The following is a 230,686-nucleotide window of genomic DNA, read 5'->3' on the forward strand; positions in this document are numbered from 1 at the left end:
GTTCTAGCTCTAAACCAATCAAAAGAAAGAAGATAGTCATCAGTCCGTCATTGATCCAGTGGGTGATCGAATGGTTGCCGACATTGGTTTCCCAAAAGGCAATATAGTCAGTTTGAAAAGGGGAATTAGCAAATAGAAGAGAGAGTATCGTAACTAGGAGTAATAAAAGACCTCCCGCTTTTTCGTTTTCAAAAAAGGCTTTGAATGTTTTTGTTAATCTCATTTGTTGTTTTTCTTTTTCTATAATTAATAGTATAAATGATGAATAGGAATTCTGCAAATTTAAGCTTTTGAAAGCTAATTTCCGTTCTTAAAAGTATAAACCGTAATTTTTTTGTTTCTTTGATGTAGCAAAAACAAAGCAATTATGACCATCAAAATACTTCATATCGACAGCAATCATTCCTTACTGTGGAATGAATTGCAAAAATCCGGATTTATCAATCACAGTGATTTTACTTCTTCAAAAGAAGAAATCGAAGCTAAAATTCAGGATTATCAAGGAGTTGTGATTCGAAGCCGTTTCAAGATTGACAAAACATTCTTGGACAAAGCTACTAATTTGCAATTCATCGCTCGCGTTGGAGCCGGACTGGAAAGCATTGATTGCGAGCATGCAGAATCTAAAAACATTACACTTATTGCCGCTCCAGAAGGAAATAGAAACGCTGTTGCTGAACACACCTTGGGTATGATCTTATCCATTTTTAATAAATTGAATCAAGCTGACAGCGAGATACGAGCAGGCCATTGGAACCGGGAAAGCAATCGCGGTCAGGAACTTGACGGTAAAACCGTTGGAATTATCGGGTACGGAAACATGGGAAAATCATTTGCCAAAAAACTCCGTGGTTTTGATGTCGAAGTCTTGTGTTATGACATTCAGGAAAATGTGGGTGATGCTAATGCGAAGCAGGTTTCCTTAGCAGAATTTCAGCAAAAAGTAGATGTAGTGAGTTTGCATATTCCATGGACTTCCGAAACAAATAAAATGGTGAATGCTGATTTTATCAATGGATTTCTTAAGCCTTTTTGGATTATAAATACCTCTCGAGGCAAGAATATTGTCACTGCTGATTTGGTTACTGCCATGCAATCCGGGAAAATTCTCGGAGCAGGTTTAGATGTTCTGGAATATGAGAAGTTGTCTTTTGAAACCCTTTTTAACGATAAAAACACACCAGAGGCTTTTCAGTATTTGTTGAAAGCCAAAAACGCAATTCTGACGCCACATATTGCCGGTTGGACTTTCGAAAGCCATGAACGATTGGCACAAGTGATCGTTGATAAAATAAAAGCAAAGTATCTTAGTTAGGTAAAATTTGTCGTGCCGTAGCAGCGCAATACGGGAATTGGAGTTTCTTCTTTAAAGTAAAAATCCCTAAAACTCGTCGCTTGTTGCGAATATAACATATTGGTTTAAAAACCAATTCGGATCGTTTTACTTTTTGGTGGAAAGACAAAATAGGGAAGGACTGTTCTATCCAATGGCAGCCGTTTATGGATGGTACCAATCATTTTAAGCCAAGCGAAAACGGTTCGTGCAAAATTTTACAGTTGATGATTTAGAACGTTTATTGCAAAATTATCAGATGAAGGTGTAATAATTGTGGGTGTTATGGAGGTTTGTAACCCTAGAAAATTCGGATGGGTTTTGAATAGTGGAGGAAATAAAACCGAATTTTTGAACCAATTGGTAGAGTGTTTCAATAATTTTTATATTTTTAACCATTGAAAAACAATCTAATACAAATTATTTATGCAAAATTCGAAGATTGAAAATTGGAATAATCCGCTGCCAGTTCGTCAAAACAATAAAAAGCTGCCTGCCGGAATTTTAGCGATACTTTTAGGTCCTCTTGCGATTCATAAATTCCTATTGGGGTATACTACTGAAGGGATAATATGGTTGGTAATTAGTCTTTTTACCTGCGGAACGGTGACATACATTTTAGGTATTATCGAAGGAATAATTTATTTGACAAAATCTGACGAGGAGTTTTACCAAATGTATCAAGTAGGTAAAAAGGCTTGGTTTTAAAACATAAAAAAATCCCGGTTTTAGACTGTCCCCAAAAAGTCAGACACTATTTGGGGGTATTTTTCTACCACAAATTTCACTAATTGCCACGAATTAATTTTGTGCTGATTTGTAAAATTTCTAGCAACTAAGTAATAACCATAGTATAATGTCGTATTTTAAAATCAGGATAAAATTATGTAACAATCTGATTTAAAGTTGTTTTACTTAAAGTTAATTCTTTTGACTTTACGACTTTTAAACTTTCGACTTACTTATTTAATGTAATTCTGAAATTAATCTTCTTTCTCGCTCAGTTTCCGCTCCAATTCTTTCTGGAATTCTTCCATTACGGGCTTCATGGTACTTTCCGGAATGTCTGCAATCCTGATGTACATCAATCCGTCTACGGCATTATTAAACAACGGATCCACATTAAATGCGACCACTTTTGCATTTTGTTTGATGTATTTTTTGATTAAAACCGGCAAACGCAAACTTCCCGGTTCCAGCTCGTCGATAATTTTATCAAACTTATTCAAATCCGATTCGGTTTCGTTAAAAATAAAATCCTTATCGGCATCTTTTAATTTTACTTTATACGCTTTTTTGGGATGAATGTATTGCGCAATGTACGGATCATAATAATTGGATTTCATAAATTCAATCATTAAGGATTTAGAAAAATCTGAAAATTGATTACTGATACTCACGCCTCCCAATAAAAATTTATGTTCGGGATAGCGTAAGGTGGTATGCATAATTCCTTTCCAAAGCAGGAAAAGCGGCATTGGTTTTTGTTGGTACTCTTTGATGATAAAAGCGCGTCCCATTTCGATAGATTTGTGCATCATATCATGTAATTCGGGCTCAAACCTAAACAGATCGTTGAGGTAGAATCCATTGATTCCATACTTCGGATAAATTTCTGAACCCAATCCCATTCGGTACGCACCGGCAATCTTATGGGCTTCATTATCCCATAAAAACAAGTGATGATAATATTTATCGTGCTTGTCTAAATCAATAGACTCATTGGTTCCTTCGCCTACTTCTCTGAAAGTGATTTCTCTAAGACGTCCTATTTCATGCAGGATATTTGGAATTTTAGTGGCTTCAGAAAAGAAAACCTCATAATTTTTACTTTGTAAAAGTCGGCAATCGCTATTTCTGGCGGCATCAACTTCGGCAATCATCTTTTCGCTGTTGGCAGCAGTGACAATTGTCTTTGGGCTTTTAGGAATTTTTAAAGTAGGCGTTGGCAAAAAAGGAATTTCTTTCTCAAAAGGATTGGCCAACATGTACGTTTTTTTTCTTAAAAACTCAGAGTATTCCTCTAAAGTCTTGTGCTCATTTTGTTCGCTTACGGAAATTGGTTTACCAATACGCACTTTGATCACACGGCGTTTCTGGCTAAAGACTTCCGAAGGCAGTTTTGCCGTTCTAAAAGTCCCGCTTATTTTAGAAAGCAAATAAAATAATCGACTGTTTTTAGCATGAAAATAAATAGGAACCACAGGCACCTGCGCTTTTCTAATTACTTTGATAGCTCCTTCTTCCCAAGGCTTATCTACCATTAACTTACCATCTTTATAGGTAGAGACTTCGCCTGCGGGAAACATGCCTAAGGGTTTTCCATCGCTTAAATGACGCAGTGTTTCCTTGATTCCCACCACGCTTGATTTAGCATCCTTATGATTTTCAAAAGGATTCACAGGCATGATGTATTTTTTGAGCGGCTTAATTCGGTGTAAAAGAAAATTAGCAATAATCTTGAAATTGGGTTCTCTCTCCAGCATTAATTTCAATAATAAAACCCCGTCAATTCCTCCCAGTGGATGGTTTGAAATCGTGATGTAAGCTCCTTCTTTTGGCAGGCGCTTTAAATCCTCTTCCGGAATTTCAAATTTTATTTGTAAATCATCTAATATTCCATTCAGGAAATTAACATCTTTCAAATGCTTATTTCTGTCGTACATTTTGTTTAAGGTAGAAATCTTTAGCACCTTCATAAGCATCCATCCTGAGAAGGTACCTAGAACTCCATACTTATCAGCATTTATTGCTTTTGCAACTTCTTTGGCGGTTACTAAACCCATGAATTTTTTTCTTTTAAAGCAAGAAACAAAGATAGCAAAAAACTCCATTTTCTCTATTTTTCTGAGTCAAACTTGTACTTTTTTATTACATTTGAAATCGTTATATACACACCATGATTTTTTCTGACAGATTCTAAAAATGCATTTCTAATACCATTTGGGAATTATTTATTTCTACAGAAATTCAAATACACACTTTATGAGAATTATTTCATACAACGTCAACGGAATTAGAGCCGCAATTTCAAAAGGATTTATCGATTGGCTGCAACAGGCAAATCCCGACATTATTTGCCTACAGGAAATCAAAGCCACTGAGGATCAAATTCCTGTGGAGGCTATTGCAAAGGCAGGGTATCCGTATCAATATTATTATTCAGCCACTAAAAAAGGGTACAGCGGCGTAGCGATTCTTTCAAAGATCAAACCTAATAATGTGGTCCACGGAACCGGAATTCACCACATGGATTTTGAAGGAAGAAATCTTCGGGCTGATTTTGATGATTTTTCCGTGATGAGTTTGTACCTGCCATCTGGGACAAATATGGAGCGACTCGACCATAAATTCATGTTTATGGATGATTTTAAGAATTATATTGATGAACTCAAAAAAGAAACGCCAAACTTGATTATCTGTGGCGATTACAACATTTGCCATGAGGCAATTGACATTCATGACCCAATTAGAAACAAGACCGTTTCCGGATTTTTACCCCATGAAAGAACCTGGCTTGACGGATTTATAAAGTCCGGATTTGTCGATAGTTTTCGCCATTTCAACAGTGAACCGCACCAGTATTCCTGGTGGAGTTACCGCGCTGGAGCCAGAGGGAATAACAAAGGGTGGCGCATCGATTATAATTTAGTTGCCAATTCTTTGAAACATAAACTCAAAAGAGCCGTTATTTTATCAGATGCCGTACATTCAGATCATTGCCCGGTCTTGGTAGAATTAGAGTAATCATCTTTAGCGCAGCCAAAGGAGGAGCTATTTCCCGCTATCCGTTACAATCTTTTCTCTCGTTAAAAAACGAGAGAAAAGGATTTTCACTTCTATCGGGGCTAGGGTATCCGAATGCAATTCAAATTTTTGATTTCAAAACAACAATAAAAACGATATAAACACCATTAAAATGATTAAAAATTTTTCCTTAGGATTACTCGTATTGGCACTTTCAACATCCTGCGTGTCAAAAAAAATATACAATGACTTAGAAAGCAAGTATGCGGATTCCAAAAAGGAAAACCGAAGCCTAACGGACGAAAATGAAGATTTGCTGAAAACTAAAAACCAATTGGATTTAGATAGAACTGCTTTAACTTCTGACTTGAGTGCTTCTAAAGCAGCACTTGATAAATTGAAAGCAGATTATGCTGCTGCTCAAAACAAACTCGAAGTCCTGCAGGATTCCTATGCCGCTTTAGAGAAAAACAGCGGAGAGGCTTTACAAAGTAACATGAATAAAAATCGTGATTTACTAGGCCAATTGGATGAGAAAGCAAAAGCGTTGGCAGTAGAACAAGAGCGTTTGAGCAAAAGTGCCCAGCGTTTGCAAGAATTAGAAGACTTGATCGCCGCCAAAGAAGCCAACATGAAAAAACTAAAAGAAACACTCTCTAATGCTTTGAATAGTTTTGAAGGAAAAGGATTGACTGTCGAACAAAAAAATGGAAAAGTATACGTATCCATGGAGAACAAACTGCTCTTCAATTCCGGAAGTTGGTCAGTAGGTTCCGAAGGGAAAAAGGCAGTAGTAGAATTAGGTAAAGTTTTAGGAGACAATCCTGAAATCTCCGTTCTTATTGAAGGACATACGGATGATGATGCTTTTTCAGCTTCTGGACCAATTGCGGATAACTGGGATTTATCAACCAAAAGAGCCACCGCAATCGTAGCTATTTTGAGCGAAAACTCAAAAATCAACAAACAAAGTCTTACCGCCGCAGGACGAGGAGAGTTCTCTCCGCTAGCCAGCAATGCAACTGCTGACGGAAAAGCGAAGAACCGCAGAATCGAAATCATTCTTACCCCAAGATTAGATGAAATTGCCGAAATGCTGAATGAAATAAATTAAGGTTTAAAGGTTAAAGTATAGAAAGGTTCAGAGTGTATGCTTTGAACCTTTTTTTGTTCTCTACGGGATATTTTATAAAATAATCTCCAGTTTTATAAGTTTAACCATTAAGGAATTAAGAAAATTATGCGTGAATTCTTAATGAAACTTAATCTCTTAATGATTTAAAAAAGGAACCTTTTCTTAACCGCTAATTCGCTAATTTTATCTTTCGTTTCAAGGGCTTTTAATTTGCGAATTCGCGGTTATTTTTTTAACATCCTGTAAACTTTTGTCAATTTTCTGTTAACACTAAATCGTAACCGCAAACTAATTTTATCTTTGTTTTCGAAAATAAAATACAATTTCCTTAAATATGAAATATACAACATTACCAAATACTGATATAAAAGTCAGCAAAATTTGCCTTGGAACCATGACTTTTGGGCAACAAAACACAGAAGCTGATGGTCACGCACAAATGGATTATGCTTTTGAAAATGGAGTCAATTTCTTTGATACTGCCGAAATGTATTCTATTCCGGGGCGTCAGGAAACCTATGGAAGTACAGAGAAAATCCTTGGAACCTGGTTCAAGAAAACAGGGAAAAGAGAAGAAATTGTTTTGGCCTCCAAAATTGCCGGACCCAATCCTAATTTTGGCTACATGAGAGAAAAATTAGATTTTTCGCCCGCCAGTATCAAGTTTGCATTGGACAGTAGTTTGCAACGCCTGCAAACTGATTATCTGGATGTGTACCAATTGCATTGGCCGGAACGTAAAACCAATTATTTTGGACAACGCGGTTTCAAAGTGCAAGACGATGCTTGGGAAGATAATATTCATAATGTGCTGGAAGCATTAGACGGTTTTGTCAAGGAAGGAAAAATAAATCACATAGGTCTTTCAAATGAAAATCCTTGGGGAATTATGCGTTTTCTGGAGGAAAGCAAATACAATAATCTGCCAAGAATAAAGACGATTCAAAATCCGTATTCGTTATTGAACCGACTTTTTGAAAACGGGTCCGCTGAAATTTGCCTGAGAGAAAATGTTGGTTTATTGGCTTATTCTCCAATGGCTTTTGGCGTTTTGTCCGGTAAATTCCTTACTGGCGAAGCGCATCCAAATGCCAGAATCAAATTGTTTCCGCAGTATTCCAGATATAGCAGTCCACAATCCACTGAAGCCACGCGGCTATATCAGGAAATCGCTAAGAAAAACGGATTGACCTTGACGGAATTGTCGTTGGCATTTATAGCCCAACAGCTGTTTGTAACCAGCACGATTATTGGCGCAACCACATTGGAACAATTAAAAGAAAATATTGATACCATTCAAGTGTCACTTTCGGATGAAATCTTAAAAGCGATTGATGAAGTGCAAGCCGTGATTCCGGATCCGGCACCTTAAATGAAACAACCCTGTCTGATTTTTGAAATTGGACAGGGTTGTTTTCAATATTACAGATCAAATTCATCGTCAACCGATAAAGAATCCACTTTTATTTGTGTTGAATCTTGTATTTTGAATTTGATAAAAGATTTTGCAGGTCCTGAAATCAATATTGGTAAGGACTTGTAAATCGTGTCTTCAGGAGTCAAAAGCCCTCTTCGAAACATAATATTGGTTAAGAACAACTCTTGTTTTACAGCAAAATCTTTCAACATCCCTTGATCGTTAAACTGATACATGAATTTCTTAGGACTTGGAATGATTCTGGCAAGATACAAGCATTCGTTCAGCGATAATTCCAAAGGCGTTTTTTGAAAGTAAAACTGACTTGCTTCGCCAATTCCATATACATTTGGACCCCATTCGATAATATTTAAATACACTTCGAGCATGCGTTCCTTGCTTACAATCCGGTTGTTTTCCAGAATATAAACCAATAAAATTTCTTCCAGTTTACGGGAAACAGTTTTTTCCCGACTCAGAAAAACATTTTTCACTAATTGCATGCTGATGGTACTGGCGCCGCGGGAAAACTTTTTAGTTTTTATGTTTTTGATGATGGATTGTTTGAAAGCTTCGCTGATAAAACCACGATGCGAAAAGAAAGAAGGATCTTCCGTTGTCAAAACCGACTTTCGTAAATAGGGTGAAATTTGGTCCAGTGGCGTGAAATTTGGATTAGCAGAGCCCACTAAAACCGGACGTTGCAACACGTTCTTTATAAGTGCGCGATACACAAATTCGCCATTGAGTTTGTTCAGGTTGGCTTCACCGTATTTTGTAATTTTTAGATTTTCTTTTTTTAGTTTGCTGTCAAAAACCAGTTGATTGGGTTTGTTTTGGTTGAATGCAAAGTCCAATTTGTAATCAAAAGTACCACTGGCTTTCATGCCTTGAAAATTGGCAAATAAACCGTCTGGAAGCGAAGTGATAAAATCCTGCGCGTTCATTTTTGGAATATTCACTTTGAGTTTATAAATCGTGTCTTTTTCAGTTTCATAAGCCACATAAGGATGAAATTTTATCTTGTTTAACTGAACTGTTGAGGTGCTGTCAATCGAAATAAAATCAGAACCCAAAAGAAAACGGTAGTCAAATTTGGCGTTTTTTAGCAATACATCTTTGCTGGCGATTTTAGGATGGTTGAGTTTTAAATTAGCAATAGCCATAAACCCATCGATATGCAATTCATCACCGTCTTTATCTATGTTTTGAATATTCAAACGAATGGAGTCAAAGCTTGATTTTAGGTTGAACCGCTCGTCTAAATACGGCATTTTGATGGCACCGGTGTCGATATTAACGAATCTAATATCGGCTTTTTTATTTCTGGGATCGGCAAATCCTTTAATTTTCCAGTGCTGAGTAAAGGTGTTGGTTTGCACTTGAATAGCAGTTTCAAGTTGCTTGTTGACCAATCGCAATTTTTGGAAATTGATGTTTGTTTTTTTTTCGTTATCGTTAATTCGGATCGAAAGATTGTTCAGAATCATATCAGTTGGAACTAAATTTAGTACTTTTGAGATGATTCTGTAGGCAAATTGAGCGTAATCTCTTTTCTCATTTTGTACTGGTGTTTGATTGTCACTCTTTAAAAAAGCATCGTAATTTCCCTTTTTCCCTTTTTTCACTAATTGAATAAAACCATTCTGAACCTCTAAAGTACCAAGTTGTAGGTCGCCGGTTATCAAATGCCACAAATTAACGCTGGTTTTTAATTTTTTAATTTTAAAAAGCGTATCGGCATTTTTTGGAACCAAAATGATTTCAGTAAGATTTAGACCGGACAATCCTTCAAAAGAAGCTTTTTTTATCGTAAAAGTACTGTTGTAATCCATTTTCATTTCATGGGAAACTTTTGCAATGGTTTGCTGTAAAACGGCATCACGAAAGAGGTAAAAAGCAATAATTATAGTGGTAAACAATACAAAAAGTATTTTTGTTGCTAGAATTATGTTTTGTTTTTTGGTTTTCATAAACAGTTTTAAAAATAAAAGAATCTAAAATACAAGGCGTTTATAATATTATTCATAAAGAAAAGGAAAATAATACTAAAGCTGAGTTTTTTATAATTTTCTTTATAGTTTTGATTGGATAAAATTAATACTATTCCATTTTAGGACATAAAAAAACTACAACATTTCTGCGTTGTAGTTTTTGATATTAGCGGCAGCAGTGCCATTAGTAATTGGATTTCGGTTTTTTATATCCCGATAACGGATTTGCAATCCGTGCCCTTAGAGTATTTGAAAACAAATCAAGACTACAACTTCTGCGTCGTAAACCAAACAATCACAATTAGTTGCAACACTAAATGTATAAGAGAAACGTTATTTTAGATTTGTCAACAAATATCATCCAAACAACTCACTCGCCACATCTTCAATTTTGGCTACTAATCGAATGTTAATTCCGGTATTTTTCAATGCAATTTTATTGTATTTAGAAACAAAAATGGTCGAAAAACCTAATTTTTCCGCTTCCTGAATGCGTTGGTCTACACGGTTTACCGGACGTATTTCACCGGAAAGTCCCACTTCGCCGGCAAAGCAAAAATCTTTATTGACTGCTATATCTTCATTCGAGGACAAAATGGCGGCAACTACAGCCAAATCTATCGCCGGATCATCTACTGAAATTCCTCCGGTTATGTTCAGGAAAACGTCTTTGGCGCCAAGCCTAAAACCGGCTCTTTTCTCTAAAACGGCTAGAATCATATTAAGTCTTTTGGCGTTATACCCCGTCGTGCTGCGTTGTGGCGTTCCATAAACGGCGGTGCTTACCAAGGCTTGAATTTCAATCATCAACGGGCGCATGCCTTCTAAAGTTGAAGCAATTGCTGTTCCCGATAATTCCTCGTCTTTATGCGAAATCAGTATTTCGGATGGATTCGAAACTTCGCGTAAACCATTGCCCAGCATTTCATAAATACCAATTTCAGCAGTGGATCCGAAACGGTTTTTTAACGAACGTAAAATGCGATATACGTGATTTCGGTCACCTTCAAACTGCAAAACTGTGTCCACCATGTGTTCTAGGATTTTTGGTCCGGCAATGTTACCGTCTTTGGTGATATGACCAATCAGAATCACTGGAATATTAGTTTCTTTGGCAAATTTGATTAGTTCGGCAGTGGTTTCCCGTATTTGAGAAATACTGCCGGGAGTGGATTCGATATAATCCGTATGCAAGGTTTGAATGGAATCGATAATCACGATTTCCGGTTGTATGGCTTCAATTTGCTTGAAGATGTTTTGGGTTTTGGTTTCGGTAAGAATATAGCAATTGTCACCGCTGGGCGTGATTCTTTCGGCACGCATTTTTATTTGTTTCTGACTTTCCTCGCCTGAAACATATAAAGTTTTATACGGTAATTTTAAAGAGATTTGGAGCAACAGTGTGCTTTTTCCTATGCCGGGTTCACCACCTAAAAGGATCAAGGAGCCGGGAACGATTCCGCCACCCAGAACGCGATTTAGTTCGCCATCTGTCGTGTCCATTCGGATTTCCTGAGCAGAATCAATTTCGTTTATTCGTAACGGTTTTGGTGCTTTACTGCTAGAAGTAGTTTCGCTTTTCCAAGCTGTTTTTTCTTGTTTCTGTATAATTTCTTCTGCTATTGTATTCCATTCTTTACAGGAATTGCATTGTCCTTGCCATTTGGCATATTGTGCGCTACAGTTTTGGCAAAAAAAAGTTGTTTTTACTTTTGACATTATTTTTTTGGTATTTGGCTTTTCATAGCATCCTGTTTTTCTAGTAGCAACCGTTTGGTTAAAGTACGGGTATTTCACGCTCACTAGGAGAAGCAATATACTACATTATAAAAAATTAGCCACTGTTGCTTTTATTTTTCTTATTTAAAAAATAGAGCATCAGTGGCTGGAAGTGACAAGGGCCTTTTGCGTATCATAAACGATACCATAAAGAGCCGTTTTAGAATGGAATGTTTTAGGTCAAAGAATTGTCTTTTTCATTGGGAAAAACAACCCAAGGCTTGAAGGTTTTGGCTTCTTCAAATTCCATTGTTGCGTATGAGATGATGATGATGATGTCGTCTTTTTGCACTTTTCTGGCCGCAGGTCCGTTGAGGGTTATGGTTCCTGAATTTCTTTCGCCTTTGATGGCGTAGGTTTCAAAACGTTCACCATTATTGATGTTTACAATAGACACTTTCTCCCCCTCAATGATGTTAGAAGCATCCAGTAACGTTTCGTCAATGGTAATACTTCCGATATAATTCAGATCGGCTCCCGTTACTTTAACGCGGTGAATTTTTGATTTTAAAACTTGAATTTGCATGCTACAAAAGTAAATTAATTTAATGAAATGGTGTCAATCAAACGAATATTGTTGACTATTACAACAATAAAGGCACGGTATTTTTTATTTTTATATTTTCGGGTACACGGAAGCAGGGTTGCTTCATCAGCAATAACGAAATATTCCAGTACAAAAGTAGGATTGTTCCGGAATGATTTTTGAACCCATTCTGAAATTTCTGCGGTACTTTTTGTAAAAAATTGGGCTTTTACAGAAGTTAATATTTTGTAGATGATAGCTGCTTCGGCTCTTTCCAGAGCTGATAAACGCTCATTTCTGGAACTCATGGCCAGATTGTTAGGCTCTCTAAAAATGGGGCAGCCAATTATGGTTATGTTTAAATGGTTTTTAGCTACCATTTTTTTTACGATTTGCAATTGCTGAAAATCTTTTTCCCCAAAATAGGCTTTTGTAGGTTGAACAATCTCAAAAAGACGTTTTACAATTGTACCGACACCATTAAAATGCCCGGGTCTGAACTTGCCTTCCATTTGATTTTCAAGTCCATCAAAATCAAAATGTTCAGCAAGGGGTGTTCCATCATAAATATCGACCACCTCAGGGGCGTATAAAATGATATTTGGATTCAAAGCCGTAAGTTTTTTTACGTCTTCATCAAATGTTCTTGGGTATTTTGCCAGATCTTCGGAATTGTTGAATTGAGTAGGATTGACAAAAATACTCACTACCGTATTCTCATTTTCCAACAATGATTTTTGCATTAATGCCAGATGACCTTGGTGTAAAGCACCCATAGTTGGAACAAATCCAATGGTGGAGTGAAGTGCTTTTATAGGTTTCAAATAGTTCATTAAAGATGCTTTTCCGTAGAAAATAGGCATGACTGTATTATTAAAATTAAATGCAAACTTACTATTTTAGTTAATAACTGCATAAATTATTGTAATTTTGCACTGTTTTTATTGCCAATAAATTAAGTAAATTATAATATGAAAGATAAGAGGATATTATACGTATCATCTGAAGTGGTGCCTTATCTCGCTGAAAACGAGGTTTCTTTAATGTCTTATGACGTTCCAAAAATGATTAATGATCAAGGCGGACAGATAAGAATTTTTATGCCAAGGTATGGAAATATTAACGAGAGAAGACATCAGTTGCACGAAGTTATCAGACTTTCGGGCATGAATTTGGTAGTGAATGACTTGGATATGCCTTTGATTATTAAAGTGGCATCTATACCAAAGGAACGAATACAAGTGTATTTTATTGATAATGATGAATATTTCAAGCGCAAAGCGACTTTTGCAGATGAAGAAGGCGTGATGTATCCGGATAACGATGAGCGTGCTATTTTCTTTGCAAAAGGAGTGGTAGAAACCGTGAAAAAACTCAATTGGGTGCCAGATATTATTCATGTTCATGGCTGGATGGCGGCAATGTTGCCCATTTACATGAAACATTATTATAAAAATGAAGCATTGTTTTCAGAGACAAAAATCGTTACATCGGTTTACAGTCAGTCTTTTGAAGGAACTTTAGATGCTGGAATGATTAATAAAGTAAAATTTGATGGTATACCTAAAGAAGATATTGCTGATCTTGAAATCCCGGATTATGAAAATATTATTAAGGCCACGATAAAACATTCTGACGCTGTGATTATTGCCTCGGAAAACCTGTCTTCAAGTTTAACAAAATTTATAGAATCTTCAGGAAAACCTTTTTTATCTTTCGTCCCGAAAGATGCATTCGCGGAAGCTTATACTAATTTCTACAGAAACGAGGTTCTTTAAATTAAACTTTTTTATTAAATATGTACAATAATTCTTTCTTTAAGAAAATTCTGGTAGTGGCAAGTATTGCTTTTTTATATTCTTGTGATAAAGATTATAATGAAATTGGAGCGGGTTTAATAGGTGAAAATAATTTTAACCTGGAAAAAGAAACGTATGATGTAATAGCCTACAATCAAAAAACGGGGCCAATACAATCTAATAATCTTGCGGTAAGTCCTTTAGGGATTTTTAATAATCCTAATTTTGGCGAAGTAACAGCAAATTATGGTACACAATTGACATTGGTCACTCCTATAACTACTATAGGTGCAAACCCTTATATAGAAAGTGTAATCTTGACAATTCCATATTTTAGCACATTGACCTCCTCGTCTACCACAACGGGAAATGTGTATCGCTTAGATTCAATTTATGGTGCCGAAAAAGCTAAAATGAAAATTAGCATCTATGAGTCGGGTTACTACATGAGAGATGCGGATCCGGTAGGTGGTTTTCAACAGGCTCAAAATTATTTTACAAACCAAAATACAGAATTTGATAATGTTAAAGTATCCAGTCGTTTAAATGACGCTGTGGATACAGCACAAAACGATGCTTTTTTCTTTAATCCTGCAGAGCATGTAGTTGCGGTTACGGATTCCTTAACTAATGCTGTTACCACAACAAGAACGGCTCCAGGAATGCAAATCAGTCTAAATAGAGGCTATTTTAAGACAAGAATAATAGATGCTGTTGCTTCGGGGAAATTAACAACAAATGATGTTTTTAAAGACTATTTTAGAGGCCTGTACTTTAAAATGGAGAAAGTGGCAGGAAGTGCTGGTAATTTAGCAATGTTGGACTTTAAAGCAGGAAAAATTACGATAAAATATAATGAAGATTTGGCCTCAACTACTGGAGGGAGCCCAACACGAGTTAAAAAAACCATAGTGATGAACCTGACAGGAAACTGTGTTAGTTTGTTAGAAAACAATTTTGGAAGTAGCGGACTTGCCTATAATGCTTTGCCTAATACGGGAAATACTTCGGAAGGAGACGAGAAATTATACCTTAAAGGGGGTCAAGGATCAGTTGCAGTATTGAGTCTTTTTAACACTCCGGGTCAGTTAGAAGCCATTAGGAACAGTGGCTGGTTGATCAATGAAGCAAGTCTTGTTTTTCATATTGATGCGGAGGCTATGTCAGGTAGTTATGAACCAAAAAGGATCTATCTATATGATTTTAATAATAATCGGCCTATTGTGGATTATTATATGGACTTAACGTCTAATACTGCCAATCTCAAAAAAGCAAAAACAGTTTTTGATGGGAATATTAACGTAAATGCTACTTCCAAAAAAGGGTTGACATACAAGATTAGAATAACCAATCAAATACGAAATCTTATCAATGTTAAGGATTCAACTAATGTCAAATTAGGTGTTGTTGTTACCGAAGACATCAGTGTATTTCCTTCCCATAAATTGAGAACTCCTAATTCTTTTATCACCGGAGCGCCAAAAGCTTCTGTTATGAGTCCTTTGGGAACTATTTTATATGGCTCAAAATCTACCGTCCCAGTTGATAAACGATTGAAACTTGAAATTTTTTATACAAAACCAAATTAAGTCAAATTTATGTGTGGAATCGTTGGATATATCGGTTATAGAGAAGCTTATCCTATTGTAATAAAGGGATTAAAAAGGCTTGAGTACAGAGGGTATGATAGTGCCGGTGTCATGCTATATGATGGCGAAAACTTGAAACTGTGTAAGACAAAAGGAAAGGTTTCTGATCTGGAGGAGAGAGCTTCTTCTAGCATTACTACCAACGGAACAATTGGAATAGGACACACACGTTGGGCTACTCATGGAGTTCCTAATGATGTAAATTCGCATCCGCATCTTTCTAATTCGGGAGATCTAGCTATAATCCATAACGGAATTATTGAAAACTATTCGCCCTTAAAGGCAGAGTTGATAAAAAGAGGGTATGTATTTCATTCAGATACGGATACCGAGGTGTTAGTGAATCTAATTGAAGAAGTACAAAAAAAAGACAATCTAAAATTAGGCAAAGCAGTCCAGGTCGCTTTAAACCAAGTGGTGGGCGCTTATGCAGTTGCTGTTTTTGACAAAAAAAATCCAAATGAAATTGTGGCTGCCCGTCTGGGAAGTCCATTGGCTATAGGTGTTGGAGAAGGAGAGTTTTTCATTGCTTCTGATGCTTCCCCATTCATAGAATATACATCGAATGCTATTTATTTAGAAGACGGTGAAATGGCGAATATCAGGTTGCACAAACCGATGAAAATCCGAAAAATTAAAGATGATTCTTTAGTAAATCCGAATATTCAGGAACTTCAAATGAATTTGGAGCAAATTGAAAAAGGAGGATATGATCATTTCATGCTGAAAGAAATTTATGAGCAGCCAAGTGTTATCAAAGATACTTATCGTGGAAGGCTTCATGCTAATCAGGGATTGATTCAAATGTCTGGTGTGGAAGATAATTTAGAAAAATTTTTAAACGCCGATAGAATTATAATCGTTGCTTGCGGTACTTCTTGGCATGCCGGTTTAGTTGCGGAATATATATTTGAAGAATTTGCCCGTATCCCAGTTGAAGTTGAATATGCATCAGAATTCCGTTATAGAAATCCTATAATTAACAGTAAAGATGTTGTGATCGCCATCTCTCAATCTGGAGAAACAGCAGATACAATGGCAGCAATTAAGTTAGCCAAAGAAAACGGGGCATTTGTTTTTGGAGTATGCAATGTGGTAGGTTCTTCTATTTCTAGAGAAACACATGCTGGAGCCTATACACATGCCGGACCTGAGATAGGTGTTGCTTCGACCAAGGCTTTTACCACTCAAATTACGGTTTTGACTATGATTGCGTTGCGTTTGGCTAAAGCCAAAGGGACATTGTCAAATTCTGTTTTTCATGCTTATTTACAGGAATTAGAAATTATACCTGAAAAAGTAAAAGAAGCTTTAGAGACAAACGAGAGAGCAAAAGAAATTGCGGCGATGTTTAAAGATGCTCCAAATTGTCTTTATCTGGGGAGAGGCTATAACTTTCCTGTAGCGCTTGAAGGAGCCTTAAAGCTAAAAGAGATTTCCTATATTCATGCTGAAGGTTATCCTGCTGCTGAAATGAAACATGGACCAATTGCACTGATAGATGAACACATGCCAGTAGTCGTTATTGCGCCTAAACAAGGCCATTACGATAAAATTGTAAGTAATATACAAGAAATAAAATCCAGAAGTGGTAAAATTATAGCAGTGGTGACTAAAGGCGATACTCAAGTTAGGGAGTTAGCAGATTATGTTATCGAAATACCAGAAACTTCAGATGCTTTATCGCCGCTGATAACTACAATTCCGTTACAGCTCTTGTCGTACCATATTGCTGTTATGCGGGAATGCAATGTAGATCAACCTCGTAATTTAGCAAAGTCGGTTACTGTAGAATAAAATAAAATATAATAGGGATATTACTGATATCCTTTTTAGTAGTGCCAGCCTCGAAAGAAAAACTTTCGAGGCTTTTTTTATTAGTACTTCTTTTGTCTTTAATTTTTTTCCGAAATACAAACGAATCATAAATGTTTTGCTCTTTTGACACTTTTATCATATATCCAAAAATCAATAATAATTTTGTGATAAATGTATTTTTTATATGCATGCATAGTGAAATTTTGATTTTTTAATCTAAATTTTAACATTTTGAAATAAAATATAAATGTAGAATAACTGCAAATGAGGCAAAATTACTGATAAATATGAAATTTTACAGGTGATTTTTTATTAATATCAAAAATATTTGTACTTTGGCTTCCTAAACCAACAAAATAGAACCCAATGAGAGTGTATTTACTTTTTTTGTCATTGTTTTTTTGCAGTCTAACCTTTGCTCAAAACTCAATTTCAGGTACTGTTACTGATAGTAACAACCAACCAATTCCTGGAGCCAACATCAAGATAGTTGGAGATGCTTCTGGTACAATTACGGATCTAGACGGTTCTTTTGTATTGCAATCCTCTAAAAAACCACCTTATTCAATTGAGGTGACCAGTGTGGGGTTTGTTTCTCAACAAATTAGTGTTGTTTCTAGTAGTCAAAAACTACTCATAAAGCTTTTAGATGAAGAGAACAAGCTAGATGAGATCGTTGTTTCTGCTTCAAGAACACCAGAACGAGTGATCGAGTCTCCGGTTACTATTGAAAGAATGGGAATTCAGCAGATAAAAAACACCACGGCGCCAACCTTTTATGATGGTTTAGAAAACCTGAAAGAGGTGCATTTTAATACCAGTAGTATTTCCTTTAAATCGATTAATACAAGGGGGTTTTCAACTGTCGCCAATACGCGTTTCATGCAACTGGTAGACGGAATGGATAATTCATCTCCGGCCTTAAACTTTGTTTTGGGGAATTTAATAGGACTTTCTGATATTGATGTTGCTAATGTAGAATTACTGCCGGGAGCTTCCTCTGCATTGTATGGTGCAAATGCTTTCAATGGTATTTTATTTATGAACAGTAAAAATCCGTTCACAAATCAAGGGATCAGTACCTACGTAAAATATGGACAAACAACCCAGAAAGTAGCAGGAACTAATGATTATTTTGATTTTGGACTTAGAGCTGCCAAAGCGTTCAGCAAGCATTTTGCCGCCAAAGGGAATTTTAATTTTATGAGAGCTACAGAATGGATTGCTGCTGATCAAAGAAGCGTTACTGGCGGATCAATAGGTCATGCTAATAATCAAAATTATGACGGATTAAATTTATACGGTGATGAGGTAACTACTTTCATCACTAATGTTGGTCAGGTAAGCAGAACGGGATACCGGGAACAAGACCTGAATGACAATAAAGTAAGAAGTGTAAAGGCAGATTTTTCTTTACATTTTAAACCATGGGAAGGGGAAACCGAAATTATATTACAGCACAAAATAGGTTTGGGGAGCACTATTTATCAAGGAGCGAATAGATATGCACTCAATGATTTCTTTATGCAACAAACTAAAATAGAAGTAAAAGGAAAAAATTTCTTTGTAAGAGGGTACATAACGGATGAAGATGCAGGGAATTCCTATGACATGCGTTTTGCTGCTTGGAATGTTAATAGAGCGGCAAAATCAGATACAGAATGGTTTACGAACTATGCTACAGCATATCAACTTTCAGGTGCAGTTTTGGGAACTAATGCACAGTTATCTGCTGCGAATGCAAGGAACTATGCCGATTACAATATTAAACCGGCTGGACTTCCTTTTTTGCCAACTCCAACAGGGAGTGCAAGATTTGAACCGGGTTCGGTACAATTCAATCGTGCTTTGGCGGCTGCAATCGCGGAACCGGATCTAACCAAAGGAGCTAAATTTATTGATCAATCAAAAATTTACCATTCAGATGTAAATTATAATTTTAAAGATCTAATAAAATTTGCAGAGATCCAATTAGGAGGGTCATTCAGACAATATGAAATGAATTCTCAGGGAACAATCTTTACTGATTTTGATGGTCCTTTACGTTATAATGAGTATGGTGCTTATACGCAATTAACTAAAAAATTCTTAGATGACCGATTGAAATTTACTGGGTCTGCACGGTACGATAAAAGTCAAAATTTTAATGGAAATATATCCCCTCGTGTCTCTTTAGTGTATTCTGCGGGAGAGTCAAAAAGACATAATTTCAGGGTTTCTTATCAAACTGGTTTTAGAAATCCAACAACTCAAGACCAGTATATTGGTCTTGACTTAGGGCCATTTGCTTTAATTGGTTCAGCTCCTGAAAACTTAGATCGTTTTACAGAGGTCAGAGGAGTTAGTGCGGCGGGACAAGCAATGGGCGTTCCTGCTACGTTAACATTAACAGGACAAAATGCGTATAACAATTCGTTTACGCTAGCTTCAGTTCGGGCTTTTAGTGCGGCAATAGCGGCAAATCCAGCTAATGTTCCGGCTGCAGCAGCTTTGTTGCAAGTGGCTAATATAGGGCTGGTAAAGCCAGAAGAAGTTCAGGCACTTGAGCTAGGATATCGTACGGTTGTAAATAATGACTTATCAATTGATATTAATGGATATTACAATGTGTATAATGATTTCATGAATGTTTCAAGAGTAATTAGTCCTTATTATGGGGACGTTAACACGACATTTGATTTTGGAAATCCAGCAACTTTAGCGACGCTTTCTGCATTAAGTAATGGAGATAGAAGAGTGTACCAAGTGTATACGAATACTACTGCAAAAATCACGTCTCAAGGTTTTGGTGTAGGCTTGTCTAAGAAAGTGTATAAAGATTTTGAGGTTGGTGTAAATTATAATTTTGCTGAATTTAGTTTTGATCAAGCAGAAGATCCAGGTTTTGTAGCTGGTTTCAATACGCCAAAACATAGGGTTAAAGCGTCTGTAGGAAATGATAAATTATTCAAAAATTTTGGTTTTAATATCAATGCGAGATACAATACGGAATATTTATGGCAGTCCTCTTTTGCTGATGGAATTGTTCCTGAAAACACGGTCTTAGACGCTCAGATTAATTATGGTTTTCCGGCCTTAAAATCAGTGCTTAAAGTGGGAGCTACTAATATTGGAGGAAGGGATTATATTCAGGTAATTGGAGCGGGTGCCATCGGACAGCAATGGTTTGCTTCTTGGACAATTAATCCGTAGTTCAGAAAAGTCAATAATTTTAAAAAATATATTATGATAAAAAATTTCAAATGGCTGTTGTTGATTTCGCTAACCTTCGCAGCATGTAATAACGAGGATGACAATGCTGGGCCAGTTGAGGTTCCTATAACTTCCGGAACAGCAAGTTTTTCAAAATACGTTGCTTTAGGAGATTCATTTGCCGCAGGATATAGTGATGGCGCTCTTTTCAAAAAAGGACAAGAAAATTCGTATGTAAACATCCTGTCGCAACAGTTCGCTTTAGCAGGTGGTGGTGAATTTAAAACGCCATACACCAATGATAATATTGGTGGCTTATTGTTGGGAGGGAATGTAATTGCAACAAATAGGTTGTATTTTAATGGTTCAGGACCTGTTCAGGTAAGCGGTACTCCTACCACAGTAGTTACAAATAAAGTAGCTGGGCCTATTAACAACCTAGGAATTCCAGGAGCTAAAAGTTTTCATTTAGTAGCCCCGGGCTATGGAAACGTAGCCGGAGTGGCTTCTGGTGCGGCTAACCCGTATTTTGCTCGTTTTGCTTCAGCTTCAGGAACGACTGTTTTAGCAGATGCCCTGACTCAAGCACCAACGTTCTTCTCCTTGTGGATTGGCGGGAATGATGTCTTGACGTACGCTACCTCTGGAGGTATAGGAGTGGACAGAACCGGAAATTTTAACCCTGCTACTTATGGTTCTAATGATATTACAGATCCAACTGTTTTTGCAAATGTGTATACCGGGCTGGTGAATGCCTTGACGGCTAATGGTGCAAAAGGGGTGGTTGCGAATCTTCCTTATGTAACTACACTTCCTTATTTTACAACAGTTCCTTACAATCCAGTTCCATTGACTGCCGCTGTGGCTGCACAATTAAATGGAGGTTATGCTGCTTATAATGGAGGTTTGCAGGCAATGGTCACTAATGGGTTACTTACAGCAGCTGAAGCAACAAGAAGAACTGTTAAGTTTGCTGCAGGAGCGAATGCCGTGGTGATTGTAGATAGCTATTTGACAAATTTGAGTGCTTTTGGAGTTCCTTCGTTCAGACAAGCAACTAAAGAAGATCTTTTAGTGCTTACGTCGAGAACTTTTATTGGAACACTAGTAGGAGGGAATGCTGCAGCCGTAAACGGCGTTTCGGTGCCTCTTGCTGACAACTGGGTTTTATCTAAAGCGGAGGTGGCGGAAGTCAAAGTTGCTACAGATGCTTATAATGTTACCATCAAAGCAGTTGCTGATGCTAAAGGATTAGCTTTTGTAGATGCTAAAGCCACTATGGCACAACTGTCTTCAAGCGGAATTCGTTTTGGGAATTTTCATATTACGGCGGCTTATGTTACTGGTGGTGCTTTTTCACTCGATGGAGTGCATCCCAGCGCAAGGGGATATGCATTAATAGCAAACCTTTTTGCAAATTCTATAAATGCTAAATATACAGCTACGCTAAGACCTGTTGATTTAGGGCTCTACCCTATTCAATATCCGGCTTCTATTCAATAATTAGAATTTGATTTTCTATAATAACAACCACCCGTTTGATGACGTGGTGGTTGTTTATTTTAGTGACAACTCGGTCTTTTGTTAGTTTCTAAGTCGTTTCTAAATAATCTATTAAAAAAATATCTTTTTTTATAAAAAAATATCTTGATTTTATATTTTAAAAATTATCTTTGCACACTGAAAAAAGGGTATAATCGATATGTTTCGATTGGTTCTGTTTCATAAACCTAAATAGCTATTTAATAAATACATAAGTGATGTCAAAAGTAATAGGAAAAGTTGCCCAAATCATTGGCCCAGTAGTTGACGTTGTTTTCAACGGTAAGGATGTTGAACTTCCAAAAATTTATGATTCATTAGAAATCACAAAAAAAGATGGTACACTATTAGTACTTGAAGTACAATCTCACATTGGTGAAAACACAGTACGTACCATTTCGATGGACTCAACAGATGGTTTGAGTAGAGGTTATGAAGTAGTTGGAACAGGGAATCCTATCCAAATGCCAATTGGTGCTGATGTTTACGGTCGTTTATTCAACGTGATTGGAGATGCCATTGATGGTTTAGGAAACTTGCCAAAAACAGGAGAAAACGGGATGTCTATTCACAGACAAGCACCGAAATTCGAAGATTTGTCAACTTCATCTGAAGTTTTATTCACAGGTATTAAAGTAATCGATTTAATTGAGCCTTACTCAAAAGGGGGTAAAATTGGATTGTTTGGTGGTGCTGGAGTTGGTAAAACAGTATTGATTCAGGAGTTAATTAACAATATCGCAAAAGGTCACGGTGGACTTTCTGTATTTGCAGGAGTAGGGGAAAGAACACGTGAAGGGAATGACTTACTTCGTGAGATGCTAGAGTCAGGAATTATAAAATACGGGGATGAATTCATGCACTCTATGGAAAATGGAGGATGGGATTTGTCTAAAGTGGATATGCCAGGAATGAGAGAGTCTAAAGCTACTTTCGTTTTCGGACAAATGAATGAGCCTCCAGGAGCTCGTGCTCGTGTAGCACTTTCTGGATTGTCTATTGCGGAATATTTCCGTGATGGTGCAGGAACTGATCAAGGGAAAGATGTATTGTTCTTCGTGGATAATATCTTCCGTTTTACACAAGCAGGTTCTGAGGTTTCGGCACTTTTAGGCCGTATGCCATCTGCAGTGGGTTACCAACCAACATTGGCTACTGAAATGGGTGCGATGCAAGAACGTATTACATCTACAAATAAAGGTTCTATTACATCAGTGCAAGCGGTTTACGTTCCTGCAGATGATTTAACGGATCCGGCTCCGGCTACAACTTTTGCTCACCTTGATGCAACAACAGTATTATCTCGTAAAATTGCTGAGCTAGGTATTTATCCAGCGGTTGATCCATTGGATTCAACTTCAAGAATCCTTACGCCTCAAATTTTAGGTGATGAGCATTATGACTGTGCACAAAGAGTAAAAGAAATTTTACAAAAATACAAACAATTACAAGATATCATTGCGATCCTTGGTATGGAAGAATTATCTGAAGAAGATAAATTAGCCGTTTCAAGAGCACGTCGTGTACAACGTTTCTTATCTCAACCTTTCCATGTTGCTGAGCAATTTACAGGATTAAAAGGAGTGTTAGTGGATATTAAAGATACTATCAAAGGATTTAACATGATTATCGACGGTGAATTAGATCACTTGCCAGAATCCGCTTTCAACCTTAAAGGTACTATTGAAGAAGCTATCGAAGCTGGAGAAAAAATGTTAGCGGAAGCATAAATTAGTGTTCAGTGTTCAGGCTCAGTATTCAGTACTGTGACTGTAAACTGAGACTGTAAACTAAAAAGTATGTTATTAGAAATAGTATCACCAGAAGCAAAATTATTTTCAGCAGAAGTAACTTCGGTTACATTGCCCGGAGTTGACGGAAGCTTTCAAATTTTGAATAACCACGCGCCAATCGTTTCTATTTTAGGAAAAGGTGTCGTGAAAATTACAGCTTCTACTTTTGCTTTTGCAAAAGAGGTAGTAGGTAAATTCACGAAGTTAGATGATCAAAATTATACGCTAACGATCACTTCAGGAACAATTGAAATGAAAGATAATAAAGTTATTATTTTAGTTGACTAAAATAATTTTGAGTTATAAATCAAAGCTTCACAATTTGTGGGGCTTTTTTTTTGGAGCTATGTCCAGCTGTCCACTATATCTTTTACAAAGCTTCCAGCCTTCAAAAGTCTGGAAGCTTTGTAAAAGGATGCCGTTTCCATCTGGGCTAAAAAGTCGAGAACAAGAGATTATTTATCCTTTGCAAACTCCATAATATCTCCGGGTTGGCATTCCAGAATTTCACAAATCAGTTCTAGAGTCGAAAACCGAATCGCTTTTGCTTTCCCGGTTTTCAAGATAGACAGATTGGCTGTTGTGATTCCCATCCGTTCCGCCAGTTCATTGGAGCGCATTTTTCGTTTAGCGAGCATTACGTCTAAGTTGATGATTATAGACATGATTATATTGTTAAATTATTTTCAGTTTCTATAATATTTCCTTTTTTAATAACATCAGAAAAAGCTAATAACCCAATGCCAATTGCAAGTAGTAACAAATACATAATAATATCAGAAAGTATTTGGTCCTTTGGATTCTGACTCATGCCCAACAGTCTAATTATGATCCCATAAACGCTTAAAAGCAACAAAAGGTAGCCACTTCTTTTAAATCTCTCTGAGCCTTTGAAATTAAAAAAGCCTTCTTTAATAAATCCTTGTAGCCCTTTTTGAATATTAAACAACGCTAATATTAATACAGCTATCCGTACTATCATTATATAAGGACTTAAATTTCCGAAAATAGATTCCTTGTACATTATAGTTATTTCTTCGCTAGACATGTTATACCGTAAGCACTCGTTTATTGGGATAGCTAAGATTAATAATCCTATGAAGATCTTTAAAACCCAATTTAAAATAATAATTTTTCTCATATTTTTTCTTGTAAATATATAAAAATTATTGATAAACAATAATTAAATGTTTAAAAACAATAAAATATAAAAAAAAATTAATTACAGGTATTTTTTTTCTTTTTATTTTAAATCTGAATTAAAAACTGTTTTAGACAAAACTCATTTTTAATAGTTTTTTTTATAAAAAAGCCTAACAGGTTTCCAACATCTGTTAGGCGGTAGTTGATAAAATTAGATATTAAAACAAACCATTAAAACAAATCACCAACTTGATTATTTTTAGTTATTCGGCACCATCAATAAGAGCTCTTGCAACTGCAAAGCCACCCACTTTTTCGCCTAATTCAAGTCCTTTTTCACAATCGCTTCTATAATGAATGCATCCAAACATTCTGGAATCCGAAGCTTCTTTTGCCATAGCTACAAAACCTTTTGCTTTTGCAGGGATGAGATGTGATAAAACAACATAGGCCGCACCGCTGAAGGTGGAATGGCCGGATACATAAGCAGGGAAATTTGGAATCCCGGTTAATGTTTTTATAGACGGATCCATTTGTGATGGTCTTGGATTAAAGTACGTGTATTTTGCGTCCCAGCAGCAGATCGCCGCATCCATCATGGCAATATTTAGCAACGCTAGATTTCGTGCCCAGCGCACCTCACTATAATTGAGTGCTACAAATGACTCTGATGCAATTGCATTCCAATGTCCCGGTGGCGTAAAAGTTCCTACTCCATCAGCCCAAAAAGTAACAATTTCCATGTTTTTTCTAGTGGCATTTTTTCCATAGCTTTTTACTTCAGCTAATTCTTTTGCAAATTGTTTTGATTTTGTAGATGGTGGTGGAACCGGGCGACTGGCCACAACCATTTCAGGAGTCATAAGGAATGATTTTACTTTTCCAAATAATGGTAGCATTGGAGGTCTTGCTGGTATATCTAATGATTTCCATGGAGTTTCTCCGGTTGCTGCCGTTTGAGTTTCCAGTTGTGTCCAAAGCGCTTGATTGCCAATAGCAGTTGCTGTTCCGTCAGCAGTAGCTCTGGCGATAAATTTGGCTGCTATTTTTCTGCCTAGAATAATTCCGGCATCCACATCACTGCGAACATTGGCACCACTAATAATGCGATATAATTTTTGTTCCGCTGCCTTTTCTTGTATGTAAGCGATTTCTGTTGGGAATAATAATTTTAATAACTCAACCGTTACTCCTGCTAAAACAGCATCTTCAGAGGGATAGGAAGGCAAGTTGCTTTTTGGGATTAAAACCGGTAATGTAGCATCAACCGTAAAAGGTGCAGCTCTATTGTACAGTTTTTTATAATGCCAAGTTGCTATCATCGCATCGTATTGCGCCGCACTCACATAGGCATACGCTCTGGCTGCATAAGGCGGATTTGAGAACGGAAACTGCGGATTCGCAAACGGATTTGCTCCAGATGGTGCAGGGTAGGTTCCGTCTTCATTTTGATACGGCGGTCGATTGTGCCTTGCCACTAATGTTCGCATGATTTCATTCCAACGCAAAACTCCTCCGGCACTCCAGTATTTTATGATGTTTCTTTGGTCTTGCGTGATGTTTGCCTGATAGCTTTTTATCTCATTTATTTCTCTTGTAAATGCCGCTGCAGTAGTTGCTATTGGTGCATCCAAAGAGAACTCATCCGGAGTAGTCAGTAAGAATGTTTTCCAGGTCCCTGCTAATTCGTCTGTATTGATAGGATTTAATTGAGGGAATTGCTCGTTGCGTTCTGTTAGCTCATCACTGCAAGATTGGTTCAATGTAAGAAACAGAACCAAAAGAGTGTAATAGGCTATTTTTTGTGTTTTATTTTTCATTTTCTTGTGCTGTTTTTTTTAAATTAAGGATGTAAAATAAACCACCATAGAAGGTGTTTGATTGCCCAATATTTCTACCTTCCGTAACAAAATTGCACCCCCCAATAAGAGATAATCCCGGAATTTTCTGGACTGTGTATTTCGTATTCATGCCAATTTTTAAGGCATTCATAGTATTGCTCGGGAAAGGCATGTTGTTGGTAGTGATGTCAAATCCTCCGGATTGTGATACCCAATTGTCCAGAATCGCTTCGGCTATTAATCTAGTGGAACGATAGCCAATTCTCAAGTTAACCGAAATAGCGTCAGGCATGTCTACTTCATTGGTGTAATGCATTTCGGTTGTGTAATAGGAGTTTCGGTCAATAAGTATATTGGCTCTTTTTATATACGCTCCCGAAATAGTGGTAAAAAAATGACCTCTTTGATAATCACCCATGATGCGTAAAGATGCTGACTTGCTTTTTAGACCAAGACTCAAGGGTAAATAATCAGCTGAATAATCAGAAACTGGAGCCGAAAGTCCTCCCAAAGCATATAACGAGTAGGTAGCTTTACCAATTGTTTTTTCAAATGGCATGTATTTTACTGTTAGTGAAATATCTTGTAATCCTTTTTTGCCTTCCATTGTTCCAGCACTTGCATGTGTATCCACGTAAGGAAGACTGAAAATAATATTCAATTTATCAGAAACACCATAGTTTCCCATTAGAGCAATTGATTTTGTTGAAACAGTACCCAGATTAAGATTTTCTCTTTTGAAAGTTCCTTCCCAATACTCGTTCCAGCTGCTGTACTGGTAAACGGCTCCAAAACAAAAATTATTTTTACTCATCATAATTCCATCAATCTCGGTTTGGGCATTTATAAATAGAGGAACCAATAGCAGGCAGTTCAGATAAATTTTTTTCATTAAAAAATGGTTTTTGGTTAATGGTTTTAGCCTTTTTTAGAATGGGTAATGGTATAAAATAGTACAACAACAACTTTTTACCTAAGAAGGTCTGAGTTAAAAAATAGTGATTGTTTGTCAAGTAATATCGCTGTAAAACAAGATTTGTTTTTGGCTTCAGCCAAAAAACCTCTTTGAATTTACAAGGCTAAATGCATTGATTAAGGGCGTTTTTCAAACAGAGAACTGTTCTATAAATCCATTTTAGTCATGGTCCTAAAGGCTAGTTATACAAAGTATACCAGAATAGCAATGCAAAATGGCCTATCAAATTATTCACAAAAGTGAATTCAGAAAACACAAAAACCTGTTTTGTGTTTACAACGGGCACAATTTCTATCGAAAGGGTGTAATAAATGTACAGATGTAGCTAAAGCAATCATGAATTATCTTGACTTACAAAAACCGGATAAAAGCGAATGATTCCACTAAAATGAAAGAAGATTTAAACGAAATCAGGTGGTGAATACGAAATGGAAGTGTACCCGGAATCTAACGCCTGGTTTGGCGTAATGATAGGTTCAGCAGAAAGTATCGCTGTTTTTGGATAAAAAGCTACGCAAACAGTATTATTTGAAATATAATCTTGAAGAAAAGACTTCATGAGTTTTTTAACCGGAGACTCTTTAGAGGAAGATCCATTAAATAATTGATTGTCAACAATATCTTTTAAATCCTGGCTTATTGCATCTTGATGCGCATTGTGCAGGTAATACAAACTTAGTATGTTATTTTGAATTCTTTTCTTGAAAATATGATACCTTTTATTGTTGATAACCACATCTTCATTGACGTATTCAAAATCAGTGTCTTCAATAAAAGAATATAAAGTTGCATTCAATTGGATTACTTCAAACTCTGTATCATGTCTTTTTTCCATAGTAGATACCCACGCTTGCTCTTCTTGATAAGCAAACATTAGATAGTATCCCATCACGTTGTAAAACAACGTTACTATTAAAAAAAGTGATGCAATTCGTTTCATATTTGCCGAAAGTAGAAAACTATTTCATAGGTTATTATCTTCAATATTAATTTTAAGTTTTTTTTAACACAATTTTATAAAATTATAAAACGAAACCGTTTTCGGAAAAATTTGTAGATTTTTTTTTAATAGTTGTTTTTTAATTGTTAATTTTTATAGAATTATTTTTTTTTGAATAATGAAACAAGATTCTGTATTAGAATTTCTATTTCAAAATTCATTAATTGGAAGAAATTAGTAAACAAAAATGGCGCAAAATCCATAAACCAAAAAAGATGCTTATTTTTGTGGACTATGAAACATTTCCCAGAAAATCTATCCGCTAAACTTGAAATTCGAAAGCAAAATAATGCGTTGCGAAAATTGCCTTTATCAAGTAAAAGAATTGATTTTTCTTCCAATGATTACTTGGGCTTTTCACAATCAGAAATTATATTTAATCATACGCACGAGTATTTAATTACTAATAATGTCATTCAAAACGGGGCGACGGGTTCCCGATTGTTATCCGGGAACCATAAGCTGTATCAAGAAACAGAAAACTGTATTGCCAGTTTCCACCAATCAGAAACAGCCTTGATTTTTAATTCGGGTTACAATGCCAATATTGGTTTTTTTAGTGCCGTTCCACAAAAAGGCGATTTGATTTTATACGATGAATTGTGTCATGCTTCTATTCGGGACGGAATCCAACTGTCGAATGCCAAAGCCTATAAATTCAATCATAATGATTTTGAGGATTTAGAAAAATTGATTTTACGGAATCCAAACACTATTATTTATATCGTTACTGAATCTGTTTTTTCTATGGATGGTGATTGTCCCAATTTGGAAGAATTGGTTTTGGTTTCAACTAAATACAATTGTTATCTTGTTGTGGATGAGGCGCATGCTTTGGGCGTTTTTGGTGAAACAGGCGAGGGATTGGTTCAAATGCAGGGTCTACAAGAACATGTCTTTGCTCAAATTATGACTTTCGGGAAAGGATTGGGATGCCATGGAGCCGCGATTTTAGGCTCGGTTGAATTGAGGGATTATTTAGTAAATTTCTCCCGCAGTTTTATTTATACCACAGGGCTTTCGCCACATTCTGTTGCTGCGATTTTGGTTGCGTACCAGCATTTAGAAAAAGATTCGGTTTCAATTTTAAAATTAAGAGAAAACATTGTATTTTTCAATCAGCAGAAAAATTTATTGAGTTTAAAACCACTTTTCGTCCGAAGCAAATCGGCAATACAATCGGCCATTATTCCCGGAAATGAAAAAGTAAAAACCATCGCCAGTCAACTGCAGGAAAAAGGATTTGATGTGAAAGCTATACTTTCGCCAACGGTTCCCAAAGGGCAGGAACGTCTGCGTTTTTGCATTCATAGTTACAATTCGACGCAAGAAATTACGGAAGTGTTGCATTTGTTGTGCACTTTTCTTTTTTAGCGTGCGGATGCTTTGGATTTCAAGGATTAAAACAGATTAGTACATTAACGTACTTCTTGCTGTAATTATGGGTTTACTTTTGATTGCAGATTAATCCTGAATTCAAATAATCAAAAAAGCATAAAGAATACGGGTGAATTGTAGTATAAACTATCGATACTTTATTAGGAAAGAAGCGATTAGTATTTAAACCTAATATGGTTTGTAAATTAATTTTTTGTTGTACGAATTTTGAGTGCTCAAATTGGTCCTTATTTAACGCATCGCCTATATTTTCTTTCTCATTCTCGCCACAGGAATATCGAGTTGTTCTCTGTATTTAGCAATGGTTCTTCTCGCGATGGGATAGCCTTTATCTTTAAGAATTTCAGCCAATTGATCGTCTGGAAGTGGTTTTTTCTTGTCCTCTTCCTCGATTGTATTTTGAAGAATTTTCTTTATTTCCAGTGTCGAAACATCCTCCCCTTGGTCGTTTTTCATCGATTCCGAGAAGAATTCCTTGATCAGTTTCGTGCCATAAGGCGTTTCCACATATTTGCTGTTGGCCACACGTGAAATAGTCGAAATATCTAGACCCACCATGTCCGCAATGTCTTTTAGAATCATCGGTTTCAACTTGGTTTCATCACCATCCAGAAAAAACTCTTCCTGATAATGCGTAATCGCATTCATGGTTACAAAAAGGGTTTCCTGACGTTGGCGTATCGCATCGATAAACCATTTAGCTGAATCCAACTTTTGCTTTATAAACTGCACTGCATCTTTTTGTTGTGCCGATTTGTCTCTGGAATCCTTATACGTTTGCATCATTTCCTGATACTCTTTAGAAACGTGCAGAGAAGGAGCATTTCGACCGTTTAAAGTCAGTTCCAGTTCACCGTCTACAATTCTAATGGCAAAATCAGGAACTACGTTTTCTGTTATTTTATTGTTTCCGGTAAAGGATCCTCCTGGTTTTGGGTTCAGTTTTTCTATTTCGTGAATTGCTTTTTTAAGCTGCTCATTTGAAACATTGTATTTTTGTAACAGCTTGTCATAATGTTTTTTAGTGAAAGCATCAAACTGATTTTCGATAATGTCAGTGGCCAGTTCTACGGATTCTGTCGGTGTTTTATGTTTCAATTGTAACAACAAACATTCCTGTAGATCTTGTGCGCCTACACCAGATGGTTCCAGTTCATGAATTACCTGCAGCATTTTTTCGACCATTTTCTCATCGGTATAAATGCCTTGCGTGAATGCCATATCGTCTACCATATCAGCAACACTGCGACGAATATATCCCATGTCATCAATACTTCCTACAAGGAATTCGGCAATATCACGCTCTTCATCATTCAGGATGAAGGTATTCAACTGATTGATTAAATCCTGATGAAAACTCACTGGCGCGGCAAAAGGCGTTTCGCGATCATCGTCATCATCACTATAATTGTTAGCCTGCGTTTTATAATCCGGAGTTTCGTCATTGCTTAAATATTCGTCAATGTTGATGTCTTCGGCGTCAATTCGCTCTGATTCCGCATCATCATAATCGTCATAATCTTCGTTTTCGAATTCATCCTTTTCATACTCATCTTCTTCTTTTCCAGTTTCCAAAGCTGGATTCTCGTTCATTTCTTCCAGTAAACGCTGTTCGAAAGCTTGCGTAGGCAATTGAATTAACTTCATCAACTGAATTTGTTGAGGAGATAATTTCTGTGATAATTTTAAATTTAAGAATTGCTTCAGCATTTTTATTGTTTAATCGGTTAACCGTTTATTTGTTTAATCGATTAACCGAATAACCGACTAACCGAATAAACTTTTTTAAAACTCCGCATTCATTGGCGTTCTTGGAAAAGGAATTACGTCACGAATGTTTGTCATTCCTGTTACAAACAATACCAATCTTTCGAATCCAAGTCCAAAACCAGAGTGAACCGCTGAACCAAATCTTCGGGTATCAAGATACCACCATAATTCTTCTTCATCAATTCCTAAGGCTTTCATTTTTTCAACTAAAACATCAAAACGCTCTTCTCTTTGAGAACCGCCCACGATTTCTCCAATCCCTGGGAAAAGGATATCCATCGCACGAACCGTTTTTCCGTCTTCGTTCAAACGCATGTAAAATGCTTTGATATTTGCCGGGTAATCAAACAAGATTACCGGACATTTAAAGTGTTTTTCCACCAAATAACGCTCGTGTTCTGATTGTAAATCAGCTCCCCATTCGTTGATGATATAGTTAAATTTTTTCTTTTTATTAGGCGTACAATCCCTTAAAATATCAATGGCTTCGGTGTACGAAACACGTTTGAAATTGTTTTCCAAAACAAAGTTTAGTTTGTCCAGCAAAGCCATTTCGCTTCTTTCCGCAACTGGTTTTGATTTCTCTTCATCCAATAATCTTCCTTCCAGGAATTTCAAATCCTCAGGACATTTTTCCAAAGTGTATTTGATTACATGCTGAATAAAATCTTCGGCCAAATCCATATTGTCGTTCAAATCATTGAACGCCACCTCTGGCTCAATCATCCAAAATTCTGCAAGGTGACGCGAAGTATTCGAGTTTTCGGCTCTAAATGTTGGTCCAAAAGTATAAATCTGTCCCAAAGCCATGGCAAAAGTTTCTCCTTCCAGTTGTCCCGAAACCGTTAGGTTCGTTTCTTTCCCGAAGAAATCTTCTTTGTAATTCACTTTTCCATCTTCGGTTCTTGGCGTTCCGTCAAATGGCAAGGCGGTAACTTTAAACATTTCACCGGCACCTTCGGCATCTGATCCGGTGATGATTGGTGTATTCACATACACAAAACCTTTCTCTTGAAAATAACTGTGAACTGCATACGACAATACCGAACGTACACGCATTATAGCTCCAAACATATTAGTACGCACTCTTAAATGCGCATTTTCCCGCAAGAAATCCAAGCTCGGTTTGTTCTTAGGTTGTATTGGGAATTTCTCCGCATCTGAATCTCCAAGGATTTCCAGTTTAGCTACCTGAATTTCAAATTTTTGTCCTGCACCTTTGCTTTCTACCAAAGTTCCGGTTACAGATATTGCTGCTCCAGTGGTAATTCTTTTCAAGGTTTCATCTGGAGTGTTTTCAAAATCGACAACACATTGTATATTATTGATAGTCGAACCATCGTTCAACGCGATAAATTGATTGTTTCTAAAAGTTCTCACCCATCCTTTTGCATTCACTTCATGAAGCGTCGTGGTACTGTTTAGTAAGTCTTTAACTTTTGTATGTCTCATTTTAGGGGTATAATTGATATTAAAAATTGTCTGTAACTGAACTGCAAATATAAATGATTTGTTTTAAAAGTCATTGCGAGGAGTGAAGCAATCTGGAGCTATTTCCCGCTTTCCGTTGCAATCTTTTTATTTTTAAAGAAAAAATAAAAAGGATTTACACTGCAATCAGGGCTAGGGAGTAGTGAAAGTACGGTTTTTGAAGATCTTCTTTGAGAATAAATAGGATTGTGATTGGTAACTGAAATGCTTTAGTTTTTTGATTACATAAATGAGAATATTTTCTGGTAATTAATTCTTGGTATTTTGATAGGCACAATCTCGCCTCAAATACCAGCAGTACAAAACTTAAAATCATGCTCCTCAAAGTTGGAAACTTTGAGGAGCATGATTTATTGGTTTGAATCTAATTCCATCAGTAAAAAACTAAAAGTTACATCCTAAAAGTTAGAAACTTTGCGAAGCAGAAGAGCAGGAAAATTCAAAAATGGGAATGTAAGTTGAAAAATAAATTTTATGATTCTTAATTATTGTTAATTTTCTTTAGTAGATTCAGTTTACTATTGGCAATAGAATCAATTTTTGAAGTTGATTTAGTAATTAATGAGTCGAGTTTTTTTACTTTAGCTCCTTCTTTGTTGATTATAGAATCAAGGGAATTTACTTTCTTCAACTCTTTATTAACCAGTGAATCTAACTTTTCCGCCTTGGCATTCAACTGATTGATTTTTTCTTCAGCTTGTTTTGAAATATCACCGCAGGAAACAAGTACGCCGGTTAACGTAATTAAGAGAAAATTGCTGTATTTATGTTTTTTCATGACCGCATTGTATTAATTTAAATTAGTATCGATTGCCAGATAAACGGTATTCTTACGATACCTTTCTGGGAGTTAAAGTACGATATTACTTTGAATAATATAAAATAATATTCAAGTACAGTGTATATAAACTTTACTTATTTTTTTGCTCTAAATCATCAATCTCGGCATCACTTGGTTCGATGATGTCAATTTTGGGTTCGATAAAATCTTGTTCGTTGGCCAAAGTTTTATTCAAGGTCAAGACTAAAGCTGGCAACAACATCAAATTGGATAGCATTCCGAATAATAATGTTAGCGAAATCAATCCGCCAAGTGCTATTGTTCCCCCAAAACTGGACAACATAAACACCGAAAATCCAAAGAACAACACGATAGAAGTATAAAACATGCTCAGGCCGGCATCCGTAAATGTGGCGTAAACGGATTTGCGAATTTTCCAGTTATTTTTCTTTAATTCCTCGCGGTATTGCGACAGAAATCTTACGGTGTCATCCACCGAAAGACCAAACGCAATTCCGAAAACCAATATCGTCGACGGTTTCAGCGGAATGTCCAGAAAGCCCATGATTCCTGCGGTTAGCATTAGCGGCAATAAATTAGGAATGATAGAAACCAACACCATTTTGAACGAACGGAACATAAAACCAATCAAAAGTGCGGTCAGGAAAAAGGCGAAAGCCAGCGACGAAAGTAAGTTGTCCAGTAGGTAACCGGTTCCTTTTTGGAAAACTAAAGCTTTTCCGGTGATGGTGACTTTATATTGATCTGGCGGGAAAATTTTATCAGCTTTCTTACGAATTTCAGCTTCAATTTTGGCAATATTATCGCCATTTTCATCGCGCATAAAAGTCGTGATTCGGGCAAATTGTCCAGTGGAATCTACATAGCTTTTCATCAGATTATCTTTCGAGTTTTTTGTAGCATTTTTAGCATACGACAAAATAAACGACTGTTCCTGTGACGTTGGCAATTCATAATAGTCTGGGTTTCCGTTATAATACGCTTGTTTGGAATATTTAATTAAATTCACAATAGAAATGGGTTTTGACAATTCCGGAATTTCATCAATGGTTTCCTCCAGTTCTTCCATTCGCCTAAGCGTAGACAATTTCATAACTCCTTTTTTGCGTTTGGTGTCAATCATGATTTCGAGGGGCATCACTCCATCAAATTCTTTTTCGAAGAAAACAATGTCTTCAAAAAAGGCTTCTTTTTTAGGCATGTCTTCAATTAAACTACCGGAAATGCGCATTTCGTAGATGCCTACAATGCTAATTACTAAAAGAATAACAGAAACGACATAAATTGAAAAGCGATTGTATTTTACGTTTCTCAGAATCCAATCCATAAAAACCTTCACATAATTGCGGTCTAGGTGTTCGATGTGGCGCTCTTTCGGAGCCGGAATATAACTGTGAAAAATAGGGATGACAATGATGCATAAAAAGAAAAGTGCCATAATATTGATAGAAGTCACGACGCCAAATTCCAGTAACAATTGATTATTAGAAGCCACAAACGTAGCAAAACCTATGGCCGTGGTGAGATTCGTCATCAAGGTTGCCATTCCTACTTTGGTAGTGACACGCTGTAATGCTTTGGCTTTATTGTGGTGAATTTTATATTCCTGATGGTATTTATTGGTCAGGAAAATACAATTCGGAATTCCGATTACGATGATTAATGACGGAACTAAAGCGGTCAAAACAGTGATTTCGTAGTTCAGTAATCCTAAAAATCCAAAAGACCACATTACCCCAATAATGACAATTACCATTGATATTAACGTCGCCCTAAAACTTCTAAAAAAGAAAAAGAAAAGCAGTGAAGTAACTAATAGTGAAGCTCCAATGAAGATACTTATTTCATCGGTGATGGTTTTTGCGTTTAGCGTCCGGATGTAAGGCATGCCTGAAACGCGCAGGTCGATTCCGGTTTCTTTTTCGAATGTTTCGACTGCGGGAACTAATTTATCCAGAATAAAATCTTTTCGGGCTGCTGTGTTTACAATTTTTTTATCCATGTATACGGCAGAGCGAATGCTTCCCGATCTTTTGTTGAAAAGTAATCCTTCGTAAAAAGGCAAATCATTGAATAGTTCTTTTTTGATCTTTTGAAGATATGCCGGATCAAGAGTTTTGCTTTGGTCCACAAAAGGAACGAGTTCAAAGGTTTGCAGCGAATCATTTTTTTGTAATTTCTTTAAGTCATTTAACGAAATTACTAAATCTACCGCTTTGTCTTCTTTCAGCGTATTCATCATTTTGCTCCAGGAAGCATAGGCTTTTGGGGTAAATATGGAGTTATCTTTTACACCGATGATGACTAGATTTCCCTCTTCGCCAAATTTATTTAGAAAAGCGTTGTACTCAATATTTACAATATTGTCATCTGGTAATAAATTGGCTTCGGTAAAAGTGAAATGGATATTTTTCCATTGTAGTGCTAAAAGCGCTGTTATCACAACAATAATGGATAACATCAAAATTCTATTTCTGAGGACAATTCGCGCTATTAATTCCCAAAATCCTAAACTAAACCACTTAATCATAAGTCAATATTAAAGGCGGTAAAGGTAGTCAAAACCACTATAAATCATTTATTTTAAAAGAAACTTTTTGTTGTTTTACCGGGCTAATTATACCCTTTTTTTATTTTACAATAAAATAATTTTGTGGCATATAAATTATACATTTGAATTTCTCATCTTTGTTTCTTTAAAGTTGGGAAAGTCCATATAAAAACAAATATGAAGAATTATAAAAACACACTATTTTATTTAAGTGTTACTGGCGGTTTTATAGCACTAATGTATTGGATTATAACTAAAGGGAAGCATTTAGAAGTTGCAGAAACGATAGTGACACCAGAAAGTGGAAACGGTTCCTGGAGTGATTTTTTAGCGTCGATTCAGCATAACTTCCAAGATCCTTTGGCTATCCTTTTGGCGCAAATTATTACGATTATTCTAGTTGCTCGTGTTTTTGGCTGGATTTTCAAGAAAATTGGTCAGCCTTCAGTAATTGGGGAAATTATTGCGGGTATTGTTCTAGGACCATCCTTACTGGGATTGTATTTTCCGGAATTTTCAATTGCTTTATTTCCTGTTGAATCGTTAGGAAACTTAAAGTTTTTGAGTCAGATAGGACTGATTCTTTTTATGTTCGTGATAGGGATGGAACTCGATTTAAAAGTGCTGAAGAACAAAGCAAATGAAGCCGTGGTAATCAGTCATGCGAGCATCGTCATTCCCTTTACTCTCGGGATTGGTCTGGCTTATTTTGTGTACAATCGATTTGCTCCTGAAGGAGTTAAGTTCCTTTCTTTCAGTTTGTTTATGGGAATTGCGTTGAGTATCACTGCTTTTCCAGTTCTGGCCAGAATCGTTCAGGAACGAGGAATTCATAAAACAAAGTTAGGCGCTATTGTTATTACATGTGCTGCTGCTGATGATATTACGGCTTGGTGTATTCTGGCAGTGGTCATTGCGATCGTGAAAGCAGGAACGTTCGTGAGTTCCTTATACATTATTATGTTGGCGGTACTTTATGTTGTAGCTATGATTTTTATTGTAAAACCATTTCTAAAAAGAATTGGGGATTTATATGGTTCCAAAGACAGTATTATAAAACCAGTTGTGGCGATCTTTTTTCTGGTACTTATTATTTCCTCGTATGCTACTGAGGTTATCGGTATTCATGCTTTATTTGGAGCGTTTATGGCGGGAGCCATTATGCCAGATGTTCCAAAATTCAGGACCATATTTATAGAAAAAGTAGAGGATGTGGCGTTGATTCTTTTACTGCCTTTATTTTTTGTATTCACAGGTTTGAAAACTGAAATTGGGCTGATCAATGATCCGTATTTGTGGAAAGTGACCGGTTTTATTATTCTGGTAGCGGTAGTAGGAAAATTTTTGGGGAGTGCATTGGCCGCCAGATTTATAGGGCAAAGTTGGCGGGATAGTTTGACAATTGGCGCTTTGATGAATACCAGAGGTTTGATGGAATTGATTGTGTTAAACATCGGGTTGGAGCTTAAAGTGTTGACTCCTGAAGTCTTTACCATGATGGTCATTATGGCTTTGGTCACTACTTTTATGACAGGTCCGGCCTTAGATCTCATCAATTATATTTTTAAAACTAAAGATGGGGTTGAGATTTTGGAACCATCAAATGATAACAAATACCGAATTTTAATTTCATTTGGAAACAATGAAAAAGGAAAATCGTTGCTTCGATTGGCCAATAGTTTGATAAAAAAACAGAAAAACACTTCCAGTGTTACCGTCATGCATTTGTCTTTAAGTGATGAGGTACATACTTTTAACATGGAAGACAAAGAAAAAAATAGTTTTTATCCTATTGTTGAAGAATCCCATCTCCTGAAACAGGACATCACCACGATTTTTAAAGCAACGATGGATATTGAAACTGAAATTGCCGATGTAGCCAATCAAGGCGACTATGACTTGTTATTGATAGGTCTAGGGAAATCTATTTTTGAAGGGACTATTCTTGGAAAAGTAATTGGCTTTACCACACGGATCATCAATCCGGATCGTTTGATTGATAAGTTTACCGGCAAAGAAGGCTTGTTTGAAAACTCGCCCTTTGATGAAAGAACCAGACAGATTATTTCTAAAACCAAGATGCCAATAGGGATTTTGATCGATAAAGATTTACAGCACGTAAACCATATTTTTATTCCAATTTTTAGCCCTGAAGACTCTTTTTTGATTGATTATGTGCAAAAATTAATTTACAACAACAATTCTAAAATTATTCTTTTGGATGTAAATGGGCATCTTACGACTAATTTTGTCATGAAGAGCGCTATTGATTCTTTGGAGCAAAAATACCCAAATAACATTGGTTTGATAACCGATAAAATCATTAAAAAGGAATTTTTAGATCAGCAGGATTTAATGGTAGTCAGTCTTGAAAGTTGGAAAGACTTGGTGGACTCCAGAAGCACTTGGCTGAGCGGCGTTCCTTCGGTATTAATTTTAAAACAATAATATGAACTGGATTTTATTAATTTTAGGAGGTCTTTTTGAAGTGGGTTTTGCCACTTGCTTGGGCAAAGCCAAGGAAAGTTCCGGAATGACAGCTACATTCTGGTTGTGTGGATTCTTGATTTGTCTGGCAATAAGCATGGGATTACTTTACAAAGCCACACTCACTTTGCCTATAGGCACCGCATACGCGGTTTGGACTGGAATAGGAGCAGTGGGAACCGTATTGGTTGGAATTTTTGTGTTTAAAGAACCAGCTGATTTTTGGAGAATATTTTTCATCACTACTTTGATCAGTTCTATTATAGGATTAAAATTTGTGTCGAGTCACTAAAGGCCTATATTGAGGACGAAGCTTATTTTGACAGCAATATTATCTTGAAATTTACTCAACTGATTGGGTCCATACCGGTAAAACCCACCTAATCCAAGTCCTTTGTAAATTTGATTCAGTTCGATTCCCGATTCGAAATACCCTTTGTTCAGTGTCTTATAATCCAGTCCGATGTGCTGCTCCGGGTTTTGTAAATTACCCCAAGCCACGCGGGATACAATGACTAAAGACGGTTTTATTTTTTTGAATAATGTGACACGGCTAAACCCGTGCTTGAATTGAAAATAGGCATATTGACTGGAGAAAAACTCATTGAAAAACATGGTTTCAAAACTGTTTTTGCCTGAAAAAGTGATCCTTTGAATGATAGTTTCTTTGGTAATATTATTAGGCGAGGTGTTGTACAAATGAGTTAAGGGTATTGCGCCAAAAGAATATCCTGCCTCGAAAAGCAAGCTTGTTTTTTGACCGTTCAAATATTTTTTTTCATACTCGGTTTTAAAATCTATTTTGCTGAACTCAAAATCATTTTGCCAGATTTTGGGGAGTGATTGGGTGTATTGAAACGTAAATTTAGGAAAACGTTTTTCAACCTCAATTCGTCCCGTAGGCGTTTGCATATAATCACTAAATGGATTCCAGCGAAAAGAAACCATCGCAGTAGTCATCACGTAATTAGGATATAATTTTCCGTTTAAATTGAAAATATAATTGAATTGTGGTGCCACAGTCGTTCTTGAGAGTTCCCACAAACTTTCGGTTTTTGGAATGATTTTAGTCTCTATAAATGTTTTCCAAGTTACATAATTATAAAAAGTACTGATGTTTATTGGTCTGGGATCATAAATTTTAAAAGGCTTTTTGTCAATTGCAAATACGGTACTGGCAATTTCTCGAAGATCATCCGTATAGGAAACTCCTATCCAGGAATTAGTAAATTTCCCTACACGCGCTGCGATGCCTAAGTTATACTTAAAATCATCATCTTTTGTTCCGTAAGCGGTGTAGCCTTCGACTCTGAAATTTTTTGAAAATCGTTCGTTTGTAGTGCCCCCAATTCCCAATCTAAATCCTTCGTAGTTATTATAGCTAAACAATTTTCGTAAGTCTAAATCGAATTTTCCTATAGGTAAATACCCGTTGATAATTTTCCTGCCAAAACGGAGGCGGCTTTCAATTCTTTTTTTGATCGAAATACTGTCGAGTGCTAGATAGGTCTTTTTGCTTCGGCTGTCTAAGCTGTCTTTTCTGTAGGTGTCCCAAAAAGCTTCTGGTTTATTAACTGCATCGTCTTTGATTTCGATAGTGACGGCTGATTTTTTTATTTGGATCGGTATGTTATACTGGATTTCAAAATTGTTGGTTTGCGATAATAAATAGGTGAAATCCGAGGCTGTTTTTTTTCGTTCTTTAAAATCGTTTTCTACATCACCATCAAATTGAATCGTTCCGCCAAGGATTTTTATATCGTCATCATTTTTGCCCTTTACAATTTTAAAGGTTTTGTCCGTTGGAAACCATAATTTTTCACTGGGAATGTACTTAAAGTTATGAATTCCACTAATGTCAAGAACGCCTTTTATGCGCATTACCGCTTTGGCGACAGCAAAATTATTTTGGTCAATATAAAGTACGCCTTCCAGTCCTGACGCTCTTCTTTTTTTCTTGTTCTTGAAGTAAATCATGTAGGTGTTTCTGCCGTCAATGATCAGGGAATCCAAGAGTTTGTAGTTGTAATCTTTTAGGGCATCATTAGCAATGGGACTGTTGTACTTGGTCTCAAAAAGTTCGTAACCGGAATCGTAAATAGAGAAGGACTGCAAATTAAATGCAATGATTTCATAAACAGGTTGCTTGAAACCCGCCATTTTGGTGCCTAATATAGTTTCTTTTAATGTGCTATTAGCAAATTGATATTGTGACACTTTTTCAGTCTGAAACAGATGTTGCTGACGTACGATATCTTTAAACTTATACTCGGAAGAGTCAATTTTTGAAAACTGATCGCCCCTTGATTTTTGAACAAAAACAGAATCGATTCTTCCGTCAATAGAGTCAGGATTTGCGCTTACAATGAGTTTATTATAGGATTTAAACTCGAAACTGTAGAGTTTTTTTTGGGGATTATTGTTGTCTTTATTATCGATCGCCTTTCGGATAATTGCCAAAGCCGGGTTTTCGCCTGGAACCACCACTTCATTCAAATCATCTGTTTTTTGAGATAGCATGACCACATAATAATTTTTGTTTTTTTCAAGGGTAATTCTGGCTTTGGTGAAACCAATATATGAAACATCAAAGGCTGTAAAGGGAATTGGAGTAACGATACTAAACTTCCCATCGACATCAGAGATGGAGTTTATACCGTCAGTTGTAGTAATCGTGGCAAAAGGCAATGGTTTATTGGTTGTAGACTCTTTCACAATTCCATTGACTTGAAACTGCGCCTGTAGCGAAAGCGTTAAAAAAAAGAAGAACACACACAATTGCTTCATAAATAGGGTTTACTGCAAAACGGGTATAATCTCATTTTGGTATCGCAAAAGTAACAATAAAAAAATCCGTTCCCCTAAGCGAACGGATTTTTAATAGGATTTGAAAAGGAATTACACTTTCATGATTTCAGCTTCTTTAACCACTAAAAGTTCATCTATTTTGCGGAAATAACTATTGGTTAAGTTTTGAACTTCTTCTTCGGCACTTTTGCAAATGTCTTCTGATGTTCCGTCTTTTTCTAATTTTTTGATCTCAGTGTTAGCATCTTTTCTGGCATTTCTGATACCCACTTTAGCGTCTTCGGCTTTCTCCTGCTTGCGCGAGCGTCCCGCTCGTGAACACAATCTATATTGTCACATACTTTAATTTTAAAACACTACCACAAACCAAAATTATATTAATCTACTGCAGGCATCAAGATCGGGACGCTCGCTCCAGCAGCGGGGAAACTCCCGGCAGCGTGGGTTTTTTTATAAGATTTGAAAGGGAATTACACTTATGTTTTTTTTAAATATCCGAGCGGTCAAGCATAATTTATAAAAAAGGCAGCTTTAGAAATACTCTAAAACTGCTTTAATACTTATTCTCCCATACGATAAGAACTCGACATTAAAACTCTGTACAACATAATTTTACCTTTTTTCTGTTCATCGCAATCGATAATATAAATTACTTTGCATTTTTCAAAAGCATCATAAGTACTTTTTATAATTCCATATTTTTCAAAGAAATCAATTCCTATAATATCTGTTTTGTGTTTCTCTAAAAATGATTTGTTTTCTGTTCTTGTATCTGTTCGAGTATTGCCTTTCTCAGTTAAAGAATTTTTGCGGTCTGGTTTAGTGAAATTAAGATAATCACTGTCTTTATTTTTAACTAAATAAAAGAAATATTCACGATAATTTGAAGTATGTATCATTCTTTTTTGAAACTTGTCTTCTTTGAATTTAACGTAAATAGTATCAAGATTTTTCGTATGTTCAATATCTTGACAATATCCGTAATTAATCATAAGAAATAAAAAAATTGCTGTTTTCATAATAGATTTAATTTTAATTATCGATCTAATTCCCTGCTTGCGCGAGCGTCCCGCTCGTGAACACAATCTATATTGTCACATACTTTAATTTTAAAACACTACCACAAACCAAAATTATATTAATCTACAGCAGGCATCAAGATCGGGACGCTCGCTCCAGCAGCGGGGAAACTCCCGGCAGCGTGGGTTTTTTTATAAGATTTGAAAGGGAATTACACTTATGTTTTTTTATATATCCGAGCGGTCAAGCATAATTTATAAAAAAGGCAGCTTTAGAAATACTCTAAAACTGCTTTAATACTTATTCTCCCATACGATAAGAACTCGACATTGAAACTCTATACAAAGAAATTTTGTCTTTTTTTCGTTCATCACAATCGATGATGTAAATTACACTATTTACAGAAAAAGCATCGTATCTGCTTTTTTTTATACCGTATTTTTGAAAAAAATCTATTCCAACAATATTGTTTTTATGCTTCTTCAGAAAAGATTTCTTTTCGAATCTAGGCGAATATTTTTTGGCCGTCTCTGTTGAATTATCTTTAAAATCAGGTTTAGTAAAATATAAAGAACCTTCGTCTTGACTTTTATCAAGTGTAATTGTATAAAAACGATAATCTGCCGAACCCTCTTTCGTCTGATTAACAGATTTTTTAAACTTTACGTAAACAGTATCAAGTTTTTTGATATACTCAATATCTTGTGCATAACTATGAGAACAGCAAAAAAATATAATTAAAAAGGCTAATTTTTTCATATTAATAAACTTTAAGTTAGCGGTCTAATTCAGTTTTACCAGCATCAATATAATTTTGGTGTAACCTAAGAGCATCTGATGGGTTAGGAAGATCTTTTTAAAACCGCTTGTTTCATTCAATCCGTTTAAGCTTAAATTCCCAGCTCGCGCGAGCGTCCCGCTCGTGAACACAATCTATATTGTCACATACTTTAATTTTAAAACACTACCACATACCAAAATTATATTAATCCTTAATAGGAATTACGAGCGGGACGCTCGCTCAAGCAGCGGGAAAATGTTTTGCATCAACGTATTTTATTATTCCAACACCGGACAAACATTCATCGAATTAACTTCATATAAGAGAACATTGACTTTTTTCTTTACGGTAAAATCAATAATATAAAATACTTTTTTTGTGTAAACAACTGACATATAATGTCATTCTGCTCATATTTTTTTTTAAAATTTATTCCAATTATATGTTTTTTATTTTTTTTAAAATGATTTATTTACTTTCCTAACTTCAGAGACAATATTTGCTTCTTTTTTTTTCAATTTTTAAACTTTGGGTGTTGAAAGTAAAGCCCGAACTTTGCGGGTAAAACAAAATTGTAAGCGCCCTCTCATCAAAATTATTTGGTTGAATTCTAGTATCAATAGCGTATTTTTTTTCGTTGTTTTTTCCTTTGAATTCAATATAAATAGTTTCGGACTCTTTGAGAGAATTATAGTTTTGGCTAAACACTTTTATAGAAAACAGTAGCACTAGCAATAAGTAAGGTCTCATGATATGATGATTTGGTTTATGAGCAAGGTTCTTTTGCAGTCAATGTTTTGCTTTAGTAACAATAGCACTAATTTTACTCTCCCATCATATATGAACTTGATATTGACACTTCATAAATAGGAATTTGTCCATTTTTCTCCTCTGATCTGTCAATTATGTATATTACTTTACATTTTTCAAACGCTTCATAATAGCTCTTGAAAACGCCATATTTTTTAAAAAAATTTACTGAAATTATCCTTTTCTTGTTTTTCCTTAAATACGATTTTTTGATAAATCTAAAATCTGATTTGTCACCTATTTCTCTTCTTGTAGTTGAGGGGTAATCACTTACATTAAATTGTAAATATTCATCCTTGTTTTTTTCTTTAAATTTTATAATATACCATCTCTTAAACCCTGGATTATCTTTAGGTAGAACGGTCTTAATTTGCGTAGCGCTTTCTTTGAAGTCTACATATATTGTATCTAAGTTTTTGATTAAAGAAATGTTTTGGCAATAAGTAATACCAGAAACGAACAAAAGCATTATGTATAAGTTTTTCATATTTCTATCTATCTAATTCTATTTTTCCTGCGTTAATATATTGATTTAAGAGGGATTGTGCATCAGTGTCTTTAGGAAAATCAACTTTAAAACAACTTGTTTCATTTAGTCCACTTAAACTTATATATTTATAAAAGTCTAGCCAATTAAAACTAGTAGAAGTCATTGGATTTGTTGTCGGATGCATTGTATACGCTTCTAGGATAGTTCTTTTCGGTCCGGTCGTTACCAAATCTCTTATTTCTCCTAGAACTTTTTGCATTGTAGGAATCATTTTGCCGTACATAAAATCGTGCTGTTCGTTAGGAGTAGGATACATGGTGTTTAAAATTGTAACAAAATTTGCACCAACGGTAGGATTAGCTGCTTTTGAAAAAAGATAAGCATGAATGCATTCGTGTAATATTGTTTTTGCATTTTCAATATTGGTTTGGGATCTTGTTGTTCCTGCAATAAGTAATTGTTTACTAATTTTTATCGTCAAATTTTTGGTAACAGGATCTTCACTTGTGGTGGCATTAGCTTCTGGTTTAGAAGTATCATTGTCTTCATATACTCAATCGACTATCTCAAATTTAACATTAAATCGTTTACTATCGTGGAAAATATCTAAAAACAGTTTTTTAAATTCAGCAGACGTTTTTAATGCATCGAATAATTCATTGAACTTCTGATTTTCGGGTTTTGTAGTATCATAGGGAATACTTGAACAATCAATATTCATTGGTGATTTAAAAGAAGACTCAATGTCAATTTTTAATGAAGAGTCTCCACTTAATGGTGTTATTATTTGTAAGGAAAATTCTTTACTTTCATCGCTCCATTTGTTGTCTATTTGATATTGGATAATTTGATTGTATGAATTAGGATTGTCAATAGCCCATTGTTGCTGCTGAAAAGAAAGACTGTTATTAAAAATCACAGTATTCTTTATATCAAAACTATTTTCTGCAGTCAATATAGGGATTGTAATATATTGTTGATAATTCTCCGTATATGTATCCTTTGTTGGATAATCACTATTGTCGTAGCCGCCACCACCTCCTGTACCGTAGGGATCACCAAAACCACCATCACTTCCTGTTGAACCACTTGTTCCACCACCAGTACTACCACATGCATCAGGTGTTAATACTTTAACTGTTCTTATATAGAGGGTTGAAACTTGACACGACGTACCGGGTAAATGATGTTGTGTACTACCTTGATAAGGTGCTGAACACCATAATTGTTCTACATATACGAAACATTCTGATTCTGTGGTTCGGTTCTGTGGTTTGTTGTTATTAAATTTAGGTGCTTTTTCTAAACGATTCATTTGAATTTCACCTTCAAAATTCAATAATTGACCTTCTGATAATATAATATTATTAGGTATATATTTTAAAATGTATGCTCTTGAATTAGTATTAATTTCTTCTTGTATAACTAAATTTTCAAAACTTAAATTATCAGTAGCATTGTTTCTTTTTATTGCCATTGTATAAGAAATAATATTATTTAATTTAATTTTTTTTACATTGTCGTTAGTGATGATAAAATCGTTTTGTTTTTTGAATGCATTTTTTTTTGTAATCAAATTTCCACCTACTTTTTCAACTAAGTCTTTAAATTTAGAATCTTTTGCCAAAAGCTCTTCAAATTTCATTTCAGTAATAGTTGCTTTGCCAATTGAAGAATCAATATTTTCCTCATATAAATCTTCACAACAACTAAGTAAAATTAAAACCAAGCCAAGGATAGTTGTCCTGCATAAATAGTTTTTTAGCTGTTTGTTTGTTTGTTTGTTTTCATAAAATTTTTAAATGTTAATATTTCATAAAAATAAGAAATATTTTATAAATTATAATACCCACTTGTAGTGATATTTACAAAAAACAGAAAACCCGTCCAATTATACTAACGGGACGGGTTTCAATAGGTGTTGAGGTTGTTTTACACCTTCATGATTTCAGCTTCTTTAACCACTAAAAGTTCATCTATTTTACGGATATAACTATTGGTTAAGTTTTGAACTTCTTCTTCGGCACTTTTGCAAATGTCTTCTGATGTTCCTTCTTTTTCTAATTTTTTGATCTCAGTGTTAGCATCTTTTCTGGCATTTCTGATACCCACTTTAGCGTCTTCGGCTTCAACTTTGGCTTGTTTGGCAAGATCACGTCTTCTTTCCTCAGTTAGTGCAGGAACACTGATGATAATTACATCACCGTTATTCATTGGGTTAAAACCAATGTTGGCCACCATAATTGCTTTTTCAATCACGTGTAGCATGTTTTTTTCAAAAGGTTGCAACGTAATTGTTCTTGCATCAGGCACACTGATTTTTGATACCTGCGAAAGCGGTGTTGCCGATCCGTAATAATCAACAAAAACACTTCCCAGCATGGCAGGAGATGCTTTTCCGGCACGAATATTCAAAAATTCTTTTTCTAAATGTGCAATAGAACCGGTCATGGATTCCTTGGTGCTATCTAATATAAATTCAATTTCTTCAGTCATTTTTTTAGGTTTTGGGTTTTGGGTTTTAGAAATTTGGAGCAATCCAAAAGCTATAACCAGGAACCATTAACTATATATTTACTACGGTTCCTATGTTTTCTCCTTCGCAGATTTTTAATAAATTGCCTACTTTATTCATATCAAAAACCACGATTGGTAATTTATTTTCCTGGCTTAATGTAAAAGCGGTTGTGTCCATTACGTTCAATCCTTTTTTGAGGACATCTTCAAAGGAAATAAAATCGAATTTCACGGCAGATGGATTTTTTTCCGGATCACAATCATACACACCATCCACGCGAGTTCCTTTTAGAATCACATTAGCATTGATCTCAATACCCCGTAAAACGGCTGCGGTATCTGTTGTGAAATAAGGATTTCCGGTTCCGGCTCCAAAAATTACAATTCTTCCTTTCTCCAGGTGGCGGTCTGCTCTTCTTTTGATATAAGGTTCCGCAATGGATTCCATTTTTAACGCCGTTTGCAAACGGGTTTTCATTCCTTTTTCTTCCAGTGCACCCTGTAAGGCCATTCCGTTGATCACAGTGGCCAGCATTCCCATGTAATCTCCTTGCACTCTGTCCATTCCTGCGCTGGCTCCGGCAACTCCTCTAAAAATATTTCCACCACCTATTACAATCGCTATTTCTACTCCTTTATCATGAATTAGTTTAATTTCGTCAGCGTATTCAGCTAGTCTTTTTGGGTCAATTCCGTATTGCAAGTCGCCCATTAAAGCTTCTCCACTTAGTTTAAGAAGAATTCTTTTGTATTTCATGTGTGTGTTGAGTTGATTGGTGCAAATATAGACATATTCTGTTTTCTAAAAAATGCGTTATTTAAATTTTATAAATTTAGTTTTTCGTACGATTTTTTTGCGGCTTCATAGCCAATGTTAAATACGGCATCCATTTTAATTCGGTTGGTTTCAAACGTACTGTACAGGCATAAATCCTTTGGTTCTATGATCCAGTCGCAGATGTTAAATTTATGCATATTAGAATTTGCCGAAAGAATATCAAAAGCCCGAGTCGTTACCGCTTTGATCGTATTCAAATCTTTGGCGTCTATTTTTTGAATGGGACTCACGTAAACACCAATCAGGGTATCGCATTGTCCTTGCAGGATATCTGTTGGAAAATGATTTAGGATCCCTCCGTCACTATAAATGCTTCCTTTTATTTCATAAGGGGACAAAATACCCGGAAACGCCGAGGAAGCTAAAACAGCATCTGTAATTTTTGTTTCGGGGGCAAATATTTTTAGTTTTCCTCGAACCATATCGGTAGCTGTAATTTGAATTGGAATTTTTAAATCGCCCAAAACAGCCTCTCCAAAAATAGTATGAAAATAACTTTTGAAGGATTCTGAATCAATCAACCCCGCCTTTTTAAAGGTCAAATGTTTCCAATGAAAAAGATAGATCGACTTGAAAAACTCCAGAATTTCCTCCGGTGTCTTTCCCCAGGCATACATTGCACCAACAATAGCACCTGCGCTCGTACCCGCTATCTGAGACGGGCGTATGTTTTTTTCTTCTAAAAATTTGATCACGCCAGCATGAGCAATACCCTTAGAACCGCCTCCGGAGAGAACTAATCCTATCGATTTTGTTTTTAAATCCATCTTTGTAATTTAGGATAAAAATACACTTTTTGTAGAATTGAAACTGATATAAGTCATCTTTATAGGCCAATTTTATGCTAACTTTGTGTAAACAACTTACGTATTATGAAAATTCCTGTAGCTAAAGCATTATTTAACAGTCATTCCTATACCGATTACAGAAAACTTATTTCAGATTTAATATTGGAAGGAAAATCCACAGGAAAGGAACAATCCGAAAATTTGACGCAGTATAGCACCCTGAATGAAACCCGTATGCATCGTTTGGACAAAACCATTACAATTACGGAAGAAAATCAGATTAAGTTAAAGAATCTAATAAGTGAATACATTTGGGTGGTAATTTCAGAAGGTTGGTGCGGAGATGCTGCTCAGTTGTTGCCAATCATGAATACAATGGCAGTGCAATCTGGCAAAATTGACTTGAGAATTGTGCTGCGTGATGAAAATGAAAAACTAATGAACTTATATCTGACGAACAAAAAAAAATCAATTCCTATATTGATCGTTGTCGCTAAAACAACAGGCGCTATACTCGGTAGTTGGGGACCAAGACCTAAAGCTGCTGCTGATTTGGTTGCGGATTATAAAAAAGAATTTGGCGTTATTGACGAAACTTTAAAAACCAACTTACAACTCTGGTATTTGCACGATAAAGGGATAACAACCCAAAACGAGTTGATTGGTTTAATGGTTAATTTAGAGGTGTAATTTTTAAGTCAATACGCATCAAATTTTGAATAGTCTAACCTATTTTGTTTAAAAAGTGATTATTGGGAGTCAGGCATGTACTTTTATGGTAGCATGTCTTAAAACCAATATTTAAAAAAATATCTGATATTTATCAAGTTATTGATACCACAACACCTGTTTTATTGCTATCAGAGTTGCAGATTTAGGATTATTGGTCTCAAATATAGTTTAACCGTGCAGACTAAATTCTATTTGCCAGTTATAGCAGGAATCAATTTAACAAAGTTATTCCACGAGAATCCTTTTTTTGTAGTTTTGTTAAAAAGGAATAGTTGTGATAACAGACATTAATTTATTGGATTTAAATAAAACCTATTCGTATGTGAATTATCTAACTTGGGAATTTCAGAAAAAAATGGAATTAAGAAGGGGAGAGGATTTACTTCTCCTGATCTTTCCGCATTGCGTGGTAATACGCAGCACGGCTTAACGGTTCGTATTCTTCTGTTTCGCCCAGCATGACGAGTTTGTCATTGTCGGTTTTGCGGAAACTGTAATTCGCGAGATTTCCCGTGCGGGTACACACGGCATGGACTTTGGTTACATATTCAGCAGTTGCCATTAAAGCAGGCATCGGGCCAAAAGGATTTCCCTTGAAATCCATATCCAATCCGGCTACAATAACACGGATTCCCTGATTGGCCAAATCGTTACAGATCTTGACAATTTCGTCATCGAAAAACTGTGCTTCGTCAATGCCCACTACATCACAACCTTGCGCCAAAATTGCAATATTTGCGGCAGCGGGAACGGGCGTAGAACGGATTTCATTAGCATCATGAGAGACCACCATTTCATCATCATAGCGGGTGTCGATTGCTGGTTTGAAAATTTCGACTTTTTGCTTGGCAAATTGCGCTCTTCTCAAACGACGGATCAATTCTTCGGTCTTACCCGAAAACATGGAGCCACAAATGACTTCGATCCAACCAAATTGTTCTTTGTGATTTACTGTATTTTCGAGAAACATTTTGTATTTTTCTGACTTAAAAAATGAATAGTTTTTATTGCTTTATAATAAAGAAACCGACTTAAAAATTGTATACTTTTACGTCGTTTCAAAAGTATAAAATTTATATCAAATGGGAGATTCGAGAGCACTTATTTAAAAAAATAAAAATCGTGTTCACAAAGATTCCCTTTTCTTGGGACGATATCAAACGGAATACGAAAACGCATCAAAAAAGACCCGCTTAACACCCTATAATTTCAACAGACATGAAAAAAAAATTGGAAGCCGATTTAATCAGCATTGCACACAGAATATTACAGCTAAAAAATAAATCTGATATCAATCAATTATATCTGGAAACACAGAAGTTATACGAAAAACTTTCTGTCTTACGATTTGTGGAAGAACATTTCAGTGAAGCAAAACCAACCATTGGTATAACGGAAATCAGTAGAGAAATCGCAGCTGTTTTTGATACAACTGATTCCGTTCAACCACAAACAGTTGCGGTACTAGAAGAAACAATAGTTGAAGAAACAGTAGAGACGACTTTGGAACAAACCCAAGAAATAACTCCTTCAGAGGAATCGGATCCAGTTGCAACGGAAGAAGAAAGTGCCGTGGAAGTCCAAGAAACTGAAGCTGATAAAATTCCTGAAGAGGAAATAATTATTGAGGAAGCAGCTGCTGAGAAAACTATCGAAATGCCTTTAGAGCAAGCCGAAGCGCTACTTGAGGAGCATGAAAAAGAAGAGGAAATGGTAGTCGGCGAAACAGTTGTTGCTACGGAAACGGAAGCAGAGGATGAGACAGCAGAACCGGAAGCGCCTTTTGAACCTGCTTTTGAATTATCACAGGAAGAAGAAACGCAGACGGAATTGGAAATGCCAAAGAAAGCGCAAGCGGTGCAAATCTCTTTTGAGGATTTATTAGGAGGCAATTATCACGACACGCTTTTTGTAAAAAAACAGCAAGTAGATAACATTCCAACAGCAATAGTTATTGAAACTCCAAAAGAAAATCTACAACCTGAAGAACCGGAATCAGAAAGTACTCCCGCAGCACCAACCGAAAAAGTAGAGCCAAAAATAGTTTCGCTGAACGAAAAATTAGCCAAAGGAATCAATATCGATTTAAATGACCGCATTGCTTTTATAAAACATCTTTTTGGAAACAGCAGCGAAGATTACAACCGCGTTTTAAATCAATTAATCACATTTGATACCTTCTATGAAACTAGAGATTTTATCCAGGAAATGGTAAAACCGGACTATAACAACTGGGAAGGAAAACAAGAGTATGAAGAACGTTTTATGGATATTATAGAGAAAAAATTTTTGTAAATCGCCTTGAATTGTTCTGAATATACATTTGAACAAATACAGACTTTCTTTAAATTTTGTATTTAATTATTTTATCTATGTCAAAATTATACATCGTTCCTACGCCTATTGGCAATCTCGAAGATATGACTTTTCGAGCGATTCGGATTCTTAAAGAAGTCGATTTGATTCTCGCCGAAGATACGCGTACAAGCGGAAAATTGTTAAAGCATTTCGAAATTGGCACTCACATGTACAGCCATCACATGCACAACGAACACAAAACCATCGAGAATTTAATTTCGAGGTTAAAAGCCGGAGAAAATATCGCCTTAATCTCAGATGCAGGAACGCCAGCGATTTCTGATCCTGGTTTTTTACTGACCCGCGCTTGTGTTGAAAACGGAATTGATGTGGAATGTTTACCGGGTGCAACGGCGTTTGTTCCGGCATTAGTCAACAGTGGTTTACCCAATGATAAATTTGTTTTCGAAGGTTTTTTGCCTGATAAAAAAGGACGTCAAACTAGATATTTAGCGTTGGCAGAAGAAACCAGAACGATGATTTTATATGTTTCTCCACATAAATTAGTAAAAACTTTAGCGGAATTCATTACCTTTTTTGGCGAAGACCGCCAAATATCGGTTTCCAGAGAATTATCCAAACTACACGAAGAAAATGTTCGCGGAAGCGTGAAAGAAGTGGTCGATCATTTTAATAAAATAGCGCCAAGAGGTGAAATTGTCGTCGTGATCAGTGGAAAAACTATCACTAAAGAACCTAAAAAAAGTAAATTTTCGGAAGAAGAATAACCCATAAAAAACTATGAATTTAGAATCCTTTATAGATAAATTAAAGCAAACGCCAGAAATGATCACGTTTGCAGAAACCATCGCAACAATTGAAGATAACTACGATTTTACTCCTACGGCATTTGAGAATGGTTTGCAACACAATGCAGCTGGAGAAAATTCAGGATCTTGCAAGTTGTTTGCTTTCGCTGAAATTCAAAGTTTATCAGAAGCAGCAACATTAGCCTGTTTTGGAGCGTATTATTACGAAGATGTTTTGCAAAATCCAAACGGAACAGATCACCAAAACATCCGCAATTTCATGAAAACCGGATGGGATGGAATTGCATTTTACGGAAGTGCTTTGGTTTCAAAATAAAATTACAATCCGATCTCAGGTCGAGCGCAGTCGAGACACATCAGTTGGTCTCGACTGCGCTCGACCTGACAAAATTCCTAATACAATTTTATAATTCCTAATCAATATGCGTTGGACCCTAAAACCAAAACCTTCCGAAAATGCCGTTCAACATTTGGCGAAAGCATTGAATGTAGAAGATTTTGTGGCCACTTTATTAGTACAACGCGGCATTGAAACTTTTGAAGATGCCAAACGATTTTTTCGTCCGAGTTTAGCTGATTTGCACGATCCGTACTTGATGAAAGATATGGAAAAAGCAGTAGCCCGAATCGAAAAAGCAATTGAAAACGAAGAAAATATTCTTGTTTTTGGCGATTATGATGTCGATGGTACCACCGCAGTTTCTCTCGTTTCTTCCTATTTAAAAACCTATTATCCAAACGTGGCGACCTACATTCCGGATCGTTATGATGAAGGGTACGGAATTTCATTTAAAGGAATTGACTTTGCTGATGACAATGGGTTTTCACTTATCATCGCTTTGGATTGTGGTATAAAATCCATTGATCATGTGGGGTATGCCAAAGCAAAAAACATCGATTTTATCATTTGTGACCACCATAGACCAGGAAATTCTCTGCCTGAAGCCGTTGCTGTTCTCGATCCAAAACGTGATGATTGTAATTATCCTTATGATGAGTTGTGTGGTTGTGGAATAGGTTTCAAATTGATTCAGGCTTTGGGTGTCAACCGAAACCAGACAATTGAGGATTTGGTTCCGTATCTGGATTTAGTATCGGCTGCCATTGCCGCTGATATCGTTCCGATGACCGGAGAAAATCGGGTGCTGGCTTACTTTGGACTGCAAGTCATCAACACTGACCCAAGACCAGGAATCAAAGCCATCATTCACCAGATAAAAAAACAAACCTTAGACATTACCGATGTTGTTTTCATCATCGCTCCCAGAATAAACGCTGCCGGACGGATCAAACACGGCAATCATGCGGTAGAATTACTAACCGAATTTAATTTTGAGCAAGCCCAACAATTTGCTTCTGAAATTGAGGCATATAATTCTGAACGAAAAGATTTAGATAAATTAATTACCAAAGAAGCGTTGCAACAGATTGAGGAAAATAATGAAAAAGAACGTTTTACTTCCGTAGTTTTTCAAGAAGATTGGCACAAAGGAGTAATAGGAATTGTTGCTTCCCGTTTGATTGAAACGTATTACCGTCCAACACTTGTTTTCACCAAAAGTGGCGATAAATATGCTGCTTCGGCACGATCCGTAAAAGGATTTGATGTGTATAATGCACTCGAAGCGTGTACAGAATATTTGGAACAATTTGGCGGTCACATGTATGCTGCGGGAATGACATTGGCGGCAGAAAACTATCAAATCTTTAAAGACGCTTTCGAAAAAGAAGTGGAAAGAACCATTCATTCGGATATGTTGACACCCGAAATTGCAGTTGATGCCGAGATTGATTTTGCGGATATTACTCCAAAATTAATCCGGATTCTGAAACAATTTGAACCGTACGGACCACAAAATATGACGCCAATTTTCCTGACTAAAAACATCAAAGACACTGGTTATGGAAAACCTATGGGTCAAGATCAGGAACACCTAAAACTTTTTGTCAAACAAAATAATTCCGAAGGTATTGCTGCAATTGGTTTTAACTTAGGTGACAAAATGGAACTGACTACGCATCAAAAACCTTTTCAAGCGGTCTATTGCATTGATGAAAACGAATGGAAAGGAAAAATAAGCTTGCAATTGCGATTGCGAGATATTAAAGAATGATTATTTGTTATGAAAAAAAAAGACCCGTATTCGGCACTGCGGTATAAAGAATTCAATATTTTTTTGTTATTGCGTTTTGCTATGGTTTTTGGCTGGTCGATGCAATTTATTGTCATTGAATGGGAAGTCTACAGTTTAACCAAAAACCCGTTGTCCTTAGGAATTATTGGATTAATGGAAGTTATTCCAGCCATTTCAATGGCTTTATTTGCCGGACATATAGTCGATCAAAAAGAGAAAAAAGGATTGCTATTTAAATGCATATTAGGGTTTTCAATTATTAGTTTGGGCTTGTTTTTATTTACATGGCCACCCTTTATAAAAGACTTTTCTACCCAAACTATTTTATATTCTATTTACTTTTTCGTGTTTTTAGGCGGATTGGTTCGTGCTTTTCTTGGCCCGACGATATTTTCTCTTTTGTCTTTGATTGTTCCTAAAAAATTATATCCCAATGCTGCCACTTGGAGCAGTTCTGTTTGGCAAATAAGTTCCGTTTTAGGACCTGCGGTAGCCGGTTTTTCGATCAATTGGATTGGTGTTCATTGGTCCATGTCCATCGTTTTGGGGTGTTCACTTTTTGCGTTAATCGCTTTAACCCAAATTGCAACGAAACCTATTTTGAATCCAAAAATTGGCGAACCCATTATGGAAAGTTTGAAGGAAGGTGTGAAGTTTGTCTACAACAATAAAACGATTTTAGGTGCTTTATCACTAGATATGATTGCCGTCCTTTTTGGAGGAGCTGTAGCGCTGTTACCCATTTTTGCACAAGATATTTTGAAAGTAGGCCCGCAAGGGTTTGGTATTTTGAGAGCCGCACCGGCAGTTGGCGCATTTTTGATGCTAATAATATCCGCTTATATTCCTTTTACCAAAAATGCGGGTATGAAACTGTTGTCGGCAATTTTTGCGTTTGGGATTTGTATTATCGTTTTTGGACTTTCATCGATTTTTTGGTTGTCAGTTGCGGCTTTATTTTTAAGCGGTGTTTTCGATGGGATTTCGGTGGTGATACGCCAAACTATTTTGCAATTGAAAACACCAGATCACATGAGAGGCCGAGTTGCAGCCGTGAATTCTATATTTGTGGGTTCCTCTAATGAATTGGGTGCTTTCGAAAGTGGATTAACCGCAAAGCTGATGGGAACTGTTAGCGCAGTGGTCTTTGGTGGAAGCATGACACTGATTACTGTATTTATTACAGGAGCTGTATTCCCTACTTTTAGAAAACTGGACTTGCAAAAAGATATTGAGGAACATGAAAATAGCGAGTAATATTGTCATTGCTTCGCCAGTTTGCTATCACTCGTGTCCGACAAGGGGGAATCACACAATTTGAATAACTTGATGTGATTTCTCCTTCGTCGAAATGACAAACTGCACGGTTGTTAATTACAAAAGTAGAATGGCATTAAACATGCTATTTTAGAAAAATCTCAAGATTATTTTACCAAACTTTTATGCTTTTTTATGTTTTATTATTTAGAACAAATATAAATAATACTTATATTTGCTTCAAACTAATGAAACATGCAAGAAATAAAACAAATATATCATAACAATTTAGGCACTGCTTTCTACTGGAGAAAAGATAATGACGTTGTGCTGGACAAAGTCCAATTGGTTTTTAGAGAAATGGGTTTTTATTTTACCCAACAGGAACTGCAACTATTTAAACGTTGTATTGAAGACAGCTATATCCAAAACAGATGTTGCGATGATTGTGAACTGAAAAACAAATGCCACAAATTTTTACTAAAAACACCTTGTTCCCAAATTGATTTGGCCGTTTCCATGGAAGAATTAGATGCCGTAAAAGATTTGGTAGAAGGCACTTTGTTTAAAATAAATCTAGATGATTATTTGTATGGAGAGGGAATGAATTAGGGTTGAGTTATTAATTTCAACTTCAATCTTTTATAAACAGTTTGTAATTTTAGACACGAGCGAGGTGCTCGTGCCAGCTGGGGGAATCACGTTTTAAATATTCAATCTCTCTTTTTGCTAATTCTAAATATTTTTCCATATTATTTTTTAAGTATATTGGTTTTTTGTGCGTCAAATTCTTCTTTCGTCAAAACTCCATCATCAAAAAGTTTTTTCAATTGGGTTAATTCATTTGATGCGCTATTTGTTTGTTTAACTACAATATTCTTGTTTTTATCGTTTGAAACAGACCATATTAAAGCTACTATCCAACCAATAACAGTCCAACCTAATAGAAGGTTTAAAATGATTATTGAACCCGCATTTCTTAATTTATAACCTAAAATACTGGGTAAAAAATAAAGAGCTATTAATGAAATTATAATGATTGTTTGCATATTTTCTATTTAAGATTAATTTCTACTAAACTGTACACCAACTCCTTTATAGATATGACATGATCAGCACAATCCTGCCAAATTTATAGAGATTGAAAATCGAATCAATCAAATATTACCTAAATCAAATATACAAAAAAAGAAAACGTCAACGGAGAAGCATTCGCATATTTATAAGGTTTTTATGCAATAAAAAGAAAGGAGGTCAATACTAAAACACTCGAAAATTTATTAATACTTTTTAATCTCAAAATTCTCACCGTCAAAAACACCATAAGTAAAATACGTAATCCAGTCACCTAAATTCACATATTCGGCATTTTCTCCTACTGTTACTTTCATAGGCAAATGACGATGGCCAAAAATAAGGTAATTGTAGTGTTTGGTTTCTAATTTTCTTTTGGAATACAGAATTAACCATTCATTGTCTTCACCCAGAAAAGTCACATCTTCATCACCAGAGATCAGTTTGTTTTTTACGGACAGGTATTGCGCCAGTTTAACTCCAATATCCGGATGAAGCCATCTAAAAAGCCATTTGAAAAACGGATTGGCAAACACTTTTTTCATGCGTTTGTACCCTAGATCTCCAGGACCTTTTCCATCACCGTGGCCAATAAGGAATGTTTTATCTCCAAAAGTATATTCTTGATTGTCATGAAACACGGGAATATTCAGTTCTTTCTGGAAATAATCTTCCATCCATAAATCATGGTTTCCCACGAAGAAATAAATAGGGATTCCACTGTCTCGGATTTCGGCCAATTTACCTAAAATACGGATAAACCCTTTTGGGACTACGGTTTTATATTCGAACCAAAAATCAAATAAATCGCCCAATAGAAAAATAGCTTCAGCATCGTCTTTTACTTCGTCGAGCCAAGCTACGAATTTTTGTTCTCTCGGGAAACTCAATTCGGGTGTTGGTGCTCCAAAATGCTGGTCGGAGGCAAAATATATTTTTTTGTTATTGTGTAATTGCATGAAGTTACAGTATGGATTTCACATTATCACTGGCAAACCATTCCGCGAAAGAAGATTCGGTTTCTTGTAATTTCAAAGAGAAAAGGGTGATTCCTTCAGGTAATCTTCTGATGATTCTTTGAGAAAAATCAACTACCATATTTTCGCTTGTTGGTTGGTACTCTACTAAAATAACATGGTGTCCGCGAACTATTAATTCGTTTGCCAATTCGATATGCGGGGTTGTTCCGTTGAAAACAGTCGCATGGTCAAATTGATCTACTATTTCTTCTTTTACAATTTTCTTTAAATCCGTGAAGTCAATCACCATTCCAAATTTCACATTAGAGCGATCTGAAATTGGGGTTCCAATTACCGTTACTGACAATTTATAACTATGTCCGTGGACATTTTTACATTTCCCATCATAGCCATATAAGGCGTGTCCGGTTTCGAAACTAAATTGTTTAGTAATTCTGATATTGCTCATTGGAGTTTAATTTTGATGCAAATTTAGCAAATTGATATGAGAAATGGGATGTAAATATTTTCCCTCCCCAACCCTCCCCAAAGTGGAGGGAGATAGGATGAAATTATTTTGTTTGTTATCCGAATTTGATAATCCACAAATGTTCTAGCCCTGATGGAAACGGCATCCTTTTTATAAGGTGATTTTTTTTCACCTTATAAAAAGATATAGTGTACAGCAGGAAATAGCTCCTGAAATAAATTCAGAATAAATCCTTCGAAAATCACTTTTTGAATTGGGACAATGCTTTTCTGGTAAAATCAGACAACACCAATTTACCCGAAATCGCGGCGCGTTCTAGCAACAATGTATCCCAATGTTGCGTTCCTTCCCAGAAAACCTTTTTCATCTCCAATAAACCTTTTGGATTGTAACCGGATAATTTACCAGTGAAATCAGCTATTGCGGCATCCAGTTCTGTTATGGTTTCAAAAGTATTAGCGTATAATCCTTTGGCTGTGGCCCAATCAGCAGTTTTCCATTCATGGGCTGCGAGGGTCATTTCGGCCATTGCCGTTTTTCCGATTTTCTTCGAAACGACAGGTTCTATTACAAAGGGACCAATTCCGATCGCCAATTCTGATAGTTTTATTGATGCATTTTTTGTCGCCAATGCATAATCACAGGCGGAAGCAATTCCTACGCCTCCACCAACTGCTTTTCCATGAATGCGCCCGACGATAAGCTTGGAACATGAACGCATTGCATTGATCAAATGCGCAAATCCAGAAAAAAATTGTGTTCCTGCTTCTTCATTGGAAACAGCTAAAAGTTCATCAAAAGAAGCACCCGCACAAAAGGCACCCGAGCCTTCACTTTGTATAACTATCACCGAAACGGCTGGATCGGCACTTAAATTATTGAATTCAGTAGTGAGTCGATCTAACAATTCTCTTGGAAAAGAATTGCTCGAAGGATGACCAAATGTAACGGTAGCAATATTATTTTCAATTGTTGTGAAGAGCGAACCTATTGGATTTTCTGATACCATAGTGAGGATTTTGATGTAAAGTTAAAAAAAGTAAAGGAGGATTTGACTTTTTTTCAAATAGAATGGATTTGTATTTTGAAATTTGCTTTTTGGGAAATTTATATGTTATATTTGCGAACTAGTTTGGGGGATTAGCTCATTTGGCTAGAGTACTTGCCTGGCAGGCAAGGGGTGACCGGTTCGAATCCGGTATTCTCCACCAGCAATACCAAGCCTTACAGCAATGTGAGGCTTTTTTTATGGAGTCTAAGTGTACTTATTGAGTGTGCTTTCTTCATTAGTGAGTATGAGAATGGATTTTATTGGTAGCCAAAAATGTGTTTTAATCATTACTTTTGGCTGCTAATAATCATTGAAAAGCTATATTTTTTCAAATAAACTATCCATCGTAACTTCATTATCCATAACTTCATTGCTATAAGCATTATTTTTAACCCCAAAAGTTGTAACGAATGTGATAAATAAATTATCCCTTGTTAATGTTTCTTTCTTAAATTCACTTTTCTTTTTTCGAATATTTTCAGCATAAGATTTGTCAATAACAAATTCATTTACAGAAAATTTCATTTCACAAATATTAATACTACGGTCACTTCTTGCTATAAGTAAATCAATTTGAGCATTTTTATTTCTCCAACTGGAGCTTTTACTATCGATGCCTATTAATCCTAGTTTTTTTAATATTTGGTCAATATGTTTAAGACATAACGTTTCAAATGCAAAACCTCCCCATGATATATAACTCCTAGAAGTAAAAAGACTTGTCCAACTTGAACTTAAGTTGTTTTTAATAAATTTCAAATAGAAAAGAGAGTATTCATCTGACAGCCTATAAAGAGTGTCTTTTGTTTTTTTATCGTAGGGAAAATATTCAGAAATGAATCCAGATTCAATTAGTTCTTGAATCGTTTTTGATAGAGTACCGCCAGAAGGAATTTTTGACTTATCTATCAATTCCTGTCTTAACATCCCTTTTTGGGTTGAGGCTAAAGCTTCAATTATTCTCATGTGATTTTCAGAATTCTCAAATAAAGAAGCAAAAATTTGATTAAATTCATTTACTAAAACACCGTTTTTTTGGAAACATAGCCTATCAATTGCTACAGGAACACTGTCCCCTGGGTTAATTTTTTCCAAATAATGAGGAATGCCTCCAATAGCCATATACAATTGAAGATAGGAATATCTATCTAAATTAATTTTTTTGGATTTTAGAAAAAGTTCAGTTTCATAAAGATTAAAAGGCAACAATCTTATCGGTATTGTTATCCTATTATGTAAGCCTTTTTTATCATTAATTACTTTATTAACCATAAACGAAGCAGAAGAGCCACATATTACAACAATCAAATCATTTCGTTTTGTGCAATAGCTATTCCAAAAGTGACTAAACATTTGTATAAATTTTGACTTGTGAGTATAAATCCAAGGGAATTCATCTATAAAAATGACTTTTTTGGTTGATTTTTTTAAAGTGTCAATATAGTCTCCTAATAGTGCAAAAGCTTCCATCCAATTTATTGGTATGCTTGTCTTGGTTGGATGTGTATATTTTTTAGAAAGTTCAATATGAAAGTTCATCAATTGTTCTTTAAAACTTCCATCAGGAATTCCCGAAACTTCAAAAATCATTTCTTTAGAAAAGGTTTCACGAATTAAAAAAGTTTTTCCAACACGTCTTCTTCCATATATCGCTATTAACTCTGACATATCAGAACCGATAGCGTGATGTAATAATTCTATTTCCTTTTCTCTTCCTATAACTTTTTTCATAAAAGTGTTTTTATTGTTAGCCAAATGTATTAAATAATATTGAGATTTGGCTAACAATAGATATTAATTGGCATTAATTTTTAATAGTTATCTCGATTTACAACACATTAATCTAAGTGTACTTAATGAGTGGCAAAATACTTGAAAATGTATGATTTTGTATTACTTAAAAAACATTAACCCTAGTAAAATAGGGTATTCTTAAAATATAGATTCTACTGGCAGGCAAGGGGTGACCGGTTCGAATCCGATATTCTCCACAAAACAAAACCGTAAAATCTTTTAATTAAGAGTTTACGGTTTTTTATTTTTAGAAATTATCTGATTACTTTTTAAGACTGCTACAAACTATTTTGGATATTCAATTTTTCCTACTTGTCGCATCACGCGTACAATTTTAGCTTTTCGCCTGTTGATATACGTGGAAGAACTAGTCGCCGAATATTTTCTTGGATTGGGTAATATCGCGGCTATTCCTGCAGCCTGGATTAGTGTTAAACTGGAAGCATCTTTTCGATACCAATGTTCAGTGGCTGCTTGAGCTCCATAGACACCATTTCCCATTTCGATACTGTTCAAGTAGACTTCCATAATGCGTTCCTTTCCCCAAATGATTTCAATCAGAAGAGTGAAATATGCTTCCAATCCTTTTCTCAAATAACTGCGGCCTTGCCAAAGAAATACGTTTTTGGCCGTTTGTTGTGATATTGTGCTTCCTCCTTTTATTCTTCGGCCTCGTTCATTGCTTTTATACGCTTTTTGCATGGCTACAAAATCAAAACCATTATGTTTCAGGAACGTTCCATCTTCACTGGCAATCACGGCTTTTTGAAGATTTATCGAGATGTTTTCAATAGGTTCCCAGTCGTGGCTGAAGAAAACTTCTTTTCCTGCAGTTTTATTTTCAATTGCACGAATCACCATTAATGGGGTAAACGGAACGGGTACAAATTTAAAAAATACCACAAAAAATAAAGAGAGTCCGATGAACCACAACAATATTTTGAATAAAAAACGAATTAGTTTGCTCATAAAAGAGGTTGTTTCTTTTTTAATGGGTTGTTTTGATTTCCTGGGTGTTATTTTCGTTGCCATTATACTAAATCTGCTAATTCTGTTCCAATTAAACTTCCTATTGCCACTCCCATTCCACCCAATCGTACACCGCAATAGACATTATCTGACAGTTGTGAAACGATAGGACTTTTGCTGTTACCAACACCCATAATGCCGCTCCAACGGTGTGCAATTTGGAAATCCTGATTCGGCAAAATTACTTCTTTTAATAATTGTTCCAATTTATTTTGGACAATTTCTGTTTGTCCAAATTCAGTTGTATTTTCCGTTTCAAAATCCAGATTTCTTCCTCCGCCCAGTAGTATTCTATCGCCAATATTCCTAAAATAATAATACCCTCTATCCAAGTGAAAAGTTCCTTTTATATTTAAGTTTTTGATAGGATCCGTAATTAAAACTTGTGCTCTGGCCGGTTTAACCGCACCATTTGTCAATGTATTAGCAAAACCATTTGTTGCAAACAGTATTTTCTGGGTACTAAAACTAAAATCAGCAAGTGCCACTTCCACTTTATTCCCGTTGTCGAAATAGGAGGTAACGGTTTGTTGATTCAGGATTAAAATATTTTTAGAAACCGCTTCTTTCAACAACGCCTGCATCATATTTCCGGTATCTATTTGTGCTTCAAACGGATTGAAAACTAAATATTCCTCTATCCCGCTAAACCCAAAACAGTTTACTTCCATGGCGAAAACATCGGCTTTGAAAAGTGGTCTTAAGATTTCATTGATAAATGGTAATTTCCCAGCACATTCATTATAGCTACTTTCATCTGCTTTTAAAAACAACTCATATCCGCCGTACGGTTTAAAATCTATCGTGTCATCACCCAATCTTTTTCGCAACAACTGCAAGCCTTGCCACCGTTTTTGAACGAGATGAATGACTTCCTCTTCCGAGTGGGATTTTAAATCATCGATGATTTCTGAGAGACTTCCAAAACAAGCAAAACCGGCATTTTTAGTACTCGCGCCCTGCGGCAACATTCCTTTTTCCAACACTAGAATTTTGCTTTCAGGGAATCTTTCGCGCAAGCGTAATGCAGCATGTAAGCCCACAATACCGCTTCCTACGATGGTATAATTTACATCAGTAAACCAGTTTTTCAACTCCCAATAGCTCAAATCCATGTTTATATATTTTTATAAAAATAATAATTTTTTGGAGCTAATACCGCTATCCGTTCTAAATAAATTCACTGAACTCCAATTAAAATAAAAGTAGTGTGAAGTAATCTTTTATTTTTTAAAGAAAAAAACAAAGGGGTTTCCACTTTTATCGGGGCTAAAAAACAAGTATTAAAAACAAAAAAACATCAAATTAAATTGGCTAATTTTAGCATTCGAAAAAATAAATTATTAAAATGAACAAATTCCTATTTATACCTTTATTAATGATGAGTTTAAATGCTATGGCACAAAATGTAATGACTCCAGAACTGCTCTGGAAACTAGGAAGAGTAACCCCTTTAGGCATTTCCAAAGATGGAAAAAATGTAGTGTATAAAGTAACAACTCCTTCTGTTCAAGAAAATATATCGGATACAAAATTCTACACTTTACCCGTAAATGGCGGAAATCCAACCGAAGTAAAAGATACCGCAGCCCTGTTAAAAGACAAAAACAGTTCTCCTGACGGGAAATATATCGTTTACAATGAAGAAGTAAAAATGGAGAACGTTCATGGAAAAGATTTTTATCCAGAATTAGTAAAATCAGATGTTCAAATCTATGACGGATTGAATTATCGTCATTGGGATACCTGGAATGAAGGCAAATACAACCATGTTTTTTATAAAGAAAACAAAGAAGGCGCCATGGGAATTGACATTCTGAAAGGCGAAAATTTCGACAGTCCACAAAAACCTTTTGGTGGTGATGAAGATTACATTTGGTCGCCAGACAGCAAAAGTATTCTGTACGTAAGCAAGAAAAAAGCAGGAACTGACTATGCTCTTTCTACCAACACCAATATCTATGAATACAACCTGAAAACTGGGAAAACCAGCAATAGAACGGAAGAAAACCTTGGATATGATACCGCTCCACAATTTTCTCCAACCGGAAATTTGACTTGGTTGCAAATGAAACGAGATGGGTATGAGGCAGATAAAAACGACCTGATAGTTAGTTTCAAAGGAATGAAAATGAACTTAACGGCCAATTGGGATGGAACAGTAGACAATTTCATCTGGAGTAGTGACGGGGAAAAAATATTTTTTGTTGCCCCTGTAGACGGAACAAAGCAGTTGTTTGAAGTTAATTTTCCTGGTCTGACCAATCCAGAAGCTTCGGGAGCAATTACCGTTCGCCAAGTCACCAATGGAGAATTTGATGTCAATGATTTAGTTGGGTTTTCCGGTGATAATATCATTGTAACGAGAACCGACATGAATCATGCGGCAGAACTTTTTTCTTATAATCTGAAGAAAAAGACTTGGAAACAACTGTCTAATGTCAATACTACAATTTATAATTCTTTGGCGCTAAGCAAAACCGAAAGAAGATATGTTACGACAACAGATGGCAAAAAAATGTTAGTTTGGGTGGTTCTTCCTCCTAATTTTGATGCTTCAAAAAAATACCCAACGCTTTTGTATTGTCAAGGCGGACCTCAATCTCCATTGACACAATTTTATTCCTTCCGATGGAATTTACAACTGATGGCTGCCAACGGCTATATTGTTGTGGCTCCTAACCGTCGTGGAATGCAAGGTCATGGCGTGGAATGGAATGAGCAAATCAGCAAAGATTGGGGCGGACAAGTAATTGATGACTACCTGTCAGCGATTGATGCTGTTGCTAAGGAAAAATATGTTGACGCCACTCGTTTAGGATGCGTTGGTGCCAGTTACGGCGGGTATTCTGTTTTCTATCTGGCCGGAATGCACAACAACCGATTCAAAACCTTCATTGCCCATGATGGTGTTTTTAACACCCAAAGCATGTTTGGAACTACCGAAGAAGTTTTCTTTAGCAATTGGGATTTTGGCGGTGCTTACTGGGAAAAAGACAATGCTGTAGCGCAAAAAACCTACACGACATTCAACCCAATGACTCTGGTAGAGAAATGGAACAAACCTATTTTAATTATTCAAGGCGGAAAAGATTTTCGTGTACCAATAGGACAAGGACAGGAAGCGTTCCAAGCAGCACAATTACGAGGAATAAAAAGTAGATTTTTGTATTTCCCGGAAGAAAATCACTGGGTACTAAAACCTCAAAATGCGCAGGTTTGGCAAGGTGAATTTTTCAAATGGCTCAAAGAAACCTTGTAGAAATCATTTTAAAAATAGGAAGCCTCACTTTTTCGTGGGGTTTTTTGTTTGTGTCAAAATATTTTGAATACCTTAACTTTAAATAATTTTGTAATTTTTATCTTTGAAAAATGAATAACAAAAAAAGTTATATTCCGATAAAAGTTTTCCTGAGTTATCTGGTTTTGGCGGTGCTTTTTGCCAGTGTGGGCTGGTTTTTATACTCCGAGAACAAGAATTTTTCAAAAACCGAAGAAAGAATTACCGAGGAAAGCAATACTATTTTACGGGTTAGCAACTTGCTCTCTGATACGTATGAAACGGAAAATTTAGCTCGAATAGCCATTCAATCAGAATCAGAAAAAGATTTTAACAACTATATTAAGAAAAATATGCTGTTAAAAGCAGAAATTGATTCCTTGAAATTGTTTGTCTCCACACCACACCAAATCACTTTACTAGACAGTGTCAAGCAATTGCTATCTAAGAAAACGATAAATATCCAGCAACTAAAACTTATTAAAAATAAAAGTGAAAATGAAGATGCGGTGGACGACGCGATTGGTGATTTGACTAAAATGGAGTCTTCCTTGCGGAAACTGGAATTAGAAGATTTTGTAAAAGATCCCGCCAGAATGGGAATTTATCAACGAAATGTCCTTCAGAAATATGTTGCCTACTTAAATCAAAACATTCCGGATGATAGTACCAATACGTTAAGTAAAAAAGCAACCGATTCTATTTTGACGGTTTCTAAAAATTTATTAAATGAGGTAAAAAGAGAAACATCCCGAAAGAAAAAATTATTGAATTTTGAGGAAAATAAATTATTGCAAAATGAACTTTCAATCTCTGACCAGCTAAGAAAAGTCCTTAACATTATAGAACGGGAAATTATAATAAACACCACAAAAAATTATTCGGATAGAGAGAATTCCTTAGCAAAAACGAATCAAATTGTAACCTCTGCGGCTATAATTGGATTATTGCTTACTTTGTTTTTTTTGATTATAATTCTAAATGATTACTCAAAAACCCAATCCTATAAGAAACAATTGGAGGAGGCAAATCTAAAATCCAAAAAATTACTTATTAGTCGGGAGCAACTCATTGCAACTGTAAGCCACGACCTGAAAACCCCTTTAAGCACGATTATTGGCTATACGGAATTATTGGGAAATTCCGATTTAAGCAGTAAACAATGCTATTACACCAAGAACATCAAAGGTTCCTCCGATTATATTTCACAATTGGTTCAGGATCTATTGGATTTTACTCAAATTGAAGCTGGGAAAATCACGATAGAAAAAATCCCGTTTTCGCTGTACGAGATGATTTATGAAGTGGCAAATAGCATTCAATCCGTTTATGCACAAAAACCAATTCAACTGATTGTTGAAATTGACCCTAATCTCGAAAAAAAAATCATTGGGGATCCTTTTCGTTTAAGACAAATAGTATCAAACCTTATTGGAAATGCGTTCAAGTTTACTGAAAAAGGATTCATAAAAATTAGTGTTGAAATCTACTTGGAAACACAATTGATAGCGATACAAATAGAAGATTCCGGGATTGGAATAGCAGAAAAAAACCAAGAACTCATTTTTGAGGAATTCATTCAAGCCGATAAGAATATAGAGAAAAAATATGGCGGGACAGGATTAGGACTTACCATTTCTAAAAAAATGACAGCGATTCTAGGCGGTGCTTTGCATTTGAAAAGTGAATTAGGAAAGGGAAGTTTGTTTACAATCCAAATCCCCTTACTTTTTGATGTCACGGTTTCCGAAAAACAGACTACTGCGAATCCGTCAAAAAAGCACTATACAGCCATACTGATAGATGACGATGAAAGCTTGTTGAAATTAACAACTGAAGTTTTAAAACAAAACCAATATATTGTATTCCCTTTTGCTAGTGCAAAAGAAGCTCTTGATGCGCTATCAAATATTACCTTTGATTTGATTATCACCGATATTCAAATGCCAGTTATGGACGGGTTTTTATTTTTGAAAGAACTCATAGATAATCCCAAATACGAGTATGAAAAACAACCTGTAATAGCGGTCACCGGAAGAAATGATTTAAATCTGAACAACTACACAACCGCAGGATTTACCACTGTAATCAGCAAGCCCTATTCTCCTAATATACTGCTTAAAACACTACAGTCTATTTTGAACAATGACGCAGTTCCCTTTGAAGCAATTCTAAAAAGCAAGCAAACAACTGGGGAAAGGCCTTATTCATTAAAAGTCTTGAACGCTTTTTTATCTAATGATATAGTTGCTTTAAAAGAAGTGTTACTCTCATTTATGAAAAGTACAGCAGAGAATTTAGAAAATTTAGATCGGTCAGTTTCAAACATTGATTTTATGGAGATTAAGAATACAGCTCATAAAATGGGGCCCATGTTCAAGCAAATTTGCGCCTCAGAAATCAGTGTTATTCTAGATGTATTAGAGCAAGAAGACTTAACACTTGAAGAGGTAAAAATGGCTTCAATTAATTTGAAGCTCAAAATAACAGCTCTTTTTGTCCTGTTAGAAAAGGAATTAAACTAATTGATGTTGTATAATTTTAATTTATTATACAGTGTTTTTCTGTTGATTTTCAATAATTTAGCAGCTTCTGTTTTGTTGTTATTGGTTTTAGCTAAAGCTTCCTGAATGACTTCTTTTTCGTTTTGAGACAAAGACAGATCAGAGGTGTCTAGGTTTTCATTTTGAAAAAATTCTGTGGGGAGTGCTGATTTTTCAATGAAATCTCCTTGTGACAAGAGCGTGGCCCTTTTGATGCAATTTTGAAGCTCACGCAGATTTCCCGGCCATCTGTAGTTTTGAAAAATTGTAACTACTTCAGCAGAAAGCCCAATGATTTTTTTGTTTAATTCCTGATTTGATTTTTCAAGAAAAAAATCAGAAAAGAGCATCAAATCTTCGTCACGATCTACCAAAGAGGGGGAATGTATAGAGAACTCATTTATTCTATGGTACAAATCCTCTCTGAATGTCCCATTTTTTACCGCTTCCCGTAAGTCTTCGTTTGTGGCGGTGATGATTCTGATGTCTACATCAATTTCTTTATTGCTTCCTACAGGCTTAATTTTTCTTTCTTGAAGTGCTCTCAATAGTTGGATTTGATTCTCATAGGAAAGATTCCCTATTTCGTCAAGAAATAATGTACCTCTGTTTGCTGCCTCGAAAAATCCAATTTTATCATTTATGGCTCCCGTAAAAGATCCTTTTACATGGCCAAAAAACTCACTTGCAGCTAATTCTTTTGGGATCGATCCACAGTCTACGGCAATGAAATTATTGTTTGTTCTGGAACTGTTCTGGTGAATGCTTTTGGCAATAACTTCCTTTCCCGTTCCGCTTTCGCCGATGATTAAAACTGACATATTTGTTGGGCTGACGAGTTGGATATATTCTGCCAGTTTTTGAGATGCTTTTGAGATCCCCTTCACAAATTCACTAGTCGGTTTTTTATTTTTTTTATTGTCAGTTTTAGGTTCAGAAATTACTTTATCAGAATTAGTGTGCGTTTCCATTTGAAGAGAATTTTGAATAACCAATAAAACTTCTTCGGGATTGAATGGTTTAGAGATATAATCTGCCGCCCCATTTTTCATGGCTTTTACAGCAGTATTCACATCAGAATATCCCGTCATTAAGAGGACGGGAACATTAGGATGGGTACTCTTGATTTCTGACATAAGTTTAATTCCATCATAATTTGGAAGTCGTAAATCCGTAATGATGAGGTCAAATTCATTGTTTTTGATTTGAGATTTTGCTTCTTCAGCTGAAAATGTAGCCATTACTTCATAATCGTTTTTTACCAGAAATTTTTCTAATAATTTACAAAAAGCAACATCATCTTCAATCAATAAAATTTTAGCCATTGTATTTTAACTTTATGGCTAAAATAAAGGTATTAAATTTGTATTTAGCTAATTTTTTGCAAAAAAAGAGAGACTGTTAAAACAATCTCTCTTTTTAAACAAAAACTCACCTAAATTATTTATTTATCCAGTTTCCTTCAGCATCCGCATAAACAGTAGCATTCTGGTCTCCAACTGTAATTTCTAGTTTGTATTCTTTATTTTTATTGATGTATGCTTTTCCCAGAATTGCTCCGGGATATGCTTTTTCCATAGCTGTTTTTATTGCTTGAGGAACGGCTTCTGCTTGTACTTCAGTATATTCTTCTTGTAGTAAAACCGATTGATTTTGTGGGTTTTGAACGGGAAGTATTGTTGCAAATGCGGACATGCTTCCTAAAATAATTGCTGCTGATAAAATTAACTTTTTCATAGTGTTTTTTTTAAATTGTTATTGTTTTGATGCTTTGTTTTTGAATCCATTTCCCAGTTTCATCTGCAAAAAGAATAACTTTTTTCGCTGCTGCAGTAACTTCTAATTTATACTCTTTGTTAGCATTTACGTGTGCTTTGTCCAGAACAGCGTCTGGATGTGCTGCTAGTAAAGCGGTTTTAATAGCATCCGGAACATTTTCTACTTGTACCTCTACATATTCCTCTTGAATGGATAGCGTTTGTACTAGTTCATTTGAAGTTGGAACTGTAGTGGCAAATGCTGTCATACTTCCTAAAATAATTGCTGCTGATAAAATTAACTTTTTCATAGTGTTTTTTTTTAAATTGTTATTGTTTTAATGCTTTATTTTTGAATCCATTTCCCAGTAGCATCTGCAAAAAGATTTCCTTTTTTGTCCCCAACAGTCACATCCAGTTTATATTCTTTATTTGCATTTGTATATGCTTTGTCTAGAATTGCATCTGGGTAAGCCGTTTTTAACGCTTTTGTTACAGCTTCCGGCACTTCTTCATTTTTCACTTCAATATATTCTTCTTGAATTGAGGCTGTTTTTGCTGTTGTAGTTGTTACCTGAGCTGTAGTTGTATATGTTGAAAAACTCGCTATTACAATTGCTGCTGATACCATTAACTTTTTCATACTGTTTTATTTATAGATTATTATTGTTACTTATTATTGTTCAAGTAATTGAAATAATTGTACCAGAGTTATAAAGGAAGGCGCTGTGTCATTAAATATCTGTAATAGAGATGTTTAATGAAATATGTTTTTTTTTAATAAGGAGAAATGTGGGTAAAACGTAGCGTGTTGTGGGTATAAATTACCCGCTTTGTTTTTTTGTAGTGGTTCTAAACAAAAAAACCTTGCATCGCTGCAAGGTTTTTTATTATAGATATGTAAATCTGCTATTCTGGGTCGTTCATTTTGAACGTATCCATAAAAGCGGTTGTGTAATCACCTGCAATATAGCGAGGATCATCCATCAACTGTCTGTGAAAAGGAATGGTAGTTTTTATTCCTTCAATCACAAATTCGTCTAAGGCTCTTCTCATTTTACTAATTGCTTCTTCACGAGTTTGTGCAGTAGTAATTAACTTTGCAATCATAGAATCGTAATTTGGCGGAATTGTATATCCTGAATAAACGTGAGTGTCTAAACGAACACCATGTCCACCGGGCATGTGAAGTGTTGTAATTTTTCCTGGAGAAGGACGGAAATCATTATAAGGATCTTCTGCATTAATTCTACATTCGATGGCGTGCAACTGTGGTAAATAATTTTTACCTGAAATAGATATTCCGGCAGCAACCATAATTTGTTCCCGAATTAAGTCGTAATCAATAACCTGTTCTGTAATAGGATGCTCCACTTGAATACGGGTATTCATCTCCATGAAATAAAAGTTACGGTTTTTATCCACCAAAAACTCAACCGTTCCAGCACCTTCATACTTAATATATTCGGCTGCTTTTACAGCTGCTTCCCCCATTTTCTGACGCAATTCATCGGTCATAAACGGTGATGGAGTTTCCTCGGTCAATTTTTGGTGACGTCTTTGAACAGAACAATCTCTTTCTGAAAGATGACAGGCTTTTCCGTAAGCATCTCCTACAACTTGAATTTCAATATGACGAGGTTCTTCGATTAATTTCTCCAAATACATTCCGTCATTTCCAAAAGCTGCGGCTGATTCCTGACGGGCATCTTCCCAGGCTTTCAACAAATCTTCTTCTTTCCAAACTGCTCTCATCCCTTTTCCACCACCACCGGCAGTAGCTTTAAGCATTACGGGAAAGCCAAAATCTCTTGAAAGCTGTAGCGCTTGTTCATAGGATTCTAAAATCCCAACTGAACCCGGAACACAAGGAACACCCGCTTCTATCATAGTCGATTTTGCAGAAGCTTTATCTCCCATTCTATCAATCATTTCTGGAGAAGCTCCAATGAATTTGATTCCATGTTCTTGACAAATCTTAGAAAACTTAGAGTTTTCAGAAAGGAATCCATATCCTGGATGTATTGCATCTGCATTTGTAATTTCTGCGGCGGCAATTATATTTGACATTTTCAAATAGGACAAGTTGCTTGGAGGTGGTCCTATGCAAACGGCTTCGTCAGCAAACCTTACATGTAAACTTTCGGCATCTGCAGTAGAATACACCGCTACTGTTTTGATCCCCATTTCCTTGCAAGTTCTAATTACGCGTAACGCAATTTCTCCTCTATTTGCAATTAATATTTTTTTAAACATCTTGTTTTGCAATTTTAAATGTTGAATTTTAAATTTTAAATTATTTCAAATAATGAAAAAGCATCATTCAAAATTTATAATTTATAATTTCTTATGATGGATCTACTAAGAATAAAGGTTGGTCAAATTCAACTGGCGACATATCGTCAACCAATATTTTTACGATTTTACCAGAAACTTCAGATTCAATTTCGTTAAATAACTTCATAGCTTCTATTACGCAAAGAACATCTCCTTTAGCGATGCTTTTACCTACTTCAACAAACATCGGTTTATCCGGAGATGGTTTTCTATAAAAAGTTCCAATAATTGGAGATTTTATAGTGATGAAATGAGCGTTTTCTATCGCAGGTACTGCCGGAACAACTGCGACGGGAGCCACTTGTTGTGGAGCTAATGGTTGCTGAAGCACTCCTTGAGCGGGCATTTGCTGTACGTAAGTAGTCTCAGTGACATTTCCTTCTAAGGTTGTTCTGATGGTGATTTTCACGTCATCCATCTCTAGTTTAACTTCTGCAACTCCTGAATTTGCGACAAACTTGATTAGATTTTGAATTTCTTTTAAATCCATAATTATTTGTTTTTAGTTTAAATTTATTTTTTGTCGTATGCCCATTTTAGATAAATAGATCCCCAAGTGAATCCACCTCCAAAAGCAGCCAAAATTATCGTATCTCCTTTTTTGAACTGATGTTCAAAATCACTAAGCACTAATGGTAAAGTGGCAGAAGTTGTATTTCCGTACTTTTCGATATTCATTAATACTTTAGATTCTTCTAAATTCATTCTGTTGGCTGTCGCATCAATTATACGTTTATTGGCTTGATGAGGAACCAGCCAATCGACATCTTCATTTGTCAGATTATTTCTTTTCAAAATTAATTCGCTTGAATCTGCCATATTGGTTACGGCGTATTTAAACACTGTTTTCCCGTCTTGAATAATGTTGTGTTTGTTGTCTCTTACCGTTTCAAAAGAGGCAGGGTTAAGTGATCCGCCGGCATCAATTTTAAGAAAATCTCTGCCAATTCCATCACTGCGCAAGTATTCATCCTGCAATCCTAATCCTTCATAGTTAGGTTCAAAGAGTACTGCACCAGCACCATCTCCAAAAATAATACAAGTAGATCGGTCTTTATAATCCACGATAGAAGACATTTTATCAGCACCAATTAAGAGTACTTTTTTATACCTTCCGGATTGAATATAAGCAGCAGCTGTTGACATCCCAAACAAAAAACTGGAACAAGCAGCCTGCAAATCATAAGCAAAAGCATTTGTGGCTCCAATTTGGGTTGCTACATATACGCCTGTTGACGCTACTGGCATGTCGGGCGTTGCGGTTGCCATAATTAGTAGATCGATCTCTAAAGGGTCAATGTTCGCTTTGGCCAATAAATCCTGCGCGGCTTTTATGGCCAAAAAAGAAGTTCCCTTGTCCTTGTCTTTAAGGATTCTTCTTTCTTTTATTCCTGTACGAGAGGTGATCCATTCGTCATTGGTGTCGACCATGGCTTCAAGAGCTTTATTCGTTAGTACAAAGTCTGGAACATAGGCTCCAACAGCGGTTATTGCGGCTGTGATTGTATTCATTGTATGCGTTTATTTCTAGTCAAATGGTACCATTTGAAAATTTTTAAAAGACTTGAAAATTACAAAAAAAATTCCATTCTCTTTGAATTAGAACTTCTTATTTAACGAAAATTACAAACAACAAAAAAACTCTCACGATGTGAGAGTTCGAATATCATTTACAAAAAATGTATTATGCAACAGCTACAGATTTATCTATAACAACTTGCCCTCTGTAGTACATTTTACCTTCATGCCAATACGCTCTGTGGTATAAATGTGCTTCTCCAGTAATTGGACAAGTAGCAATCTGTGCTACAGTAGCTTTGTAATGTGTTCTTCTTTTATCTCTTCTTGTTTTGGAGATTTTTCTCTTAGGATGTGCCATTTTACTATATTATTTATCCGTTAATAGTTGCTTTAACTTGTCCCAACGCGGGTCAATATTTTCTTCTTCTTTATTTTCTTCTTTTTCTTCCTTTATCGTCAATTCATTGAGTTTTGTCAAGGCTTCAGTCTTTAAACTTCCATCTTGTATGCCCGGATGAACGCGTCTTAAAGGGACTGACAGCACAATCATTTCATAGATATATTGTGCAATATTTATTTCAAACTCTCCGTGGGGCAAAATCAATAATTCGTCGTTGTCATTATTGTAAACCTCATCAAAACGAACGATTAATTTCATTTCGCCCTCAATTGGCAGATCAAAATCTTCGCTGGTAAGATCACATGGCACATTTACAGCCCCTTTGTGATTAAAACGCAACTCTAACAGTGTGCTTTTTTTCTCTAAAACTACATTTACTTTGATCTTTGAATCTTGATATTCATCATAATCAAAGATTTCAAAGAACGCATTACTGATTTGATACTCAAAATGATGTTTCCCTAGCTTTAATCCTATAAAAGGAATTAAATATTCTTTTGTGTTCTTCATTTCAACAACAATTTTCCCTTAAACTTCGGGAGTGCAAAGATATAAAATTATTGCAAATCTAATAATGTTATTCACTTTTTTTTGTTCACAACTGCTTTTCTTTTGTTTTCAATGGTTTTTTGCTAATTTCTGCATATTGATTTCTGGAATGATAAATGTCTATTGCCAGATATACAGCCTCTTTGAAGGAGTTAAAATCAGCTATTCCCTTGCCTGCTATATCATAAGCGGTGCCGTGATCTGGTGAGGTTCTTATTTTATGCAAGCCTGCAGTATAATTTACTCCTTTTCCAAAAGATAATGTTTTGAAAGGAATCAATCCTTGATCGTGGTAGGTTGCTATAACGGCATCGTATTTCTCGTATTGATTACTGCCAAAGAAACCATCTGCAGCAAATGGACCAAATACTAAGATCCCTTTGTCGAACATTTTTTTTAATGTAGGTTTTATAATCAAGTCATCCTCTGTCCCTATGACTCCGCCATCTCCACAATGCGGGTTTAAACCTAAAACTGCTATTTTGGGTTTATTAATGCCAAAATCTTTGATCAAAGTCTGTCTGACCGTTTCGATTTTTCGCACAATCAATTCTTCTGTTAGCTGTGAGGCGACTTCACTAAGCGGAATATGATCTGTCAGCAATCCTATTCTCAAATTATCCTGAACCATCAACATCAAGGCATTGCCTTCTAGTTCTTGGTCTAGGTAATCCGTATGACCCGGAAACTTAAAATCGTCTGATTGTATATTGAATTTATTTATTGGTGCTGTTACCAGAACGTCTATAACACCTTCTTTGAGTGCTTTCGTCGCTGCAATAAATGATTTTATAGCATATTCCCCTGCCTTAGAATCATCCTTGCCAAGATTTAAATCCACACCTTCTTTCCAGAGGTTTAATACATTGATTTTGCCTAATACGATTTGATCTAATTTGTCGATCCCGTGGAGCAAAGATGTTGATTGAAAACTTTTTTTAACAAAAGACAACAACTTGACATTAGCAAAGATAACTGGAGTGCACAACTCTAACATGCGAGAATCCTCAAATGTTTTTAAAACAACTTCGCTTCCAATACCGTTTAAATCTCCAATAGAAATTCCGACAATTATATTTTCTGCTTTTTTCATAATGACATACCGTTATTTATTGCTAATTTTGAAGTGCAAATTTAGTAAAAAAAACAAGAAATGTTTACAGGAATCATAGAAACCCTTGGTATCATCCAAGAAATAAAAAAAGAAAAAAATAACGTTCATATTACCATAAATGCATCAATTACCACTGAACTTAAGATAGATCAAAGCGTGGCACATAACGGGGTCTGTCTTACGGTTGTTGCTATCAACGACACTTTTTATACCGTAACCGCAATAGACGAAACTATAAAAAAAACAAATTTATCGGATTGGAAAGTTGGAGACAGTATCAATCTGGAAAGAGCAATGAAGCTGGGAGATAGGCTGGACGGACATATTGTTCAGGGACATGTAGACCAAACGGGCACCTGCATCACTGCCGAGCAGACCAACGGCAGCTGGCTTTACACTTTTGAATATGAGGAAAATTGGAACAACATTACCATTGAGAAAGGATCCATTACGGTAAACGGCGTCAGCTTAACGGTTGTGAACTCAAAGAAAAATCAGTTTAGTGTCGCCATTATTCCTTATACATACGAACATACTAATTTTAAAACTTTTGAAGTTGGCACAAAAATAAATCTTGAATTTGATGTCATTGGTAAATACGTGACTAGGCTTTACAAAACCCAATAATACAAAACACTCTTTATTTAAGGTTTTTTTTCACACTGTTATATATCAGTATTGTGCCAAAAATCAACGAGACTATAATTGCGATATAAATATATTCATCTATAGGAGCTGGAGGAGGGTTTTCAGGAGGAGGAGGAGGAGGCTGAGCAATTGTGCTATTCGCAAAGGCAAAAAAGAAAACGATTAAAAAAATAAATTTATTTGTTCCAATCTTCATAGATAGCACAATTAATGATACAAAATATTTATTAAATCTAAAATGTGCTTTATTATCATTTCTAATTTATAATGCATTTTTTTAGCTTCGGTTTTAAAAAAAAGCCTTCAAAATAATTTTGAAGGCTTTTAAACTTAAACTGTGGTCCCACCTGGGCTCGAACCAGGGACCACCTGATTATGAGTCAGGTGCTCTAACCAGCTGAGCTATAGGACCGGTTAAGAGTGTGCAATATTACTACTATTTTTCATGTACTCCAAATATTTTGACTTAGATTTCAATAATATTTCAATGATTCATCGCTTTTAAAGAGAAACGTGCTGAATAGTAGAATACTAAATGAATTATCCTGAAAACACTTATTTTATTTCCTGACACAACTCAATCAAAACGCCATTCGTACTTTTTGGATGCAAAAAGACAACTAACTTGTTATCAGCCCCTTTTTTAGGAATTTCATTTAATACAATAAAACCTTCTTTTTTTAAACGCGCAATTTCTAAAACTATATCTTCTACGTCAAAGGCAATGTGGTGTATGCCTTCTCCCTTTTTTTCAAGAAACTTAGCAATAGGACTTTCTGGATTGGTAGCCGCTAAAAGCTCAATTTTGTTCGGTCCATTCATAAAAAAAGAAGTTGTTACTCCTTCACTTTCCACCGCCTCGAATTTGTAGGCCGGAGCTCCAAAAAGCTTTTCAAAAACTTTATTAGAAACTTCTAAATTCTTAACTGCAATCCCAATGTGTTCTATTTTCCTCATTATTTATGTTTTGAGCGCAACGCTACTTTAGTTGAAAAACTCTACTACCACTGCGAATTATAACTACAATTATTTTTCAGTGTAAAATTAAACATTAAAAAGAAAAAACAAGGTCCCCACAAAAGGCAAGTTGAATTTATTACGCATAATAATTTTATAAAAAAGAGCAATCACATGAATTATAATTGTTATTTTGTACATTCTAATTATGATTTGATATGTTGAAAAACAATTTAAAATACGCCTTCTTATTATTGCTTTTTATTGTAGCTGGTTGTGCCAAAAGAGGCTCTATCACCGGGGGATTAAAAGATACTATTGCGCCTGTTTTGAAAATGAGTTTCCCGGAAAACTTCAACACAAACTTCAAAGGAGATGAGATTAAGTTGGTATTTGACGAAAATATTAAAATAAAAAACCTGAACAAACAATTGATTATTTCGCCACCAATGAAGAACGATCCATTGGTTTTACCCACAACGGCAAGCAAAACGATCACCATAAAAATTAAAGATACACTACAACCCAACACCACGTACAGCTTTAATTTTGGACAAAGTATTGCTGATAATAATGAAGGGAATCCGTTAAATCAATTCAAATATGTATTTTCTACCGGCGATTATATTGACTCTTTAAGCCTTGGTGGTACTCTGAAAAGTGCGTATGAAAAAGAAGTGGAATCATTCGTATCAGTTATGCTTTACGAAGTCAATGACAGTTTCAAGGACTCCGTTGTTTATACTGAAACCCCAAGATATGTAACCAACACATTGGACAGCTTGAAGACGTTTCGTTTAGAGAATTTAAAAGCAGGGAAATATCTTCTTGTAGCCATGAAAGACTACAACAGCAACAATAAATACAACCCAAAAACAGATAAAATTGGATTTAGCAAAGACTTTATTACGATTCCAAATGACACTATTTATGAGTTAGAATTATTTAAGGAAACACTTCCTTTCAAAACATTTAAGCCTAGTCAAGCCTCAGGAAACCGTTTGTTAGTAGGGTATGAGGGACTAATAAATTCTGCTGATGACAGGCCCAAAATAATTTTAAAAAACAACAACGATCTTCTGCCTACTGTCATTACTAAATTTCCAAAAAAAGATTCCCTTCAAATCTGGTACAAGCCCATTAAAGCTGATTCACTAAATTTGGCTGTAGCCAAAGGTCAATATGAATCGAAATTCAATTTTAAAATAAAAGATCAGAAAAAAGATACTTTAAACGTCATAGCCCTGCAAAACGGAACCTTAAAATTTAGAGAGCAATTTACATTAGAAAGTAATACTCCTTTAACCCGTTTCGAAAATTCGAAAATAAACCTAACCAATAACGCAAAAGATGCAGTGCCGTTTACCACTAAATACGACGAATTCAATCAAAAGCTTTTTTTTGATTTCATTAAAGAACCTTCCGAAAATTATACATTTGAAATTTTACCTGGAGCGTTAACTGATTTTTTCGAACAAACAAACGATACTTTAACGTATAAATTAAACACTCAAAGCACTGCTGATTATGGGAATCTGACCGTGCAGTTGCAAAAAGCAAAACAATTTCCCGTCATTGTTGAACTCACGAATGCAAAAGGGGACGTTTTAGCTACTGAATATACCGAGGAAAACACCACAATAAATTTTAATTTAATTGACCCCGAGCTGTACACGCTCCGAATTATTTATGATGCCAATAAAAACAAGGAATGGGATTCCGGTAATTATTTAGAAAAACGTCAAGCCGAGGAAGTGATTTACTTTTCCAAAGAAATTCCTGTTCGGGCAAATTGGGACGTCAACCAGGCATTTGATTTAAGTCTTCCCTACATTCCGGAACCTAAAAAGAAAACCAACAAGAAGAAATAAACGTTACCTGTTTTCTATTTCAAAAGAATCTCTGTCATTCAAAAAACCCAATTTTTGTCGGGTTTCCAGCATTTTTTCTGGGTCTAATTCTACTAAAAACAAACCTTCTGTTTCTATTGGTTCTTGAATGTAATTCCCCAGAAAATCGACTGCTTGTGAGTGACCTATGTATTCATAACCATTTGCGTCAATACCGATTCTATTGACACCAATAGCATAGCACATGTTTTCTATCGCTCGTGCTTTCAATAAAGCATCCCAAGCATTTGTTCTAATTTTTGGCCAGCTTGCAACATAAATCACCAAGTCATAATCCTCTGAATTTCTGGAAAATACAGGAAATCTCAAATCGTAACATATTTGAAGGCAAATTTTCCAATCTAAATAATTTACAATCGTTTTTTGGGTGCCACTAGTATATACTTTATCTTCGCCAGCTAAAGTAAACAAGTGTTTTTTATCATAGCACTGAATTGTTCCAGAAGGAAATACAAACACCATTCTGTTGTAAAAATTTCCGTTTTCCTTAATAACTAAACTTCCTGTTATAGCACTATTTGTAGCTTTTGCCAATGATTGTAACCATACAATGGTTTCGCCTTGCATTGTTTCTGCAACATCCTTTGGATTCATCGTAAAGCCCGTTGTGAACATTTCAGGAAGCACAATCAAATCTACCTTTTCAGTAAGTGCACTGATTTTTTCTTCGAAATAGTTTCGGTTGGCTTTTGGGTTTTCCCAAACTAAAGGAGCTTGAATTAGGATAATTTTCATTTTACTTTATTTTTTATAAAAATAAGAAATATCACAACACCATAAGTTCATTATATTAGCTAAAAAATGACTTTATGAAAAAGATATTTCTTGTATACTCTTTTCTGTTTTCTGTTTTTATTTTTGGACAGGAAAAATCGGGAGCGAAACAATTTTGGGAAAACCTACAAAAACAATGTGGGAAATCCTTTGAAGGAACAGTCACAGAGGGTGCAACCAATGATACTTTTCGGGATAAAAAACTGGTGATGCATGTCCGCAACTGCGATGAAAAAACGATTCGGATTCCGTTTTTTGTAGGAGACGACAAATCAAGAACATGGGTACTTGCTTATGATAACGATCGCATCCAGTTGAAACACGACCACCGCCACGAAGATGGCTCGGAGGATAAGGTGACACAATATGGAGGGACAACCACTAATGCGGGGTCAGCAACGCTTCAGTTTTTTCCGGCAGATGAGGAAACCTGTGATTTGATTCCAAATGCTGCTGCAAATGTTTGGTGGATTACTCTTGACGAAACTTCTTTCACGTACAACCTAAGGCGCATCGGTTCTGACCGACTGTTTACCGTGAAATTTGATTTGACAAAAACAGTAGGTACGCCTGCCGCACCTTGGGGATGGAAAGATTAGTGTATAATAGATTATTTTATATAAAAAAACGCATTCAACTTTGACATTGAATGCGTTTTAAATTATTATGCAATCCTTGTCCTTTGAGTTTGACCTTTAGGACTAAATGTTTACCCTTTTAAACTTGCTGATAAATATTCTCTGTTCATACGGGCAATATTTTCAAGAGAAATTCCTTTTGGACATTCTACTTCACAAGCTCCAGTATTGGTACAGTTCCCAAAACCTTCCGCATCCATTTGGCTCACCATATTCAATACACGGTCAGTAGCTTCAATTCTTCCTTGTGGCAACAACGCATATTGAGATACTTTTGCAGCGACAAAAAGCATCGCCGATGAGTTTTTACAACTCGCCACACAAGCTCCACAACCAATACAAGTAGCCGCATCAAAAGCATTATCCGCATCTTCCTTATTAATAGGGATCGTATTAGCATCAATAGTATTTCCTGAGGTGTTTACGGATATAAATCCTCCCGCATGTTGAATCCTGTCAAAAGAACTTCTATCGACCACTAAATCCCTTATTACAGGAAAAGCTTTAGCTCTAAACGGCTCAATAAAAATGGTGTCACCATCCTTGAACATTCTCATGTGCAATTGACAAGTGGTAACGCCACGGTCTGGTCCGTGCGCTTCCCCATTGATATACAAAGAACACATTCCGCAAATTCCTTCGCGACAATCGTGATCAAATGCAACTGGTTCATCCCCTTTCATGATCAATTCGTCATTCAAAATGTCAAGCATTTCAAGAAATGACATGTCTGGCTCAATATGATCTATAGGATACTCAACTATTTTACCTTCTGCAGCGGCATTTTTCTGACGCCATATTTTTAATGTAAGTTTCATATTTTTAGTTTGAAAGTCATAGAGTCGAAAGTCGAAAGTCGATTGACATGGAGTCACTTGACTTTAAGACGTTAGACATTAGACTAAATTATTTATAACTTCTTTGAACTAATTTCACGTTATCAAATACCAACGGCTCTTTATGTAAAATTGCTTCGCTTGGTTTCCCAGTGTATTCCCATGCTGCTACGTAAGCAAAATTCTCATCGTCACGTTGTGCTTCTCCTTCTTCAGTTTGGTATTCTTCACGGAAATGTCCTCCGCAAGATTCATTACGGTGTAATGCATCTTTAGCAAATAATTCCCCCAATTCAAGGAAATCGGCAACACGAGTTGCTTTCTCCAATTCTTGATTCAAACCATTCGCATCTCCGGGAACTTTTACTTCTTTGTAAAACTCTTCACGCAAAGCAGCAATTTCTACAATTGCTTCGTTTAATCCTTTTTCATTACGAGCCATTCCCACTTTGTCCCACATAATTTTCCCTAATTTCTTATGAAAATAGTCAACAGAATGTGTTCCTTTATTGTTCATGAATCTTTCGATTTGGTCTTTTACCGCTTTTTCAGCAGCAACAAATTCAGGTAAATCTGTAGATATGGCACCCATTTTAATGTCTGGAGCTAAATAATCTCCAATAGTATATGGCAATACGAAATACCCATCTGCTAAACCTTGCATCAAAGCCGAAGCTCCAAGTCTGTTAGCTCCATGATCTGAGAAGTTCGATTCCCCAATGGAAAAACAACCCGGAATAGTAGTTTGCAAGTTATAATCAACCCAAGTACCTCCCATTGTATAATGTACCGCAGGGTAAATCATCATTGGAGCAGTATAAGGATCTTCATCTACAATTTTATAATACATTTGGAACAAGTTCCCGTATTTACTTTTTACAAGTTCAGTACCTAATTTAGTTACTAATTTAGTATCATTAGTATCCAATCCTTTCACATACGCTTGTTCATTTCCGTACCGTTGAATAGCTGCCGCAAAATCCAAATAAACTGCTTCACCTGTTTTGTTTACTCCAAAACCTGCATCACATCTTTCTTTGGCAGCACGGGAAGCTACATCACGAGGCACTAAGTTACCAAAGGCAGGATACCTTCTTTCTAAGAAATAATCTCTTTCATCTTCTGATAAATCGGTTGCTTTTTTCTTTCCTTCTCGAATCGCTTGCGCATCTTCTAATTTTGCAGGAACCCAAATACGTCCATCATTTCGCAATGATTCTGACATTAATGTCAATTTTGACTGGTGGTCTCCTGAAACAGGAATACAAGTAGGGTGAATTTGTGTGTAACAAGGATTAGCGAAGAAAGCTCCTTTTTTGTGGATTTTCCAGGCAGCAGTAGCGTTACTTCCCATTGCATTAGTTGACAAGAAGAAAACGTTTCCGTAGCCTCCAGAAGCAATAACAACAGCATGAGCAGAGTGTCTTTCTATTTCACCGGTAACTAAGTTACGAGCGATAATTCCTCTTGCTTTTCCGTTTACGATTACTAAATCCAGCATTTCATGACGGTTGTGCATTTTTACTTTACCACGACCTATCTGGCGATTCATTGCTGAGTAAGCACCCAAAAGCAATTGTTGCCCTGTTTGTCCTTGTGCGTAAAAAGTACGAGAAACCAAAGTTCCGCCAAAAGAACGGTTATCTAATAACCCTCCATATTCACGAGCCAAAGGAACACCTTGTGCCACACATTGATCAATAATATTACCGGAAACTTCTGCCAAACGGTGTACGTTAGCCTCACGAGCACGATAATCTCCGCCTTTTACAGTGTCGTAAAACAATCTGTGAACTGAGTCACCGTCTCCTTTATAATTTTTTGCAGCGTTGATTCCTCCTTGTGCAGCAATGGAGTGCGCACGACGGGGTGAATCTTGAAAACAAAATGCTTTTACGTTATATCCTAATTCTGCTAATGTTGCAGCAGCAGAACCTCCAGCAAGACCTGTACCCACTATAATTATATCTAAATTACGTTTGTTAGCAGGGTTTACTAAATTAATATGATCTTTATAATTTGTCCATTTGTCCGCAATTGGACCTGTAGGAATTTTTGAATCTAATGCCATTTATAATTGAATATTAATGATTGAAATGATGAAATAATGCAATAAAAATGAAGCCAAAAGGAACTACAATTGCAAAAGCATATCCTAATGTATGCAACGATTTTGAATATTTATTATTAAAACCTACAGATTGAAAGGAGGAATTGAAACCATGCCACAAGTGTAACGATAACAAAAGAAACGAAACGCAATAAATTGCCGTACGAATACCACTTTCAAATTTATGCGTCAACTCAGCGAAATATCTGGTTTCGTCAAGCGGATTAACCGCTACATATTTATACACCATTTCAGGAACCCAGAAATCGTAAAAATGTAGTAGTATAAAAGCAAGAACTACTAAACCACTAACAATCATATTTCTTGAAGCCCAAGAGGAATTAGCCGCGCCGTTGTTCTTAACGTAAGAAATTGGTCTGGCACTGTTATTTTTGATTTCCAAAACGATACCCATTACAAAGTGAAATACAACACCTAAAATAAGAATGGGTTGGATTACAAACTGAACCAACGGATTATTTCCCATAAAATGCGAAATGGAGTTGAAAGTGTCAGGACTAAAAACGGAGGTGCTGTTTATAAAAAAATGTTGTGCTAAAAATAAAATTAAGAAAAGTCCAGAAAGCGCCATAGCGACTTTTTTTGCTATCGATGACTTTAATAATGCAGATTTTGCCATAGGAATTTGAATGAATTAATTTAAGAATCACACAAAAATAGAGCAATTAGTAGTGAACTACAACCTTTTCGTTATAATTTATAATCATTTTAAAGTGCTAAAGCCCCGAAGTTAATAATTTACTTAAACCCGGCACTTAATACATTGTAAATCTGTCATTTAGCACAACAAAAACAATATATTTTAAAATTTAACGATTGCAAATGAAAACAATAATCCTTAAAATATTCACATTAAACGTATCATATCAATAATTTTTGCATGGTTTATTTTTCAAATTCTTAAAAAGTCACTAAATACAATTTTAACAACTTTAAAAAAATTGTCGTCAAACTCCTAAATTTACTTTTATAAGCAAAAAAACTAAACTAACATCATCTCTTTTGATGTTCTAAAAATACACGGGCCTAAAAATATGGACTGCACCAATGAAATGGCGAAATCTGTTTCTAAGTATATTCTACTCCTTAAAATGAATCCTGAAATTTCATTTTAACTTCTATAAAAAACACAACAATATCGACATTAACGCCATTGTCAAATCGAGCCTAGTCGTCTTATAAAATGGGTTATTGTGCTAACACTTTATATATTTCATTAAGTATTGCAGGATCTTACTACTGTGTAACATAAAATAAAGGCTGTCTTCGTAATGGAGACAGCCTTTATTTCAACAAAGACTTAGTCTATACAAAATACTAAGCCTCATTTATTTTCCATAGTACTTAATTACAATTCCCACCGCAGTCTTGCGCGTTTTGATAATCTTCCGGAGTAATGGTGTAAACTTCGGTGCGTTCATCTCTAAACATTGGATTAAAAATGTTTCTAGCTTGATTAAAACATTGATTTGTTGCAGTACATTCTTGATAAATTACCTTTTTCGTGTTGTTAAAAGTAATCTCAATATGTGTTAAATTATTTTGAACCGAAGAACCCAAGAAAGGTATGTATTGCATTAAAAATCCGGCCCGTAGGGTGGAGTATCCGTGAAAGTTTTGTTGATTTTATCAGCGTTATTTAGAATTACTTTATTGGATATATTTTTCACACCATTATAATAAGGAATGATTTCTATCTCAACACTTGAATTATTTATAATAGTATAATTATGGTTTCTATCTCCTCCTTGTTCTGTACAGCTACTAAAAAGCAGTATGAGCAATAAAAATAGTATATTCTTCATATTTTTAGTCTTGCCAATTATTAAATAATTCTTCTGCAAAAATCTCAGTTGGATTATCGTATTTGTTTTTGATATTATCGCGCCATTCCCATCACGATCTTGCTCCCACTGGTGCTTGCTCTAATTGCGGTAACGTATAGCCACTCACTCGATCTATAGGTTTGTTATTAGATAATGCTCTACTGATAATTATTTACAGAATAAGGATTTTCTATTTTTTTTCATGTTTAATGTACTCGTTACGATCAATAGATTTAGCAGAATCCGCGGAGATTTCAGAATCGTCAGCACAAGATCCCAAAAGTAGTATAGAAATTGTTAGAAGAACAAAATTAAAAGGCATTACTTTTTTTATCAAGTTAATATATTTAAGGTTAATTCTTACGAAGATAAAAATTATTTAAATACAAACTAACCGTAAACGCTTTATTTACAATTAAATAACAAGAGTTTTAAAGTCAATTGAATTTCGCCATATATTTTTGAACAATCGCTTCCGTATTCTCGTTTCGCATTTTTTGCTCTAACTGAATTGGTGGCGAAGCACGTTCCAAACAATTTTTTACCGCACAGGTCTCACAGGTAACCCCAACAATTTGTTTTTTAATGGAGTCGTTTTCCATAAACTTAAATTTTTTCTTCACGGCCGGAGTAATTAAAATCCCTACTGAAATACTGCGGATACAATCTACCTTGAACGGATCCGGTGTTGCGGATGAAAAAACAAGATATTCATTTTTACTGTTTTCATAACTGGAGATTTGTGCATCAAAAAAGTGGTTTTTATTTTGCTTCAAAGACTCCTCAATTGTGCGTATCGAAACCCATCTTCGGCAGTAATGCTCATTCATTTCATTCGCATGCGGCTCCTGCTGATTGGTGATGTGTAATTCTTTCTTTATCTGATAGGTGTCCGTTCCTTTTTGATGGGACAATCGCAGGAAAAAAAGATTTTTTAACTGAAAATCTTTTGGCAAAATATTGGTCAATCTTTGGTAGAATGATTCCGGAGAAACATTAAACCCGCTCATCAAAGCAATCATTTCCTGAGGTTTCGGATCTGTTTTGGACAAAAATAAATTCAGTTCGTCTATCAGTTTCTGTCGTGGAATAAGCAATGCTCCCGCAAAGTATGAAGCATAAAAATTATTCAGAACTTGGTCGAAATTATCAAATTTAATCCAACTGAACGTATACAGTCTATCGGTGATTGCGAGATAATTATACGCAATTTCTTTGGCCAAAATAAATGCTTTTTGAGGTTCGTCAATATCTAATGAAAGTAACAAAGTCTTGCTTTTTGGCACAAAAATCGATCTCAAATCCCCCAATTGTTCTTGTTCCGAAAAAACAAGTTCTTTTATCGTATATCCGTATTCCTCCATTAATATTGCTGTGAGTTCTTCAATCGAAATTTTAGTGTCAATATTTACGTAAAATGCTTTGGAAAACTGCAACACCTTCAGCTCTAAATCTTCAAAATAATTGGTGTGCGCTTCCTGATACGAACGCAATGAAGCCAAGAAGAAACTCTCTCTGGTTAAATTATAATGTTGCGCAATCTCAATAATCGTACTGATAAACGCATTGACTTTTGCAGGAGCGTTAGCAATAATGTCGATAAGATCATTTTCCTGAATCCCAAAAATATCCAACGGGATCTCTTTCAGAATGCCAGATTTTAGGATTTCTCCAATGGGGGCCAGATTATTATCCAGTTTCAAGGAAACCATATTGTCATAGGAAATATCGAGTTTTTCGGCTAACAGAATAATTTTATCCGTTTTAGGATACTTTTTCCCTTTTTCAATTTCGTTCAAGTACGATTTTGAAAGGTCCGTGATTTTTGCCAAACCAAATAAAGACAGTTTTTTATTGGTACGAGCCTGCTTGAGTTTAAGTCCAAAAATTAACTTGATATAATCCTTTTCTATATTCATATTTCAAAGATAATGTAAAAAATATTTACGCCAAAAAAAATATTTTTAATTTTTAGCGTACGTTCGCTTGTTTTGTAAAAAACTTTTTGTAGTATTGCAGTGTTGAATAATTAATAATTATCAGCAAAAGTTTAATAGTATCAATTTAAATGTGTTAAAAAATGAATTTTAAAGAAGTATATTCGAAAAATTTGTTAAATTTTTCAGAAGAAACCACCGATCAGTACACGGAAATCTTAACTGATGAAGCCATGACTTTTTTGTCTTTACTTCATGAAAATTTCAACAAAAAAAGACTCGACCTTTTAGAAGAACGAAAAAAACAACAGGATTTATTTGATCAGGGGGTCTTACCCACTTTTCCTGCTGAAACAAAAAGCATCCGAGAAAGCAATTGGAAAGCGGCGCAAACACCCAAGGATTTATTAGACCGAAGAGTCGAAATAACAGGGCCGGTCGACAGAAAAATGGTGATCAATGCCTTGAATTCCGGAGCAAAAACCTTCATGGCTGATTTTGAAGATAGTACTTCGCCTACGTGGAGCAACCTAATGTCAGGACAGCAAAACCTGAAAGACGCGGTGAATAAAACCATCACTCTTGAAGACACTATAAAAAATAAAAAATACAGTCTGAACGACAAAACTGCTGTTCTGCTTGTCAGACCACGAGGATTACATTTGGCGGAAAAAAATATTTTGATTGATGGAGAACAAACTTCGGGATCGCTAATTGACTTTGGTTTGTATGCTTTCCATAATTACAAACAACTTATTGAGGATGGAACGGCGCCCTATTTTTACATTCCAAAACTGGAACATTATCTGGAAGCGCGATGGTGGAATGAGGTTTTCGAATTCACGCAGGAATATTTGGGTGTAAATAACGGAACATTCAAAGCTACAGTTTTGATAGAGACCATTACGGCCAGTTTTCAATTGGATGAAATCATTTTTGAACTGAAAGAGCATATTGTAGGCCTTAATTGCGGTCGATGGGATTACATTTTTTCATACATCAAAAAACTAAGAAAAAATCCAGCTTTTCTTGTTCCAAATAGAGATCAGGTGACTATGACTGCCCCATTCATGAGTGCGTATTCCCAATTGGTTATACAAAGATGCCACAAACGAAATATTCACGCAATAGGCGGAATGGCGGCACAAATTCCGATAAAAAACAACGAAGAAGCCAATAAAATTGCTTTCGATAAAGTAATTGCGGACAAAGAACGGGAAGTAAAAAATGGTCATGACGGCACTTGGGTTGCACATCCAGATTTGGTTCCGCTTGCCATGACGGTATTCGACAAATACATGCCAAACCAAAACCAAATTCAGGTAAAAAGAGAAGACGTATACGTTACCGAAAGTGATTTACTGGAAACGCCAAAAGGAACCATTACCGAGCAAGGTGTTCGAAAAAACATCAGTATTTCGGTTTTATATATTGCTTCATGGCTCAACGGACAAGGCGCCGCGGCCTTGCACAATTTAATGGAAGATGCCGCTACTGCTGAGATTTCAAGATCACAATTGTGGCAATGGCTGCAAAACAAAGTGGTTTTAGATAATCAAAAAGTCCTGACTGAAAAATACTATCACCGACTGGCCATGGAAGAATTTGAAAAAATAAGAAAGCTCGTTGGAGATGAGAATCACGAAAAACAAAAATACAGATTGGCAGAACAATTATTAGATATTCTGGTCGTGAACGACAATTTTATCGAGTTTTTGACTATTCCAGGATACAAATACATTTAAAATTTCAATAAAATCAATTTCAATAAAAAATTATTAAACACCATTAAACCTTTATAAACACTATGAAAACTACAGAAACAAGAATTCAAGAATTAGTTACCGACTGGATTACAAACCCAAGATGGAATGGCATTGAGCGACCATATACTGCTGAAGAAGTGGTGAAATTGCAAGGTTCGTATCAAATAGAACATAGCGTAGCCAGAATTGGAGCGAATACTTTATGGAATAAACTAAATGCTCAGGATTTTGTAGCCGGACTTGGCGCGCTTACCGGAAACCAAGCCATTCAAGAAGTAGAAGCAGGATTAGACGCCATTTATTTGAGCGGATGGCAAGTTGCTGCTGATGCAAACGTAGCCGGCGAAATGTATCCTGACCAATCTTTATATCCTGCTAACAGTGTTCCATTGGTTGTAAAACGTATCAATAACGCTTTATTGAGAGCAGATCAAATACAAGTGGTTAACGGGACTGCAGACAAAAAAGAATATTTAGTTCCTATTGTGGCTGACGCCGAAGCCGGTTTTGGTGGAAACCTAAATGCTTTTGAATTAATGAAAGCGATGATTGAAGCGGGAGCAGCCGGAGTTCACTTTGAAGATCAATTGAGTTCTGCTAAAAAATGCGGTCACTTAGGTGGAAAAGTATTGGTTCCTACGCAAGAAGCCATCAACAAATTGATTGCGGCTCGTTTAGCAGCTGACGTAATGGGAACGCCAACAATTGTTGTGGCACGCACCGATGCGGATGCAGCCAACTTATTGACTAGCGATATTGACCCAAGAGACGCTAAATTCATCACAGGAGAAAAAACAGGAGAAGGCTTTTTCTATGTAAATTGTGGTGTGGAGCAAGGAATTGACAGAGGATTGAGCTATGCGCCTTACGCTGATTTAATTTGGATGGAAACTAGCAATCCGGATCTGGATTACGCTAGACAATTTGCTGAAGGAATTCACGCAAAATTCCCAGGAAAAATGTTGGCTTACAATTGTTCGCCTTCTTTTAACTGGGCTGCAAAATTATCCGTTGCTGAAATGGAAACATTCCGCGAAGATCTTGCTGCAATGGGATACAAATTCCAGTTCATCACTTTAGCCGGATTCCACGCATTAAACACTAGTATGTTCGAATTGTCTAAAGCCTACAAAGAAAGAGGAATGGCAGGATATTCTGAATTGCAGGAAAGAGAGTTTGCTTTGCAAAAACACGGTTTCAAAGCGGTAAAACACCAAGGTTTCGTAGGAACATCTTATTTTGATGCGGTACAAAATACTGTAACAATTGGGAAATCTTCTACAACCGCAATGAAAGATTCTACAGAAGCGGCACAGTTTTAAACAGAACAACAACTATAAAAAAAACACGATTTCAGATGGAATCGTGTTTTTTGTTTTTAAAATAAAAGGACTGTTTATTTTGATTCGATAATTTCAAGATCAGTAACCACTTTCTCTTTTCCTTTTTGAATGCTTATTTTATTCACCGAAATTGGAAGGTAATAGTTGCCGTTTTTGGCTGGTTCCAATTTTAATTTTTTGTCTTTATTTTTCCAATTATCAGCAATTGCTTTGGTTATGGAAAGATCATATACGTGTTTATTCAATCCTTTTACAGCCTTCACTTTCTGAGAATAAACCACTTCTTTCAAGCTGTTTTCAATTTGCAAAAGCACTTCTGCATCTCCATTCGAATAAAACCAAATCTCAGCTTTTGGCTCTGAAGCCTTAGCCCAAGAACTCCAGCTGTTTCCCCATTCTTTTGTTTTTTTTATCTTTTTAAGTTCGAAAACATGAAGATTTTCCGCTACAACTTTATCATTCAGTTGTTGCACTTGATCCAAATTGACTTTATACACCGAACGACCGTGAGTTCCTACCACTAAATCTTTTGCTTTCTTTTGAATCACTAAATCGTGAACGGCCACGTTTGGAATTCCATTAGAAAAATCATCCCAAGATGTTCCTTTATTTAATGAAACATACAAACCGTTATCCGTTCCCACATATATAACATTCTCGTTTACATTATCCTCCACAATTACATTCACTGGACTTGCAGGTAAATTATTGGCGATATTTTTCCACGTTTGACCAAAATCATCTGACATATAAACATAACTGGTGAAATCATCATTTCGATACCCGTTCAAAGTCGCATACACTCTCTCTTTCTTATGTGCCGAAGCCACGACTCTGGAAACCCATTTATTTTGCGGTAAATTTCCCGAAATTTTGTTCCAAGTTGCACCGCCGTCTTTCGAAACATGAATCAATCCATCATCACTTCCTGTGTATAGTAACCCAAACTGCAAGGTACTTTCACTGATAACAGCAATTGTTCCAAAAGCAACATTTCCTTCTTTTGCTCCTTGCGTTAAATCCGGCGAAATAGCCGTCCAAGTTTCCCCTTGATTCATCGAACGATGCAAGAAATTAGATCCCATGTATAAAATATCCTGGTTGTGTGAAGACAATAAAATAGGCGTTTGCCAATTGAATCGAAAGGGCTTTTCGTCCTTTTTTGGCTTTGGCGAAATATACTCCCGCTTGTTAGTCGCACGATCAATTCTGTAATAATTTCCAAATTGAAACCCTGTAAAAACAATATCGGGATTCCTTTTGTCAATTTGAGTCTGCATTCCATCTCCACCCATCAAATTTTCGTAAGGATATTTTCCGGTTTGGTACCATTCTGAGGAATATTTATAATCACTTGGACCAACCCAAACTCCATTATCCTGCATCCCGCCATAAATATTATACGGTTCTTGCTCATCTACATTTACTGAATAAAACTGACTCACTGAATGCGAATTACTTTTCACCCAGTGCGCTCCATCATCATACGAAATATTCAAACCTCCATCATTTCCATTGATTAAATGCCCTGATTTATTTGGGTTCACCCAAACAACATGATGATCCGAGTGAACATTTTCCTCGCTTATGGAGGTGAATGTTTTTCCGCCATCATTTGATTTTATAATGGGCACGCCCGATAAATAAATTTTATTGACATCGTTAGGATCAACTGAAATAACACTGAAATAATACCCGTACGAATAAAAGAAATCATCGATAAAATCTTGATGGGTCTTCGTCCAGTTTTTCCCGCCGTCACTTGATTTGTATACTTCGGCTCCAATTACTTCTGTTTCCGCTAAACTATTGATCGCATCCAAAACCACTTTTACTGCTTCGTTAGGTTGTAAATACCCGTTTTGAACCCAGTGTTTGATATTTTCGGCTCTGTATTTTTCGGTTAAACCGTAATTCTTTAAAATAGAATTCAGATTTTTATTAGGTAATTTTAAGAATTCGTCCCCCGGCATAGAAAACGCAACCGGTAACGAATTACTTTTTTTGGATTGTAACGGTCTTTTGAATTGGTTGTCCAAAATGGCATACACATTTTCATCGTCATATACCGCTAAACCAATCCTTCCAACGCCTTCTCCAACCGGAAATCCGCTTTCAGCATTCGTGAAAAGTTTCCATGTGAATCCCGCATCTTCACTTTTATAAATTCCCGAAGTAGCACCGCTTCCTGTAAAATCCCACGCCTTTCTGTCTTTACTCCAAGAAGCCGCATATTGAACTTTGAAATTTTTTGGTGAAACAGCCACATCAATAATTCCCGTTTCATCATCGATATAAAGGGTTTTACTCCACGTTTTCCCACCATTAGTCGTTTTGTAAATTCCTCTTTCTTCATTTTTTGAGTACAAATGACCCACTGCACCCACAACAACTTCATCTGGATTTGATGGATTTATCAAAATTCTGCTGATGTGATGGCTGTCGTGCAATCCCATATTTTGCCAAGTCTTTCCTTTGTCTTCGGATTTTAAAATTCCAATTCCGGCGTAAGACGATCGCGACGAATTGACTTCGCCAGTTCCTACCCAAATCGTGCCTCGTTTCCAGTCTATCGCAATATCACCCACATTTTGCGTAGGCGCCGCATCCATAACAGGCAAAAAACTCATTCCGTTATTATTCGTGTACCAAAGTCCGCCTGAGGCATAGCCCACATAAAACTCGGTTGGATTTTCGGGGTTTACATCCACATCTACCACTCTTCCGCTCATCACCGTTGGACCGACATTTCCGAAAGCAACATTTTGAAAAAGCGATTGTTTCTCCATTATTTTTTTGGCTTCCAAGGCTTGCTGAATCGCTTCGGCAGAAACTTGTCCCCAGGAGACACTATGTGCAATAAGAGCCGAAAAGAGTACTATTTTTTTCATGTAAATTTATTTGAGTTGGAAAATTAATCATAAAAATAGTTATCTGAAAATTTTATCGTGTAATTAACATCCGTTTCTCTCAAAGTTAGTATTTTTGATTATTCTATATTATAAACAAATTGTTATAAAATGAGCGTAGCCAGAAATGGTATCAATACGAATCCTAACGCTCTGTGAACTACACATGATCCATAAAAAACAATAAAAATCAACACATGAAATACCATCAAATTGACAGTGATTTATTTATAAAAAACAGAGCAAAGTTCATGGCTCAGATGAAGCCAAAAAGCGTTGCTATTTTTAATTCTAATGATATTTATCCCGTTTCGGCAGATAGTACGTTGCCATTTGCACAACACCGCGACATCTTTTATCTGAGCGGAGTAGATCAGGAAGAAAGTATTTTATTGCTTTTCCCGGATGCGCCTTACGAGCACCAAAGAGAAATGGTATTCTTGAAAGAAACCAGTGAGCACATTGCGATTTGGGAAGGCGAAAAACTGACTAAAGAGCGTGCTTTTGAAGTAACAGGAATCAGAACTGTGTATTGGTTGCAGGAATTTGAAAAAGTCTTATTTGAGATGATGACGCACGCTGACACGATTTACATCAATACCAACGAGCATTACCGCGCTACTGTAGAAACCGAAACTCGCGAAGCCCGTTTTGTAAAATGGTGGAAAGAGAAATATCCGGCACATGCTGTTGCAAAAAGTAACCCAATATTGCAACGCCTTCGTTCTGTAAAAGAAACCGAAGAATTGGATTTAATCCAAAAAGCATGTACTATTACGGAACTCGGTTTTAGAAGAATATTGCCTTTCGTGAAACCAAATGTAACCGAATACGAAATTGAAGCCGAGCTAATTCACGAATTCATTCGCAACCGTTCCAGAGGTTTTGCCTATACGCCAATTATTGCTTCCGGAAATAATGCTAATGTATTGCATTACATAGAGAACAATCAACAATGCAAAGCTGGTGATTTGATTTTGCTGGATGTTGCGGCTGAATATGCCAATTATTCCAGTGACATGACGCGTACCATTCCGGTTTCAGGAACGTATACCAAAAGACAAAAAGAAGTGTATAATGCCGTTTTACGCGTAAAAAATGAAGCGACTAAAATGCTGACAACAGGTACACTTTGGAAACAATACCATATCGAAGTTGGGAAATTAATGACTTCAGAATTGCTAGGTTTGGGTCTTATTGACACAGCCGATGTGCAAAACGAAAAACCGGAATGGCCCGCTTACAAAAAATATTTCATGCACGGAACATCACACCACATGGGGTTGGACACGCACGATTATGGAATCCTCACCGAACCCATGCAAGCGAATATGGTTTTTACCGTAGAGCCTGGAATCTACATTCCTGCCGAAGGTTTCGGAATCCGTCTGGAAGATAACATTATCGTTCAGGAAAGCGGCGAACCATTCAACATGATGCGTAACATCCCAATTGAAGTAGACGAAATTGAAGAATTAATGAACAGTTAATTACTCAAAAACGTATAAGGAAATCGGTTTACAGCAATGTGAACCGATTTTTTTTGGGAGCTACCCAGCCTCCGTAAACTCCGGCTGCGTCGGGCTTTCCACTATAAATGAAATTCACTGAACTCCTATAAAAATAAATGTACGGTGAAGTAATCCCTTGCGCACTTCAACGAGAAAATCTACAATTCCAAAACATCAATTCCAAAATCCATGGTAAAGCTGTAACTTTTTAATCATACTACCGACTTATTTAAAAACAAAAAATATTTTAAACCATTAAGTAATTAAGAAAAATTAAGCTCTGATTCTAAATGAAACTTAATTTCTTAATGGTAAAAATCTTTTAAACAAAAACTTAAAGTACAGAAATCATGCAAGCACACGAAATAGACTACCACATTTACGGCGAGGAAATGCAATATGTGGAAGTAGAATTAGACCCACAGGAAATTGTAATTGCCGAAGCCGGAAGTTTTATGATGATGGACAATAATATCCAAATGGAAACTATTTTTGGAGACGGTTCCGGACAAGAAAACGGATTGTTCGGCAAACTTTTAAGTGCCGGAAAAAGAGTATTGACCGGCGAAAGTCTTTTTATGACCGCGTTCATCAATCAAAATACTATCAAAAGCAAAGTTTCCTTTGCCTCACCGTATCCCGGAAAAATAATCCCAATTGACTTAACGCAATTTGACGGCAAATTCATTTGCCAGAAAGATGCCTTTCTCTGCGCCGCTAAAGGTGTTTCTGTTGGAATCGAATTCTCTAAAAAACTCGGTCGCGGATTGTTTGGCGGTGAAGGTTTCATCATGCAAAAATTAGAAGGTGACGGTTTGGCGTTCGTGCATACCGGCGGAACATTAGCCAAAAAAGAATTAGCAACAGGCGAAATCCTAAAAGTCGATACCGGTTGCATCGTAGGTTTTACCAAAGATGTGGATTACGATATAGAGTTTATTGGCGGCATCAAGAATTCTATTTTTGGTGGCGAAGGATTATTTTACGCCACGCTTCGCGGTCCGGGAACAGTTTACGTGCAATCGTTGCCTTTCAGTCGACTCGCCGACAGAATCATCGCATCTGCTCCCAGAGCTGGCGGAAACAGTCGCGACGAAGGCAGTTTATTGGGCGGTTTAGGCAGTTTACTCAATGGTGATAAACGATTTTAGTTTACAAAGTATTTTGTCCAATTGTCATCCCGACAAAGGAGGGGGTCTCATTATAAAAGTCAAGAATGTGATTTCTCCTTCGTCGAAATGACAAAACAAAAACACTTTTTGTTTACTAATTCTGCTCAAATATTTTTTTTAATTTTTATTGGCATTTTTTAGTCTAATCCATACAAGAATTCTAAAAAATAATATGACACATCTGTTTAAAAAAAATTAAAGTCCTAATTTTACAGTCGTTCGAAACAAACCCAAAAAAGGGAAACAAATTATCTTTAAAACACCATCATCTCCTATTGCGATATCAGGAAAGGAACCGCTATTATTTTGCCTCATGGTTTTCTAGAGAACAAAACGATGTGGGGTTTTACACTCCGAAACGGAATGCTTGAATTACATACAAAGAATGAAATGTTCAAAAACTTCTGAGATTGATCTTGGATTGGTAATGTGCTTTGGGGAAAATCCAGAATTGAAACGTATTATACATACAAACAATAAAAAACATAACAAATAAAATTAGAGATAATCTGTAAAATCAGAATTGTCCGCAGGCTAAATTTATGAAACTATTCATCACAGGAATTGGTACTGATGTAGGTAAAACCATCGCGTCAGCCATTGTAACAGAAGCTTTAGAAGCTGATTATTGGAAACCCATTCAAGCGGGGGATTTAGACAACTCAGATAGTCATAAGATTAAATCGTTTTTGTCCAATAAAATGACGGTAATTCATCCCAACGGTTATGCCTTAAAAACGCCTGCAAGTCCTCATTTTGCTGCAGAACGAGATGGAGTTGTTATTGATTTAAAGAAAATTAGTGAACCTCAAACAGAAAACCACTTGGTTATTGAAGGTGCAGGCGGTGTTTTTGTGCCGTTAAACGCTAAGGATTGTGTTGTAGATTTGATTCAGCCCGATTACAAAGTGATTGTGGTTTCCCGACATTATCTGGGAAGTATCAATCATACGTTATTGACCATTGAAGCTTTGCAAAACCGAAAAATTAAAATCGCCGGAATTATTTTTTCGGGCGATGAAAATAAGGCTACTGAAGAAATAATTCTGAGTAAAACGATTGTAAAATGCATTGGACGTATAGCGCAAGAACCATATTTTGATCAAAATGTCATCCAGGAATATGCAGCTTTATTTCGGGAGCAGCTATTGAGTTTATAAAATCTTTGTGAAACTTTTTGCTTTCTCTGTGTATCTTTGTGGAATATATTATTTAAAATGACTTTAACAGAAAGAGACCGCCAATATCTATGGCATCCGTATACCCAACACAAAACGGCAGGGTTGCCAATTGCCATCAAAAAAGGGAAAGGCGCTTTGCTTTGGGACGAAAACAATAAAGAATATATTGATGCGATTGCCTCTTGGTGGGTCAATCCGTACGGACATTCCAATACATTTATAGCCGATGCGATTTACAAACAACTCACCACATTAGAGCACGTATTATTTGGCGGATTCACTCACGAACCAGCTATTTTGGTAGCAGAGAAGCTAATGGAAATTTTACCTAAAAACCAACAAAAAATATTCTTTTCCGATAATGGTTCTACGGCTGTTGAAATTGCGATTAAAGTTGCCCTACAATATTTTTTCAATAAAGGAGAAAAGAGAACGGTGATAATTGCTTTTGAAAATGCGTTTCACGGAGACACTTTTGGTGCTATGGCCGCAAGTGGAATATCGTTTTTTGTGGAAGCATTTAAGGATTCTTTGATTGAAGTGATTCGGATTCCGGTTCCTGTTAAAGGGCAGGAAGAGCAAAGTTACAACGCTTTACGTCATGTAATAAAAAACAATAATTGTGCGGGTTTTATTTTTGAGCCATTGGTTCAGGGAGCTGCAGGAATGGTGATGTACGAACCAGAATCGTTAGATAAACTGATGCGAATTTGTCAGCAGAATAATGTGATGACCATTGCAGATGAAGTGATGACGGGCTTTGGAAAAACGGGAAAAACGTTTGCAACGGATTATTTATTAGAAAAACCAGATATGATGTGTTTGTCTAAAGCGTTGACCGGAGGAACAATTCCGATGGCGATTACGACTTTTACGCAGGATTTATTTGATGCTTTTTATGATGATGATATTAATAAAGCGTTGTTTCATGGGCATACATTTACAGCAAATCCTACCGGTTGTGCAGCGGCTTTGGCCAGTTTGGAATTGCTGCAAACGAATGAAATGCAGGCGAATTTAATTCGGGTCAATCAAAGGCATCTGAACTTTCAGGAGCGCATCAAAAATCATCCAAAAGTTACTGCAACCCGAGTGCTGGGCGTTATTTTTGCTTTAGAAATAAAAACCGAAAGTGCTGCCAGTTATTACGGAAGTTTACGGAACAAACTCTATGATTTTTTTATCGAAAACGGAGTGATTCTGCGTCCTGTTGGTAATATCGTTTATATCTTACCGCCTTATGTTATTACCGATGAGCAATTACAAAAAGTGTATGAAGTGGTCGAAAAAGCGTTAGAAATAGTCTAGTTTTTTGGCTGCAGATTAGAAAATCCGTTTTTATCGGTTCAGATCCGTGTGCTATTTTCTGGCCACAGATTAAACGGATTTTCACTGATTAAAAAAAATCCGTTTTTATCGGTTCAGATCCGCGTCATTGGTGTGCTATTTTTCCGCAGATTGAACGCAGAATGTAAATAACTTTGCGACCTTTGCGAAAAATAAAATAACTTGTCAACAACAATCTCCATAACTGCCATAGCTTCCCTTTCTCCATTAGGAAATGCACCTGAGGAAATTTGGAAAAAATATCTCGATAAAAATCATTGTTTTTCCGAACATTTTTTAGACCAAAAAAACACATTTGTAGCCAAAATTGATGCTGATTCTACTGAAATAATTCGCAAGTTGAAACAGTCAGATAACAAATATAAATCCTTGGACCAATCCGTTTTGTACGCTATGGCGGCTTCGCGGCAAGCGATGCAAAATGCAGGCTGGAATATAAATGACGTTTTTGGAATCAATATTGGTTCATCTCGCGGTGCCACGGATTTATTCGAAAAGCATTATCAGGAGTATTTAAAAACAGGAAAAGCACAAACATTGGCTTCTCCAACGACCACTTTGGGCAATATTTCCTCTTGGGTGGCACATGATTTGCAAAGTTCTGGCCCTGAAATTTCACATTCTATTACGTGTTCTACTGCGTTGCATGCCGTGTTAAACGGAGTGGCGTGGCTAAAATCGGGAATGGCAGATAAGTTTTTAGTAGGTGGAACTGAAGCGCCTTTAACTGATTTTACGATTGCCCAAATGCGCGCCTTGAAAATTTATTCGAGTCGCGCAGAAGAATATCCCAATCGGGCTCTTGATTTAGAAAAAAAGCAAAACACCATGATTCTGGGTGAAGGTGCTGGGGTGTGTTGTCTCGAAATTGGGGAAAAAGAAAACGCCTTGGCCTACATCGAAGGAATTGGATACGCTACAGAAATTCTGGAACATAGTATTTCTATTTCGGCAGAAGCGACCTGTTTCCAGAAATCCATGAAGATGGCACTTCAAAATACTGATTTGTCCAAAGTGGATGTGATTGTCATGCATGCTCCGGGAACTGTAAAAGGGGATTTGACCGAATATAAAGCGATACAGAAAGTTTTTGGTGAAAGCCTGCCTTTGCTCACTACCAATAAATGGAAAATTGGTCACACCTTTGGTGCATCAGGGATTTTGAGTATGGAATTCGCTATTTTGATGCTGCAACACAATCGTTTTATCGGAGTCCCTTTTGCAAAAGCGCAAGCACAAACAAAACCGATTAAGAAAGTATTGATTAATGCCGTTGGTTTTGGAGGAAACGCGGTAAGTGTTCTTTTGAGTGTATAAGGATGCCATTTATAAGAGGTGTTCTTTTTAAAAAAGTAGCTACGAATTACTCTAATTTCACAAATTTTGGTAATCAGTGTTAATTGGTACGATCTGTTTATAAAGGTCAAGGTTTAATGGCACGCAGATACCGCAGATTTAAGCGGATTTTTATTTTTGTGTGGAATACCATTTGAATGAAATCAAATAATTCCATTGTCGGTTTTGGTTTTTTTTCAATGTGACTTAGAACTGAATCTTGGGCTAAAATGAATTGTTTTGGAGTAGCTTTTTCTTTTGCAAACAAAAAAAATCAGCGTTAATCGGTTTTATCCGTGTCATCCGTGTTCCAACTTTCCAGTTCTTTTGCTTTTTCGTAAACCAAATTACTTTCGTAGCCTTTTCGGAGTAAATAATCACAAAATTTTTTTCGTTTTTTCAACCGGTTTGCTTCCCGGATGGCCTCCCATTGTTTTTGGGAAATGCCGTCAAAGGTTGCGGTATATTCCTCATGCGTAATTTCTTTGAGCGCCAGATTAATATTGTATTGTGTGATTTTTCGGAATTTTAATTCATTGATAATTCTGATTTTGCCCCAAAACTTGATGCGGTGTTTTCCTCTGGCGAAACTGCAGGCAAAACGACTTTCATTCAGGAAATTACTACTGATCAGATGCACTACAATCGTATCGATTTCATCAGAGTCCATTTTCATGCTCCACAGCTTTTGTATTACTTCTTCGTGACAGCGTTCCTGATAAGCACAGTAGTGTTCAATTTTAGGAATGGCTGTTTTTAGGGTATATATGGGATTCATTTTTTTGTTTTTGCGCTTGTTCTTTATGGTTTAAATAGGTTCAAGCATTCTCATTGTGGGTTTCAAAAATAAGATATTAAATTTAAAGTGTCGCAGGACGGGAAACAGGAATTTATTTTTTGTTGTTTTAGCTAGGAAAAAGGCTTAGGGTTTGAAACAAAGCGACTGTTATAAAGCCAGTTAAGATGGTGTGAATGATTTTTTAAGAGAAATGGTAGAAGATTTTTAATAGTTAAAACATGTATTTCAACAGAATATTTTGCGCTTGGTCGATTAAATTAGGTTTTATTTAAAATACGGAACGATATTACCAGAATAGTTGATTTTACTTATTTTTTGTATTTAAAAGAATTAGAGATTTAGCTGTAAGATGCTTAAATAAATATCATAACATGAATAAAAAATTACTTTTATTAATTGCATTCTTTTTTAGTTTTGGTTTAGGTTATGGTCAAGTAGTAAATTACTCTTTTTCGCAAGCTAGTGGTACCTATGCAGCTTTAAATGGTGTGTTGATTAGTCCTTGGGACGATTTTGTAAGCGATAATACTATCCCAATTGGATTCTCATTCAATTTTAATGGAATTAATTATACTACGTGTTCTGTTAACTCTAACGGGTATATCACCTTCGGCACCACACTTTCTTCCGCTACAAGTTATACTCCTATATCTTCAAATACTGGTTTTGAGGGTGCAATTAGTGCTTTGGGAATGGATCTGTTTAGTGCTAATTCTGCGATAGTTTATAGTTCAATAGGAAGTGCTCCCAATAGAGTTTTTGTATTGCAATGGACCAACGTGCGTCGATATGAGGGTAGAACGGCTAGAAATGGTGACTTCAATTTTCAGATTAGATTGAATGAATCATCAAATACAATTCAAGTAATTTATGGTGGTTGTGCTACAACTTACGCAGGTAGTCTGACTGCTCAAGTTGGATTACGTGGATTAAATAATACTGATTTTAATAATAGATTAGTAACTAATAACTGGCCTACATCTACAGTAGGTGTTAATAATACCGCTAGTTGTAGAACAGGTAGTGGTTCAGGAGAACTGCCGCTTAATGGTTTAACCTATACATGGACACCAAATCCTATCATAACTAGTTTTACACCAAGCAATGCTTGCGCTGCATCTGGAGTTTCAGTAATTATTACAGGAAGAAATTTTACAGGAACAACGGCAGTAAATTTTAATGGGATTCCGGTATCATTTACAGTAAATAGCAATACACAAATAACGGCTCAATTACCAGCTACAGCCACAACTGGATTTATAACTGTAACTACTTCTGGTGGGACGGGGACGAGTCTTAGTAGTTTTACGGTAAGTACACCTGTAGGAGATCAAATATCTTATGGTAATAATTCCTGGTTAGGTTATGTGTATGCTAACACAAATGGAAGTCCACCTAGTAATGCTTTTACAACTACCTATAGGGGGTATGTTACGCAAACGGAGAATTTTGATTTAAATTTAGTTGACGGAGCGCTTTCAGGGCCTAATGTATGTGGTAGTTATACTGATAATTTTGCGGTACGATTTAAAATGAATAGAAACTTACCGGCAGGATGCTATACATTTACAGTAGGTGGTGATGATGGGTATCGTTTAAGTTTAGACGGAGGTCTAACGTATGTTATAAATAACTGGAGCGATCATTCGTACCAAGAAACAACCTCTACGGTTTACCTTAGCGGGGCTACTAATTTTGTGCTAGAATATTATGAAAATTTAGGGCAGTCACGTGTGCGGTTTTCATCCACATTTTCAGCACTTGGGATACCTGTTGTGGGAGCCATAACGCAACCTACTTGTGCACTAGCAACTGGAAGTGTTTCATTAAGCGGTTTGCCAGCAACTGGATCTCGAACCATTATTGCAACTCCAAATACAGCAGGCTTGACAGGGTTAACGGGAACGGGAGAAATTACAACTGTTGGAGGTTTGGTAGCAGGAACAACCTATACATTTGCAGTTTCAAATGGAACGTGTACGTCCTCAGTGAGCTCTAATGTTGTAATCAAGCCATTGCCATTGGTAGCTTCATTCAATGGGACTTGGACAAATGGTCCGCCAACTATTGAACAAAGCATCGTTTTTTCAGGTAATTATACCTCCATTGGAAACTTAGAAGGCTGCGATTGCACTGTAAACGCTGGAGTTCAAGTGAATGTACAATCCGGTCATACTCTCAAAATAACGAATGCTGTAAAAGTAAATACAGCTCTGGGTACCAGTTTGATATTCGAAGACAACTCTAGCTTGGTCCAAATAAATGAGGATCCTGATATAAATACAGGAAACATCGTTTATAAACGTAAATCAGGGGTAATTAGGAAATCAGATTATACCTACTGGTCGTCGCCCGTTGCTTTTCAGCCCCTAATTAAGGTATCTCCAAATACAAACCCAAACAGGTTTTGGTCCTTTAACGCAGCAACAAACAGCTGGGTACCGGAAAACTCAGCAAATATAATGGGCAGAGGAAAAGGATATATTATTCGTGGACCTGAATTTTTTCCTGCACCAAATCCGACATCTGATGTAATTCAAGTACCTTTTGAAGGTGTTCCGCATAACGGGCAATTTGAGATTGATATAGCAAGTGCTGGAACTTCAAATTTAATTGGGAATCCGTATCCTTCGGCACTAGATGCTGAATCGTTCTTAAGAGCAAATAGTTCAGTATTGCAGGGGACTCTTTATTTCTGGACTCACAATACTGAGATTCGTGCAGCAACTGATGCTAGTAGCGGAAGCTCGGGGCAATTAGTTTATATTTCGGATGATTATGCTTCTTATAATCTTTCGGGAGGTGTTGGAACTGCAATAGTAAAGGGGAATACAGAATCAGGTATAGAGAAAGAGGCTAATAAACCATCGGGTAAGATTGCCTCAGGACAAGGTTTCTTTGCAACTGGTCTAATGACGGGGAAAGCAATATTCAAAAATAGTATGAGAGTGGGTGTAGGCACTATCACGGGAGATAATGAGCAGTTTTTTAAAACTACCCAAAGCTCAAAAAACACGAATGCAGTCGAGAAAAACCGTGTTTGGCTCAATTTAACAAATGATAAAGGTGCTTTCAAGCAAATGCTGGTTGGGTATCTGGATGGTGCTACTAATGGTTATGACAATGCCTTTGATGGTGTAAATAATAATGGAAATCAGTTTGTTGATTTTTATAGTATCAACGAAGATAAGAAATTAACCATACAAGGAAGGGCTTTACCCTTTGATGAAAACGATATTGTGCCATTGGGATATAGTTCTGTAATTCAAGGTAGTTTTTCAATTGGTATTGATGAGGTCGATGGGATTTTTAGTTCTCAGAATGTTTACCTTGAAGATAAAAGTAACAATAGTATTTATGATCTAAAAAAAGCAGTTTATACTTTTAGCACTGAAAAAGGAACCTTTAATGATCGTTTTGTATTGCGTTATACGGACAGGACATTAGGAGTTGGCGATTTTGATACTGCCGCGATGCAGGTTTTAGTATCTGTAAAAAACAAGCAGATAAAAATCAACTCATCAGTAGAAACTATTGATAAAGTTTTTATTTATGATGTGCTGGGCAAGCAAATTTATAAAAAAACAAATGTTGATAACACTGAATTAGTAATCCCAAATTTAGGATCAAGTGAACAAGTTCTAATTGTAAAAACAGTGTTGCAAAATGGTGAGACAGTTACAACAAAAACGGTGTATTAAAAGCATCATACAACAATACATTCCAAGCCCATTTTGTGTAAACAAAACGGGCTTTTTTTGTTTAAATAGTTTTTTGAAGCTATTTGTATGTTGATTTGCTCTTGTTTTTGGACAAAACTACCAATTAATTTTAAAAACGGTTCTCGATACACGTCACTTCAAATGCGAAGCGTATCGAGAAGTTTTGTTTCGTTTTGCTACACAAAAAAATATGCGAACTGACGTTTTTAATAATTGTACCCAACGGGTTGTACTAGTCCGAATGAATACCGAATGTTTTTTTTGACATAAATTTCCAAAAATTGATTGCATCATTATATTGAAAATCGGTGCTAAGCTGTGGGGTCTGTGTCCATTTTTAAAAAAAATAGAGGAATACCGACAAGCATATGAAAAAAACAAGAGCCTAATTCAGTGTGTTATTTTTAGTTTAAATATCACTAAATGTGGGTATTGTGATTGCAAAAGATTGTATTTACTTTTATAAAGTTATCGCTGATATTTCTTTATCAAATGAATTTCAACAAAAAAAGCAACAATTTAAAACAACCCATATGGCACGTAATCTTTTAGTACAGTCATGAATTTTCGGAGAGCTCAAGCAAACGCCGGAAATTCAATTTTAGACATCAAAATACGACACTTTACTATTTTTTTCTTCTTCCTTTTTATTAATGTAGCTTTTTCACAACAAGGAAAGTCAGATGTTGCATTCAACACGTATGATGACGGTTTGCAAGGCGATGGTTTTGATGGAACCATAAGAACTGTTGCTTTGCAAACGGATGGGAAACTAATTGTTGGAGGTGATTTTTTAAATTTTAATGGGGCTTCAACTCCATATTTGTGTAGGTTACTGCCGGACGGTTCCAAAGATCTTTCGTTCAATTTAGGTTCGGGCATCGAAGGCAAAGTATATTGTTCCTTAATACAACCGGATGGGAAGATTATTTTAGGCGGTTCTTTTGTAACCTTTAACGGTGTAAATGTTGCAAAACTAATCCGTTTAAATGCTGATGGAACTAGAGATGTAACTTTTAACTCTTCTGCTGGGACTACCAATAATATAATATATTCATGCGATTTGCAATCAGATGGTAGTATTGTAATTTGTGGCAGTTTTACCGGTTACAACGGAGTTCCCGCACCTAGGGTAGTTCGAATTTTGCCTAATGGAAATATTGACACAGGCTTTGCAATAGGTAGTGGCGCTGGCTCCCTTGTTGAAGAAATCAAAATTCAAGCTGATGGTAAAATAATTTTGGGAGGATCTTTTATTTCCTTTAATGGGACTGCTTGCGGAAGAATAATTCGATTGAATAGCAATGGGACTGTTGACGCTACTTTTGTTCAAGGAGCCGGTTTTGATGATGATGTGTCAGCACTTGCGACACAAGCGGATGGGAAAATTTTAGTAGGAGGTGTGTTTTTAAATTTCAATGGTGTTAAAGCCAGTAGAATAATTCGGTTGAATAGCGATGGTTCTGTTGATTCTAATTTTAGCACTGGCTCAGGGTTTAGTGGGGGTGTTGTAGCGGTTGTGAAACTAAATCCGGCTGGAGGTGTTTTGGTTGGGGGATCTTTTACGGGGACTTATAATGGAACAGCTGTTAATAGATTAGTTTTACTGGAAGCAAATGGAGTTATTAATCCTGCCTTTGATATTGGGGCAGGCCCGTTTTCGGCATCCGTTCTTGATTTAGCTACTGCATCTGATGGTTCTTGGTACGTTAGTGGGTCGTTTTCTGTTTTTGATTCCCAAAACCAAGGACGTTTGGCGCGAATTGATGCTTTTGGCGCTTTAGACATTGGATATCTTACTGCTGGAGTTGGTTTTGATAATTCTGTTTTAAAAGTAAATGCGTTATCAGATAATAAAACGATGGTTTTTGGAAATTTCACCAAATTCAACGGAACGATGTGCAACCGAATTGCAAGGTTATCAGAAGACGGAGCAATTGATGTTTCTTTTAATAATTCTGGTGCTGGAGCCAATAATTCTATAAAAACCGCTATTGTACAACCGGATGGCAAAGTTGTTATTGCAGGTGTTTTTACATATTATAATGGTGTCGTAAGGAACAGGATTGCCAGGGTTCTGGCAAATGGAGACATTGATGCGGTTTTCTCTATTGGAACCGGATTTAACAATCAGGTGTATGCTTTGGCGGTACAGTCAGATGGAAAAATAATTGTCGGTGGAAATTTCACAAGTTACAATGGGGTTTTGAAGAATAGAATCGCTCGATTATTACCCGATGGAACTTTAGACACCAGTTTTAATACCGGTTCTGGAGCTGATGCTATCGTAGAAAATATTTTATTGCAACCCGATGGAAAAATTGTTTTAGGTGGCCAGTTTTCTTTTTTTAATGGGATTTCGTATAATCGGATGGTTCGCCTGAATGCGGATGGAAGCGTAGATCCTGGATTTTCTATAGGAACTGGTTTTGACAAAAATGTGTATGCAATAGCACTACAATCAGATAATAAACTGATTGTTGGTGGGACATTTACAACATACAAAGGCGTTTCCGCAAAAAGAGTGTTGCGATTGAACAGTGATGGGAGTTTAGATATCACTTTTGCAACGGGATTGGGATTTAGTAATGGAGAAATTAGGGCAGTTTTAGTCCAGCCCGATGATCGCTTATTAATTGGCGGAACGTTCTCCGGTACATACAACGGGACAGCTGTGAGGCGAATGGTTCGGTTACTAGCAACGGGAGATGTTGACACGACATTTTCTGTGAATTTGAATAATACGTTGTTTAGTATTTGTTTTACTCCCAATAATAAAGTGCTTATTGGAGGAAACTTCAATTCGGTTTCAGGTGTAACTAAACATCGAATAGCCCGAATTAAACTCTGTTCCAATAGCTCCGTTTGGAATGGGAGTTCCTGGAATAATGGAATACCATCTGCTGAAAAGACACTGCTTTTTCAGGGAAATCACCCCTCATTTACAACAGTAAACTCCTGTTCTTGTTTCATTAGTGCAGGGAACACGGTTACAATTCCGGCAGGAAATACGTTAGGATTGGTTTTCGATTATTCTGGTTCAGGCACATTAATTTTAGAAAACAATGCGGCATTGTATCAATATGAAGATCAGGTCAGTAATTCCGGAGTGATTCAATTAAAAAGAAAAACAACGCCCATTCTCCTCACAGATTATACCTATTGGTCTTCGCCTGTTTCAAATCAAAAACTGATTGATGTTTCTCCTGATACGCATTGGGATAAGTTTTATTCCTTTGATGCTTCAAGGAATTCATGGGCTAATGAGATTTCAACAAACGTAATGTCAGTTGGTAAAGGATATATTATTCGTGGTCCGAAAACTTTTTCAGAAACGAGTGCAGCAAATTATGAAGCTATTTTTGCGGGAGTTCCCAATAATGGGTTGGTGTCAGTGCCAATTGCGGCCACAGGTACGTCAAATTTGATTGGCAATCCGTATCCTTCAGCGATTAACGCAGATTTGTTTATAATTGCAAACAAAGAAACTATGGATGGAACTATTTATCTCTGGACACACAATACGGCTATTAATAAGAACGTATATACTTCAGATGATTATGCGGTGTATAACTTGTTGGGAGGCGTTGGTACGAGTGCTGCAACTAATTCAGGCGTTAATAATACTAAGCCAGACGGGAAAATAGCTTCAGGACAATCTTTTTTTATGACGAGTATCAATGGTGGTGGGACAGCTATTTTTAATAACAGTATGCGTGTGATTGGTCAAAACGCTAGTTTTTTTAAATCAAGTGCCATTAATAAATCAAAATCTGAGGCTATAGAAAAAGACCGAATTTGGTTAAATTTGAGTAATAATGAAGGTGCTTTCAAACAAATCTTAATAGGATATGCAACGGGAGCGACAAATGATTTTGACCGTTCTTTTGACGGTGAGAGTTTTGAAGGAAATCAATATTTAGACTTTTATAGTAGGAGTCAAGATAAGAATTTAGTAATTCAGGGGCGTGCATTACCGTTTGAAGAGACAGATGAAATAAAATTAGGTTTTAGCAGTAAAGTAGCAGGAACTTTTATCATTAAAATAGATCAGACAGATGGAGTGTTAGTCAATAAAAATGTTTTTATTGAGGATAAATTAAATAATAATCTTGTTGATATAACAAACGAAAGCTATGCTTTCACTACTGCTGTGGGAATATTTGATGATCGTTTCGTTTTGCGATATACAAATAAAAACCTAATTTCGGATGAATTTATAAAAGAAGATGAATCTGTTTTTGTATCGACTAAAAACAAAGAGTTGCAAATAAAATCAACCAAAGAATTCATAGAGCAGGTTGTTGTATACAATTTAGCAGGAAGTACAATTTATCAAAAAAACGAAATCGACAACAATGATTTCTCAGTTCTGAATTTACTTGTTGGTCATCAAGTTGTGTTGGTAAAAATAGTTTTGCAGCATGGAAGGGTTGTTACCAAGAAAATAGTGTACTAAAATAGAAGTCTAAAAAAACCATCTTGCTCCTGCAAGATGGTTTTGAGTCTTTATTCAAAAACGAAGATTATTTCCCTTTGCCAGATGCTTCAAGGTTCTTCTCGATGGTATGTCCTGGTCGTGACCATTTTGGTTTTTCACCCAAGGGAGCAAATTGAGAATCTACAGCTTCAACGGTTTGAGGCTGAGAAACTTTTGTAAAGGGTTTTTGTGGATTTAAACCTAACATTTCAAACATTTTCATGTCTTCATTTACGTCAGGATTTGGAGTGGTCAATAACTTATCTCCAGCAAAAATGGAATTGGCACCAGCAAAAAAGCACATGGCTTGACCTTCACGACTCATGTTCATTCTTCCCGCAGAAAGGCGGACTTGGGTTTCTGGCATGATGATTCGGGTTGTGGCTACCATTCGGATCATTTCCCATATTTCAACTGGTTTTTCTTCTTCCATTGGCGTTCCTTCCACAGCAACCAAGGCGTTTATAGGCACTGACTCCGGTTGTGGGTTTAAGGTAGAAAGTGCGACAAGCATTCCAGCTCGGTCTTCAATACTTTCTCCCATTCCAATTATTCCGCCGCTACAAACAGTGACATTTGTTTTACGAACATTTTCTATAGTTTGCAAACGGTCTTCAAATCCGCGGGTCGAAATTACTTCTTTATAATATTCTTCAGAGGTGTCTAAATTATGGTTGTAAGCATATAAACCAGCTTCTGCCAGTCGATGTGCTTGGTTTTCAGTGATCATTCCAAGGGTACAACACACTTCCATATCCAGTTTGTTTATGGTACGGACCATTTCCAGTACCTGGTCAAATTCAGGACCATCTTTTACATTTCTCCAAGCGGCGCCCATGCATACACGGGATGATCCGCTTGATTTTGCACGCAAAGCTTGTGCTTTTACCTGACTTACTGACATTAAATCATTGCCTTCAATTTCAGTATGATACCGTGCGGCCTGTGGGCAATAGCCACAATCCTCCGGACATCCACCTGTTTTTATAGAGAGTAAAGTAGATACCTGAACCACGTTAGGATCATGGTGTTCTCTATGAATAGAAGCTGCTTCATACAGCAAGTCCATCATAGGTTTGTTATATATTGCGATAATTTCGTCTTTGGTCCAATTGTGTTTTGTAATGCTCATTGATACTATTTTTTGATGGCTCAAAAGTAGTTAAATTGTTCTAAAGAACCAATGTAATACCATTGAAAAGCCGGTTCTGGAAATTTTAATAGCCAAATTAAGCAGATGTATACCGGTGTTTTTATATTCCATAAATTCTGGGTGTAGTACTGTAGATACAACGGTTTATTGATACAGCGGATTTTAGAATTTAATAATACCGTTGCAAAGACCAATATTAATTGTGCTTTGCGACGGTATTAGAGGAAGGATTAATTTAAAATATAGGTTATGATTCAGCTCCGTGTTTGTCTGATGCATAGCGGGGGTCCCAATACAACATAAGCATAAAGGTGACAACTACAGCGGATACTATCCCTTCAAAAAACAAAGAAATGGAATACGTCATCACCGACGGATCCCCGCCAAATAAAAAGGTTTTGGATAGTGATCCCACATAAGCATCACCACCTTTGGAATAACTGTAAATAATTAAGCCAATAATGCTCAAAAATATTCCTGTAAGCGCCGTTAATAATGCTGAAACCGCATTAGAAACTAATATTGTTTTGTTTTCGGAAAAATTAGCCTTTAGTGTTCTATGGGCGCCGTAAAAGACAAACAACACGTTAAATAAACGCAACAAATAAATATCTGCCAGGCCTAAAAGTTCCATTATTAAGAAATAAAGACCAATTCCTATGAAAATAATGAATCCGTTTACTAATTCTTTAGGTAGTTTCATACAGTTAGTTTTAAAATTTAAAAATGATACATTTCTTATAAAAAGCATCCTATTTTCAAATTTACAGAAAAAATAGTAATGTTTTATGAAAAAATCAATATTTATTCCAATAGGCAAGTGCTGTTTTTTTGTCTTTTTCAAGTTGTTCTTTTAGTACGTCAACTGATTCGAATTTTTGTTCGGAACGAATTCTTTGAAGTATCGAGACACTAATATCTTGATTGTATAAATCAGCATCGAAATCAAAGTAATGAATTTCTATCGACTGATTTTGTCCATCAACAGTAGGATTGAACCCAATGTTCATCATCCCGAAAACCGTTTTTTGATTGATACTACTTTGTACAATGTACACTCCATTTTGTGGAATCAGTTTGTAGTTTTCTTCAATTTTTAAGTTAGCCGTTGGAAAACCGATAGTCCTTCCCAGCTGTTTTCCTTGAATAATTTTCCCAGTGAGTGAATAATCATAGCCTAAATATTCATTAGCCAGCGCCATATCACCTTCTAATAAGGCCTTTCTGATTTTAGTGGAACTCACGGAAATGGCATTGATTTCCTGAACGGATATTTGTTCTACTTCAAAATTATACTCTTTTCCAAAGGCGATAAGATCATCAATATCAGCTGTTCGATTTCGTCCAAATCGATGGTCGTGGCCTATTATTATCTTGTGGATGTGAAAACGATCTACGAGAATAGTACTTACAAATTCTTCGGCAGTCAATCTTGAAAAAGTTTCGTCAAAAGGATGGATGACAAGGTTTTCGATACCAATTTTTTCCAACAAATCAATTTTCTCAGTGATAGTGTTGAGTAATTTTAGATCAGAATGTTCCTGTAAAACCATTCGGGGATGCGGAAAAAAAGTAAGTACCAGACTTTCGTAATTCTCGTTTTCCGTATTTTGGGTCAGTTTATTCAGGATTTTTTTGTGCCCAATATGGACACCATCAAAGGTACCCAACGTTAGAATTGTTTTTTTTGGGGAAACGAAATCGTTTATAGAATGAAAAATCTTCAAAGCAAGTGTTTTATAATGGTGCAAATTTAAGGTATACAATTGATATAATTAAAAAAGGATTGAAAAGTTCAATGCTTTTTTAATGTATTATAGCCTTTAATTTATTTTTTAATAAACGGAATAGTAGTCGTTTCAGATTGATTTTTCGATAATTTTAAAAAATAAATACCTTGCGATAAATGGGAGACGTTTATCTGAAGATCCTCCGCTGATTCTATTTTTTTTGATTTTAGGATCTGACCTAAAGTATTGATAATAGTGTAAACCTCCGGAGTATTGAGTTTGTTCTCACTAACTACGTTCAGGATGTTAGAGGTGGGATTTGGGTAGAGGTAAACCGAATTTAATTTTTCTATATCGACGGTAGATAATGATCCAATTCTAAAACTTTTAGATTGGGTTCCCCCAAAGGCTCCTCCGGTAGCAATAATTTCATTCGTAGGGGTTGATACAGTGTAAGAGCCATTTCCGAAATCACAACAGATACCATCATCTTGAGTATCAAATATAGTAAAAGTGTAACAATCATTGCCTGCGAGATCGAAGGTTGCCTTGATTGGATCAGGAAGCGGCCCGGTTTCTGGAAGATCTGTATAAGGGCCTCCTTTGTATAACACGGTTCCGGCTGAATTTGTAAGATTCCAGGTGGTTTCTGAACCATAATAGTCTTGTTGTAAGGAGAAAACTACTGTATTGCTGGCGTAATTTTTTGTAATGTCAAAATTTATAGTATCGCTGTTGTTGGCGCTGTTTTGATCCGTTTTCCTATTGGTACTAGTTATTGTACTGCTGAAATCATGATTGCCTCCAGTAGTAGTCAAACTATTTAAAGTAATATTTTGGGATTCGTTATTTGCCAGGCTTCCAGTCCAATTATAGGTTTGCAGGTTGTTATTATCAATTCCATAACTGATTGAGGCTTGAGTCAATGTTGCGCTGCCTTTATTCACGATTCTAATAACAGGAATAAAGCTAGTGCCGCAAGGAGGAATGTTTAAGTTTATAACCATTGTTGAAGCATCATTGGCAAAGATGACACCCGGGGTAAGTGCATCCGAAGTTTTCAAAGAAGCCCGTCTTACGGAATTATTCATTACAGTAATCATTCGTGCTTTTTGATCTGCTGTAAAGATGTTCATACAAGTGTCATCCGTATAGTCCATATAATTTTCAACCATATCTAAGCCTGGGGATGCGGGACAGGAATCAGTATTTGATGGGCAGCCCGTGTTTTCTTGTCCTGCATTAGGCGTATCTTCACAAAAATCGTCTACATTACAGCCTCCGTCTCCCCAAATGTGGCGCAGCCCAAGCCAGTGTCCTACCTCATGGGAGGTTGTTCTCCCTTTGTCATAAGGAGTAGTGTAGTTTCCTCCGGTAAAATAACTGGATGAACCAAAAAAAGTATAACCAATCACGACACCGTCAGTGTTAGCGAAGCCTTCATCTTGATTTATTCCCGGAAGTCCGGAAGCACTAGGAAATTGTGCGTATCCCAAAAGATCGGTTCTGGTAAATTTGACTACCCAAATATTAAGGTATTTTTCAGGATTCCATTGTGTTTGGGGTTTTAGAGAGCCATCAATATCGACAGTAGACCAGCTTTCTCGCCCTAAGTTTACATGGTTTATCCCGTTTGATAAAATGCCCGATGGATCTCGTTTAGCCAGTGCGAATTCTATTTCTACATCAGCTCCTACAGGATTGGTGTTGAATCCTGGAGTGTTAGCTTTTTTTCTGAAATCTTCGTTGAGTACTTGAATTTGAGAAATTACTTGTTGATCAAGAATGTTTTCATCACTGCCTAAAAGATCACCATTATGAATCACGTGAACGACAACCGGTATGGTAATTACTGCATTTGTTTTGAATCCTTGTGCAGCATTCTTTTTTTTATTTTTTTCGAGTTCAATCTTTGGTGTTATCCATTGTTCAAATTCAGCAGTAGATATTCTGTTTGGATTTTTGGATTTTAGGTATTCTTCATATTCTGTCGTGGCACATCGAATTACAGAACCTTCCGGAATGATTTTATTTTTGCCAAAAAGAAGCGCTTTTGAAGGGGTGTTATTTACTTGTGCAAACGTAGGATTGATTGAAAAAAAAAAGCACAGTGTAATAAAAAAAATAATTTTTTTCATATTATGGATGTGTTTAGAAAAGGGTAATTCAATGTGTTGATTTTTAGTGTGTATTAAAAACATGCATTAAAATTAATTATTATTTTTATCTAATACAAATTAAAAAAAACAGAGGCGTACAAAGGAAGCATATTCCTTTTTTTATTTCCCGTTAAATGTGGTCATGGTAATTTCCAGTCCGGAAGTTCCAAAGGATTTTATGATTTCGGAGGCTAATTCCAGTCGTTCCGTAAGCGCTGTTTTTTCAGTATCATCCCAGTCGCCAAGGACATAGTCAACTTGTTTTCCTTTTTTGAATTCGTCACTGATCCCAAAACGGAATCGGGCGTAATTTTGCGTATTCAATACCAGATTGATGTTTTTGAGTCCGTTGTGTCCGCCATCGCTTCCTTTTTGTCGGATGCGAATGGCTCCAAAAGATAGATTCAAATCATCGGTGATCACCAGAATATTTTCAAGTGGAATATTCTCTTTTCCCATCCAGTATTGCACGGCTTTTCCGCTCAAATTCATATATGTGTTGGGCTTGAGTAGCAAAAAAGTTCTTCCTTTGAATTTGTATTGGGCCAGTGTACCTAGTTTTACGGTTTCGAAAGTAACGCTTTCTTTCCGGGCGAGGAAATCCACGATTTTAAAACCAATGTTGTGGCGAGTGTTTACATACTCGGCGCCAATGTTGCCGAGTCCTATTATTAAAAATTTATTACTCACGTTTTCTATATTATTTTTTTGGTGTTCGAGAGCCTCTGATTTCCTACAATCTGTATTATTCTCAGTTTTTGTAGGTGAGAATAAATTTGAAATCCATTTTATCATACTGCAAAAATAGACTTAATTAGAATAGTGTACTATTAGATTTTTAGAAAATCGGTATTGGGAACAAAATAGTTCTGGATAGCCCTGATGGGAGTGGCATCCCGCGCTTTTTGGCGTGGATACAACGGACAGCAGGAGGGGCGTTGTTGTGAAAATGGGTAGTTGTGCTCCTCATAATTTAAAATAGGATAATGAGGTTTCTCGTTGCTCTAAATGAGAAAATAAAAAGCAAAAAAAAGCACCAGTTGTAGAACTGATGCTTTCTTGAATGATTGAAAAAATATTATTTTTTCTTTCCTTTTACGGGAGCTTTTGCTGCTTTTGCTGCCTCTTGAGCTGCTTTCATAGCGGCACGAGAGATTTTCACTTGACAAATTACAGTGTTGTCCGGGTGCATGATTTTGTAGTCCGGAGAAGCTACTTTAGTAACGTACAATTTGTTACCCATGTCTAAGGCAGTAATGTCAGCTTCAATAAAATCAGGAAGATTTTTTGGTAAAGCTTTTACTTTTAGTTTACGAGTGTTCAAACGTAAATCTCCACCGGCCATAACTCCTTTAGAGTTACCAATGATTTTTACAGGAACTTCCATAGTGATTTCTTTGTCATCAAATAATTGAAAGAAGTCAATGTGTAAGATCTTGTCAGACACCGGGTGAACCTGAATGTCTTGTAAAATAGCGTTAAATGATTTTCCTTCACCTAGATTGATCTCAACTGTGTGAGCGTTTGGGGTGTAAACCAAGTTTTTGAAAGCCATAACTTCTGCTGAGAAATGAACTGCCTGATTTCCTCCGTATAATACGCAAGGAACCAATCCAGCATTACGTAGGGCTTTAGTCGCAACTTTACCCACGCTTTCTCTTTCTGATCCTTTAATTGTAATCGATTTCATTGTAAAAAAATATAGTTATTAAATAATATTACTTGTTTGGCTTTTAGCTTTTGGCTATCAGCAAGACTTTATAACTTTAAGACATTGGACTTTACGACTAACGTATTACATTATAAATTTTCCACTTATGGAATTGTTGTGGTGCACCATGTGCATAACTTCAGCAAAAAGAGGCGCACAACTCAACACTCTTATTTTTTTTGATTCTTTCTTTAACGGAATAGAATCGGTGACGATTAATTCTAATAATTTAGAATTCTCTATTTTTTCGTAAGCATCCCCGGATAAAATCGCGTGTGTACAAATTGCTCGTACGCTCAGTGCTCCTTTTTCGATCATTAAATCTGCGGCTTTCGCCAAAGTGCCTCCGGTATCAATCATGTCATCTACTAAGATTACATTTTTACCTTTAACTTCACCAATCAATTCCATGGTGTCAATAATATTGGCTTCTTTTCTTTGTTTGTAACAAATCACCACATCCGATTCTAAGAATTTAGAATACGCATAGGCTCTTTTTGAACCTCCCATGTCTGGAGAAGCGATAGTCAGATTGTCTAAACCTAAACTTTTTACGTACGGCAAGAATATTGTCGATGCAAAAAGGTGATCTACCGGTTTTTCAAAGAATCCTTGAATTTGATCTGCGTGCAAATCCATGGTCATTACTCTTGTTGCGCCTGCAGCATCAAGTAAATTAGCCACTAATTTAGCTCCTATCGGAACTCTTGGCTTATCTTTTCTATCTTGTCTTGCCCAACCAAAGTAAGGAATTACTGCCGTTATGTGTCGTGCCGAAGCCCGTTTTGCAGCATCAATCATCAGTAACATTTCCATCAAATTATCTGCCGTTGGAAAAGTAGAACAAACGATAAAAACCCGTAATCCTCTGATAGACTCTTCATAAGAAGGCTGAAATTCACCGTCGCTGTATTTTGACATGGTGATTTTACCTAAAGGGATTCCGTATTGCTCTGCTATTTTTTCAGCCAGATAGACACTTTGTGAACACGCAAAAATTTTAGCTTCTGGTTCTAGGTGTGACATTTAATTTGTTGTTTTTATTCCGCTGCGCTCCATACTGTTGGCTTTGTCATTTGTATAAAGCCGTATGTTTGTATTTGCCTCGGGTGTAGTTAGTTGTGTGTTGTGTTTTTAACGAGGTGCAAATTTATAAAATTTATTCAACTCTGAAAGGAAAAAATTAAGTATTTTTAGTTGAACATTTAATATTATTTTTTACATTTGCACCGTGTTAAAGGAATTGATGGTTGATTTAAACACAACCACCTCTTTTATTGCGTTGAAATAACTGTTGTTATTTCATGTCTAGCTAAGCCCGGATGGCGGAATTGGTAGACGCGCTGGTCTCAAACACCTGTGGGAAACCGTGCCGGTTCGACTCCGGCTCCGGGTACAAAAACCGCTTCTTTCGAAGCGGTTTTTTTGTTTTATGTCACAACGAATTCCTGTGTAGTTTTGCTTTGTTTGCTATTGATTGCGGGTACGGAATTCAATTCCGCACGATCAAAGAGAGATGTATCCGGGCGATCTGGTTATTGAACAAAAAAAAAGGCGTTCCGTAATGGTTCGCCTTTTAACTCTTTTACTAAATCTTTAATTATTCAACTAAAGCAAGTGTTCTATTAATCAATTCCTTTTTGTGCTTTAAAACATCGTCAATGTGTTCTAAAGTATATTCATTGTTTTCAATAATCATTTTCATTTTTGAATCACTGAAAACTAATTTACAGATAACTTTTTTAGAATTGTCGTCAATACCAATATTGAGAAAGCTTTTGAAATCTTTGTAACCTAATCTTTCATTAGGAATTTTTTTGTCTTGAATTAACAAAGTTCTTATTGTGTGGTATGCTTGAATTTCTAATTCAGTAGTTACTACACCTAAAGAGTTTGAATTTGTTTCAGCAATAACTTTTTTATCATACAACGATTTTAACAATGAAGAATTAATTAAGCTTATCATTTTAACTTGTGTATCCTCATTAAACTTAGTTTTAAAATTCATATTTCTATGTATTATTTTTAATAAGTCTTTTGTTGGTGCTGTTAATTCCTTATACAATGCACTTTCAAAATCTTCAACAAAAACACATTCCTGTGCAGTTTGAATAATCTCTTTTATTAAAATATATCTTTTGTCAAATTTTATAAGTGTGTCTAAATCTTTATCTACATACTTACTCAAATTAAAAATAAAAAAAGGTTTACCATCAATTACGTTAGGATCTAAAACGTCAGAATAAAATCTATATTCAATACCATTTGTTAAAACTGCAATTTTAGAATTTTTAGTATTATTAAAATATCCATTTAATTGTCCAGCTTCCTTATCTGTTAATTTACTGCTTTGCTTTTTAGCTTCAATTAGAATAGTATCTTTTTTGTTTAAAACGATAGCATAATCAATTTTTTGACTTACCCGTTCTCCAAAATCAGCGTTGTATTCAGGAATTAAATCATTGGAAACATAGTTCAGCATCTCAAAAAAAGGCTCAATTAAGAACTTTCGTGTTTGTGCTTCATTTGTACTCAGTTCAATTGCATCATTAAGCTTAAAATTATCCAATGATTTTTTTAATTGATTGACCGCTTGTTTAGGTATGTTTATTTCCATAATATTTTTTGGTTTGGTTTTAGAAATCTAATCTACACATAATAAGTCATTTAAATTAAAAATGTTGTTATGTTTATTAATTTTATAAAATAAACTTTAGTGACATTTAAAAAAGACGTTCCGTTATGGTTCGCCTTTGCTATTTTATAAAATTACTTATTTAACATTTGGGCGTTAATAATTTTATTGTTATTATCTAAATATAATTTTTTGTAAAATACCGTATCGGGGGACATTTTAACTGCTAAAATCTTATAATATGTATTTTTACCCTTTAGTTTTGAAAGTGCATTTATGTCTTTACCATAAAGAGTTTGACACTGACTAACATCAGCTAAATATGATTCTCCAAATTTCATCATTTTTAAAGTGTATTTTAACTTAGAGGTTTCCATATCTTCAAGAGGAGTAATTCTATAGGTACCTAATTCATATTTTTTCATAAATTCATCATATTCTGTTTCTGCTTTTTCTTGTCTTTTTTTGTGATATTCTGCAATTTCATTGTACGCCTCTCTGTCTGACATTTCTATACAAGTATAATTAATGTCTTTTTTTTCTATATCTGAAAGATTTTTTTCAACCTCATTTTTAGCAATATTTATTTGTTCGTTATTTTTTGAACACGAAAATGAAATTAATGATATTATTGTAATTAGAAAAATTCTTTTCATCTTTATAAGTTTTAGATTAATAATACTCAAATGTAAACTATAAAAAATTATTTACTTTACGGTTTCCCGTAAACGAGTTAATTTATTTTCACATCATAAGTAAACTTTCAATTGTTCCCGACGGGAAACTCTCGGCTCTTTTTATTTTATCTAAAATCTTTTGATACCGTTTGGTTACTTTTCCGTTGTAGTGAGTTTTGAAATGTTTTTGATACTGCTCATTATAAACCTCATCTTTCAAAAATACCTTATCTAAGATTGAAACTAAAAAACGGTTTCTTTTGGATTCTATTTGTTTATCGTAATAAAAATATCGGAACGCCTCCCGGTGCAAAAAGTATTTAGAATTATGATACAATTTTCTGCATTGCTTTCCAGTATTCGGACAAATGAAATAATAAATTTCTCCTTTGCCTAAATTCGAGGGTATCGATTCAATACGTACATCATATTTTATACTTTCCCCGTTTTGAGTATATTCAAGCGTAATAAATTTTCTGTGTTCTAAAAGGATATCCTTTGGGTTTTGAGGTAAACGGGACTACAACAATAGTGTTCATATAAGTATTGACACTATTTGGCGAAACCACTAAACACGGTCTTATTTTTGATATTTCACTTCCTTTGGTTGGGTTTAAATCGACAAATACAATATCCCACTTTTTATACATCATCAATGCCATCTGTGAGGGTTGTATCAAAATCGTTAAAATCGGCTTCGGGTTCTATTTTCATTTTAGCGAGAATGCTTCCCCACTCGCTTCGCGGTGGCGTTGTTGTTTTTATGGGCTTAATAATCAAAGTGTTGTCTGTTAGTTCCATGACAACTTCTTTGGTGCCCAATGCATTTAGGAAGTCTTTAGGAATTCTAATCCCGTTAGAATTGCCTATTTTTATAATTTGTGTTTGGCGGACTTTTATCATCTAACAAATGTATTTACTTTTGTGGTTACTTTTTTGTTTTTTTAACATATTATCTCAAAGGAGTTTATAGAGTTTAGTTCATTACAATGAATTCCTGACATTCAAAGCACTCTTATTCTCAATTTGTTCTTTTGTACCTTTTAAAATCATCTGAGCCAAAATTCTTCCCATAACTTCAAAATTGGTTGAAATCGTTGTGATGCCGTTTTCAACTACCTTTTTAAGCGGGGTTTCGTTGTATGATATAATGCCGTAATCACTGCCCAATTGTAGGTTTTGCATTTTTGCTTTTTCTATAACGCTGACTAAATCCCGGTCACTCGGGATGATGTACACTTCGCCTTTATTAATTTCACGATTCTTAAATTCAGTGATGATTTCATAATCGAAAGCAAAGTCGCTGCAGAAATTTTCAAAACCTATTTTCATGCCCAGCGGTTCGCGAAATCCCGGGAAAATCATAATCAGTTTTTTGTATTTGTTCAATCTGGATTTCCCTTTCAGTAAGCCGTCATAAATGTCTTTTACGAAATTTTGATACACGGCAGGAAAGGATTTTAGTTCTGGATTGGTCTGGTCTAATATGTATACATCATTAACTGGTAGGGTTTTTATCACGGTGGCTGCCAAGGTTAAATTGGTCGGCATGATGATGTATTTGGTGTAATTGCCATTACTGTCATTAATTAGTTTCTGGAAAACAGGAGTATTAAAATGATGAAAGAAAATGTCTACCTGAACATTTGTACCAACGTTTTCCAGAAACGAATTATACAGGTCTTCTTTGAAAATATTCAATTCGTCAAAAAGTAAAAAAATCCGTTGTTTTATAGTGACTTCAACACTTTTTATATAATAGCCTTTGCCCGGAATGGCATAAATAATACCTCTTTTTTTTAATTCGTCGTAGGCTAGAAGAACCGTATCTCGAGACAATGAAAACTCTAAGCACACTTTATTTATTGAGGGGAGTTTGTCTCCTTTTATTAATTTTCCTTCTTCAATTCCCTTCTCAACGGTAATGATTATTTGTTTGTATTTAGGAACTCCAAGATTGTTTTGAATGGAAATTATTTTCATATAAAACGGAATTTCTTGGCAATATACAAAAACTGGTAGGTACTGGTATGTAAGTAACAGTAATTATTTTACTTTTGGTTTTAATATTTCATAAATAAATAATGAAAATAAAACACATATCACATTTTAAAGCTAATTCTGTAATGAAATTATTTGGTTTGATGCCAGATGGACAAGAGGTGTCGGTTTGTGAACTTATAAACAAAAATGGCATGCAACTTAAAGTTACCAATTACGGTGCAACTATTACTTCGTTGAAAATGCCACTGAAAAACGGTGCATTGGTAGATGTGGTATTGGGTTTTGATACTTTGGAGGCCTATATTAAATCATTTGATCTGAAAAGTGCGCCATACTTTGGAGCAACCATTGGAAGATATGCTGGCAGAATTAATAATGGCTTTTTTAGTTTGAACGGTAAAGCTTTTCATTTAAATAAAAACAGTAACAATAATTCGTTACATGGTGGAAATATTGGATTTAGTCAAAAAATTTGGCGGGTAAAAAACGTGAAAGAAGGGAAGAATCCATCAATAACTTTCGCGTATTTCAGTCCTGATGGGGAAGAAAATTATCCAGGAGGCTTATCAGTAGAAATCACCTATATGGTATCGGAAGACAATGAATTAATTATAGAGTATAAAGCCATTTCGACCGAAGATACAGTTGTGAATTTAACCCATCACAGTTATTTTAATCTCGATGGTCACGATTCTGATATTTTAGAACAAGAGTTAATCGTTAACGCTCAAAAAATGGTAGAGACTACTGATCAAAATAGTCCAACTGGTAGATTTTTGGATTTAGATAATAAACCTTTCGATTTTAATCAACCTAAAAAGTGTCCTCCAAAAATTGATGCCACTTTTGTATTAGAAAAGGAAAATGAATTTGCTGCTTCTCTTTTTAATAAAAACAATAATTTGAAAATGACCGTTTATACGAATCAACCTGGGGTTCATATTTATGTTGGTGGGAACTGTTTTAATACAATAAAAGGAAAAGAAAATGCAAATTATCATGCTTTGAGCGGTATTTGTTTTGAGACGCAAAATTTTCCTGATGCACCAAATCACGAACATTTCCCGAATGCTATTCTAAAAAAAGGTGAAATATATTATCATAAAACAAGTTATAAATTCCAATCTTTTTAAAATGAAAAATAGTAAAACTATATTGTCGTTGTTACTGTTATTTTTGTTTTTTACGTCCAGTAATTCTCAAACGAATGTGGATCATACGCCAACTCCAATAGTTGCTACTTTTGCAAAAGGAGCTGATATAGGATGGTTGCCGCAAATGGAAGCCACAGGATATAAATTTTATGATACTGACGGTATTGAAAAAGATTGTTTGCAACTCCTAAAGGACAGAGGAATGAATACCATTCGGCTTCGTGTTTGGGTCAATCCAAATGACGATAAAGCCAGTGGGTATTGCAGCAAGGAAGAAACCGTTTTCATGGCTTTGCGTGCGCAAAAAACGGGAATGCGCATCATGATCAATTTTCATTATAGCGATTCGTGGGCAGATCCTGCCAAACAATTTAAACCCAAAGCCTGGGCAAATCATACTTTTCAGGAGTTAATGACGGATGTGTATGATCATACTTTTGATGTTTTGAATGCCTTGAAATCAGCAGGAGTTACTCCGGAATGGGTTCAGGTAGGCAATGAAATTCCAGGTGGAATGATGTGGCCGGAAGGAAGTACCAAAAACTGGAATCAATTGGCACAATTACTCAACAAAGGGTATGAAGCTACAAAAGCTATTGATCCTAAAATTAAAGTAATCGTTCATCTTGACGAAGGAAATAATAATGAAAAATTCAGATTATTTTTTGATAACGCTACAGCAAATAATGTAAAGTACGACGTGATTGGACTGTCCTATTATCCTTTTTGGATCAAGAAAGATTACACAGAAACTATTGCGGATTTAGCGTATAATCTAAACGATATGGTGGACAGATACAACAAAGAAGTGATGGTTGTAGAAGTTGGTGGGGAATATGACAAAGCGCAAAATACGTACGAAATGTTAGCAGCAACAATCAAAGCAGTCGAAGCGGTACCAAATAATAAAGGACTTGGCGTAATGTATTGGGAGCCGCAGGGCGAAAAAAGCTGGAGCGGTTATTCCCTGAGCGCTTGGCAGTCTGACGGAAAACCATCAATGGCTTTAGATGCGTTTAAGGATTAGTTAAAGAAAAGAAATGCCGCTTAATCCTAGGAAAAAACAGCATTTTATTAATTTTTTTTGCAACATATAAGTCATTGAAGTTTTTAATTTGAATTAAATCAAGTAAAAACTCGGTATTCATTTAAGTAAAGTCATTAATCATTTAAAGAATATTTTAACTTACATTCACTGTAAATGGTTAATTGACAAGCGTACAATGCTATACAACCAGAAGTACATGGAGCAGGACTAAAGAGCGGTAAATTGACCTTGTACGCTACGAAATAAACCAAAATTCATATAGTTTTACTGAATATTTAAAAAAATAACAACAGCGAGTTCCTAAAAAAAGGAAATGGATAATTTTTAAATCATGAATGACATTTTAGTACACAAAACAATTGATTTTTTTCAGGAGACTTTTGGATCAGAGCCTGAAAAAATTGTTCTTTCCCCGGGCAGAATCAATATTATAGGAGAGCACATTGATTACAACGATGGTTTTGTTTTGCCGGCAGCCATCGATAAAATTATTTGTTTTGCTTTTGAAAAAAACAATTCGGATACCGCTAAAATTGTGGCTATAGATTTGAATGATGAGTTCGAAGTTTATACAAACGAAGAACAAAATCAGACGGATAGTGTATGGACAAATTACCTGCGTGGTGTTTTGAATCAATTGAAAAGGAACGGTTATTCCGTGGAGGGTTTCAATTGTGTTTTCAGCAGTAATATTCCGGTTGGTTCCGGTTTGTCATCTTCGGCGGCTTTAGAATGTGGCTTTTTGTATGGTTTAAATGAACTGTTCAATTTGAAAATTAAACCCATTGATATTGCGCTTATGGGACAAAAAGCAGAACATTGGGTGGGAATCAATTGCGGAATTATGGACCAGTTTTCCAGTGTAATGGGTCTTGAAAACAAAGTCATAAAAATTGATTGCAGGACATTAGAATATGAATACCATAATGCTAATTTTAGTGATTACTCCTTAGTTTTATTCGATAGTAATGTCAAACATTCCTTGTTTAGCTCGGCTTACAATACCAGACGGAAAGAATGTGAAGAAGGAATATCGATAATCAGTGCTTATTTCCCGGAAATTAGTAGTTTTAGAGATTGTAAAGAAGAGGACGTTTGGAGTCTAAAAGATAAAATGTCTGCGAATGTTTTCAAAAGGAGCCTTTTTGTAGTGAAAGAAATGAATCGCGTGAAACTGGCTTGTGACGCTTTGGATGATGGAAACATTGAAGTTTTAGGACAGCTAATGTTCAGTACGCATGAAGGATTATCATTGGATTATGAAGTGAGTTGCGCCGAATTGGATTTTTTAGTACACACGGTGAAAGAAGACAAATCAGTGATAGGCTCTCGATTAATGGGCGGCGGTTTTGGCGGTTGTACCATTAATTTGATTAAAAAAGGACAAGAAGAGCGAATTAAAAAGCAGCTTTCTACTCTTTATTTAGATAAATTTGGAATAGAATTAAAAATTTATGATGTTAAAATCGGAAACGGAACATCACTTTACACTGCTTAATAAATGAAAAATTTTGATATCAACGAAGATCCGCACAGACGTTATAATCCGTTAATCAACGAATGGGTGCTGGTTTCTCCACACCGTTCGAAACGTCCTTGGCAAGGGCAAAATGAAGTGGTACCTTCGGATGCATTGCCCGAATATGACCCGACTTGTTATTTGTGTCCGGGAAATGTTAGAGCGAATGGAATGGTCAATGCGGATTATGAAAGTTCTTTTGTTTTTGAAAATGATTTTGCCGCTTTAAAGCAAGACGAAATTGCTTTTGAAGAGAACAAGAAAGAGACTTTTTTTAAAGCTACACCCGAAAGAGGAATTTCTCGTGTGGTGTGCTTTTCGCCAAAACATAATTTGACATTGCCAGAAATGCCGGCCGAAGCGATTGAAAACATCATTCGTACCTGGCAAAAAGAATATATGGATTTGGGTAATGTGGCGTACATCAACCACGTTCAGATTTTTGAAAATAAAGGAAGTGTGATGGGGTGCAGCAATCCGCATCCGCACGGACAAATTTGGGCCCAATCTTCTTTGCCCACCGAAGTGGAAAAAACGCAAAAAAATCTAAAAACGTATTTTGATAAACACAACACAACACTTTTTCAGGATTACTTACAAGAAGAAATGAAACTGGACGAGCGCATTGTTGTTGAGAATGATCATTTCGTGGCATTAGTCCCTTTTTGGGCGATTTGGCCCTACGAAACTATGATTGTCAGCAAACGAAATGTGAGTAAAATAACTGATTTCACGGAAACCGAAGTGACGGATTTTGCAATTATTTTAAAACATTTGACAACCAAATACGATAACCTTTTTGAAACATCTTTTCCATATTCATCCGGAATTCATCAGTCGCCAACAGACGGAGAATTGCATCCGGAATGGCATTTTCACATGCATTTTTATCCACCGTTATTGCGGTCTGCAACCGTAAAGAAATTTATGGTAGGGTATGAAATGATGGGTGAATCGCAAAGGGACATCACGGCGGAGAAAAGTGCAGCCGTTTTAAGAGCGCAATCAAATGTACATTATAAAAATAGATAACCATTAACCAATAACTAAATACATTTAACCAATGCAAACTTTAGCAATCCAAGATTATATTGTCTTTTTCTTCTATTTCATCCTGATTGTCAGTTATGGAATATGGATTTACAGAAAGAAAAAGAAAGAAGAAACGAGCAGTAAAGATTATTTCTTAGCAGAAGGATCGCTTACTTGGTGGGCCATAGGCGCATCATTAATTGCCAGTAATATTAGTGCGGAGCAATTTATAGGAATGAGTGGAAGTGGTTTTAAAATGGGACTGGCGATTGCTACGTATGAATGGATGGCAGCTTTTACCTTGATTATCGTTGCTATTTTCTTTATTCCGGTATACTTGAAAAATAAAATTTTCACCATGCCGCAATACCTGAATCAAAGGTATAACAGTAATGTTGCTATGATTATGGCTGTTTTTTGGTTGTTGTTGTATGTCTTGGTCAATCTTACTTCTATATTGTATTTGGGCGCTTTGGCGATAAGCAGCATTTCTGGTCTGGATATTACTTTGTGTATGATTTTCTTAGCGTTTTTTGCGGTGATGATTACGCTGGGCGGAATGAAAGTGATTGGGTATACGGATGTGATTCAAGTTTTCTTTTTGATCTTGGGTGGATTGGTTACTACTTATTTAGCATTGAATTTAGTTGCCGAAGAATTTGGTTCTACGGGAGTTATAAATGGGTTCAATTTGATGACGACTCATGCAAACGACCATTTTCACATGATTTTTGAAAAAACGAATCCTAATTATATGGATTTACCAGGATTGTCAGTTTTGATAGGAGGAATGTTAATCATCAATTTAAATTATTGGGGATGTAACCAATACATTACACAACGTGCGTTGGGGGCGGATTTAAAAACGGCGAGAAATGGAATTTTGTTTGCTGCTTTCTTGAAATTGCTAATGCCTATAATTGTTGTTTTGCCCGGAATAGCTGCTTTTGTATTGTATCAGAACGGGCATTTTGGCGCTGAAATGTTGCAAGATGGTACAGTAAATCCTGATCGTGCGTATCCGGTTTTGTTAAATTTGCTTCCTGTGGGCCTAAAAGGACTTTCATTTGCTGCTTTGACTGCGGCGATTGTAGCGTCATTGGCCGGAAAAGCGAATAGTATCGCTACTATTTTTACGTTGGATATTTACAAAACCAAATTGAATGTGCATGCCGATGAAAAGACATTAGTTAATGTGGGGAAGAAAGCAATTGTAGCGGCGATGTTAATTGCAGTTGTAGTAGCGCCTTTTCTTGGAATTGATAAAAAAGGAGGATTTCAATACATTCAGGAATATACAGGTTTTGTAAGTCCGGGCGTTTTCGCTATGTTTATTTTAGGATTCTTTTGGAAAAAAACAACTTCTAACGCGGCTTTGTTTGCAACAATTGGTGGATTTATGTTTTCTATTCTGTTTAAATTCATGCCGGCTTTTGTAGATTTATCGTTCCTTCATTCTTCCGGTTTTTCAGTTCCAAATGGGAATGGTGTCTATGAAATTCCTTTTATTGATCGCATGGGATTTGTTTTCTTAATTTGTGTCATCGGGATGTACAGCATCAGTATGTATGAAACAGCGCGAGGCGTTAAAACTAATGGTCTGGAAATTGATCGTACCATGTTTAAAATGTCACCAGGTTTTACCGTAGGCATGTTGATTGTTCTTTCGATTATTGCAGCGTTTTACACTATTTTTTGGTAGATAATGTTTTAGATTCAAAAAAAGCGATGCGTTCAATTTCTATTGAATTCATCGCTTTTTTGTTGTTTAAAAAAGTGTATTGAGGATCATAAAAACGATTCAAATCCATTAGTTATGAATCCATAAAAACTTCAATTAATCTTAAATAAAAAAGACATCTAATAAAAACATAGAAAAAAGAGCCAGATAGCCCAATTATTAGGTTGCTTCTCCAGTCCTTCTGTGGTATTGGGCCACATAGATTTGGTTTTCTCTAAAAAAAGTGACAGGCCTACCGGAATTACAAAATCGATATTTCTAGCCAGCACAGAGCGAAGTCGGAGTGAGGTTTAAAAATTAGACCTAATGGGCTGTAAGAACTTTTTTAATTTAGGACTGATTATTTCACGAAGAAACGTTATATTTTTAGTTTAATTTTTCGTGTCCATTTTTTTATTAGATGAGACAAAACTCTAAAGGTGTATTAACCCAAAAATATAAGGCACAAAAAAAAGCTTTCGGAGTAACGAAAGCTTTTGTAGTTGTTGAGGTCTTTTTAGTTGGTTACTAATGCATCTTGTTTCCAAATTTTTACGGAAGCAATTCTGCTGTTAGAATAGTCTACTTCGTTTAAATTATTGCCATTCCAAAAAAGCCATTTTCCAGTTTTTTCTCCATTTTCATAAATAGCAACAGATAGTTTATTGCCATTTGTGTCGTACGCAGTCCAGATTCCTTCCAATTTTCCATTTTTAAAGAAGCCTTCTTGTTGTACTTTTCCATTTTCAAAGTAGTAAGTTGTTTTTACTAAATCACCTAGAGCTTCTAATTTTGGATTATTTTCTTGAGCGAATGCTATTCCTGAAAAAAGCAGTGCGGTTAATATTATATATTTTTTCATGATTTTGGGTTTTAAAATTCATATTAGCTTAACAAATATATAAATTATTTTACAATAAAAAAACTTTTACTTAACAATTTAGTAACATTAGAATAAAATTTAACATTTTAACGAAGTGCCTTGCGTTACTCATTACTAAAATTTCTTATTTCTCAATTCATTATTCATAATTAGTCCTAAATTTGCAGCCATGTCCAAAGGACAAAATAATCAAAAATTTAGAACATGTATAGAAGTCATAACTGTGGCGAGTTGAACGCCTCACATATTAACACCGAAGTTACACTTGCCGGTTGGGTGCAAAAATCACGTGATAAGGGATTTATGAACTGGGTTGATTTGCGCGACCGTTATGGAATTACGCAATTAATTTTTGACGAAGGTCGTTCGGATAAAACAGTTTTTGAAAGAGCTAAAACCCTTGGTCGTGAATTTGTGATTCAAGTAAAAGGTACTGTTATTGAGCGCGAAGCCAAAAATAATAATATCCCAACGGGAGCGATAGAAATTTTAGTAACGGAACTTACTATTTTGAATGCTTCTCTCACGCCTCCTTTTACTATTGAAGACGAAACGGATGGTGGCGAAGATATCCGAATGAAATACCGTTACCTTGATATCCGAAGAAATCCAGTGAAAAACAGTTTGATGTTTCGTCATAAAGTAGCGATGGAAGTGCGTAAATATCTTTCGGATTTGGATTTCTGTGAAGTAGAAACTCCTTATTTGATCAAGTCTACTCCAGAGGGAGCCAGAGATTTTGTGGTGCCTTCCAGAATGAATGAAGGGCAATTTTACGCATTGCCACAATCCCCGCAAACGTTCAAACAATTATTGATGGTGGGCGGAATGGATAAATATTTCCAAATCGTAAAATGTTTCCGAGATGAAGATTTGCGAGCAGACAGACAGCCGGAGTTTACACAAATTGATTGTGAAATGGCTTTTGTGGAACAAGAAGATATTTTGAATGTTTTCGAAGGACTGACCAGACATTTATTAAAAGAAATAAAAGGTATTGAAGTAGAAAAATTTCCAAGAATTACCTATGAATATGCTATGAAGACCTACGGAAATGACAAGCCGGACATTCGTTTCGGAATGGAGTTTGGGGAATTAAATGAAGTAGCACAACACAAAGAATTCCCAGTTTTTAATGCGGCGGAATTTGTGGTTGGAATTGCAGTTCCGGGAGTTGGGAGCTATACCCGCAAAGAAATTGATGGATTAATTGACTGGGTGAAGCGTCCTCAAGTGGGTGCATCCGGAATGGTGTATGTAAAATGCAATGAAGATGGAACCTATAAATCATCCGTTGACAAATTTTACGATCAAGACGATTTAGCACAGTGGGCAAAAATCACCGGAGCAAAACCCGGAGATATGATTTTTGTGCTTTCTGGTCCTACTGATAAAACGCGAACGCAGTTAAGTGCGTTGCGTATGGAACTCGCCACTCGTTTAGGATTGCGAAATCCAGCTGAATTTGCTCCGTTGTGGGTGGTTGATTTTCCTTTATTAGAGTTTGACGAGGAAAGTGGCCGTTACCATGCCATGCATCATCCTTTTACATCTCCTAAGCCGGAAGATATGCACTTACTGGAAACCGATCCAGGGAAAGTTCGTGCCAATGCGTATGATATGGTTTTGAATGGAAATGAAATTGGTGGTGGTTCAATACGTATCCATGATAAAGCGACACAGGAATTAATGTTCAAATATTTAGGCTTCACAGCGGAAGATGCAAAAGCGCAATTTGGATTCCTGATGGATGCATTTCAGTTTGGCGCACCGCCACACGGAGGATTGGCTTTTGGATTGGACCGTTTAGTAGCCATTCTTGGCGGACAGGAAACCATTAGAGACTTTATTGCCTTTCCAAAAAATAATTCGGGCAGGGATGTTATGATTGATGCTCCGTCTAAAATTGACGAATCACAGTTAAAAGAGCTGCATATAAAGTTAGCGTAATTGTAGTTTGTCGATAAAATTCGTTAGAAAACGTTGAATGTCAATATTTTTGCAAAATAAAAACACAACATCGTATTTCGTATTATATTAAATATTACATTTGCTCCATTATAAATTATTATTACTATTACAATGCGTACAGGTACAGTTAAATTTTTCAATGAATCTAAAGGTTACGGATTCATTACAGACGAAGAAACAGGAAAAGACATTTTTGTTCATGCATCAGGAATCAACGCGGAAGAATTACGCGAAGGGGATAGAGTTAGCTATGAAGAAGAAGAAGGAAGAAAAGGAAAAGTTGCTGCGAAAGTAGCAGTGATCTAAGCATAAAAATTAATTTTTTTGCCTACGAATGTTTAAAACGTTCCGATATTTATCGGAACGTTTTTTTTTGCACCAAAGCGTAGTATTCAAAAAGACTACTGATATTTGACTTTGTTAAACCCTTGGGATGTTAAACACATCACAAGATAAATATTTTTTGTTATTTATAATTAATAAAAATTGTAAATTTACATCGATATAGTAGCCATGTATTTTTAAGTTTTCATTGCTATTTAATAATTTGAAGGGTATCTTTGTCATTTATATTTATTTAAAAAAACCACAACCATGCAATCCGATCAATTAAGTTATATCCCAATTTTAATGCAGTTAGTTTTAGCGGTGGGATTTGTTGTAGGCACCATAATAATTTCTGGTAAATTAGGGCCTAAAAGATCTTCAGAAGCGAAAGATAAAAACTTTGAATGCGGTGTTGAATCGGTAGGAAATGCCAGAATTCCATTTTCTGTTAAATATTTTCTAGTAGCCATATTGTTTGTTTTGTTTGATGTGGAGGTAATTTTTCTGTATCCCTGGGCAGTCAATTTCAAAGAATTAGGAATGGAAGGAATGGTAAAGATGGTGATTTTTATGTCTTTGCTTTTGATAGGGTTTTTCTATATCATCAAAAAGAAAGCGTTAGAGTGGGAATAAAAATTTATTTTTAAATGCTGAATTTTAAATTTTAAATGGTTTCATTATAATTTACAATTCAAAATTTGTAATTCAAAATAATAAAAGATGAGTGATTCTAAAATAAATATGGTAGCGCCACCCGAAGGAGTTGTAGGAGAAGGTTTCTTCGCTACAAAACTGAATGATGTTGTGGGTATGGCTCGTGCTAATTCATTATGGCCATTACCTTTTGCAACCTCTTGTTGCGGTATAGAGTTTATGGCAACAATGGCTTCGCATTATGATTTGGCTCGATTTGGCTCAGAGCGAGTGAGTTTCTCTCCGCGCCAGGCCGATATGTTAATGGTAATGGGAACGATTTCAAAAAAAATGGCCCCTATTTTGCGTCAGGTATATGAGCAAATGGCAGAGCCTCGTTGGGTAATAGCCGTTGGTGCTTGCGCTTCCTCTGGAGGGATTTTTGACACCTATTCTGTTTTGCAGGGAATTGATAAAGTGATACCGGTCGATGTCTATGTTCCGGGTTGTCCGCCAAGACCGGAGCAAATTGTTGACGGAGTTATGAAATTACAAGAGTTGGTTCGAACTGAATCCGTAAGAAGAAGAAGTTCCCCGGAATACCAAGAATTATTAGCTTCGTATAATATCAAATAAAAGAATGGCGCTAGAAACGATACAAATCCAAGAGAAATTAGTTGAGACATTTGATTCAGCTGTTTTTGAATTCAATCAAGAGAGAGATATATTTTCATTTGAAGTTACTGCGGACAAAATTACTGCGGTGATTCTTTTTTTAAAAAATGATCCCATATTGCGTTTTCATTTTTTAACTGATCTGTGTGGAATTCATTACCCAGATAATGATGTAGAACATCAATTTGCGGTAGTATATCATTTACACAATTGGTACGAAAACAAAAGAATTAAAATCAAAGTGTTTATCAATGGTGAAACCCCTGAAATAAAATCGATATCAAGTATTTTCCTAAGTTCAAACTGGATGGAAAGAGAAACGTATGATTTTTATGGGATAAATTTTATTGGTCATCCGCAATTGAAACGTATCTTGAATATGGACGAAATGATTTCTTTTCCAATGCGAAAGGAATTCCCAATGGAAGACAGCGGAAGAACGGATAAAGATGACCGTTTCTTTGGTAGAACAACCGACAATTATTAAAAAAAACAATTATAATTTTTCACATTAAATAAATGTCAGAACTATTATTATCCCCAGAGCATCGCTATGCTAAAAGAATTGCAGCGCAGTTAAATGAAGATGGAAGCGAGCTTTCTATATTGAATTTAGGGCCTACGCATCCTGCGACTCACGGTATTTTTCAAAATATCCTGTTGATGGATGGAGAGCGAATTCTGGAGGCGGAACCAACCATTGGTTACATCCACAGAGCTTTTGAAAAAATCGCTGAAAACAGACCTTTTTACCAAATCACTCCCCTCACGGACAGAATGAATTATTGTTCGTCGCCTATCAATAACATGGGTTGGTGGATGACATTAGAAAAATTATTAGATATTGAAGTTCCTAAAAGAGCACAATATTTAAGAGTTATCGTAATGGAGTTGGCGAGAATTACGGATCACATTATTTGTAATTCAATCCTTGGTGTCGATACCGGCGCCTATACCGGTTTTTTGTATGTTTTCCAATTTAGAGAAAAAGTATACGAAATATACGAAGAAATTTGCGGGGCTCGTTTGACTACCAATATGGGAAGAATTGGTGGTTTCGAAAGAGATTGGTCGCCAGAAGCCTTTAGAAAATTAGATGTTTTTTTAGCTGATTTTCCAGCCGCTTGGAAAGAATTTGAAAACTTATTCGAAAGAAATAGAATTTTTATTGACAGAACTGTAAATGTTGGTGCTATATCGGCTGAGCAAGCTATGGCATACGGATTTACCGGTCCTAACTTACGGGCTACCGGTGTTGATTATGATATTCGTGTTGCGCAACCCTATTCTTCTTACGAAGATTTTGATTTTATTGTTCCGGTGGGAAAATCAGGAGATACATATGATCGTTTCTGTGTTCGTAACGCTGAAGTTTGGGAAAGTTTGAGTATTATTCGTCAGGCATTGGAAAAAATGCCAGAAGGCAACGAGTTCCATGCGGATGTCCCGGATTATTACCTTCCGCCTAAAGAGGATGTGTACAACAATATGGAATCCTTGATTTACCATTTCAAAATTGTAATGGGTGAAGTTCCGGTTCCGGTTGCTGAGGTGTATCACCCGGTAGAAGGAGGTAATGGAGAACTTGGTTTTTACTTGGTTACTGATGGAAGTCGGACGCCGTACAGATTGCATTTTCGCAGACCTTGTTTTATCTATTACCAAGCCTATCCAGAAATGATAAAAGGAGCCTTGCTTTCAGATGCAATTGTTATTTTATCAAGTTTAAATGTTATTGCCGGAGAATTAGACGCTTAATGAAATTATAAAAGATGAATTATAAATTTTGAATAAAAGTTAAAAAACATTAAAAATTTAGCATTCAAAATTTGAAATAATAAAAAATGGAACGTACGTATCACAAACAAGAAATAAATATGACTGAAGCATTGATGTCTCGCATCAATGAATTGATTAGTCATTATCCTGAAAACAAAAGAAAATCGGCGTTATTGCCTATTTTGCATGAAGTTCAAGACGCTCATGAGAATTGGTTGAGTATTGAATTAATGAATAAAGTGGCCGAAATCCTTTTGATTAAACCAATTGAAGTGTACGAAGTAGTGTCGTTTTATACGATGTACAACCAAAGACCAATTGGAAAATACATGTTCGAATTTTGCCAAACCTCTCCTTGTTGTTTGAACGGAGTCGAGGATTTAATGGATTACACTTGTGAAAAACTAGGTGTAAAAGTAGGTGAAACTACTCAAGATGGTCTTTTTGAAGTAAGAGGCGTGGAATGTTTAGGAGCTTGTGGTTACGCTCCAATGATGCAATTAGGAGACTTTTATAAAGAACATTTGACGGTGGCAAAAATCGACCAGTTAATTGAAGATTGCAAAAATGATACAATAGTTTTACACGATACATAATATGTCACAAAAAATATTATTAGATAAAATAAATATTCCGGGGATTAAAACTTACGAAGTGTACCGTCAGAATGGTGGATATGCTTCAGTAGAAAAAGCCATCAAAACATTAACGCCAGACGAGGTTGTCGAAGAAGTGAAAACTTCCGGATTGCGAGGTCGCGGTGGGGCAGGTTTTCCCGCAGGAATGAAGTGGAGTTTCATTGATAAAAAATCAGGAAAACCAAGGCATTTAGTTTGTAATGCAGATGAATCAGAACCAGGAACTTTTAAGGATCGTTATTTGATGGAATTTATTCCTCATTTGTTGATTGAAGGAATGATTACTTCTAGTTATGCTTTGGGTGCAAACCTATCCTACATCTACATTCGTGGAGAATATATGTGGGTATATAAAATATTAGAACGAGCCATTAACGAAGCAAAAGCCGCTGGATTTTTGGGTAAAAATATATTAGGTTCAGGCTATGATTTAGAACTATATGTTCATTGTGGTGCCGGAGCTTACATCTGTGGCGAAGAAACTGCATTGATAGAATCGTTGGAAGGAAAAAGAGGAAATCCTCGCATCAAGCCACCATTTCCTGCTATTTCAGGACTTTGGGCTAATCCAACGGTGGTGAATAACGTAGAGACGATCGCCGCGGTGCCGTGGATTGTTAATAATTCAGGTGCAGAATATGCCAAAATTGGTATTGGGCGTTCTACAGGAACCAAATTAATTTCGGCTTCTGGACATATTAAAAATCCGGGTGTTTATGAAATTGAATTAGGTTTAAGTGTTTATGAATTCATGAATTCTGATGAATATTTAGGCGGAATGAGTTCTGACAGACCTTTAAAAGCATTTGTACCGGGAGGAAGTTCTGTTCCCGTTTTACCTGCTCATTTGATTTATAAAACTGCCGCCGGTGAAGATCGTTTAATGTCCTACGAATCGTTAAGTGACGGTGGATTTGCAACCGGTTCTATGTTAGGATCAGGTGGATTTATTGTGTATAATGATACTTCATGTATTGTACGTAATACTTGGAATTTCTCTCGTTTTTACCATCATGAAAGCTGTGGACAATGTTCCCCTTGTCGTGAAGGAACTGGCTGGATGGAAAAAGTATTGCACCGAATAGAAAATGGTCACGGTCGTGAAGAAGATATCGATTTGTTGTTGAGCATTCAAAGTAAAATTGAAGGGAACACGATTTGCCCATTGGGTGATGCGGCAGCTTGGCCAGTGGCAGCTGCGATTCGGCACTTTAGAGACGAGTTTGAATACCACATTCGTTTCCCGGAAAAAATAAAACATAGAGATCATTTTGTTGCGGAACCTTTTGAAAAAGTAAAGCATTTAGTTTCTAAAGAAATGATTTAAGAGTAAGGATTAACGTTTTTTGATTTCAGAATTAAGATACTCCGTAGGAGTTAAATATTGGTAGATAATGAAAGTAACCATAGACGGTCAAAGCATAGAAGTAGAACCAGGAACAACAATCCTGCAGGCAGCACGTATGATAGGTGGAGAGGTAGTTCCGCCAGCGATGTGCTATTATTCTAAACTAAAAGGAAGCGGCGGAAAATGCCGTTGTTGTTTAGTGGAAGTGGCAAAAGGAAGTGAAGCTGATCCAAGACCAATGCCAAAATTAATGGCATCTTGTGTAACGGGCTGTATGGACGGAATGGAAGTGAACAGTAAATCTTCGCCAAGAGTAACCGAAGCCAGAAAATCAGTAACGGAGTTTTTATTGATCAATCACCCATTAGATTGTCCGGTTTGTGACCAGGCAGGAGAATGTGATTTGCAAAATTTAAGCTTTGAGCACGGAAAGTCAGAAACGCGTTTTATCGAAGAAAAAAGAACATTTGAGCCCGAAAATATAGGACCAAATATTCAATTACACATGAACCGTTGTATTCTTTGTTACCGTTGTGTGATGGTGGCTGATCAATTGACAGACGATCGTGTGCACGGAGTAATGGATAGAGGAGATCATTCTAATATATCAACGTGTATCTCAAAAGCGGTTGACAATGAATTCTCTGGAAATATGATTGATGTTTGTCCGGTAGGCGCTTTAACAGATAAAACATTTAGATTTAAATCGAGAGTTTGGTTTAGCAAACCTTATAATGCACACAGAGATTGCCCAACTTGTTCTGGAAAAACTACCGTTTGGATGTTTGGTGACGAAATTCAACGCGTTACAGGAAGAAAAGATGAGTACCATGAAGTAGATGAATTTATTTGTAATGGGTGTCGTTTTGATCACAAAGATGTTGCGGATTGGATTATTGAAGGGCCGAGAGCCTTTGAAAAAGATTCTGTGATCAATCAAAATAAATACAATAGAAAATTACAAAAAGTGGAAATCGCTACCGAAGAGAATATTCTTTTAGGAAGAGAGAAAGACCGCAAGAAAATAAGCATGGTAGAGTTTCCATTGACTGAAGAAGATATTACGAATCAAAAAAGCTTAGGTAATAATGGATAGTACACTTATCATTGATAAAAGCGTCATTATTGTAGTAGTTTTTGCTATAACAATGCTTATGGCGATGTATTCTACTTGGGCAGAACGTAAAGTTGCCGCATGGCTTCAAGATCGAGTTGGCCCAAACCGAGCGGGACCTATGGGATTGTTTCAACCACTCGCTGATGGTTTGAAATTGTTTTCGAAAGAAGAATTTGAACCCAATACGCCAAACCGGGTGTTGTTTTTTGCAGGTCCGGCCATTGCAATGAGTACGGCCTTAATGACTAGTGCTGTTATTCCTTGGGGCGATCGTTTTCATTTGTTTGGCAGGGATATTTTGCTGCAAGCAGCTGATATTGACATAGCATTATTATACTTTTTTGGAGTTGTTTCTGTAGGTGTTTATGGAATTATGATTGGAGGTTGGGCCTCAAACAATAAATTTTCATTGATTGGTGCGGTTCGTGCTGCCTCTCAAATGGTTTCTTATGAAGTGGCAATGGGGCTTTCAATTATCGCTCTATTGATGATGACCGGGACGTTGAGTTTGAGAGAAATTTCAGCACAGCAGTCTGGAATGAGTTGGAATGTTTTTTACCAACCTTTATCTTTTTTGATTTTCTTGGTGTGTGCTTTTGCGGAGACCAACAGAACGCCATTTGATTTGCCAGAATGTGAAACCGAATTAATTGGGGGGTATCATACGGAATATTCGTCGATGAAAATGGGTTTCTATTTGTTCTCTGAATATGCAAATATGTTTATTTCATCTACTATTTTGGCGGTTTTATTCTTTGGCGGCTATAATTATCCTGGGATGAGTTGGGTGGTTGAAAATTGGGGAATCAATATTGCCAATGTTATAGGTATTGGAGTTCTTTTTATAAAAATATGTGGATTCATTTTCTTTTATATGTGGGTACGATGGACTATTCCAAGATTTAGATACGATCAATTGATGCATTTGGGTTGGAGAATATTGATTCCACTGTCTATCATCAATATAGTGATTACGGGTATTGTAATTTTGAGAAGCGATATTGCGGCTTATTTAGGATTTTAATGTCTACTCTTAAAATAAAATTAATTAGCATTAAATTTAATACATAGATCTCAAAATCACTAGCCCTGATAGTAGCGGCATCCTTTTATTTTTTTCTTTAAAAAATAAAAGATACAGCGAATAGCAGGATTAAGCTTCAAATAAAATAAGTAGAAAGGATTAAAATTGAGTGTTCGATTGCTTCGTTCCTCGAAATGACTAAAAAATGAGTATAGAAAACATATCCTTATCGGGAAGGAAAAAAGTAGTCTCTAATAAAGAGATGACTTTTTGGGAAAGAATGTACCTGGTTGCGATTGTCAAAGGCTTGATAATTACGATTCAGCATTTGTTCACCAGAAAAGTAACGATTCAGTATCCGGAGCAAGTGCGTGAAATGAGTCCTGTGTATCGGGGGCAGCACATGTTGAAGCGAGATGAAGAAGGTCGTGAAAACTGTACAGCATGTGGTTTGTGTGCGTTGTCTTGTCCTGCAGAGGCCATCACGATGAAGGCTGAAGAACGCAGAGAGGATGAAAAACATTTGTATCGAGAAGAAAAATATGCATCGATATATGAAATCAATATGTTGCGTTGTATATTTTGTGGCTTGTGTGAAGAGGCTTGTCCTAAAGACGCCATTTACCTGACGACTTCTAAAGTATTGGTTCCTTCAAGTTATGAACGAGAAGATTTCATTTTTGGAAAAGACAGATTGGTCATGCCATTAGATATCGCAATGAAAAATGCTCAACTTAAAAACGCGAACTAAATGTCTACAATACTTATAATTTTTTGTGTATTGGCTGCTATCACATTAGCAACCGCCTTTTTGACAATTTTCAGCAAAAATCCGATTCACAGTGCTATTTATCTAGTGGTGTGTTTCTTTTCGATTGCGGGTCATTATCTATTATTGAATTCTCAATTTTTAGCCATAGTACATGTCATCGTGTATTCTGGAGCGATTATGATTTTGTTTTTGTTCACGATCATGTTGATGAATCTGAACGAAGAAAAAGAAGTCCACAAACCAAGAATAACAAGATTAGGAGCAATTGTTTCTTTTTGTTTGATATGTTTGATTTTGATTGCTATTTTTATCAACTCAAAACCTATTGTTGGCGAATATGTAACCACTGGCGAAGATTATCAATCTATAAAAGTACTGGGTAAAGTGTTGCTCAACGAATATATGGTGCCTTTTGAATTTGCCTCTATATTGCTTTTGGTCGCTATGATTGGTACTGTTTTATTGTCTAAAAAAGAAAAATTGCAAAAATAAAATGAACAATATTTTAAACCACATTGGTATTGAAAATTATATATTCCTAAGCGTGATACTTTTTTGTATTGGCGTTTTTGGGGTGTTGTACAGACGAAATGCCATAATCGTATTTATGTCAATTGAAATTATGCTGAATGCAGTAAACTTATTGTTTGTAGCATTTTCGACGTATCATCAAGATGCGCAAGGACAAGTTTTTGTGTTCTTCTCGATGGCTGTTGCTGCGGCAGAAGTTGCGGTAGGATTGGCAATTCTGGTTTCTATTTTTAGAAATTTAGGTTCAATTACCATCGATAATTTAAAAAACCTAAAAGGATAAATGGAAATGAATACCAATATAGCTTTAGTTTTAGTTCTTGCTCCTTTTTTAGGATTTTTAATTAATGTTTTCTTTGGCAAAAGCCTTGGAAAATCACTTTCTGGAATAATCGGAACACTTTCTGTTGTTGTCTCTTTTATTGCGACTGCTTATTTCTTTGGGGGAATTGCAGCGCAACCAGAAGGCATTCGAATTGCTCTTTTTGACTGGATCCAAATCAGTACTTTCAAAGTCGATTTTGGATTTCAATTGGACCAACTGTCCATTTTATGGTTGCTTTTTGTGACCGGAATTGGATCTTTGATTCATTTGTATTCGATCAGTTATATGCATGAGGATGAAAATATGCATACCTTTTTTGCGTATTTGAATCTGTTTATATTTTTCATGATTCTTTTAGTAATAGGAAGTAACTTATTAGTGATGTTCATCGGTTGGGAAGGCGTAGGTCTTTGTTCGTATTTGTTAATTGGTTTTTGGCATAAAAACCAAGAATTTAATGACGCTGCAAAGAAAGCATTCATCATGAACCGTATTGGGGATTTAGGGTTGTTAGTTGGAATTTTCATTCTCGGTAATTTATTCTCGACTTTAGATTACGCTACTTTAAAAACTGCTATTGCCGGTGCAACGGATCTTGATATGTATTGGCTTTCTGTTGCTGCTTTCGCGTTATTCATTGGCGCTTGCGGTAAATCAGCACAAATTCCATTGTATACGTGGTTACCGGACGCGATGGCGGGACCAACACCGGTTTCGGCACTGATACACGCGGCGACGATGGTAACAGCAGGGATTTTTATGATTACCAGATTGAATTTCTTATTTGATTTGACTCCGGATGTACAATCGATTATTGCTATTGTTGGAGCGGTTACTGCTCTGGTTGCTGCAACCATTGGACTGCTGCAAAATGATATCAAAAAAGTTTTGGCGTATTCTACTGTTTCTCAACTGGGATTAATGTTTTTGGCTTTGGGATTGGGCGCCTATGAAGTGGCTGTTTTCCATGTAATCACGCACGCTTTCTTTAAAGCTTGTTTGTTCTTGGGTTCCGGTTCTGTAATTCATGCTTTGCACGGTGAACAAGACATGCGCAAGATGGGTGGATTGAAAAAAGCAATGCCAATTACTTTTGCAACAATGCTTATTGCTTCATTAGCGATTTCAGGAGTTCCATTATTCTCCGGTTTTTTCTCTAAAGACGAAATATTATTAGTGGCTTTCCATAATAACATTCCGTTATGGATTGTGGCTTCGGTTGCCTCTATAATGACTGCTTTTTATATGTTCCGTTTAATGTTTTTAACGTTCTTCCAAGAATTCAGAGGAACAGCAGAACAAAAGCACCATTTGCACGAAAGTCCAGCTTTGATTACCATTCCTTTGATTGTTTTGGCAATATTGGCTACTATAGGTGGTATGATCAGTTTGCCTGGAAATAGTTGGTTGAATGAATATTTGACTCCTATTGTACCTAAATTAGCCACGGCAGAACACCATTTAGGAACTACTGAATACATCTTAATGGTTATTGCTGTTGTGGGTGGATTGGTTGGAATTGGTATTGCTTACGCTAAATACATCAAACAAAACGAGGTTCCTACAGAGGATGCGGCCATTACAGGATTTTCTAAAGTTCTTTACAATAAATATTATGTGGACGAATTTTATGATGCTATTTTTGTTAAACCAATTAACTTTTTGTCTCGTTTTTTCAGAGACACAATAGAAACGGGTGTAACAGCTTTTGTTTTTGGTATTGGAAAAGTAGCAAACGAAATAAGTTTTCAAGGAAAGAAAGTCCAAAACGGAAGTATCGGTCTTTATCTCTTTGCCTTTGTTTTAGGACTTTGTGCTATTGTTTCGTATTTGTTTTTAGCAGAATAACCGAATTTATACACAAGTTTTCATAATACTAAAATTATAATTTTAAAATAAATTTTCTTTTAAAAATCTGGTTCGAAGGATGTTTAAAAAACAATAAATAATTACAAATGAATGTATCTCTAATATTAATTATACTTTTGGTCGGTACGTTTGCAACGTATCTTGCAGGCGATAAGCTAGCTTCAAAAGTAGCTTTGTTCTTTGGGTTAGCTGCTGCAGGCGCTTCAATTGTATTATTAAATCACTATAATTTAGGTGAAAACATCAGTTTCATCAACCAGTGGATTACGCAACCTAATATTTCTTTCGCTCTAAAAGCAGATGGATTGTCAATGGCGATGCTTTTATTGACTACGGTTTTGACTCCAATAATTATATTCTCTTCTTTTGGAAATCAATACGAAAATTCAAAATCTTTTTATGCGTTAATCTTGTTCATGTCATTTGCAATGGCAGGAACATTCTTAGCATCAGACGGTTTGTTGTATTATGTTTTTTGGGAATTATCATTGATTCCAATTTACTTCATCGCTTTAATTTGGGGTAACGGAGACGTAGAAGAACGCAAAAAAGCAGTAGTTAAATTCTTTATCTACACCTTAGCAGGTTCTTTATTTATGTTAGTGGCTTTTGTTTATATGTATCAAAAAGCGGGAAGTCTTTTATTAGAAGATTTATACAAATTGAACCTAACAGCAACTGAACAATTGTGGATATTCTTAGCTTTCTTCTTGGCGTATGCCATTAAGATTCCATTAATTCCTTTTCATACTTGGCAGGCAAATGTGTATCAGAAAGCACCAACCGTTGGTACGATGCTTTTGTCAGGGATCATGCTAAAAATGGGATTGTATAGCGTTATTCGTTGGCAATTGCCTTTGACACCTCTGGCAGCTAAGGAATACATGTATATTTTCATCGGACTTGGACTTGCAGGGGTGATTTACGGGTCTATCGTTGCATTGAAACAAAAAGATTTGAAGAAATTATTAGCGTATTCTTCTTTGGCTCACGTTGGATTAATAGCAGCCGGAACGTACACGTTGACATTAGATGGATTGCGTGGTGCTGTTTTACAAATGATTGCACACGGATTTGTAGTTGTTGGATTGTTTTATGTAGCTGAAATTATTTTTAGAAGATATGAAACTAGAGCAATTGCTGAAATGGGAGGCATTCGTTCACAGACACCAAAATTTACATCAATGTTTTTAATCTTGGTTTTAGCCTCTGTTGCTTTGCCAACTACTTTTAATTTCATTGGAGAATTCACCGTTTTATACAGTCTTTCACAAATCAACATTTGGTTTGCTATTTTAGGAGGAACAACCATAATATTAGGAGCGTATTATATGTTGAAAATGTTTCAACATGCCATGTTGGGCGAAACTAATTCAAAACCTTTTGCGGATGTAACGTTCAATGAAGGAATAACTTTGGTACTAATAATTGGTGTTTTATTCTTTTTTGGGATGTATCCAAAGCCAATTACTGATTTGATTACCCCAAGTCTGGAAGAAATTTTAACTCAAATAAACCGAATTAACTAAGTCAAATAAAAAAATGAATACATTAATAGCTATAATAGGATTAGGTGTTTTATGCCTTTTATTTGAAATCTTTAATTTAAGAAGAGCCATTGTTCCAATAATGATTATTGGATTATTGGGAGTGCTGGGTTTAACTATATCTGAATATAATTCAACGGAAAGTTACTATAGCAACATGATTGTTGTGAGTAAATTTTCAACTACTTTTTCATCTTTGTTTATTGTGCTAACCATTTTCTTGGTAGCTTTAGGACATAATTTTTACGAAAATCACCAATCTAAAATCTCGGATTATATTGCCATAAAAATATTTTTATTAGCAGGGGCAGTGGCAATGGTTTCTTTTGGAAACTTAGCGATGTTCTTTTTAGGAATCGAAGTGTTGTCCATTGCACTTTACATTCTTGCTGCAAGTGACCGTTTGAGTTTGAAAAGTAACGAAGCGGGAATGAAATATTTTTTAATGGGATCTTTTGCCTCTGGAATCATTCTTTTTGGGATCTGTTTAATTTATGGTGCCATGGGAAGTTTTGACGTTACTGAAATCAGTGAATTGTCGCAATCAGCGGAATTGCCAGTTTGGTTTCCAATAGGAATTGTGTTGGTTACCATAGGGATGTTGTTTAAAGTGGCGGCAGTTCCATTTCATTTCTGGGCACCTGATGTTTACGAAGGTTCTCCAGCGTTGACCACTGCATTAATGAGTACTTTGGCAAAAGTAGTTGCTATGGCTAGTTTGTACAAATTACTATCAGTAATGAATGCGGATGTTTCTGAGTCATTCAAAATGGTAGTCGTTGTGATTTCGATGGCTTCGATGACCGTTGGTAATATTATGGCATTGAGACAAACAAACGTGAAACGTATGTTGGCTTTTTCTGGCGTTTCTCATGCCGGTTTTATGTTGATGACTTTGTTGAGTTTGTCTACATCAGCTGGAAGTTTGTTGTATTATGCCTCAGCGTATTCTTTATCTGGAATCGCTGCTTTTTGTGTGATTTTATACGTTTGTAAAAATAGAGACAACGAAGATGTTGTAAATTTCCACGGATTAGGAAAAACCAACCCTTTATTAGCGGCCATTCTTACGGCAGCTTTACTTTCTATGGCAGGTATTCCTATTTTTGCGGGTTTCTTTGCTAAGTTGGTTTTGTTCAATCAAACGATTCAAGCGGGTTATTTGACTTTAGTGATCGTAGCAGTGATCAATTCGATTATAAGCGTTGGGTACTACTTCAAATTGATTTTGGCGATGTACACTAAAGAACCAAACGAGGAACGAAAAGGAACGCCGGTTGTTATTTATGCGGTTGCCATTGTAGCAATTGTGTTGAATATCGCATTAGGGTTGTTTCCATCCTTAGTGTTGGATTTGTTGGCATAAATTAAATCTGTATATTAAAAAAAATCTTGATGACTTAGCTATCAGAATTTTTTTGTCATGTGTTTTTGCAATGAATTGTGTGCTCAATCTAATGGAACGGTATTGTCTTTTTTCAAAATAGATGGTCATAATTTCTGGATCTGTTAAATCTGGCTTATCGTTGTTACTGAATCGCTCACAAGTATATTTTAAATCTTTTCTAATTTTTCACAAATTGTCGAATAAATTTGCACTAATTTTAATGCTTTAGTCTGAATAATCGTATGTTTAAAAGCACTTCGAGAATTCCGTAAGTCGCTGATTTTTATACTTTAATAAGATATATAGAAGGTGTTTCTGTTTTTTTTAATCGATTTGTAATACTGATTCTTAACACTTGTTTCGCATTAGAATTGAAATAATAAAATCTGGGACTCTCCAAAAGCTGGAGACGATACCGAAGAATCTAAACTGACTATGAGTTTACTTTTTAAATCCAAATGCCTTTAGAAATGAAGGCGTTTTTTTTATGTTTATCTTTACTCAAAATTAAAAGGCAATGCTCAAAATTGGACATCGTGGTGCTAAAGGATACGAACCGGAAAACACTCTTGTTTCGTTCCAAAAAGCATTAGACCTACATGTGGACGGTATTGAACTCGACGTGCATTTGAGTGCTGATGAAGAATTAATTGTTATTCACGATGAAACCATTGACCGTACGACCAATGGAAAAGGTTTTGTAAAAGTTTTATCTTTGCAAGAATTAAAGGCATTTCGAATAAATGGAAAGCACCAAATCCCTACGCTACAAGAGGTTTTTGATTTGGTAAACCAAGGCTGCCTGATCAATATTGAACTCAAAAGCTACGAAGCAACAGACAAAGTAGTCTCACTCATTGAAAAATATGTTGCTAAAAAAGGTTGGAAATACGATCGTTTTTTAATTTCCAGTTTTGATTGGAATGCGTTGCAGCAAGTGGCGTTTTTAAATGATAAAATTTCAATTGGCGTTTTAACGGAAACTGATTTAGACTTGGCTTTGGCTTTCGCCAAATTCATTCAGGCAAAATCCATTCATCCGCATTTTCATTTATTGACAAAAGAAAACACGGCGCAAATGCAAGAAAAAGGATTGCAGGTTTTCCCATGGACTATCAATGAATTAGAAGATATTGAAAAAATAAAAACATTCAACGTAAACGGAATCATCACCGATTTCCCAAATAGAATATGAATCAGAATTTTGATATAATAATAGTAGGCGGTGGCGCAGCAGGTTTTTTTACAGCGATAAATATTGTAGAAAAAAATCCAAAACTGAAAGTTGCCATTCTGGAGCGCGGTGCAGAGGTATTGCAAAAAGTTCGCATTTCCGGCGGCGGAAGATGCAACGTGACGCACGCTTGTTTTGAGCCAAATGAATTAGTGAAGTTTTATCCGCGTGGCGAAAAAGAATTACGAGGCCCTTTTCATCAGTTCTGTTCTGGCGATACGATTGAATGGTTTGAGAAACATGGTGTAGAATTAAAAATAGAAGGAGACGGACGCATGTTCCCGGTTTCGAATTCTTCACAAACTATTATTGATTGTTTTCTAACTGCCACACAAAAACTGGGTATTGCAGTACTTACAGGACAAAGTGTACAATCAATTTTCAAGAAAGAGAATGAATGGAAAATCGAAACCCAAACTGAAAATTATCTTGCCGAAAAACTGATTCTAGCTACTGGGAGTAATCCTAAAGTATGGGAAATGTTACAGAATTTTGGTCATGCAGTTGTCAGCCCGGTTCCTTCTTTATTCACTTTTAATATCAAAGATTCCAGAATAAAAGAATTACCCGGAGTTGCGGCGCAAGTAACCGTAAAAGTAAAAGACACCAAACTCAGCTCAACAGGACCGTTGTTAATTACCCATTGGGGAATGAGCGGACCGGCGATATTGAAACTCTCCGCTTGGGGAGCCCGCATCTTGCATGATAAAAATTATCAGTTCAATATTTTCGTGAATTGGTTGAACGATGCTGACAAAGAAGATGTCGAGAAAAAGCTAAAAGACTTAAAACAGGAACACGCGAAAAAATCAGTTTCCAAGAAATCTCCTTTCGAATTAACCAATAGATTATGGGAAAGTTTGGTGTTCGCTTCCGGAATTGAAGCGGAGACGAAATGGGCCGATTTGTCTAAAATTCAATTGACGAATCTTGCGAATCAATTAACGAATGGCACTTTTCAAGTGAATGGAAAAAGCACCTTTAAAGAAGAATTTGTGACGGCAGGCGGAATTGATTTAAAGGAAATTAACTTCAAAACTATGGAAAGCAAACTACACGAAAACCTATATTTTGCTGGTGAAATCGTAAATATTGATGCGATTACAGGCGGATTCAATTTTCAGAATGCGTGGACTAGTGGATTTATTGTGGCGAGTGCTATATAATAAATCAACGCTTTAACAGTGTGGAAGCCTAAAAGGTTAAAAAACTATCCTTTATTCAACCACCAGATACTTCCATTCAAAACCGCTGCAAAACTTACCCAAGCCAAATACGGAATGAATAAATAGCCCGCAATTTTATTGATTTTTGAAAACTGAAGGTACGTTTCAAAGATCATCAACCACAATACAATAATTTCTAATCCGGCTAACATCGGGTTGTGTAATCCAAAGAATAAATACGACCACAAAGCATTCAGTGCTAATTGAATCGCAAAGAAAATCAACGCTTTTTTTACTAGTTCTTTTTCTACTTCTATTCGGTCCCAAACTAATCCAGCCGCAACACCCATCATCACATATAGCATACTCCAGACTGGTGCAAAGATCCAATTGGGCGGATTAAAAATTGGTTTTATTAAGGTTGGATACCAAGTGGTAATGGCAGAACGAGTAACCGTACCAGAGAAATAACCAATCGCAAGACACGTAACAACAACAGCTAATATTCGGGTGATTTTATTCATTTTTATATTTTTCTAATGTGAGCCAAATTTACTCAAATCTTTGTAACGATTAACCAACTAAACGAATAAACAAATAACCCAAAAAAAGTATCTTTGCATAAATTTATACATTCATGATTTCAGCAAACGATTTTATCCCATCACAATATACACATTCGATTGAAGAAGGCAATTTTCAATGGAGCGCACCCAGCAATATTGCCCTTGTAAAATATTGGGGGAAAAAAGACAATCAAATTCCTGCGAATCCTTCGGTGAGTTTTACGTTAAACAATTGTAAAACGATTACGAAATTGGCTTTCACCAAAAAAAATACTTCAACTGCGCTAAACATAAAAGATGATTTTTCTTTTGACTTACTTTTTGAAGGACAACCAAAAGAAGATTTCAAACCAAAAATCCAAAAATTTCTGGAGCGAATCGAAATCTATTTGCCGTTTTTGAAAGACTACCATTTTACGATTGACACGGAAAATACCTTTCCGCACAGTTCCGGAATTGCTTCATCAGCATCTGGAATGGCAGCTTTGGCGATGAACTTGATGAGTTTAGAAAAAGCGCTAAATCCAGGAATGACCAAGGAATATTTTTATCAGAAAGCGTCTTTGCTGGCACGTTTGGGTTCAGGAAGCGCTTGCAGAAGTGTAAAAGGACAAGTTGTAGTGTGGGGAAATCATACAAATATCTCCGGAAGTTCGGATTTATTTGGAGTGGAATTTCCAAATGCAATTCATGCTAATTTCAAGAATTTTCAAGATACTATTTTACTAGTTGACAAAGGGGAAAAACAAGTTTCAAGTACCATTGGACATGATTTGATGCACAACCATCCTTTTGCCGAAAGGCGGTTTGCACAAGCGCATGAAAATTTAGACCAATTGATTTTAATTTTCGAAAGTGGAAATTTAGAGGAATTTATCAAAATTGTAGAAAGCGAAGCCTTAACTTTACATGCCATGATGATGACTTCGATGCCTTATTTTATATTAATGAAGCCGAATACGTTGGAGATTATAAATGCGATTTGGAAATTTAGAAATGAGACTAGAATTCCGGTTTGTTTTACGCTTGATGCCGGTGCAAATGTGCATGTTTTATACCCTGAAAATGTTGCCGAAACTGTTTTACAATTTATTAAGAACGAATTAGTTGGCTATTGTCAAAATGGTCAGTACATTTGTGACGAAATTGGAAATGGAGCGGTATTGCTTTAATTTATTTATTTTTCACTATCTTTAATTTTTAAAGACCTGAAAACATGGACATTCAATCCGAGAAATTAGAATTGATAAAAATGTTGTTAGAAACTGACGACACAGCCATAATTGAAGCTGTGAAAAACATTTTCAAATCACAAAAAAAAGAGGTTTGGAAAAATTTATCACCTGAACAACAAGAAGAAATTGACCTTGAAATTCAGGAAGCGAATCGTGGCGATCAAGTTGATTTATAAAACAGCACATTAAAAAATGCCTAATTGCCAACCCCCAAATTGTTAATTTACAACACCATATGAAAGGACCTTTATTTTACTCAAAAATACTACTCTTTGGAGAATACGGAATAATTCGTGACTCAAAAGGGCTTTCAATTCCATATAATTTTTATAATGGTGCGCTCAAAAGAGACGGAAATTCGTCTGAAGAAGCGGTAAAATCAAATGGGAATTTAAGGCGTTTTGTTATCTATCTAGACACTTTACAAGACGAACACCCCAATCTGGTTACTTTTGATTTAGACCTCTTGAAAAATGATGTGGAAGCCGGAATGTATTTTGATTCCAGTATTCCTCAGGGTTATGGCGTAGGTAGCAGTGGTGCACTTGTAGCCGCTATTTATGATAAATATGCTCAAAATAAAATTACGGTTCTGGAAAATTTGACTCGTGAAAAATTATTGCAGCTAAAAAATATATTTTCTCAAATGGAGAGTTTTTTCCACGGAAAAAGTTCTGGATTAGATCCTTTGAACAGTTATTTGAGTATCCCTATTTTAATCAATTCTAAAGATAACATTCAAGCAACCGGAATTCCAAATCAAAGCTTTGACGGCAAAGGAGCCGTATTTTTGTTAGATTCTGGAATTGTGGGCGAAACCGCTCCCATGGTGAATATTTTCATGGAAAACCTGAAAGACAAAGGATTCCGTGCCATGTTAAAAAATCAATTCGTAAAATATACGGATGCCTGCGTTGAAAATTTCCTAGGTGGTGACATGAAGTCATTGTTCATGAATACCAAGAAACTATCTAAAGTGGTCTTGAATAACTTTAAACCAATGATTCCGGAACAATTTCACAGCATCTGGCAACAAGGAATTGACAGTAATGATTATTATTTGAAATTATGTGGTTCTGGTGGCGGTGGTTACATCTTAGGATTCACAGAAGATTTAGAAAAAGCCAAAATTTCCCTGAAAGAGTATAAACTAGAAGTCGTGTACCAGTTTTAAACATCCTCTCCCCAACCCTCTTCAAAGGAGAGGGAGAAGAAAACCTAAAATAGCACCCTTATTATTGGGAGCACATTCTTAAATAAATCTAAATGTTAAGCAGGCACCACAAACTTCTCCTAATGAAAATTGCAAGTTTGTTCTCTGTGGTTAGAGGCTATAACATTCCGGTCATTATCCTGGCACAATACCTCTCAGCCATATTTATTTTGGCTCCTGACACAAGAGCTTTGGCTATTTTACTCGATTTCAATTTATTTATCTTGGTTTTTGCTTCATCACTAACAATTGCTTCGGGATATATTATCAATAATTTTTATGACAGCCAAAAAGATTTAATCAATCGCCCTAACAAGTCCATGTTAGATCGATTAGTGAGTCAAAAAACAAAACTAAACGTCTATTTTACATTGAATTTCATAGTTGCCTTAATGGCTCTGTTTGTTTCTTGGCGTGCTTTTTTATTCTTTTCCCTATACATTTTCGTTATTTGGTTTTATTCCCATAAAATAAAAAAATACCCTATAATAGGAAATTTGACAGCGGCTTTACTTGCCGTGACCCCTTTTTTTGCCATACTATTGTATTACTACAATCAGATCCCGTTTGAAGAAATTGAAAATTACAAAAGACAGCTTGGAGTAATATTTGTGCATGCCTCTTTTTTGTTCTTATTGCTGCTGATTCGGGAAATGATTAAAGACCTAGAAAATCTGAAAGGCGATTTAATTACTGATTATAAAACGATTCCCATTGTTTATGGAGAAGAAATTTCAAAAAAAATCATAACCTTTTTGACACTCCTTACCGTTTTTCCCGTTTATGTTTTAATCGAAATTTACGATGTGGGATATATGGATATTTATTTTTATTCCTCGCTCATAATCCTTATTTTATCCTTGCTTTACTTGTGGAAATCAAATGCTAAACCACAATTCCTATTGCTTCATAATGTCCTGAAATTTTTAATTGTCTCTGGAGTATTTTGTATTGTACTGATTGATCCGAGTGTTTTATGGCACGGCAAAAGATTGCTGATGATGCTTTAGACAATCCCTTTTTAAGAATTACTAAAAAAAACCTCTATCATCAGGCTAGGCATTCTCTTGAAATAGAAAAAGGGTTCCTACTATAAAATTAGAAAATCACAACCATTTATTAATTTGATTTTTAATTTTATGTATTCAATAAAAACAAAAAAAGAGCAGTTTTTATGCTATGGGGCATTGTACAAACCCTTTTTCGGGTTCATTTCATTGCTAAACGTGATTCCGCAGGATTGCTATAATACCCTTCTACAGTTTTCTTGTTGACTCCCTTTCTTTCAATTTTGTCTTAATGACAACCGTTTCATAGGGAATGTGTTCTTCTTTAGATTCCAGTCGATCAATAAGTAGTTTAGCAGCAACTTCGCCTATTTCTATGCCATGCTGACTGACCGTGGTCAAACTGGGAGACAACCTACGGGAGGCGAGTATACCATCTGCAAAACCTATGATAGAAAGTGCTTCGGGAATTTTATATCCTTTTTTGAGTCCAATTCTCAAAGCAGCTACGGAGTCATTTTCGTCCAAAGCAAAAATCCCGTCAATTGTATTGGTATCAAAAATATTTTCTATGAGATTATTTAGATTTTCATCACAATCAGTTCTCAAAATTATAGCCTTATTAATGGGTATATTGTTGATTTCTAGGGCTTTCATATAGCCGTCAGCGCGCAATTTCCCGACACTCAAATTATCAACTGAAGAAAACAGCGCTATGTTTTTGCATCCTAAATCAATTAAATGTTGGGTAGAATCTAGGGCCGAATCAAAATCATCTACAATAACTTTGTCACAATCAACGCCATCCGCAATTCGATCAAACATCACAATAGGAGTTCCATCATTAATGATTGCCGAAAAATGACTGTATTCCTGATTTTTTTGAGCCTCTTCAGAAACCGAAACAATAAATCCGTCGATAGTACCATTGCTGAGCATCTCCAAAGTATGCGCTTCTTTATCCAAAGATTCATTTGAAATACACATAATCACATTGTATCCTTTTTCATCAGCCACTTTCTCGATACCACTAAATACTTTGGCAAAGAAAGAATTCAAAATATTAGGAATAATCACCCCAATGGTTCTTGTTTTCCTGTTTTTTAGGTTCAAACCAATTACGTTAGGTTTGTAATTTTTTAGCTTTGCGTATTCTTTTATTTTTATTTTAGTTAACTCACTAATTTCCGGACTATCATTAAGTGCTTTTGAAACTGTAGAAACAGAAACATTCAGTTCTTTTGCGATTTGTTTTAGTGTAGCTCTGGCTTTCATAAAAAAATGTTTATTGTAATTAATAAAGAAAAAAGGGACAAGATGTAAATAAATAGAATATTAACAATTAGATCGACAAAAATAGCGATTATAATATAAAAATTGGCTCTGAAAAATGAGGAATATTCAATAAATTTACATAAAAATTCACAACAAAACAATCTATCGACGGTTTCGATTAATTCTAAATTCATTGCCGGAAAAATATTTCAAATATACATTTGATAATCAGCACTAAAACAAGAAAAAAATAATCTTTTAAGGTATTTGTATTTAAAATAATTAATTGTACTTTTGCAACCCCTTTATTGGGGATGGAATGTTTAATTAAAATAATATTATGGACGCATTAAGCTACAAGACACAATCAGCAAGCAAAGCCACCGTTACAAAAGAGTGGATTGTTGTAGATGCTGATGGGCATAACTTAGGTCGTATGGCTTCGAAGATCGCAATGATCCTTAGAGGTAAGTACAAAGCAAGTTATACGCCACACGTTGACTGTGGAGATAACGTAATTGTTATCAACTCAGAAAAAATCAACCTTACAGGGAACAAGATGAAAGAAAAAACTTACATCCGTCACACTGGTTATCCTGGAGGACAAAGAACTTTAACTGCTGAAGTATTGCAATCAAAAAACCCTGCATTACTAGTTGAAAAAGCAATAAAAGGAATGCTACCTAAAAACAAATTAGGTGCTGAACTTTTTAGAAATTTAAATGTTGTTGTAGGATCAGAGCACAAACAAGGCGCTCAAAAACCTAGAACAGTTAACCTTAACGATCTTAAGTAATGGGAGTTATTCACAAAATCGGTAGAAGAAAAACCGCTGTTGCACGTGTTTATGTTTCGGAAGGAACAGGAGTAATCACTGTAAACAAAAAAGCATTCGAAACATACTTCCCAACTGCAACGTTACAGTACAAAGTATTACAACCTATGTCTATGACAGAAAATGTAACAAATTTTGATGTAAAAGTGAACGTTTACGGAGGTGGTTCAACTGGACAAGCAGAAGCAGTAAGAATGGCATTGGCACGTGTTATGTGTGAAGTAAATGCTGAAAACAGAGCGATACTGAAACCAGAAGGTTTATTGACAAGAGATCCAAGAATGGTTGAACGTAAGAAATTCGGTCAGAAGAAAGCTCGTAAGAGATTCCAATTCTCTAAACGTTAATAGTACCTGTCTTGTATTATTTATACAAGACGTATTGATTATTAAATTTAAAAACAATGTTGTTGTTGTCCCGTTGAGACGGGAAATTAGTTTAGCATCTAAATGAAACCCAATTAAAAGATTGAATCTTTAAATTAAAAAGGAACATTGCTAATCAACAGAACGTAAACTAAACAAAAAATGTCAAACAAAGTAGAAGTAAAAGAATTACTAGAAGCAGGTGTACACTTCGGACACATGACTAGAAAATGGGATCCAAACATGGCTCCTTACATTTATATGGAGCGTAATGGTATACACATTATCAATCTTTATAAAACAGCAGCAAAAATTGAAGAAGCGAATGAAGCTTTGAAAAAAATCGCTGCATCAGGTAGAAAAATATTATTCGTAGCTACCAAAAAACAAGCTAAAGACATCGTAGCTGAAAAAGCTAAAGCTGCAAACATGCCTTACATCACTGAAAGATGGCCTGGTGGAATGCTAACTAACTTCGTAACTATCCGTAAAGCTGTTAAAAAAATGGCAACTATTGATAAAATGAAGAAAGATGGTACTTTCATGACACTTTCTAAAAAAGAGCGTTTGCAAGTAGATCGTCTTCGTGCCAAATTAGAGAAAAACTTAGGTTCAATAGCTGACATGTCAAGACTACCAGCTGCATTGTTCGTAGTTGATATCAAAGCAGAACATATCGCAATAAAAGAAGCTCAAAAATTAAACATTCCAGTTTTCGCTATGGTGGATACCAATTCTGACCCAAGAGAGGTTGAATTTGTAATCCCATCTAACGATGATGCTTCTAAATCAATTGACAAAATCTTAACTTTAGTAACTGGTGCAATTATCGAAGGACTTTCTGATAGAGGATCTGACAAAGAAACTGATCTTCCTGTTGCTGAAGCAACAACCGAAGTAGTAGCTCCTGTTGCTGCTGAAGTAGTTGTTCCTGTTACTGAAACAGTAGCTCCAACTCCTGCAACTGAAGAATAAAAATAAATTTAAAGATTGAAGAATTTAAAGATAAAAGTTATTGATTGTAAAATTGATAATGAACTCTTTAAATTTCTCAATCTTTTAATCTTTAAAATAAAAAAATTATGGCAACAATTACTGCTGCAGACGTAAATAAATTAAGAACAATCACTGGCGCAGGAATGATGGACTGCAAAAAAGCCTTGGTTGAAGCAGAAGGAGATTTTGATTTAGCTATCGAAAACTTACGTAAAAAAGGACAAAAAGTAGCCGCAAATCGTTCTGATAGAGAATCGACAGAAGGTGCTGCAATTGCTGTTGTTAACGCTAACAAAACTGCCGGAGTTGTGATCACATTAAACTGTGAAACTGACTTCGTAGGGATGAACGAAAACTTTGTAAAAATGGCTACTGAAATGGCTAATTTAGCATTGAACTTCAACACAAAAGAAGAATTTTTAGCGGCTGATTTCAATGGAATCACTGTTGCTGATAAATTAATCGAGCAAACTGGTGTTATCGGTGAAAAATTAGAAATCAGAACTTTCGAAAAATTAGAAGGTGCCTTTATCGGATCTTACATTCACTCCGGAAACAAAATTGCTACTTTAGTGGCGCTATCTGCAAATGTAGAGGGTGCTGAAGAAGTTTCAAGAAACGTATCGATGCAAGCAGCTGCAATGGCTCCAATAGCTTTAGACGAAACGGGTGTTGATGCTGACACCATCGCTAAAGAAATAGAAATTGCTAAAGATATCCTACGTCAAGAAGGTAAACCAGAAGCAATGCTAGACAATATCGCTAAAGGTAAATTGGCTCGTTTCTTTAAAGATAATACTTTAGTAAACCAAGATTATATCAAAGACAACAAAATGAGCGTTGCTGCTTATGTTAAATCTTTAGATAAAGATCTTATCGTTACCGGTTTCAAAAGAGCTGCGTTAGGATAATTTTTTCAAAATTTACGACAGAATCTTAAATTTATTTATATTCTGTTTAAAAATTATAAATCCCATTCGTTCACTCGAATGGGATTTTTTTATTCCCTAAAAACCACTTCCAAAAAATAAATTAAAACACTAAATTTGAATATTAATTGTTTTTTATGTTCAAAACCAAAAAAGAACTTGTCTTTGTTATTCTTGCCGGAATCTTCATTACTAACGCTGTTACCGCAGAACTCATCGGTGGAAAACTGATACAAATAGGTCCCTTTGTAATGAGTATCGGCATTTTACCTCGGCCTATTGTTTTCCTGACTACTGATTTAATCAATGAATACTTTGGAGAAAAAGGAGTAAAAAATTATCTTTAATTACCGCTTTTTTAATTACTTATGCGTTCAACCTCTTGTTTTTATCCATAAATACTCCCGTGGCAAAAGGGATAATCCCGGTAAATGACGAACAGTTTTTGGCCAAAGCATGTGGATTATTGTGGGAAGCATCATCGCCTTCTTAGTTTCTCAATTGATAGACGTAACTGTTTTTTGGTTTTTCAAAAACCGTACATGAAATAAAAAAATCTGGCTCAGAGAAACAGGTTTCAAAAGAGCTGCGTTAGGATAAATTGATTTTTTGATTTCAGATTATAATATTTGAACTCAGATTTATATACAACCTATTTCAAAGAGATTTGAAATGGGTTTTTTTATCGGATTCATTCATTCAAAAAGAACTCTTAAACATATTAGATTATAAAAAGCTGAACTTCATGCAGTGTCCATTAACCACTAACAATTTAAATTAAAATAGCTTATAAATACAAAACGAAAATTCCTACCTAAAAACGCGCATCGTAAAAATTTAACATAAAACGACCATCACCTAAAATTATTTATATTTTTACCGAAAACGTTATCGTTACCTTATTTTTTTAATACTTTTAACTTTTTAAACCAAAAACTCAAATTTATGAAGAATTTATTTATCGCATCCCTAGTCTTGTTCGCATTTTTCTCTTGTACTGATGAAAATTTAAACCCAACAGAAGTAGTACAAAATAAGGTACAACCAAGTTATGTTGCGAACCAACTACTTATTAAATTTAAACCTACAGAAACTGGAGCTAAAACATCAACAAACATTTTATCTCTAATTGGAGGAACTACAGTAGAAGTTATTAACACTAATTCTATGAAAACTTCCACTGCTAAAACAAACACTACAGGTGGAAAAATTTTATTGGTAAATTCAAAGTTAGGCACAATGGAAGCTATTGAGCTTATTAAAGATTTACAAGGAGTAGAGTATGCAGAGCCAAACTGGATATACAATCATTTTGCAGTTTCAAATGACACTTATTATACTAATGGTTCACTTTGGGGCATGTATGGATCTACAACTTCTCCATCGAATCAGTTTGGTTCGCAAGCCGCAGCTGCTTGGGCAAACAATAAGTTAGGATCAGCTACTGTGTATATCGGTATTATTGACGAAGGTTACATGTATACTCATGAAGATCTAGCAGCCAATGCAGGTAAAAACCCAGGTGAAATAGATGGAAATGGTATAGATGATGATAGCAATGGCCTTGTTGACGATGTGTATGGCTATGATTTTGCCGCAAACGATAATACTGTTTTTGACGGAGTTGACGATGACCACGGAACACATGTTGCCGGTACTATTGGTGCTGTAGGAGGTAATGGAAAAGGTGTTGCTGGTGTTGTATGGAATGTAAAAATGATAAACGCTAAATTTTTAGGTGGAACAGGCGGAACATTAGCAAATGCAATTAAAGCAATTGACTATTTCACTGATCTAAAAACAAGACATGGCTTAAACATTGTAGCTACTAATAACTCTTGGGGAGGAGGAGGATTCTCACAAGGTCTTCAGGATGCAATTGAGAGAGCCAATACTGCTGGAATACTGTTCATTGCTGCTGCAGGGAATAGTGGAACTGACAATGACACCACACCAAGTTATCCTGCAAGTTATCCTAACGCAAATGTAATCGCCGTTGCATCAATTACCAATACAGGAGCTCTATCAAGTTTCTCTCAATTTGGCGCTACCTCTGTTGATTTAGGCGCTCCTGGTTCAGGAATATGGTCAACAGTACCTGCAAGATCTAAAGGTAAGTTTGTATCTAGCTATGCTAGTTATAACGGAACTTCAATGGCAACTCCACATGTGTCAGGAGCGGCTGCATTATACGCATCTTTGAATCCTGGTGCAACAGCTGCACAAATTAAAGCAGCACTATTGAACAGTGCTACTCCTACTTCCTCTTTATCTGGAAAATGTTTAACAGGAGGTAGATTGAATGTAAGCGGATTTTAATCCAATTAAAACTAATTAAACAAAGGAGTCCACAAGTTGGGCTCTTTTTTTATGGTCATATTTTTTTTCAATACCGTTCAAAAAATCCATATTTTTAAAATATCCTAAGTAGAGGATGAATAGCAAAAGCTATGTTAGATAAGACTGCTAAGCACAAATTGACTTATTTAATGTAAAAATTTGAACTTAATAATCGGAAAAATATCTCTAGCCAAAATATTAAAGTTACATGATTCTTCTTTTTCACTAATTTGATTATAAATTAATTAAACGATTTTATTCAATAAAAATGAAAAAAAATAGAATCATGTTTAGAATAAATTTACATCGAAAACAACAATACAAATTAATACTTTTCAATTAAAACACTAAATTTGGATATTAATTGTTTTTTATGTTCAAAACCAAAAAAGAACTTGTATTTGTTATTCTTGCCGGAATCTTTATTACTAATGCCGTTACGGCAGAACTCATCGGTGGGAAATTGATACAAATAGGTCCGTTTGTAATGAGCATCGGCATTTTGCCTTGGCCTATTGTTTTCCTGACTACTGATTTAATCAATGAATACTTTGGAGAAAAAGGAGTAAAGAAATTGTCCTTAATCACTGCCGGTTTAATCGCCTACTCTTTCCTTGTTTTACTTTTCGCGATCAATATACCAGCCGCAAAAGGAATCAGTCCAGTCAATGATGAGCAGTTTTTTGCCGTTTTTGGACAAAGCATGTGGATCATAGTGGGAAGTATCATTGCGTTCCTAGTTTCTCAATTGATAGATGTAACCGTTTTTTGGTTTTTCAAAAACCGTACAGGAAACAAAAAAATATGGCTCAGAGCCACGGGTTCTACTATCATTTCGCAATTATTCGATTCTTTTATTGTGTTGGGAATTGCTTTTTGGTTGCCCGGCAAAATAAACTTTGACGTTTTTCTAACCTCCGCCTTGACAGGATATACCTTCAAACTTGGAATTGCCATTCTCTTGACTCCTTTAATTTACTTGGGCCACTACATTATAAAAAACTATTTAGCGGCAGAAAAAGAATAATTATGGATAAAAAAACAAGATGTGGTTGGTGCACTTCCAGCGATTTATACAAAAAATACCACGACGAAGAATGGGGCGTTCCAGTATATGAGGACCAAAAATTATTTGAATTTCTAATCTTAGAAACTTTCCAAGCCGGACTAAGTTGGATTACAATCCTAAAAAAGAGAGAAAATTTCCAATTGGCTTTTGATGATTTTGACTATAAAAAAACAGCATTTTATACCGAAAATAAAATTCAGGAATTACTCCTTGATGCAGGAATTATTCGCAATCAGTTAAAAATTCGCGCAGCCGTTTCTAATGCTACTGCCTTTATGAAAGTACAAGAGGAATTTGGCGGTTTTTCAAAATATATTTGGGAATTTACTGGAGGAAAACCCATTCAAAACAACCGACAATCTCTAAAAGAAGTTCCTGCAACCACTCCACTTTCGGATAAAATAAGCAAAGATTTGAAAAAACGCGGATTCAAATTCGTTGGTTCTACAGTAGTTTATGCACTCATGCAAGCCACCGGAATGGTTGATGATCACGTTGCAGATTGCTGGAAAAAACAGTAGTGAGTAATCCGTTTTCGACAGTTAAATTATCAAATAAAACTTTAAATCCGAAACTTTAATCAAAAAAACAATTACATTTGTTTCACACTTTAGGGGTGTCTACAACATTGTAGGCTGAGAATTACCCTCTGAACCTGATCTAGTTCATACTAGCGTAGGGAAAAGTAAGATGACTTCCTAGTACATTTATGTACTCTTGTAGCCATTCCTAAAGTATAACTGTATACTAAATTCAAAAGGAATGGAACTCAAAATCAACAATCAAACGAAACAATTTGCAACTGACAGTCTTACTGTTCAGGCACTTCTTGACTTGGAAATTCCCATAAAACAAAACGGAATTGCCGTAGCCATAAACAATAGTATAATTCCAAAATCCAACTGGAATTCCCACATCATACAAGAAACCGATAACATTCTCATCATCTCTGCAACTCAAGGAGGATAACCATTTTAATTTAAAGATTGAAAGATTTATCAAATCCACTCTTCAATCTTTCAATTTTTTAATACTTAAATCTTTCAATAAAAAAAATATGAAATACGAAGAAAAAATATCAACCACTCCTTTTCCTAATTCTACAAAAATTTATGTAGATGGAACCATTCATCCCATAAAAGTAGCGATGCGAGAAATTGCATTGACTGACACTAAAATGTCAAATGGCAGAATAGAAAAAAACCCGCCTGTAACCGTTTATGACACTTCGGGCCCATTTACCGACCCAAATATCGAAATTGACATTCGAAAAGGACTGCCCCGCATTCGTGAACAATGGATTCTGGATCGTAATGATGTCGAAGAATTAAGTGAAACCTCTTCCGAATACGGGAAAAAGCGTTTGAATGACGAAAAACTAAACGAATTGCGTTTCGAATATTTGCACAAACCTAAGCGTGCCAAAAAAGGAGCCAACGTTTCCCAATTGTATTATGCAAAACAAGGAATCATTACTCCAGAAATGGAATACATAGCCATTCGTGAAAACCAACGCTTGGAGTTGATAAACGAACAAACCAAAGCCATGCAACACCAACACGAAGGAAATAGTTGGGGCGCAAACACTCCCTCTCCTTCGGGCCGGGCTGGGGTGGGGAAAATCACCCCTGAATTTGTCCGAAGCGAAGTAGCCAGAGGACGTGCCATTATTCCAAATAACATCAACCACCCAGAAAGTGAGCCTATGATTGTAGGTCGTAACTTCTTAGTGAAAATTAATGCTAACATTGGCAACAGCGCCGTAACCTCAACAATCGAAGAAGAAGTAGAAAAAGCAGTTTGGGCATGCCGCTGGGGAGCTGACACGATTATGGATTTATCAACCGGTAAAAACATTCACGAAACCAGAGAATGGATTATCCGAAATTCTCCTGTGCCAATTGGAACCGTGCCTATTTACCAAGCTTTGGAAAAAGTAAATGGCGTGGCCGAAGATCTCACTTGGGAAGTTTATCGTGATACGCTAATCGAACAAGCGGAACAAGGGGTTTCCTATTTTACCATCCATGCCGGTGTTTTATTGCGCTACATCCATTTGACTGCTGAACGTGTTACCGGTATTGTTTCCCGTGGAGGCTCTATCATGGCAAAATGGTGTTTGTTTCACCATAAAGAAAACTTTCTTTACACCCATTTTGAAGACATTTGCGAAATTATGAAACAATATGATGTAGCGTTTTCATTAGGAGATGGGTTACGTCCCGGTTCTATTGCCGATGCGAATGATGCCGCTCAGTTTGCAGAGCTGGAAACACTTGGCGAACTGACAAAAATCGCCTGGAAACACGATGTTCAGGTATTTATTGAAGGCCCTGGCCACGTACCCATGCACATGATTAAGGAAAACATGGACAAACAATTAGAGCACTGTGATGAAGCTCCTTTTTATACTTTAGGACCATTAACTACTGATATTGCTCCAGGTTATGATCACATCACCTCTGCCATTGGCGCGGCTATGATTGGCTGGTATGGTTGTGCGATGTTATGCTACGTGACACCAAAAGAACACCTTGGTTTACCCAACAAAAAAGACGTTAAAGACGGCGTAATCACGTATAAGATTTCGGCTCATGCTGCTGATTTGGCCAAAGGGCATCCCGGATCGCAATACCGTGACAATGCCTTGAGCAAAGCCCGTTTTGAATTCCGTTGGCAAGACCAATTCAACTTATCCCTAGATCCCGATACAGCTCGTGAATTTCATGATGAAACATTACCGGCGGATGGCGCCAAAGTAGCTCATTTTTGTTCGATGTGTGGCCCCAAATTTTGTTCTATGAAAATCTCCCAGGAAATTCGCGATGTAGCTGAAGCCGAAAAAGGCATGAAAGAAAAATCAAAAGAATTTGTAGAAAGCGGCAAAGAAATTTACTTATAAGACTGTAGAAGAAAGAGGAAAGAAAAAAGATTATGATCGTAATCACAAATCCAATTCCTGTAATTAATGAAATCGACACCATTCATTCTCTTTTTGAGAATGGACTGGAGTTGCTTCATATTCGGAAACCTGATTTTTCAGAAACAGAAATGAACGCTTTTTTATCCGAAATAAAATCAGATTTCCGTCAGCAAGTGGTTTTGCACAGTCATCACCAACTGGCTTTAGCATCTGGAATACATCGGATTCATTTTACAGAAAAAGCAAGAATTGAAACATCGGAGAAAAGTTTAAAAAACTGGAAAGAAAGTGGATTTAAACTCTCTACTTCGATTCATCAAATGATTGATTTTGAAGAACTACCTACTGTTTTTGCTTATGCTTTTTTTGGTCCTGTTTTCGAAAGTATTTCAAAACCAAAGTATGCTTCGGATATTGACTTTAAAAAAGCATTGCAACAAAGGAAGAATAACGAAACTTCATTAGTAGCACTTGGTGGAATTACAGCTGATAAAATTAAAACGGCATTAAAATATGGCTTTGATGATGTGGCACTTTTAGGTGCCATTTGGAACAGTAACCATCCAATAGAAAATTTTAAACAATGCAAGAAAAGAGACCTTTCGTAGTAACAATTGCAGGCTTTGATCCTTCTGGAGGCGCGGGAGTTTTAGCAGACATCAAGACATTCGAGCAACATCACGTTTATGGTTTTGCCGTCAATACCGGTAACACCATTCAAACCGAAAATCAGTTCTTCGAAATGCACTGGACTGACCAAGCTTTCGTTTTGAGATCATTGGACAAATTGTTTGAAAATTATGCTATCAAAGCCGTAAAAATTGGAATTGTTCCTTCACTGGATTATTTAAAAAAAATTGTTTTTGCTATAAAAAAACGTTCACCTACAACAAAGATTGTATGGGATACCGTTTTAAAATCTACAACCAAATTTCGTTTTATAACTATAGAAAATCAAGTTGTTTTGATCGAAATATTGAAAAAAATAGATTTGATAACACCCAATTACAATGAAATTTTACAGCTTTCCGCAGCAGAAAAAAATCCTGAATTAATTGCTCACGAGCTGTCAAAACATTGTGCTGTATTGCTAAAAGGTGGTCACAATCCTCTGGCAATTGGTGTTGACTGTTTGTATACCGGAAAGGAAATCTTCATGCTTACGCCAAATAACACTTCGGTTTTCGAGAAACACGGCTCTGGCTGTGTATTATCATCAGCGATTACAGCCAATTTAGCTTTGGGATTAGACCTGAAAACAGCTTGCATCAATGCCAAAAAATATATAGAAACCTATTTACAATCTAATCAAACCAAATTAGGATACCATCATGTATAATAAGCTACACTACATTTCGCAAGGAAATACTGTCGAAGAACAATTGCACAACATTCACAAAGCACTGGACAATGGCTGCCATTGGATACAATTGCGATTCAAAAATCAAAACGCGCTTGAAGTTTTCACTTTGGCGGAAGCCGTAAAAATGTTATGTAAAGAATATTTAGCCACTTTTATCATCAATGACAACGTGCATTTGGTAAAGCAATTGGATGCCGATGGCGTTCATTTGGGTTTAAGTGACATGAAAGTGGAAGAAGCAAGACTAATTTTAGGAAAAACAAAAATTATTGGAGGAACGGCAAATACTTTTGAAGATGTATTCCAAAGAACAGCCGAAAACTGTGATTATATAGGTCTGGGTCCATTTCAATTTACGACAACCAAACAAAATCTAAGTCCCATTTTAGGATTGGAAGGGTATCGATTGATTATCCAACAAATGAAAATAAAAAACATCCAAATTCCCATTTATGCCATTGGAGGAATCACACTAGAAAACGTTGAAGACCTGATGGAAAACGGAATTCAGGGTATTGCCGTTTCTGGTTTGATCACCCAAAGCGAAAATCCATCACAACTTATTACTCAACTTAACGACAAATTATATGGTACCATTTAAAATAGGAGACAAGACCTTTCAATCCCGCTTGTTTTTAGGCACAGGAAAATTCGGTTCTAATCAACAGATGGAAGAAGCCATTTTAGCCTCTGGAACCGAGTTAGTAACCGTAGCGCTAAAACGTATCGATTTAGAAACCGAAACCGATACCATTTTATCCCATCTCAAACACCCGCTAATTAATTTGCTCCCCAATACTTCTGGCGCACGAAATGCCAAAGAAGCCGTTTTTGCGGCACAACTAGCACGAGAAGCGTTGGAGACCAATTGGCTTAAACTGGAAATTCATCCTGATCCAAAATATCTAATGCCAGATGCAATCGAAACCTTAAAAGCTACGGAAGCTTTAGCCAAATTAGGGTTTATCGTTTTGCCTTACATCCATGCGGATCCCGTTTTATGTAAACGACTGGAAGACGCAGGAACTTCGGCGGTGATGCCTTTAGGTTCTCCAATTGGTAGCAACAAAGGATTAAAAACGATCGATTTTTTAGAAATAATAATTGAACAGAGCAGAGTTCCCGTGATTATAGATGCCGGAATTGGCGCACCATCCGACGCAGCAAAAGCCATGGAACTTGGAGCTGATGCGGTTTTAGTAAACACAGCAATTGCCGTGGCAAGAAATCCTATATTGATGGCAGAGGCTTTCAGAGAAGCCGTTATTGCAGGTCGAAAAGCCTACGAAGCACAATTAGCCCAAAAAGTAAATCGTGCAATGGCTTCAAGTCCTTTGACCGCGTTTTTGTATGAGTAATATGTTTTTGGTCTATTTACAAGAAAACTGTTGAAAAAATGGCACGCAGATTTTACAGATTTACACAGATGGGAAATAAAAAAGAATGTGCAAAAATTCGCACAATTTATAGACTACAGAAATTTATAGTTGTATCAAAATAACTACATTTAGTTTTTAATTAGTACTAATTTTTAAATTCTTAAAAATGACCGAAAACGACATATCATTCAAAATAAGAGGAGCCATTTTCAAAGTGTACAATACACTCGGTCCAGGTTTATTTGAATCTGTTTATGAAAGCGCTTTGTATTATGAATTAACTAAAATAAATTTAAAAGTTGAAAGACAATTAGAAATCACTATTCCTTACGATGGCATCATATTAGATGTTGCTTTTAAAATTGATTTATTAGTAGAAGACAAAGTAATTATTGAATTGAAATCTGTCGAAGATTTAGCACCTATTCATTACAAACAAATTACAAACTATTTAAAACTTACTAATAAAAAATTAGGCCTACTTGTCAATTTTAATACAGTCACTATTTTAGATGACATTAAACGAATTGCAAATAAATTATAATTAAGGATTACAAATTAGCACGCAGATTTCACATATTTATACAGCTAAAATTAAAAAAAACGGTTAAAAAAATCTGCGAAAATTTGCAGAATCTGCGTGCCAAAAACCGCATATCCTTTTTGCGAAAAAAAATAAAACAATGAACACATTTAGATCGGTTTTTGACAACTACGATTGGGAAACAATCAAAACAAAAATATACCATACCACTTCGATAGAAGTCGAATCTGCGTTAGACAAAAAAAAACGCAGTCTCGATGATTTTCTGAGATTGATTTCGCCAGCTGCCAAACCTTACTTAGAGCAAATGGCACAACTCACACAGGAATCAACCAAAAAAAGATTTGGCAAAACGATTCAAATGTATGCGCCTTTGTATTTAAGCAACGAATGCCAAAACATTTGTACGTATTGTGGGTTTAGTTTAGACAACAAAATCAAACGAAAAACACTGACCGAAAATGAAATTACGCAAGAAATTAAAGTCTTAAAAAAAGCAGGATTTGATCATGTTTTATTAGTTACAGGCGAAGCCAATCAGACCGTAAACATTCATTATTTTCTAAAGGCAATTGCTCAGATAAAAAACGATTTCTCCACCATTTCAGCCGAAGTACAACCCTTGTCAACAGAAGAATACGAACAATTACACGAAGCCGGTGTCTATTCGATTTTAGTCTATCAGGAAACCTACCACCGTGATGTTTACAAACAGTACCATACCAAAGGAAAGAAATCCAATTTTGATTTTCGTTTAGAAACACCCGATCGCATAGGAACTGCGGGCATTCATAAAATAGGCTTGGGTGTCTTATTGGGATTAGAAGATTGGCGCACTGACAGTTTTTTTAATGCCTTGCATTTAGATTATTTACAAAAAACGTATTGGCAAACGAAATATGCAGTTTCATTTCCCAGATTACGACCGGCAGAAGGTGTAATTAAACCCAACTTTATCATGGATGATGCTGATTTGACCCAGCTCATTTGTGCCTACCGTTTGTGGAATGAAGACTTAGAAATCTCCCTGTCTACCCGGGAGAACGAAAAATTCCGGGATAATATTATTCCCATTGGAATCACTAGTATGAGTGCAGGTTCTAAAACTAATCCTGGGGGTTATTCAGTTGACCCACAATCCTTGGAGCAATTTGAAATCAGTGACGAACGTTCTGCGGCAGAGATTGCAAAAGTCATTTACAGTAAAGGATATGAACCCGTTTGGAAAGATTGGGACAGAAATTTTAGTCAAAAGTCGAAAGTCTAAAAGTTTAGAAATCAACAAAAAAATTAGACAAGAGACAAGAGTCTAAAAATTTAGAAAGCAACATGGGGCCACACCTTAATATTTATTACTAATAGCAACTAACTTTAAAAAAGTTCTCGACTGCGCTCGAATTGACTTGTTTTTAACTTTTGACTTTAAAACTTTCCAACTTTATGACTTTTGACTTTATAACTGTCCAACTTTATGACTTTTCAACTTTAAAACTAAAAAAATGAGTATCATTCAGGATTTTTTACGCTATAACCGCCAGATGATGATGCCGGAAATAGGCGATTCCGGACAGGAAAAACTCAAAAAAGCGAAAGTTTTAGTGATCGGCGCAGGGGGACTGGGTTGTCCTGTTTTACACTATATAACAACCGCTGGAGTAGGGACTATTGGTATAGTTGATTTTGACAAAATTGAATTGCACAACTTGCACCGTCAAATTTTATATACGGAGAGGCACGTTGGTCAATTAAAAGCAATCACGGCAAAATCAGTTTTGGAAACTTTAAATCCATTGATAAGTATTATTGCTTTTGAAGAAAAATTAACGGTAGAAAACGCCAAAAAAATCATCATGGATTTTGATGTAGTTGTTGATGGTTGTGATAACTTTGAAACCCGTTATCTGGTAAATGATACTTGCGTAACATTAGGTAAATCATTGATTTACGGCAGCATCTTAAAATTCGAGGGGCAAATGGCCGTTTTTAACCATAATGGAAATAAAAATCTTCGGGACTTATTCCCGAAACCTCCAAATCCTAAAGATGTTCCTAATTGTAATTTGAACGGAGTATTGGGCACACTTCCGGGAATTATTGGCACCATGATGGCGCATGAAACGTTGAAACTTGTTATGGATTTACCGACATTGGAAAATGAATTGGTTCTTTTTAATACGCTGGATTGGAGTTTTAAGAAGCTGGAATTTTAAGAGTTATTTGCTTTTTAATATTTTGATAAAATCTGTTCTGTCGATTTCCCTGCAACCTAAACTTTCAAGATGCGGATTATAAACCTGACAATCCAAAAGTTTGTAATCTTCTTTTTTTAATTGGTTGACCAAAGCTATAAAAGCCGTTTTCGACGCATTAGATACTTTCGAGAACATACTTTCACCACAAAAAATACCTCCCAAATCAATTCCATATAAACCACCAACTAAAACCTCATCTTGCCAAACCTCAACCGATTTTGCTATTCCTACTTCATGCAGCTTACAATAGGCTTCAATCATGTCATTGGTAATCCAAGTCCCGTTTTGACCGTCACGTTCTATATTTTGACAATTTGAAATTACATCTCTGAAATTTTGATTGAAAGTAACACTGAAAATATTCCGGTTCAGGATATTTCGCATGCTTTTAGATACAATCAATTCATCGAGAAATAGCACCATTCTGGGATTTGGAGACCACCACATAATAGGTTCTCCCGCTTCAAACCAAGGAAAAATGCCGCTTTGATACGCAAGTCGCAAGCGTTCCGGGGACAAATCACCTCCAATGGCCAAAATTCCATCGCAATTGGCTTGGTCAACAGGAGGGAAAAATAAGGTTGGGGATAAATAATACATTTTTCAATTTCAAAAATCAATACCAATTTCAAAAAATAAAAAAGTCAGAAATTCAAGTAAAACTCAAACTTCTGACTTCTAAATTCTAACTTTTTCATCCCTTAGAAAGGCAAATCGTCTGCTTCTTCTTCGTTTAGGTTTGTTGCTGGTGCAAATGCTTCAGTAGCCGGCATCGGAGGCATTTGAGCAGCAGTGGCTTCTGTGGCTACTCTTTCTACTCTCCATCCTTGAATTGCATTAAAATATTTAGTCACTCCTTGTGGGTCAACCCATTCGCGTCCTCTTAAATTGATCGAAACTTTAACCGCTTCACCTACTTTAAAACTGTTCAATAAATCGCATTTATCTTGTACAAATTCTACTAAAATATGTTGTGGATATTGCTCCTCGGTGGTTACGACCAATTCTCTTTTTAAGAAACTTCCGCTTCCCACATTTTTTGCATCCCCAAGCATTTTAATTTTTCCTGTAACTTCCATCTTCGTTGTTTTTAATGTTATTTATATTATTTTTTTGCCAAAAGTACTTTCCAAGCCGATAAGACATCATTCTCATTCAGGTATTTTTTTGCCTCCAAGTGTACTTTTTGCTGGTCATCAGCACTTAAAACTCCTTTTACAGCAAAATTCTGTTTTACAAATATACTAACTTCTTCCATTGTGGGCAAGGCTTCTATATTCCCTAACATCCCTAAATCATTTCCGTTAAAAACCGAACTTTCTTTAACAAAATTTGGAATGGCATCCACTCCAATTCCTAAAGTAGACAAGGGTTTTGGCACTTCAAAAAGCCCTTGGTTTGATCTGGAATACCAATTGCTGCCTAACCTGGAAACCAAGTCAATTTTATATTGATCAATCGCACCATTTTCGTCTAAAACAGACTCGTCAATATGAATGCGAACAACTTCACACAGTACTAAATTCCCCGCACCTCCTTCTGTTCCCAGCGGAATAATCTGAGTGACTTTGCATTCAAATTGAACCGGTGATTCTTTTACTCGAAAGGGTTTCACCACCTCTGAAGCAATCGGAGTCAAGCCTGATTTTAAAAACTCATCCACACCATGAGCATACTCTGTACTGGCCAGCGAAATCTGTTGTACCATGTCATAATTCACCACATTAATGACTACTTCCCGAGTTGCTTCAGCATTGATCAACGTGTGTTTTATCGAATTATCACGAACGCGCCTTGCTGGTGAAAAAATAAGGATTGGAGGATTGGCGCTGAACACATTAAAAAAACTAAAAGGCGATACATTAGCATTACCTTCCGCATCCATAGTACTGGCAAAAGCAATAGGTCTAGGTCCAACTGAACTTTGCAAATAGCCTTGTAATTTTGCCGTTTCGATACTTTTAGGATCAATCGTAATCATATTTTTTACTTTATAGCTGTACTCTACAAAAGTAAACAAATCGGATCAGTTTATGAAAGAGTATATCCAATTAGAATAAAATTACATCTGAATTTACTCTAAAAAAAAATCTTTCTTTAAAACTAAAATACCACAGCGTTTATTTCGTTATATTTATAATTCAAATTTTCATTTATGCAGTTTTCTGAAAGAAGAAATACAACCCGTTGGATTATAATTTCTGCCTCTTTTTTAATCATTTCACTGATTCTTTGGAACACATACACTTTTTTTCAAATCTTCAAAAACGAAGAACGATTAAAAATGAATCTTTGGGCACAAGCCCAAAAAACACTCATTAATGCCAATGAAAATACAGATGTTGATCTTCCGCTGCAAATTTTCAGTGACAACACTTCAATTCCTATTATACTGACAGAGAATGACAGCATCATAAACACCGTAAATATTGACGACGCTATTGTAAAAAATAATTCAAAGGCAGTCGCATTCTTGCAGAACTTAAAAAACGAAAACGTACCCATAGTCATTGAGTATGTCCCTGGGAAATTTCAAAAATTATATTACGGCAACTCGGCTTTACTGAATAAATTGAAATATTATCCCGTTGCTTTAGTGCTGATCATAGTGCTTTTTGGCGGTTTAGTTTATAATTTTTATAGAAGCACCAAAATGGCAACACAAAACAAACTTTGGGCAGGAATGGCGAAGGAAACGGCGCATCAAATAGGCACACCACTTTCTTCATTAATTGGTTGGGTTGAACTCCTGAAATCTGAAAACATGGATGAAAGTACTACTTTCGAAATTGAAAAAGATATTGAGCGTTTGCAAACCATAACCGATCGTTTCTCGAAAATAGGATCGGAACCCAAATTAGAAAACAAAGATATTGTAGCCGAAACACAACAATCTTACGACTATTTGCAATCCCGATTCTCCAAACAAATTGAGTTTTCGTTCCAAGCGCCAAAAACTCCTATTATGGTATCTCTTAATCCTACGCTGCACAGTTGGGCCATCGAGAATTTAGTAAAAAACGCCATCGATGCAATGAAAGGAAAAGGAAAATTAGCTTTAGAAATTGAACAAGAAGGGGATTATGTAAAAATAAATGTTTCTGATACTGGCGGAGGAATTCAAAAACAACAATTTAAAACCATTTTCGAACCTGGATTTACCACTAAAAAACGCGGATGGGGATTGGGACTTTCACTAACCAAAAGAATCGTGGAAGAATACCACAAAGGAACCATCAAAGTACTGAACTCCGAAATTGGAAAAGGAACCACCATGCAAGTGAGTTTAAAAAAAAGCAACCTAGCGTAATGGAACTCCAAACTATGTAACTTTAGAAAACATTGTTTTTCTGACTATTTTGGACTTACTCAAATAATTTTTAACAAACAATGCGTGCTCTTCGGCTTGCGCCAAAGAGGCTCCAATTGATTTTTTAATCGATGTGACATTAGAAACGTTTTGATTACCAACGGAACCCACGATATACATATCGTTTTGACACTTTACCAGTTTCATTCTCGGAATTTCAATCATACGGCTAATTTCAGTATCTGAAAAAGAAGGCTTAAACTTATTGTTTCGATAGTGTATAAAATCATTCAACAATACAACCGCTTTTTGTCAATTTCAGCTGCTGTCCAAGCATGAGCCAAGTCACTTACTTTTCCGTTTTGTTTGGTATATCTTTCAATGATATAGGATTGGATTCCTATCTTTTGCACAAGCGCATTAAAAACCGTTGCATAATGAATGCAAACCCCTTTTTTAGTTTTTAATGTCTTCGTGATTTTCTCAGCTCCCGTTTCATGGGAATTTACGGCATACCTATTCGCAACATCATAGCTGATGTTAGATGCGGTCCAATAGAAATCAGCTCTTATTTTATCGGTTTCTGTTTTAAAATTAGCATTGATATAATTGGCAATAGCTTCAGTAGATATAGTTGAATTAGCTGGAATAGCTGCCGTTTTAGCATCAACCAATAGATATCCGGGATTGACCTGTCCAACACTCATAAAGGAGAAAAAGAAGGTAAGCAACAAAAATATATTTTTCATAGCCTCGAATGTAAGTAATAACCATGGTATAATGTCGTATTTTAAAATCAGGATAAAATTATTTAACAATCTGATTTAAAGCTATTTTACTTAAAGTTAATTCTTTTGACTTTACGACTTTTAAACTTTCGACTTACTTAAGTTCTCTAAAATAGAAAAGGGAATCGGTTTTCACCTATTCCCTTTTAAACTAAAATCATACCAATTTGTTTTATTTGTGCAAATTTACAAATTGGTTTTAATACTTTCTGCCAACGCTTCAAATTCATTTTTGGACAGCGATACTTTATTTTGAAAACGCATTTCATCCATTTCATTCAATGGAATCAAGTGAACGTGCGCATGAGGAACTTCAAGTCCTACAACTGCCATTCCGATTCGTTTACACGGAACCGTTTTTTCAAGCGCAACTGCGATTTTTTTAGAAAACTGCATCAGTCCAATATATAAATCATCTTCCATCTCAAAAATCTTATCAATTTCTTGTTTCGGAATACAAAGTGTGTGTCCTTTTGCATTTGGATTTACATCCAAAAAAGCCAAGAAATTTACATCTTCAGCAATCTTGTAGCACGGAATTTCTCCGTTTATAATTTTGGTAAATATACTTGACATTGTGAAATTGGTTAATTGTTGAATCGATTAATCGGTTAACCGAATAAACCTTTAATTAGTCGCGAGATATTTCTAAAATTTCGAATTTCAACACACCGTTTGGAACCGTGATCTCAGCAAATTCTCCAACTGATTTTCCTAACAAACCTTTTCCAATAGGTGAGGTTACCGAGATTTTACCTGTTTTTAAATCGGCTTCACTTTCGGCAACTAATGTATAAGTCATTTCCATTCCGTTCGTTTGGTTTTTGATTTTTACATTGGATAATACCAATACTTTAGAAACATCCAGATGGGTTTCATCAATCAATCTGGCGTTAGAATGTACTTCTTCCATTTTGGCAATACGCATTTCCAGCATCCCTTGTGCTTCTTTTGCGGCATCGTATTCTGCATTCTCAGAAAGATCACCTTTATCTCGTGCTTCAGCTATATCAGCCGATGCTTTTGGGCGCATTACGCTTTTTAAATAATCTAATTCTTCTCTTAATTTTTTTAAGCCTTCTGCTGTGTAATACGATACTGTACTCATAAATTCTTCATTTATATAAATAGAAAAAATCCCATCAGGACGGGATTTCTTTCCACAAAGATATTATTATTATTTTTTCGTCGATAAATATATGTTAATCATATATAATTCAAAGTTAAATAAATTAAATTTGTTTCACTAATACTTCGACACTATTTTAAAATGAAAAAAATTCTGCTGCTCTTCGTTGTTATTCCTTTATTTTTTTCGTGTAGTGATTCTGGTTTTGACAACACCAATCCATTTGTGCCTAATTATACTTTCGCCGTAGACCTGAACCTGAATTTGCCGGAATACTCTAATCTTAAATTCGTTAGTAATGCGGTTTATGTATCCGGAATAGGCGCTCGAGGTGTTATTGTTTTCAATACAGGCAGTGGTTACAATGCTTTTGATGCCGCTTGTCCCAATCAAGCGATGAGTTCTTGTTCTACCATGACCATAAATGGGATAAATGCCGTTTGCGGATGCGACGGTAAAGAATACAGTTTATTTACCGGACAAGGAACTTTACAATATCCTATGAAGCAGTATCGCGTTCAAGTCAATGGAAATGTGCTTCGGGTTTATAATTAATTACAAATGCGAATCAAGGGTTAAAATATTAAGTTTATAAAGGCAGCTGCTATCTTGCCAAACAGCTGCCCTAATAATCTTTTTGTGGATCTAACTTTGCATGCTCTTTGAATATTGGTTTTTTCAATCAACCAATTAAAAAGGGATTCAATAGGTTGTCTAATTCTTGATACTGCTGTTGAATACAAGTCGTTTGAAACTTTATCTCTATTTCTAATTTCTTGAGATTCTCCTTTTACTGCTTTAACGGGTGTGAACATTACAGCGTTTTTTTCTTTTTCAAAATCAGATAAAAATTCTTTGTTTTGATAAATTTTATCTCCAAAAGAACATCTATCTTCTTAACCCTTGATTCGCATTTCTAATAAAACAATATCAAAGTCGGTTCGAATAGTCACTTTTCCTTTTGAAACTTTGGCTTCTTTTCCGGAATAGGCATCTCTTACTCTAGATCCATCTTCAAAAATAGGGGCTACAATAATTTCTTTTTTGCCAGTAGAGAGATCCAGACCAACCACTATTTTGTCTGTGAAAGTTCCTTTAGTGTATGTTCTTGAAAATGTGTAGGGCGTGTCCGAAATCATGGTGTGAATTCCAGCTCCCACAGCAGGATGGTTCTTTCTGAACTTTCCTAATTTTCTCCAGTGTGTCAGTATTTTTTTAGTTTCAGGATTGGATTTTATGTCTTTCCAGTTCATAAAGGAGCGTAAGGTAGCATCGCCGTTTGTACCTTCAATTACTAAGGGACGTGCACTTTCATCACCATAATATACTTGAGAAAGTCCCGGACTCAACAATAATTTTGTACCGGCTTCGATGCTTTTGGTGCGTTTTGCATCAAATGGAGCGCCGTCATCATGTGAGGATAAATAGTTTAAAACACTGTATCCTTTTAAATCGGTGTTGAGCTTGTCCGAGTATTTTGAGAATATGAATTCATAGTCTTTTTGGGCGTCCCATTTGAACTCAAAATTGATCATATTGTTGAAACCATTTTTAAAATAGTTTATTTTTTTATCTCCAAAATCAAAATCTTGTCCGCCGCTGATACCATAATTATAGACTTCGGCAATGGTGTAAAAGGAGTTGTTATCCAGTACTTTTGTAGGGTTTTTTTTCTTCCAAGTCTCAAATGAATAGTCACATTGCGTTTTGAAATCTGCCCAGACGGTTTCGTCTGTATGTTTTACGGTATCTCCTCTGTAGCCGTCTATCCCATAATCAGCAACGTAGTCTGTCAGCCATTTTATGATGTAATATTTTGGAGTTTTAGGATAGCCTGTCCGAGAAAAAAAAGCATCTAACTCATTCATTTCCTGTTCGTATCGACCTTCTTTTTTCCATTTTTCGACAAGAAAAGGAGGTAAGTCTACATTCTGGGTGCTTTCAGTTCTGATGTCTGGAAGATTGGCCACCAAAGTGCAGGTTGTTGTATTTTGATAATTTTTATAATCACAAACCGGATTGGTACGAACCCAGTAATTTGGCCAAACAGTATCTATTTCAGTCACAGGACCGGTGTGATTAATGACGCCGTCAAGAATGATTCTGATTCCTCGTGCATGCGCTTTTTTTACTAATTCAGCTAATTCTTTTTTAGTTCCAAAATTGGGATCTAATGCCGTCCAATCTTTGGCCCAATAGCCATGATAGCCATAACTCAATCCAGTGCCCTCATCTACAGCGTCATGAATTTGTTCCACTACAGGAGTAAACCAAATGGCATTTATCCCTAGTTTGTCAAAATAACCTTCTTCAATTTTTTTAGTAATTCCTTTGATATCTCCTCCTTCAAAACCACGAAGTTTTCCTGTAGTTTTAGTTCTGTTTAAAGTAATGTCATTGGAACGATCACCATTATTAAAGCGATCTGTCATAAGGAAATAGACATTAGCACCTTCCCAGACAAAAGGGGTTTTTTTTGTCTTTTTTATTGGAGTGTTGTTTTCCGTAACAGGTTTGGTACCGGAACAACTCACGCAAAAAGCGAGCACGGATAGAATTAATAGTAAAGATTTTTTTTTCATTTTTTTTTAAATTGAATAATTATTTTTTTGCTGGAGCTTCTTTTTCAAGGAGCAGCAGTCAGTATCTGGTATTTTTTTCAGTAGTTCTCCGGATTCTTGTATTTTAGAGTGTGAATTACTTCAGTTCTAAAATCAAAACAGATTTAGGTTCGATTATAATTTCGTTCGTCACGTCAAAGGTGAGTTCAGAAATGACATCTTTTCCAGTTTTAAAGTCTTTGATATTTTCTTCGAAACGATGTGTGTTTACCGTCTTGGTTTCGTTGCTGTTGTTCATTAAAACCATTACCGTTTCATTTGCATTGTATCTAAAATAAGCATAGATATTATTTTCCGGAATATAATGGGTTGTTTTTCCAAAATGAACCACTGCTTTTGTTTTTCTCCATTGGAACAATTTGGCGGTAAAATCAAAATAGTGGTTTTGCTCCGGAGTTCGTCCTTCCTTCGTAAAAGCATTGTTTTTATCGCCTTCCCAACCGCCTGGAAAATCAAGACGAATAGCTGCATCACCTTTGTTTTTATCACCGGCCATGCCTATTTCGCTTCCGTAATACAATTGTGGAATCCCGCGAACGGTAGCCATCAAAGTCATTGCCATTTTGTATTTTCTGATATCGTTCCCATAGGTTTGATTGATGCGATTGGTATCATGATTTTCTGCAAATAGTAACATATTATTGACATTAGGATACAGAAAATCATTGGTAAAATTGTCATAGAGTTTTACCATTCCTTTGTCCCAAGAGCCGTCATCTTCATTGAAAACTTTAGTGACTGCTTCATATAATGTAAAATCCATTACACTTGGCAGATATGAATTGTAATTTTGTATTGCTGCAATTTTACTGTCTTTTTGCCAATACGCCATTTGCGCTTGACTTTGCATCCAGACTTCGCCTACAATATTAAAATTGGGGTATTCATCGGTTATGGATTTGGTCCATTTTGCAATTCCTTTTGGATCAGAATAATTGTAGGTGTCGACTCTGAAGCCATCTAAATCAGCATATTCTATCCACCAAATGGCATTTTGAATCAAGTATTTTAAAGTCAACGGATTCTTCAAATTTAAATCGGGCATCGATGGGACAAACCAACCGTCCAGCGTGATTTTTTTATCAATTTCAGAGGCATTGGTGTCGTGAATAACTGTTCTTTTATGATTTGTTTGGGTGTAGGTGTCAAATTGATTGATCCATTCTTTTGTGGGTAAATCCTTGATCATCCAATGTTCAATTCCCCAGTGATTCGTCACGTAATCCATCACCAGTTTCAGGTCTTTTTTATGCATTTCAGCAGCCAATCGAACATAATCTTCATTGGTTCCGTAACGGGGATCTATTTTATACACATCAGATTGTCCGTAGGTGTGATACGAAAAAGCAGCGTCATTATCCTCGCACAGTGGTGTACTCCAAATTGTTGTTGCACCTAGTTCTGCTATGTAATCCAGATTTTTTATAATCCCTTCAATATCGCCACCGTGTCTTCCTCCGGGTAATTCTCTATTGTATTTTTCTTGGGTTGAATTTTCACTATCGTTGTTTCTGTTTCCGTTGGCAAAGCGATCTGGCATCAACAAATACATCATATCCGAAGCGTCAAAGCTTTTGCGTTGCGCTGAGTTTTCTCTTCTTTTCTTAAGGCTGTATTTTTGTGTAAAGGTTTCTTTACTGTTGTTTTTAAAGGTAAAAATCAGATCTGATGCCACCACTTTTTTAGTGTCAATGGTAACAAATAGGTAGTTGGGATTTTCCGTTCTTTTTACGTCGGTTATTTTTATGCCATTAGAAACCGTTACTTGGTTTTGAGCAATGCCTTTGCCATAAAAAAGAATTTGCAGCTCTGGATTCTGCATTCCTGCATACCAAAAAGGGGGTTCCACTTTGTCGATTTGCGCATGTACAGTTATTGACATAAAAAAAAGGAATAAAGTTATTTTTTTTAGAAAGCTTCTGTTTAAGAACGGAAATTGATCTGTTTTCTTCATTGTATGTATTTTTTAGTGCTATTTAATGTTGTATTGGCTTCAAATAAAACGGATTCATGTTTGAAAAGAACTATTTCAGCATTTTAGAGGCCATTCTTTTTTTATTTAAGAGTAGTTTTCAATCGAACAATCCCAATAGATATTGGGATTGTCAGTAAGCCTAGCAAGGCTTGGGTTCAAATGATAGAATTAACTACAAGTTCTAGCAAATGTTAGTTTACGGAGACTAAATTTTCAGTAGTGACCACAAGAGTCTTGCCATTTACCACAATTTCCAATTCTTTATCTCCAAGAATTGTAAATGAAGTCTCTTTATGATTGATCGCTACTTTCAGAATTTGATTTCTAAAGTTGATTTTAAACGAATAGCCTTTCCATTGTTTTGGGATTTTTGGAGAAAAATGAAGCGTATCATCTTTAACTCTCATTCCGCCAAAACCTTCTACGATACTCATCCATGTTCCGGCCATTGATGTTATATGACACCCTTCTTCGACCTCTTTATTGTAATCATCAAGATCCAGACGTGACGTTCTCAAATAGAACGAGTACGCCATGTCCATTTTGTCTAATAAAGCGGCTTGAATCGAGTGTACGCAGGGCGAAAGGGAGCTCTCATGAACCGTAAAGGATTCATAAAATTCAAAATTGTTTTTCAGTTCTTCTTTCGAAAAATGATCTTCAAAGAAATAAAAACACTGTAAAACATCGGCTTGTTTGATGTATGGCGAACGCAAAATTCTATCCCAAGACCATTTCTGATTGATGGGTCTTTGGCTTTTATCCAAATCAACTACACGAACCAATTCTTTGTCCAAGAAACCGTCTTGTTGCAAGTACACATTATGTTCTTCCGAAAAAGGGAAGTACATATTGTCCGAAATTTTTTTCCAAGACTGTAATTCGGAATCGGAGATTTTTACCTTTTCTGTAATTCTTTTGTGATCCGAAGGATATTCCAGCGATACTTTCTGAATTTGTTCGTAGGTATATTCCAGACACCATTTTGCAATATAATTGGTGTAAAAATTATTGTTTACGTTGTTCTCATATTCGTTTGGACCCGTAACGCCAAGAATTACATATTGGTTTAAATTAGTCGAAAAATTCGCTCTTTGATGCCAGAAACGAGCAATTCCTATTAATACTTCCAGTCCTTTTTCAGGAATATAACTGTAATCGCCAGTGTATCTGTAAAAGTTATAAATGGCAAAAGCGATAGCTCCGTTTCTATGAATTTCTTCAAAAGTAATTTCCCATTCGTTATGACATTCCTCGCCGTTCATCGTCACCATTGGATACAAAGCTGCTCCGTTAGTAAATCCTAATTTAGTAGCGTTTTCAATGGCTTTATCCAATTGATTGTAACGGTACGTCAATAAATTCCGAGCCACTTCCTGATCTTTGGTCGCCATGTAAAACGGAATGCAGTACGCTTCCGTATCCCAATAGGTAGAACCTCCGTATTTCTCTCCGGTGAAACCTTTTGGACCAATATTCAATCGGGAATCTTTGCCTAAATAGGTTTGGTTTAATTGGAAAATATTGAAACGAATTCCTTGTTGTGCCTTAACATCGCCATCAATTGTAATGTCTGACATTTCCCAAATTTTTGCCCAAGCATCAATCTGGTCCTGCAACATTTGGTCATAGCCTACTGCTAAAGCGGATTGAATCACTTTTTCGGCAGCAGTAATGGTATTTTCATGGTTTAAAGAAACCGTATACCCGCCAATTTTTTGGATCGATGATTTTTGACCCTGTCCCACAATTACATCATAACTAAACTGAATTTTGTCAGCAGTTGCATCAATATTAGAAGGAGAAATTCCCGTTTTTTCACCACTAGTAAAAATGCTATTTTGCATGAAAGTGGTTACTTTGAAATGTGTTTTGAAGGTTTGTGCCGTTACAAAAGCTTCATTTCCTGATTTTTTTACATCAAGCGGTTCCCAGAATTTTTCTTCCCAGTTCGCATCTTCATTGGTTACACCAGCATCAATATAAGGTTTGTAAACGATTTTTGAATCTTTGTTCAAAGGGGTAATTTCATAATTGATAACCCCAACTTCATCCAACACGATTGAAAGAAAACGACGAATACTAACTGCGATTTCGGTTCCGTTTTTTAAAGTGGCTTCAAAAGAGCGGTGGTACCAACCTTCTTTCATGTTCAGCTCCCGACGAAAGTTTTTAACTTCAGCACAGGTATTCAAATCTAATTTTTCTCCATTGATTTCAATATCAATTCCAATCCAGTTTGGTGCATTCAAAACTTTAGCAAAGTATTCCGGATACCCGTTTTTCCACCAGCCCACTTTGGTTTTATCCGGATAATAAATTCCCGCAATATAACTTCCCTGAAATGTTTCACCAGTATAATTTTCTTCAAAATTAGCCCGTTGTCCCATAGCACCGTTGCCAATGCTGAACAGACTTTCAGATGATTTTACACACTCGGCATCAAATCCTTCTTCTATGATAGACCAATTGTCTGGTTTTATATAATCTTGATTCATTTTTTATAATTTAAAAATTCAAAGATTAAAAATTATTGTGATGCACAAATAATATTATCCTTTTTACTTTTTTGAATTTGTTTCGTTATTTGTTAATTAATTCTTCTATGAATTGGGTATCGATAGCTGTAAAATCGTTGAAGATGTATTTTGCTTCGTGCAAAGTAGTTGCTTCCCCAATTCCTATGCTGGTCATATTACCAATATTCGCCGCTTGAACTCCTGCGACTGAATCTTCAAAAACAATTGAATCTTCTGGTTTTATTTTTAATAATTTTGCGGCCATTAAGAATACTTCCGGATCGGGTTTCGCATTGGTCACATCATTTCCGTCTACAACAGCGTCAAAATAAGAGAGTAGTCCTGTTTTTTCTAGAATGGGTCTGGCGTTTTTACTGGCTGAACCCAATGCGATGGGTTGGCTGTTTTGTTTTAAAAATTTTAAAATTTCAAAAACTCCCGGAAGAATCTCACTTTCATTCATATCCACTAAATAAGATAAGTATTCCTCGTTTTTTTGGACTAACCATTGGTCTTTGTCTTCTTGTGAGGCGGTTACTTTTCCTAGTTCTAATATAATATCCAAAGAGCGCACCCGGCTGACTCCTTTTAGTAATTCGTTGTGTTCCAGTGTAAATTCGATATTTAATTCATTTGCAATTTTTTGCCACGCTAAATAATGGTATTTAGCCGTGTCTACAATCACTCCGTCTAGGTCGAATATAAATGCTTTTGTATTCATTGATTATTGTTTTATTAGGTCATCAACATCTTGTACTTTAACTACTAAAACAGCAGCAATCAAAAAGCTGACACCACTAGTGACTAATGCAAATATGGCATTGTCATGGTATACATATTTAACTAATGGTCCGCCAATTAAGGCATTGATAATTTGGGGAATAACGACAAAGAAGTTGAAAATACCCATGTAAACTCCCATTTTCATTGGGGAGATCGATCCGGCTAATATGGCATACGGCATAGATAGAATACTAGCCCAAGCGATACCCACTGCAACCATAGAAAGAATAAGCCAGTTTTCGTTAGGGACAAAATAGATCGAAATTAATCCAAGGCCACCAATAATAAGGGATAGGGAATGGGTTAATTTTCTTCCGATTTTTTTTGCGATATAAGGCAACGCAAAAGCATAGAAAGCAGAAACCAAATTGTAAATACCAAACAACACGCCAACCCAGTCTCCTGCGTTTTGATACGCCTCACTTTTGCTGTCCGAAATAGGTAAACCATAAATATGATGGGCTATGGCCGGAGTGGTAAAAACCCACATTCCAAACAAACCAAACCAAGAGAAAAATTGTACCCAGCTCAATTGCCGCATCGTGGTAGGCATTTTTCTGAAATCATCAAAAATGTCCAGTACGCTGGATTCTTTAGCATTGGCATCAGCCACTTTGGTTTTCTGATGCGCCATTTCGTCTTCAAATTGGGCTAGCTCTTCCGGAGAATATTCTTTGGTAGAAAAAATGGAAACCAGGATAGAACCTATAAGTATAACAGCTCCAATTACAAAAGATAAAATCAAATGCATGGGAACACCGCCATCCTTATCTCTATTGGAAACGCCAAACCAATTCGTCAAAACATAAGGCAGCCAAGAACCAATCACGGCACCGAAACCAATTAAGGCGGTTTGTACGCTAAATCCAAGTGTTCTTTGATCCGTTCTTAAATTGTCGCCTACTAAAGCCCTGAAAGGTTCCATAGCAATATTGAAAGAGGCATCCATAATCATCAACATTCCGGCACCTACCCATAAGGCAGGCAAAAGAGCAATGAAAATTTCGGCTTGCGGCATTAATATTAAACCAATGGAGGCCAACAAAGCACCCACTAAAAAGAAGGGTTTTCGTCTTCCAAATTTTCCCCACGTTTTATCACTGTAATGGCCTATGATGGGCTGTACAATAAGTCCCATCAACGGGGCAATGATCCAAAACCAGGATAGTTCGTGCACATCAGCACCAAAAATCTGAAGAATTCTGCTGGCATTAGCATTTTGCAGTGCAAAACCCATCTGTATTCCCAGAAATCCGAAACTCATGTTCCAAATTTGCCAGAAACTTAATCTACGCTTTTCCATTATCGTAATTTATAAATTAATACGATAAGCGATATGCTTATCAAAACTTGTCTTATTTTCGAAGTAAAAGTGAGGCTTTGATGGGGTAAATATAAAAATATATTTTAAACTTTTGTTTTTCAGATACAAATAAAAAGAAACATTTTTCACTACAAGGTTGTAGTACTGAATATAATACAGCTGTTTTAAAAATTAGTCACAGTTTTCAGTCGCAGTTTTATGAAGGCAACTGAAAACGTATAATATCTAATGTGTAGATTCTCTTTCTATCAGATGCGTTTCAATTACTTCAGTTTTGTAATTTTCATCTTCTTCATCTTCCTCAGATTCGAGTCTTTCAATCAGCATTTTTGCCGCTTTATTTCCCATTTTGATACCATTCTGACTTACAGTAGTAATAGTAGGTGTAGAATATTTAGAAATGATACCATCTGTAAAGGCAATAACGGCTAAGTCTTTAGGGACATTTAATCCTATTTTATTGGCAGTTTTAATTATCGTTACTGCAAAAAGTTCGTTTACAGCAAAGACGGCATCAATGGCTTTGTCTTCTAATAGTTTTCCAATAGTGATTTCGCAGGTATCAACATCTTCAATTTTGATAATAAGATTTTCATTGAAGGGGATGTCATTGTCCAGTAATGCTTTGATATAACCATCTGTGCGAAGTTTACCCACACTCACATAGTCAACAGTGGTAACTAAGGCGATTTTTTTCCGTCCTTTATTAATCAAGCTCTGAACGGCTTCATAGGCTGCAGATTGATCGTCTATAATGACTTTATCGCAAAGGATATCGTTCGTAACTCTGTCAAACATGACTACAGGCATTCCCTGATTGATGACTTCTGTAATGTGGTGAAAATCGCCTTTGAATTGGGTTTCTTTAGACAGTGACATAATGAATCCGTCAATACTGCCGTTAGCGAGCATTTCCATATTCAGGACTTCTTTATCAAAGGAATCGTCTGAGAGGCAAATGAGTACGCTATACCCGTTTTCATTGGCCACTTGTTCAATTCCATTGATGACCGTGGAGAAGAAATGATGCACAATTTCCGGGATGATAATTCCAATGGTTTTTGTTTTTCTGTTTTTTAGGCTCAGCGCAATATTATTGGGTTTGTAATTGTAAAATTTGGCGAAAGCTTGTACTTTAAGTCTGGTTTCCTCGCCTATTTCTGGACTGTTCCGTAATGACTTAGAAACGGTAGAAATAGAAACGTCTAATTCTTTGGCAATTTGTTTAAGCGTTATTTTCCTTTTCATGTGGAGAGGGAGTAAAATTTTATTTCGTAATAAAGATAAAATTTAATTTTACAAATGGTAATTAAACGGGTTAAAATTTAAATAAAACAAAAAGTTTTCAACACTATTACGTTTTCGTAACCCAATTAAAAAGGGCTCTTGTCGGGCGTGCAAAAATTTACATAAATTTAACATTCGAAGTAATAGTTACGCTTGAAAATTCAAGGAAAATTCAATTAAATTAAAGAAAATGTATGAAAACAATTTATAAAAAGTTGTTGATTTTAGTACTGCTGCTCCCTTTTAGTGTTCTGGCTCAGAATATTGTTGGCGGAACCGTTCTTGATAAAGTGTCAGGAGAGCCAATTCCGGGAGTAAACATAAATGTACAGGGTACAAATAATGGTGTTTCTACTGATTTTGATGGTAAATATCAGTTGTCTAATGTAAAAAGAGGGGATAAAATTGTGTTCTCTTATATTGGTTACACCAATACGGTCGTGACTTATGTTGCTCAAAATTCATTAAACGTGTCTTTAGAAGAAGATGCCAATCAATTAAAAGAAGTGGTGATCCAAGTGGGTTACGGGACTGTTAAGAAAAAAGATGCTACAGGAGCGGTAACCGTGCTGACTTCCAAAGATTTTAATAAAGGACCTGTTACTTCTGCAGATCAAATGATAACAGGGAAAGTAGCTGGTTTGCAGGTTATTAATGGAGGAGGTTCTCCAGGTGAAGGTGCAACTATCAGAATTAGAAGTGGCTCTTCACTATCTGCTAATAACGATCCGTTGTATGTTATTGATGGTGTGCCGGTTGCTGCTGGTGGCGTAGAAGGAAGTAGAAATCCTTTGAGTACTATTAATCAAAATAATATTGAATCGATTACGGTTTTGAAAGATGCTTCGGCAACTGCTATCTACGGATCTCGTGCTTCGAATGGGGTAATTATCATTACTACCAAAAAAGGTAAAGCAGGGGAAATGCAAATTAATTATAATGCAAACTTCCAGGTTTCTGAAATCACGAATAAAGTAGATGCTTTATCAAGTACACAATTCAGAGATTTTGTAACGGCTAACGGAAATGCTGCTCAAATCGCGTTGATGGGTGCTGCTGATACAGATTGGCAGGATGAAATATTCAGAACAGCTATTGGTACAGATCATAATATTGCCCTAAGCGGTGGTTCTGATAATATAGTGTACAGAGCCTCTGTGGGATATGCTAATTTGAATGGTATCTTAAAAAGAGATAACGTGGAGCGTACTACAATGTCTGCTGGTATAACCGGAAACTTCTTTGACGATCATTTAAAGATAGAATTGAATAATAATACGTCTCTGATTAATAGTAATTATAGTAATCGTGGTGCTATTGGTTCAGCCATTCGTTTTGATCCAACACAGGCGGTAAGAAATCCTGACGGAACCTTTTTTCAATGGTATACGTCTCCAACTGAAATCAACCAATTGGCAGGCAGAAACCCATTGTCTCAAATCGAACAACAAAACAGTTTTGGAACAGCGTACAGAAGCATTGGAAATATTCAAACCGAATATAAAATGCATTTTTTACCAGAATTAAAAGCAGTAGCTAATTTTGGATACGATCAATTAACAGGACGTTCATTTGGTAATACAGAAGCTAATTTTTTGAATGGACTTTCCGGTTCCGGTTTCAACAATACGTATGAAAGAACTCAGTCACGTTTCAATAAATTGATGGATTTGTACTTGAATTACAACAAAAAAGTAGAATCAATCAATACCGTTTTTGATGTTACCGGTGGGTATTCCTACCAAGATTTCAGAGAGACTTTTTACTCCTCCAATTTTAATTTTCAGAGTAATAACACTACGGTAGATCCTAATTTTCCGTCTCGTATCAACTTGCAGTCTTTCTTTGCAAGAACAAATATTAATATCGCCGATAAGTATTTAGTGACTTTGTCCTATAGACGTGATGGTACTTCAAGATTTACAGAATCAAATCGTTGGGCTAATTTCCCTGCTGTTGCTTTGGCTTGGAAACTGAACGAAGAAAACTTTTTGAAAGACGTAAGTAGTATTTCTACCTTAAAAATCCGTGGGGGTTGGGGTATTACCGGACAACAGGATATTGGAATAAGTTATCCATCTATTCCGTTGTATTTAGCCTCTAATACTGCTGCTCAATACCCGTTTGGAAGTCAGTTTTACACTACTTACAGACCACAGCCGTACAACAGTAATTTAAAATGGGAACAAACCACCACTGTGAATGCAGGGTTGGATTTTGGATTTTTGAACAATAGAATCAATGGTAGTGTTGATTTGTACAAAAGAACAACAGAAGATTTATTATTGTACACACAAAATCCATCTTTCTTCGGGTTTTCAAATTTTGACAATTATAACGTAGGAACAATTGAAAATAGGGGGATTGAGATTGCTGCAGAAGTAATCCCATTTCGTTCTGATGATTTTGAATGGAGAATTGGCGGAAACGTAACCTTTCAAGAGTCTAAAATCACTAAGCTGACTACTACACTTCCTAATACGCCAGGAATTAATGTTGGAGGCTATGAAGGTGCTACCGGAAATTTTATTCAAAATCACCAAGTGGGTTATGCACCAAGTTCTTTTTACGTGTATGAGCAAGCGTATGGTGTAAACGGAAAACCTTTAGATGGGGTGTATGTTGACAGAAATCAAGATGGAATAATATCAGAGTTGGATAAATACCGTTTTCATAAACCGGCAGCAGATGTTTTTTACGGGTTTAACACTAGTGTGACCTACAAAAATTTTGACATGGGAATGAACTGGAGAGGATCATGGGGTAATTACAATTACAACAATGTGGATTCCAGTAAAGGATCTTTCAATAATATTTTGATCAGAAACACAGATTTGTCAAACGGAGTTGAAAATGTTTTGGAAACAGGTTTCAGATCTAATGATACCAAACGTTTCGAATCTGATTATTACATTCAAGACGCGTCTTTTGTAAGATTAGACAACGTAAGTGTTGGATATACTTTCAATCAAAAAGAGAATACGTCTTCATTAGTTAAATTGACATTGTCAGCACAAAATGTTTTGTTAATAACTAAATATCAAGGATTAGATCCGGAGGTTGTTGATGTTCTTGGAAGGACTCAAGGTATAGACGGGAATTTATACCCACGACCAATTACTTTCACGTTAGGTTTAAACGTTAATTTCTAATACAAATAGCAAGAAAAATGAAAAAGATACAAATAAAATTATTGGGCATTTCTTTGTTACTGTGCGTGATGGTATTCTCATCGTGTACAGATGATTTGAGCCAAGCCCCGGCAAGTAGTGTTGCAGTTCCGGGAGAACAGTTTTTTAGCACCCCGGAATCGTACAAACAAAATCTGGCCAAGTTATACGCAGGATTTGCTACTTCAGGGCAAACTGCAGCTGGTTCTCCAGATATCTCCGGAATTGATGAAGGGGAAAGTCAATACATCAGAGGGATCTGGTTGATGCAGGAATTAACAACAGATGAAGCTGTTATTGCCTGGAATGACGGAACAATAAAAGACCTTCATTCACAAACATGGACTTCTTTAGACCGTTTTATCACGGCTACATTTGCTCGATTTTCTTTTCAAATTGTAAACTGTAATGAGTTTTTAAGACAAACTACGGATGCTAAATTAGCCTCCAGAGGTCTTGATGCCGCTTTGATAGCAAAGATTAAAACCTACAGAGCAGAAGCGCGTTTTATTAGAGCATTCACCTATTGGCACTTGATTGATATGTTTGGCGGAGGTTCTTTGGTTACTGAAGATTCCCCAACGAGTTTTTACTACCCGGAATATGCGTCAAGAGCAGAATTATACAAATTTGTGGATGCCGAATTAACAGCAATTATTCCAGAATTGAAAGCGCCAAAATCAAATGAGGCGTATCGTGTGGATCAAGCTGCTGCCTGGATGTTACAAGCTAAGTTATACATGAATGCTAAAGTATATATTGGTAATGATAATTATGCAGGAGCATTGCCTTTGATTACTAAAGTAATAGGATCAGGGTATACTTTACACAACAATTATAACCAATTATTTTTTGCGGATAATGATAGAAACGGAGCTCAAAACGAATTCATTTTTGCAATTGCTTTTGATGGACTAAGAACGCAAACGTATGGTGGGACTACTTTCTTGACGCATGCACCAGTTGGTGGTACTATGAAGGCTTCTGAATTTGGAATCAATGGTGGTTGGGCTGGTATCAGAACAACATCAGCATTTGTAAATAAGTTTAGTGAAAATACTACAGACGCAAGAGGTCAATTTTATACCGATGGACAAACTAAAGAAATTGCTGACATTGGTACATTTACTGATGGATACGCAATTCAGAAATTTAGAAATGTGACCGTAAACGGAGTTCAGGGCTCAGATAAATCAGGAGACTTTTCTGATTCTGATTTTCCAATGTTCCGTTTAGCCGATGCGTATTTAATGTATGCTGAATGTGCGGTAGTTGGTAAAGTAGGAGATCTAGGAACTGCCAGAGGATATGTAAATGCTTTAAGAACCAGAGCGAATGCTTCAACGATAAGCGCTCTTACTGCGGATGCTGCAGGTGCTAACCTGATTCTAGACGAGCGAGCAAAAGAACTGCACTGGGAAGGACACCGAAGAACGGATTTAATTCGTTTTGGTAAATTTACAGGCGGTAGTTATGTGTGGCCTTGGAAAGGAAATGTAGCGGGTGGTGCGCCAACGCAAGCATTTAAAAATTTATTTCCTATTCCTGCTACAGCATTAGCATCAAACAATAAATTGAAACAAAACCCTGGGTATTAATAAAATTTAAATAATAAATAAAAAATGAAAAATATAACTAAATCAGTAATTGCCTTATTCGCAGTTCTTACCTTGTCTTGTAGCGTAGAGGATGTAGAAGACAGACCAGTAATTCAAGGAGTGGATACTCCTGAATTAGTGGCGCCTGAAAATGATAAATCATACGTTTTACTAGAAGAAAATGCGGAAGATGTTATAGAACGTTTTGTGTGGACCAAAGCAACTTATGCTGGTAATGTAGAGATTGGGTACAAACTTTTGATGGATGTTAAAGGAGGAAATTTTACAAAAGCAATTGAATTAGGAGGAACTTCTGGAGCAACTCAAATTGAAGTAACTGTAAAAACATTGAATCAAGCAGTAATTCAATTGGGAGGAACACCTGATCAACTGGGTTCTTATGATGTCAAAGTAGTTTCTAGTTTAGCAGGAATTGAAAAAATGATGTCTAAAACTCCACTGACTATTTTAGTTAATGCGTACACTGGATTAATTCCTTACGCATTTAAAGACTGGTATTTTGTAGGCGACGCAACTGCTTCAGGATGGAACAATAATAATAAAAACCAACCTTTATTCAGAAGCGGAACAAACCCAAGTTTGTATCAATTTACTGGATTTTTCAAAGCGGGTGCATTCAAATTAATTTCTACACTTGGACAATGGGCTCCAATGTATGGTAAAGGAGATAATGGTGCTATTGTGGCTAGACCTACAGAAGCTGATCCAGATCCAGCATCTTTTACTATTGCAACGGAAGGCTATTATACTTTTACAATGAATACTGAAACATTAAAATACACTTTAGTGACGTATAATGCAGCTGCTGCTAAAACTTTCACTACCGTAGGTATCATTGGAGATAGCACACCATTAAAATGGGATGCTTCAACAGCATTAACCCAATCTACGTTCAATTCTCATGTTTGGTCATTAAATTTGTTGCCATTAAATGATGGTAAAGCTAAATTTAGAGCAAATAATGCATGGGACGTAAGTTGGGGTGGAAACACTGCTTTTTCAGGATTCCCAAATAACGGAACAAGTGGAGGTGACCTACCGGTTGCAAAATCTAAATACAAAATCTATTTTAATGATTTAGATGGTAGTTATTTAATGATTCCTAATCAAGGATAATTTATTTCAAAAATTTTTAAGGGCTATCTATGGGTAGCCCTTTTTTTTAGTTTTTAATTTAATTAATACTTAGCCATGAAAAAAAATCTACTTTTATTAATTTTACTTATAACCTCTATAAGTTATTCCCAATTTACAACTACGCCATCACCTGCAATTGCAAGTAGTGCAGTTACTCTTAATTTTAACAAAACAGGAACGCCACTCGCCAGTTATACAGGTACAATATATGCGCATATTGGTTTAACTGTTAATGGCACAAGATGGCAAAACGTGAAAGGGAGTTGGGGTAATAATTCCACACAACCCGCATTAACATTGGTTTCAGGAACTACTTATAAATTAGATCTTACTCCGGATTTGTATGCTTATTTTGGGATTCCAAATACGAGCTCTATTACAGAAATTTGTGTAGTCTTAAGAAATGATGCCGGAAATATGCAGACTGCTGATACTTTTTTTAATGTTGGAGCTTTTCAGGCAACTTTAACTTCTCCAGCAGAAAACAGTTCGACAATTATTGCATCTGGTGGCAGTTTGAATATTTCAGCTTCTAATACAGGAGGAAATGCCAGTTATGTTTTGAAGGCAAACGGAACAAATTTAAATATAAATACAGCGGCTTCCAGTTATACTTTTAATCACACAAATATCACCGGAAATCAAATCTATGAGTTGGAAGTTACTCAAGGAACTACTGTTATTACTAAAAAATTCAGTGTGATTGTAAATACGGGAACGATAAGTGCCGCGATGGCTAATGGTTTGTTAGACGGAATTAATTACAATACTGGTGATGCGACAAAAGCAACTTTAGTGTTGGATGCACCTTTAAAAGATTTTGTTTATGTGGCAGGGAGTTTTAATAACTGGCAGCCAACATCAGCGCACTCTATGAAAAAAGACCCAACCAGCGGTAAATTTTGGTTAGAATTAACCGGATTGGTCTCGGGGACAAATTACATGTATCAATATTGGGTGGGGGACGCAACTCCCTTGGCCGGTTCGCCTGGTTTAGTAAAAACTGCGGATCCTTATTCCACTTTGGTTTTATCTCCTTTTGATGATCCAGGGATTTCATCTGTAAATTATCCAAATCTTCCGGTATATCCCGTTGGTCAGGAACGTGAAGTAACCGTTTTGCAAACCGGGAAAGCTGCTTACGCTTGGAGTAGCGCCACTACAAACTTTGTTAAACCAGCTAAAGAAAAATTAGTAGTTTATGAATTGTTAGTGCGTGATTTTGATGCCAATAAAAGCTATCAGGACTTGATTAATAAAATCGATTATTTCAAAAATTTGAAGATAAATGCGATTGAATTAATGCCAGTGATGGAATTTGAAGGCAATGAAAGTTGGGGTTACAATACCTCTTTTCACATGGCTTTGGATAAATTCTATGGCACTTCGGATAAATTGAAAGAGTTTATTGATTTATGCCATCAAAACGGGATTGCTGTTATTCTTGATGTGGCGCTAAATCACGCTTTTGGTAGAAACCCAATGCTTCGCATGTGGATGAATGATCCTGACGGCAATGGTTGGGGCTCGCCTTCCACTGAAAATCCTTATTTTAATACAACAGCGATGCACAGTTATAGTGTGGGGGAAGATTTTAATCATCAACTGCCCAGAACACAAAATTATGTACAACGGGTCATTAAACAATGGGTTGAAGAATATAAAATTGACGGTTTCCGTTGGGATTTAACCAAAGGTTTTACACAAAATTGTCCAGCGAACGTAGCTGGCGGGCAAGAAAATTGTACCGGCAGTTTACAACAAGATAGAATAGATGTATTGAAAAAATATGCTGATTATTCTTGGAATTTAGATCCAAATCACTACGTTATTTTTGAACATTTGGGTGGTAATGAGGAAGAGCAACAATGGGCCAATTATAGGTTGAATGAAACGCTAAGTAAAGGCGTGATGATGTGGGGAATCATGACTTTTGACTATAACAATCTTACAAAAGGGTATGCAGGTAATATTTCAAGAATGAGTTCATCAAGCCGAGGATTTACTGCACACCGATTGATGGGCTATGCAGAGAGTCATGATGAGGAGCGCTTAATGTACAATAATGTGCAAGCAGGAAACAATACTACTGCGGACCATAATGTACGAACCCTTACTGTAGCTTTATCCAGAATGTCTGCATTAGGAGCTGTTTCTTTATTGGTTCCAGGGCCAAAAATGATTTGGCAATTTGGAGAATTAGGATGGAATTCTTCTATTTTTACCTGCAATAATGGAACTGTGAACTCTCCTTCTGATGGTACATCCGGGGATTGTAAATTAGACACTAAGCCACAGCCACAATGGACGGGTAGTTGGCTTGGAGATACCAACAGAAGCATAATTTACGACGACTGGGCAAAAATGATTACGATGAAGACCGAAGAACCTGTGTTTTTAGGAACTGTAACAATCAATAATAGCAGTTCGTTATTACCGAATATCAAAATTACCAACAGTGCACTAGCATCAACACAACTGAAAGATGTATTGATTGTAGCTAATTTTGATGTGACGCCAAAAAATGCTCCTTCCGGGTTTCCATACACCGGAACATGGTACAATTTGATGGACAATACATCTATTAATGTAATCAGTACCTCAGTTGCAATTACTTTGAAACCGGGAGAATTTAAAATCTATGGGAATAAAACAGCATCATTGGCAATAGCGGATTACGAAAAATCACCAACGATTGTGTTGTATCCAAATCCGGCATCTGATTATTTTACATTGAATGAAACAACGGCTAAGGTGCAGGTGTTTTCTATCACGGGACAATTGCTAAAAAGTTTTGATACCAATAAAACGGCAGGATCTCAATTTTCGGTTAGTGATTTGAATCAAGGACTTTACATCGTAAAAACATTTGATGAAAATAATGAAATGAAAGTATTGAAACTGTTGAAAAATTAAGAATACCTTGAAGATTGAAAAGGCTGTCCATAAAAAGGCAGCCTTTTTTGTATAAAAAAACTGCTCCATAAATGAAGCAGTTTTTAACTACAATTACAACTAAATATTAAATTTTACCGTCTTTGATTTCCTCCACAATTTCAGGATTTAACAAGGTTGAGGTATCGCCAAAATTAGAATAATCCCCTTCGGCAATCTTACGCAAAATTCTGCGCATGATTTTTCCGGAACGGGTTTTTGGCAAACCGGAAACAAACTGGATTTTGTCTAATTTGGCAATGGGTCCTATGTGATCGGATATGTGTTGGTTGATCTCTTTACTCAGGTTTTCTCTGTCGCGATATTCTCCGGTTTCTTTTAGAATTACAAAACCATACAACGCATTTCCTTTGATATCATGCGGGAAACCTACAATGGCTGATTCCGCAACAGCAGGATGTTCATTGATGGCATCTTCAATAGGGGCAGTCCCCAGATTGTGTCCGGAAACAATTACTACATCATCTACACGTCCAGTGATTCTGTAATACCCAACCTCGTCACGCAAAGCGCCGTCGCCAGTGAAATATTTACCTGGAAAGGTAGAAAAATAGGTTTCTTTATACCGTTGATGATCGCCCCAAATTGTTCTTGCAATTCCTGGCCAAGGAAATTTAATACACAAACTTCCGGTAACCTGATTCCCTTCTATTTCATTTCGTTTTTCATCCATCAAAACGGGTTGGATTCCCGGTAAAGGTAATGAAGCATAAGTAGGTTTTGTCGGGGTTACAAAGGCAATTGGTGAGATCATAATTCCTCCGGTTTCCGTTTGCCACCACGTATCTACCACAGGACATTTTTTATCACCTACGTGGTTGTTGTACCAGTGCCATGCTTCCTCATTGATGGGTTCTCCTACAGATCCAATTACTTTCAAAGAGGTCAACTGGTAGCGTTGCACGTATTCGATGCTTTCTTTTGCCAAAGCTCTAATCGCTGTTGGCGCCGTGTAAAACTGGGTAACTTTGTGTTTTTCGATGGTTTGCCAAAAGCGACTGAAATCAGGATAAGACGGAACGCCTTCGAAAATTACGGTCGTAGCTCCGTTCAATAACGGGCCGTAAAGAATATAGGAATGTCCGGTAATCCAACCAATATCAGCGGTACACCAGAAAATATCATTGTCTTCATAATTAAAAACGTTCTTGAACGTATATGCGGAATACACCATATAACCGGCTGTAGTGTGAACCATTCCTTTTGGTTTTCCTGTTGAACCGGAAGTATAAAGGATGAACAAAGGATCTTCGGCATCCATGATTTCAGCCACATTGTTATTCGAAGCTTGGTCTAAAAGTGGTTGCAGCCATTGGTCACGACCTTCTTTCATGTGGATAGTGGAGTTGATTCTTTTAGCTACTAAAACGTTCTCTACACAAGGGCAATTCAATAAGGCTTCGTCAACGATACTTTTTAAATCGATGGTTTTATTCCCGCGATACCCACCATCTGAAGTGATGACCATTTTACATTCGCTGTCATTGATTCTTGCGGCAACTGCCGAGGCGGAAAATCCTGCAAAAACAACCGAATGGATTGCTCCAATTCTGGCGCAGGCCAGAGTGGTAATCGCTAATTCAGGAATCATGGGTAAATAAATACAAACCCGATCTCCTTTTTGTATGCCTTGCTCCTTTAAGACATTCGCCATTTTGCAAACACGCTCGTATAACTCATTATATGAAATATGCAATGCCTCTTCATTTGGGTCATTCGGTTCAAAAATGATAGCTGTTTTATCTCCTTTTTTAGCAAGATGCCTGTCGATACAGTTTTTTACAATGTTTACTTTGGCATTGGTAAACCATTTTATTTCGGCGTCAGCCATATTGAAATCAACTACTTTATCCCATTGCTGGTACCAAGTAAAATTCTCTGAGGCCACTTTGTCCCAGAATTTTCCCGGTTCACGAATTGATTTTTTGTAATGTTTAAAGTACTCTTCTAGATTATTAATTTTATAGTAACTCATGATTATTGATAAATTTTATATGTTGTTAATTCCTATTTTATACTTTTTTAATGCGGTGATAATTTCTTCCACAATCGATTCGTCGTCAATGGTCGACGGAATTTGGAATTCGGCACCATCTGCAATGCTGCGCAGTAGTTTTCGAAGGGTTTTTCCCGAGCGCGTTTTTGGTAAGCGCGTTACAATAACTACATTTCGTAAAGAAGTGACCGCTCCAATTTGCTGGCGAATCAATTTAATAATTTCTTGCTCCAATTGATAATGCTCTATTGCAATATCTAATTTCGTTACGACCAATGCCAACGGAATTTGTCCTTTCAAATCATCTTGAATTCCAATGACCGCACACTCTGCAACGAATCGGTGGGAAGCAACAACTTCTTCCATTTCAGCTGTAGACAAGCGGTGTCCTGCTACATTGATAACATCATCCGTTCTTCCGGTGATGAAAATATAACCGTCCTCATCTTTGTAACCACCATCGCCAGATAGATAATAGCCATCAAATTTATTGAAATAACTGGCTTTAAAACGGGCTTCGTTTTCCCAAATACCCAACATGTTTCCCGGAGGCAAAGGTAATTTTATGACAACCAAGCCTTCTTCATTGGCGCTTAATTCGTCACCGTTTTCATTGAAAATCCGAATATCATATCCACAAACTGCTTTTGTGGCAGAACCGAATTTCACTGGCATTTTTTCAATGCCGAGAGAATTGGCAATCATTGGCCAGCCTGATTCTGTTTGCCACCAATGGTCAATTACAGGAATAGGAATGTGTTGTTGATACCATTCTAAAGTGGCATTATCACAACGTTCGCCCGCCAAAAATTGATTTTTGAGACAACTTAAATCATATTGTTTGATGAATGTTCCATCAGGATCTTCTTTTTTGATAGCTCTGATGGCGGTAGGAGCCGTAAACATAGTGCCCACTTTATGCTCTGAAATTATTCTCCAAAACGTACTCGCATCGGGAGTTTTAATCGGTTTGCCTTCAAAAATTATGGTAGTATTTCGATTTAATAACGGAGCGTAAAGGATGTAGCTATGACCTACTGCCCAACCCATATCTGATGCGGCCCAAAAAGTCTCGCCTTCTTTGACATTATAGATGTATTTCATAGAAAATTTCAATGCCACAGCATATCCACCAGTATCCCTTACAATTCCTTTTGGCTTTCCCGTCGTTCCCGAAGTGTACAAAATATAAAGAGGATGATTGGAATTTACAGGAACACAAGGCGTTTCTTCTGAACCATAAACCAAGGCATCATAATCTACGTCATATTTCTTAAACGGAATTCGGGCGCCTAATTTTCTGTTGAAAACGATTACTTTTTTTGGTCGGTGTGAAGCGAGTTCAATAGCTTGATCGACCAAAGGTTTGTACGCAATCAAACGATCCACTTCAATTCCCGAAGAAGCGGTAATAATGGCTCGGGGTTTGCAATCATCGATTCTGATGGCCAATTCATGTGGTGCAAAACCTCCAAAAACAACGGAATGGATTACGCCAATTCTTGCACAAGCCAACATGGCAAAAGCTGTTTGTGGAATCATGGGCATGTAAATTATTGCGGTGTCGCCTTTTTTTAATCCCAGTGATTGCATGCCTCCTGCGAGTTTTGCAACTTCGGTTTTTACTTCCGAAAAAGTGTATTTTTTTACGGTTTGTGTTACCGGAGAGTCATAAATAAAAGCGACCTGATCCCCACAGCCATCCTGAATGTGTTTGTCTAACGCCAGGTAACAAATGTTCAATTCGCCATCTTTGTACCAAAGCGGATAGCCATTTTTGTCTTTTGACAAAATTGTCTCCGGTTTGTTGTACCACTCAATTGCATCAGCTTGTTCAGCCCAGAATTTTTCTGGCTGCTCAATGCTTTCCTCATAAATTTCCTTGTATGTCATTGTGTTGAATTTGTTTCTTATTGAATTAATTCATGAACTTGGTCGACTAACTTTTTGATTGAAAAAGGCTTGACTACATATAAATTGGCACCTAATGAAAGGCCTTTTTCAATGTCAGTTTCCTTGTTTTTTGCCGAAAGAAAAATGACTTTGCAATGCTGTAACCGTTCGTCTTTTTTTATCTGCTCTAATGTGGCATACCCGTCCACCATAGGCATCATGACATCAAGAATAATGACATCTGGAAGTTTATTTTTTAAAATATCCAATGCCTCCTGACCGTCGCGCGCAATGAAAACTTCAAAATTGTTCTTTTTGAAAGCGTACTCTAATGACATTACAATATTTGGTTCGTCATCTACAATTAAAATTTTTTTCATTTTTAATTATTTTCAGTTGTATTATAATTGGGTAATGTAAAGACGAATGTAGCTCCTTCAGCGGTATCGTCTTCGGCCCAAATTTTGCCTTTGTGATGTTCTATTATTTGTTTGCAAATAGCTAAACCCAAGCCGCTTCCTATTGGTTTTTTTACGTTTTGATTTCGAGATTGATAAAATTTATCAAAAATAGCCTGAAAATCTTCTTTCTTAATTGCCTTGCCGTTGTTGTGTATTTTGACTTCAATATTGTCTTTGTTTTCATGAATGGAAATCACTATTTTCCCATTTGTCTCAGCGCAGAATTTTATCGCATTGGATACTAAATTGTGAATCACCTGAATGATTCGTTCCTCGTCATAAAAGGCTTTGATCTCTCTTGATTCCTCCTGAAATTCAACATTTATGTTTTTGTTTTTTAGGAGTTGCTGGAGGGAATTCAATGTTTTTTTGATTGTTTTTGAAATGTTGTTTTTAGAGAGGTAAATTTTTTGTTTTCCGGTTTCAAATTTTTCTAAATCCAGAATTTTATCAATTAAACGATTCAAACGATCGGACTCAGAAATGATATTTTGCAAAAACTGTTTTCTCAACTCCTCCGGAATGTCATCATCATCATGAAGGATTTCGCTTGCCGCACGAATTGCGGTTATTGGCGTTCTCAATTCGTGGGTAACAGTGTCAAGAAATTCATCTTTTTGAATGTCTTTGTTTATTAATTCCAAATTGGCATTTTTGAGTTGTTCGGATATTTTTTTTAATTCATTTGAGGTATCTGTCAGCTTTTTGTTGATGATGATGTTTTCTTTGGATTCTTCTAAAATTCGCAACACTTCTGGCAGACTGATTTTGTCTTCTTTGACCACGCTTGATATTAATATTTTGGAGGAAGCCGTACCAATGTGTCCCGTCAATAAATTCTCAGCAAATTTTATAAATCGGGCATCGGCGGTGGTGATGTCTTTGTCTATGTTGTATTTCAAATTGAAAATGGTCAGTGCACGTTTTGTTCTTTCTTCCCCTAGAAATCGCTGCAATACTTTTTGAATGTCGGAGATATAGGCCGTTCCTTTCCAAATAAAAGCATTTTCATGATTGGTAATGTATTTGTCGATGTCTACAAACATTTCGGCATAATTGCGTTCCCTGTAATTCCCTTTAAAACTAACGGAAATGGCCAGATAACTCATCAAATTGATTAATAAACTCCAAAAAACGGCATGTGGTATAGGTTCTAAATAATCCAGTCCGAAAAGCTGAAATGGTTTTAGAAGTTCAATTCCCCAGGGGCCTTCTTGAATGAATAAGCTTGTTGATTCGGTTATCCCAATGGCGTAAGGAACTAGAAGGGTATAAAAACAGGTTATAAATCCAAGTAAAATCCCTGTTATAGCACCATTTTTTGATCCTCTTTTCCAGAATATGGCACCAAAAAAAGAAGGAGCCAATTGCGCGATTACTACAAAGGCGACAAGTCCTATAGAAACCAAAGAGTAGTCCAGAATAAAAATTCGATAGATAGCATACGCCACGATAATGAGGGAAAAAATACCTATTTTGCGACTAATCAAGATGCGTTTGTTGTTTTTTTTCTGTGAATCATTCTCGAGCGAACCTATAAAGCCATAAGGGATTAATAGGTTGTTACTAAGCATAGTGGCGAGCGCAATTGAGGAAACGATTATCATTGAGATCGCTGCCGAAAATCCGCCCAGAAAGACTAAAACCATTACGGTGTTGTTGTTGAAATATTGTGGGATTAACAGTGAATAGGTATCGGAATTGAGTCCTTGCCCCTCAAATAAGATGTTTCCTCCCCAAGCAATTGGGAAAACAAAAAGATTAAAAAGCAACAGATAGAGTGGAAAAAGCCAAATGGCTGTTCGAATGTGGCTTTCTTTATTGTTTTCTACGATGGCAGTATGAAACTGTCTTGGCAATAGAAAAATTGCAAACATAGACAACACACAAAGGAAAAACCAGTTGATTCCGTTTGTAATCCCTCCAATGGTATTTTTTTTGTCAAAATTTTCAAGGACACTCGCTTTTTGATAAATATCATCAAACCCATCAAAAACAAAGAAGGTTACGTAAATGCCAATCATTAAAAAGAAAACTAATTTTAGGATTGATTCCATGGCTACGGCAGTTACAATACCACGTCTTTTTTCGGAAGCATCCACGTAGCGTGTTCCATAATAAGAGGCAAATAATGCCAAAGCAAGACACACATATGTAGTTGTATCCGTAAAGATGTTGTCGCTTGATTGTGTTTTGCTGACAATATGAAAGGTATCTGAAATTGATTTTAGTTGTAGTGAAATATAAGGAAGTATCCCAATAACACAAACCATGGTGACTAATGCTCCAAGAAATCTACTGTTTCCGTATCGTAAAGAAATAAAATCTGCTATACTGGAGATTTTATTTACTCTCGAAATTCGGATAATTCTCTTTAGGATGATCATCCACGTTGGTATAATAATAATAGGGCCTAAATAAATAGGTAAATAGGCTAGTCCTGTTTCTGCTGCGACTCCTATACTGCCATAATAGGTCCAAGCAGTACAATATACTGCCAATGAAAAAGAATAGACATACGGATTGTTAGTCCATTTAGAATGTCTTCTTTTTTCAGACCAATGCGCTATGTAAAATAAAATGGAGACATAAAGCGCTAAAATCAGTAAAACCCCTACGCTATTCATAATATCTTTTTATGATTAAGTAGGTTATAGCGATTGAAAATAGCCATGCCGAAAAAATGTAGAGGTAAATTAGGGGTAAACCAAAAATAGGTTTAGAACTGTCAAATAATAGCAAAAGCGGAATATTCAATGCTAATAAGATTAACACTGAGAGTATAACCAGCTTTTGTTCATGTCTTTTTTTCATTGTAAAAAAATAAACAATCTCTGCAAAAAAATGCAGAGATTGTTTTTAAGGAATGCATTTAATTAATCGTTTTTTTCATCGTAATCTCCCATTAAGGAGAAGTACCCAAAGGCTCCCAATCCTAAAACAATTAGTGGGGTGAGTATGAATAGGATGATAATCCCGAATACTAAATCCTCTTGTTTACCGGACATAAATTTGGGCAATCCGAAAGTGAAGATGCAAAAATAGGCTGCAGCAGCTGCTAATGCAATCCAAACTAATCCTAAAATTCTTTTTATTTGATTCATAGCTGTGTTTTTTAAATGTGAGCGTTTTTGTCTTTATTTTTAATGTAAACCATTCCAATTACAAAGCTGATAGCAGCAATAACAATTGGATACCAAAGTCCTTCGAGGTAAAATTCCGGATTCCCGCCTTCTTTTGCATTTATAACAAAATAGGTTGAAATGGCAGGAAGCAGTCCTCCAAAAATTCCATTTCCTACGTGGTATGGTAACGACATAGACGTATATCTAATTTTTACAGGGAACATCTCTACAAGGAAAGCCGCAATTGGACCATATACCATTGTAACAAATATGACCTGAACGAAGACTAGAAATATTAACGACCATTCGTCAGCAGTGGAGATCTTAATAGTTGTTTTGGTGTCTACTTTTGCTTTGCCATCTACAATTACTGCCGTTCCGTTTTCTAAATGTACGGTTTTTATTTCTTGAAAAGTAGTTCCATCCGCATACTCTTTATTGGTGGTGTAAATAGAGTCCATGGTTTGCTTCTTGTTCTCTTTCAGCTCCGCGATTAGCGTTGTTTTTTCTACCATTTCCGTTTTATTGGCTATCGAGGTAGTTTCGTACATACTTTTATAAATAGGTCGGTATAATATGATGGCTAGCAACATCCCGCCCATCATGATGTATTTTCGGCCTACTTTATCACTTAACCAACCAAAAAGGATGAAAAACGGAGTACCAAGCATTAATGCAATTCCCAGTAAAGTGTCAACTTGTGACGAATCAATAGCCATTACTGTTTTCATGAAATTCATGGCATAGAATTGACCGGTGTACCAAACGACCCCTTGACCCATAGTAGCTCCAAATAAAGCTAATAAGACAAATTTCAAATTGTAACGATTTCCAAAACTCTCTTTCAATGGATTGGTACTGGTTTTTCCTTCCGCTTTTGCTTTAGCAAAAACAGGAGATTCATCCATATTTTTTCTAATTAAATAGGAAACGCCAACCATGATGATAGATACCCAGAACGGAACTCTCCATCCCCATTCGTCAAATTGCTCTGGCGTAAGGATATTTCTAGTGGCTAAAATCACCATCAAAGAGATGAATAAACCCACCGTTGCAGTAGTTTGAATCCACGAAGTCCAGTAGCCTCTTTGTCCTACAGGGGCATGCTCCGCTACGTATGTTGCGGCTCCGCCATATTCACCACCCAAAGCAAGACCTTGAAGCAAACGTAGAATTAATACTAATAAAGGAGCCATAAAACCAATGGTTTCATAACTCGGAATACAACCAATCAGGAACGTGGCTCCACCCATCAAAAGTAAGGTGACCATGAAGGTGTATTTTCGGCCAATTAAATCGCCTAATCTTCCAAAGAAAAGGGCTCCAAATGGTCTAACTACAAACCCTGCTGCAAATGTTGCCAAAGTAGATAAGAAAGCAGCTGTTGGATTATCCGAAGGGAAAAATTTAGTTGAAATTACAACTGCTAAACTTCCAAAGATGTAAAAGTCATACCATTCGATCATGGTACCCATTGAGGATGCGGAAATAACTTTCCAAATTCCTTTTGTTGATTTTTCTTTCATGTATTGTTATTTTTAAAATTGATTATAGATAAATTTGAAGTTGTACTATGAAGTCTCCTAATGATCCTGAGCGGTTTGTAAGAGAGGTGTATACGGGTCTAGTTGAATATTGTGCCGTTATTTTGGCATGGTGTCCATCTAGGAAAAAGTTAGATCCTACATCAAACTGTGTGCTTGATTGTTCCAAAGCATCAAAGTTTTTATAGGTAACAGCACCAAAAGGCTGGATACGAATTTTAGGTTTCGCTTCTTTACATGGCAATAAAACACCAGCTTGTGTGTACCAAATATTTCCAGATCCCATCGTTGGCTGTGCATTTCCAGCTCCCGCTATAGCTCTACTCCCTGTGAAATTTGGATCTACTGAGCCAATATTCATAATCCCAACATTACGCAAATAATTAGGACCAAAATCATAATCATATAGTACACTGTAAGCTGTAACTGCCATTTTGTTTTCTTTTTTTCCAATAGGCATATCAAGAAAAACATCGGCAGAGAAAAGTTTGATGTCATGTTTGTTGATAGTGCTGTTTATAGAAGTTTTTGTGGCATCAGGCGCAGTGTAAAAACCAGCGCCAATGTTGAATACTTTTTTAGTTCCTAAATAGCTACCTACTTTAAAAGGCAATACATTAGCTTCTTGATCTAAAAATTGATACTCAAAATAACCCGCTTTAGACCATTTTGTATTTCCACTGTTATCTACAGCTACGGCATTCGATGCATTCGAGGTATTTGTAGGTGTTAAATTCGTAGCATACGGTTTATTATAACTCATTCTGTATTCTAACTTACCGTATTTTCCTTTAGCGAATAAACCTACTTGTCTGGCAAACTGATCGGAGTTCTCTATTAAAGGCCAGTTAAAAACAGGGGCGTCTATGGTTAAGAAGTTTAGTGTTGAAGCCATCGTAAGTCTAGACAATCCCATGTAGTAGTGCAATCCAGCACCGAGGGTGAAACTAAATTTCTTATCTTTTTCTGGCAATACAACTGCATATTCATTCCATGCGTCATGAAAGAATAAACCCGGTTTTTTTCCGGCACCGTAGCCACCAGTACCTGAGGATCCTGCTGCACCACCGTTAATAAAAGTTTGGTTGTTGATTCCAAAATGGGTTAAGATCATGTATCTTTTGGATACTTGTGCATAAGCTAGAAAACGCAAACGTCGATTACCAATGTCGGTTGCAGTTGAAGTTGCTTCGCCACCAATCATTGTTCCTGGATTCATCTGAGAGGAACGCATCCAGATCTGGTTCCATGCAATTACACGCATGAATTTGGAACCGTCTTCGTTCAGGTTAAATTTCAATCCAGCGCCATAGTCAGTAGAGCCTTGTGAAAAACTTTTTAGCGACAATAATAATAGTACCGCTATAAAAAATATTTTTTTCATAAATAAAATTTTGGTTATTAAATGGTTGGTTAATAAAGTGCCAAATTGAGTTATTTAATTCTAGAAAAAAATTTTGATATATTTTTATGTAAAGATATATAGTTAGTCCTTGAATCGTTCCCATTTTATGAGCATAAATTTGTCTCCTAGTTCTGTAATGATCATGCCTGCCCCGGATAACAATTGTTTGTTTTTGAGGTATTCTACCAGTTCTAAGTGACTAAAAATCTTATAAGTAGGGTGGTAGTTTGCGTGCGAAGGTTTTTTGATGTTAAAGGACTTTACCCAATTGCTGATCGTAACATGTGAAACGCCAAGAATACGCTCTATTTCTCGAAAACTGAGTCCTTCCAGATACAGCTGTAAAGCCTTGGTAACATAGTAATCATCAATCTTTTTTCCTATTTTGTTAACCGTGAAAAAATACTTGCATTTTTTGCATAAATACCTTTGTTTACTGTTGATTATGCCGCTTTTTATAATCTGATTGTTTTGGCATTTAGGACAGCTTAAAATCTCCATATATATAAATTTTGCATAAATATAGTAATTTAGCAACAATTTAAAAATGAATTGTGTAAAAAAAATGGATTTATTTTGCACACTATCTGTTTTTATTGGGGAATGCTTTAATTATAAGTAGATAAATGCAGTTTTATATAAAATGGTTTTTAGAAAATAGAAATTAAATAGGTGTTGAAAATTAAATAGGGTTTGCCTCTTTGTAGTGCCTTTTTTTAGACAAAAATATCTTCGGTAGTAAATAAAAAGCGCTATTCAATCTGAAGAATAGCGCTTTTTATTGGTATTGAAATTGGTTCTAAAGGAGGAGTCTTCACCAACACCAGAAGGAATTCGGATGTTTTCTACAATTTCCTGAACTTCCTGCGGAGGTTCCGGTGTAAAACTATTGATAATAAAAGCAACAATGAAATTGGCTAGCATAGCGATTGTACCAAAACCTTCTGGAGAAATGCCAAAGCGCCCGCAGCTACCAAAGCAATAACCCAATCCGGTAAATTGGCAATTTCCGGATTTGCCAATACCATAATGTCATTGTCATTTTTTAGTTCACTTCCCTTTAATCCTTTTGCTTCAGCAGTGGCTATAAAAGCCGGATCCTTGTTGTGCAAACCAAAATCCCAGTAGAAATCCGCCCAGTTTTATGGTGTTTAATTATTCTGCAAATAGTATTCCTGCTCCAAAAGAAGAGATAAACCAGATCGCTAGTAAAATAAAGAGGTATCGTATATTTTCCTTCCAATAGGCGCTTGCGTTTTCTGGTGTTGTCATACTGTTTTTTTTAATAGATTAATTTATAAATAGATCATGGCTTGCAATGTAATGGTATTGATGGTGTTGAACGTAGCATATTTCAGAGATTGAAATTCTAACGTTAATTTTGAATTATGGCCGCTGAAATAAGCATTGGCGCCAATTCCAAATTGATTTGCAGAATCGTCTAAAACATCAATTTGACGATTGTCATAAGATACATACGGCTGGATACGGGTTTTAGATTCTCCCGGAATAACATACCCTACATGACCGTGAACTAGAGAACCGGTTTCGTATGTAGTTCCTAATCTAAAATTTTCGCCATAATCTGTTTTTTGAAACATACCATAAGCGGTTATGGCACCTCCTTTAGTGCCAACTGGGACATCGTAAAAAGCATCCAGAGCAAAAATGTTTACATTTTTACCACTTATATTTCCCGAAGCATCCGCTACGACTGCACCATTAGGATGGGAAAAAAATCCGGATCCAATATTAAATACTTTTTGTGTTCCTAAATAGGATCCTACTTTATAGGGCAAAACATTGCTTTCGGTATCAAAAAGGCTGTATTCAAAATAACCGGCAAAGGTTTTTCCGGCAGCTTTTGAACCCAATAACCTTCTGCCGGTATAGGTGGCGGCTCCATCATTAGTAGGCACAACTAATTGTTCTAAATTATTATTTGAGGCTTCATTCACAGAAACGCGATACTGTAACTTTCCAACGGTTCCTTTTGCATAAACCCCAATATGTCTGGCAAATTGATCCGATAAACCCAGCGTAGCCCAGCCTTGACGCGTATTGTCTAAGGTCATTAAGTTCAAAGTTCCTTGGTTGTTCATTCTGGAGATTCCGTTCCAATAATGCAGCCCTGCTCCCACGGCATTATTTGCGCCCACACTGTACTGTGCCCATGCATCATGAAGAAAAAATTGTGGGCCATCACCAAGTCCGGTTGGCGTCATTGAATTAGCATTTAAACTATTCAATCCAACATGGGTGACTATCAGAAAGTCTTTATTAATTTGTGCTAACAATAATACTCTGGATCTCCTAACGCTAAAATCGAGATCGCCTTGTTGGTTTCCATTGGCATCTAAAGGGCGATCCGAATTGTATTGGGACCAAATTTGAGCCCAGGAAATCACCCTTAGATATTTTGTTCCTTCGTCATTTAAATCGAATTTCATCCCAGCCCCATAATCTGGAGAACCTTGTGAAAAACCTTTTAAAGAGAAGAGCAATACGAAAGCTATCAAATACGTTTTTTTCATAATAAATTAGAATTTAAGGCGTTAAAAAATATTCTTGCAACAATGCTAAAGTCCAATTTTATATTTAGTATAAAAATATATGGTATATATATAAGTTAAATACTATAGTTTTTATTTAAATTAAAGCCTGAATGCACCGGAATGGATAAGTATGTTTGTGGTTGATGCATGCCTGACAAGAACAAAAAGGGATTGGTTTTTGACGAAGCGTATTCAATCAAAATTCTAAAAATCAATGTGTTAAATTATTTTTATTTGTAATTATATTTTTTTCAGGAATTTAACCGCTATTGGTTCAGCGGGAACAACACGATTCTTGCCTTGTTTTAAAATCAATACGATTTCTTAAATTAGGAATGCTTTTGTTGTATTAAAAAAGAGTAATAAGGGAAATGCAGTGGTTGTTTTATAAATAGTTCTCAAATAAAATTTATTAGTATCTTTCTGTTTTTTGTATTGCTTACAGAGCTTAAGCTATGTGTAACTATTTTTTTTAAAGAAGAAAAGGTTCGTGTGTATATAAATTTTGCATAACTATAGTAAATTTGCAATTATCCAAAAAACGAATTATCTAAAAAATAACATATATTTTTATATTATTCTGTTTTATATTCAGTTAATTATCTTAATAAACGACGATATAATAGATTTTTTGCTTAATAATCACATATTGACTGTATCTTGAGTTATTTTTATTTTTTAACTAAAACGATAAAACGACTAGGATTTTAATATAATTTTTGTCTTTTTGTATAAATCTAATTTATTTATCATAAATAAAAAACTGCTTTTGAAGAGGCAAATCGGATGCATCCTTTGATAGGAATCTATTCGAAACGAATACTGCCAGTTTTATAAAAGGCAATTGATGAAAATGAGTTAAAAATGATGCGCTTTATTGCAACTGTACAACGCCAATTGATTCCGATTCCGAATGAAAAAAGACAGATGTTTAAAAATATAAATGCTGTTGCCGAGTTGAACGAATTGAATACCAATTTATCCCAGTTAAAATGAAAAATTCTAATACACCAAAATTGACAATCGTAGGGGCAGGTCCCGGAGATGTAGAGTTAATTACTTTGAAAGCGATCAAAGCATTAAAAAGTGCAGCTGTTGTTTTGTATGACGCCCTTGTAAATGAGGAATTGTTACAATATGCGACGCAGGCAGAAATTATTTTTGTGGGGAAACGTTTTGGTTGTCACGCCTACAGTCAAGATCAAATTAATGAATTGATTGTATCGATGGCAAAACGTTTTGGTCATGTCGTCCGGTTGAAAGGCGGCGATCCATTTGTTTTTGGAAGAGGAAGCGAAGAGATTGAATATGCTGAAAAATTTGATTTGGAAACCGCAATTGTTCCCGGAATTTCATCGGCTTTAGGTGTCCCGGCGTCTAACGGAATCAGTTTGACACAGCGTAAAATTGCCGAAAGTTTTTGGGTAATCACCGGAACTACTTCGAATCATAAATTATCTAAAGATGTGGCTTTGGCATCGCAATCCGCGGCAACGGTGGTTATTTTGATGGGAATGAATAAATTAGACGAAATTATTTCGATTTATCAAAACAACAGAACCGATGATTTACCGGTTGCCATCATTCAGAACGGAACAAAAGACACGGAGAAAAAAGTGGTGGGAACCATCAATTCTATTGTGAAATTGGTTCAAGAACACCAACTTTCGTCACCTGCAATTATTGTCATTGGAGAAGTAGTGCGAAATGCTTCAAAACTAACGGCTTATTTTCAAGAGAAGAAAGTAGAAGATATACCTGTTTCTGATAAAGAAATAGTTGAAAACAGTACTTTTACGGGGAATAAAAATAGGTTGTAGTATAAATATCATAAAGTAACCGAGTCGAAGGTCTTAAAGGCGAAAGTCATAAAGTCCGTTGTCGATAGCGATTGTCTTTAATGATTGTCTTAAACATTTTAAAGTACAAAAATAATTAAAAAGTAGTTCGTAGTTTCTATAATTAGTCGTTATCAGATTTAACCTGAAACTTTAAACATTTAAAAAAAAATGGTTGATATCACACATAAAATAAGTACGCTTCGTACAGCAACCGCAAAGGCCACAGTAATTGTGAGTCTTCAAGCCACAATTGACGCCGTTATAAATAATCTGGTTCCCAAAGGAAACGTACTGGAAATGGCTAAAACGGCTGGTTTATTTGCCGTGAAAAACACGCATTTATCCATTCCGGATTGCCATCCTATTCCAATTGAATTTACATCGGTGGAATATGAAATTAACGAATTACGCATTGATATTATTTTCAACGTGAAAACGGTTTACAAAACCGGAGTTGAGGTAGAGGCGATGCACGGTGCTTCGATTGTGGCGCTTACGATGTATGACATGCTGAAACCAATTGACAAAAATATCGAGATTTCAACCATTAAATTAATCAGTAAGGAAGGCGGAAAATCGTCTTTCAAAAATAGATTTCCATCCGCAATTAAAGCGGCGGTTTTCGTTTGTTCCGATTCTATTTTTGCGGGAGATAAACAAGATCGTTCCGGAAAAATAATCGTTGAAAAATTGGAAATTAGCGGCGTAGAAACGACGCATTACGAAATCATACCGGATGAAATTGATGTGATTCAGGAGCGGACTAAAGCTTTTGCCAAAGAAAATCAATTAATCATTTTTACAGGAGGAACCGGGCTTTCGCCAAGAGATGTTACCCCGCAAGCACTGGAGCCTTTATTAGAAACCCGAATTCCGGGAATTGAGGAGGCCATTCGCAATTATGGACAACAACGCATGCCGTATTCCATGCTTTCCAGAACAGTCGCGGGAACTTTAGGGAATTCGTTGGTATTGGCTTTGCCAGGTTCAACCAATGGCGCAAAGGAATCCATGGATGCGATATTTCCTCATGTGTTGCATGTTTTTCATATTTTGAAAGGCAATAATCATGATATCAAATAAGGCTGTTTTATCGAATGATTTTGGATGTAAACACCACTATTTACGTATTTCTCTAATTGAGAAATGCAATTTGCGTTGCACCTATTGCATGCCGGTCGATGGAATTGTAGTACCTCCAAAAGCGAGCCTGATGACGACTGACGAAATTCAAGCAATCGCCCAAATATTCGTCAATAATGGTGTTGACAAAATAAGATTGACCGATTTCGATTCGGTTTATAGAATTCATGCCTTTTGGAGGAAATGAGTGGGACAAGAGCAAAATGGTTGCTCAAAAGGAGATTCTGGATCAGGTGTTACATCATTTCCGGCAATCCGATGTAGAGAAATTAGAAGACGATAAAAACTTCACTGCCAGAGAATTCAAAACACGAAACTATTTGGGAAGTTTTGGAATTATCAGTTCGATAGCCAATCCTTTTTGTTACAGTTGCAACAGAATTCGCCTTACGGCCAATGGGCAACTAAAAAACTGTCTGTTCTCTAACTCCGAAACAGATTTACTGACGCCTTTCAGAAATGGCGAAGCGATAGAAAACTTGATTGCTTTTGCCATTAAAAACAATAACCCCTTAACTTAATGACATTGCCCGCTCGTGCCCATAATCAAATTCTTCAATCAGTTGAATTCCTCGAGGCTTTACCTCGGGGTTAGAGAGGAAAGTTAGCAAGTCCACTATCGTTGCGCTCACATATCCGAGTCATCAGGTATATCTCCGGATTTCTATGTTTTTTAGTGAAGTTTCTATAAAGCAGAAAGAAATTTTGCAATTTCAATAATACTCTTTTCCTCTTTCAAAGAAAAGGTATTCTTTTTTAAGTAAACTGCAATTTCCTCTTTTTTCATTGGGAACAAGTCTTGAAGCTCTTTCTTGTTCTTTGGCATTGGTCTTGCTGTTTTATTTTCTAAACTTAGATAATACTCTGCATTTGTTTTAACAAATTTTGCGGGTTTAGCTTGCTGATAGCTTGTTCTGGCCTCTGTTGCTTTTTGGAGTATAATTTTATCTCTTCGGTACAAGGCGAAATAGCTTGTACCATGTAATTCAGATAGGTACCCATAAACGTCGCCTTCTTTATTTGTGTAATTTAAAAGTTTTAATTTATTTTGGTTAGAAACCATAGTGATGGTATTATATGGAGCTTTTTTTGTGAGCGAAAAGAATTGGTCACCCTCACTTTGAATCTCTAGAGTGTCTGTGACGGCATTGTATCGCACCATTAATTTTTTTGGAACATCAGAAACTTCCGCTAATTGAAAGTCTTTATTGAGGTACTGCGTGCCTTCTGTTTTTGCTAAAACAGGATTGTTTAAATCAGTGCTTCGATATAATACACCAGTTGAGTATGGGTCAATTTTATCAAGATATCCTTGAGAATAGCTATTTAAAACAATGCAGAACAGGAATAAGACGTTAACGGTTATTTTTTTCATTTTAGTTAGATTTAGGTATCCAAGCATTAATTTTATTTTCTAATATCGCTAAAGGCATTACACCGGATTCCAATACTTTTTCATGGAATTTTTTAATATCAAATTTAGCACCCATTTTTGTTTCGGCTTTTTTACGTAATTCTAGAATCTTCAACTGACCAATTTTATAGGATAAAGCCTGTCCAGGGATGGCCATATACCGCTCTATTTCTGGAATAATACTAGCTTCACTTTCGGCCTCATTTGCTAATGAATATTGGATGGCTTGCGCTCTAGTCCAGCCTTTGGAGTGCAGTCCAGTGTCAACTACTAGTCGCACTGCGCGGTGCATTTCATTGCCCAGCATTCCAAAGTATTGATACGGATCTTGATACAATCCCAGTTCTTTTCCTAAGCTTTCCGTGTACAAAGCCCAACCCTCACCATAAGCGCCAAACCAATTGAATTTTCTGAAGTCAGGAAGATTTTCGTTTTCCTGCTGCAAGGATATTTGGAAATGGTGCCCAGGAACGGCTTCATGCAAAAACAAATCTTCATCGCCGTACATATTATAATTCGCTACATCAGGTATCGGAACATAGAAAATGCCTGGGCGCGAACCATCAGCAGTTCCTTGATTGTACTCGGCGCTAGCCGTTTTTTCTCTAAAGGCTTCTGTTCTTCTGATTTCAAACTTCGTCTTGGGTTGGAGTGCGAATAATTTATCTACATTCGGTTTGATACGGGTATAAATGCTTTGAAAATTGGCTATAACCTCTTCTGGTTTTGTAAATGGTTTTAATTCTTTTTTGTTTCTAACCACCTCAAAGAATTCTAATAAAGTGCCTTTGAAACCTACTTGCGTTTTTACCTTTTCCATTTCGGCGTTCAATCGTGCGACTTCTTTTAATCCCAGTTCGTGAATTTGTTCGGGAGTCATATCAGTAGTGGTCCATTGTTTTACATACGTGGCATATAACTCTTTTCCAAAAGGCAAACTTCCTATTCCGCTGGTAGCTCTGGAAGCAGGAAGATATTCTTTATTCAGGAAATCGGCCATTTTCTTGTATTGCGGAATCAATTTGTTGTTGATGGTTGCGGTATATTTTGCGGTTAACTCGTTTTTGATTCTGTCAGGAAAAGTAGTAGGCAGGAGTATTATAGAAGAATAAAACAAATTGTCTTCGATTTTAGGTGTAGCCATTTCTGCAAATTGTGGAATCAGTTTTACCGTTAATGATTTTGGTAAAACAACCCCTTTTGCCATTCCTTTTTTCATATACACCATTGCTGAATCGATCCAGACAGCATATTTGTCCATTCTTTTTAGGAAATTGGTGTAATCTTGTTCTGTCTTAAATGGTTGTGCACCGGTTCCTCCCGCAAATTGTCCCATGGTTAGATGTGTTCCCCAAAATTGATGTACCGGCAGCAAATTTGTCGGTTGTTTTAATAAATCTTTCCCGATTTCAACTTCCCATTTGATGATTTCGTAACTGTTTTTTTCCTCTTCGGATAAGTCTTCAATATCAAATCCTTTTAAGGCAGTTTGGTATTTGTCAAAGAAAGCTTCTTGTGATTTTCTAAAACTGTCCGTCATTTCAAACTGCAGTTGGTCGTTGTATTGGTTTTGACCACTTTGGGTCGCATCCAGAGGATTCATAGCATTTTTGTCGTCAAAATAATTTTCTGTCAGACTGCTAAAGTCTTGTTTTTTTTCTTCCGATTTACAATTAAGTAGCAATAATGAAGTGGTTACGGAAAGTAAAAGAGTGGTTATTTTTTTCATAATTATATTTGGTAATAGATTGAGCTAATTTATTGTTTTTTTTTCAAATTCAAATGTAAGGATAGTTTTTCGTTTGTAAAAATATCTTTATTTGTCATAAAATTTAGTTAACGCGCCATCGTACAGTTTGTTTTTAGTAGATTTCTACTAAATTTACTTTTTTAATTAATCACACCTAAATGAGAAAAAAATCCTTTTTTATTTTGTTAGTTATCGGAAATATGCTAACAATTGAAGCACAAGAAAAACAAGAAAACACTAGTATGAATCCATTTTTTCAGGCTTACGACACGCCGTTTAATGTGCCGCCTTTCGATAAAATTAAAAACGAACATTTTAAGCCCGCGATTTTAGAGGGAATTAGTGCCCATCAAGCGGAGGTTAATGCTGTTGCAAATAATACGCAACCCGCTACTTTTGAGAATACGATTCTTGCCATGGAAAATGCAGGGGAATTATTATCGAATGTGAATACGGTTTTTTCTAATCTGAATTCGGCGAATACCAATAAAGAGATTCAGAATATTGCCAAAGAAATGGCACCAAATCTTTCCGCGCACAGAGATAATATTTACCTGAACGAGAAATTATTCGCAAAAGTAAAAACGCTTTGGGACAAAAAAGAAACTTTGGGACTGAATTTAGAACAGGCTAAAATTTTGGATAATGCGTACAAAGATTTCGTTCGTAGTGGAGCCAATTTATCAAATGCTGACAAGGAAATATTGCGTAAAATAAACGGAGATCTTTCGCTGACCAGTTTAAAGTATGGACAGAATATTTTGGCGGAGACTAATTCATACGAGTTGGTTGTTCATACCAAAAAAGATTTGTCCGGATTGCCACAAGGATTAATTGATGCCGCAGCTGTTGATGCCAAAGCAAAAGGCAAAGAAGGAAAATGGGTTTTTACCCTTTCTAATTCCAGTGTGATGCCATTTCTGCAATACAGTTCTAATCGAGAATTGCGCAAGCAAATTTGGAATGCCTACCAGACTAGAGGTAATCAAGATAATGAATTTGACAATAAAAAGAATGCAATAGCATTAGCAAATCTTCGTGGGCAAAAAGCACGATTATTAGGGTATAAATCACATTCCAATTATGTCTTGGAAGAATCAATGGCTAAAACTCCCGAAAATGTGAATAAGCTATTGAATGATTTGTGGAAACCAGCTTTGGAAATTGCTAAAACGGAAGCCGCCGATATTCAGAAAATGATGGCTAAAGAAGGAATTAAAGGTGCCGTACAGCCGTATGACTGGAGGTATTACACGGAGAAAATTAGAAAAGAACGTTTTGATTTAGACGAAGAAGAATTAAAGCCGTATTTCAGTTTAGAAAATGTTAGAAAAGGCGTTTTTCAAGTAACCGAAAAGCTTTACGGGCTTCAGTTTAAAGTATTGACGGATGTTCCAAAATACCATGAAGATGTTACCGTTTGGGAAGTGACTGAGAAAGACGGAACCCATTTGGGTGTTTTATACATGGACTTTCATCCGCGTGAATCCAAACGAGGCGGTGCATGGATGACCTCGTACAGAACTCAAAAAACGGTTGACGGAAAACGCGTGGCTCCAGTAGTTTCTATTGTTTGTAATTTTACTAAACCATCAGAGAATGCCCCAGCACTTTTGACATTTGATGAGGTTACGACTTTCTTTCACGAGTTTGGACATTCTTTACACGGAATGCTGTCTAATGTGACTTATAAAAGTTTAGCAGGAACAAGTGTTCCAAGAGATTTTGTAGAACTTCCTTCTCAAATTATGGAGAATTGGGCAGCTGAACCAGAGGTCTTAAAAATGTATGCAAAGCATTATAAAACTGGGGAAGTGATTCCAGAAACATTGGTGAATAAATTAAAAAAAGCAGGGACTTTTGACCAAGGTTTTACTACAACAGAATATCTAGCAGCTTCTTTATTGGATTTAGAATACCATTCTCAAACCAAAGACATTACCGTTGATGCAAACGCTTTCGAAAAAGCAGCAATGACAAAAATTGGTTTGATTGCATCTATTATTCCAAGATACCGAAGTACGTATTTCAGTCATATATTCTCTGGAGGATATTCTTCCGGATATTACAGTTATATATGGTCAGGAGTTTTAGATACGGATGCTTTTGAAGCGTTCAAAACAACTACTTTGTTCAATCCTGAAAAAGCCAAATTATTCCGTGAGAATGTTTTGGAAAAAGGAGGGACAGAAGATCCGATGGTTTTGTACAAACGTTTCCGCGGTGCGGAGCCAAGTATTGAACCGCTGTTGAGAAAACGTGGTTTGGACAAAAAAGAAGAAGTATTTAAAAAGATAAAAGGATAAAATAATTTTGTTCTAAAGCAAAAACCCTACAATACAAATAATGTGTTGTAGGGTTTTTTATTTTCCTTCAAAAAAGGCTTATCCGTGATACACTCTGGAAGCAATTATTTTACCTTCTCTGATATCTAATACTTCTGCTACCAGTAAATCTTCTTCACCGGCTACCGTTCGTATGTATTCCATAAAAACGCGGTCACCATTTGCGGTAAGCGATTTTACATTGTAATTCAAACTCGGCAAACGTTCAAAAGTATCTTTCCACCATTCTCGCAAGGCTTCTTTGCCGGTGACAAAACCGTTGCTTTCGGGTTTGAATATTTTTAGTTTTGGACTAAAATGCACAGCATCGTCATCATACAAAGACAATAGTTTTTCTAATTCTTTATTGTTGAAAGTTTCAAACCATTTAAAAGCTATAGATTGTAATTTTTCTGGCATCATACTAATTTTAATTTGCATTTTTAATTAAAAAAATCCCGTTTTGCTACGCAAAAGGGATTTAATTTTATAGTCAAAGAAATATTAAACGTTCTTCAAATTGATAATTTCTTGTTCAGTGAGCAATCTCCAGTTTCCTCTTGGTAAATTCTTTTTAGTCAAACCAGCAAAAGCAACTCTGTCAATACGCAACACATCATAACTGAAATGTTCAAAAATATTACGAACCACTTTCACGTTAGCGGATCTCAACTGTAATCCAATTTCACTTTTCGCTTCTCCGTCAATGTAGCTTACATCTTCCACAAAAACACGGTGTCCATCAAGAGTCAGTCCTTTGTTTATTTTTTCTAAATCCTCAAATTTCAAGTTTTTATCTAATGAAACTTGGTAAATTTTAGATGATTTTTGACTTGGTAACGTAAATTTACGAATCATATCCGTATCATTCGTAAACAATAGTAAACCAGTTGTATTCTTGTCCATTCTCCCAATAGCGCCAATTTTTGCTGTTGTAGAGCCTTTTACCAGTTCCAGTACATTACGATATTCCTGACCTTCGTCCATCGCAGTAGTAAAGTTTTTTGGTTTGTTCAATAAGATGTATACTTTTTTCTCCGGTGTCAAAGTGGCACCGTCAAAATTTACTACGTCTCCCGGTTTTACCATATATCCCATTTCGATAACGGGAATTCCATTTACTTTTACAGTTCCGGATTGAATGTAAATATCCGCATCACGACGCGAGCATGCCCCAGAATTGGCGATGTATTTATTCAAACGGATTTCGTCTTTTACCTTTGGTCTTTTAGGAGCTTGATTTGGTTTTTTTTCTACTTTATCCGTATCGACAGCTACAACTTTAGTATTTATTTTAACTTTTTTTGGCCCTTGTGCCCGTTTTTGCATCGCAGGTTTTGGCTTGTTAGAACTTGGTCTTGAACTATTTGTTCTAGCACCACTTCCTTTATTGTTGCCTTGCTTATTATTCATAATATTCCTTAATTTGCGCAAAGATAGTATTTATATAATTGAGAATCAATAGATGGCAATTATAAAAAAGGTAACTGGCTTGTTAATAAGTGAATTAAAAAAAAATTAAATTCGCTTTTTAGAGCTGGCTCTCGATTTCTACTGTTCCCCCTTTTCTTTTTAAAACAAAAAAAATCTAGTCATCTTGCTATTTTCATAAGTTGTTTTTGTTCGTTTTATCAGGAATGAAATAGTGAAATACTGCCGCAATAAAGCGCTAATTGTACTATTTAGATGCAATCTTTCTGGGATATTTCAAGCAGTTACTAATGCGCTTCCAGCCAATCTTTCCCCATTCCTAAATCTACATCCAAAGGTACATCAAGTTTAAACGCATGTTCCATTTCATATTTTATCATCGGTTTGATTTTTTCGAGTTCATCATTATGCACATCAAACACAAGCTCATCATGAACCTGTAGCAACATTTTACTTTTCCAATTTTCAGAGGTTAGTTTTCCGTGAATATTAATCATTGCAATTTTGATGATATCAGCAGCACTGCCTTGAATTGGTGCGTTTACCGCATTTCGTTCTGCGCCACCTCGAACAATGGCGTTTTGAGAATTAATATCTTTCAAATAACGACGACGACCCAGTATTGTTTGTACATAGCCATTCTCTCTTGCAAAATCTATTTGATTCTGTATATAGGACTTTAATCTTGGATAGGTTTGGTAATACGCTTCAATCAAATCAGCGCTCTCTTTACGAGATAAGTTAGTTTGATTGCTCAATCCAAAAGCCGAAACACCATATATGATTCCGAAATTGACCGTTTTGGCCTGACTTCGTTGCTCGCGAGTCACTTCTTCCAGCGAAACATTAAAGACTTTTGAAGCAGTAGATTTGTGAATGTCTTCGTGATTCTGAAAGGCTTTGATCATGTTTTCTTCACCGCTTAATGCAGCAATTACCCGCAATTCTATTTGGGAATAATCTGCAGAAACCAATGTGTAATTTTCATCTCGTGCCACAAATGCTTTCCGGATTTGTCGGCCACGTTCGGTTCGAATCGGGATGTTTTGTAAGTTGGGATTATTCGAACTCAATCGTCCTGTTGCCGCAACGGTTTGCATATAATCGGTATGTATGCGGTTCGTGATTTTGTCAACTTGGTTGGGTAAAGCATCAACATACGTGTTTTGCAGCTTTATCAATTGTCGCCAATCCAGAATGTCTTTTACAATTGGGTTTTCAGCGGCTAAATAACTTAAGATTTCCTCTCCAGTTGCGTATTGACCGGTTTTGGTTTTCTTTTGTTTGGCTCCTCCAATTTTCAATTTGTCAAATAATACATCGCCCAGTTGTTTTGGGGAAGCGAGATTGAATTTTTCACCGGCAGTTTCATAAATATTTGCTTCCAGTATCTTTATATCATCATCCAAGGTTTTCGACAGGGATTTCAAGAAATCGACATCTACGCGGATTCCTTCTTTTTCCATAGCGGCCAAAACAGGTACCAATGGAATTTCGATTTCCTCAAAAAGTTTTTTGGTGCCGGTTTTGTCTAATTCTAAAGTGAATATTTCCTTGAGTTGCAAAGTTACATCAGCGTCTTCAACCGCATATTCTTTGATTTCTTCCAGTTCAACGTCGCGCATTGATTTCTGGTTTTTCCCTTTTTTTCCAATTAAAGTTTCAATAGATTGCGGGGAATATTTTAAATATGTTTCTGCCAAAATATCCATATTATGACGCATATCCGGATTGATTAGATAATGTGCAATCATGGTATCGAATAGTTTTCCTTTTACGGTAACCTTGTAATTAGAGAGTATCTTTAAATCGTATTTTAAATTCTGACCAATTTTCTCGATGTTTTCATTTTCGAAAAAAGGAATAAATTTCTCGATTAAAACTTGTGCTTCCTCTTGATTTTCCGGAAAAGGAACATAGAATCCTTTTCCTTTTTCGAAAGAAAACGAAATCCCCACTAATTTGGCATGCAAAGCATCTAGACCAGTTGTTTCGGTGTCAAAACATACTGAAGCTTGTTTTTGTAAATTTTGCAACAGCAACTTCAGCCCTAAATCCCCTTGGATTATCTGATACGAATGTTCTGTATTTGCTAGTGAACTATAATATTGATGGCGTGTTTCTTCTGATGAATCTTCCTGAATGGCACTTCCAAAAAGATCAAACTGTTCTTCAGTTTTAGGTTGTGGTTTTTTATATAATTTAGTTTCATCAACCGGGTTATTGGCTGTCGCAGTCGCTCCTTTTTTGAATATAGCGTCAAACTGCTCTGCCATTCGGCGGAATTCTAACTCGTTGAACAGTGCGTCTGTTTTTTCGACATCAGGAGTGGATAATTCATAGTCCGTTTCATCAAAAATAACGGGACAATCCAGTAAAATTGTGGCTAAGGTTTTAGATAATAATCCTTTTTCCTTGTTCGCCTCAATGTTCTCTTTCATTTTTCCTTTCAGCTTATCCGTATTAGCTAAAAGATTTTCCATGGTTCCAAATTCTTTTAGAAACTTCTTTGCAGTGACTTCGCCTACCCCGGGAAGTCCTGGAATATTATCCGCTGCATCACCCATCATTCCAAGGAAATCGATTACCTGATCCGGGCGTTCAATTTCAAATTTTGCCAAAACCTCAGGAATTCCCCAGATCTCTATTCCATTCCCCATTCGGGCAGGTTTGTACATAAATATGTTTTCAGAAACAAGTTGTGCAAAATCCTTATCCGGGGTGACCATAAAAACTTTATAATTTTGTTTTTCGGCTTGTTTGGCAATGGTCCCAATTAGGTCATCAGCCTCATAGCCTTTGACTTCTATTATAGGAATATGCATGGCTTTCAGTAAATCTTGGATATAAGGAATAGCAATTTTTATGGCTTCCGGAGTAGCATCACGATGGGCTTTGTATTCCGGGAAGATGTCATTTCTCAACTGGCTGCCACCATTGTCAAAAGCAACGGCTAAATGATCTGGTTTTTCTCTTTTTATAACATCCATCAATGAATTCATAAAACCCATAATGGCGGATGTATCCATTCCTTTAGAATTGATCCGTGGATTTTTTATAAAAGCATAATAGCCTCTGAAGATTAGGGCATAGGCATCAAGAAGAAACAGGCGTTTTTGTTGTGACATGAATTGTGATTTTTGTAAAGTTTTCAAAAGTACAAAACTTGTCAGATAAAGGCATGAAATATTTCTTCAAATCAATTTCACTATATTTTTTAAAATAAAATAGGAGAAACAGGGGCTTAGGTGTAGCGATTTTATATTTGTTAAACTTGTTTATTAAATAAAGCACGAATAATTTGTACGATAACGGTTTTGCTTTTTATTTAAAATTAAGTTTTTCTATTTCAGCTAAGCTGTTTCAAGTTGATTTAATGTAATTTTAGTTAAATTTAGATTAATAAAAACGCATACTATTTTCTTAATTTGTTATTTTGTGTAAAATTTGATTAAAAATGATTTTCCGTGTCGTATTCTTGTGTTCAATTCTACTTATTATTGAGCTGTATACTTTTCAGATCTTAAAAACTTTGATAAAATCAAAACTAATATTGTTTTCAATTCAGGGTATAAGCCTATTAGTTTTAATATATATCGTGTATTCTTTAATGCAATTTGACCGTAGCGTAGGACAAACCCAGCAATTCATGTTTAGCATGGGATTGTTGCTTATTGTTTATGTTCCAAAATTAATTTTAGCCTTAATTTTAATAGGGGAAGACATTTTTAGAGTAGGTGCTGGAGCCTTAAATTTTTTCGTGGATTATGACAAGAGTACTGATTTCCTTAATTCCAGAAGAAAGTTTATCAGTCAAATAGGATTAGGGTTAGCGGCGGTTCCGTTTTTATCCTTGATATATGGAGTCACAATTGGGAAATACAATTACAAAGTGATCAGGCAGCGTATTTTTTTTCCGGATTTACCGGATGCTTTTGATGGTTTTAAAATTACTCAAATATCCGATGTTCATAGTGGAAGCTTTGATGACCCGGAAAAAATTAATTATGCGATTGACTTGGTAAATGAGCAAAATTCAGATATGATTCTGTTTACTGGAGATATTGTCAATACGCACGCCAAAGAGATGCATCCTTGGATAGAAACATTCAACCGAATTAAGAAACATGAATATGGCAAATATTCCGTTTTGGGGAATCATGATTACGGAGAATATGTAACCTGGCCAAGTGAAGCCGCAAAAGCAGATAATTTTAAGGCAATAAAAAATTTATACGGAGAAATTGGGTTTGATTTATTGCTGAATGAGCATACGTTTATCGAGAAAGGAGATGCCAAAATAGCATTAGTAGGTGTCGAAAACTGGGGACATAATTTCAAGCAGGCCGGAGATTTGAATAAGGCTTCGGGGCAGTTAAAGAAAGAAGATTTCAAGATTTTGATGAGCCATGACCCTTCCCATTGGGAGCACGTGGTGCAGCACGATGATAAACACTACCACCTTACGCTTTCCGGACACACACACGGAATGCAATTTGGAATCGAAATTCCCGGTTATTTCAAATGGAGTTTGGCGCAATACGTATACAAACAATGGGCCGGCTTATATGAAAACATGGGAAGATACGTTTATGTCAATAGGGGATTTGGTTTTCATGCCTTTCCCGGAAGAGTAGGAATCATGCCGGAAATAACGGTCATCGAACTAAAAAAAGGCACTAATGTAGCAGAATTCGTTTAAAATGCTACATTTGTAAAATTAACATCTCTGTTTAGTGAATTTTAAAAATTAAATTTTTGGTTTTATGTCAAAATTTGGAGAACTTATAAATACTAAAATTCCGGTATTAATTGACTTTTATACGGAGTGGAATGAATCCTCCGTTTTAATGCATCCTGTGATCAGAGATGTAGCGGCGGCCCTTGGCGATAAAGCGAAAGTCATTAAGATTGACGTGGATAAAAATCAAGAATTAGCGGATGCTTTGCGGATCAAAGGGTTGCCTACGTTGATGATCTATAAACAAGGTCAGATGATCTGGAGACAGTCCGGAGAACTTGACGCCAATACGATAATTAGTCTCGTTCAGGAACAATTGTAATATTTTTATAAAGGGTTGCACTTAAAATTATTTTCTTTTAAATAAGCTAGTGTTTTTGGCAACACGTATTGTAGGTTCTTGAACGCTTTTATACTGTCGTGAAAAACAATAATACTCCCCGGTCTTACATTTGACAACACATTATTCAGGCATTTTTCTTTAGATATTGTGGCATCAAAATCAGCACTCAGGACATCCCACATAATTATTTTGTACCCTAGTTTTTGTAGTTTTTTTGATTGCGATTTTTTTATTTTTCCATACGGAGGGCGAAAAAGTTTAGCGTCTGGATGGGTGTGGTTTTCAATCGCTTCTTGAGCTTGTTTCGTGTTTTTGATGTACGTATCAGTAGTTGTTTGCCAGCCATTTAAGTGGTTGAAAGTGTGGTTTCCTATGGTGTGGCCTTCCCGAATCACCTTTTTGAATATTTCAGAATTTTTTTCGATATTATTTCCAATACAGAAAAAAGTGGCTTTGATTCCGTATTTTTTTAATTCCACCAAAACCCATTCTGTAACTTCTGGAATGGGGCCGTCATCAAAGGTAAGGTATACAGTATTTCCTGTATTGGAGACATCCCAACTATAATTAGAGAATATTTTTTTTATAATCCAATTGGTTTTTATCCAGTACAATTTCATTTTTTTCATTTTAAAATTTAAAAAAATAGCGACATTGAAAAATGTCGCTATTTTTTTAATGGCTCTTTAATATTACTCTTTGTCGCGTCCAAAACGTTCAAACATTTTGATGTACGTATTGAAGACAATTTTGTTCTTATTGTAAAATGCGAGATCGCCATTTTCTTTCATGACTTGCAAGAGGCTTCTGTAGCGCTCAATATCAGTTATGATTGGAATTGCAATACTGCTTTGTTCAGAAGATTTAAGATTGCCATAATAGTTGAGGTTTTCTTGGTACTTAAAGACTAATCGGTCCAATAATTGTTCGGCTTTTATTTTTTCGCCAGTTTTATAATAGCCCCCCGCAAAAGGTTCTACTAATGAATAATAGCCAAAGCTGTCCAAAGGCATTTTTGCCATAGCTAAATCAATGATTTTTTTGGCTTTTTCTTTCTGTCCTTCTAGGATTAACTGATTCATCAGTCTAGAAAGGAAAGAACGGTAATTAATACTGTTCTTTCTTGTCTCAGGATCGTGATAGATGGATGGATTTTCGCTATTTCCCCAATCCATTTTCATAACATTATTATATAGTTTGTCTGAATCAATCATACCCATATTTAATGGGCTGCCATCTTTTGGGAAGGGAGTTTTTATAGGAACCAATTTATACGCCAATCCTTCTAGTTGAAGGTAGTCTTTCATCCATAAATAGTCTTCAGCGTCATAAGCCCCATTGCTAAAATAAATTGGTCTTTTCCAATTGTTATTAGCAATGATATCTAACATCATCAATCTGTTTTTATATAAGGCATTTCCTTTGATGTCTATATCAATATAAGGCACTATAGAGTCATTGTATTTAGGGGATACTACTTTGTTTTGTATGATCGTATTTTTGTCAACGGGAATCCGAATCTTATTGGTTGGGTAAAAATGGATGGTTTGTCCGTTTTGCATTCCTACCGTTGATTTAGGATTTTTAATAAAATCGATAAAATCTTTTATATCCCAGCGACTTTCAATTTTTGGAATATGAGCCACATAGTCTAATTTGTCTCCCACATACTCCTCGTGTGTAAACGAAACCGGTACCGGGTCTGATTCGTATGTTTTGGTTTTCATTTGATCGATATACCAGTCCGTCATGAATAAACTGGTGTTTACAATTTTGACATCGGTTCTTATTTTTTCAATTTCCTGTGCGTACCAAAGCGGGAAAGTGTCATTGTCTCCAATGGTGAATAAGATGGCATTAGGGTCACACGAAGTAAGATATGCTTTTGCCATAGACAACGCGGTATATTTGCCGGAACGGTCGTGGTCATCCCAGTTTTGTGACGCCATAAGCACTGGTGCCACTACTAAACTTAATGCGATAAGGAGAGGGCCAGCTATTTTTGGAGCGAGATGTTTTTTGACACTTTCATACAAGGCGTAAACACCAAAGCCTATCCAGATGGCAAATACATAAAAGGAGCCTACCAATGCATAATCCCTTTCTCGAGGTTCAAAAGGCCTTTCGTTCAAATAAATTTTCAGGGCTATTCCCGTAAAAAGAAACAAGGCAAGCAAAACATAAAAGCTTTTTAAATCCTTATTGGCATGATACATAAGTCCAATAAGGCCCAGAATAAAAGGCAAAAAGAAATATACATTCCGACCTTTATTGTTCAATACATCCGATGGTAAGTTGTCCTGACTTCCTAAATGCAATTCATCAATGAATTTTATACCACTGAGCCAGTTGCCATCCAGATAGTCGTATCGTCCCTGAACATCATTTTGACGGCCAACAAAATTCCACATCAAGTACCTCCAATACATGTATCCAAATTGATACTCTACCATAAAACCTAGATTGTCCGCAGTTGTTGGTTTTTCAACAATCAAATAGTCGCCATAACTTTTTAGGAAGGTGACATATCCTTCGTTGTCAATTTGTTTTTGTGCGTAGGCTTGTCTGAATTCAGAAATTATTTTTTGAGTTTCATTTTTGAGTTGTGCAATCGCTTTATTGTAATCTTCTTCACTAAGCTGACTGGCATCAATACCGTATTTTGCTAAATCATCCTCGTAAGGATAATTAGGATTTAATTTGAATTGAGGCGGATTGGTAAAATTCATGTAATTTTCAATATGTCCATCGCTCCACATTCTTGGGAGAATGGTTTTATGATTGTCATCTGAATTTTGGGAAGCATTTTTATAATTATTGACAATAACATATTTCCCTGTTTTATAATCTCTTTCATAATTGGGTGCTTTGTCTAAATAAGGATTATTGGCATCTAATCCGGCAAAATTCTCTGTGTATTGTGGACCATAGAACAATGCATTTACACCATATTGTTCTCTATTGTAATAGGCTAAAACTTCGCGGGCATCAGACGGTTTGTTTTCATTGATTACAGTATTTGCATTTGCTCGAATGGGTAGCATCATCCATGTCGAGAAACCAATTAAAATAAAAAGGATGCAAAGAATTATGGTGTTGTAGAACACAAAGCCTTTTTGTTTGGTGTATTTCAATCCAAAGTAAAAGAAAGCAATCAAAGCTATTGTAACAAACACAGTGCCCGAGTCAAACGGCAGTCCTAAACTATTGACCATAAAAACTTCTGTTTTACCAAAGAATCCCATGGTCATAGGAAGTAGCAATTTGAAAATAAACAACAAAATAGCAATTACTACAACATTTGCAATAAGGAAACTTTTAACTGTTACTACCTTATAGTTTTTAAAAAAATAAAGAAAACCTATTGCGGGAATTGTTAGTAATGCCATAAAGTGAACCCCAAAGGAAAGTCCTACAACAAGAGAAATAATCAATAACCACTTATTTCCTCTTGGAGTATTCATGTCTTGCTCCCAGCGTAAACCCAGCCAAAACAATAGGGCAATAAACAAGGATGCCATGGCGTAAACCTCAGCCTCGACAGCATTGTACCAAAAGCTATCTGAAAAAGTGAAGGCTAAAGCACCAACAAATGAACTTCCTAGTATAACGATTTCATTGTTTCTGTTAGTCTCTGAAAATCGGGAAATCAATTTTTTTAGAAGTATAGACGAAGACCAAAAAAGGAATAAAATAGTAAAGGCACTCGAGAATACAGACATCATATTTACCATTAAGGCAATGTGTTGATCATCTGATGCAAACATGGCAAAAAAAGCGCCAATCATCTGGTATAAAGGAGCTCCCGGAGGGTGGCCAACTTGAAGTTTTGCTGCGGTGGAAATGTATTCGCCACAATCCCAAAAACTCATGGTAGGCTCAACAGTTAAAGTGTAAGTTAATAATGCGATTCCAAATGTTAACCAACCAATAATTGTGTTCCATTTATTGAAGTTGAATGTTCCTTTGTCCATGTACTAAAATTTAGTTTAAATGTAAGTTACAAAGAAAATGTTTTTTTATTTAACCCTAGTAGCATTAACACTATTTTCTGGAAAAGTAATGAAATTCAATAATCAATTGATTGTAAAGCTCTTTTGAGATATTTTGCAGCTGATTTTATTTTTTGTTATTTTTTTTTAATAAAAAGGTAAAAAAAATTTGTGCAAACTAAATTTTATTTTAAATTTGCACTCGCTTAGCAGCAATGCTGGTCTATGGTGTAATGGTAACACAACTGTTTTTGGTGCAGTCGTTCAAGGTTCGAGTCCTTGTAGACCAACAAAAAACCTCTCAATTTCTGAGAGGTTTTTTTATATACTAAATTCTGAGTAGAGTTTGTTGGGGTTTCCGGGATAAGAGAATGAAGTTGGTCAGTTGTTATTTGCAAAGCCAAAAGGAGTTAAATTCTAAAAGTGATAACAGGTCTGGTGGTGTGGTTTACTAAGTCCTCACTGATGCTTCCGTTAAAAAAATGTGCTAGCCCAGTTCTGCCATGGGTGCAAAGTCCAATTAAATCAGCATCTATTGTTTTTGAAAAATTGATTATTCCACTTTCAATGTTCGCATCATTGAAGAGGTGTGAGGAGTAATTTGGAAGGTCAAAATCAGCCATAAAAGCACCCATCACTTTTTCGGCAGCAAGAGTGGTCTTAAAACTATTGGGTGTGCAAATCATTACTAAAAACAAATTGGCATCAAAGATCTTCGCGAACTCCATCATTTTTTTAAAAGGCTTTTTAGCTTCTTTTGAAAAATCAGAGGCAAAGACGAAATTTTTAAATTTTAATTTACCTACATCTTTTTTTATAACTAAAACTGGAATTTCGGAGAGTCGGACCACTTTTTCAGTATTAGAGCCAATAATGATTTCTTCAATGCCTGAAGTGCCATGAGAGCCCATAACGATTAAATCAATTTTATTCTTTTTGTTAAAGGATAAAATACCGCTAAAAGCTTTTTCAAATTGTACAGAGACATGTACCGGAATTCCTTTCAAATAGGGCTGTTCTTTTATTTTTTGAAGGTTTTCGTTAACTTTTTTGATGAACAACATAAGCGCCGGAGTAATGTCTGCTCCAGTAACAGAGTCATTCATGTGGTTTGGGAGTTCTAACAAATGCAATAGGAATATTTCACACTTGTTTTTTCTTGCAATTACAGCAGCCACTTTTAGAGCGTTTCCGGCATGATCAGAAAAATCGGTTGGGACTAAAATACGTTTCATAATTACAGCGTGTTAAATTATGGTAAAACTGTTGTTTTGAATTGTTCATTAAAGATAAGAAATTATTTTAGAGCAATCGATTATTTTGGTTTATAAAAAAAAACACTATATTTGCACCGTTATTTATTAAAATCTAGATAATGAGGGGACTAAATGTCCCCTCTTTTTATAAGCATATGACATTTAAAGAGAAAGTAAACACGTTATTGGCAGAAGGCCTGTTAGAGAAGCCGTCAATTTTTTTGATAGACCTGATTATCACGGATGCTTTTAAGGTTATTGTGACCTTGGATGGAGATAATGGAGTAGCGCTTCAGGATTGTATTGATGTGAGCCGTTCACTAGACAATAACCTGGACCGTGAGGAGCAGGATTTTTCTTTAGAAGTGGCTTCGGTAGGAGTAGGATCTCCATTGAAATTGATCAGACAATACAAGAAAAATATAGGGCGTACATTGATTGTGAAGACTGGAGCAGAAATAATTGAAGCGGAATTAGTGGAAGCTAATGATGATTTTGTAATTTTGTCATGGGAAGCAAGAGAGCCAAAAAAGATTGGTAAAGGGAAGGAGACCGTTCAAAAAGAACTTAAACTACCTTATGGAGACATTAAAGAAGCAATTGTTACAGTAACATTTTAATTAAAGAATTCGCATGGAAAATTTAGCATTGATCGATTCATTCTCAGAGTTTAAAGATGATAAACTTATTGATCGTGTAACGCTTATGGCAATTTTAGAAGATGTATTTAGAAATGCATTGAAAAAAAAATACGGTTCAGATGATAATTTCGATATCATTATAAATCCTGATAAAGGAGATATGGAGATTTGGCAAAGAAGAGTAATTGTTGCGGATGAAGACTTGGATTTTGATCACCTTGAAATTACATTGACTGAAGCTAGAAAAATAGAGCCTGATTTTGAAATTGGAGAAGAGGTTTCTGAAGAAGTTAAATTAATTGATTTAGGAAGAAGAGCAATTTTAGCTTTGCGTCAGAATTTGATTTCTAAAATTCATGAACACGATAACACCAATCTTTACAAGCAGTTTAAAGATTTAATAGGAGATATTTACACCGCCGAAGTGCACCATGTGCGTCCAAGAGTTGTGATTTTAGTTGATGATGAAGGCAATGAAATTATTTTGCCAAAAGAAAAACAAATACCTTCTGATTTTTTCCGCAAGGGAGATAATGTCAGAGGGATAATTGAAAGCGTTGAGTTGAAGGGAAATAAACCTCAAATTATTATGTCTAGAACTTCGGAGAAGTTCTTGGAAAAATTGTTTGAGCAAGAAATTCCGGAAGTATTTGATGGTTTAATCATGGTAAAGAAAGTGGTTAGGATACCCGGCGAAAAAGCAAAAGTAGCTGTTGATTCTTATGACGACAGAATAGATCCTGTGGGGGCTTGTGTAGGTATGAAAGGGTCTCGTATTCATGGAATCGTGCGTGAATTAGGTAATGAGAATATAGATGTTATCAATTATACAAGCAACATTCAATTGTTTATCACAAGAGCATTAAGCCCTGCAAAAGTATCTTCGATCAAGATCAATGAAGAGACTAAAAGAGCAGAGGTTTTCTTGAAGCTTGAAGAAGTTTCAAAAGCGATTGGTCGTGGGGGACACAATATCAAATTAGCGGGCTTATTAACGGGCTATGAATTAGACGTTATTCGTGAAGGTGATGTTGCTGGTGCTACCGCTGATGATGATGATGTTGAATTAACAGAGTTTTCAGATGAAATTGAAGACTGGGTTATTGAAGAATTTGCAAAAATTGGATTGGATACTGCAAAAAGTATCTTAAAACAAGATGTAGAAGATTTAGTACGAAGAACAGACCTGGAAGAGGAAACGATTCTGGATGTAATGAGAATATTGAAAGAAGAATTTGACAGTTAGTCATTGAGTCTTCAACGATAAACATGCCATTTTACAATTAATTCTTGCTCGGTAGGTATCGAGTCGGGAGTAAAGTGAGGAATAACAAAAAAGGTAATAATAAAAAGGTTTTATGTCTGAAGAGAGAATTATTAGAATAAACAAAGTTTTAAGGGAATTGAATATTTCTTTGGAAAGAGCTGTGGATTATCTAAAAGATAAAGGGATAGCTATTGAAGCAAACCCAAACACAAAAATTTCTGATGATGTATACAATGTCTTGTGCGGTCAGTTTGCAGGTGACAAAGGGAATAAAGAAGCTTCGAAAGAAGTTGGGGAAGAAAAAAGAAAAGAAAAAGAGGCTTTGCGTTTAGAACGAGAGAAAGAAATCGAAGACAAACGTAAGATTGAGGAAGAGCGTCTGAAACAGCAAGAAGTTATAAAAGCGAGAGCAGTTATAGCGGGTCCTGTTCAGGTAGGTAAGATTGATCTTAATCCTAAAAAACCTTCCATCGTCACTCCTGTGAAAGCGGTTGAAAAAGTGGAGACTCCAGTTGCTAAAGTAGCTGAGGTGAAAGCAATTCAAAAAGAAGCTTCAACAGAAAAACTGTCGCCAGAAAAACCTTTAGAAGAAAAACCTGTTTCAGATAAAAAAGAGATAAAACCGGTTGTTGGAATTAAAGAGGTAAAAAAAGAGACTGTAAAAGCAGTCCCTGCTGAACCAAAAGAGGTAGTGAAAACGGAAATTGCTAAAACTGATGACGTGCCTGTTGATGAAACCATCACAACGCAATATCAAAAATTATCAGGAACTACTTTGACAGGGCAGATCATTGATTTGTCACAATTCAACAAACCAAAAAAGAAAAAAGAAGAACCTAAAATCACTCCTAATAAACCGGGTGCTCCAGGATCGGCTGCGGCTAATGCAAATAAAAACAAGCGTAAAAGGATTGCTCCTAAACCAGGAGTTCCTAGGCCGCCTGCAGTTCCAGGAGTTCCGGGAGCGCCAAATCCTAACAAGATTACGCCAAATGTTGGTGGTGGCGGATTTAATGCTAACAGAAGTGCAAGACCTGGTTTCGTAAGAGGAAACAGACCTGCTATTGTTGCTAAAGTAGAGCCTACGGAAGAAGAAGTAAAAAACCAAATTAGAGAGACTTTAGAAAAACTTCAAGGAAAAGGAGGTAAATCTAAAGCAGCTAAATATAGAAGAGATAAAAGAGATACGCACCGTCAAAAATCAGATGACGAGCAAAGAGCCATAGACGAAGGAAGCAAAACGATTAAGGTTACTGAGTTTGTTACCGTTGGTGAAATTGCCATCATGATGGATGTGCCAATTACAAAAGTTATTGGAACTTGTATGTCGCTTGGAATCATGGTTACCATGAATCAGCGTCTTGATGCGGAAACATTGACAATCGTTGCGGATGAGTTTGGTTATGAAGTTGAATTTATCACGGTAGATATTGAAGAAGCAATTCAGGTTGTTGCAGATAGAGAAGAAGATTTAGTGTTCAGAGCGCCTATTGTTACGGTAATGGGTCACGTAGATCACGGTAAAACATCGTTACTGGATTACGTTCGTAAAGAAAACGTAATCGCAGGGGAGTCTGGAGGAATTACACAACATATTGGTGCCTACGGAGTAACTTTGGATAACGGACAAAAAATTGCATTCTTAGATACACCGGGTCACGAAGCTTTTACAGCGATGCGTGCGCGTGGTGCTCAAGTTACGGATATTGCAATTATTGTGATTGCTGCGGATGATGACATCATGCCACAAACGAAAGAAGCGATCAGTCATGCTCAAGCAGCAGGCGTTCCTATTATATTTGCCATTAATAAAATTGACAAGCCTAATGCCAATCCTGAAAAAGTAAAAGAAAGATTAGCGGGTATGAATTTACTAGTAGAAGATTGGGGTGGGAAAATTCAATCTCATGATATCTCTGCAAAAGTTGGTACAGGTGTCAAAGAATTATTAGAGAAGGTATTGTTAGAAGCGGAACTGTTAGATTTAAAATCAAATCCAAATAAAGCGGCTCAAGGTACAGTGGTTGAGGCATTTCTTGATAAAGGAAAAGGATATGTTTCTACCATATTAGTACAGCATGGAACGTTACGAGTTGGTGATTATATGTTAGCAGGGAAGCATCATGGTAAGATAAAAGCCATGCATGATGAAAGAGGGAATATAGTTACAGTTGCGGGACCTTCAACTCCGGTTTCTGTTCTGGGTCTTGATGGAGCAGCCACTGCAGGGGATAAGTTCAATATTTTTGAAGATGAAAAAGAAGCCAAACAAATTGCTTCAAAACGTTCTCAATTGATGCGTGAGCAGTCTGTACGTACACAACGACACATAACATTGGATGAAATTGGACGTAGAATAGCATTGGGTCAATTTAAAGAATTAAATATTATCCTTAAGGGAGATGTGGATGGTTCTGTTGAAGCATTGTCTGATTCGTTCTCTAAATTATCTACCGAAGAAATTCAAATTAATATTATTCATAAAGGGGTTGGTGCAATTACAGAAACTGACGTAATGTTGGCTTCGGCATCGGATGCAATCATCATCGGATTTAATGTTCGTCCTGCTGGAAACGCAAGACAATTAGCAGATAAAGAAGAAATTGATATCCGTTACTATTCTATTATTTATGCTGCAATTGATGACTTGAAAGATGCCATGGAAGGGATGTTAGCTCCAGAAATGAAAGAAGAAATTCTGGGTACAGCGGAGATTAGAGAGATATTCAAAATCTCTAAAGTAGGTTCTATTGCGGGTTGTATGGTAATGGACGGTAAAATTTCCAGAAGCGCTAAAATGAGAATCATTAGAGATGGTGTGGTGGTGCATACAGGTGAACTGATAGCATTGAAACGTTTCAAAGATGATGTTAAAGAGGTTGCTAAAGGCTATGATTGTGGAATTCAGATCAAGGGATATAATGACATTGAAGAAAGAGATGTTATTGAATCTTACCATGAGGTAGCAATTAAGAAGAAATTGAAATAGAATTATATTGTTTTAATTAAAATCCCGACTAGTCGGGATTTTTTTGTTTTAAACAAAGACAGGTTTAGTCTTGAAAAGCTTTTTTAATGGCTGAATAAAAGTTTTTTGTTTTTAACACTGATTTTTATTTGTTAAGGAAAAGTGACAACTTTTTTTTATTTAATCGAGAGTGGGATAGGAGTTTGTGTTGAACTGAGCTTATTCGTTTATGTCATCCTGATTTAAAGTTTTTTGCTTATTTCAAATAATAGAGAGCTTGATTTTATATAATTTGAATATTTTTTAAGTTTAT

At 36.0% G+C, this 230,686-nt stretch carries 195 protein-coding genes, 4 tRNA genes, 4 pseudogenes and 1 riboswitch (1 of these 204 only partly in view); of the genes and pseudogenes, 100 read left to right on the forward strand and 103 right to left on the reverse strand.

All coding sequences use genetic code 11. The features are described 5' to 3' along the window. Positions 1 to 223 carry the start of a Na+/H+ antiporter NhaA gene (gene nhaA, locus EKM01_RS01075; RefSeq protein ID WP_126451927.1) on the reverse strand. Its footprint begins 947 nt before the window's first position, so the window shows 223 of its 1,170 coding nt (coding positions 1-223); the start codon lies at positions 221 to 223; its stop codon lies beyond the left edge, outside the window. A gap of 144 nt (positions 224 to 367) precedes the next feature. Between nhaA and EKM01_RS01080 the strand changes: the two genes are divergently transcribed. Next, complete coding sequence (locus EKM01_RS01080; RefSeq protein WP_126766324.1) at positions 368 to 1,315, forward strand: 2-hydroxyacid dehydrogenase; 948 nt, start codon at positions 368 to 370, stop codon at positions 1,313 to 1,315. Positions 1,316 to 1,759: 444 nt separating this feature from the next. Beyond that, a complete protein-coding gene (locus tag EKM01_RS01085; protein WP_126451929.1) occupies positions 1,760 to 2,041 on the forward strand; it encodes a TM2 domain-containing protein in 282 nt (93 codons plus the stop codon). Between the two features lie 275 nt (positions 2,042 to 2,316). On the opposite strand, the gene EKM01_RS01090 is transcribed toward EKM01_RS01085, so the two are convergent. Beyond that, the gene (locus EKM01_RS01090; protein WP_126457917.1) at positions 2,317 to 4,119 is read right to left on the reverse strand and encodes a lysophospholipid acyltransferase family protein; all 1,803 of its coding nucleotides are present in this window, start codon (positions 4,117 to 4,119) and stop codon (positions 2,317 to 2,319) included. A 199-nt stretch (positions 4,120 to 4,318) separates the two neighbouring features. Between EKM01_RS01090 and EKM01_RS01095 the strand changes: the two genes are divergently transcribed. From EKM01_RS01095 to EKM01_RS01105, 3 genes are all read left to right on the forward strand, one after another. Beyond that, complete coding sequence (locus EKM01_RS01095; protein ID WP_126457920.1) at positions 4,319 to 5,080, forward strand: exodeoxyribonuclease III; 762 nt, start codon at positions 4,319 to 4,321, stop codon at positions 5,078 to 5,080. 172 nt (positions 5,081 to 5,252) lie between these two features. Beyond that, complete coding sequence (locus EKM01_RS01100) at positions 5,253 to 6,194, forward strand: OmpA family protein (RefSeq protein ID WP_126742137.1); 942 nt, start codon at positions 5,253 to 5,255, stop codon at positions 6,192 to 6,194. 355 nt (positions 6,195 to 6,549) lie between these two features. Next, positions 6,550 to 7,587, forward strand: a complete 1,038-nt coding sequence (locus EKM01_RS01105; RefSeq protein ID WP_126766329.1) for an aldo/keto reductase — start codon at positions 6,550 to 6,552, stop codon at positions 7,585 to 7,587. 50 nt (positions 7,588 to 7,637) lie between these two features. Here EKM01_RS01105 and EKM01_RS01110 read toward each other — a convergent pair whose 3' ends face one another. The 4 genes from EKM01_RS01110 to panC form a co-directional block, all read right to left on the reverse strand. Beyond that, the gene (locus EKM01_RS01110; RefSeq protein WP_126766334.1) at positions 7,638 to 9,605 is read right to left on the reverse strand and encodes a transglycosylase domain-containing protein; all 1,968 of its coding nucleotides are present in this window, start codon (positions 9,603 to 9,605) and stop codon (positions 7,638 to 7,640) included. Between the two features lie 378 nt (positions 9,606 to 9,983). After that, complete coding sequence (radA, locus tag EKM01_RS01115) at positions 9,984 to 11,345, reverse strand: DNA repair protein RadA (RefSeq protein ID WP_126766337.1); 1,362 nt, start codon at positions 11,343 to 11,345, stop codon at positions 9,984 to 9,986. Positions 11,346 to 11,580: 235 nt separating this feature from the next. Next, complete coding sequence (panD, locus tag EKM01_RS01120) at positions 11,581 to 11,931, reverse strand: aspartate 1-decarboxylase (protein WP_126451936.1); 351 nt, start codon at positions 11,929 to 11,931, stop codon at positions 11,581 to 11,583. A 14-nt stretch (positions 11,932 to 11,945) separates the two neighbouring features. Then, complete coding sequence (gene panC, locus EKM01_RS01125) at positions 11,946 to 12,794, reverse strand: pantoate--beta-alanine ligase (protein WP_126561311.1); 849 nt, start codon at positions 12,792 to 12,794, stop codon at positions 11,946 to 11,948. Positions 12,795 to 12,902: 108 nt separating this feature from the next. Between panC and EKM01_RS01130 the strand changes: the two genes are divergently transcribed. The 7 genes from EKM01_RS01130 (at position 12,903) to EKM01_RS01160 (ending at position 24,012) form a co-directional block, all read left to right on the forward strand. After that, positions 12,903 to 13,709 carry a glycogen/starch synthase gene (locus EKM01_RS01130; protein WP_126457938.1) on the forward strand — a complete coding sequence of 269 codons (807 nt, stop codon included), beginning with the start codon at positions 12,903 to 12,905 and terminating at the stop codon, positions 13,707 to 13,709. 20 nt (positions 13,710 to 13,729) lie between these two features. After that, the gene (locus EKM01_RS01135; RefSeq protein ID WP_126766342.1) at positions 13,730 to 15,319 is read left to right on the forward strand and encodes a DUF4270 domain-containing protein; all 1,590 of its coding nucleotides are present in this window, start codon (positions 13,730 to 13,732) and stop codon (positions 15,317 to 15,319) included. Between the two features lie 9 nt (positions 15,320 to 15,328). Further along, positions 15,329 to 17,176: a glutamine--fructose-6-phosphate transaminase (isomerizing) gene (glmS, locus tag EKM01_RS01140; protein ID WP_126766346.1), complete on the forward strand. Its 1,848-nt coding sequence runs from the start codon at positions 15,329 to 15,331 to the stop codon at positions 17,174 to 17,176. A 387-nt stretch (positions 17,177 to 17,563) separates the two neighbouring features. Then, positions 17,564 to 20,389, forward strand: coding sequence for a carboxypeptidase-like regulatory domain-containing protein (locus EKM01_RS01145; RefSeq protein WP_126457947.1), 2,826 nt, complete (start codon positions 17,564 to 17,566; stop codon positions 20,387 to 20,389). A gap of 33 nt (positions 20,390 to 20,422) precedes the next feature. Continuing rightward, a complete protein-coding gene (locus tag EKM01_RS01150; RefSeq protein WP_126457950.1) occupies positions 20,423 to 21,892 on the forward strand; it encodes an SGNH/GDSL hydrolase family protein in 1,470 nt (489 codons plus the stop codon). A 257-nt stretch (positions 21,893 to 22,149) separates the two neighbouring features. After that, positions 22,150 to 23,661 (forward strand): F0F1 ATP synthase subunit beta, encoded by a 1,512-nt coding sequence (atpD, locus tag EKM01_RS01155; RefSeq protein ID WP_073204939.1) that lies wholly within the window; start codon positions 22,150 to 22,152, stop codon positions 23,659 to 23,661. Positions 23,662 to 23,730: 69 nt separating this feature from the next. Then, entirely contained in the window at positions 23,731 to 24,012 is a 282-nt protein-coding gene (locus EKM01_RS01160) for a F0F1 ATP synthase subunit epsilon (RefSeq protein WP_126457953.1), read from the forward strand. Positions 24,013 to 24,179: 167 nt separating this feature from the next. On the opposite strand, the gene EKM01_RS01165 is transcribed toward EKM01_RS01160, so the two are convergent. The 5 genes from EKM01_RS01165 to EKM01_RS01185 all read right to left on the reverse strand — a co-directional run bounded on the left by EKM01_RS01165 (position 24,180) and on the right by EKM01_RS01185 (position 28,624). After that, entirely contained in the window at positions 24,180 to 24,389 is a 210-nt protein-coding gene (locus EKM01_RS01165; protein WP_126552982.1) for a helix-turn-helix transcriptional regulator, read from the reverse strand. 2 nt (positions 24,390 to 24,391) lie between these two features. Continuing rightward, complete coding sequence (locus EKM01_RS01170; RefSeq protein ID WP_126567884.1) at positions 24,392 to 24,772, reverse strand: hypothetical protein; 381 nt, start codon at positions 24,770 to 24,772, stop codon at positions 24,392 to 24,394. 358 nt (positions 24,773 to 25,130) lie between these two features. After that, positions 25,131 to 26,687 (reverse strand): vanadium-dependent haloperoxidase, encoded by a 1,557-nt coding sequence (locus EKM01_RS01175; RefSeq protein WP_126766349.1) that lies wholly within the window; start codon positions 26,685 to 26,687, stop codon positions 25,131 to 25,133. Beyond that, a complete protein-coding gene (locus EKM01_RS01180) occupies positions 26,677 to 27,600 on the reverse strand; it encodes a hypothetical protein (protein ID WP_126766355.1) in 924 nt (307 codons plus the stop codon). Before EKM01_RS01180 ends, EKM01_RS01175 begins: the two co-directional genes overlap by 11 nt. A 484-nt stretch (positions 27,601 to 28,084) precedes the next feature. Further along, on the reverse strand, positions 28,085 to 28,624 hold the full coding sequence (locus EKM01_RS01185; RefSeq protein ID WP_126766358.1) for a hypothetical protein: 540 nt from the start codon (positions 28,622 to 28,624) through the stop codon (positions 28,085 to 28,087). Between the two features lie 294 nt (positions 28,625 to 28,918). Here EKM01_RS01185 and EKM01_RS01190 point away from each other — a divergent pair, with 294 nt between their 5' ends. Beyond that, positions 28,919 to 30,058, forward strand: coding sequence for an 8-amino-7-oxononanoate synthase (locus EKM01_RS01190; RefSeq protein ID WP_126766363.1), 1,140 nt, complete (start codon positions 28,919 to 28,921; stop codon positions 30,056 to 30,058). A gap of 267 nt (positions 30,059 to 30,325) precedes the next feature. On the opposite strand, the gene rpoN is transcribed toward EKM01_RS01190, so the two are convergent. The 4 genes from rpoN to EKM01_RS01210 form a co-directional block, all read right to left on the reverse strand. Next, on the reverse strand, positions 30,326 to 31,792 hold the full coding sequence (rpoN, locus tag EKM01_RS01195) for an RNA polymerase factor sigma-54 (protein WP_126561306.1): 1,467 nt from the start codon (positions 31,790 to 31,792) through the stop codon (positions 30,326 to 30,328). A gap of 75 nt (positions 31,793 to 31,867) precedes the next feature. Further along, positions 31,868 to 33,304: an asparagine--tRNA ligase gene (gene asnS, locus EKM01_RS01200; protein ID WP_126457974.1), complete on the reverse strand. Its 1,437-nt coding sequence runs from the start codon at positions 33,302 to 33,304 to the stop codon at positions 31,868 to 31,870. Between the two features lie 520 nt (positions 33,305 to 33,824). Beyond that, positions 33,825 to 34,121, reverse strand: a complete 297-nt coding sequence (locus EKM01_RS01205; protein ID WP_126457980.1) for a hypothetical protein — start codon at positions 34,119 to 34,121, stop codon at positions 33,825 to 33,827. Between the two features lie 133 nt (positions 34,122 to 34,254). Beyond that, positions 34,255 to 36,675, reverse strand: coding sequence for an RND family transporter (locus EKM01_RS01210; RefSeq protein ID WP_126561305.1), 2,421 nt, complete (start codon positions 36,673 to 36,675; stop codon positions 34,255 to 34,257). Between the two features lie 198 nt (positions 36,676 to 36,873). On the opposite strand from EKM01_RS01210, the gene EKM01_RS01215 reads away from it, so the two are divergent. Continuing rightward, positions 36,874 to 39,144, forward strand: coding sequence for a cation:proton antiporter (locus tag EKM01_RS01215; protein WP_126457986.1), 2,271 nt, complete (start codon positions 36,874 to 36,876; stop codon positions 39,142 to 39,144). Position 39,145: 1 nt separating this feature from the next. Then, positions 39,146 to 39,475 (forward strand): multidrug efflux SMR transporter, encoded by a 330-nt coding sequence (locus EKM01_RS01220; RefSeq protein ID WP_126451953.1) that lies wholly within the window; start codon positions 39,146 to 39,148, stop codon positions 39,473 to 39,475. Here the strand turns inward: EKM01_RS01220 and EKM01_RS01225 are convergent. The 10 genes and pseudogenes from EKM01_RS01225 to EKM01_RS01270 all read right to left on the reverse strand — a co-directional run bounded on the left by EKM01_RS01225 (position 39,472) and on the right by EKM01_RS01270 (position 49,214). Further along, positions 39,472 to 41,970 carry a DUF5686 family protein gene (locus EKM01_RS01225; RefSeq protein ID WP_126766366.1) on the reverse strand — a complete coding sequence of 833 codons (2,499 nt, stop codon included), beginning with the start codon at positions 41,968 to 41,970 and terminating at the stop codon, positions 39,472 to 39,474. The genes EKM01_RS01220 and EKM01_RS01225 overlap by 4 nt on opposite strands. 111 nt (positions 41,971 to 42,081) lie before the next feature. Beyond that, a pseudogene (locus tag EKM01_RS01230) lies at positions 42,082 to 42,279 on the reverse strand (ribosome recycling factor); the annotation flags it as partial. A 272-nt stretch (positions 42,280 to 42,551) separates the two neighbouring features. Then, positions 42,552 to 43,010, reverse strand: coding sequence for a hypothetical protein (locus tag EKM01_RS01235; protein ID WP_126457995.1), 459 nt, complete (start codon positions 43,008 to 43,010; stop codon positions 42,552 to 42,554). Positions 43,011 to 43,311: 301 nt separating this feature from the next. Further along, on the reverse strand, positions 43,312 to 43,770 hold the full coding sequence (locus EKM01_RS01240; RefSeq protein WP_126457998.1) for a hypothetical protein: 459 nt from the start codon (positions 43,768 to 43,770) through the stop codon (positions 43,312 to 43,314). An 845-nt stretch (positions 43,771 to 44,615) separates the two neighbouring features. Next, on the reverse strand, positions 44,616 to 45,089 hold the full coding sequence (locus EKM01_RS01245) for a hypothetical protein (protein ID WP_126458001.1): 474 nt from the start codon (positions 45,087 to 45,089) through the stop codon (positions 44,616 to 44,618). Positions 45,090 to 45,093: 4 nt separating this feature from the next. Beyond that, positions 45,094 to 45,573 (reverse strand): hypothetical protein, encoded by a 480-nt coding sequence (locus EKM01_RS01250; protein ID WP_126766371.1) that lies wholly within the window; start codon positions 45,571 to 45,573, stop codon positions 45,094 to 45,096. Positions 45,574 to 45,645: 72 nt separating this feature from the next. Further along, positions 45,646 to 46,821: a hypothetical protein gene (locus tag EKM01_RS01255; RefSeq protein WP_126766375.1), complete on the reverse strand. Its 1,176-nt coding sequence runs from the start codon at positions 46,819 to 46,821 to the stop codon at positions 45,646 to 45,648. A 203-nt stretch (positions 46,822 to 47,024) separates the two neighbouring features. Then, positions 47,025 to 47,588: a ribosome recycling factor gene (gene frr / locus EKM01_RS01260; protein ID WP_126451955.1), complete on the reverse strand. Its 564-nt coding sequence runs from the start codon at positions 47,586 to 47,588 to the stop codon at positions 47,025 to 47,027. 70 nt (positions 47,589 to 47,658) lie between these two features. Continuing rightward, positions 47,659 to 48,366 carry a UMP kinase gene (pyrH, locus tag EKM01_RS01265; protein WP_126458007.1) on the reverse strand — a complete coding sequence of 236 codons (708 nt, stop codon included), beginning with the start codon at positions 48,364 to 48,366 and terminating at the stop codon, positions 47,659 to 47,661. Positions 48,367 to 48,434: 68 nt separating this feature from the next. Continuing rightward, positions 48,435 to 49,214 (reverse strand): patatin-like phospholipase family protein, encoded by a 780-nt coding sequence (locus EKM01_RS01270; protein ID WP_126451957.1) that lies wholly within the window; start codon positions 49,212 to 49,214, stop codon positions 48,435 to 48,437. Positions 49,215 to 49,319: 105 nt separating this feature from the next. On the opposite strand from EKM01_RS01270, the gene EKM01_RS01275 reads away from it, so the two are divergent. After that, positions 49,320 to 49,925, forward strand: a complete 606-nt coding sequence (locus EKM01_RS01275) for a thioredoxin family protein (RefSeq protein ID WP_126766379.1) — start codon at positions 49,320 to 49,322, stop codon at positions 49,923 to 49,925. A 421-nt stretch (positions 49,926 to 50,346) separates the two neighbouring features. On the opposite strand, the gene EKM01_RS01280 is transcribed toward EKM01_RS01275, so the two are convergent. After that, the gene (locus EKM01_RS01280) at positions 50,347 to 50,937 is read right to left on the reverse strand and encodes a thymidine kinase (RefSeq protein WP_126451959.1); all 591 of its coding nucleotides are present in this window, start codon (positions 50,935 to 50,937) and stop codon (positions 50,347 to 50,349) included. A gap of 248 nt (positions 50,938 to 51,185) precedes the next feature. Here EKM01_RS01280 and EKM01_RS01285 point away from each other — a divergent pair, with 248 nt between their 5' ends. The 6 genes from EKM01_RS01285 (at position 51,186) to EKM01_RS01310 (ending at position 57,099) form a co-directional block, all read left to right on the forward strand. Beyond that, on the forward strand, positions 51,186 to 52,262 hold the full coding sequence (locus tag EKM01_RS01285) for a hypothetical protein (protein ID WP_126766383.1): 1,077 nt from the start codon (positions 51,186 to 51,188) through the stop codon (positions 52,260 to 52,262). A gap of 77 nt (positions 52,263 to 52,339) precedes the next feature. Beyond that, positions 52,340 to 53,053, forward strand: a complete 714-nt coding sequence (gene rsmI, locus EKM01_RS01290) for a 16S rRNA (cytidine(1402)-2'-O)-methyltransferase (protein WP_126451961.1) — start codon at positions 52,340 to 52,342, stop codon at positions 53,051 to 53,053. Between the two features lie 13 nt (positions 53,054 to 53,066). Continuing rightward, complete coding sequence (locus EKM01_RS01295) at positions 53,067 to 53,411, forward strand: HopJ type III effector protein (RefSeq protein ID WP_126451962.1); 345 nt, start codon at positions 53,067 to 53,069, stop codon at positions 53,409 to 53,411. Between the two features lie 106 nt (positions 53,412 to 53,517). Next, entirely contained in the window at positions 53,518 to 55,209 is a 1,692-nt protein-coding gene (recJ, locus tag EKM01_RS01300; RefSeq protein ID WP_126766388.1) for a single-stranded-DNA-specific exonuclease RecJ, read from the forward strand. 9 nt (positions 55,210 to 55,218) lie between these two features. Further along, a complete protein-coding gene (locus tag EKM01_RS01305) occupies positions 55,219 to 56,487 on the forward strand; it encodes an MFS transporter (protein ID WP_126766393.1) in 1,269 nt (422 codons plus the stop codon). A 255-nt stretch (positions 56,488 to 56,742) separates the two neighbouring features. Then, positions 56,743 to 57,099 carry a hypothetical protein gene (locus EKM01_RS01310; protein WP_126458028.1) on the forward strand — a complete coding sequence of 119 codons (357 nt, stop codon included), beginning with the start codon at positions 56,743 to 56,745 and terminating at the stop codon, positions 57,097 to 57,099. A gap of 140 nt (positions 57,100 to 57,239) precedes the next feature. Here the strand turns inward: EKM01_RS01310 and EKM01_RS01315 are convergent, their stop codons facing one another. The 4 genes from EKM01_RS01315 to EKM01_RS01330 all read right to left on the reverse strand — a co-directional run bounded on the left by EKM01_RS01315 (position 57,240) and on the right by EKM01_RS01330 (position 60,019). Then, complete coding sequence (locus EKM01_RS01315) at positions 57,240 to 57,536, reverse strand: superinfection immunity protein (RefSeq protein WP_126767042.1); 297 nt, start codon at positions 57,534 to 57,536, stop codon at positions 57,240 to 57,242. Positions 57,537 to 57,767: 231 nt separating this feature from the next. Further along, a complete protein-coding gene (locus tag EKM01_RS01320) occupies positions 57,768 to 58,520 on the reverse strand; it encodes a UDP-2,3-diacylglucosamine diphosphatase (RefSeq protein WP_126766398.1) in 753 nt (250 codons plus the stop codon). Positions 58,521 to 58,524: 4 nt separating this feature from the next. Continuing rightward, complete coding sequence (locus EKM01_RS01325; RefSeq protein ID WP_126458035.1) at positions 58,525 to 58,989, reverse strand: 6-carboxytetrahydropterin synthase; 465 nt, start codon at positions 58,987 to 58,989, stop codon at positions 58,525 to 58,527. Between the two features lie 262 nt (positions 58,990 to 59,251). Beyond that, complete coding sequence (locus EKM01_RS01330) at positions 59,252 to 60,019, reverse strand: enoyl-CoA hydratase/isomerase family protein (protein WP_126766403.1); 768 nt, start codon at positions 60,017 to 60,019, stop codon at positions 59,252 to 59,254. A gap of 125 nt (positions 60,020 to 60,144) precedes the next feature. Here EKM01_RS01330 and EKM01_RS01335 point away from each other — a divergent pair. Continuing rightward, positions 60,145 to 60,221: transfer RNA gene (locus tag EKM01_RS01335), tRNA-Ala, on the forward strand. 158 nt (positions 60,222 to 60,379) lie between these two features. Here EKM01_RS01335 and EKM01_RS01340 read toward each other — a convergent pair. The 3 genes from EKM01_RS01340 to EKM01_RS01350 form a co-directional block, all read right to left on the reverse strand. Next, positions 60,380 to 61,792 carry an ATP-binding protein gene (locus tag EKM01_RS01340; RefSeq protein ID WP_126766407.1) on the reverse strand — a complete coding sequence of 471 codons (1,413 nt, stop codon included), beginning with the start codon at positions 61,790 to 61,792 and terminating at the stop codon, positions 60,380 to 60,382. Positions 61,793 to 62,140: 348 nt separating this feature from the next. Beyond that, positions 62,141 to 62,887 carry a monofunctional biosynthetic peptidoglycan transglycosylase gene (gene mtgA, locus EKM01_RS01345; RefSeq protein ID WP_126766411.1) on the reverse strand — a complete coding sequence of 249 codons (747 nt, stop codon included), beginning with the start codon at positions 62,885 to 62,887 and terminating at the stop codon, positions 62,141 to 62,143. Next, complete coding sequence (locus EKM01_RS01350; protein WP_126766416.1) at positions 62,887 to 63,999, reverse strand: FAD-binding oxidoreductase; 1,113 nt, start codon at positions 63,997 to 63,999, stop codon at positions 62,887 to 62,889. Before EKM01_RS01350 ends, mtgA begins: the two co-directional genes overlap by 1 nt. A gap of 233 nt (positions 64,000 to 64,232) precedes the next feature. Here EKM01_RS01350 and EKM01_RS01355 point away from each other — a divergent pair, with 233 nt between their 5' ends. Both EKM01_RS01355 and EKM01_RS01360 read left to right on the forward strand, forming a co-directional pair. Further along, positions 64,233 to 66,146 (forward strand): S9 family peptidase, encoded by a 1,914-nt coding sequence (locus EKM01_RS01355; protein ID WP_126766419.1) that lies wholly within the window; start codon positions 64,233 to 64,235, stop codon positions 66,144 to 66,146. Between the two features lie 110 nt (positions 66,147 to 66,256). Continuing rightward, positions 66,257 to 68,689, forward strand: a complete 2,433-nt coding sequence (locus EKM01_RS01360; RefSeq protein ID WP_126766423.1) for an ATP-binding protein — start codon at positions 66,257 to 66,259, stop codon at positions 68,687 to 68,689. On the opposite strand, the gene EKM01_RS01365 is transcribed toward EKM01_RS01360, so the two are convergent. The 10 genes from EKM01_RS01365 to pdxA all read right to left on the reverse strand — a co-directional run bounded on the left by EKM01_RS01365 (position 68,686) and on the right by pdxA (position 76,367). Beyond that, positions 68,686 to 70,032, reverse strand: coding sequence for a sigma-54 dependent transcriptional regulator (locus EKM01_RS01365; protein ID WP_126766427.1), 1,347 nt, complete (start codon positions 70,030 to 70,032; stop codon positions 68,686 to 68,688). The two genes, EKM01_RS01360 and EKM01_RS01365, sit on opposite strands and share 4 nt — an antisense overlap. Positions 70,033 to 70,147: 115 nt before the next feature. Further along, the gene (locus tag EKM01_RS01370; RefSeq protein WP_126451975.1) at positions 70,148 to 70,444 is read right to left on the reverse strand and encodes a hypothetical protein; all 297 of its coding nucleotides are present in this window, start codon (positions 70,442 to 70,444) and stop codon (positions 70,148 to 70,150) included. Positions 70,445 to 70,454: 10 nt separating this feature from the next. Then, positions 70,455 to 70,775 (reverse strand): hypothetical protein, encoded by a 321-nt coding sequence (locus tag EKM01_RS01375; protein WP_126766430.1) that lies wholly within the window; start codon positions 70,773 to 70,775, stop codon positions 70,455 to 70,457. 35 nt (positions 70,776 to 70,810) lie between these two features. Then, positions 70,811 to 71,107 (reverse strand): hypothetical protein, encoded by a 297-nt coding sequence (locus EKM01_RS01380; protein ID WP_126567914.1) that lies wholly within the window; start codon positions 71,105 to 71,107, stop codon positions 70,811 to 70,813. A 266-nt stretch (positions 71,108 to 71,373) separates the two neighbouring features. Then, positions 71,374 to 72,720 carry an acetyl-CoA carboxylase biotin carboxylase subunit gene (accC, locus tag EKM01_RS01385; RefSeq protein WP_126458062.1) on the reverse strand — a complete coding sequence of 449 codons (1,347 nt, stop codon included), beginning with the start codon at positions 72,718 to 72,720 and terminating at the stop codon, positions 71,374 to 71,376. A 91-nt stretch (positions 72,721 to 72,811) separates the two neighbouring features. Next, the gene (accB, locus tag EKM01_RS01390; RefSeq protein ID WP_126458065.1) at positions 72,812 to 73,291 is read right to left on the reverse strand and encodes an acetyl-CoA carboxylase biotin carboxyl carrier protein; all 480 of its coding nucleotides are present in this window, start codon (positions 73,289 to 73,291) and stop codon (positions 72,812 to 72,814) included. 23 nt (positions 73,292 to 73,314) lie between these two features. Then, positions 73,315 to 74,313, reverse strand: coding sequence for a beta-ketoacyl-ACP synthase III (locus tag EKM01_RS01395; protein ID WP_126451979.1), 999 nt, complete (start codon positions 74,311 to 74,313; stop codon positions 73,315 to 73,317). Positions 74,314 to 74,485: 172 nt separating this feature from the next. Further along, positions 74,486 to 74,680, reverse strand: a complete 195-nt coding sequence (gene rpmF, locus EKM01_RS01400; protein ID WP_007137315.1) for a 50S ribosomal protein L32 — start codon at positions 74,678 to 74,680, stop codon at positions 74,486 to 74,488. Between the two features lie 9 nt (positions 74,681 to 74,689). Then, positions 74,690 to 75,232: a DUF177 domain-containing protein gene (locus EKM01_RS01405; RefSeq protein ID WP_126458068.1), complete on the reverse strand. Its 543-nt coding sequence runs from the start codon at positions 75,230 to 75,232 to the stop codon at positions 74,690 to 74,692. Between the two features lie 85 nt (positions 75,233 to 75,317). Beyond that, on the reverse strand, positions 75,318 to 76,367 hold the full coding sequence (gene pdxA / locus EKM01_RS01410) for a 4-hydroxythreonine-4-phosphate dehydrogenase PdxA (RefSeq protein ID WP_126458071.1): 1,050 nt from the start codon (positions 76,365 to 76,367) through the stop codon (positions 75,318 to 75,320). A 57-nt stretch (positions 76,368 to 76,424) separates the two neighbouring features. On the opposite strand from pdxA, the gene EKM01_RS01415 reads away from it, so the two are divergent. After that, a complete protein-coding gene (locus tag EKM01_RS01415) occupies positions 76,425 to 77,012 on the forward strand; it encodes a riboflavin synthase (protein ID WP_126458074.1) in 588 nt (195 codons plus the stop codon). Between the two features lie 359 nt (positions 77,013 to 77,371). Here the strand turns inward: EKM01_RS01415 and EKM01_RS01420 are convergent. Together EKM01_RS01420 and mce are read right to left on the reverse strand one after the other, a co-directional pair. After that, positions 77,372 to 77,445 (reverse strand) — tRNA-Ile (locus EKM01_RS01420). 143 nt (positions 77,446 to 77,588) lie between these two features. Further along, entirely contained in the window at positions 77,589 to 77,990 is a 402-nt protein-coding gene (gene mce, locus EKM01_RS01425; RefSeq protein ID WP_126458077.1) for a methylmalonyl-CoA epimerase, read from the reverse strand. A gap of 218 nt (positions 77,991 to 78,208) precedes the next feature. Here mce and EKM01_RS01430 point away from each other — a divergent pair, with 218 nt between their 5' ends. Further along, entirely contained in the window at positions 78,209 to 79,861 is a 1,653-nt protein-coding gene (locus tag EKM01_RS01430) for an Ig-like domain-containing protein (protein WP_126561288.1), read from the forward strand. Between the two features lie 3 nt (positions 79,862 to 79,864). On the opposite strand, the gene EKM01_RS01435 is transcribed toward EKM01_RS01430, so the two are convergent. Next, positions 79,865 to 80,635, reverse strand: coding sequence for an amidohydrolase (locus tag EKM01_RS01435; protein WP_126458084.1), 771 nt, complete (start codon positions 80,633 to 80,635; stop codon positions 79,865 to 79,867). A 74-nt stretch (positions 80,636 to 80,709) separates the two neighbouring features. Here EKM01_RS01435 and EKM01_RS01440 point away from each other — a divergent pair, with 74 nt between their 5' ends. Further along, on the forward strand, positions 80,710 to 81,273 hold the full coding sequence (locus EKM01_RS01440) for a hypothetical protein (RefSeq protein WP_126561287.1): 564 nt from the start codon (positions 80,710 to 80,712) through the stop codon (positions 81,271 to 81,273). Positions 81,274 to 81,383: 110 nt separating this feature from the next. Here the strand turns inward: EKM01_RS01440 and EKM01_RS01445 are convergent, their stop codons facing one another. From EKM01_RS01445 to EKM01_RS01470, 6 genes are all read right to left on the reverse strand, one after another. Then, on the reverse strand, positions 81,384 to 82,130 hold the full coding sequence (locus EKM01_RS01445; protein WP_126458090.1) for a succinate dehydrogenase/fumarate reductase iron-sulfur subunit: 747 nt from the start codon (positions 82,128 to 82,130) through the stop codon (positions 81,384 to 81,386). A gap of 88 nt (positions 82,131 to 82,218) precedes the next feature. Further along, on the reverse strand, positions 82,219 to 84,219 hold the full coding sequence (locus EKM01_RS01450) for a fumarate reductase/succinate dehydrogenase flavoprotein subunit (protein ID WP_126458093.1): 2,001 nt from the start codon (positions 84,217 to 84,219) through the stop codon (positions 82,219 to 82,221). A 13-nt stretch (positions 84,220 to 84,232) separates the two neighbouring features. Next, the gene (locus EKM01_RS01455; protein WP_126564377.1) at positions 84,233 to 84,898 is read right to left on the reverse strand and encodes a succinate dehydrogenase cytochrome b subunit; all 666 of its coding nucleotides are present in this window, start codon (positions 84,896 to 84,898) and stop codon (positions 84,233 to 84,235) included. Between the two features lie 725 nt (positions 84,899 to 85,623). Continuing rightward, a complete protein-coding gene (locus tag EKM01_RS01460) occupies positions 85,624 to 85,857 on the reverse strand; it encodes a hypothetical protein (protein ID WP_126564378.1) in 234 nt (77 codons plus the stop codon). Continuing rightward, positions 85,857 to 86,084, reverse strand: coding sequence for a hypothetical protein (locus EKM01_RS01465; protein WP_126564379.1), 228 nt, complete (start codon positions 86,082 to 86,084; stop codon positions 85,857 to 85,859). The genes EKM01_RS01460 and EKM01_RS01465 overlap by 1 nt, the downstream gene beginning before the upstream one ends. Before the next feature lie 458 nt (positions 86,085 to 86,542). Continuing rightward, positions 86,543 to 88,024, reverse strand: a complete 1,482-nt coding sequence (locus tag EKM01_RS01470) for a helix-turn-helix domain-containing protein (RefSeq protein WP_126458099.1) — start codon at positions 88,022 to 88,024, stop codon at positions 86,543 to 86,545. Between the two features lie 161 nt (positions 88,025 to 88,185). On the opposite strand from EKM01_RS01470, the gene aceB reads away from it, so the two are divergent. Together aceB and aceA are read left to right on the forward strand one after the other, a co-directional pair. Further along, the gene (aceB, locus tag EKM01_RS01475) at positions 88,186 to 89,787 is read left to right on the forward strand and encodes a malate synthase A (RefSeq protein WP_126766434.1); all 1,602 of its coding nucleotides are present in this window, start codon (positions 88,186 to 88,188) and stop codon (positions 89,785 to 89,787) included. 62 nt (positions 89,788 to 89,849) lie between these two features. Further along, a complete protein-coding gene (gene aceA, locus EKM01_RS01480; protein WP_126458105.1) occupies positions 89,850 to 91,130 on the forward strand; it encodes an isocitrate lyase in 1,281 nt (426 codons plus the stop codon). A gap of 74 nt (positions 91,131 to 91,204) precedes the next feature. Here aceA and EKM01_RS01485 read toward each other — a convergent pair whose 3' ends face one another. Next, the gene (locus EKM01_RS01485) at positions 91,205 to 94,042 is read right to left on the reverse strand and encodes a sialidase family protein (RefSeq protein WP_126766438.1); all 2,838 of its coding nucleotides are present in this window, start codon (positions 94,040 to 94,042) and stop codon (positions 91,205 to 91,207) included. Positions 94,043 to 94,257: 215 nt separating this feature from the next. Here EKM01_RS01485 and EKM01_RS01490 point away from each other — a divergent pair, with 215 nt between their 5' ends. From EKM01_RS01490 to EKM01_RS01510, 5 genes are all read left to right on the forward strand, one after another. Next, positions 94,258 to 95,550, forward strand: coding sequence for an aminopeptidase P family protein (locus EKM01_RS01490; RefSeq protein WP_126458112.1), 1,293 nt, complete (start codon positions 94,258 to 94,260; stop codon positions 95,548 to 95,550). 371 nt (positions 95,551 to 95,921) lie between these two features. Continuing rightward, positions 95,922 to 96,722 carry a TIGR00266 family protein gene (locus EKM01_RS01495; protein WP_126561283.1) on the forward strand — a complete coding sequence of 267 codons (801 nt, stop codon included), beginning with the start codon at positions 95,922 to 95,924 and terminating at the stop codon, positions 96,720 to 96,722. 563 nt (positions 96,723 to 97,285) lie between these two features. Beyond that, on the forward strand, positions 97,286 to 97,903 hold the full coding sequence (bioD, locus tag EKM01_RS01500) for a dethiobiotin synthase (RefSeq protein ID WP_126458118.1): 618 nt from the start codon (positions 97,286 to 97,288) through the stop codon (positions 97,901 to 97,903). Positions 97,904 to 97,960: 57 nt separating this feature from the next. Then, positions 97,961 to 99,232, forward strand: coding sequence for an adenosylmethionine--8-amino-7-oxononanoate transaminase (gene bioA / locus EKM01_RS01505; protein WP_126564382.1), 1,272 nt, complete (start codon positions 97,961 to 97,963; stop codon positions 99,230 to 99,232). Between the two features lie 201 nt (positions 99,233 to 99,433). Then, the gene (locus EKM01_RS01510; RefSeq protein WP_126766442.1) at positions 99,434 to 100,588 is read left to right on the forward strand and encodes a beta-ketoacyl synthase N-terminal-like domain-containing protein; all 1,155 of its coding nucleotides are present in this window, start codon (positions 99,434 to 99,436) and stop codon (positions 100,586 to 100,588) included. Between the two features lie 298 nt (positions 100,589 to 100,886). Here EKM01_RS01510 and EKM01_RS01515 read toward each other — a convergent pair whose 3' ends face one another. Continuing rightward, a complete protein-coding gene (locus EKM01_RS01515; protein ID WP_126458127.1) occupies positions 100,887 to 101,384 on the reverse strand; it encodes a regulatory protein RecX in 498 nt (165 codons plus the stop codon). A 392-nt stretch (positions 101,385 to 101,776) separates the two neighbouring features. Between EKM01_RS01515 and EKM01_RS01520 the strand changes: the two genes are divergently transcribed. Together EKM01_RS01520 and EKM01_RS01525 are read left to right on the forward strand one after the other, a co-directional pair. Continuing rightward, positions 101,777 to 105,106 (forward strand): T9SS sorting signal type C domain-containing protein, encoded by a 3,330-nt coding sequence (locus EKM01_RS01520; RefSeq protein WP_126766446.1) that lies wholly within the window; start codon positions 101,777 to 101,779, stop codon positions 105,104 to 105,106. 580 nt (positions 105,107 to 105,686) lie between these two features. Continuing rightward, positions 105,687 to 109,586 carry a T9SS sorting signal type C domain-containing protein gene (locus EKM01_RS01525; RefSeq protein WP_126766450.1) on the forward strand — a complete coding sequence of 1,300 codons (3,900 nt, stop codon included), beginning with the start codon at positions 105,687 to 105,689 and terminating at the stop codon, positions 109,584 to 109,586. 67 nt (positions 109,587 to 109,653) lie between these two features. Here EKM01_RS01525 and bioB read toward each other — a convergent pair whose 3' ends face one another. The 7 genes from bioB to EKM01_RS01560 form a co-directional block, all read right to left on the reverse strand. Next, on the reverse strand, positions 109,654 to 110,739 hold the full coding sequence (gene bioB / locus EKM01_RS01530; RefSeq protein ID WP_126458136.1) for a biotin synthase BioB: 1,086 nt from the start codon (positions 110,737 to 110,739) through the stop codon (positions 109,654 to 109,656). 268 nt (positions 110,740 to 111,007) lie between these two features. Continuing rightward, positions 111,008 to 111,463 (reverse strand): hypothetical protein, encoded by a 456-nt coding sequence (locus EKM01_RS01535; RefSeq protein WP_126458139.1) that lies wholly within the window; start codon positions 111,461 to 111,463, stop codon positions 111,008 to 111,010. 94 nt (positions 111,464 to 111,557) lie between these two features. Next, a complete protein-coding gene (locus EKM01_RS01540) occupies positions 111,558 to 112,487 on the reverse strand; it encodes a bifunctional riboflavin kinase/FAD synthetase (RefSeq protein ID WP_126553049.1) in 930 nt (309 codons plus the stop codon). A gap of 101 nt (positions 112,488 to 112,588) precedes the next feature. Continuing rightward, positions 112,589 to 114,628 carry a M43 family zinc metalloprotease gene (locus tag EKM01_RS01545; protein WP_158616077.1) on the reverse strand — a complete coding sequence of 680 codons (2,040 nt, stop codon included), beginning with the start codon at positions 114,626 to 114,628 and terminating at the stop codon, positions 112,589 to 112,591. A gap of 141 nt (positions 114,629 to 114,769) precedes the next feature. Next, positions 114,770 to 115,444, reverse strand: coding sequence for an aminoacyl-tRNA hydrolase (pth, locus tag EKM01_RS01550; RefSeq protein ID WP_126458148.1), 675 nt, complete (start codon positions 115,442 to 115,444; stop codon positions 114,770 to 114,772). A 283-nt stretch (positions 115,445 to 115,727) separates the two neighbouring features. Then, a complete protein-coding gene (locus tag EKM01_RS01555; protein WP_126452005.1) occupies positions 115,728 to 116,339 on the reverse strand; it encodes a 50S ribosomal protein L25/general stress protein Ctc in 612 nt (203 codons plus the stop codon). 105 nt (positions 116,340 to 116,444) lie between these two features. Continuing rightward, a complete protein-coding gene (locus EKM01_RS01560) occupies positions 116,445 to 117,386 on the reverse strand; it encodes a ribose-phosphate pyrophosphokinase (RefSeq protein ID WP_126458151.1) in 942 nt (313 codons plus the stop codon). A gap of 290 nt (positions 117,387 to 117,676) precedes the next feature. On the opposite strand from EKM01_RS01560, the gene EKM01_RS01565 reads away from it, so the two are divergent. Further along, a tRNA-Leu gene (locus EKM01_RS01565) sits at positions 117,677 to 117,756 on the forward strand. A 204-nt stretch (positions 117,757 to 117,960) separates the two neighbouring features. On the opposite strand, the gene EKM01_RS01570 is transcribed toward EKM01_RS01565, so the two are convergent. From EKM01_RS01570 to EKM01_RS01590, 5 genes are all read right to left on the reverse strand, one after another. Beyond that, positions 117,961 to 118,977, reverse strand: coding sequence for a type I restriction enzyme HsdR N-terminal domain-containing protein (locus tag EKM01_RS01570; RefSeq protein WP_126766458.1), 1,017 nt, complete (start codon positions 118,975 to 118,977; stop codon positions 117,961 to 117,963). A gap of 152 nt (positions 118,978 to 119,129) precedes the next feature. Then, positions 119,130 to 119,651, reverse strand: a complete 522-nt coding sequence (locus EKM01_RS01575) for a hypothetical protein (protein ID WP_126766463.1) — start codon at positions 119,649 to 119,651, stop codon at positions 119,130 to 119,132. 479 nt (positions 119,652 to 120,130) lie between these two features. After that, entirely contained in the window at positions 120,131 to 120,325 is a 195-nt protein-coding gene (locus EKM01_RS01580; protein WP_158616078.1) for a type II toxin-antitoxin system PemK/MazF family toxin, read from the reverse strand. After that, positions 120,315 to 120,575 (reverse strand): AbrB/MazE/SpoVT family DNA-binding domain-containing protein, encoded by a 261-nt coding sequence (locus EKM01_RS01585; RefSeq protein WP_126766472.1) that lies wholly within the window; start codon positions 120,573 to 120,575, stop codon positions 120,315 to 120,317. The genes EKM01_RS01580 and EKM01_RS01585 overlap by 11 nt, the downstream gene beginning before the upstream one ends. Before the next feature lie 81 nt (positions 120,576 to 120,656). After that, on the reverse strand, positions 120,657 to 121,655 hold the full coding sequence (locus EKM01_RS01590) for a GntR family transcriptional regulator (RefSeq protein ID WP_126766476.1): 999 nt from the start codon (positions 121,653 to 121,655) through the stop codon (positions 120,657 to 120,659). Between the two features lie 101 nt (positions 121,656 to 121,756). Here EKM01_RS01590 and EKM01_RS01595 point away from each other — a divergent pair, with 101 nt between their 5' ends. The 5 genes from EKM01_RS01595 (at position 121,757) to EKM01_RS01615 (ending at position 128,131) form a co-directional block, all read left to right on the forward strand. After that, entirely contained in the window at positions 121,757 to 122,809 is a 1,053-nt protein-coding gene (locus tag EKM01_RS01595) for an aldose epimerase family protein (RefSeq protein WP_199749382.1), read from the forward strand. A 1-nt stretch (position 122,810) separates the two neighbouring features. Then, positions 122,811 to 123,857, forward strand: a complete 1,047-nt coding sequence (locus EKM01_RS01600) for a glycosyl hydrolase 53 family protein (protein ID WP_126766481.1) — start codon at positions 122,811 to 122,813, stop codon at positions 123,855 to 123,857. Positions 123,858 to 124,209: 352 nt separating this feature from the next. Further along, the gene (gene galK, locus EKM01_RS01605; RefSeq protein WP_126766485.1) at positions 124,210 to 125,376 is read left to right on the forward strand and encodes a galactokinase; all 1,167 of its coding nucleotides are present in this window, start codon (positions 124,210 to 124,212) and stop codon (positions 125,374 to 125,376) included. Positions 125,377 to 125,379: 3 nt separating this feature from the next. Further along, positions 125,380 to 126,429: a galactose-1-phosphate uridylyltransferase gene (gene galT / locus EKM01_RS01610; protein WP_126766490.1), complete on the forward strand. Its 1,050-nt coding sequence runs from the start codon at positions 125,380 to 125,382 to the stop codon at positions 126,427 to 126,429. Positions 126,430 to 126,460: 31 nt separating this feature from the next. Then, positions 126,461 to 128,131 (forward strand): sodium/sugar symporter, encoded by a 1,671-nt coding sequence (locus EKM01_RS01615; protein WP_126458206.1) that lies wholly within the window; start codon positions 126,461 to 126,463, stop codon positions 128,129 to 128,131. Positions 128,132 to 128,666: 535 nt separating this feature from the next. Here the strand turns inward: EKM01_RS01615 and EKM01_RS01620 are convergent. Beyond that, positions 128,667 to 129,011: a toxin-antitoxin system YwqK family antitoxin gene (locus EKM01_RS01620; RefSeq protein ID WP_126561266.1), complete on the reverse strand. Its 345-nt coding sequence runs from the start codon at positions 129,009 to 129,011 to the stop codon at positions 128,667 to 128,669. A gap of 225 nt (positions 129,012 to 129,236) precedes the next feature. Between EKM01_RS01620 and aspS the strand changes: the two genes are divergently transcribed. The 18 genes from aspS (at position 129,237) to EKM01_RS01710 (ending at position 147,375) form a co-directional block, all read left to right on the forward strand. After that, positions 129,237 to 130,982 (forward strand): aspartate--tRNA ligase, encoded by a 1,746-nt coding sequence (gene aspS, locus EKM01_RS01625; protein WP_126458214.1) that lies wholly within the window; start codon positions 129,237 to 129,239, stop codon positions 130,980 to 130,982. Positions 130,983 to 131,114: 132 nt separating this feature from the next. Next, positions 131,115 to 131,309, forward strand: a complete 195-nt coding sequence (locus EKM01_RS01630) for a cold-shock protein (RefSeq protein WP_007137066.1) — start codon at positions 131,115 to 131,117, stop codon at positions 131,307 to 131,309. 288 nt (positions 131,310 to 131,597) lie between these two features. Beyond that, positions 131,598 to 131,963, forward strand: coding sequence for an NADH-quinone oxidoreductase subunit A (locus tag EKM01_RS01635; RefSeq protein WP_126458217.1), 366 nt, complete (start codon positions 131,598 to 131,600; stop codon positions 131,961 to 131,963). Positions 131,964 to 132,050: 87 nt separating this feature from the next. Beyond that, a complete protein-coding gene (locus tag EKM01_RS01640) occupies positions 132,051 to 132,599 on the forward strand; it encodes an NADH-quinone oxidoreductase subunit B (protein ID WP_113664545.1) in 549 nt (182 codons plus the stop codon). A gap of 4 nt (positions 132,600 to 132,603) precedes the next feature. Continuing rightward, positions 132,604 to 133,125, forward strand: coding sequence for an NADH-quinone oxidoreductase subunit C (locus EKM01_RS01645; RefSeq protein ID WP_126458220.1), 522 nt, complete (start codon positions 132,604 to 132,606; stop codon positions 133,123 to 133,125). A gap of 32 nt (positions 133,126 to 133,157) precedes the next feature. Then, positions 133,158 to 134,396, forward strand: a complete 1,239-nt coding sequence (locus EKM01_RS01650; protein ID WP_126453972.1) for an NADH-quinone oxidoreductase subunit D — start codon at positions 133,158 to 133,160, stop codon at positions 134,394 to 134,396. An 86-nt stretch (positions 134,397 to 134,482) separates the two neighbouring features. After that, entirely contained in the window at positions 134,483 to 135,013 is a 531-nt protein-coding gene (locus EKM01_RS01655; RefSeq protein WP_126458223.1) for an NAD(P)H-dependent oxidoreductase subunit E, read from the forward strand. Between the two features lies 1 nt (position 135,014). Beyond that, positions 135,015 to 136,382, forward strand: a complete 1,368-nt coding sequence (nuoF, locus tag EKM01_RS01660) for an NADH-quinone oxidoreductase subunit NuoF (RefSeq protein ID WP_126553081.1) — start codon at positions 135,015 to 135,017, stop codon at positions 136,380 to 136,382. 67 nt (positions 136,383 to 136,449) lie between these two features. Beyond that, positions 136,450 to 137,499, forward strand: a complete 1,050-nt coding sequence (locus tag EKM01_RS01665; protein WP_126453964.1) for a 2Fe-2S iron-sulfur cluster-binding protein — start codon at positions 136,450 to 136,452, stop codon at positions 137,497 to 137,499. Further along, positions 137,492 to 138,544 (forward strand): NADH-quinone oxidoreductase subunit NuoH, encoded by a 1,053-nt coding sequence (gene nuoH / locus EKM01_RS01670; RefSeq protein WP_126453962.1) that lies wholly within the window; start codon positions 137,492 to 137,494, stop codon positions 138,542 to 138,544. The genes EKM01_RS01665 and nuoH overlap by 8 nt, the downstream gene beginning before the upstream one ends. A 205-nt stretch (positions 138,545 to 138,749) precedes the next feature. Further along, complete coding sequence (locus EKM01_RS01675; RefSeq protein WP_126458232.1) at positions 138,750 to 139,295, forward strand: NADH-quinone oxidoreductase subunit I; 546 nt, start codon at positions 138,750 to 138,752, stop codon at positions 139,293 to 139,295. Next, positions 139,296 to 139,808, forward strand: a complete 513-nt coding sequence (locus EKM01_RS01680; RefSeq protein ID WP_126453958.1) for an NADH-quinone oxidoreductase subunit J — start codon at positions 139,296 to 139,298, stop codon at positions 139,806 to 139,808. Position 139,809: 1 nt separating this feature from the next. Further along, the gene (gene nuoK, locus EKM01_RS01685; protein ID WP_066079401.1) at positions 139,810 to 140,130 is read left to right on the forward strand and encodes an NADH-quinone oxidoreductase subunit NuoK; all 321 of its coding nucleotides are present in this window, start codon (positions 139,810 to 139,812) and stop codon (positions 140,128 to 140,130) included. Positions 140,131 to 140,136: 6 nt separating this feature from the next. After that, positions 140,137 to 142,020: an NADH-quinone oxidoreductase subunit L gene (gene nuoL / locus EKM01_RS01690; RefSeq protein WP_126564497.1), complete on the forward strand. Its 1,884-nt coding sequence runs from the start codon at positions 140,137 to 140,139 to the stop codon at positions 142,018 to 142,020. Between the two features lie 107 nt (positions 142,021 to 142,127). Then, entirely contained in the window at positions 142,128 to 143,570 is a 1,443-nt protein-coding gene (locus EKM01_RS01695) for a NuoM family protein (RefSeq protein WP_126553087.1), read from the forward strand. Positions 143,571 to 143,583: 13 nt separating this feature from the next. Beyond that, complete coding sequence (locus EKM01_RS01700) at positions 143,584 to 144,954, forward strand: NADH-quinone oxidoreductase subunit N (RefSeq protein WP_126458241.1); 1,371 nt, start codon at positions 143,584 to 143,586, stop codon at positions 144,952 to 144,954. 538 nt (positions 144,955 to 145,492) lie between these two features. Continuing rightward, positions 145,493 to 146,170 carry a glycerophosphodiester phosphodiesterase family protein gene (locus tag EKM01_RS01705; RefSeq protein WP_126553089.1) on the forward strand — a complete coding sequence of 226 codons (678 nt, stop codon included), beginning with the start codon at positions 145,493 to 145,495 and terminating at the stop codon, positions 146,168 to 146,170. After that, on the forward strand, positions 146,167 to 147,375 hold the full coding sequence (locus EKM01_RS01710) for an NAD(P)/FAD-dependent oxidoreductase (RefSeq protein ID WP_126458247.1): 1,209 nt from the start codon (positions 146,167 to 146,169) through the stop codon (positions 147,373 to 147,375). Before EKM01_RS01705 ends, EKM01_RS01710 begins: the two co-directional genes overlap by 4 nt. A gap of 44 nt (positions 147,376 to 147,419) precedes the next feature. Here EKM01_RS01710 and EKM01_RS01715 read toward each other — a convergent pair whose 3' ends face one another. Next, on the reverse strand, positions 147,420 to 147,899 hold the full coding sequence (locus tag EKM01_RS01715) for a TspO/MBR family protein (RefSeq protein ID WP_126740364.1): 480 nt from the start codon (positions 147,897 to 147,899) through the stop codon (positions 147,420 to 147,422). A gap of 113 nt (positions 147,900 to 148,012) precedes the next feature. On the opposite strand from EKM01_RS01715, the gene EKM01_RS01720 reads away from it, so the two are divergent. From EKM01_RS01720 to EKM01_RS01735, 4 genes are all read left to right on the forward strand, one after another. Further along, complete coding sequence (locus EKM01_RS01720; protein WP_126766494.1) at positions 148,013 to 149,113, forward strand: diphosphomevalonate/mevalonate 3,5-bisphosphate decarboxylase family protein; 1,101 nt, start codon at positions 148,013 to 148,015, stop codon at positions 149,111 to 149,113. A 44-nt stretch (positions 149,114 to 149,157) separates the two neighbouring features. After that, positions 149,158 to 149,352, forward strand: a complete 195-nt coding sequence (locus EKM01_RS01725) for a hypothetical protein (RefSeq protein ID WP_126458256.1) — start codon at positions 149,158 to 149,160, stop codon at positions 149,350 to 149,352. Between the two features lie 59 nt (positions 149,353 to 149,411). Next, complete coding sequence (locus EKM01_RS01730; RefSeq protein WP_126458259.1) at positions 149,412 to 150,350, forward strand: mevalonate kinase; 939 nt, start codon at positions 149,412 to 149,414, stop codon at positions 150,348 to 150,350. Positions 150,351 to 150,442: 92 nt separating this feature from the next. Next, the gene (locus tag EKM01_RS01735; protein ID WP_126458262.1) at positions 150,443 to 151,399 is read left to right on the forward strand and encodes a geranylgeranylglycerol-phosphate geranylgeranyltransferase; all 957 of its coding nucleotides are present in this window, start codon (positions 150,443 to 150,445) and stop codon (positions 151,397 to 151,399) included. Positions 151,400 to 151,645: 246 nt separating this feature from the next. Here EKM01_RS01735 and EKM01_RS01740 read toward each other — a convergent pair whose 3' ends face one another. Then, entirely contained in the window at positions 151,646 to 152,671 is a 1,026-nt protein-coding gene (locus EKM01_RS01740; protein WP_126563441.1) for a LacI family DNA-binding transcriptional regulator, read from the reverse strand. 340 nt (positions 152,672 to 153,011) lie between these two features. On the opposite strand from EKM01_RS01740, the gene rplM reads away from it, so the two are divergent. From rplM to EKM01_RS01825, 17 genes and pseudogenes are all read left to right on the forward strand, one after another. Beyond that, a complete protein-coding gene (gene rplM / locus EKM01_RS01745; RefSeq protein WP_066080505.1) occupies positions 153,012 to 153,467 on the forward strand; it encodes a 50S ribosomal protein L13 in 456 nt (151 codons plus the stop codon). After that, positions 153,467 to 153,853 carry a 30S ribosomal protein S9 gene (rpsI, locus tag EKM01_RS01750; protein WP_126453913.1) on the forward strand — a complete coding sequence of 129 codons (387 nt, stop codon included), beginning with the start codon at positions 153,467 to 153,469 and terminating at the stop codon, positions 153,851 to 153,853. The genes rplM and rpsI overlap by 1 nt, the downstream gene beginning before the upstream one ends. Before the next feature lie 180 nt (positions 153,854 to 154,033). Further along, positions 154,034 to 154,846, forward strand: coding sequence for a 30S ribosomal protein S2 (gene rpsB, locus EKM01_RS01755; RefSeq protein WP_126766497.1), 813 nt, complete (start codon positions 154,034 to 154,036; stop codon positions 154,844 to 154,846). 107 nt (positions 154,847 to 154,953) lie between these two features. After that, positions 154,954 to 155,778, forward strand: coding sequence for a translation elongation factor Ts (gene tsf / locus EKM01_RS01760; protein WP_126561260.1), 825 nt, complete (start codon positions 154,954 to 154,956; stop codon positions 155,776 to 155,778). Positions 155,779 to 155,933: 155 nt separating this feature from the next. Continuing rightward, positions 155,934 to 156,339, forward strand: a pseudogene (locus EKM01_RS01765) (queuosine precursor transporter); the annotation flags it as partial. 402 nt (positions 156,340 to 156,741) lie between these two features. Continuing rightward, a complete protein-coding gene (locus EKM01_RS01770; protein WP_126458274.1) occupies positions 156,742 to 158,115 on the forward strand; it encodes a S8 family peptidase in 1,374 nt (457 codons plus the stop codon). Positions 158,116 to 158,509: 394 nt separating this feature from the next. Further along, positions 158,510 to 159,163 carry a queuosine precursor transporter gene (locus EKM01_RS01775; protein ID WP_126458277.1) on the forward strand — a complete coding sequence of 218 codons (654 nt, stop codon included), beginning with the start codon at positions 158,510 to 158,512 and terminating at the stop codon, positions 159,161 to 159,163. Positions 159,164 to 159,165: 2 nt separating this feature from the next. Further along, positions 159,166 to 159,726, forward strand: coding sequence for a DNA-3-methyladenine glycosylase I (locus EKM01_RS01780; RefSeq protein WP_126458280.1), 561 nt, complete (start codon positions 159,166 to 159,168; stop codon positions 159,724 to 159,726). Positions 159,727 to 159,807: 81 nt separating this feature from the next. Then, a riboswitch (TPP riboswitch) is annotated at positions 159,808 to 159,904 on the forward strand. A gap of 63 nt (positions 159,905 to 159,967) precedes the next feature. After that, positions 159,968 to 160,174 carry a sulfur carrier protein ThiS gene (gene thiS / locus EKM01_RS01785; RefSeq protein ID WP_126458283.1) on the forward strand — a complete coding sequence of 69 codons (207 nt, stop codon included), beginning with the start codon at positions 159,968 to 159,970 and terminating at the stop codon, positions 160,172 to 160,174. Positions 160,175 to 160,262: 88 nt separating this feature from the next. Further along, positions 160,263 to 162,107, forward strand: coding sequence for a phosphomethylpyrimidine synthase ThiC (gene thiC, locus EKM01_RS01790; protein ID WP_126766502.1), 1,845 nt, complete (start codon positions 160,263 to 160,265; stop codon positions 162,105 to 162,107). A gap of 32 nt (positions 162,108 to 162,139) precedes the next feature. Continuing rightward, positions 162,140 to 162,736, forward strand: coding sequence for a thiamine phosphate synthase (locus EKM01_RS01795; RefSeq protein ID WP_126561256.1), 597 nt, complete (start codon positions 162,140 to 162,142; stop codon positions 162,734 to 162,736). Next, entirely contained in the window at positions 162,712 to 163,467 is a 756-nt protein-coding gene (locus EKM01_RS01800; RefSeq protein ID WP_126766506.1) for a hydroxymethylpyrimidine/phosphomethylpyrimidine kinase, read from the forward strand. The genes EKM01_RS01795 and EKM01_RS01800 overlap by 25 nt, the downstream gene beginning before the upstream one ends. Next, positions 163,460 to 164,092, forward strand: coding sequence for a thiamine phosphate synthase (locus tag EKM01_RS01805; RefSeq protein ID WP_126766510.1), 633 nt, complete (start codon positions 163,460 to 163,462; stop codon positions 164,090 to 164,092). Before EKM01_RS01800 ends, EKM01_RS01805 begins: the two co-directional genes overlap by 8 nt. Next, on the forward strand, positions 164,079 to 164,849 hold the full coding sequence (locus EKM01_RS01810) for a thiazole synthase (protein WP_126576941.1): 771 nt from the start codon (positions 164,079 to 164,081) through the stop codon (positions 164,847 to 164,849). The genes EKM01_RS01805 and EKM01_RS01810 overlap by 14 nt, the downstream gene beginning before the upstream one ends. A 187-nt stretch (positions 164,850 to 165,036) precedes the next feature. Next, on the forward strand, positions 165,037 to 165,414 hold the full coding sequence (locus EKM01_RS01815; protein ID WP_126561252.1) for a GxxExxY protein: 378 nt from the start codon (positions 165,037 to 165,039) through the stop codon (positions 165,412 to 165,414). Between the two features lie 139 nt (positions 165,415 to 165,553). Then, positions 165,554 to 166,681 (forward strand): 2-iminoacetate synthase ThiH, encoded by a 1,128-nt coding sequence (gene thiH / locus EKM01_RS01820; RefSeq protein ID WP_126766515.1) that lies wholly within the window; start codon positions 165,554 to 165,556, stop codon positions 166,679 to 166,681. A gap of 232 nt (positions 166,682 to 166,913) precedes the next feature. Further along, a complete protein-coding gene (locus EKM01_RS01825; RefSeq protein ID WP_126766519.1) occupies positions 166,914 to 167,624 on the forward strand; it encodes a HesA/MoeB/ThiF family protein in 711 nt (236 codons plus the stop codon). A 3-nt stretch (positions 167,625 to 167,627) separates the two neighbouring features. Here the strand turns inward: EKM01_RS01825 and aat are convergent, their stop codons facing one another. The 3 genes from aat to EKM01_RS01840 form a co-directional block, all read right to left on the reverse strand. Continuing rightward, a complete protein-coding gene (gene aat, locus EKM01_RS01830; RefSeq protein ID WP_126576938.1) occupies positions 167,628 to 168,266 on the reverse strand; it encodes a leucyl/phenylalanyl-tRNA--protein transferase in 639 nt (212 codons plus the stop codon). A 101-nt stretch (positions 168,267 to 168,367) separates the two neighbouring features. Next, positions 168,368 to 168,745 (reverse strand): DUF3127 domain-containing protein, encoded by a 378-nt coding sequence (locus EKM01_RS01835; protein ID WP_126766523.1) that lies wholly within the window; start codon positions 168,743 to 168,745, stop codon positions 168,368 to 168,370. Between the two features lie 26 nt (positions 168,746 to 168,771). After that, positions 168,772 to 169,647 carry a flavin reductase family protein gene (locus tag EKM01_RS01840; protein ID WP_126458313.1) on the reverse strand — a complete coding sequence of 292 codons (876 nt, stop codon included), beginning with the start codon at positions 169,645 to 169,647 and terminating at the stop codon, positions 168,772 to 168,774. Between the two features lie 174 nt (positions 169,648 to 169,821). Here EKM01_RS01840 and EKM01_RS01845 point away from each other — a divergent pair, with 174 nt between their 5' ends. Then, a complete protein-coding gene (locus EKM01_RS01845) occupies positions 169,822 to 170,976 on the forward strand; it encodes a HAMP domain-containing sensor histidine kinase (protein ID WP_126576937.1) in 1,155 nt (384 codons plus the stop codon). Positions 170,977 to 170,988: 12 nt separating this feature from the next. On the opposite strand, the gene EKM01_RS01850 is transcribed toward EKM01_RS01845, so the two are convergent. From EKM01_RS01850 to greA, 4 genes are all read right to left on the reverse strand, one after another. Beyond that, the gene (locus EKM01_RS01850; protein ID WP_126458319.1) at positions 170,989 to 171,201 is read right to left on the reverse strand and encodes a hypothetical protein; all 213 of its coding nucleotides are present in this window, start codon (positions 171,199 to 171,201) and stop codon (positions 170,989 to 170,991) included. Positions 171,202 to 171,266: 65 nt separating this feature from the next. Beyond that, a complete protein-coding gene (locus tag EKM01_RS01855; RefSeq protein WP_126553113.1) occupies positions 171,267 to 171,725 on the reverse strand; it encodes a transglutaminase-like domain-containing protein in 459 nt (152 codons plus the stop codon). A 225-nt stretch (positions 171,726 to 171,950) separates the two neighbouring features. Continuing rightward, entirely contained in the window at positions 171,951 to 172,340 is a 390-nt protein-coding gene (locus EKM01_RS01860) for an HIT family protein (protein ID WP_126553115.1), read from the reverse strand. A gap of 55 nt (positions 172,341 to 172,395) precedes the next feature. Beyond that, the gene (gene greA, locus EKM01_RS01865) at positions 172,396 to 172,872 is read right to left on the reverse strand and encodes a transcription elongation factor GreA (RefSeq protein WP_126561246.1); all 477 of its coding nucleotides are present in this window, start codon (positions 172,870 to 172,872) and stop codon (positions 172,396 to 172,398) included. Between the two features lie 162 nt (positions 172,873 to 173,034). On the opposite strand from greA, the gene EKM01_RS01870 reads away from it, so the two are divergent. Next, positions 173,035 to 173,448 (forward strand): hypothetical protein, encoded by a 414-nt coding sequence (locus EKM01_RS01870; protein WP_126458331.1) that lies wholly within the window; start codon positions 173,035 to 173,037, stop codon positions 173,446 to 173,448. Between the two features lie 20 nt (positions 173,449 to 173,468). Here the strand turns inward: EKM01_RS01870 and EKM01_RS01875 are convergent, their stop codons facing one another. The 7 genes from EKM01_RS01875 to EKM01_RS01905 all read right to left on the reverse strand — a co-directional run bounded on the left by EKM01_RS01875 (position 173,469) and on the right by EKM01_RS01905 (position 183,363). Beyond that, a complete protein-coding gene (locus tag EKM01_RS01875) occupies positions 173,469 to 173,708 on the reverse strand; it encodes a transposase (protein WP_126561245.1) in 240 nt (79 codons plus the stop codon). Positions 173,709 to 173,789: 81 nt separating this feature from the next. Continuing rightward, positions 173,790 to 175,475 (reverse strand): alpha-amylase family glycosyl hydrolase, encoded by a 1,686-nt coding sequence (locus tag EKM01_RS01880; protein WP_126458338.1) that lies wholly within the window; start codon positions 175,473 to 175,475, stop codon positions 173,790 to 173,792. A 115-nt stretch (positions 175,476 to 175,590) separates the two neighbouring features. Next, entirely contained in the window at positions 175,591 to 177,468 is a 1,878-nt protein-coding gene (locus tag EKM01_RS01885) for a glycoside hydrolase family 13 protein (protein ID WP_126766527.1), read from the reverse strand. Between the two features lie 212 nt (positions 177,469 to 177,680). Beyond that, on the reverse strand, positions 177,681 to 179,987 hold the full coding sequence (locus EKM01_RS01890; RefSeq protein WP_126740339.1) for a glycoside hydrolase family 65 protein: 2,307 nt from the start codon (positions 179,985 to 179,987) through the stop codon (positions 177,681 to 177,683). Positions 179,988 to 180,072: 85 nt separating this feature from the next. After that, entirely contained in the window at positions 180,073 to 180,729 is a 657-nt protein-coding gene (gene pgmB, locus EKM01_RS01895; protein WP_126766531.1) for a beta-phosphoglucomutase, read from the reverse strand. Between the two features lie 3 nt (positions 180,730 to 180,732). After that, on the reverse strand, positions 180,733 to 182,094 hold the full coding sequence (locus EKM01_RS01900; RefSeq protein ID WP_126766536.1) for an MFS transporter: 1,362 nt from the start codon (positions 182,092 to 182,094) through the stop codon (positions 180,733 to 180,735). Between the two features lie 246 nt (positions 182,095 to 182,340). After that, positions 182,341 to 183,363 (reverse strand): LacI family DNA-binding transcriptional regulator, encoded by a 1,023-nt coding sequence (locus EKM01_RS01905; RefSeq protein WP_126766540.1) that lies wholly within the window; start codon positions 183,361 to 183,363, stop codon positions 182,341 to 182,343. A gap of 233 nt (positions 183,364 to 183,596) precedes the next feature. Here EKM01_RS01905 and EKM01_RS01910 point away from each other — a divergent pair, with 233 nt between their 5' ends. The 4 genes from EKM01_RS01910 (at position 183,597) to EKM01_RS01925 (ending at position 192,244) form a co-directional block, all read left to right on the forward strand. Then, a complete protein-coding gene (locus EKM01_RS01910; protein ID WP_126766545.1) occupies positions 183,597 to 186,554 on the forward strand; it encodes a TonB-dependent receptor in 2,958 nt (985 codons plus the stop codon). A 17-nt stretch (positions 186,555 to 186,571) separates the two neighbouring features. Beyond that, positions 186,572 to 188,170: a RagB/SusD family nutrient uptake outer membrane protein gene (locus EKM01_RS01915; RefSeq protein WP_126766549.1), complete on the forward strand. Its 1,599-nt coding sequence runs from the start codon at positions 186,572 to 186,574 to the stop codon at positions 188,168 to 188,170. Between the two features lie 24 nt (positions 188,171 to 188,194). Further along, positions 188,195 to 189,307 (forward strand): SusE domain-containing protein, encoded by a 1,113-nt coding sequence (locus EKM01_RS01920; protein WP_126458358.1) that lies wholly within the window; start codon positions 188,195 to 188,197, stop codon positions 189,305 to 189,307. 75 nt (positions 189,308 to 189,382) lie between these two features. After that, positions 189,383 to 192,244, forward strand: coding sequence for an alpha-amylase family glycosyl hydrolase (locus EKM01_RS01925; protein ID WP_126576931.1), 2,862 nt, complete (start codon positions 189,383 to 189,385; stop codon positions 192,242 to 192,244). Between the two features lie 106 nt (positions 192,245 to 192,350). Here the strand turns inward: EKM01_RS01925 and acs are convergent, their stop codons facing one another. From acs to EKM01_RS01985, 12 genes and pseudogenes are all read right to left on the reverse strand, one after another. After that, positions 192,351 to 194,258 (reverse strand): acetate--CoA ligase, encoded by a 1,908-nt coding sequence (gene acs, locus EKM01_RS01930; protein WP_126458363.1) that lies wholly within the window; start codon positions 194,256 to 194,258, stop codon positions 192,351 to 192,353. A 15-nt stretch (positions 194,259 to 194,273) separates the two neighbouring features. Next, on the reverse strand, positions 194,274 to 196,172 hold the full coding sequence (locus EKM01_RS01935) for an AMP-binding protein (protein ID WP_126766553.1): 1,899 nt from the start codon (positions 196,170 to 196,172) through the stop codon (positions 194,274 to 194,276). A gap of 17 nt (positions 196,173 to 196,189) precedes the next feature. Next, entirely contained in the window at positions 196,190 to 196,552 is a 363-nt protein-coding gene (locus EKM01_RS01940; RefSeq protein ID WP_126766556.1) for a response regulator transcription factor, read from the reverse strand. 2 nt (positions 196,553 to 196,554) lie between these two features. Beyond that, on the reverse strand, positions 196,555 to 199,260 hold the full coding sequence (locus EKM01_RS01945) for an ATP-binding protein (protein ID WP_126766560.1): 2,706 nt from the start codon (positions 199,258 to 199,260) through the stop codon (positions 196,555 to 196,557). Between the two features lie 249 nt (positions 199,261 to 199,509). Then, the gene (locus EKM01_RS01955) at positions 199,510 to 199,737 is read right to left on the reverse strand and encodes a DUF6814 family protein (RefSeq protein WP_126453866.1); all 228 of its coding nucleotides are present in this window, start codon (positions 199,735 to 199,737) and stop codon (positions 199,510 to 199,512) included. 11 nt (positions 199,738 to 199,748) lie between these two features. Continuing rightward, complete coding sequence (locus tag EKM01_RS01960; protein ID WP_126458370.1) at positions 199,749 to 201,284, reverse strand: MFS transporter; 1,536 nt, start codon at positions 201,282 to 201,284, stop codon at positions 199,749 to 199,751. A gap of 22 nt (positions 201,285 to 201,306) precedes the next feature. Beyond that, positions 201,307 to 202,686, reverse strand: coding sequence for a porin (locus EKM01_RS01965; protein WP_126766564.1), 1,380 nt, complete (start codon positions 202,684 to 202,686; stop codon positions 201,307 to 201,309). Positions 202,687 to 202,788: 102 nt separating this feature from the next. After that, the gene (locus EKM01_RS01970) at positions 202,789 to 203,208 is read right to left on the reverse strand and encodes a helix-turn-helix domain-containing protein (RefSeq protein WP_126453860.1); all 420 of its coding nucleotides are present in this window, start codon (positions 203,206 to 203,208) and stop codon (positions 202,789 to 202,791) included. Positions 203,209 to 203,463: 255 nt separating this feature from the next. Next, positions 203,464 to 203,667: pseudogene (locus EKM01_RS14620) on the reverse strand (hypothetical protein); the annotation flags it as partial. After that, the gene (locus EKM01_RS14625) at positions 203,625 to 203,819 is read right to left on the reverse strand and encodes a hypothetical protein (protein ID WP_199749395.1); all 195 of its coding nucleotides are present in this window, start codon (positions 203,817 to 203,819) and stop codon (positions 203,625 to 203,627) included. The pseudogene EKM01_RS14620 and the gene EKM01_RS14625, both read right to left, overlap by 43 nt. Then, positions 203,803 to 203,979 (reverse strand): annotated as a pseudogene (locus tag EKM01_RS01980) (DUF4212 domain-containing protein); the annotation flags it as partial. The gene EKM01_RS14625 and the pseudogene EKM01_RS01980, both read right to left, overlap by 17 nt. Positions 203,980 to 204,002: 23 nt before the next feature. Next, on the reverse strand, positions 204,003 to 205,241 hold the full coding sequence (locus tag EKM01_RS01985; RefSeq protein WP_126766569.1) for a hypothetical protein: 1,239 nt from the start codon (positions 205,239 to 205,241) through the stop codon (positions 204,003 to 204,005). An 885-nt stretch (positions 205,242 to 206,126) separates the two neighbouring features. Between EKM01_RS01985 and EKM01_RS14895 the strand changes: the two genes are divergently transcribed. The 5 genes from EKM01_RS14895 (at position 206,127) to EKM01_RS14700 (ending at position 208,767) form a co-directional block, all read left to right on the forward strand. After that, entirely contained in the window at positions 206,127 to 206,258 is a 132-nt protein-coding gene (locus EKM01_RS14895; RefSeq protein ID WP_255416412.1) for a hypothetical protein, read from the forward strand. Next, a complete protein-coding gene (gene cobA, locus EKM01_RS01990; protein ID WP_126766572.1) occupies positions 206,255 to 207,082 on the forward strand; it encodes a uroporphyrinogen-III C-methyltransferase in 828 nt (275 codons plus the stop codon). The genes EKM01_RS14895 and cobA overlap by 4 nt, the downstream gene beginning before the upstream one ends. Before the next feature lie 189 nt (positions 207,083 to 207,271). After that, a complete protein-coding gene (moaCB, locus tag EKM01_RS01995; protein ID WP_126561234.1) occupies positions 207,272 to 208,186 on the forward strand; it encodes a bifunctional molybdenum cofactor biosynthesis protein MoaC/MoaB in 915 nt (304 codons plus the stop codon). Continuing rightward, positions 208,173 to 208,433 carry a hypothetical protein gene (locus EKM01_RS14695; protein ID WP_233584045.1) on the forward strand — a complete coding sequence of 87 codons (261 nt, stop codon included), beginning with the start codon at positions 208,173 to 208,175 and terminating at the stop codon, positions 208,431 to 208,433. The genes moaCB and EKM01_RS14695 overlap by 14 nt, the downstream gene beginning before the upstream one ends. Continuing rightward, positions 208,414 to 208,767 carry a hypothetical protein gene (locus EKM01_RS14700; protein ID WP_233584046.1) on the forward strand — a complete coding sequence of 118 codons (354 nt, stop codon included), beginning with the start codon at positions 208,414 to 208,416 and terminating at the stop codon, positions 208,765 to 208,767. The genes EKM01_RS14695 and EKM01_RS14700 overlap by 20 nt, the downstream gene beginning before the upstream one ends. Positions 208,768 to 208,931: 164 nt before the next feature. Here the strand turns inward: EKM01_RS14700 and EKM01_RS02005 are convergent, their stop codons facing one another. Together EKM01_RS02005 and EKM01_RS02010 are read right to left on the reverse strand one after the other, a co-directional pair. Beyond that, on the reverse strand, positions 208,932 to 209,621 hold the full coding sequence (locus EKM01_RS02005) for a hypothetical protein (RefSeq protein WP_126739806.1): 690 nt from the start codon (positions 209,619 to 209,621) through the stop codon (positions 208,932 to 208,934). Between the two features lies 1 nt (position 209,622). Then, positions 209,623 to 211,389, reverse strand: a complete 1,767-nt coding sequence (locus tag EKM01_RS02010; protein WP_126766575.1) for a DUF885 family protein — start codon at positions 211,387 to 211,389, stop codon at positions 209,623 to 209,625. A gap of 179 nt (positions 211,390 to 211,568) precedes the next feature. On the opposite strand from EKM01_RS02010, the gene EKM01_RS02015 reads away from it, so the two are divergent. Next, positions 211,569 to 213,716 carry a M3 family metallopeptidase gene (locus EKM01_RS02015; protein ID WP_126766579.1) on the forward strand — a complete coding sequence of 716 codons (2,148 nt, stop codon included), beginning with the start codon at positions 211,569 to 211,571 and terminating at the stop codon, positions 213,714 to 213,716. 78 nt (positions 213,717 to 213,794) lie between these two features. On the opposite strand, the gene EKM01_RS02020 is transcribed toward EKM01_RS02015, so the two are convergent. From EKM01_RS02020 to polA, 3 genes are all read right to left on the reverse strand, one after another. Further along, a complete protein-coding gene (locus EKM01_RS02020) occupies positions 213,795 to 214,175 on the reverse strand; it encodes a nuclear transport factor 2 family protein (RefSeq protein WP_231507426.1) in 381 nt (126 codons plus the stop codon). Positions 214,176 to 214,238: 63 nt separating this feature from the next. Continuing rightward, positions 214,239 to 215,147 (reverse strand): pseudouridine synthase, encoded by a 909-nt coding sequence (locus tag EKM01_RS02025; RefSeq protein ID WP_126458390.1) that lies wholly within the window; start codon positions 215,145 to 215,147, stop codon positions 214,239 to 214,241. Positions 215,148 to 215,452: 305 nt separating this feature from the next. Beyond that, positions 215,453 to 218,293 carry a DNA polymerase I gene (polA, locus tag EKM01_RS02030; protein WP_126766584.1) on the reverse strand — a complete coding sequence of 947 codons (2,841 nt, stop codon included), beginning with the start codon at positions 218,291 to 218,293 and terminating at the stop codon, positions 215,453 to 215,455. Between the two features lie 329 nt (positions 218,294 to 218,622). Between polA and EKM01_RS02035 the strand changes: the two genes are divergently transcribed. Together EKM01_RS02035 and EKM01_RS02040 are read left to right on the forward strand one after the other, a co-directional pair. Further along, a complete protein-coding gene (locus EKM01_RS02035; protein ID WP_126563421.1) occupies positions 218,623 to 219,867 on the forward strand; it encodes a metallophosphoesterase in 1,245 nt (414 codons plus the stop codon). A 64-nt stretch (positions 219,868 to 219,931) separates the two neighbouring features. After that, positions 219,932 to 220,228: a co-chaperone YbbN gene (locus tag EKM01_RS02040; RefSeq protein ID WP_126458398.1), complete on the forward strand. Its 297-nt coding sequence runs from the start codon at positions 219,932 to 219,934 to the stop codon at positions 220,226 to 220,228. A 5-nt stretch (positions 220,229 to 220,233) separates the two neighbouring features. On the opposite strand, the gene EKM01_RS02045 is transcribed toward EKM01_RS02040, so the two are convergent. Further along, positions 220,234 to 220,869 (reverse strand): polysaccharide deacetylase family protein, encoded by a 636-nt coding sequence (locus EKM01_RS02045; protein ID WP_126563490.1) that lies wholly within the window; start codon positions 220,867 to 220,869, stop codon positions 220,234 to 220,236. Positions 220,870 to 220,941: 72 nt separating this feature from the next. Further along, a complete protein-coding gene (locus tag EKM01_RS02050; RefSeq protein ID WP_126563420.1) occupies positions 220,942 to 224,223 on the reverse strand; it encodes a DUF2723 domain-containing protein in 3,282 nt (1,093 codons plus the stop codon). Between the two features lie 237 nt (positions 224,224 to 224,460). Here EKM01_RS02050 and EKM01_RS02055 point away from each other — a divergent pair. Next, positions 224,461 to 224,531, forward strand: a tRNA-Gln gene (locus tag EKM01_RS02055). A gap of 120 nt (positions 224,532 to 224,651) precedes the next feature. On the opposite strand, the gene EKM01_RS02060 is transcribed toward EKM01_RS02055, so the two are convergent. Continuing rightward, the gene (locus EKM01_RS02060) at positions 224,652 to 225,476 is read right to left on the reverse strand and encodes a universal stress protein (protein WP_126553146.1); all 825 of its coding nucleotides are present in this window, start codon (positions 225,474 to 225,476) and stop codon (positions 224,652 to 224,654) included. Positions 225,477 to 225,652: 176 nt separating this feature from the next. Between EKM01_RS02060 and rimP the strand changes: the two genes are divergently transcribed. The 3 genes from rimP (at position 225,653) to infB (ending at position 230,394) form a co-directional block, all read left to right on the forward strand. Beyond that, entirely contained in the window at positions 225,653 to 226,117 is a 465-nt protein-coding gene (gene rimP, locus EKM01_RS02065; RefSeq protein WP_126459084.1) for a ribosome assembly cofactor RimP, read from the forward strand. Positions 226,118 to 226,130: 13 nt separating this feature from the next. After that, entirely contained in the window at positions 226,131 to 227,384 is a 1,254-nt protein-coding gene (nusA, locus tag EKM01_RS02070; RefSeq protein ID WP_126453830.1) for a transcription termination factor NusA, read from the forward strand. 112 nt (positions 227,385 to 227,496) lie between these two features. After that, positions 227,497 to 230,394, forward strand: a complete 2,898-nt coding sequence (infB, locus tag EKM01_RS02075) for a translation initiation factor IF-2 (protein WP_126458402.1) — start codon at positions 227,497 to 227,499, stop codon at positions 230,392 to 230,394. The last annotated feature ends 292 nt before the right edge of the window (positions 230,395 to 230,686 follow it).

The sequence above is a fragment of the Flavobacterium sp. RSP46 genome (assembly GCF_003984825.1).
GTDB lineage: Bacteria > Bacteroidota > Bacteroidia > Flavobacteriales > Flavobacteriaceae > Flavobacterium.

Bases quoted from the DNA above. Each gene is read 5' to 3' on its own strand.
- EKM01_RS01080 (WP_126766324.1), top strand. From the start codon at position 368: ATGACCATCAAAATACTTCATATCGACAGCAATCATTCCTTACTGTGG.
- EKM01_RS01085 (WP_126451929.1), top strand. From the start codon at position 1,760: ATGCAAAATTCGAAGATTGAAAATTGGAATAATCCGCTGCCAGTTCGT.
- EKM01_RS01090 (WP_126457917.1), bottom strand. From the start codon at position 4,119: ATGGGTTTAGTAACCGCCAAAGAAGTTGCAAAAGCAATAAATGCTGAT.
- EKM01_RS01095 (WP_126457920.1), top strand. From the start codon at position 4,319: ATGAGAATTATTTCATACAACGTCAACGGAATTAGAGCCGCAATTTCA.
- EKM01_RS01100 (WP_126742137.1), top strand. From the start codon at position 5,253: ATGATTAAAAATTTTTCCTTAGGATTACTCGTATTGGCACTTTCAACA.
- EKM01_RS01105 (WP_126766329.1), top strand. From the start codon at position 6,550: ATGAAATATACAACATTACCAAATACTGATATAAAAGTCAGCAAAATT.
- EKM01_RS01110 (WP_126766334.1), bottom strand. From the start codon at position 9,605: ATGAAAACCAAAAAACAAAACATAATTCTAGCAACAAAAATACTTTTT.
- radA (WP_126766337.1), bottom strand. From the start codon at position 11,345: ATGTCAAAAGTAAAAACAACTTTTTTTTGCCAAAACTGTAGCGCACAA.
- panD (WP_126451936.1), bottom strand. From the start codon at position 11,931: ATGCAAATTCAAGTTTTAAAATCAAAAATTCACCGCGTTAAAGTAACG.
- panC (WP_126561311.1), bottom strand. From the start codon at position 12,794: ATGCCTATTTTCTACGGAAAAGCATCTTTAATGAACTATTTGAAACCT.
- EKM01_RS01130 (WP_126457938.1), top strand. From the start codon at position 12,903: ATGAAAGATAAGAGGATATTATACGTATCATCTGAAGTGGTGCCTTAT.
- EKM01_RS01135 (WP_126766342.1), top strand. From the start codon at position 13,730: ATGTACAATAATTCTTTCTTTAAGAAAATTCTGGTAGTGGCAAGTATT.
- glmS (WP_126766346.1), top strand. From the start codon at position 15,329: ATGTGTGGAATCGTTGGATATATCGGTTATAGAGAAGCTTATCCTATT.
- EKM01_RS01145 (WP_126457947.1), top strand. From the start codon at position 17,564: ATGAGAGTGTATTTACTTTTTTTGTCATTGTTTTTTTGCAGTCTAACC.
- EKM01_RS01150 (WP_126457950.1), top strand. From the start codon at position 20,423: ATGATAAAAAATTTCAAATGGCTGTTGTTGATTTCGCTAACCTTCGCA.
- atpD (WP_073204939.1), top strand. From the start codon at position 22,150: ATGTCAAAAGTAATAGGAAAAGTTGCCCAAATCATTGGCCCAGTAGTT.
- EKM01_RS01160 (WP_126457953.1), top strand. From the start codon at position 23,731: ATGTTATTAGAAATAGTATCACCAGAAGCAAAATTATTTTCAGCAGAA.
- EKM01_RS01165 (WP_126552982.1), bottom strand. From the start codon at position 24,389: ATGTCTATAATCATCAACTTAGACGTAATGCTCGCTAAACGAAAAATG.
- EKM01_RS01170 (WP_126567884.1), bottom strand. From the start codon at position 24,772: ATGTCTAGCGAAGAAATAACTATAATGTACAAGGAATCTATTTTCGGA.
- EKM01_RS01175 (WP_126766349.1), bottom strand. From the start codon at position 26,687: ATGAAAAATAAAACACAAAAAATAGCCTATTACACTCTTTTGGTTCTG.
- EKM01_RS01180 (WP_126766355.1), bottom strand. From the start codon at position 27,600: ATGAAAAAAATTTATCTGAACTGCCTGCTATTGGTTCCTCTATTTATA.
- EKM01_RS01185 (WP_126766358.1), bottom strand. From the start codon at position 28,624: ATGAAACGAATTGCATCACTTTTTTTAATAGTAACGTTGTTTTACAAC.
- EKM01_RS01190 (WP_126766363.1), top strand. From the start codon at position 28,919: ATGAAACATTTCCCAGAAAATCTATCCGCTAAACTTGAAATTCGAAAG.
- rpoN (WP_126561306.1), bottom strand. From the start codon at position 31,792: ATGCTGAAGCAATTCTTAAATTTAAAATTATCACAGAAATTATCTCCT.
- asnS (WP_126457974.1), bottom strand. From the start codon at position 33,304: ATGAGACATACAAAAGTTAAAGACTTACTAAACAGTACCACGACGCTT.
- EKM01_RS01205 (WP_126457980.1), bottom strand. From the start codon at position 34,121: ATGAAAAAACATAAATACAGCAATTTTCTCTTAATTACGTTAACCGGC.
- EKM01_RS01210 (WP_126561305.1), bottom strand. From the start codon at position 36,675: ATGATTAAGTGGTTTAGTTTAGGATTTTGGGAATTAATAGCGCGAATT.
- EKM01_RS01215 (WP_126457986.1), top strand. From the start codon at position 36,874: ATGAAGAATTATAAAAACACACTATTTTATTTAAGTGTTACTGGCGGT.
- EKM01_RS01220 (WP_126451953.1), top strand. From the start codon at position 39,146: ATGAACTGGATTTTATTAATTTTAGGAGGTCTTTTTGAAGTGGGTTTT.
- EKM01_RS01225 (WP_126766366.1), bottom strand. From the start codon at position 41,970: ATGAAGCAATTGTGTGTGTTCTTCTTTTTTTTAACGCTTTCGCTACAG.
- EKM01_RS01235 (WP_126457995.1), bottom strand. From the start codon at position 43,010: ATGAAAACAGCAATTTTTTTATTTCTTATGATTAATTACGGATATTGT.
- EKM01_RS01240 (WP_126457998.1), bottom strand. From the start codon at position 43,770: ATGAAAAAATTAGCCTTTTTAATTATATTTTTTTGCTGTTCTCATAGT.
- EKM01_RS01245 (WP_126458001.1), bottom strand. From the start codon at position 45,089: ATGAAAAACTTATACATAATGCTTTTGTTCGTTTCTGGTATTACTTAT.
- frr (WP_126451955.1), bottom strand. From the start codon at position 47,588: ATGACTGAAGAAATTGAATTTATATTAGATAGCACCAAGGAATCCATG.
- pyrH (WP_126458007.1), bottom strand. From the start codon at position 48,366: ATGAAATACAAAAGAATTCTTCTTAAACTAAGTGGAGAAGCTTTAATG.
- EKM01_RS01270 (WP_126451957.1), bottom strand. From the start codon at position 49,214: ATGGATTTAAAAACAAAATCGATAGGATTAGTTCTCTCCGGAGGCGGT.
- EKM01_RS01275 (WP_126766379.1), top strand. From the start codon at position 49,320: ATGAAAATTCCTGTAGCTAAAGCATTATTTAACAGTCATTCCTATACC.
- EKM01_RS01280 (WP_126451959.1), bottom strand. From the start codon at position 50,937: ATGTTTCTCGAAAATACAGTAAATCACAAAGAACAATTTGGTTGGATC.
- EKM01_RS01285 (WP_126766383.1), top strand. From the start codon at position 51,186: ATGAAAAAAAAATTGGAAGCCGATTTAATCAGCATTGCACACAGAATA.
- rsmI (WP_126451961.1), top strand. From the start codon at position 52,340: ATGTCAAAATTATACATCGTTCCTACGCCTATTGGCAATCTCGAAGAT.
- EKM01_RS01295 (WP_126451962.1), top strand. From the start codon at position 53,067: ATGAATTTAGAATCCTTTATAGATAAATTAAAGCAAACGCCAGAAATG.
- recJ (WP_126766388.1), top strand. From the start codon at position 53,518: ATGCGTTGGACCCTAAAACCAAAACCTTCCGAAAATGCCGTTCAACAT.
- EKM01_RS01305 (WP_126766393.1), top strand. From the start codon at position 55,219: ATGAAAAAAAAAGACCCGTATTCGGCACTGCGGTATAAAGAATTCAAT.
- EKM01_RS01310 (WP_126458028.1), top strand. From the start codon at position 56,743: ATGCAAGAAATAAAACAAATATATCATAACAATTTAGGCACTGCTTTC.
- EKM01_RS01315 (WP_126767042.1), bottom strand. From the start codon at position 57,536: ATGCAAACAATCATTATAATTTCATTAATAGCTCTTTATTTTTTACCC.
- EKM01_RS01320 (WP_126766398.1), bottom strand. From the start codon at position 58,520: ATGCAATTACACAATAACAAAAAAATATATTTTGCCTCCGACCAGCAT.
- EKM01_RS01325 (WP_126458035.1), bottom strand. From the start codon at position 58,989: ATGAGCAATATCAGAATTACTAAACAATTTAGTTTCGAAACCGGACAC.
- EKM01_RS01330 (WP_126766403.1), bottom strand. From the start codon at position 60,019: ATGGTATCAGAAAATCCAATAGGTTCGCTCTTCACAACAATTGAAAAT.
- EKM01_RS01340 (WP_126766407.1), bottom strand. From the start codon at position 61,792: ATGAAAAAAGTTATAGGAAGAGAAAAGGAAATAGAATTATTACATCAC.
- mtgA (WP_126766411.1), bottom strand. From the start codon at position 62,887: ATGGCAACGAAAATAACACCCAGGAAATCAAAACAACCCATTAAAAAA.
- EKM01_RS01350 (WP_126766416.1), bottom strand. From the start codon at position 63,999: ATGGATTTGAGCTATTGGGAGTTGAAAAACTGGTTTACTGATGTAAAT.
- EKM01_RS01355 (WP_126766419.1), top strand. From the start codon at position 64,233: ATGAACAAATTCCTATTTATACCTTTATTAATGATGAGTTTAAATGCT.
- EKM01_RS01360 (WP_126766423.1), top strand. From the start codon at position 66,257: ATGAATAACAAAAAAAGTTATATTCCGATAAAAGTTTTCCTGAGTTAT.
- EKM01_RS01365 (WP_126766427.1), bottom strand. From the start codon at position 70,032: ATGGCTAAAATTTTATTGATTGAAGATGATGTTGCTTTTTGTAAATTA.
- EKM01_RS01370 (WP_126451975.1), bottom strand. From the start codon at position 70,444: ATGAAAAAGTTAATTTTATCAGCAGCAATTATTTTAGGAAGCATGTCC.
- EKM01_RS01375 (WP_126766430.1), bottom strand. From the start codon at position 70,775: ATGAAAAAGTTAATTTTATCAGCAGCAATTATTTTAGGAAGTATGACA.
- EKM01_RS01380 (WP_126567914.1), bottom strand. From the start codon at position 71,107: ATGAAAAAGTTAATGGTATCAGCAGCAATTGTAATAGCGAGTTTTTCA.
- accC (WP_126458062.1), bottom strand. From the start codon at position 72,720: ATGTTTAAAAAAATATTAATTGCAAATAGAGGAGAAATTGCGTTACGC.
- accB (WP_126458065.1), bottom strand. From the start codon at position 73,291: ATGGATTTAAAAGAAATTCAAAATCTAATCAAGTTTGTCGCAAATTCA.
- EKM01_RS01395 (WP_126451979.1), bottom strand. From the start codon at position 74,313: ATGAATACAATCACAGCCGCAATAACCGCTGTTGGAGCCTATGTTCCA.
- rpmF (WP_007137315.1), bottom strand. From the start codon at position 74,680: ATGGCACATCCTAAGAGAAAAATCTCCAAAACAAGAAGAGATAAAAGA.
- EKM01_RS01405 (WP_126458068.1), bottom strand. From the start codon at position 75,232: ATGAAGAACACAAAAGAATATTTAATTCCTTTTATAGGATTAAAGCTA.
- EKM01_RS01415 (WP_126458074.1), top strand. From the start codon at position 76,425: ATGTTTACAGGAATCATAGAAACCCTTGGTATCATCCAAGAAATAAAA.
- mce (WP_126458077.1), bottom strand. From the start codon at position 77,990: ATGAGGAAAATAGAACACATTGGGATTGCAGTTAAGAATTTAGAAGTT.
- EKM01_RS01430 (WP_126561288.1), top strand. From the start codon at position 78,209: ATGTTGAAAAACAATTTAAAATACGCCTTCTTATTATTGCTTTTTATT.
- EKM01_RS01435 (WP_126458084.1), bottom strand. From the start codon at position 80,635: ATGAAAATTATCCTAATTCAAGCTCCTTTAGTTTGGGAAAACCCAAAA.
- EKM01_RS01440 (WP_126561287.1), top strand. From the start codon at position 80,710: ATGAAAAAGATATTTCTTGTATACTCTTTTCTGTTTTCTGTTTTTATT.
- EKM01_RS01445 (WP_126458090.1), bottom strand. From the start codon at position 82,130: ATGAAACTTACATTAAAAATATGGCGTCAGAAAAATGCCGCTGCAGAA.
- EKM01_RS01450 (WP_126458093.1), bottom strand. From the start codon at position 84,219: ATGGCATTAGATTCAAAAATTCCTACAGGTCCAATTGCGGACAAATGG.
- EKM01_RS01455 (WP_126564377.1), bottom strand. From the start codon at position 84,898: ATGGCAAAATCTGCATTATTAAAGTCATCGATAGCAAAAAAAGTCGCT.
- EKM01_RS01460 (WP_126564378.1), bottom strand. From the start codon at position 85,857: ATGCAATACATACCTTTCTTGGGTTCTTCGGTTCAAAATAATTTAACA.
- EKM01_RS01465 (WP_126564379.1), bottom strand. From the start codon at position 86,084: ATGAAGAATATACTATTTTTATTGCTCATACTGCTTTTTAGTAGCTGT.
- EKM01_RS01470 (WP_126458099.1), bottom strand. From the start codon at position 88,024: ATGAATATAGAAAAGGATTATATCAAGTTAATTTTTGGACTTAAACTC.
- aceB (WP_126766434.1), top strand. From the start codon at position 88,186: ATGAATTTTAAAGAAGTATATTCGAAAAATTTGTTAAATTTTTCAGAA.
- aceA (WP_126458105.1), top strand. From the start codon at position 89,850: ATGAAAACTACAGAAACAAGAATTCAAGAATTAGTTACCGACTGGATT.
- EKM01_RS01485 (WP_126766438.1), bottom strand. From the start codon at position 94,042: ATGAAAAAAATAGTACTCTTTTCGGCTCTTATTGCACATAGTGTCTCC.
- EKM01_RS01490 (WP_126458112.1), top strand. From the start codon at position 94,258: ATGAAATACCATCAAATTGACAGTGATTTATTTATAAAAAACAGAGCA.
- EKM01_RS01495 (WP_126561283.1), top strand. From the start codon at position 95,922: ATGCAAGCACACGAAATAGACTACCACATTTACGGCGAGGAAATGCAA.
- bioD (WP_126458118.1), top strand. From the start codon at position 97,286: ATGAAACTATTCATCACAGGAATTGGTACTGATGTAGGTAAAACCATC.
- bioA (WP_126564382.1), top strand. From the start codon at position 97,961: ATGACTTTAACAGAAAGAGACCGCCAATATCTATGGCATCCGTATACC.
- EKM01_RS01515 (WP_126458127.1), bottom strand. From the start codon at position 101,384: ATGAATCCCATATATACCCTAAAAACAGCCATTCCTAAAATTGAACAC.
- EKM01_RS01520 (WP_126766446.1), top strand. From the start codon at position 101,777: ATGAATAAAAAATTACTTTTATTAATTGCATTCTTTTTTAGTTTTGGT.
- EKM01_RS01525 (WP_126766450.1), top strand. From the start codon at position 105,687: ATGAATTTTCGGAGAGCTCAAGCAAACGCCGGAAATTCAATTTTAGAC.
- bioB (WP_126458136.1), bottom strand. From the start codon at position 110,739: ATGAGCATTACAAAACACAATTGGACCAAAGACGAAATTATCGCAATA.
- EKM01_RS01535 (WP_126458139.1), bottom strand. From the start codon at position 111,463: ATGAAACTACCTAAAGAATTAGTAAACGGATTCATTATTTTCATAGGA.
- EKM01_RS01545 (WP_158616077.1), bottom strand. From the start codon at position 114,628: ATGAAAAAAATTATTTTTTTTATTACACTGTGCTTTTTTTTTTCAATC.
- pth (WP_126458148.1), bottom strand. From the start codon at position 115,444: ATGATAAAATGGATTTCAAATTTATTCTCACCTACAAAAACTGAGAAT.
- EKM01_RS01555 (WP_126452005.1), bottom strand. From the start codon at position 116,339: ATGAAATCGATTACAATTAAAGGATCAGAAAGAGAAAGCGTGGGTAAA.
- EKM01_RS01560 (WP_126458151.1), bottom strand. From the start codon at position 117,386: ATGTCACACCTAGAACCAGAAGCTAAAATTTTTGCGTGTTCACAAAGT.
- EKM01_RS01570 (WP_126766458.1), bottom strand. From the start codon at position 118,977: ATGGAAATAAACATACCTAAACAAGCGGTCAATCAATTAAAAAAATCA.
- EKM01_RS01575 (WP_126766463.1), bottom strand. From the start codon at position 119,651: ATGAAAAGAATTTTTCTAATTACAATAATATCATTAATTTCATTTTCG.
- EKM01_RS01580 (WP_158616078.1), bottom strand. From the start codon at position 120,325: ATGATGTATAAAAAGTGGGATATTGTATTTGTCGATTTAAACCCAACC.
- EKM01_RS01585 (WP_126766472.1), bottom strand. From the start codon at position 120,575: ATGATAAAAGTCCGCCAAACACAAATTATAAAAATAGGCAATTCTAAC.
- EKM01_RS01590 (WP_126766476.1), bottom strand. From the start codon at position 121,655: ATGAAAATAATTTCCATTCAAAACAATCTTGGAGTTCCTAAATACAAA.
- EKM01_RS01595 (WP_199749382.1), top strand. From the start codon at position 121,757: ATGAAAATAAAACACATATCACATTTTAAAGCTAATTCTGTAATGAAA.
- EKM01_RS01600 (WP_126766481.1), top strand. From the start codon at position 122,811: ATGAAAAATAGTAAAACTATATTGTCGTTGTTACTGTTATTTTTGTTT.
- galK (WP_126766485.1), top strand. From the start codon at position 124,210: ATGAATGACATTTTAGTACACAAAACAATTGATTTTTTTCAGGAGACT.
- galT (WP_126766490.1), top strand. From the start codon at position 125,380: ATGAAAAATTTTGATATCAACGAAGATCCGCACAGACGTTATAATCCG.
- EKM01_RS01615 (WP_126458206.1), top strand. From the start codon at position 126,461: ATGCAAACTTTAGCAATCCAAGATTATATTGTCTTTTTCTTCTATTTC.
- EKM01_RS01620 (WP_126561266.1), bottom strand. From the start codon at position 129,011: ATGAAAAAATATATAATATTAACCGCACTGCTTTTTTCAGGAATAGCA.
- aspS (WP_126458214.1), top strand. From the start codon at position 129,237: ATGTATAGAAGTCATAACTGTGGCGAGTTGAACGCCTCACATATTAAC.
- EKM01_RS01630 (WP_007137066.1), top strand. From the start codon at position 131,115: ATGCGTACAGGTACAGTTAAATTTTTCAATGAATCTAAAGGTTACGGA.
- EKM01_RS01635 (WP_126458217.1), top strand. From the start codon at position 131,598: ATGCAATCCGATCAATTAAGTTATATCCCAATTTTAATGCAGTTAGTT.
- EKM01_RS01640 (WP_113664545.1), top strand. From the start codon at position 132,051: ATGAGTGATTCTAAAATAAATATGGTAGCGCCACCCGAAGGAGTTGTA.
- EKM01_RS01645 (WP_126458220.1), top strand. From the start codon at position 132,604: ATGGCGCTAGAAACGATACAAATCCAAGAGAAATTAGTTGAGACATTT.
- EKM01_RS01650 (WP_126453972.1), top strand. From the start codon at position 133,158: ATGTCAGAACTATTATTATCCCCAGAGCATCGCTATGCTAAAAGAATT.
- EKM01_RS01655 (WP_126458223.1), top strand. From the start codon at position 134,483: ATGGAACGTACGTATCACAAACAAGAAATAAATATGACTGAAGCATTG.
- nuoF (WP_126553081.1), top strand. From the start codon at position 135,015: ATGTCACAAAAAATATTATTAGATAAAATAAATATTCCGGGGATTAAA.
- EKM01_RS01665 (WP_126453964.1), top strand. From the start codon at position 136,450: ATGAAAGTAACCATAGACGGTCAAAGCATAGAAGTAGAACCAGGAACA.
- nuoH (WP_126453962.1), top strand. From the start codon at position 137,492: ATGGATAGTACACTTATCATTGATAAAAGCGTCATTATTGTAGTAGTT.
- EKM01_RS01675 (WP_126458232.1), top strand. From the start codon at position 138,750: ATGAGTATAGAAAACATATCCTTATCGGGAAGGAAAAAAGTAGTCTCT.
- EKM01_RS01680 (WP_126453958.1), top strand. From the start codon at position 139,296: ATGTCTACAATACTTATAATTTTTTGTGTATTGGCTGCTATCACATTA.
- nuoK (WP_066079401.1), top strand. From the start codon at position 139,810: ATGAACAATATTTTAAACCACATTGGTATTGAAAATTATATATTCCTA.
- nuoL (WP_126564497.1), top strand. From the start codon at position 140,137: ATGAATACCAATATAGCTTTAGTTTTAGTTCTTGCTCCTTTTTTAGGA.
- EKM01_RS01695 (WP_126553087.1), top strand. From the start codon at position 142,128: ATGAATGTATCTCTAATATTAATTATACTTTTGGTCGGTACGTTTGCA.
- EKM01_RS01700 (WP_126458241.1), top strand. From the start codon at position 143,584: ATGAATACATTAATAGCTATAATAGGATTAGGTGTTTTATGCCTTTTA.
- EKM01_RS01705 (WP_126553089.1), top strand. From the start codon at position 145,493: ATGCTCAAAATTGGACATCGTGGTGCTAAAGGATACGAACCGGAAAAC.
- EKM01_RS01710 (WP_126458247.1), top strand. From the start codon at position 146,167: ATGAATCAGAATTTTGATATAATAATAGTAGGCGGTGGCGCAGCAGGT.
- EKM01_RS01715 (WP_126740364.1), bottom strand. From the start codon at position 147,899: ATGAATAAAATCACCCGAATATTAGCTGTTGTTGTTACGTGTCTTGCG.
- EKM01_RS01720 (WP_126766494.1), top strand. From the start codon at position 148,013: ATGATTTCAGCAAACGATTTTATCCCATCACAATATACACATTCGATT.
- EKM01_RS01725 (WP_126458256.1), top strand. From the start codon at position 149,158: ATGGACATTCAATCCGAGAAATTAGAATTGATAAAAATGTTGTTAGAA.
- EKM01_RS01730 (WP_126458259.1), top strand. From the start codon at position 149,412: ATGAAAGGACCTTTATTTTACTCAAAAATACTACTCTTTGGAGAATAC.
- EKM01_RS01735 (WP_126458262.1), top strand. From the start codon at position 150,443: ATGTTAAGCAGGCACCACAAACTTCTCCTAATGAAAATTGCAAGTTTG.
- EKM01_RS01740 (WP_126563441.1), bottom strand. From the start codon at position 152,671: ATGAAAGCCAGAGCTACACTAAAACAAATCGCAAAAGAACTGAATGTT.
- rplM (WP_066080505.1), top strand. From the start codon at position 153,012: ATGGACGCATTAAGCTACAAGACACAATCAGCAAGCAAAGCCACCGTT.
- rpsI (WP_126453913.1), top strand. From the start codon at position 153,467: ATGGGAGTTATTCACAAAATCGGTAGAAGAAAAACCGCTGTTGCACGT.
- rpsB (WP_126766497.1), top strand. From the start codon at position 154,034: ATGTCAAACAAAGTAGAAGTAAAAGAATTACTAGAAGCAGGTGTACAC.
- tsf (WP_126561260.1), top strand. From the start codon at position 154,954: ATGGCAACAATTACTGCTGCAGACGTAAATAAATTAAGAACAATCACT.
- EKM01_RS01770 (WP_126458274.1), top strand. From the start codon at position 156,742: ATGAAGAATTTATTTATCGCATCCCTAGTCTTGTTCGCATTTTTCTCT.
- EKM01_RS01775 (WP_126458277.1), top strand. From the start codon at position 158,510: ATGTTCAAAACCAAAAAAGAACTTGTATTTGTTATTCTTGCCGGAATC.
- EKM01_RS01780 (WP_126458280.1), top strand. From the start codon at position 159,166: ATGGATAAAAAAACAAGATGTGGTTGGTGCACTTCCAGCGATTTATAC.
- thiS (WP_126458283.1), top strand. From the start codon at position 159,968: ATGGAACTCAAAATCAACAATCAAACGAAACAATTTGCAACTGACAGT.
- thiC (WP_126766502.1), top strand. From the start codon at position 160,263: ATGAAATACGAAGAAAAAATATCAACCACTCCTTTTCCTAATTCTACA.
- EKM01_RS01795 (WP_126561256.1), top strand. From the start codon at position 162,140: ATGATCGTAATCACAAATCCAATTCCTGTAATTAATGAAATCGACACC.
- EKM01_RS01800 (WP_126766506.1), top strand. From the start codon at position 162,712: ATGCAAGAAAAGAGACCTTTCGTAGTAACAATTGCAGGCTTTGATCCT.
- EKM01_RS01805 (WP_126766510.1), top strand. From the start codon at position 163,460: ATGTATAATAAGCTACACTACATTTCGCAAGGAAATACTGTCGAAGAA.
- EKM01_RS01810 (WP_126576941.1), top strand. From the start codon at position 164,079: ATGGTACCATTTAAAATAGGAGACAAGACCTTTCAATCCCGCTTGTTT.
- EKM01_RS01815 (WP_126561252.1), top strand. From the start codon at position 165,037: ATGACCGAAAACGACATATCATTCAAAATAAGAGGAGCCATTTTCAAA.
- thiH (WP_126766515.1), top strand. From the start codon at position 165,554: ATGAACACATTTAGATCGGTTTTTGACAACTACGATTGGGAAACAATC.
- EKM01_RS01825 (WP_126766519.1), top strand. From the start codon at position 166,914: ATGAGTATCATTCAGGATTTTTTACGCTATAACCGCCAGATGATGATG.
- aat (WP_126576938.1), bottom strand. From the start codon at position 168,266: ATGTATTATTTATCCCCAACCTTATTTTTCCCTCCTGTTGACCAAGCC.
- EKM01_RS01835 (WP_126766523.1), bottom strand. From the start codon at position 168,745: ATGGAAGTTACAGGAAAAATTAAAATGCTTGGGGATGCAAAAAATGTG.
- EKM01_RS01840 (WP_126458313.1), bottom strand. From the start codon at position 169,647: ATGATTACGATTGATCCTAAAAGTATCGAAACGGCAAAATTACAAGGC.
- EKM01_RS01845 (WP_126576937.1), top strand. From the start codon at position 169,822: ATGCAGTTTTCTGAAAGAAGAAATACAACCCGTTGGATTATAATTTCT.
- EKM01_RS01850 (WP_126458319.1), bottom strand. From the start codon at position 171,201: ATGATTGAAATTCCGAGAATGAAACTGGTAAAGTGTCAAAACGATATG.
- EKM01_RS01855 (WP_126553113.1), bottom strand. From the start codon at position 171,725: ATGAAAAATATATTTTTGTTGCTTACCTTCTTTTTCTCCTTTATGAGT.
- EKM01_RS01860 (WP_126553115.1), bottom strand. From the start codon at position 172,340: ATGTCAAGTATATTTACCAAAATTATAAACGGAGAAATTCCGTGCTAC.
- greA (WP_126561246.1), bottom strand. From the start codon at position 172,872: ATGAGTACAGTATCGTATTACACAGCAGAAGGCTTAAAAAAATTAAGA.
- EKM01_RS01870 (WP_126458331.1), top strand. From the start codon at position 173,035: ATGAAAAAAATTCTGCTGCTCTTCGTTGTTATTCCTTTATTTTTTTCG.
- EKM01_RS01875 (WP_126561245.1), bottom strand. From the start codon at position 173,708: ATGTTCACACCCGTTAAAGCAGTAAAAGGAGAATCTCAAGAAATTAGA.
- EKM01_RS01880 (WP_126458338.1), bottom strand. From the start codon at position 175,475: ATGAAAAAAAAATCTTTACTATTAATTCTATCCGTGCTCGCTTTTTGC.
- EKM01_RS01885 (WP_126766527.1), bottom strand. From the start codon at position 177,468: ATGAAGAAAACAGATCAATTTCCGTTCTTAAACAGAAGCTTTCTAAAA.
- EKM01_RS01890 (WP_126740339.1), bottom strand. From the start codon at position 179,987: ATGAATCAAGATTATATAAAACCAGACAATTGGTCTATCATAGAAGAA.
- pgmB (WP_126766531.1), bottom strand. From the start codon at position 180,729: ATGAATACAAAAGCATTTATATTCGACCTAGACGGAGTGATTGTAGAC.
- EKM01_RS01900 (WP_126766536.1), bottom strand. From the start codon at position 182,094: ATGGAAAAGCGTAGATTAAGTTTCTGGCAAATTTGGAACATGAGTTTC.
- EKM01_RS01905 (WP_126766540.1), bottom strand. From the start codon at position 183,363: ATGAAAAGGAAAATAACGCTTAAACAAATTGCCAAAGAATTAGACGTT.
- EKM01_RS01910 (WP_126766545.1), top strand. From the start codon at position 183,597: ATGAAAACAATTTATAAAAAGTTGTTGATTTTAGTACTGCTGCTCCCT.
- EKM01_RS01915 (WP_126766549.1), top strand. From the start codon at position 186,572: ATGAAAAAGATACAAATAAAATTATTGGGCATTTCTTTGTTACTGTGC.
- EKM01_RS01920 (WP_126458358.1), top strand. From the start codon at position 188,195: ATGAAAAATATAACTAAATCAGTAATTGCCTTATTCGCAGTTCTTACC.
- EKM01_RS01925 (WP_126576931.1), top strand. From the start codon at position 189,383: ATGAAAAAAAATCTACTTTTATTAATTTTACTTATAACCTCTATAAGT.
- acs (WP_126458363.1), bottom strand. From the start codon at position 194,258: ATGAGTTACTATAAAATTAATAATCTAGAAGAGTACTTTAAACATTAC.
- EKM01_RS01935 (WP_126766553.1), bottom strand. From the start codon at position 196,172: ATGACATACAAGGAAATTTATGAGGAAAGCATTGAGCAGCCAGAAAAA.
- EKM01_RS01940 (WP_126766556.1), bottom strand. From the start codon at position 196,552: ATGAAAAAAATTTTAATTGTAGATGACGAACCAAATATTGTAATGTCA.
- EKM01_RS01945 (WP_126766560.1), bottom strand. From the start codon at position 199,260: ATGAATAGCGTAGGGGTTTTACTGATTTTAGCGCTTTATGTCTCCATT.
- EKM01_RS01955 (WP_126453866.1), bottom strand. From the start codon at position 199,737: ATGAATCAAATAAAAAGAATTTTAGGATTAGTTTGGATTGCATTAGCA.
- EKM01_RS01960 (WP_126458370.1), bottom strand. From the start codon at position 201,284: ATGAAAGAAAAATCAACAAAAGGAATTTGGAAAGTTATTTCCGCATCC.
- EKM01_RS01965 (WP_126766564.1), bottom strand. From the start codon at position 202,686: ATGAAAAAAATATTTTTTATAGCGGTACTATTATTATTGTCGCTAAAA.
- EKM01_RS01970 (WP_126453860.1), bottom strand. From the start codon at position 203,208: ATGGAGATTTTAAGCTGTCCTAAATGCCAAAACAATCAGATTATAAAA.
- EKM01_RS01985 (WP_126766569.1), bottom strand. From the start codon at position 205,241: ATGAAAAAAACGTATTTGATAGCTTTCGTATTGCTCTTCTCTTTAAAA.
- EKM01_RS14895 (WP_255416412.1), top strand. From the start codon at position 206,127: ATGATGCGCTTTATTGCAACTGTACAACGCCAATTGATTCCGATTCCG.
- cobA (WP_126766572.1), top strand. From the start codon at position 206,255: ATGAAAAATTCTAATACACCAAAATTGACAATCGTAGGGGCAGGTCCC.
- moaCB (WP_126561234.1), top strand. From the start codon at position 207,272: ATGGTTGATATCACACATAAAATAAGTACGCTTCGTACAGCAACCGCA.
- EKM01_RS14695 (WP_233584045.1), top strand. From the start codon at position 208,173: ATGATATCAAATAAGGCTGTTTTATCGAATGATTTTGGATGTAAACAC.
- EKM01_RS14700 (WP_233584046.1), top strand. From the start codon at position 208,414: ATGCCTTTTGGAGGAAATGAGTGGGACAAGAGCAAAATGGTTGCTCAA.
- EKM01_RS02005 (WP_126739806.1), bottom strand. From the start codon at position 209,621: ATGAAAAAAATAACCGTTAACGTCTTATTCCTGTTCTGCATTGTTTTA.
- EKM01_RS02010 (WP_126766575.1), bottom strand. From the start codon at position 211,389: ATGAAAAAAATAACCACTCTTTTACTTTCCGTAACCACTTCATTATTG.
- EKM01_RS02015 (WP_126766579.1), top strand. From the start codon at position 211,569: ATGAGAAAAAAATCCTTTTTTATTTTGTTAGTTATCGGAAATATGCTA.
- EKM01_RS02020 (WP_231507426.1), bottom strand. From the start codon at position 214,175: ATGCAAATTAAAATTAGTATGATGCCAGAAAAATTACAATCTATAGCT.
- EKM01_RS02025 (WP_126458390.1), bottom strand. From the start codon at position 215,147: ATGAATAATAAGCAAGGCAACAATAAAGGAAGTGGTGCTAGAACAAAT.
- polA (WP_126766584.1), bottom strand. From the start codon at position 218,293: ATGTCACAACAAAAACGCCTGTTTCTTCTTGATGCCTATGCCCTAATC.
- EKM01_RS02035 (WP_126563421.1), top strand. From the start codon at position 218,623: ATGATTTTCCGTGTCGTATTCTTGTGTTCAATTCTACTTATTATTGAG.
- EKM01_RS02040 (WP_126458398.1), top strand. From the start codon at position 219,932: ATGTCAAAATTTGGAGAACTTATAAATACTAAAATTCCGGTATTAATT.
- EKM01_RS02045 (WP_126563490.1), bottom strand. From the start codon at position 220,869: ATGAAATTGTACTGGATAAAAACCAATTGGATTATAAAAAAAATATTC.
- EKM01_RS02050 (WP_126563420.1), bottom strand. From the start codon at position 224,223: ATGGACAAAGGAACATTCAACTTCAATAAATGGAACACAATTATTGGT.
- EKM01_RS02060 (WP_126553146.1), bottom strand. From the start codon at position 225,476: ATGAAACGTATTTTAGTCCCAACCGATTTTTCTGATCATGCCGGAAAC.
- rimP (WP_126459084.1), top strand. From the start codon at position 225,653: ATGACATTTAAAGAGAAAGTAAACACGTTATTGGCAGAAGGCCTGTTA.
- nusA (WP_126453830.1), top strand. From the start codon at position 226,131: ATGGAAAATTTAGCATTGATCGATTCATTCTCAGAGTTTAAAGATGAT.
- infB (WP_126458402.1), top strand. From the start codon at position 227,497: ATGTCTGAAGAGAGAATTATTAGAATAAACAAAGTTTTAAGGGAATTG.